The organism is Streptomyces sp. NPDC021356 (assembly GCF_040641015.1).
Lineage (GTDB): Bacteria > Actinomycetota > Actinomycetes > Streptomycetales > Streptomycetaceae > Streptomyces.
Window position 1 is genome coordinate 1 of the sequence record NZ_JBFACU010000012.1, and the last position, 172,952, is coordinate 172,952.

The 172,952-nt window shown below is 73.1% G+C and carries 160 protein-coding genes, 1 rRNA gene, 7 pseudogenes and 2 riboswitches; of the genes and pseudogenes, 83 read left to right on the forward strand and 85 right to left on the reverse strand.

Annotated features, from left to right (window positions below; genetic code table 11):
- From rrf to AB0G56_RS17795, 11 genes are all read left to right on the forward strand, one after another.
- A 5S ribosomal RNA gene (rrf, locus tag AB0G56_RS17745) occupies positions 1 to 95 on the forward strand; the annotation flags it as partial.
- A gap of 108 nt (positions 96 to 203) precedes the next feature.
- The gene (locus AB0G56_RS17750) at positions 204 to 812 is read left to right on the forward strand and encodes a CDP-alcohol phosphatidyltransferase family protein (RefSeq protein ID WP_360970093.1); all 609 of its coding nucleotides are present in this window, start codon (positions 204 to 206) and stop codon (positions 810 to 812) included.
- A gap of 116 nt (positions 813 to 928) precedes the next feature.
- Positions 929 to 3,424, forward strand: a complete 2,496-nt coding sequence (locus AB0G56_RS17755) for a mannose-1-phosphate guanyltransferase (protein WP_360970095.1) — start codon at positions 929 to 931, stop codon at positions 3,422 to 3,424.
- A 137-nt stretch (positions 3,425 to 3,561) separates the two neighbouring features.
- Positions 3,562 to 4,476 (forward strand): DUF881 domain-containing protein, encoded by a 915-nt coding sequence (locus AB0G56_RS17760; RefSeq protein WP_360970097.1) that lies wholly within the window; start codon positions 3,562 to 3,564, stop codon positions 4,474 to 4,476.
- Entirely contained in the window at positions 4,473 to 4,805 is a 333-nt protein-coding gene (locus tag AB0G56_RS17765; RefSeq protein WP_003988855.1) for a small basic family protein, read from the forward strand. The genes AB0G56_RS17760 and AB0G56_RS17765 overlap by 4 nt, the downstream gene beginning before the upstream one ends.
- A 5-nt stretch (positions 4,806 to 4,810) precedes the next feature.
- Positions 4,811 to 5,647: a DUF881 domain-containing protein gene (locus AB0G56_RS17770; RefSeq protein ID WP_360970521.1), complete on the forward strand. Its 837-nt coding sequence runs from the start codon at positions 4,811 to 4,813 to the stop codon at positions 5,645 to 5,647.
- Positions 5,648 to 5,708: 61 nt separating this feature from the next.
- Complete coding sequence (locus AB0G56_RS17775; protein ID WP_360970099.1) at positions 5,709 to 6,662, forward strand: FHA domain-containing protein; 954 nt, start codon at positions 5,709 to 5,711, stop codon at positions 6,660 to 6,662.
- A 38-nt stretch (positions 6,663 to 6,700) separates the two neighbouring features.
- The gene (locus tag AB0G56_RS17780) at positions 6,701 to 7,438 is read left to right on the forward strand and encodes a MerR family transcriptional regulator (RefSeq protein WP_360970101.1); all 738 of its coding nucleotides are present in this window, start codon (positions 6,701 to 6,703) and stop codon (positions 7,436 to 7,438) included.
- A 166-nt stretch (positions 7,439 to 7,604) separates the two neighbouring features.
- Entirely contained in the window at positions 7,605 to 8,078 is a 474-nt protein-coding gene (locus AB0G56_RS17785; RefSeq protein WP_003988851.1) for a bifunctional nuclease family protein, read from the forward strand.
- Between the two features lie 197 nt (positions 8,079 to 8,275).
- Positions 8,276 to 8,920, forward strand: a complete 645-nt coding sequence (locus AB0G56_RS17790; RefSeq protein WP_360970103.1) for a MerR family transcriptional regulator — start codon at positions 8,276 to 8,278, stop codon at positions 8,918 to 8,920.
- A 139-nt stretch (positions 8,921 to 9,059) separates the two neighbouring features.
- On the forward strand, positions 9,060 to 10,454 hold the full coding sequence (locus AB0G56_RS17795; RefSeq protein WP_360970105.1) for a DNA polymerase IV: 1,395 nt from the start codon (positions 9,060 to 9,062) through the stop codon (positions 10,452 to 10,454).
- A 237-nt stretch (positions 10,455 to 10,691) separates the two neighbouring features.
- Here AB0G56_RS17795 and AB0G56_RS17800 read toward each other — a convergent pair whose 3' ends face one another.
- Complete coding sequence (locus AB0G56_RS17800) at positions 10,692 to 11,069, reverse strand: PRC-barrel domain-containing protein (protein WP_360970106.1); 378 nt, start codon at positions 11,067 to 11,069, stop codon at positions 10,692 to 10,694.
- A gap of 112 nt (positions 11,070 to 11,181) precedes the next feature.
- A riboswitch (glycine riboswitch) is annotated at positions 11,182 to 11,276 on the forward strand.
- A gap of 176 nt (positions 11,277 to 11,452) precedes the next feature.
- On the opposite strand from AB0G56_RS17800, the gene gcvP reads away from it, so the two are divergent.
- A complete protein-coding gene (gene gcvP / locus AB0G56_RS17805; RefSeq protein WP_360970108.1) occupies positions 11,453 to 14,338 on the forward strand; it encodes an aminomethyl-transferring glycine dehydrogenase in 2,886 nt (961 codons plus the stop codon).
- 182 nt (positions 14,339 to 14,520) lie between these two features.
- Here gcvP and AB0G56_RS17810 read toward each other — a convergent pair whose 3' ends face one another.
- The 3 genes from AB0G56_RS17810 to AB0G56_RS17820 form a co-directional block, all read right to left on the reverse strand.
- The gene (locus AB0G56_RS17810) at positions 14,521 to 14,916 is read right to left on the reverse strand and encodes a helix-turn-helix transcriptional regulator (RefSeq protein WP_360970110.1); all 396 of its coding nucleotides are present in this window, start codon (positions 14,914 to 14,916) and stop codon (positions 14,521 to 14,523) included.
- A gap of 125 nt (positions 14,917 to 15,041) precedes the next feature.
- Positions 15,042 to 16,991, reverse strand: a complete 1,950-nt coding sequence (locus AB0G56_RS17815; protein ID WP_360970112.1) for an amino acid transporter — start codon at positions 16,989 to 16,991, stop codon at positions 15,042 to 15,044.
- Positions 16,992 to 17,236: 245 nt separating this feature from the next.
- A complete protein-coding gene (locus AB0G56_RS17820) occupies positions 17,237 to 17,800 on the reverse strand; it encodes a hypothetical protein (RefSeq protein ID WP_360970114.1) in 564 nt (187 codons plus the stop codon).
- A gap of 235 nt (positions 17,801 to 18,035) precedes the next feature.
- On the opposite strand from AB0G56_RS17820, the gene AB0G56_RS17825 reads away from it, so the two are divergent.
- Entirely contained in the window at positions 18,036 to 19,550 is a 1,515-nt protein-coding gene (locus AB0G56_RS17825; protein WP_360970116.1) for a glycoside hydrolase family 43 protein, read from the forward strand.
- A gap of 157 nt (positions 19,551 to 19,707) precedes the next feature.
- Here AB0G56_RS17825 and AB0G56_RS17830 read toward each other — a convergent pair whose 3' ends face one another.
- Both AB0G56_RS17830 and AB0G56_RS17835 read right to left on the reverse strand, forming a co-directional pair.
- A complete protein-coding gene (locus AB0G56_RS17830; RefSeq protein WP_358863979.1) occupies positions 19,708 to 19,914 on the reverse strand; it encodes a DUF5999 family protein in 207 nt (68 codons plus the stop codon).
- A gap of 413 nt (positions 19,915 to 20,327) precedes the next feature.
- Positions 20,328 to 20,912: a hypothetical protein gene (locus tag AB0G56_RS17835; protein ID WP_360970118.1), complete on the reverse strand. Its 585-nt coding sequence runs from the start codon at positions 20,910 to 20,912 to the stop codon at positions 20,328 to 20,330.
- Between the two features lie 557 nt (positions 20,913 to 21,469).
- On the opposite strand from AB0G56_RS17835, the gene AB0G56_RS17840 reads away from it, so the two are divergent.
- The gene (locus AB0G56_RS17840) at positions 21,470 to 22,990 is read left to right on the forward strand and encodes a glutamate--cysteine ligase (protein ID WP_360970120.1); all 1,521 of its coding nucleotides are present in this window, start codon (positions 21,470 to 21,472) and stop codon (positions 22,988 to 22,990) included.
- 302 nt (positions 22,991 to 23,292) lie between these two features.
- Entirely contained in the window at positions 23,293 to 24,093 is an 801-nt protein-coding gene (locus tag AB0G56_RS17845; RefSeq protein ID WP_360970122.1) for a type II CAAX endopeptidase family protein, read from the forward strand.
- A gap of 23 nt (positions 24,094 to 24,116) precedes the next feature.
- Here AB0G56_RS17845 and AB0G56_RS17850 read toward each other — a convergent pair whose 3' ends face one another.
- Positions 24,117 to 24,926 (reverse strand): PhzF family phenazine biosynthesis protein, encoded by an 810-nt coding sequence (locus AB0G56_RS17850; RefSeq protein ID WP_360970124.1) that lies wholly within the window; start codon positions 24,924 to 24,926, stop codon positions 24,117 to 24,119.
- 254 nt (positions 24,927 to 25,180) lie between these two features.
- Between AB0G56_RS17850 and AB0G56_RS17855 the strand changes: the two genes are divergently transcribed.
- From AB0G56_RS17855 to AB0G56_RS17870, 4 genes are all read left to right on the forward strand, one after another.
- Positions 25,181 to 25,804 carry a PadR family transcriptional regulator gene (locus AB0G56_RS17855; protein WP_360970126.1) on the forward strand — a complete coding sequence of 208 codons (624 nt, stop codon included), beginning with the start codon at positions 25,181 to 25,183 and terminating at the stop codon, positions 25,802 to 25,804.
- Between the two features lie 265 nt (positions 25,805 to 26,069).
- Positions 26,070 to 26,795 (forward strand): Clp protease N-terminal domain-containing protein, encoded by a 726-nt coding sequence (locus AB0G56_RS17860; RefSeq protein ID WP_360970128.1) that lies wholly within the window; start codon positions 26,070 to 26,072, stop codon positions 26,793 to 26,795.
- 110 nt (positions 26,796 to 26,905) lie between these two features.
- Positions 26,906 to 27,910 (forward strand): EamA family transporter, encoded by a 1,005-nt coding sequence (locus AB0G56_RS17865; protein ID WP_360970130.1) that lies wholly within the window; start codon positions 26,906 to 26,908, stop codon positions 27,908 to 27,910.
- A 214-nt stretch (positions 27,911 to 28,124) separates the two neighbouring features.
- Positions 28,125 to 29,072 carry an EamA family transporter gene (locus AB0G56_RS17870; RefSeq protein WP_360970132.1) on the forward strand — a complete coding sequence of 316 codons (948 nt, stop codon included), beginning with the start codon at positions 28,125 to 28,127 and terminating at the stop codon, positions 29,070 to 29,072.
- A 108-nt stretch (positions 29,073 to 29,180) separates the two neighbouring features.
- Here AB0G56_RS17870 and AB0G56_RS17875 read toward each other — a convergent pair whose 3' ends face one another.
- On the reverse strand, positions 29,181 to 29,864 hold the full coding sequence (locus AB0G56_RS17875) for a pyridoxamine 5'-phosphate oxidase family protein (RefSeq protein WP_360970134.1): 684 nt from the start codon (positions 29,862 to 29,864) through the stop codon (positions 29,181 to 29,183).
- A 35-nt stretch (positions 29,865 to 29,899) separates the two neighbouring features.
- Here AB0G56_RS17875 and AB0G56_RS17880 point away from each other — a divergent pair, with 35 nt between their 5' ends.
- Positions 29,900 to 31,231 (forward strand): aminotransferase class I/II-fold pyridoxal phosphate-dependent enzyme, encoded by a 1,332-nt coding sequence (locus tag AB0G56_RS17880; RefSeq protein WP_360970136.1) that lies wholly within the window; start codon positions 29,900 to 29,902, stop codon positions 31,229 to 31,231.
- A gap of 36 nt (positions 31,232 to 31,267) precedes the next feature.
- Here AB0G56_RS17880 and AB0G56_RS17885 read toward each other — a convergent pair whose 3' ends face one another.
- Complete coding sequence (locus tag AB0G56_RS17885; RefSeq protein ID WP_360970138.1) at positions 31,268 to 32,359, reverse strand: DMT family transporter; 1,092 nt, start codon at positions 32,357 to 32,359, stop codon at positions 31,268 to 31,270.
- Positions 32,360 to 32,433: 74 nt separating this feature from the next.
- Between AB0G56_RS17885 and AB0G56_RS17890 the strand changes: the two genes are divergently transcribed.
- The 8 genes and pseudogenes from AB0G56_RS17890 to AB0G56_RS17925 all read left to right on the forward strand — a co-directional run bounded on the left by AB0G56_RS17890 (position 32,434) and on the right by AB0G56_RS17925 (position 38,548).
- On the forward strand, positions 32,434 to 33,336 hold the full coding sequence (locus AB0G56_RS17890) for a LysR family transcriptional regulator (RefSeq protein ID WP_360970140.1): 903 nt from the start codon (positions 32,434 to 32,436) through the stop codon (positions 33,334 to 33,336).
- A gap of 322 nt (positions 33,337 to 33,658) precedes the next feature.
- Positions 33,659 to 34,423 carry a HipA family kinase gene (locus AB0G56_RS17895; RefSeq protein ID WP_360970142.1) on the forward strand — a complete coding sequence of 255 codons (765 nt, stop codon included), beginning with the start codon at positions 33,659 to 33,661 and terminating at the stop codon, positions 34,421 to 34,423.
- Between the two features lie 107 nt (positions 34,424 to 34,530).
- Entirely contained in the window at positions 34,531 to 34,962 is a 432-nt protein-coding gene (locus tag AB0G56_RS17900; protein ID WP_360970522.1) for a DUF3037 domain-containing protein, read from the forward strand.
- Between the two features lie 173 nt (positions 34,963 to 35,135).
- Positions 35,136 to 35,897 carry a 3-oxoacyl-ACP reductase FabG gene (gene fabG / locus AB0G56_RS17905; protein ID WP_360970144.1) on the forward strand — a complete coding sequence of 254 codons (762 nt, stop codon included), beginning with the start codon at positions 35,136 to 35,138 and terminating at the stop codon, positions 35,895 to 35,897.
- A gap of 12 nt (positions 35,898 to 35,909) precedes the next feature.
- The gene (locus tag AB0G56_RS17910) at positions 35,910 to 36,677 is read left to right on the forward strand and encodes an SDR family oxidoreductase (RefSeq protein ID WP_360970145.1); all 768 of its coding nucleotides are present in this window, start codon (positions 35,910 to 35,912) and stop codon (positions 36,675 to 36,677) included.
- A gap of 39 nt (positions 36,678 to 36,716) precedes the next feature.
- Positions 36,717 to 36,905 (forward strand): annotated as a pseudogene (locus AB0G56_RS17915) (hypothetical protein); the annotation flags it as partial.
- Positions 36,906 to 37,116: 211 nt separating this feature from the next.
- A complete protein-coding gene (gene ung, locus AB0G56_RS17920; RefSeq protein WP_360970147.1) occupies positions 37,117 to 37,800 on the forward strand; it encodes a uracil-DNA glycosylase in 684 nt (227 codons plus the stop codon).
- Between the two features lie 223 nt (positions 37,801 to 38,023).
- A complete protein-coding gene (locus tag AB0G56_RS17925; RefSeq protein ID WP_360970149.1) occupies positions 38,024 to 38,548 on the forward strand; it encodes a hypothetical protein in 525 nt (174 codons plus the stop codon).
- Between the two features lie 52 nt (positions 38,549 to 38,600).
- Here the strand turns inward: AB0G56_RS17925 and AB0G56_RS17930 are convergent, their stop codons facing one another.
- From AB0G56_RS17930 to AB0G56_RS17940, 3 genes are all read right to left on the reverse strand, one after another.
- On the reverse strand, positions 38,601 to 39,122 hold the full coding sequence (locus AB0G56_RS17930) for a hypothetical protein (RefSeq protein WP_360970524.1): 522 nt from the start codon (positions 39,120 to 39,122) through the stop codon (positions 38,601 to 38,603).
- A gap of 120 nt (positions 39,123 to 39,242) precedes the next feature.
- Complete coding sequence (locus AB0G56_RS17935; RefSeq protein ID WP_360970151.1) at positions 39,243 to 39,758, reverse strand: DinB family protein; 516 nt, start codon at positions 39,756 to 39,758, stop codon at positions 39,243 to 39,245.
- A 27-nt stretch (positions 39,759 to 39,785) separates the two neighbouring features.
- Entirely contained in the window at positions 39,786 to 40,457 is a 672-nt protein-coding gene (locus AB0G56_RS17940; RefSeq protein WP_360970152.1) for a TetR/AcrR family transcriptional regulator, read from the reverse strand.
- 113 nt (positions 40,458 to 40,570) lie between these two features.
- Between AB0G56_RS17940 and AB0G56_RS17945 the strand changes: the two genes are divergently transcribed.
- Positions 40,571 to 41,863 (forward strand): FAD-dependent monooxygenase, encoded by a 1,293-nt coding sequence (locus tag AB0G56_RS17945; protein ID WP_360970154.1) that lies wholly within the window; start codon positions 40,571 to 40,573, stop codon positions 41,861 to 41,863.
- Between the two features lie 10 nt (positions 41,864 to 41,873).
- Entirely contained in the window at positions 41,874 to 42,785 is a 912-nt protein-coding gene (locus tag AB0G56_RS17950; RefSeq protein WP_360970156.1) for a Gfo/Idh/MocA family oxidoreductase, read from the forward strand.
- Here the strand turns inward: AB0G56_RS17950 and lnt are convergent.
- Positions 42,703 to 44,280 carry an apolipoprotein N-acyltransferase gene (gene lnt / locus AB0G56_RS17955; protein WP_360970158.1) on the reverse strand — a complete coding sequence of 526 codons (1,578 nt, stop codon included), beginning with the start codon at positions 44,278 to 44,280 and terminating at the stop codon, positions 42,703 to 42,705. The two genes, AB0G56_RS17950 and lnt, sit on opposite strands and share 83 nt — an antisense overlap.
- 187 nt (positions 44,281 to 44,467) lie before the next feature.
- Here lnt and AB0G56_RS17960 point away from each other — a divergent pair, with 187 nt between their 5' ends.
- Together AB0G56_RS17960 and AB0G56_RS17965 are read left to right on the forward strand one after the other, a co-directional pair.
- On the forward strand, positions 44,468 to 45,079 hold the full coding sequence (locus AB0G56_RS17960) for a DUF4291 domain-containing protein (RefSeq protein WP_360970160.1): 612 nt from the start codon (positions 44,468 to 44,470) through the stop codon (positions 45,077 to 45,079).
- 67 nt (positions 45,080 to 45,146) lie between these two features.
- The gene (locus AB0G56_RS17965) at positions 45,147 to 45,887 is read left to right on the forward strand and encodes a glucose 1-dehydrogenase (protein WP_360970162.1); all 741 of its coding nucleotides are present in this window, start codon (positions 45,147 to 45,149) and stop codon (positions 45,885 to 45,887) included.
- A 30-nt stretch (positions 45,888 to 45,917) separates the two neighbouring features.
- Here the strand turns inward: AB0G56_RS17965 and AB0G56_RS17970 are convergent, their stop codons facing one another.
- The 3 genes and pseudogenes from AB0G56_RS17970 to AB0G56_RS17980 all read right to left on the reverse strand — a co-directional run bounded on the left by AB0G56_RS17970 (position 45,918) and on the right by AB0G56_RS17980 (position 47,362).
- Entirely contained in the window at positions 45,918 to 46,097 is a 180-nt protein-coding gene (locus AB0G56_RS17970; RefSeq protein WP_360970164.1) for a hypothetical protein, read from the reverse strand.
- 153 nt (positions 46,098 to 46,250) lie between these two features.
- Positions 46,251 to 46,558: pseudogene (locus AB0G56_RS17975) on the reverse strand (undecaprenyl-diphosphate phosphatase); the annotation flags it as partial.
- A gap of 24 nt (positions 46,559 to 46,582) precedes the next feature.
- Positions 46,583 to 47,362, reverse strand: coding sequence for a VTT domain-containing protein (locus tag AB0G56_RS17980; protein WP_360970166.1), 780 nt, complete (start codon positions 47,360 to 47,362; stop codon positions 46,583 to 46,585).
- A 49-nt stretch (positions 47,363 to 47,411) separates the two neighbouring features.
- Here AB0G56_RS17980 and AB0G56_RS17985 point away from each other — a divergent pair, with 49 nt between their 5' ends.
- From AB0G56_RS17985 to AB0G56_RS17995, 3 genes are all read left to right on the forward strand, one after another.
- On the forward strand, positions 47,412 to 48,134 hold the full coding sequence (locus tag AB0G56_RS17985) for a DNA alkylation repair protein (RefSeq protein WP_360970168.1): 723 nt from the start codon (positions 47,412 to 47,414) through the stop codon (positions 48,132 to 48,134).
- Positions 48,135 to 48,455: 321 nt separating this feature from the next.
- Complete coding sequence (tuf, locus tag AB0G56_RS17990) at positions 48,456 to 49,625, forward strand: elongation factor Tu (protein ID WP_360970170.1); 1,170 nt, start codon at positions 48,456 to 48,458, stop codon at positions 49,623 to 49,625.
- A gap of 245 nt (positions 49,626 to 49,870) precedes the next feature.
- Positions 49,871 to 50,716 (forward strand): fused MFS/spermidine synthase, encoded by an 846-nt coding sequence (locus tag AB0G56_RS17995; protein ID WP_360970172.1) that lies wholly within the window; start codon positions 49,871 to 49,873, stop codon positions 50,714 to 50,716.
- Between the two features lie 102 nt (positions 50,717 to 50,818).
- On the opposite strand, the gene AB0G56_RS18000 is transcribed toward AB0G56_RS17995, so the two are convergent.
- Positions 50,819 to 51,901 (reverse strand): hypothetical protein, encoded by a 1,083-nt coding sequence (locus tag AB0G56_RS18000; RefSeq protein ID WP_360970174.1) that lies wholly within the window; start codon positions 51,899 to 51,901, stop codon positions 50,819 to 50,821.
- A gap of 145 nt (positions 51,902 to 52,046) precedes the next feature.
- Between AB0G56_RS18000 and AB0G56_RS18005 the strand changes: the two genes are divergently transcribed.
- Together AB0G56_RS18005 and AB0G56_RS18010 are read left to right on the forward strand one after the other, a co-directional pair.
- On the forward strand, positions 52,047 to 52,484 hold the full coding sequence (locus tag AB0G56_RS18005) for a DUF4442 domain-containing protein (RefSeq protein WP_360970526.1): 438 nt from the start codon (positions 52,047 to 52,049) through the stop codon (positions 52,482 to 52,484).
- Between the two features lie 853 nt (positions 52,485 to 53,337).
- Positions 53,338 to 53,991: a DedA family protein gene (locus tag AB0G56_RS18010; RefSeq protein WP_360970176.1), complete on the forward strand. Its 654-nt coding sequence runs from the start codon at positions 53,338 to 53,340 to the stop codon at positions 53,989 to 53,991.
- A 146-nt stretch (positions 53,992 to 54,137) separates the two neighbouring features.
- On the opposite strand, the gene AB0G56_RS18015 is transcribed toward AB0G56_RS18010, so the two are convergent.
- A complete protein-coding gene (locus tag AB0G56_RS18015) occupies positions 54,138 to 54,695 on the reverse strand; it encodes a gamma carbonic anhydrase family protein (RefSeq protein WP_360970178.1) in 558 nt (185 codons plus the stop codon).
- Positions 54,696 to 54,792: 97 nt separating this feature from the next.
- Between AB0G56_RS18015 and AB0G56_RS18020 the strand changes: the two genes are divergently transcribed.
- Complete coding sequence (locus AB0G56_RS18020; protein ID WP_360970528.1) at positions 54,793 to 55,590, forward strand: acyltransferase; 798 nt, start codon at positions 54,793 to 54,795, stop codon at positions 55,588 to 55,590.
- A 32-nt stretch (positions 55,591 to 55,622) separates the two neighbouring features.
- Here AB0G56_RS18020 and AB0G56_RS18025 read toward each other — a convergent pair whose 3' ends face one another.
- Positions 55,623 to 56,480 (reverse strand): DMT family transporter, encoded by an 858-nt coding sequence (locus AB0G56_RS18025; protein ID WP_360970179.1) that lies wholly within the window; start codon positions 56,478 to 56,480, stop codon positions 55,623 to 55,625.
- Positions 56,481 to 56,572: 92 nt separating this feature from the next.
- On the opposite strand from AB0G56_RS18025, the gene AB0G56_RS18030 reads away from it, so the two are divergent.
- The 3 genes and pseudogenes from AB0G56_RS18030 to AB0G56_RS18040 form a co-directional block, all read left to right on the forward strand.
- On the forward strand, positions 56,573 to 57,145 hold the full coding sequence (locus AB0G56_RS18030) for an XRE family transcriptional regulator (protein ID WP_360970181.1): 573 nt from the start codon (positions 56,573 to 56,575) through the stop codon (positions 57,143 to 57,145).
- A 43-nt stretch (positions 57,146 to 57,188) separates the two neighbouring features.
- Entirely contained in the window at positions 57,189 to 57,743 is a 555-nt protein-coding gene (locus AB0G56_RS18035) for a YbaK/EbsC family protein (protein WP_360970183.1), read from the forward strand.
- A gap of 231 nt (positions 57,744 to 57,974) precedes the next feature.
- A pseudogene (locus tag AB0G56_RS18040) lies at positions 57,975 to 58,100 on the forward strand (transcriptional regulator); the annotation flags it as partial.
- 61 nt (positions 58,101 to 58,161) lie between these two features.
- On the opposite strand, the gene AB0G56_RS18045 reads toward AB0G56_RS18040, so the two are convergent.
- A complete protein-coding gene (locus AB0G56_RS18045; protein ID WP_360970184.1) occupies positions 58,162 to 59,385 on the reverse strand; it encodes a 4-hydroxybenzoate 3-monooxygenase in 1,224 nt (407 codons plus the stop codon).
- Positions 59,386 to 59,470: 85 nt separating this feature from the next.
- Entirely contained in the window at positions 59,471 to 59,875 is a 405-nt protein-coding gene (locus tag AB0G56_RS18050) for a CoA-binding protein (protein WP_360970186.1), read from the reverse strand.
- Positions 59,876 to 60,083: 208 nt separating this feature from the next.
- On the opposite strand from AB0G56_RS18050, the gene AB0G56_RS18055 reads away from it, so the two are divergent.
- From AB0G56_RS18055 to AB0G56_RS18070, 4 genes are all read left to right on the forward strand, one after another.
- On the forward strand, positions 60,084 to 60,824 hold the full coding sequence (locus AB0G56_RS18055; RefSeq protein WP_360970188.1) for a hypothetical protein: 741 nt from the start codon (positions 60,084 to 60,086) through the stop codon (positions 60,822 to 60,824).
- A gap of 166 nt (positions 60,825 to 60,990) precedes the next feature.
- Positions 60,991 to 61,617 (forward strand): YigZ family protein, encoded by a 627-nt coding sequence (locus AB0G56_RS18060; RefSeq protein WP_360970190.1) that lies wholly within the window; start codon positions 60,991 to 60,993, stop codon positions 61,615 to 61,617.
- Positions 61,618 to 61,739: 122 nt separating this feature from the next.
- A complete protein-coding gene (locus AB0G56_RS18065) occupies positions 61,740 to 62,903 on the forward strand; it encodes an exonuclease SbcCD subunit D (RefSeq protein WP_360970191.1) in 1,164 nt (387 codons plus the stop codon).
- Positions 62,904 to 63,042: 139 nt separating this feature from the next.
- On the forward strand, positions 63,043 to 66,036 hold the full coding sequence (locus tag AB0G56_RS18070) for an SMC family ATPase (RefSeq protein WP_360970193.1): 2,994 nt from the start codon (positions 63,043 to 63,045) through the stop codon (positions 66,034 to 66,036).
- Positions 66,037 to 66,057: 21 nt separating this feature from the next.
- On the opposite strand, the gene AB0G56_RS18075 is transcribed toward AB0G56_RS18070, so the two are convergent.
- Positions 66,058 to 66,504, reverse strand: a complete 447-nt coding sequence (locus tag AB0G56_RS18075) for an Lrp/AsnC family transcriptional regulator (protein ID WP_360970195.1) — start codon at positions 66,502 to 66,504, stop codon at positions 66,058 to 66,060.
- A 123-nt stretch (positions 66,505 to 66,627) separates the two neighbouring features.
- Here AB0G56_RS18075 and AB0G56_RS18080 point away from each other — a divergent pair, with 123 nt between their 5' ends.
- Positions 66,628 to 67,176 (forward strand): rhodanese-like domain-containing protein, encoded by a 549-nt coding sequence (locus AB0G56_RS18080; protein WP_360970197.1) that lies wholly within the window; start codon positions 66,628 to 66,630, stop codon positions 67,174 to 67,176.
- Between the two features lie 66 nt (positions 67,177 to 67,242).
- Here the strand turns inward: AB0G56_RS18080 and AB0G56_RS18085 are convergent, their stop codons facing one another.
- Positions 67,243 to 68,931 carry a DUF885 domain-containing protein gene (locus AB0G56_RS18085; RefSeq protein WP_360970199.1) on the reverse strand — a complete coding sequence of 563 codons (1,689 nt, stop codon included), beginning with the start codon at positions 68,929 to 68,931 and terminating at the stop codon, positions 67,243 to 67,245.
- Between the two features lie 109 nt (positions 68,932 to 69,040).
- Positions 69,041 to 69,532: an Lrp/AsnC family transcriptional regulator gene (locus AB0G56_RS18090; protein ID WP_360970201.1), complete on the reverse strand. Its 492-nt coding sequence runs from the start codon at positions 69,530 to 69,532 to the stop codon at positions 69,041 to 69,043.
- Positions 69,533 to 69,591: 59 nt separating this feature from the next.
- On the opposite strand from AB0G56_RS18090, the gene AB0G56_RS18095 reads away from it, so the two are divergent.
- The gene (locus AB0G56_RS18095) at positions 69,592 to 70,839 is read left to right on the forward strand and encodes a PLP-dependent transferase (protein ID WP_360970202.1); all 1,248 of its coding nucleotides are present in this window, start codon (positions 69,592 to 69,594) and stop codon (positions 70,837 to 70,839) included.
- Positions 70,840 to 70,946: 107 nt separating this feature from the next.
- On the opposite strand, the gene AB0G56_RS18100 is transcribed toward AB0G56_RS18095, so the two are convergent.
- The 3 genes from AB0G56_RS18100 to AB0G56_RS18110 all read right to left on the reverse strand — a co-directional run bounded on the left by AB0G56_RS18100 (position 70,947) and on the right by AB0G56_RS18110 (position 75,885).
- Positions 70,947 to 72,398: a GNAT family N-acetyltransferase gene (locus AB0G56_RS18100; RefSeq protein ID WP_360970204.1), complete on the reverse strand. Its 1,452-nt coding sequence runs from the start codon at positions 72,396 to 72,398 to the stop codon at positions 70,947 to 70,949.
- Between the two features lie 238 nt (positions 72,399 to 72,636).
- Positions 72,637 to 74,229 (reverse strand): alkaline phosphatase D family protein, encoded by a 1,593-nt coding sequence (locus tag AB0G56_RS18105; protein WP_360970206.1) that lies wholly within the window; start codon positions 74,227 to 74,229, stop codon positions 72,637 to 72,639.
- Between the two features lie 111 nt (positions 74,230 to 74,340).
- Positions 74,341 to 75,885 (reverse strand): PLP-dependent aminotransferase family protein, encoded by a 1,545-nt coding sequence (locus AB0G56_RS18110; protein ID WP_360970208.1) that lies wholly within the window; start codon positions 75,883 to 75,885, stop codon positions 74,341 to 74,343.
- A 47-nt stretch (positions 75,886 to 75,932) separates the two neighbouring features.
- Here AB0G56_RS18110 and AB0G56_RS18115 point away from each other — a divergent pair.
- Positions 75,933 to 76,769: pseudogene (locus AB0G56_RS18115) on the forward strand (EamA family transporter); the annotation flags it as partial.
- Positions 76,770 to 76,814: 45 nt separating this feature from the next.
- Here the strand turns inward: AB0G56_RS18115 and AB0G56_RS18120 are convergent.
- Positions 76,815 to 77,645 carry an alpha/beta fold hydrolase gene (locus AB0G56_RS18120; protein ID WP_360970210.1) on the reverse strand — a complete coding sequence of 277 codons (831 nt, stop codon included), beginning with the start codon at positions 77,643 to 77,645 and terminating at the stop codon, positions 76,815 to 76,817.
- Positions 77,646 to 78,087: 442 nt separating this feature from the next.
- Between AB0G56_RS18120 and AB0G56_RS18125 the strand changes: the two genes are divergently transcribed.
- Positions 78,088 to 78,849 (forward strand): GntR family transcriptional regulator, encoded by a 762-nt coding sequence (locus AB0G56_RS18125; protein WP_360970212.1) that lies wholly within the window; start codon positions 78,088 to 78,090, stop codon positions 78,847 to 78,849.
- Between the two features lie 175 nt (positions 78,850 to 79,024).
- Here the strand turns inward: AB0G56_RS18125 and AB0G56_RS18130 are convergent, their stop codons facing one another.
- A complete protein-coding gene (locus tag AB0G56_RS18130; RefSeq protein WP_360970214.1) occupies positions 79,025 to 80,182 on the reverse strand; it encodes an ROK family transcriptional regulator in 1,158 nt (385 codons plus the stop codon).
- Between the two features lie 225 nt (positions 80,183 to 80,407).
- Between AB0G56_RS18130 and AB0G56_RS18135 the strand changes: the two genes are divergently transcribed.
- Positions 80,408 to 80,851, forward strand: coding sequence for a hypothetical protein (locus tag AB0G56_RS18135; protein ID WP_360970216.1), 444 nt, complete (start codon positions 80,408 to 80,410; stop codon positions 80,849 to 80,851).
- Here AB0G56_RS18135 and AB0G56_RS18140 read toward each other — a convergent pair.
- The 10 genes from AB0G56_RS18140 to AB0G56_RS18185 all read right to left on the reverse strand — a co-directional run bounded on the left by AB0G56_RS18140 (position 80,829) and on the right by AB0G56_RS18185 (position 91,557).
- A complete protein-coding gene (locus AB0G56_RS18140) occupies positions 80,829 to 81,002 on the reverse strand; it encodes a hypothetical protein (RefSeq protein ID WP_360970218.1) in 174 nt (57 codons plus the stop codon). The genes AB0G56_RS18135 and AB0G56_RS18140 overlap by 23 nt on opposite strands.
- A 24-nt stretch (positions 81,003 to 81,026) precedes the next feature.
- On the reverse strand, positions 81,027 to 81,575 hold the full coding sequence (gene mug / locus AB0G56_RS18145; RefSeq protein ID WP_360970530.1) for a G/U mismatch-specific DNA glycosylase: 549 nt from the start codon (positions 81,573 to 81,575) through the stop codon (positions 81,027 to 81,029).
- Positions 81,572 to 83,014: an adenylosuccinate lyase gene (purB, locus tag AB0G56_RS18150; protein ID WP_360970219.1), complete on the reverse strand. Its 1,443-nt coding sequence runs from the start codon at positions 83,012 to 83,014 to the stop codon at positions 81,572 to 81,574. Before purB ends, mug begins: the two co-directional genes overlap by 4 nt.
- A 131-nt stretch (positions 83,015 to 83,145) precedes the next feature.
- Positions 83,146 to 83,931, reverse strand: coding sequence for an SGNH/GDSL hydrolase family protein (locus AB0G56_RS18155; RefSeq protein WP_360970221.1), 786 nt, complete (start codon positions 83,929 to 83,931; stop codon positions 83,146 to 83,148).
- An 87-nt stretch (positions 83,932 to 84,018) separates the two neighbouring features.
- A complete protein-coding gene (locus AB0G56_RS18160; protein WP_360970223.1) occupies positions 84,019 to 85,041 on the reverse strand; it encodes a hemolysin family protein in 1,023 nt (340 codons plus the stop codon).
- The gene (locus AB0G56_RS18165) at positions 85,038 to 86,423 is read right to left on the reverse strand and encodes a hemolysin family protein (protein ID WP_360970224.1); all 1,386 of its coding nucleotides are present in this window, start codon (positions 86,421 to 86,423) and stop codon (positions 85,038 to 85,040) included. Before AB0G56_RS18165 ends, AB0G56_RS18160 begins: the two co-directional genes overlap by 4 nt.
- Positions 86,424 to 86,594: 171 nt before the next feature.
- On the reverse strand, positions 86,595 to 87,029 hold the full coding sequence (locus tag AB0G56_RS18170; RefSeq protein WP_360970226.1) for a GNAT family N-acetyltransferase: 435 nt from the start codon (positions 87,027 to 87,029) through the stop codon (positions 86,595 to 86,597).
- 164 nt (positions 87,030 to 87,193) lie between these two features.
- On the reverse strand, positions 87,194 to 88,081 hold the full coding sequence (locus AB0G56_RS18175; protein ID WP_360970228.1) for an LLM class F420-dependent oxidoreductase: 888 nt from the start codon (positions 88,079 to 88,081) through the stop codon (positions 87,194 to 87,196).
- Between the two features lie 45 nt (positions 88,082 to 88,126).
- Positions 88,127 to 90,694 carry an ABC transporter permease gene (locus AB0G56_RS18180; protein WP_360970230.1) on the reverse strand — a complete coding sequence of 856 codons (2,568 nt, stop codon included), beginning with the start codon at positions 90,692 to 90,694 and terminating at the stop codon, positions 88,127 to 88,129.
- A gap of 5 nt (positions 90,695 to 90,699) precedes the next feature.
- Positions 90,700 to 91,557, reverse strand: coding sequence for an ABC transporter ATP-binding protein (locus AB0G56_RS18185; protein ID WP_360970232.1), 858 nt, complete (start codon positions 91,555 to 91,557; stop codon positions 90,700 to 90,702).
- Between the two features lie 137 nt (positions 91,558 to 91,694).
- Between AB0G56_RS18185 and AB0G56_RS18190 the strand changes: the two genes are divergently transcribed.
- Together AB0G56_RS18190 and AB0G56_RS18195 are read left to right on the forward strand one after the other, a co-directional pair.
- Positions 91,695 to 91,973 carry a toxin-antitoxin system HicB family antitoxin gene (locus tag AB0G56_RS18190; RefSeq protein ID WP_360970234.1) on the forward strand — a complete coding sequence of 93 codons (279 nt, stop codon included), beginning with the start codon at positions 91,695 to 91,697 and terminating at the stop codon, positions 91,971 to 91,973.
- A 4-nt stretch (positions 91,974 to 91,977) separates the two neighbouring features.
- Complete coding sequence (locus tag AB0G56_RS18195; RefSeq protein WP_360970236.1) at positions 91,978 to 92,352, forward strand: fic family toxin-antitoxin system, toxin component; 375 nt, start codon at positions 91,978 to 91,980, stop codon at positions 92,350 to 92,352.
- A 25-nt stretch (positions 92,353 to 92,377) separates the two neighbouring features.
- On the opposite strand, the gene AB0G56_RS18200 is transcribed toward AB0G56_RS18195, so the two are convergent.
- The 4 genes from AB0G56_RS18200 to bioB form a co-directional block, all read right to left on the reverse strand.
- The gene (locus AB0G56_RS18200; RefSeq protein ID WP_360970238.1) at positions 92,378 to 93,136 is read right to left on the reverse strand and encodes a class I SAM-dependent methyltransferase; all 759 of its coding nucleotides are present in this window, start codon (positions 93,134 to 93,136) and stop codon (positions 92,378 to 92,380) included.
- 146 nt (positions 93,137 to 93,282) lie between these two features.
- On the reverse strand, positions 93,283 to 94,011 hold the full coding sequence (gene bioD, locus AB0G56_RS18205; protein WP_360970240.1) for a dethiobiotin synthase: 729 nt from the start codon (positions 94,009 to 94,011) through the stop codon (positions 93,283 to 93,285).
- 1 nt (position 94,012) lies between these two features.
- On the reverse strand, positions 94,013 to 95,311 hold the full coding sequence (locus AB0G56_RS18210; protein ID WP_360970242.1) for an adenosylmethionine--8-amino-7-oxononanoate transaminase: 1,299 nt from the start codon (positions 95,309 to 95,311) through the stop codon (positions 94,013 to 94,015).
- The gene (bioB, locus tag AB0G56_RS18215; protein ID WP_360970243.1) at positions 95,304 to 96,560 is read right to left on the reverse strand and encodes a biotin synthase BioB; all 1,257 of its coding nucleotides are present in this window, start codon (positions 96,558 to 96,560) and stop codon (positions 95,304 to 95,306) included. Before bioB ends, AB0G56_RS18210 begins: the two co-directional genes overlap by 8 nt.
- 147 nt (positions 96,561 to 96,707) lie before the next feature.
- Here bioB and AB0G56_RS18220 point away from each other — a divergent pair, with 147 nt between their 5' ends.
- Positions 96,708 to 97,835: an 8-amino-7-oxononanoate synthase gene (locus AB0G56_RS18220; protein ID WP_360970245.1), complete on the forward strand. Its 1,128-nt coding sequence runs from the start codon at positions 96,708 to 96,710 to the stop codon at positions 97,833 to 97,835.
- A 72-nt stretch (positions 97,836 to 97,907) separates the two neighbouring features.
- Here AB0G56_RS18220 and AB0G56_RS18225 read toward each other — a convergent pair whose 3' ends face one another.
- Positions 97,908 to 98,138: a DUF397 domain-containing protein gene (locus AB0G56_RS18225; protein WP_360970247.1), complete on the reverse strand. Its 231-nt coding sequence runs from the start codon at positions 98,136 to 98,138 to the stop codon at positions 97,908 to 97,910.
- A gap of 35 nt (positions 98,139 to 98,173) precedes the next feature.
- Positions 98,174 to 99,034: a helix-turn-helix transcriptional regulator gene (locus AB0G56_RS18230; RefSeq protein ID WP_360970249.1), complete on the reverse strand. Its 861-nt coding sequence runs from the start codon at positions 99,032 to 99,034 to the stop codon at positions 98,174 to 98,176.
- Positions 99,035 to 99,254: 220 nt separating this feature from the next.
- On the opposite strand from AB0G56_RS18230, the gene AB0G56_RS18235 reads away from it, so the two are divergent.
- Positions 99,255 to 99,713 (forward strand): ATP-binding protein, encoded by a 459-nt coding sequence (locus AB0G56_RS18235; protein ID WP_360970251.1) that lies wholly within the window; start codon positions 99,255 to 99,257, stop codon positions 99,711 to 99,713.
- Between the two features lie 95 nt (positions 99,714 to 99,808).
- Here the strand turns inward: AB0G56_RS18235 and AB0G56_RS18240 are convergent, their stop codons facing one another.
- Complete coding sequence (locus tag AB0G56_RS18240; protein ID WP_360970252.1) at positions 99,809 to 100,282, reverse strand: C40 family peptidase; 474 nt, start codon at positions 100,280 to 100,282, stop codon at positions 99,809 to 99,811.
- A gap of 3 nt (positions 100,283 to 100,285) precedes the next feature.
- Positions 100,286 to 100,499: riboswitch (cyclic di-AMP (ydaO/yuaA leader) on the reverse strand.
- 415 nt (positions 100,500 to 100,914) lie between these two features.
- Here AB0G56_RS18240 and AB0G56_RS18245 point away from each other — a divergent pair.
- On the forward strand, positions 100,915 to 101,274 hold the full coding sequence (locus tag AB0G56_RS18245) for an ANTAR domain-containing protein (protein ID WP_360970254.1): 360 nt from the start codon (positions 100,915 to 100,917) through the stop codon (positions 101,272 to 101,274).
- A 249-nt stretch (positions 101,275 to 101,523) separates the two neighbouring features.
- The gene (locus AB0G56_RS18250) at positions 101,524 to 103,113 is read left to right on the forward strand and encodes an alpha/beta hydrolase (protein ID WP_360970255.1); all 1,590 of its coding nucleotides are present in this window, start codon (positions 101,524 to 101,526) and stop codon (positions 103,111 to 103,113) included.
- A gap of 99 nt (positions 103,114 to 103,212) precedes the next feature.
- Here the strand turns inward: AB0G56_RS18250 and AB0G56_RS18255 are convergent, their stop codons facing one another.
- Positions 103,213 to 103,935: a lysophospholipid acyltransferase family protein gene (locus AB0G56_RS18255; protein WP_360970257.1), complete on the reverse strand. Its 723-nt coding sequence runs from the start codon at positions 103,933 to 103,935 to the stop codon at positions 103,213 to 103,215.
- A gap of 294 nt (positions 103,936 to 104,229) precedes the next feature.
- Between AB0G56_RS18255 and AB0G56_RS18260 the strand changes: the two genes are divergently transcribed.
- The 4 genes from AB0G56_RS18260 (at position 104,230) to AB0G56_RS18275 (ending at position 107,061) form a co-directional block, all read left to right on the forward strand.
- Positions 104,230 to 104,856 (forward strand): DedA family protein, encoded by a 627-nt coding sequence (locus AB0G56_RS18260; RefSeq protein ID WP_360970259.1) that lies wholly within the window; start codon positions 104,230 to 104,232, stop codon positions 104,854 to 104,856.
- Between the two features lie 76 nt (positions 104,857 to 104,932).
- Positions 104,933 to 105,478 carry a DUF6153 family protein gene (locus AB0G56_RS18265; protein WP_360970261.1) on the forward strand — a complete coding sequence of 182 codons (546 nt, stop codon included), beginning with the start codon at positions 104,933 to 104,935 and terminating at the stop codon, positions 105,476 to 105,478.
- A gap of 106 nt (positions 105,479 to 105,584) precedes the next feature.
- A complete protein-coding gene (locus AB0G56_RS18270; RefSeq protein WP_360970262.1) occupies positions 105,585 to 106,322 on the forward strand; it encodes a DUF305 domain-containing protein in 738 nt (245 codons plus the stop codon).
- A 319-nt stretch (positions 106,323 to 106,641) separates the two neighbouring features.
- Positions 106,642 to 107,061: a DUF4396 domain-containing protein gene (locus AB0G56_RS18275; protein ID WP_360970532.1), complete on the forward strand. Its 420-nt coding sequence runs from the start codon at positions 106,642 to 106,644 to the stop codon at positions 107,059 to 107,061.
- 12 nt (positions 107,062 to 107,073) lie between these two features.
- Here the strand turns inward: AB0G56_RS18275 and AB0G56_RS18280 are convergent, their stop codons facing one another.
- Positions 107,074 to 107,379 (reverse strand): hypothetical protein, encoded by a 306-nt coding sequence (locus AB0G56_RS18280; RefSeq protein ID WP_360970264.1) that lies wholly within the window; start codon positions 107,377 to 107,379, stop codon positions 107,074 to 107,076.
- Positions 107,380 to 107,589: 210 nt separating this feature from the next.
- Here AB0G56_RS18280 and AB0G56_RS18285 point away from each other — a divergent pair, with 210 nt between their 5' ends.
- Positions 107,590 to 108,009 carry a CBS domain-containing protein gene (locus AB0G56_RS18285; protein WP_360970266.1) on the forward strand — a complete coding sequence of 140 codons (420 nt, stop codon included), beginning with the start codon at positions 107,590 to 107,592 and terminating at the stop codon, positions 108,007 to 108,009.
- 198 nt (positions 108,010 to 108,207) lie between these two features.
- Here AB0G56_RS18285 and rocD read toward each other — a convergent pair whose 3' ends face one another.
- From rocD to AB0G56_RS18300, 3 genes are all read right to left on the reverse strand, one after another.
- A complete protein-coding gene (rocD, locus tag AB0G56_RS18290; RefSeq protein WP_360970268.1) occupies positions 108,208 to 109,428 on the reverse strand; it encodes an ornithine--oxo-acid transaminase in 1,221 nt (406 codons plus the stop codon).
- Positions 109,425 to 110,237: a dimethylargininase gene (ddaH, locus tag AB0G56_RS18295; RefSeq protein WP_360970270.1), complete on the reverse strand. Its 813-nt coding sequence runs from the start codon at positions 110,235 to 110,237 to the stop codon at positions 109,425 to 109,427. The genes rocD and ddaH overlap by 4 nt, the downstream gene beginning before the upstream one ends.
- Before the next feature lie 125 nt (positions 110,238 to 110,362).
- Positions 110,363 to 110,866 (reverse strand): Lrp/AsnC family transcriptional regulator, encoded by a 504-nt coding sequence (locus AB0G56_RS18300; RefSeq protein ID WP_360970272.1) that lies wholly within the window; start codon positions 110,864 to 110,866, stop codon positions 110,363 to 110,365.
- 115 nt (positions 110,867 to 110,981) lie between these two features.
- Between AB0G56_RS18300 and AB0G56_RS18305 the strand changes: the two genes are divergently transcribed.
- The 4 genes from AB0G56_RS18305 to AB0G56_RS18320 are packed head-to-tail and all read left to right on the forward strand — an operon-like array spanning position 110,982 to position 115,061.
- Positions 110,982 to 111,737, forward strand: a complete 756-nt coding sequence (locus tag AB0G56_RS18305) for a LytTR family DNA-binding domain-containing protein (RefSeq protein ID WP_360970274.1) — start codon at positions 110,982 to 110,984, stop codon at positions 111,735 to 111,737.
- A gap of 13 nt (positions 111,738 to 111,750) precedes the next feature.
- A complete protein-coding gene (locus tag AB0G56_RS18310) occupies positions 111,751 to 112,110 on the forward strand; it encodes a hypothetical protein (protein ID WP_360970276.1) in 360 nt (119 codons plus the stop codon).
- Positions 112,111 to 112,122: 12 nt separating this feature from the next.
- Positions 112,123 to 113,853, forward strand: a complete 1,731-nt coding sequence (locus AB0G56_RS18315; protein WP_360970278.1) for a cation acetate symporter — start codon at positions 112,123 to 112,125, stop codon at positions 113,851 to 113,853.
- Complete coding sequence (locus tag AB0G56_RS18320; RefSeq protein ID WP_360970280.1) at positions 113,850 to 115,061, forward strand: histidine kinase; 1,212 nt, start codon at positions 113,850 to 113,852, stop codon at positions 115,059 to 115,061. Before AB0G56_RS18315 ends, AB0G56_RS18320 begins: the two co-directional genes overlap by 4 nt.
- Before the next feature lie 21 nt (positions 115,062 to 115,082).
- Here the strand turns inward: AB0G56_RS18320 and AB0G56_RS18325 are convergent, their stop codons facing one another.
- From AB0G56_RS18325 to AB0G56_RS18345, 5 genes are all read right to left on the reverse strand, one after another.
- Complete coding sequence (locus AB0G56_RS18325) at positions 115,083 to 115,253, reverse strand: hypothetical protein (RefSeq protein ID WP_360970282.1); 171 nt, start codon at positions 115,251 to 115,253, stop codon at positions 115,083 to 115,085.
- 99 nt (positions 115,254 to 115,352) lie between these two features.
- On the reverse strand, positions 115,353 to 116,306 hold the full coding sequence (locus AB0G56_RS18330) for a cytochrome c oxidase assembly protein (protein WP_360970284.1): 954 nt from the start codon (positions 116,304 to 116,306) through the stop codon (positions 115,353 to 115,355).
- Between the two features lie 148 nt (positions 116,307 to 116,454).
- Positions 116,455 to 117,480, reverse strand: coding sequence for a 6-phosphofructokinase (locus tag AB0G56_RS18335; RefSeq protein ID WP_360970286.1), 1,026 nt, complete (start codon positions 117,478 to 117,480; stop codon positions 116,455 to 116,457).
- A gap of 292 nt (positions 117,481 to 117,772) precedes the next feature.
- A complete protein-coding gene (locus AB0G56_RS18340; protein WP_360970287.1) occupies positions 117,773 to 118,501 on the reverse strand; it encodes a glutamine amidotransferase in 729 nt (242 codons plus the stop codon).
- Positions 118,502 to 118,521: 20 nt separating this feature from the next.
- A complete protein-coding gene (locus AB0G56_RS18345) occupies positions 118,522 to 119,760 on the reverse strand; it encodes a MurT ligase domain-containing protein (protein WP_360970289.1) in 1,239 nt (412 codons plus the stop codon).
- Positions 119,761 to 119,918: 158 nt separating this feature from the next.
- Between AB0G56_RS18345 and def the strand changes: the two genes are divergently transcribed.
- Positions 119,919 to 120,497 carry a peptide deformylase gene (gene def / locus AB0G56_RS18350; RefSeq protein ID WP_360970291.1) on the forward strand — a complete coding sequence of 193 codons (579 nt, stop codon included), beginning with the start codon at positions 119,919 to 119,921 and terminating at the stop codon, positions 120,495 to 120,497.
- Here the strand turns inward: def and AB0G56_RS18355 are convergent.
- A complete protein-coding gene (locus AB0G56_RS18355) occupies positions 120,494 to 121,138 on the reverse strand; it encodes a TetR family transcriptional regulator (protein WP_360970292.1) in 645 nt (214 codons plus the stop codon). The genes def and AB0G56_RS18355 overlap by 4 nt on opposite strands.
- Positions 121,139 to 121,319: 181 nt before the next feature.
- Here AB0G56_RS18355 and AB0G56_RS18360 point away from each other — a divergent pair, with 181 nt between their 5' ends.
- Positions 121,320 to 122,543: an acyl-CoA dehydrogenase family protein gene (locus AB0G56_RS18360; protein WP_360970294.1), complete on the forward strand. Its 1,224-nt coding sequence runs from the start codon at positions 121,320 to 121,322 to the stop codon at positions 122,541 to 122,543.
- Between the two features lie 241 nt (positions 122,544 to 122,784).
- Here AB0G56_RS18360 and AB0G56_RS18365 read toward each other — a convergent pair whose 3' ends face one another.
- The 8 genes and pseudogenes from AB0G56_RS18365 to AB0G56_RS18400 all read right to left on the reverse strand — a co-directional run bounded on the left by AB0G56_RS18365 (position 122,785) and on the right by AB0G56_RS18400 (position 131,242).
- Positions 122,785 to 123,375 (reverse strand): cupin domain-containing protein, encoded by a 591-nt coding sequence (locus AB0G56_RS18365; RefSeq protein WP_360970296.1) that lies wholly within the window; start codon positions 123,373 to 123,375, stop codon positions 122,785 to 122,787.
- Between the two features lie 6 nt (positions 123,376 to 123,381).
- On the reverse strand, positions 123,382 to 124,614 hold the full coding sequence (locus AB0G56_RS18370; protein WP_360970298.1) for a cytochrome P450: 1,233 nt from the start codon (positions 124,612 to 124,614) through the stop codon (positions 123,382 to 123,384).
- Positions 124,611 to 125,678, reverse strand: a pseudogene (locus AB0G56_RS18375) (type III polyketide synthase); the annotation flags it as partial. The pseudogene AB0G56_RS18375 and the gene AB0G56_RS18370, both read right to left, overlap by 4 nt.
- A 611-nt stretch (positions 125,679 to 126,289) precedes the next feature.
- A complete protein-coding gene (locus tag AB0G56_RS18380; RefSeq protein WP_360970300.1) occupies positions 126,290 to 126,529 on the reverse strand; it encodes a DUF6213 family protein in 240 nt (79 codons plus the stop codon).
- 25 nt (positions 126,530 to 126,554) lie between these two features.
- A complete protein-coding gene (locus AB0G56_RS18385) occupies positions 126,555 to 127,940 on the reverse strand; it encodes an NADP-dependent succinic semialdehyde dehydrogenase (RefSeq protein WP_360970302.1) in 1,386 nt (461 codons plus the stop codon).
- A 77-nt stretch (positions 127,941 to 128,017) separates the two neighbouring features.
- Entirely contained in the window at positions 128,018 to 128,428 is a 411-nt protein-coding gene (locus AB0G56_RS18390; RefSeq protein ID WP_360970534.1) for an NUDIX domain-containing protein, read from the reverse strand.
- Between the two features lie 125 nt (positions 128,429 to 128,553).
- Positions 128,554 to 130,092 (reverse strand): ATP-dependent DNA ligase, encoded by a 1,539-nt coding sequence (locus tag AB0G56_RS18395; protein WP_360970304.1) that lies wholly within the window; start codon positions 130,090 to 130,092, stop codon positions 128,554 to 128,556.
- 121 nt (positions 130,093 to 130,213) lie between these two features.
- Complete coding sequence (locus AB0G56_RS18400) at positions 130,214 to 131,242, reverse strand: NAD(P)/FAD-dependent oxidoreductase (protein ID WP_360970306.1); 1,029 nt, start codon at positions 131,240 to 131,242, stop codon at positions 130,214 to 130,216.
- A gap of 83 nt (positions 131,243 to 131,325) precedes the next feature.
- Here AB0G56_RS18400 and AB0G56_RS18405 point away from each other — a divergent pair, with 83 nt between their 5' ends.
- The 6 genes from AB0G56_RS18405 to AB0G56_RS18430 all read left to right on the forward strand — a co-directional run bounded on the left by AB0G56_RS18405 (position 131,326) and on the right by AB0G56_RS18430 (position 136,689).
- Positions 131,326 to 131,919 (forward strand): XRE family transcriptional regulator, encoded by a 594-nt coding sequence (locus AB0G56_RS18405; protein ID WP_360970308.1) that lies wholly within the window; start codon positions 131,326 to 131,328, stop codon positions 131,917 to 131,919.
- A gap of 80 nt (positions 131,920 to 131,999) precedes the next feature.
- A complete protein-coding gene (locus AB0G56_RS18410; protein ID WP_360970310.1) occupies positions 132,000 to 132,977 on the forward strand; it encodes an NADPH:quinone oxidoreductase family protein in 978 nt (325 codons plus the stop codon).
- 53 nt (positions 132,978 to 133,030) lie between these two features.
- Positions 133,031 to 134,197 (forward strand): acyl-CoA dehydrogenase family protein, encoded by a 1,167-nt coding sequence (locus tag AB0G56_RS18415; protein WP_360970536.1) that lies wholly within the window; start codon positions 133,031 to 133,033, stop codon positions 134,195 to 134,197.
- On the forward strand, positions 134,194 to 135,297 hold the full coding sequence (locus AB0G56_RS18420; protein ID WP_360970312.1) for an acyl-CoA dehydrogenase family protein: 1,104 nt from the start codon (positions 134,194 to 134,196) through the stop codon (positions 135,295 to 135,297). Before AB0G56_RS18415 ends, AB0G56_RS18420 begins: the two co-directional genes overlap by 4 nt.
- A 173-nt stretch (positions 135,298 to 135,470) precedes the next feature.
- A complete protein-coding gene (locus AB0G56_RS18425; protein WP_360970317.1) occupies positions 135,471 to 136,370 on the forward strand; it encodes a phosphatidylinositol-specific phospholipase C/glycerophosphodiester phosphodiesterase family protein in 900 nt (299 codons plus the stop codon).
- 124 nt (positions 136,371 to 136,494) lie between these two features.
- A complete protein-coding gene (locus tag AB0G56_RS18430; protein WP_360970319.1) occupies positions 136,495 to 136,689 on the forward strand; it encodes a hypothetical protein in 195 nt (64 codons plus the stop codon).
- Between the two features lie 84 nt (positions 136,690 to 136,773).
- Here AB0G56_RS18430 and AB0G56_RS18435 read toward each other — a convergent pair whose 3' ends face one another.
- The 6 genes from AB0G56_RS18435 to xylB form a co-directional block, all read right to left on the reverse strand.
- Positions 136,774 to 137,973: a phosphodiester glycosidase family protein gene (locus tag AB0G56_RS18435; RefSeq protein ID WP_360970321.1), complete on the reverse strand. Its 1,200-nt coding sequence runs from the start codon at positions 137,971 to 137,973 to the stop codon at positions 136,774 to 136,776.
- Between the two features lie 175 nt (positions 137,974 to 138,148).
- Positions 138,149 to 138,496: a VOC family protein gene (locus AB0G56_RS18440; RefSeq protein ID WP_360970323.1), complete on the reverse strand. Its 348-nt coding sequence runs from the start codon at positions 138,494 to 138,496 to the stop codon at positions 138,149 to 138,151.
- Positions 138,497 to 138,605: 109 nt separating this feature from the next.
- A complete protein-coding gene (locus AB0G56_RS18445; RefSeq protein WP_360970325.1) occupies positions 138,606 to 140,687 on the reverse strand; it encodes a SpoIIE family protein phosphatase in 2,082 nt (693 codons plus the stop codon).
- Between the two features lie 323 nt (positions 140,688 to 141,010).
- A complete protein-coding gene (locus AB0G56_RS18450; protein WP_360970327.1) occupies positions 141,011 to 141,628 on the reverse strand; it encodes an N-acetylmuramoyl-L-alanine amidase in 618 nt (205 codons plus the stop codon).
- Positions 141,629 to 141,984: 356 nt separating this feature from the next.
- Positions 141,985 to 143,193 (reverse strand): ROK family transcriptional regulator, encoded by a 1,209-nt coding sequence (locus tag AB0G56_RS18455; RefSeq protein WP_360970329.1) that lies wholly within the window; start codon positions 143,191 to 143,193, stop codon positions 141,985 to 141,987.
- Between the two features lie 75 nt (positions 143,194 to 143,268).
- Positions 143,269 to 144,714, reverse strand: coding sequence for a xylulokinase (xylB, locus tag AB0G56_RS18460; RefSeq protein WP_360970331.1), 1,446 nt, complete (start codon positions 144,712 to 144,714; stop codon positions 143,269 to 143,271).
- 181 nt (positions 144,715 to 144,895) lie between these two features.
- Here xylB and xylA point away from each other — a divergent pair, with 181 nt between their 5' ends.
- A complete protein-coding gene (gene xylA / locus AB0G56_RS18465) occupies positions 144,896 to 146,062 on the forward strand; it encodes a xylose isomerase (protein ID WP_360970333.1) in 1,167 nt (388 codons plus the stop codon).
- 58 nt (positions 146,063 to 146,120) lie between these two features.
- Here xylA and AB0G56_RS18470 read toward each other — a convergent pair whose 3' ends face one another.
- The 3 genes from AB0G56_RS18470 to AB0G56_RS18480 form a co-directional block, all read right to left on the reverse strand.
- On the reverse strand, positions 146,121 to 147,491 hold the full coding sequence (locus AB0G56_RS18470) for an esterase-like activity of phytase family protein (protein ID WP_360970335.1): 1,371 nt from the start codon (positions 147,489 to 147,491) through the stop codon (positions 146,121 to 146,123).
- A 200-nt stretch (positions 147,492 to 147,691) separates the two neighbouring features.
- Positions 147,692 to 149,029, reverse strand: coding sequence for an SWF or SNF family helicase (locus AB0G56_RS18475; RefSeq protein WP_360970337.1), 1,338 nt, complete (start codon positions 149,027 to 149,029; stop codon positions 147,692 to 147,694).
- Positions 149,026 to 151,896: an SNF2-related protein gene (locus AB0G56_RS18480; RefSeq protein ID WP_360970339.1), complete on the reverse strand. Its 2,871-nt coding sequence runs from the start codon at positions 151,894 to 151,896 to the stop codon at positions 149,026 to 149,028. Before AB0G56_RS18480 ends, AB0G56_RS18475 begins: the two co-directional genes overlap by 4 nt.
- A gap of 265 nt (positions 151,897 to 152,161) precedes the next feature.
- On the opposite strand from AB0G56_RS18480, the gene AB0G56_RS18485 reads away from it, so the two are divergent.
- Both AB0G56_RS18485 and AB0G56_RS18490 read left to right on the forward strand, forming a co-directional pair.
- Positions 152,162 to 153,220, forward strand: a complete 1,059-nt coding sequence (locus AB0G56_RS18485) for an acyl-CoA desaturase (protein WP_360970341.1) — start codon at positions 152,162 to 152,164, stop codon at positions 153,218 to 153,220.
- A gap of 232 nt (positions 153,221 to 153,452) precedes the next feature.
- Entirely contained in the window at positions 153,453 to 153,635 is a 183-nt protein-coding gene (locus tag AB0G56_RS18490) for a hypothetical protein (RefSeq protein ID WP_360970343.1), read from the forward strand.
- 100 nt (positions 153,636 to 153,735) lie between these two features.
- On the opposite strand, the gene AB0G56_RS18495 is transcribed toward AB0G56_RS18490, so the two are convergent.
- A complete protein-coding gene (locus AB0G56_RS18495) occupies positions 153,736 to 154,710 on the reverse strand; it encodes a hypothetical protein (RefSeq protein ID WP_360970345.1) in 975 nt (324 codons plus the stop codon).
- Positions 154,711 to 154,911: 201 nt separating this feature from the next.
- Here AB0G56_RS18495 and AB0G56_RS18500 point away from each other — a divergent pair, with 201 nt between their 5' ends.
- Entirely contained in the window at positions 154,912 to 155,847 is a 936-nt protein-coding gene (locus tag AB0G56_RS18500) for an oxygenase MpaB family protein (protein WP_360970347.1), read from the forward strand.
- A gap of 67 nt (positions 155,848 to 155,914) precedes the next feature.
- Here AB0G56_RS18500 and AB0G56_RS18505 read toward each other — a convergent pair whose 3' ends face one another.
- Together AB0G56_RS18505 and AB0G56_RS18510 are read right to left on the reverse strand one after the other, a co-directional pair.
- On the reverse strand, positions 155,915 to 156,514 hold the full coding sequence (locus AB0G56_RS18505; RefSeq protein ID WP_360970349.1) for a class I SAM-dependent methyltransferase: 600 nt from the start codon (positions 156,512 to 156,514) through the stop codon (positions 155,915 to 155,917).
- A 144-nt stretch (positions 156,515 to 156,658) separates the two neighbouring features.
- Positions 156,659 to 156,805: pseudogene (locus AB0G56_RS18510) on the reverse strand (DUF742 domain-containing protein); the annotation flags it as partial.
- Between the two features lie 2 nt (positions 156,806 to 156,807).
- Here AB0G56_RS18510 and AB0G56_RS18515 point away from each other — a divergent pair.
- Positions 156,808 to 157,355, forward strand: a pseudogene (locus tag AB0G56_RS18515) (ATP/GTP-binding protein).
- 47 nt (positions 157,356 to 157,402) lie between these two features.
- Here AB0G56_RS18515 and AB0G56_RS18520 read toward each other — a convergent pair.
- The gene (locus AB0G56_RS18520; protein ID WP_360970351.1) at positions 157,403 to 157,831 is read right to left on the reverse strand and encodes a PPOX class F420-dependent oxidoreductase; all 429 of its coding nucleotides are present in this window, start codon (positions 157,829 to 157,831) and stop codon (positions 157,403 to 157,405) included.
- Between the two features lie 92 nt (positions 157,832 to 157,923).
- Here AB0G56_RS18520 and AB0G56_RS18525 point away from each other — a divergent pair, with 92 nt between their 5' ends.
- Both AB0G56_RS18525 and AB0G56_RS18530 read left to right on the forward strand, forming a co-directional pair.
- Positions 157,924 to 158,337, forward strand: coding sequence for a roadblock/LC7 domain-containing protein (locus AB0G56_RS18525; protein ID WP_360970353.1), 414 nt, complete (start codon positions 157,924 to 157,926; stop codon positions 158,335 to 158,337).
- Between the two features lie 123 nt (positions 158,338 to 158,460).
- Entirely contained in the window at positions 158,461 to 159,399 is a 939-nt protein-coding gene (locus AB0G56_RS18530; RefSeq protein WP_360970355.1) for a DUF6397 family protein, read from the forward strand.
- A 71-nt stretch (positions 159,400 to 159,470) separates the two neighbouring features.
- Here AB0G56_RS18530 and AB0G56_RS18535 read toward each other — a convergent pair whose 3' ends face one another.
- Both AB0G56_RS18535 and AB0G56_RS18540 read right to left on the reverse strand, forming a co-directional pair.
- Positions 159,471 to 160,337 (reverse strand): acyl-CoA thioesterase II, encoded by an 867-nt coding sequence (locus AB0G56_RS18535; protein ID WP_360970357.1) that lies wholly within the window; start codon positions 160,335 to 160,337, stop codon positions 159,471 to 159,473.
- 61 nt (positions 160,338 to 160,398) lie between these two features.
- Positions 160,399 to 163,059, reverse strand: coding sequence for a DUF3516 domain-containing protein (locus tag AB0G56_RS18540; RefSeq protein WP_360970359.1), 2,661 nt, complete (start codon positions 163,057 to 163,059; stop codon positions 160,399 to 160,401).
- Between AB0G56_RS18540 and AB0G56_RS18545 the strand changes: the two genes are divergently transcribed.
- The gene (locus AB0G56_RS18545; RefSeq protein ID WP_360970361.1) at positions 163,058 to 163,852 is read left to right on the forward strand and encodes a metal-dependent hydrolase; all 795 of its coding nucleotides are present in this window, start codon (positions 163,058 to 163,060) and stop codon (positions 163,850 to 163,852) included. The genes AB0G56_RS18540 and AB0G56_RS18545 overlap by 2 nt on opposite strands.
- An 83-nt stretch (positions 163,853 to 163,935) precedes the next feature.
- On the opposite strand, the gene AB0G56_RS18550 is transcribed toward AB0G56_RS18545, so the two are convergent.
- From AB0G56_RS18550 to AB0G56_RS18565, 4 genes are all read right to left on the reverse strand, one after another.
- A complete protein-coding gene (locus AB0G56_RS18550; RefSeq protein WP_360970363.1) occupies positions 163,936 to 164,193 on the reverse strand; it encodes a type B 50S ribosomal protein L31 in 258 nt (85 codons plus the stop codon).
- Between the two features lie 66 nt (positions 164,194 to 164,259).
- Positions 164,260 to 164,733 carry a DUF5709 domain-containing protein gene (locus AB0G56_RS18555; RefSeq protein ID WP_360970365.1) on the reverse strand — a complete coding sequence of 158 codons (474 nt, stop codon included), beginning with the start codon at positions 164,731 to 164,733 and terminating at the stop codon, positions 164,260 to 164,262.
- A 261-nt stretch (positions 164,734 to 164,994) separates the two neighbouring features.
- Positions 164,995 to 166,776, reverse strand: coding sequence for an ABC transporter ATP-binding protein (locus AB0G56_RS18560; protein ID WP_360970366.1), 1,782 nt, complete (start codon positions 166,774 to 166,776; stop codon positions 164,995 to 164,997).
- Positions 166,773 to 168,836 carry an ABC transporter ATP-binding protein gene (locus tag AB0G56_RS18565; RefSeq protein ID WP_360970368.1) on the reverse strand — a complete coding sequence of 688 codons (2,064 nt, stop codon included), beginning with the start codon at positions 168,834 to 168,836 and terminating at the stop codon, positions 166,773 to 166,775. Before AB0G56_RS18565 ends, AB0G56_RS18560 begins: the two co-directional genes overlap by 4 nt.
- Positions 168,837 to 169,481: 645 nt before the next feature.
- Between AB0G56_RS18565 and AB0G56_RS18570 the strand changes: the two genes are divergently transcribed.
- Positions 169,482 to 170,048, forward strand: coding sequence for a L,D-transpeptidase family protein (locus tag AB0G56_RS18570; RefSeq protein WP_360970370.1), 567 nt, complete (start codon positions 169,482 to 169,484; stop codon positions 170,046 to 170,048).
- 364 nt (positions 170,049 to 170,412) lie between these two features.
- Here AB0G56_RS18570 and AB0G56_RS18575 read toward each other — a convergent pair whose 3' ends face one another.
- Complete coding sequence (locus tag AB0G56_RS18575; protein ID WP_360970372.1) at positions 170,413 to 170,868, reverse strand: MarR family transcriptional regulator; 456 nt, start codon at positions 170,866 to 170,868, stop codon at positions 170,413 to 170,415.
- Between the two features lie 190 nt (positions 170,869 to 171,058).
- Between AB0G56_RS18575 and AB0G56_RS18580 the strand changes: the two genes are divergently transcribed.
- On the forward strand, positions 171,059 to 172,952 hold a 1,894-nt coding region (locus AB0G56_RS18580; protein WP_360970374.1), incomplete at its 3' end, for an ABC transporter ATP-binding protein.

Genomic DNA, 172,952 nt, shown 5'->3' on the forward strand with positions numbered 1-172,952 from the left:
AAACGCCCGGTTACATTCCGAACCCGGAAGCTAAGCCTTACAGCGCCGATGGTACTGCAGGGGGGACCCTGTGGGAGAGTAGGACACCGCCGAACTCCTTTTAGAGCTCTGGCTCTTGGGCATACAGCCCGAGGGCCAGAGCTTTTTTGCGTTGAGGTAAGGTCAGGGAGCATCGTAGGCACTTTTTCCCAGGAGGCCCCCGGGTGGAGGTCCAGGAGACCCGTGTCCAGACGGACCGGGTCCTCACCATCCCGAACATCCTCAGCATGGCGCGGCTCGTCGGCGTGCCGCTGTTCCTGTGGCTGATCCTCAGGCCCGAGTTCGGCGGTCCCAAGAGCGATGGCTGGGCCCTTCTGGTGCTGGCGCTGAGCGGCGTCAGCGACTACCTGGACGGCAAACTCGCCCGACGCTGGAACCAGATCAGCAACCTGGGCCGGCTTCTCGATCCCGCGGCCGACCGGCTCTACGTCCTGTCCACTCTCGTCGGACTCACGTGGCGCGAGATTCTGCCGGTCTGGCTGACCACGGCTCTGCTCGCGCGGGAATTGATGTTGTTGGTGGCCGTCGCCGTCCTCAGGCGGCACGGCTACCCGCCGCCTCAGGTGAACTTCCTCGGGAAGGCAGCGACGTTCAACTTGATGTACGCCTTCCCGCTGCTTCTGCTCAGTGACGGAAGCGGCTGGATCTCGTCACTCGCTGCAATTTTCGGATGGGCGTTCGCCGGATGGGGTACAACCCTCTATTGGTGGGCAGGAGTCCTCTACGTGGTGCAAGTCCGCCGTCTGGTTCGTGCGGACGCCATGGCCGACTGAGCTCGCCCATTCAGGCAGTCGCGGTGGCTCCGATGGCCCGCTTCGGAAAAGTGCGGGACAATCAGGACGGGTGAAGTCGGCTAGATCGTCGTCTCTTGGAGGAGGACGCTTCCGACATGAAGGCCGTCGTGATGGCCGGAGGCGAAGGCACGCGCCTTCGCCCGATGACCTCGAGTATGCCCAAGCCGCTCCTGCCGGTGGCCAACCGGCCGATCATGGAGCACGTGCTGCGGCTACTCAAAAGGCATGGACTGAATGAGACCGTCGTCACAGTGCAGTTCCTGGCTTCGCTGGTCAAGAACTATTTCGGTGATGGCGAAGAGCTCGGCATGGAGCTCACCTATGCCAATGAGGAGAAGCCACTCGGTACCGCGGGAAGCGTCAAGAACGCCGAGGAGGCGTTGAAGGACGATGCCTTCCTGGTCATCTCCGGCGACGCGCTGACCGACTTCGACCTCACCGACCTGATCCGGTTCCACAAGGAGAAGGGCGCGATGGTGACCGTGTGTCTCACGCGCGTTCCCAACCCGCTGGAATTCGGTATCACCATCGTCGACGAAGAGGGAAAGGTCGAGCGCTTCCTCGAGAAGCCGACCTGGGGTCAGGTCTTCTCCGACACCGTGAACACGGGCATTTACGTGATGGAGCCCGAGGTCTTCGACTATGTCGAGGCCGACGTTCCGGTCGACTGGTCCGGAGATGTCTTCCCGCAGTTGATGAAGGAAGGCAAGCCGATCTACGGCTATGTCGCCGAAGGCTACTGGGAGGACGTCGGCACCCACGAGAGCTATGTGAAGGCCCAGGCCGACGTCCTCGAAGGCAAAGTGGACGTCGACATCGACGGCTTCGAGATCTCGCCGGGCGTCTGGGTCGCCGAGGGGGCCGAGGTGCACCCCGACGCGGTGCTGCGCGGGCCGCTGTACATCGGCGACTACGCCAAGGTGGAAGCCGGCGCCGAGATCCGTGAGCACACCGTCGTCGGCTCGAACGTCGTCGTCAAGAGCGGGGCGTTCCTGCACAAGGCCGTCGTGCACGACAACGTGTACATCGGGCAGCACAGCAACCTGCGCGGCTGCGTGGTCGGGAAGAACACCGACATCATGCGGGCGGCGCGCATCGAGGACGGCGCGGTCATCGGTGACGAGTGCCTGATCGGTGAGGAATCGATTGTCCAGGGCAATGTGCGGGTGTACCCGTTCAAGACCATCGAGGCGGGCGCCTTCGTCAACACCTCGGTGATCTGGGAGTCGCGGGGACAAGCGCACCTGTTCGGCGCCAGAGGTGTCTCCGGCATCCTGAACGTGGAGATCACCCCGGAACTCGCCGTTCGGCTCGCGGGCGCCTACGCGACGACCTTGAAGAAGGGCTCCACGGTCACCACCGCCCGTGACCACTCCCGTGGCGCCCGGGCGCTGAAGCGAGCCGTCATCTCCGCGCTCCAGGCCAGCGCCATCGACGTACGCGACCTGGAGAACGTGCCGCTGCCCGTCGCCCGGCAGCAGACCGCGCGGGGCAGCGCCGGCGGCATCATGATCCGTACGACGCCCGGGGTGCCGGACTCGGTCGACATCATGTTCTTCGACGGTCAGGGAGCGGACCTGTCGCAGGGCAGCCAGCGGAAACTGGACCGGGTCTTCGCGCGGCAGGAGTACCGGCGCGCGTTCCCGGGCGAGATCGGCGACCTGTACTTCCCCTCCAGCGTCTTCGACTCGTACACCGGTTCGCTGCTGCGTGACGTCGACACCACCGGCATCGCCGAGGCGGGCCTCAAGGTGGTCGTCGACGCCTCGAACGGCAGCGCCGGCCTGGTGCTGCCCAGCCTGCTCGGGAAGCTGGGGGTGGACTCGCTGACGATCAACCCCGGGCTGGACGAGTCGCGGCCCACGGAGACCGAGGACATGCGCCGGTCGGGGCTGGTGCGACTCGGTGAGATCGTCGCGTCCTCCGGTGCCGCCTTCGGTGTGCGGTTCGACCCGGTGGGCGAGCGGCTGTCGCTGGTCGACGAGAAGGGCCGCATCATCGAGGACGACCGGGCCCTGCTGGTCATGCTCGACCTCATCGCGGCCGAGCGGCGCAGTGGCCGGGTGGCACTGCCGGTCACCACGACCCGGATCGCCGAGCAGGTCGCCGCGTACCACGGCACCCAGGTGGAGTGGACGACCACGTCGCCCGACGACCTCACGCGGGTCGGCGGCGAGGAGGGGACGATCTTCGGCGGTGACGGCAAGGGCGGGTTCATCGTCCCGGAGTTCAGCAGCGTCTATGACGGCACCGCCGCGTTCGTGCGGCTCATCGGGCTGGTGGCGCGGACCCAGCTCACGCTCAGCCAGATCGACGCGCGGATCCCGCGGGCGCACGTCCTCAAGCGGGACCTGGCGACTCCGTGGGCCGTCAAGGGCCTCGTGATGCGCCGTGTCGTCGAGGCGGCCGGCGAACGGTTCGTGGACACCACCGACGGTGTGCGGGTCGTGGAGACCGACGGCCGCTGGGTCATGGTGCTGCCCGACCCGGCGGAGGCGGTCACCCACCTGTGGGCGGAGGGCCCCGACGACGCCTCCGCGCAGGCCCTGCTCGACGAGTGGTCGGCGGTCGTCGACAGCGCCGGACGGTAGGAGCCGGACCGGGCCGGCCGCGGCCGGTGCCGGCCGGGGAACGGACAGCGCACCCGCGTGCCGGACAAGCGCCCCCAAGGGGGCCTGTCCGGCACGCGGGCGGGGCCGTTCGGAGGTAGCGCCCGCGGCGTGCGACGATGTGCGGCATGCCGCAGCAACCCCCCGTTCGGAGCACACCTTCGCGGCCCTCCCGTCCCGACGCCTCCATGTCGTTGATCACCAACGTCATGGACCACAGCCTCGACGACGGTTACGCCGAGGCGGCCGCGCGGAGGAGGTCCGCCGGTGAGAGGGGCCTGCCGAAGACGCTGCGGGCACGCCTCGGGCTGGCGGCCGGCCTGGTGCTGGCAGCTCTCGTGGTGACCGTGGGAGCGGCCCAGGCACGCGTGGCGGCCCCCGTCGTCGCCAAGGAGCGCCAGGAGCTGATCGACCGCATCGACCGCGAGACGGCGACGGCGGACAAGCTGGAGAGCAGCGTCGACGAGCTGCGGGACGACGTGGACGCGCGGCAGCGCCAGGCGCTCAGCCGCAGCGGTGGCAACCCGCAGGCCGACCTGGCGGGGGTCCTGGCCGGTGCCACGGAAGTGCACGGCCCCGGCGTGAAACTCCTCGTGAACGACGCGAAGGAAGCCGGTACGGGGGGCAGCGGCGACCCGCGCGAGGCGTCGGGGTTCTCCGACACCGGGCGGGTCCGCGACCGCGACATGCAGCGCGTCGTCAACGGTCTGTGGCAGTCAGGGGCAGAGGCCGTCTCCGTCAACGGGCAGCGGCTGACCGCCCTGTCCGCGATCAGGGCGGCGGGTGACGCCATACTGGTCGACAACAGGCCGCTGGTGCCGCCGTACACGGTGCTCGCGGTGGGGGACGGGCAGCGGCTGAGCAGCCGGTTCCAGAACAGTCCGGACGGGCTCTACCTGAACGCCCTGCAGGACAACTACGGCATCCGGACGGCCATCTCCGTGGAGAGCGACCTCCGGCTGCCCGCCGCACCGAGCGTGATCGTGCGGACCGCACAGCCGACCAGCGAGAAGACGGAGAAGAGCACATCGTGATCGCCGTACTGGGCCTCGTCGTGGGAGTCGTGGCCGGCCTGTTGGTCCGGCCCGAGGTTCCGGCGGTCGTCGAGCCGTATCTGCCCATCGCCGTCGTGGCGGCCCTGGACGCCGTCTTCGGCGGACTGCGGGCCATGCTGGACGGCATCTTCGACGACAAGGTCTTCGTGGTGTCGTTCCTGTCGAACGTGGTCGTCGCCGCGCTGATCGTGTTCCTGGGCGACAAGTTGGGTGTGGGCGCCCAGCTGTCCACGGGGGTGGTCGTCGTCCTCGGTATCCGGATCTTCTCCAACGCCGCGGCGATCCGACGGCACGTGTTCCGGGCGTGAGCGCGATGACCGACCGGGACGAACGGCCGGAGCACAGGCTCCGCAAGGAACTGCCCGCGGAGGTGCCCGCGCAGGGCCTCGACGGCGAGGACCGGGCCGGGCAGCCGTCGGAGTCCGCGCCGACCGGCCGCCAGCGGCTGGTGAAGGGACTGTGGCCGCCGCGCTTCACCCGGGCCCAACTCGTCGTGGCGTTGCTGCTGTTCGGCCTTGGCTTCGGCCTGGCGATCCAGGTGGCCTCCAACAGCGACAGCGGCAACGCGCTGCGCGGCGCCCGGCAAGAAGATCTTGTCCGCATCCTCGATGAACTGGATGACCGCACTCAGCGTCTTGAAGACGAGAAGCAGGGTCTCGAGAAGCAGCGTCAGGAGCTGGAGAACAGCTCCGACCAGGCAGAGGAGGCCCGCAAGCAGACGGTCGAGAAGGAGCGGCAACTCGGCATCCTCGCGGGCACGGTGGCCGCGCAGGGGCCCGGGATCACCATGACGATCGAGGACACGAAGGGGACGGTCCAGGCGGACATGCTGCTCGACGCGGTGCAGGAGCTGCGCGCGGCCGGTGCGGAGGCCATCGAGGTCAACGGCGTGCGCGTGGTCGCGAGCACCTATCTGACGGACGCCGGCAAGCGCGTCGAGGTCGACGGGAACAAGATCGCCGCGCCGTATCGTTTCAAGGTCATCGGCAAGCCGCAGGATCTGGAGCCGGCGCTGAACATCCCCGGAGGCGTGGTGCAGACCCTGGAGAAGGAGCAGGCCACCGTGTCCGTCGAGCGTTCGGACAAGATCGTCGTGGACGCCTTGCGAGCGGCGAAGCTGCCTGACTACGCTCGGTCGTCCTCCCGGTGAACCGGGGGTGCATGGCCGTCGTCCGGCAGGGGCATGAGGTTGCGGGGGGTCGGCGCACCGATTGGGTGGTGCGTGGTGGAAACTGTCTGGTGGATACGGACGTTGTGAGGATGTCCGGGTCGACCGGTGTACGCAGTCAGGGTTCGTCCTGCCCCACGGGCGGGTCTGTTTCGGTCAAGGGGAATCGCCCGTGAAGTTGTTTGCGAAGTTGTTCGGCAAGAGCGCGCGAGAGAGCGGCGACAACGCGACCGCTCGCCATCGCGCACAGCCAGGCGCCGAGGGTCAGCGCCCGCTGTTCAGGGACCAGGTCGCCGGTCAGGGCGGTGACTTTTCCGGTGGTCAGGGCGCGCCGTCGGTTGACCCTGCCCAGGCAGGCGGCATAGGTTTCGGCCAACCGTCAACCTCAGGTACGGGTGGAGGGTTTGCCGCCGACCCGTACGCGTCCCATTCCCCGGCGGGGCAGCCGCGGCAGGAGGATCGGTCCATGTCGGCCCTGGTGTGTACGAGGTGCGGTCACCGCAATGCGGACAGCAGCCGCTTCTGTTCCAACTGCGGTGCGCCGCTGAGGCCCGGAGCGGTGCCGGAGCGCGCGGCGGAGACGACGTCCACGATCTCCATCTCCGGCCTGGAGGCCTACGACGCGGAGGCCACCGGCCAGACGCCGATGCTGTCTCCCGAGGCGCAGGCGGCCGTCGACGCGCTGCCGCTCGGCTCGGCCCTGCTGGTGGTGCGCCGGGGGCCGAACTCCGGCAGCCGTTTCCTGCTGGACGGCGAGCTGACCACGGCCGGACGTCATCCGCAGAGTGACATCTTCCTGGACGACGTGACGGTCTCGCGACGCCACGTGGAGTTCCGCCGCAGCCCGGACGGCTCGTTCACGGTGGCCGACGTCGGCAGCCTGAACGGTACGTACGTCAACCGGGAGCGGATCGACGAGGTCGCGCTGGCCAACGGTGACGAGGTGCAGATCGGCAAGTACCGGCTGGTCTTCTACTCGAGCCGACAGGGTTACTGACCTCCCCGGACTCGGTCCGGGGAACCCAGGGAAGGTCCATGCTTCAATCACCGAGCGGCGGTGCCGGGCACGGTACCGCCGCGGCGGACAGTGGGCTGATGAGCATCGGCGCGGTGCTGAACGCGCTGCGCGACGAGTTCCCCGAGGTCACCATTTCCAAGATCCGTTTTCTGGAGGCGGAGGGGCTGGTCGAGCCGCGGCGCACTCCTTCGGGGTACCGCAAGTTCAGCGCGGACGACGTCGAGCGCCTCGCCCGCGTCCTGAGGATGCAGCGGGACCACTACCTGCCGCTGAAAGTGATCCGCGAGTACCTGGACGCGGTGGAGCGGGGCGAGGCCGTCCAGCCGCCGGTGCTCGGCCGGCAGCGTGGCGGCGAGACGGTCCCGAAGCAGGCCGAGGCGCCGGTGGCGGCCCGGATCGGGCGGGCCGGACTGCTGGCCGCCGCACAGATCGAGGACGCGGAACTCCAGGAGTGGGAGTCCTACGGGCTCGTCACCGCCCTGGAGGACGGCAGCTACGACGCGGAGACGGTCACCGTGGCCTCTCTCATCCGTGAGCTGGGACGTTTCGGCATCGAGCCACGTCACCTGCGGGTGATGAAGGCCGCCGCGGACCGGGAGGCCGGTCTGGTCGACCAGGTGGTGGCCCCGCTCAGGCGGCACCGCAACCCGCAGACCAGGGTGCACGCGGAGGACCGTACGAAGGAGCTGGCCGCGCTCACGGTCAGCCTGCACTCCGCGCTGGTGCAGACGGCGCTCGGGGTACGGCTGCCCTGAGCGTCGGGGTGGTTGCCCGGGCTTCGGGCGCGGTGTGCCGGGCTTCGGCGCGGCGATGCCGGGGGAGGCGGCCCGAGGAAGGTCCGGAGCCCGTCCGGCGGCCGGATCGCCCTCCCGATTCCGGCCCGACTACCCAAACATCCCGGGCACGGCCTAGGGTTGCTGTGTGAACGAGCTCGATGTCGTAGGTGTCCGGGTCGAAATGCCCTCCAACCAACCGATCGTGCTCCTGCGTGAAGTGGGAGGCGACCGCTACCTCCCCATCTGGATCGGGCCCGGGGAGGCGACGGCGATCGCCTTCGCCCAGCAGGGCATGGCCCCCGCGCGACCGCTGACGCACGACCTGTTCAAGGACGTGCTGGAAGCCGTTGGCCAGGAGCTGACGGAAGTACGCATCACGGACCTGCGGGAGGGTGTCTTCTACGCCGAGCTGGTCTTCGCCAGCGGGGTGGAGGTGAGTGCCCGCCCGTCCGACGCCATAGCGCTCGCGCTGCGCACGGGCACGCCGATCTACGGCAGCGACACGGTGCTCGACGACGCCGGCATCGCGATCCCGGACGAGCAGGAGGACGAGGTGGAGAAGTTCCGCGAGTTCCTCGACCAGATCTCGCCCGAGGACTTCGGCAGCAGCAGCCAGTGAAACGCCCACATATGCCACCGGCCTCGGAGAGCAGCCTCCAGCCCCCCGCGAGACCATTCGGCTAGCCTTTCCCCGCGGTGGGGCACGGGAAACCACTCTTAGGGTGATTATCACTCGGCGTGCCGAGTGTGGCGATCGTTGACGCACCCCTGGTGACTGCCTACCGTCGAGGAGGCAGGTCAAGGACGGAGGTCGGCGTGAGAAGCAGCGGCGACGGTACGGCTGGGGGTGCCCCCGGACGCGAGGTCGGGGGGAGCGGCCCGTACCCGCTTCACGGCAGCGCGGCCGACCAGGCTCCGCAACGGCCGACGGCCGTGCCCAGCGGCGGAGGGGCGGCGTCCATGGCGTCCGAGCAGATCGGCTACCGGGGCCCGACGGCCTGCGCGGCAGCAGGCATCACCTATCGGCAGCTGGACTACTGGGCCCGCACCGGCCTGGTCGAACCGAGCGTGCGGCCCGCGCACGGGTCCGGCACCCAGCGGCTGTACAGCTTCCGGGACGTCGTCGTCCTGAAGATCGTCAAGCGGTTCCTGGACACCGGTGTGTCGTTGCAGAACATCCGCACCGCCGTGCAGCACCTGCGCCGGCAGGGCTTCAGCGACCTGGAGCGCATGACGCTGATGAGCGACGGCGCGACGGTCTACGAGTGCGCATCTCCCGACGAGGTGCACGCCCTGCTCCAGGGCGGCCAGGGCATCTTCGGCATCGCCGTCGGCGTGGTGTGGCGCGACGTGGAGAGTGCACTGTCCCAGCTGCACGGCGAGCGGGTCGACACCGGCGAGACCCTGGTCGGCCAGAACCCCGGCGACGAGCTGGCCCGGCGCCGCAACCGAGCCGTCTGAGCCCTCGGAGCCGCCGCGTGGGCGGGCCGTCGGCCGACGTCCCCGGCCGTGCTGCTGGCGGTCGGCCGGGCCGGGTCCGCGAAGCCGGGCCGTGCCCCGCGACGGGGCATTGTCAGTGCCGTGGTGCAGCATCGGAGATGTGAGAACCGCGCCCACGATCCTGCATCTCGACATGGATGCCTTCTTCGCCCAGGCGGAGCAGGCATCCAAGCCGAGCCTGCGGGGGAAGGCCGTCGTCGTCGGAGGACTCGGACCGCGCGGCGTGGTCGCCACCGCTTCGTACGAGGCCCGGGTCTTCGGCGTCCACTCCGCGATGCCGATGGCCCAGGCACGCCGGCTGGCGCCGAACGCCGCGTACCTGGTGCCCCGCTTCGGCTTCTACCGGTCCATCAGCGAACAGGTGATGCAGTTGCTGCGGGAGCTGTCCCCGCTCGTGGAGCCGCTCAGCCTGGACGAGGCGTTCGTGGACCTGGAGGCCGGGGGAGCGGCCTGGGACGAGGCCTCCGCCCGCCTGGCCGGTGCCGAGCTGCGGGCCGGCATCCGGGCCGTGACGGGGCTGACCGGCTCGGTGGGGCTGGCCGCCTCCAAGATGCTCGCCAAGATCGCCTCGGAGCGGGCCAAGCCCGACGGGCTGGTGCTCATCGAGCCCGGCACGGAGCGGGACCTCCTCGGCCCGCTCTCGGTGCGCACCCTGCCGGGCGTGGGACCGGCCACGGGGGACCATCTGCGGCGGGCCGGGATCCACACCGTCGACGAACTCGCCGAGGCGGGCGAGGACGAACTCGTCCGGCTCCTGGGCAAGGCGCACGGGCACGCGCTGCACGCCATGGCGCTGGCCCACGACGAGCGGCCCGTCGTCGCCGAGCGGGAGGCCAAGTCGGTGTCGGTCGAGGACACGTACGACATCGATATCCACGACCGGCTGCGGGTGGGGCTGGAGGTCCAGCGGCTCGCCGACCGCTGCGTGCGGCGGCTGCGCGGCTCCGGACTCTCGGGCCGCACCATCGTGCTGAAGGTGCGGCGCTACGACTTCTCCACCCTGACCCGGTCGGAGACGCTGCGCGGGCCCACCGACGATCCCGCGGTGGTCCGGGAGGCGGCGGCCCGGCTGCTGGACTCCGTGGACACCACCGGCGGGGTGCGGCTGCTCGGCGTGGGCGTGTCGGGGCTCGCCGACTACACGCAGGAGGACCTGTTCGCCCAGGCGGCCGGTGCGGGGGCGGTGAGCCCCGCGGAGGAGCGCGTGGACGAACCGGCCCAGGAGCAGGCTGCCGGGCCCGCCGAGCGGCACTGGTCCGCGGGGCACGACGTGCGGCACGCCGAGCACGGGCACGGCTGGGTGCAGGGCAGCGGTGTCGGCAGGGTCACGGTCAGGTTCGAGACACCCGACTCGGAGCCCGGCCGGGTGCGGACCTTCCGTGTCGATGACCCGGCGCTGCAACCGGCGGATCCGTTGCCGCTGGTGCGGCGAAGACCGGCGGATCCGGCCGGCACGCCCACGGTGGTGGGCGGGGAGGCCGGCGGCCGGGGCTGAGCGGTCGCGGGGCTGAAGGGACGGCGGGGCAGCGCGCTCAGAGCCGGAAGGTGCTTGTGGGACAGCCTGGTTCTTGAGGTGACCGTGTTACGCGTGTGAGGACGATGAGTTCTCCTGGCGGGAGGCGTGCGGGTTCGCGGCGGAAGGGTCCCCGGGCGGCGGTCGGTGCGGCGCGGTGCCGGTGTGGGTGAGTCGGCGGGTGGACCGTGCCGCGCCCGGCCGGGGCCGGGGGATCCTTCAGGACTCCTCCGAGCCGGAGCCGGCCAGCTTGCCGAAGTCGCGGTCGGGGAGTGCGGCGGGAGGTGTGAGGTCGAGGCCGTAGTGGTGGTAGAGCTGGATTTCCTGCTCGGGGGAGAGATGGCGGCCGACGCCGAAGTCGGGCGCCTCCTTGATCAGGGAGCGGTCGAAGGGGATGTGGAGGGCGCCCTCGACCAGTTCGCTGGGCTCCAGGGGCACGAAGGCGTCCCGGGAGAACAGTCCGGTCCGTATGGCCGCCCACTCGGGCACGCCGGTGGCGTCGTCGAGGTAGACCTCGTCCACCGTGCCGATCTTGTTGCCGTTGCGGTCGAACGCCTTGCGGCCGATCAGATTGCGCGGATCGATCTCGGTCAGCACGGTCCCTCCACATGTCGCACCTCATCCGTAAGCACTACGAAAGAGCACATTCGGCCGGGCGGCCACTCGAAGGCTCCGGCTCTCGGCCCGCTGGTACCCTGGCAGCGGCTGCTGACCCCGTGCGGGAGAGTCCTCCGGCATCACCGGAGGCGCCGAAGGAGCAAATCCTCCCCGGAATCTCTCAGGCCCACGTACCGCACGGACGAGGTCACTCTGGAAAGCAGAGCGGGTGTCGACGGCTTCCGCTCTCACCGACGGTGAAAGCCGGTCGCCTGCCGGCGACCCGGTGAAGCTCTCAGGTTGAGATGACAGAGGGGGAGGCCGTCGGGACACCCGCGCCGTGGTGTCCCTCGAAGGTCGCGTCAGACCAGGAGGCCTCCGCAATGACCGCCCAGCGCATTCCGCTCTCCGAGCTCGAACAGGGCATCCCCTTCGAGCAGCGCCACATCGGGCCCGACCAGGAGGCGCGGGCCAAGATGCTCGCGCAGGTCGGCTACGGCTCGCTCGACGAACTCACCGCCGCCGCCGTGCCGGACGTCATCAAGAACGCCGACACCCTCGACCTGCCCGGCGCGCGCACCGAGGCGGAGGTGCTGGCCGAGCTGCGTTCCCTCGCCGACCGCAACCAGGTCCTCGGTTCGATGATCGGGCTCGGCTACTACGGGACGTTCACGCCGCCCGTCATCCTGCGCAACGTCATGGAGAACCCCGCCTGGTACACGGCGTACACCCCGTACCAGCCCGAGATCTCGCAGGGCCGGCTCGAAGCGCTGCTGAACTTCCAGACCGTCGTCGCCGACCTCACCGGCCTGCCGACCTCCGGCGCCTCCCTGCTCGACGAGGGCACGGCCGCCGCCGAGGCGCTGGCCCTGTCGCGGCGCATGGGCAAGAACAAGAAGGGCCTGTTCCTCGTCGACGCGGACACGCTGCCGCAGACGATCGCCGTCATCCGGACCCGGGCCGAGCCGACCGGGGTCGAGGTCGTCGTCGCCGACCTCAGCGACGGCATCCCCGCCCACGTCGCCGAGCGCGAGATCAACGGCGTGCTCCTGCAGTACCCGGGCGCCTCCGGTGCCGTACGCGACCTCAAGCCCGTCATCGACCAGGCGCACGAGCTGGGCGCCGTGGTCACCGTCGCCGCCGACCTGCTCGCCCTCACGCTGCTCACCTCTCCCGGCGAGCTGGGCGCGGACATCGCCGTCGGCACCACCCAGCGCTTCGGTGTCCCGATGGGCTTCGGCGGGCCGCACGCCGGCTACATGGCGGTGCGCGAGCAGTTCGCCCGCAGCCTGCCCGGCCGCCTGGTCGGCGTCTCCGTCGACGCCGACGGCAACAAGGCCTACCGCCTGGCCCTGCAGACCCGCGAGCAGCACATCCGACGCGAGAAGGCCACCAGCAACATCTGCACCGCGCAGGTGCTGCTCGCCGTCATGGCCGGCATGTACGCCGTTTACCACGGTCCCGACGGCCTGAAGGACATCGCGCGGCGCACCCACCGCTACGCCGCCGTCCTGGCCGAGGGCCTGAAGGCGGGCGGGGCGCGGATCGTCCACGACTCCTACTTCGACACGCTCACCGTCAAGGCCGAGGGCCGCGCCGCCGGCATCGTGGCCGCCGCCCGCGAGGCCGGGGTGAACCTGCGCCTGGTCGACGCCGACCACGTCTCGATCGCCTGCGACGAGACCACCACGCGGGCCCAGCTGCACGCCGTGTGGTCCGCGTTCGGCACCGCTGGCGACATCGACGCGCTGGACGCCGCCGCCGCTCAGGTGCTGCCCGAGTCCCGGCTGCGCACCGACGCCTACCTCACCCACCCCGTCTTCCACCAGCACCGCTCCGAGACGGCGATGCTGCGGTACCTGCGCAGGCTCTCCGACCGCGACTACGCGCTCGACCGCGGCATGATCCCGCTGGGCTCGTGCACCATGAAGCTCAACGCGACCACGGAGATGGAGCCGGTCACCTGGCCCGAGTTCGGGCAGCTGCACCCCTTCGCGCCCGCCGAGCAGGCGCAGGGCTACCTCACCCTCATCCGCGAGCTGGAGGACCGGCTCGCCGAGGTCACCGGCTACGACAAGGTCTCCCTCCAGCCGAACGCCGGCTCGCAGGGCGAGCTGGCCGGTCTGCTCGCGGTCCGCGGCTACCACCGGGCCAACGGCGACGAGCAGCGCACCGTCTGCCTCATCCCGTCCTCCGCGCACGGCACCAACGCCGCCAGCGCCGTGATGGCCGGGATGAAGGTCGTCGTCGTGAAGACCGCCGAGGACGGCGAGGTCGACGTCGAGGACCTGCGCGCGAAGATCGAGCAGCACCGCGACCAGCTCGCCGTGCTGATGATCACCTACCCCTCCACGCACGGCGTGTTCGAGGAGCACGTCGCCGACATCTGCGGCCAGGTCCACGAGGCCGGCGGTCAGGTGTACGTCGACGGCGCCAACCTCAACGCCCTGGTGGGTCTGGCCAAGCCCGGCCACTTCGGCGGCGACGTCTCCCACCTGAACCTGCACAAGACGTTCTGCATCCCGCACGGTGGCGGCGGTCCCGGCGTCGGCCCGGTCGCCGTGCGCGCGCACCTCGCGCCGTACCTGCCCAACCACCCGCTGCAGCCCGAGGCCGGTCCCGCCACCGGCGTCGGCCCGGTCTCGGCGGCGCCGTGGGGCTCGGCGGGCATCCTGCCGATCTCCTGGGCGTACGTCCGGCTCATGGGCGGCGAGGGCCTCAAGCGGGCCACGCAGGTGGCCGTGCTGTCCGCCAACTACATCGCCAAGCGCCTGGAGCCGCACTTCCCGGTCCTGTACACCGGACCCGGCGGTCTGGTCGCGCACGAGTGCATCATCGACCTGCGCCCGCTGACCAAGGCGACCGGCGTGAGCGTGGACGACGTAGCCAAGCGGCTGATCGACTACGGCTTCCACGCGCCGACGATGTCGTTCCCGGTGGCCGGGACGCTGATGATCGAGCCGACCGAGTCCGAGGACCTGGCCGAGCTGGACCGCTTCTGCGACACGATGATCGCGATCCGCGCCGAGATCGACAAGGTCGGCTCAGGGGCGTGGCCCGCCGACGACAACCCGCTGCGGGGCGCCCCGCACACCGCCGCCGCGCTCGGCGGGGAGTGGGAGCACGCCTACAGCCGTGAGGAGGCCGTCTTCCCGGCCGGTGTCTCGACGGTCGACAAGTACTGGCCGCCGGTGCGCCGGATCGACCAGGCCTTCGGCGACCGGAACCTGGTCTGTTCCTGCCCGCCGCTGGACGCCTACGAGGACTGAGCGGCGCTGGTCGCACGAACCGCGTCCGCAGGGCTCCGCCCCGGCCCTCCCGTGAGGGAGACCGGGGCGGAGCCTTTTTGCATGGGCCCAGCCCTTTTGTGTGGGCCCGGCTGTGGGCCCGGCCCTCTCGCGTAGGCCCGGCCCTCTTGCACAGGCGTGGGCGGGCGGCCCCGGCGGGCAGCTCAGGTCCGGTCGATGTGCACGTTGGTCGACTTCACGCGGGCGGTGGCCTCCACACCGACCTCCAGGCCCAGTTCCTCCACCGCCTCCCGGGTCAGCAGGGAGACCAGGCGGTGCGGGCCGGCCTGGATCTCGACCTGGGCCGCGACGTCGCCGAGTTTGATGGCGGTCACGATGCCGGGGAAGGCGTTGCGGACGGAGGTGTAGGAGGGGTCCTCCTCGCCGCCGCCGGTTCCGGCCAGCTCCACCGAGAAGGCGGCGAGGTCCCGCCCGTCGATGAGCCGCCGTCCGCTCTCGTCGCGGTGCGTGGCCACCCGGCCCGCGTCCGCCCACCGGCGGGCGGTGTCCGGACTGACGCCGAGGAGACGGGCGGCCTGGCCGATGGTGTAGGACTGCATGCCGGTCACGATAGGGCCCCGCGGCGGTGTCGCGGACGCAGGGGCGGACGCAGGGGCGGCCGCGGGGGCGGCCGCGGGGTGGCGCGTCATCCATGGCCGGGGCGCCCGGCCGCTGGACGGCGGCTTCAGCCGGTGTGGACGCGGGGGCGCTTCGCACGGTCCGGTTCCGCCTCGCGCAGCACCTCGCGGGTGACCGGGGCTACCTCGCCCTGTCCGAAGAGGAAGAAGCGCAGGAAGTTGCGGAACGGGTTGCCCTCGGTCCACTCGAAGTAGATGTGCGGGGTGTGGCCCGTCGTGTCGCGGACGTGCAGGAGGAGGGCGGCCAGGGCGTTCGGGATGGATGAGGACTCCAGCGTCAGGACGCGGTAGCGGCCGTGCAGCACCTCGCCGCGCACCCTGAGGCTCGCCTCGAACTCCGAGGGGTCGGTGACCGTCACCTCAGCGAACACGAAGTCCTCGGTGTCCGAGATGTCGTTGTCCGCGCGGATCTGCTCGATCTTGGCGCGGTACTCGGCCTTGTCCCGCCGGTCGGGCTGGTTGGCGATGAACCGGATCTTGCGGCTGGCGATGTCCCTGACGAAACGTTCCGCCATGTCGTCGAGCGTCACGCTGGTCACCCGCAGCTCGAAGGCGCGGGCCAGCCGGGACAGCAGCGAGACCAGGATGATCCCGGCGATGAAGCAGGCACCGATCTTCACACCGTCCGGGCGCTCGATGACGTTCACGACGGTCGTGTAGAGGAACACGGTCGAGATCACCGCGAAGGCCACGGTCCACTTGCGCTGCCCGGCCTTGTGGGCGGCGATGGTCACCGCGATCGCCGCCGAGCTGATCAGCACGAGCACACCGGTGGCGTACGCACCGCCCTGCTTGTCGACGTTGGCGTCGAAGATCCAGGTGACCAGGAAGCCGATCAGGGTGAAGACGATGACCATCGGACGCACCGCACGGGCCCAGTGCGGGGCCATGCCGTAGCGGGGGAGGTAGCGCGGCATCAGGTTGAGCAGCCCCGCCATCGCGGAGGCGCCCGCGAACCACAGGATCGCGATGGTCGAGATGTCGTACACCGTGCCGAAGGTGCTGCCGATGTACTGGTGCGCCAGGTACGCCAGCGCGCGCCCGTTGGCCTTGCCACCGGGCTGGAACTCCGGGGCCGGGATCAGCAGGGTGGTGATGAAGCTGGTGGCGATCAGGAAGCAGCTCATGATCAGCGCGGCCGTGGAGAGCAGCTTCTTGGTGTCGCGGATCCGGCCGGTCGGCCGCTCCTCGGTGTCGTCCGGGTTGCCCTTCACGTGCGGCATGACGGCGACACCGGTCTCGAAGCCGGACAGGCCGAGCGCGAGTTTGGGGAAGACCAGCAGGGCCACGCCGACCATGGCGAAGACGCTGCTGTGCTGCGTCGTCAGGGCACCGGTCCAGTCGGTCACCAGGTGGCCCGCGGTGATGACGCGCCACAGGCCGACGACCACCACCACGACGTTCAGGGCGAGGTAGACGCCGACCAGGACGACCGCGACGCCGATCGCCTCCAGGAAGCCCTTGAGGAAGACCGCGCCGAGCAGCGCCAGCAGGATCAGCGTGATCAGCATCTGGTGGCTCTGCAGCGCACTCGTCAGGTGGGGGTTCTCCACCAGGTGGGTCGAGGCGTCGGCGGCCGACAGGGTGATGGTGATCAGGAAGTCCGTGGCGGCGAAGCCGAGCAGGGTCAGGACGAACAGCTTGCCCTGCCAGAACGACAGCAGTCGCTCCAGCATCGCGATCGAGCCCTGGCCGTGCGGGCTCTCCTCGGCCACCCTGCGGTACACCGGCAGCGCGCCCGCCAGGGTCACGAGGACCAGGACGAGCGTGGCGACCGGCGACAGCAGGCCGGCCGCCAGCGCCGCGATGCCCGGCTGGTAGCCGAGGGTGGAGAAGTAGTCGACACCGGTCAGGCACATGACCCGCCACCAGCGCTGCCCCTTGTGCGGGGGCTCGGGCGCGGCGTGCGGTGCCTGCTGCACGCCCTTGCCCATGTCGGACAGGCCCTCCAGCATCCAGGCGCGCAGACGACTGGGGGGGTGTTCGGTGGTGGCCATCGGCCCTGCTCCTGAAGTGCGGCTCAGCCTGACGGCCGGATCGGCGGGGGAATCCGGCCGACGTGCGGACGGAGCACCAGCGTATGCGGAGAGTGACGTACCGGCCCACGCCCGCCGGGGTGGGCACGCGTCAATCTTCCGTTAAGAACGGCCGCGGCGCCGCCGCTGACGCCCACCTGGGCGGACGCCGGGTGACGCTCCGGGAGCCGCGGGCGGCCCCGGAGCACCGGCAGGGACGTGCCTCCTCAGGACTCCATCCCGGAGATCCGGAACACGGTCAGCGCCGTCTCGCCCTCCACCCGCTCGGCCAGGTCGCGCAGCGCGCGCTGCCCGCACCGCAGGCTGCCGCGCGCCGCCGACATCCGGGCGTCCTCGTCGAAGCGGCACCACAGCGCGGGGTTGTCCACCAGGATCCGCGGGTCGACCTCGACGCGGGCGCCGCACGCGTCCCGCAGGACCAGCCGCCGGGAGACGCCGTCCACGACGCGCACGGAGACCAGCAGGTCCGTGCGCACCCGCCGGCGGCACAGCGGCGCGCGGGTGGCGAGCCAGCCCTCGCCGGCCGAGACCCGGGGCGGGCAGAGCACGGCGAGCAGCAGCACGGACAGGGCGAGCCAGAGCACCGCACGCCCCCAGGTCAGGGCGCCGGTGCACCCGTCGATCGCCAGCAGCAGGCCGAGCAGCGCCACCGCGCACCGGAGCGCGGTGTGCAGATCCCGTGCCCAGTGGCGGTCGCGGACCGTCGTCGCCGGGGCGGACCGCCGCGGGGGTGTGCCCGTGCCCGGCCGTGTGTCGGAACAGTGCCTCATGTCGTCGACGCTAGTGCGCGCCCGGGGTGGGAGCGACGCCCCTTGACACGCTTCTGACGTGGTGCCGTCCGTTCTTGACGCCACGGCAGCGCGGGCCCCTCGTCGTGCCCCGACAAGGCCCGGCACTTGGCGCCACGACCTTGTCCGTGCCCCCCGGCCGCCCCTACAGTGCGACTTCGCAAGGTTCGACGAGCGCGTCGAAAATTTCGCGGGGCAGGAAGGAGGCCGGCGCCCCATGCGGACGTACGACAACCCGGTGATCCCCGGTTTCCACCCCGATCCCAGCGTGTGCCGGGTCGGACAGGACTACTACCTGGTGTGCTCCAGCTTCGAGTACTTCCCCGGCGTCCCGCTGTTCCACAGCCGTGATCTGGTCCACTGGCGGCAGATCGGCAACGTCCTGGACCGGCCGGGGCAGCTGCGCATGCCGGACGACCTGCCCGCCTCCGCCGGTGTCCACGCCCCCACGATCCGGTACCACGAGGGCCGCTTCCACGTGATCACCACCAGCGTCGGTGGCTGCGGGAACATCCTCGTCACCGCCGACCGGCCCGAGGGGCCGTGGTCGGACCCGGTCCTGATCGATTTGCCCGGCATCGACCCCGACCTGGCCTGGGACGACGACGGGACCTGCTGGTGCGCCGTGGCGGGGGTGGGGCTGGCCCGTATCGATCCGGTGACGGGCAAGGTGCTCGAGGGGCCGATCGAGGTGTGGTCGGGGACCGGCATGCGCGACCCCGAGGCGCCCCACCTGTACCGCGTCGGCGACTGGTGGTACCTGCTCCTGGCCGAGGGCGGCACCGCGCACGGCCACAGCGTGTCGGTCGCCCGGGCGCGGTCCCCGCGCGGTCCCTACGAACCGGCGCCGGACAACCCGGTCCTCTCCCACCGCGGCACGGACCTGCCCGTCCAGTGCACCGGCCACGCCGACCTCGTGCAGGCCGAGGACGGCACCTGGTGGATGGTGCTGCTGGGGACCCGGCCCGGGGGGTACTTCCCCGAGTTCCACGTGCTCGGCCGGGAGACCTTCCTGGTGCCGGTGGAGTGGGTGGACGGGTGGCCGAAGGCCGGCCCGGTCCGCGAGCGGCACCCGGCCCCGGCCGCCTGGCACCCGCTGCCGCCGGAACCGGCCCGGGACGACTTCGACGGGTCCGTCCTCGCGCCGTGCTGGATCTCCCCGCGCAGCAGGCCGGACGGCTCCTGGTCGCTGGACCGCCGCCCGGGGTGGCTGACGCTGACCGCGACCGGCGACAGCCTCGACCGGCCCGGCCACACCCTGGTGGGCCGCCGGCAGCAGCACCCGGACTGCCGTACGGCGGCCCGCGTCGATGCGGGGTCGGCACGGGCGGGGCTGTCGGTCCGCATGGACGAGGCGCACCACTACGACCTGGAGATCCACGGCGGTACGGCGAGCGTGATCGCCCGGATCGGGCCGGTGCGGCAGCGGATCGCCGAGCACGCCGTACCGCCCGGCCCTCTCGTCCTGCGCGTGGACATCCGCACGTCGGACGTGCCGCCGCCCACGGTCACGGCCGCGGGTGGGCGGGCGCCCGGCCTGCGGGCGGGCGGACCCGACGCGGTCGCCTTCGCGGTGGAGAGCCCAGAGGGAACGGTACGGCTGGCCGAACTCGACGGGCGGTACCTGTCCACGCAGGTCGCCACCGGCTTCACCGGCCGGGTGATCGGCATGTACGTCACCCAGGGCAGTGCGGCGTTCGACTGGTTCGCGCACGAGGCCGGGTCCGCGTGAGGCGGTGAGGGCGGGAGCGGAGCCCGGAGGGGGCGTGACCGGCGGGCCGGCTCGTCGGCGGTACCCGTGTCATGCGGCGGGGCCGGTTCGCACGCGGCGTGCGGGCCGGCCCCTCGTGGTGCGCGGGCGGCCCGGTGCGCGGCGCCGCCCGTCGTGCTCAGGCGGCGGTCATCACCCGGTCGGCGCCCAGCGGGCGGTGCGGGGCGATGATCTGCCCGTCGGGCAGGAGCTCACCGGTGTCCTCGAAGAGCAGAACGCCGTTGCACAGCAGGCTCCAGCCCTGTTCCGGGTGGTGCGCCGCGAGACGGGCGGATTCCCGGTCGGCGGAGTCGGCTGACGGACACGGTGGCTGGTGCTGGCACATGGGTGGGATCTCTCGCTGTGTCGTGTGGTCCGGGATGGCTGTCGTGTGTGTCCCGCGGCTGGTGGCATTCTCCATGGCCGCCCCCCGTTTGATGATGAGTCGGACTGAGACCAGTGTTGCCCCACGGACGTGATTCCGCAGGAATTTCGCGGTACCGCCTCGCACAGGTTCAAGACGCATCACCCGCGCGAGCGGTTCACGTCGACCGCACGGTCCCTTCGGATGGTTCGAGGGGGCCTGATGGGGCTAGTCCGCCAGGACCACCGGACTACGCGGCCTTCCGGGCCGTCGGCCCGCCGTCCGCCCGGGAGCGCGCCATGACTCCCGTGGGCGTGTTTCCGGCCGTACGCGCAGCACCCCGCCGCCGGAGTTCCGGCGGCGGGGTACGGGGCGGGGGGACAGGGGAAGGGGCCTCAGGCGGGTGAGCCCATGAGCCGTATGGGGGTCACCCGGTGCATGAGGAGGGGGAGCAGGTCGGCGACCCGGTGCGGCACATGGGCCGGTATCCCGGGCGGGGCGGGCGCCAGCGGTACGAGCAGGTCGGTGGCGGCGGGGTGGCCCGCCGCGCCGTCGTCGGAGAGGTCGCCGTGCAGCCACAGCGTGAGCATGTACAGGCTCGGCATCGACAGCAGGCGCGGCTGGAAGGGCTGCGTCAGGGTCTCCGCCTGCCGTAGGGCGCGCTCGGTCGAGGCGACGTAGGGGCCCTCGAAGAAGTGGGAGAAGGCCCAGCCGTCGGGGGTGAGTCTGGTCTCCGCCGCCGCCACCGCGTGGTCACCGGAGCGGATCAGGAAGCGCCAGCCGGCCAGCCGGGTCTCGGACACCCCCTCGGCGGTGATCCGGTCCAGGACGTGGACGGGCAGCGGGAGTTCGGGGGTCGCCGGGTCCTGTGCGGAGTGGAGGGCGGAGATCCGCGCCTCGCGGACGGCGGTGGGGGAACCGAGCGCCGTGAGGACGGAGCGGAGTGCGGGCGCGGGGGCCGGGGGGACATGCAGCGGCATGGTGGGTCGCCTCTCATTCGACAGGCACGATGGCGCGAGGGCGGGGCGGGGGCGGACGGCGCTGTCAGCTCTCGGGGCAGGGTGGCGGAGCCGGGGGTCCGGTGAACGAGGAGACGGAGCGCGGCCTGCCACATGACCCTTGACGGCACAGGTCCAGGGTCGTGGACGCCGACCTTCTGCCGTGGTGCAGAGTTTATACGACAAATGTTCAGGTGTTGTTTCGTCTACCTGTTTCCGGCGCGGGTGGCAAGGGTTCATTCGGCCGGAGATATGCGGGAATCATCCCGGTTCCGAGCGGGCTCCGCCGCGATGACCTCGGGTTCTGTCCGCGCGGCGGACGGCTCGTTGTCGTCGGCGTTTTTCACGAGTTCCGCTGGGCACCCGGAACTGCTGGGTGTGCCATGCCCCGTGAATGTGCCTCCGGACACTTGAGACCAGGGTAGTCGGTGCGGAGTCGCCGTGGGACGTTATCGATCGCGTTCGCGGGGCATCATCCCACCTGACCCGGACCCGGCGGCCCGATCCTCAGGCCCGCCCGAGTGAGGAAGGACGCTGCGATGGGGGAGAAGGTCGTGGCAGGCCAGTTCGACCTGTCCGATCGCAACCGCTACCGCGACAAGCTCAGGCGGTGCCTGACGGGGCTGGAGCGGCTGCTGGACGAGAAGCGGTTCGACCGCCCCAAGAACCTCATGGGGCTGGAGATCGAATTGAATCTCGTGGGCTCCGACGGGATGCCTAAAATGCTGAATGCGCAAGTACTCGAGCGCATCGCCAGCCGCGACTTCCAAACAGAACTCGCCATGTTCAACCTGGAAGTCAACATCGCACCGCACCGCTTGGGCGGGCGCGTATTCGACCGGCTCGCGGAGGAACTGAGGACATCACTGGCATATGCCGACCGGAAATCCGGAGAGGTGGACGCCTCCATAGCGATGATCGGTATTCTGCCGACGCTCGACCGGGACGACCTGGTCTCCTCGAATCTCTCCGACGTCGACCGCTACACACTGCTCAACGACCAGATCGTCGCGGCCCGCGGCGAGGACTTCACCTTGGACATCGAGGGGGTGGAGCACCTCGTCTGCACCTCCAAGTCCATCGTGCCCGAGGCCGCCTGCACCTCCGTGCAGCTGCACCTCCAGGTCACCCCCGGGCGCTTCGCGGACGTGTGGAACGCGGCGCAGGCGGCCAGTGCCGCGCAGATCGCCGTGGGCGCCAACTCGCCCTTCCTCTTCGGGCGCGAGCTGTGGCGCGAGTCGCGACCGCCCCTGTTCCAGCAGTCCACGGACACCCGCCCGCCCGAACTCCAGGCCCAGGGCGTCCGGCCGCGCACCTGGTTCGGCGAGCGGTGGGTCACCTCGGCGTACGACCTGTTCGAGGAGAACCTGCGCTACTTCCCGGCGCTGCTGCCGATCTGCGACGAGGAGGACCCCCTCGACGTACTCGACGCCGGGGGCGTCCCGAAACTCGCGGAACTGGTCCTGCACAACGGCACCGTCTACCGCTGGAACCGCCCGGTCTACGACATCGCGGACGGCGTACCGCACCTGCGCGTGGAGAACCGCGTCCTGCCCGCCGGACCGACCGTCACGGACGTGGTCGCCAACGCGGTCTTCTACTACGGGCTGGTCCGCGCGCTCGCGGAGGAGCCGCGGCCCGTGTGGACGAGGCTGCCGTTCGAGGCCGCGGCGGCCAACTTCGACGCCGCCTGCCGAGACGGGATCGACGCCCGGTTCACCTGGCCCCGGCGCGGCCGTTCCTCGGGCACGGTCGAGACCGACGCCGTCACCCTGGTCCGCGACGAACTGCTGCCGCTGGCCGAGACCGGGCTGAACGCCTGGGGCGTGGAGGCGGCGGACCGGGACCGGTACCTCGGCGTGATCGAGGAGCGGTGCCGGCTGAGGACCAACGGCGCCCACTGGCAGGCCGCCACTTTCCACCGGGCCCGGCAGGAGCAGGGCCTGGACCGGGAAGCGGCGCTGGCCGCCACGACCCGGCGCTACTGCGAACTGATGCGCCTGGGCGAGCCGGTGCACACCTGGCCGGTGGGACTCCCGGAGCCGGTGCCCCTTGGGTGACATCCGCCGGGGCTGCGGGGCTGCGGGGCTGCGGGGCTGCGGGGCTGCGGGGCTACCGGGCTATCGGGTTACCGGGTTACCGGGTTACCGGGTAGGTGGTGGCCGGGTCGCTGGGCCGGCGGCCTCCGGATCACCGGGGCGGCTGGAGGGGGGGGCGTGGAGGAGCGGCCGGGGATCGTGCCCGCGGGGCCGTGGAGAGCCGTCCGGCCCGGGCCGTCGGTGGCCCGCCCAGGGGGTGGCCGTGCCGGGGCCGGGCGGATCGGGCAAGCTGTGACCTCTCAGGACGTGAACGGGAGGCGCGGGTGCAGGCGGAGGCGGGAGCGGGGGCCGATTCCTTTCCGGACGAACGGCTGTCACGGCGGACGGTCCGGGACGAGACGCTGCTCGTCCTGGCGCTCTCGCTCGGGGCGAGCGGCGTCTCCGCGCTGATCAGTTTCATCGGATCGGTCACGAAACCCGGCGGCCTCAAGGACCAGGCCGCCACCCTCAACGCCTCCGCCGCGCCCGGCCGCCCCTGGCTCGACCTGGCCTGGCAGCTGTTCGGGATCGCCACCGCCCTGGTGCCGGTCGCGCTGGTCGCGCACCTCCTGCTGCGCGAGGGAGAGAGCCTGCGCACCCTCGGTTTCGACCGGACCCGCCAGTGGCCCGACCTTGCCCGCGGGGCCGCGATCGCGGCCGTCATCGGCAGCACCGGCATCGCCTTCTACCTGGCCGCCCGCGGGCTCGGCTTCAACCTCACCGTGGTCCCGGAGGCGCTGCCCCCGGTGTGGTGGAAGTACCCCGTGCTGGTGCTGTCCGCGCTGCAGAACGCCGTTCTCGAAGAGGTCATCGTCGTCGGCTATCTGCTGCGCAGGCTGCGGCAACTGGGCTGGACGCCGGGGGCGGCGCTGCTCGCCAGTTCCGTACTGCGCGGTTCGTACCACCTCTACCAGGGCATCGGCGGCTTCCTCGGCAACATGGCGATGGGCGTGGTGTTCGTCTGGCTGTATCGGCGCTGGGGCCGGGTCGGGCCGCTGGTGGTGGCCCACTCGCTGCTCGACATCGGCGCGTTCGTCGGTTACGCCGTGCTCGCGGGGAAGGTGGGCTGGCTGCCGACGGCCTGACCGGCCCGGCCGGGCGCCGGTCCTCAGACGCGCAGTTCCCCCTCGATGACCGTGACCGCGTGGCCGGTGAGCAGGGTGCGGTCGCCGCGCAGCCCGGTGCGGACCAGGCCGGAGCGCGGTGAGGCCTGCAGGCCGGTGAGGTCGGGGCGGCCCAGGCGCTGGGACCAGTAGGGGGCCAGGGCGGTGTGGGCACTGCCGGTGACCGGGTCCTCGTCGATGCCGACGTTCGGGAAGAAGCACCGCGAGACGAAGTCGTAGCCGCGGCCGGGGGCATCGGCCCGCGCGGTGGCGATGACGCCGCGCGTCGAGCAGGAGGCCAGTGCCTTGTGGTCGGGGGCCAGCCCCCGGACCGTCTTCTCGTCGGCGAGTTCCAGTACCAGGTCGCCGACGTTCGGGCCGGTGTCGAAGGCGGCGCGCGGCTGGGCGCCGAGGGCTTGCGCGGCGCCGTCGGGGACCTCGACCGCGGTGAGCGGTGCGGTCGGGAAGTCCAGGGTGATCGCGCCGTCGTCGGCGGGCGTGGCGATCAGGACGCCGCTGCGGGTGGCGAAGCGCACCGGTCCCGGGTGCGTGCCGGTGGTCCGCAGGACATGGGCGGTGGCGAGCGTGGCGTGTCCGCACATCGCGACCTCGGTGGCGGGCGTGAACCAGCGCAGCGCCCAGTCGGCCGCGCCGCCCCCGGGCAGCGGGTGTGCGAACGCCGTCTCGGCGTGGTTGACCTCCAGTGCCACCTGCTGCAGCCAGTCGTCCTCCGGGAAGGCGTCGAGGAGCAGGACCCCGGCCGGGTTGCCGGCGAAGGGGCGGTCGGTGAAGGCGTCGACGATTCGAATGCGCATGTCCAGACGGTAGAGGCCCCGGCGGGCGCCCGGCCAAGGCCAATTCGCGTCCTGCGGACTGGGAGCTTTCGCGTCCTGCGGACTGGGAACTGAGGGGCGCCGGTGGGGACTTCGTAGACGGATTCGGAGACGGCTCAGGAGAGGGCTTATGAGACGGCTTCGCAGGGGGTCTGCCGAAGGGTGTTGTCGGGCGAGCTGTTCCGATATATCGTTGAAGCATCGCGACAGATCAACGATGGAATGGAGTGGTTGCCATGCGTACCCACGGACACGAGCGTGGACACCGGCACGACGGCCCCTGGCGCGGCCGCGGGGACTTCGACGGGCGGCGGGCCGCCTTCGGCCCCTTCGGGCCGGGCGGTCCGGGTGGACCCGGCTTCGGGCCGGGCTTCGGTCCCGGCCCCTGGGGCGGGCGGGGGCGCGGCGGACCGCGCGGAAGGGCGCGGCGCGGCGACGTGCGGGCTTCGATCCTGGCCCTGCTCAAGGAGCGGCCGATGCACGGCTACGAGATGATCCAGGAGATCGCCGAGCGGAGCGGCGGGGCGTGGAAGCCCAGCCCCGGCTCGGTCTACCCCACCCTCCAGCTGCTGGAGGACGAGGGGCTGATCGCCAGTGAGTCGGAAGGCGGCAAGAAGCTGTTCGCGCTCACCGACGAGGGCCGCGTCGCCGCCGACGAGGGGGCGGACGCGCCCTGGGAGGAGGCCTCGCGCGGCATCGACTGGGAGGCTCTCGGCGAGATCCGCCAGGCCGGCTTCGGGCTGATGGAGGCCTTCGGGCAGGTCTGGAAGACTGGCAGCAAGGAGCAGCGCGAGAAGGCGCTCACCGTCATCAACGACGCACGCAAGAAGCTGTACCTGATCCTCGCCGACGAGGACTGACGCCGTCCTCGCCGGGACGGACCCGACGGCCGGCGCCCCGCGGAGCGATCCGCGGGGCGCCGGCCGTGTGCGTGGGGGAGGGCCTGGCTCGCGTGGGGGCGGCGACGACGCCCGGCTGTGTGATTCCCGAGCGGGCCCTGTGCGGATTGACCTGATCTCATCCGTAAGGAGGAGATTCCAGGCCCCCGGGTCCACTCTCCGTGGGACGCGGAAATGCTTCCCGCCGGGGATGACCGGGGCTCGCTGGACTGATGGGCTGGGGGATGTGCAACCCCGTATCCCCAGGCAGTCGGCCCGCGAGCAGGACATCGGCCGGCCGGACGACGATGCCGGGCTCAGTGCCGGGCTGGTGGCCGTGGTCGGCGCTGCCCGCAGGAGGGCGGTCCGGGACGGGGACCGGCAGATCGACACCGCCCACCTGCTGCACACCCTCCTGGAGTCGGACCCCGAGGTGCGCGAGGCCTTCGGCGGGGGTCCGCCGATCGTCCGGCTGCTCGGCTACCTCGTCCAGCGCAGCATCGGGTACGGCCTGCGCTGGCAGACCGGCGTGGAGGACTCCGGCGCGCTGCCCGTGGTGACCGAGGCCGCGGCCGCCGAAACCGGGTACGCCGGGGTCGGGGCCGCCGAGGCCGAGGGCTGGTCACCGGTGGCGTCGGCCGCCCTGGTGCACGCCCGTGCGCTGGCCGCCCGCCGCGGGGACGACCTGGCGCGCGGCATCGACCTCCTCTCCGGAATCGTCGCGGACCCCGGGGCGCGGGCCGTCGAGGTACTCGCCCGCGCGGGAATCGACGCACGGGAACTGGCCGCCGGCCTCCGGAAGGCGAACGAGGGCGAGTTCGGCCCTGGAGGCGAGTGCGGGACGCGCGGAGCCGGGACCGGGAGTGCGGCAGGAACGGGATTCGGGACTGGGACTGAGGCAGGGGTCGGGGACGGCGACGGGCCCCGGGAACGGACGGAGCAGTACGCCGGTGACGGCGGACCCGCCCGCTGATCCCGGCCACCCCCTGTTCTGCCCCCTGCACGCCGCCGCGCCCGCCCCACCGTCCAGCCGGTGAGACAGGTGCCAACGGGGGTGACGCTCATGTCGTCGCCTGTCATCATGTGCCGGTGGTTACGTCTGGGATCAGTCAGGGGCAGTCCGGCAAAGGGGTCGGGCTCGGTCTCGCGCTCGTCTCGGCGGTCGCCTTCGGCGGCTCCGGGGTCGCGGCCAAGCCGCTGATCGAGGCGGGCCTCGACCCGCTGCACGTCGTCTGGCTGCGGGTCACCGGCGCGGCCCTCGTCATGCTGCCGCTCGCCGTACGCCATCGTGCACTGCTGCGCCGCCGCCCCCTGCTGCTCGCCGGGTTCGGGCTGCTGGCCGTGGCGGGCGTCCAGGCGTGCTACTTCGCCGCGCTCTCCCGCATCCCCGTCGGGGTGGCCCTGCTCATCGAGTACCTGGCCCCGGCCCTGGTGCTCGGCTGGGTCCGCTTCGTGCAGCGGCGCCCGGTCACCCGGGCCGCCGCCCTCGGCGTGGTCCTCGCCGCGGCCGGACTCGCCTGCGTCGTGGAGGTGTGGTCCGGGCTGCGCTTCGACGTCCTCGGGCTGCTCCTCGCCCTGGGCGCCGCCTGCTGCCAGGTCGGCTACTTCGTCCTGTCCGACCAGGGCGGCGACGCCGGCGACGAGGCGCCCGAACCGCTGGGCGTCATCGCGTACGGGCTGCTCGTCGGCGCCGTCGTACTGACCGTCGTGGCCCGGCCCTGGGGCATGGAATGGAGCGTGCTCTCCCACAGCGCGCGCATGAACGGCACGGCGGTGCCTGCGGCCGTCCTGCTGGTGTGGATCGTGCTGGTCGCCACGGTCCTCGCCTACGTCACAGGCGTGCTCTCCGTGCGTCGGCTCTCGCCGCAGGTGGCGGGCGTGGTGGCCTGTCTGGAGGCGGTCATCGCGACCGTGCTGGCCTGGGTGCTGCTCGGTGAGCACCTCTCCGCCCCGCAGGTCGCCGGTGGTGCCGTCGTCCTCCTGGGCGCCTTCATCGCGCAGTCCTCGGCACCGGCGAAGACAGCGGGGGAAGCGGTCGCGGGCGGGGCGGCCGACAGGGAGTTGTCGGCGCGCGGAACGACGGTCTAGGCTGCCGATCATGTACACACGCGCACTCGTCGTCTCGCCGCCGGCCGCCTGAGGCGGGCCTCCTTCGACGAGCCCGGCGCCCCTGCCCGACCCGCGGAACGTCCGCGGCGCGGGGCACGGCCGGGCCTGACGGTGCTGCCCGCAGAAGAAGTCCGACGACCCCACCGCACCGGGGTCCTCCTTGCCGAACTTCTGCACTCTGCGGAGAGAACTCGTGTCGCACGCTTCCTCCGGCCTGCCCGTCGGGCGTGGCCTCCTCTACCTGATCGTCGCCGGTGTCGCCTGGGGCACCGCCGGTGCCGCCGCCTCCCTGGTCTACCGTGCCAGTGACATGGGACCGGCGGCGCTGTCCTTCTGGCGCTGCCTCGCGGGCGTCGTGCTGCTGCTCGCCGTCCGCCTGCTGCGCCCGCGCGTGCGGTCCGCGACGCAGGTCTCCCGCGGCGGCGCGCTGCTGCGGGCCGGCGCCACCGGGCTCGGGCTCGCCGTGTTCCAGACCGCCTACTTCGCCGCCGTGTCCGCGACCGGGCTGGCCGTGGCGACCGTCGTCACCCTCGGCGCCGGACCCGTCTTCATCGCCCTCGGCGCCCGCCTCACGCTCGGCGAACGGCTCGGCCGGTCCGGTGCGGTCGCCGTCACCGGTTCGCTGGCCGGGCTCGCGGTGCTGGTGCTCGGCAGCGGGGGCGCCACCGTACGGCCGTCGGGGGTGCTGCTCGCCCTCGCCTCCGCGGCCGGGTACAGCGGCATGACGCTGCTGACCCGCCGGTGGGGGCGGGGCGGCGGCGCCGACCACTCCGCCACGACCGTGGGGGCCTTCGCGGTGGCCGCGCTGTGCCTGCTGCCGCTCGCCGCCGCCGAGGGGCTGGTGCCGCACACCGTCGAGCCGGTCCGGCTGCTGTGGCTGCTCGCCTACATCGGCACGGTGCCGACGGCCCTCGCCTACGCCCTCTACTTCGCGGGCGCGGCCGTCGTCCGCTCGGCCACCGTGTCCGTGATCATGCTCCTGGAGCCGGTCAGCGCGGCGGTCCTGGCGGTCGCCCTGCTGGGCGAGCGGCTGACGACGGCGACCCTCCTCGGCACCGCGCTGATGCTCGGCTCCGTCGGCGGCCTCGCCGTCGCGGAGACCCGCGGGGCCCGGCCCGCGGCGGAGGAACCCGCCGCGTGAGGAGGAGGGGGCCCGCCATCCATGGCTCCGGGGTCGCCGGGCCCCCGGGCCCCCGGCGCGCCGGCCGCCAGGGCCCGGGAGCCCCCTCCCCGCCGTCGGTGGTGCCGCCTACAGTTCCGCTAGGTATCCGGGAACCTCGGTGCCGGGCGCCAGGTCCTCCTCGGGGAGCGGGGTGCCGTACGTCCTGCGGACCGGGACCACGCCGGCCCAGTGGGGGAGGGTCAGGTCCTCGGGCTCGTCGCTGACGCCGCCCGTGCGCAGCTTGGCCGACACCGCCGCGAGGTCGAGGCGGAGCACGGCGGTCGCGGCCAGTTCCTTGGCGTTTCCCGGACGGGAGTCGGCCGCCCGGCCGGGCACCACGTGGTCGACCAGCACGTCCAGGGCCAGCCGCTTCTCCGCCGGGTCGGTCACTTGGTGGGCGGTGCCGTGCACCACGACACTGCGGTAGTTGATCGAGTGATGGAAGGCGGAGCGGGCCAGGACCAGGCCGTCGACATGGGTGACCGTCAGACAGACCTGCAGGCCCGGGTCGGCCTGCCCCGCCATGCGCAGCGGGCGCGAGCCGGTCGAGCCGTGCACATACAGCCGCTCGCCCACCCGGCCGTAGAGCGTCGGCAGCACCACGGGTGCCCCGTCGCGGACGAAGCCCAGGTGGCAGACGTACCCCTCGTCGAGTATCGCGTGCACCAGTTCCTTGTCGTACGACGCCCGCTGCGCGGACCGGGTGGGGACGGTGCGGTCGGTCGGCGGGTAGGTGTCGGCCGTCGGTGTCGGCTGCTGGGTCCCCTGCATTGCGCTCTCCATTGCACTAGTGCATAATTGGCTTTGTGCTAGGAGAATATCGGATCGAAGGGCGGCGCGCAGCAGAAATCGCGGCGAGCGTCGAGCGCGCGGTGGGCTCAGGAGATCTCGAACCGGGGCAACTGCTGCCGCCCATGCGCGAGTTGGCGGTGCACCTCGGCGTCAATCCCAATACCGTGGCGGCCGCGTACAGAGTGCTGCGCGAGCGCGGGGTGATCGAGACCGCCGGGCGCCGGGGGAGCCGGGTGCGGCCCGCCCCCGCCACCACCGGACGGGACCGCATCCGCGTCGACGTACCCGAGGGTGTGTGCGACGTGTCCGCCGGGAACCCGGATCCGGCCCTGTTGCCGCCGCTGGCGCCGGCCTTCGCAGCGGCCGCGGCCCAGGGCGACCGCGCCCCCGTGCTCTACGGCGCCCCGGCCGTGGACCCCGACCTGGCCCGCCTGGCCAGGGCCGAGCTGGACGAGGCGGGTGTGCCGGACGGGCCGCTCGCCGTGGTGACCGGCTCACTGGACGGCGTCGAGCGGGTCCTCACCGCCCACCTCAAACAGGGGGACACGGTCGCCGTGGAGGACCCGGGCTGGGGCAGGACGCTCGACCTGGTTCCGGCGCTCGGGCTGCGTACGGTCCCGATGCGCGTGGACGACGAGGGGCCGCGCGTCGACGCCGTGCGCGAGGCCCTCGCGGGCGGCGCGCGGGCGCTGATCGTCACCGACCGGGCGCAGAACCCGACGGGTGCGGCGCTGAGCGCCACGCGCGCGCGTGCCCTGCGGACCGTCCTGGCCGAGCACCCGGAGACCGTGCTCATCGAGGACGACCACGCCCACGGCATCGTCGACCTCCCCCCGCACCCGCTCGCCGGGGCCACCCGGCACTGGGCCTTCGTCCGGTCGGTGGCCAAGGCCTACGGCCCCGACCTGCGCCTCGCCGTGCTCACCGGCGACGAGGTCACCGTCGACCGGGTGCGCGGACGGCAGCGGCTCGGGCCCGGCTGGGTCAGCCTGCTGGTGCAGCGGGCCGTGGTACGGCTGCGGACGGACGGGGCGCTGGACACCCGGGCGGTGGCGGCGGAGTACAGCCGACGGCGTGAGCTGCTCACCGGCGCGCTGGCAAAGCGGGGTGTGGCCGCGCACGGACGCAGCGGGATGAACGTGTGGGTGCCCGTGCCGGACGAGACGGGTGTCGTCGCCCGGCTGCTGCACGCGGGCTGGGCCGTCGCCCCGGGCGCCCGGTTCCGGCTGAACGAGCCGCCGGGCGTCCGGATCACCGTCTCGACGCTGCGGGAGGGCGAGGCCGGGCGGCTTGCGGACGCGGTGGCGGCGGCTCTGAGGCCGGTTCCGGAGCGGACGTACGTCTGAACGGTGGGGGCGGGGCCCTTCCGGCCCGGCGTGCGGCTACGGGTTCGTGGCCGCTGTCGCTGTCGCTGCCACTCCCGTTGTCGCTGTCGCTGTCGCTGTCGCTGTCGCTGTCGCCGCGGCGCCCGGGGTCCGCGCGACGGGGCCGGCCGACTGCTCGGGCTGGAGGGAGCCGGCGGCGCGGGCGTGCCGGGTGCCGCGCCCGGACCTGGCCTGGGTCAGGGCCGCTCCCGCCAGGACGATCACCGCGCCGACCGGCGTCGACCAGGTCAGGTGCTCGCCGAGGACGGCGACACCGGCACCCGCGGCGATGATCGGCACGAAGTAGGTGACCATCTGGGCGGTCGTCGGACCGACCTCGGCGACGAGCCCGTACTGCACGAGCATCGCGAAGCCCGTGCCCAGGGCGCCCAGCGCGGCGACCGAGAGCAGCGGGAGGACGTCCACGTGGCTCGGCACATCACTGAACATCGGGGTCACGACCGCCAGTTGCACCGTCGCCAGCAGCAGCTGACCGCCGGTCAGCGACAGGTGCGACTCCTGGGAACCGGCCAGCGTGCGCCGGACGTAGATCCAGCCGACCGGGTAGCTCAGCGAGGCCAGCAGCGCCATCGCCGTGCCGCCGGCGTCCAGGCCCGGGAAGCCCTGCCAGGCGCCGAGCACGGTCAGCACCCCGAGGAATCCGAGCCCGAGGCCCGCGACCCGCACCCGGCTCGGGCGGTCCTCGGAGAGGGCGACCAGGGACAGCGCCATGCCCCACAGGGGCGAGGTGGCGTTGCAGATGCCCGCGAGGGTGGACGGGATGGTCAGTTCCGAGTACGCGAAGAGCGAGAACGGCAGCGCGTTGAGGAAGAAACCGGCGACCGCCAGATGACCCCACGTGCGGGCGCCGCGGGGCAGCCCCTGCCGCTTCACCGCCATCGCCACGGCCAGCACCGCGGTGCCGAACACCAGCCGTCCCAGCGTCACCTGGAAGGGGGCGAAGCTCCGCGTGCCCACCTTCATGAACAGGAAGCTGAACCCCCAGATCAGCGCCAGGAAGGCGAAACGGACCCGCCAGTGCAGCGGGCCGCGGGCCGGGCCGGCCGGGACGGGCGACGAGGGCGGCGAGGATGCGGTCGCGGAACTCATGACCGTAGCGTGCCTGCCCTCATCCTCGTAGCACAATCGAGAATTCGCGCCGGATACCTCGTAGTATCGCTTACATGTTGAACCTGGAGCGCCTGCGCACCCTGGACGCCCTCGCCCGGCACGGTTCCGTCAGCGGCGCGGCCGACGGACTGCACGTGACCACCTCGGCGGTCTCGCAGCAGATGGCCAAGCTGGAACGGGAGGTGGGCCAGCGGCTCCTGGCCAAAAACGGCCGGGGCGTGCGGCTCACGGACGCCGGCCGCCTCCTCGCCGAGCACGCGGCTCGCATCCTCTCCCAGGTCGAGCTGGCCCAGTCCGACCTGGAGGCCCAGCGCGGCCAGGTGGTCGGCGAACTGCGGCTCGCCGCGTTCCCCACCGGCGCCCGCGGGCTGTTCCCCGCCGCGCTGTGCCATCTGCGCGCGCGGCACCCGGCCCTCGGCGTCACCACCGCCGAGGTGGAACCCGCGCCCGCGCTGCGGGCCGTGCTGCGCGGTGACGCCGACCTGGCCGTGGTGCTCGACTGGTACAACAAGCCGCTGCCCGTGCCCGACGGGCTCACCCGGGCGCCGATCCTCGACGACCCCGTCGACGTCGCGATGCCGGCGACGCACCGGCACGCGGACCGCGCCGAGGCCGCCCTGGAGGACTTCGCCGACGACGACTGGATCACCTGGGGTGACGACGAGTTCTGCCACGAGTGGCTGCTGGACACCCTGCGCTCCAAGGAGGTGGAGCCACGCGTCGCGCACCGCGCCCAGGAGCACGCCACTCAGCTCGCGCTGGTCGCCGCGGGCCTCGGTGTCTGTGTCGCGCCCAGGCTCGGGCGGGGGCCGCTGCCCGCCGGGGTGCGGACGGTCCCCGTGCGGCAGGCCGTGCGCCGGCACGTCTACGCCGTCTGGCGGGCCGACGCCGACCGCCGTCCCTCGATCCGCGCGGCGGTCGAGGCCCTCCGGGCCGCGGGGGAACAGGTCGCCTGAGCGGCCACCCGACCGCGGGGCGGGGTTCCGCTGGGTCCCCAGACGCCGACGTGTCGCCCCCGGACCCGCAGGCGGTCGGCGTGACGGCGGCCCCGGCCGCCCCCGGCACCGCGACGGCGTTACGGCGGGCCGGTCCCTGCTGGGGATGGATCGATGCGGTGGTCATGCCGGTGTTCCCTTCCCGCGGACTCCGTGACGCTCCCTTGCGCACAGGGGTACGTCCGGCCGGCGCCGGGCGTTCACCCATGGCGTCGGCCCGAGCGCCCACCCAAGGCGTCGAGTTCGCGTCCAAAGCCGCACGCGGCGCCAGTAACCTGGGGCGATGCTCAAGGAAGTCAACGCGACCCGCTTCATCACACCCCTGCGGGAGGGCGGCTCGCTGCCGGGGCTCGTCGAGGCCGACGACTTCGGGACGTACGTCCTGAAGTTCAGCGGCGCCGGACAGGGCCGCAAGACGCTCGTCGCCGAGGTCGTGTGCGGCGAGTTGGCCCGGCGGCTGGGGTTCCGGGTGCCCCCGCTGGTGACCATCGGCCTCGACCCCGTCCTCGGACTCGGCGAACCCGACGAGCAGGTGCAGGAACTGCTGCGCTCCAGCGGCGGCACCAATCTCGGGATGGACTTCCTCTCCGGTGCCCTCGGGTTCGACCCGCTGGCCTTCCCGGTGGGCGCCGAGGAGGCCGGACGGATCGTCTGGTTCGACGCGCTCGTGAACAACGTGGACCGCTCCTGGCGCAACCCGAACCTGCTCAATTGGCGCGGCGAGCTGTGGCTCATCGACCACGGCGCGACGATGATCTGGCACCACAACTGGCCCGGCGCCGAGGCCTCCGCAGCCCGCCCGTACGACGCCTCCGAGCACGTACTCGCGCCGTTTCGCCCGGACCTCGCGGCGGCCGCCGCGCGGCTCGCCCCGCTCGTCACCGCGGACCTGCTCGCCGAGGTGACCGCCGAGATCCCGGACGCCTGGCTGACCGGCGAGCCCGGCTTCGGCACGCCCGACGAACTGCGCCGCGCCTACGCCCGGCCGCTGCTCGCACGGGCCGCCGTGATCCACGAACGCATCCAGGGCATCGAGGGGGCCAAGTGAGCGACCAGCCCATGATCGGCGGCGAGCCGGTGGGGGGCCACCCCGTGCAGGGTGGCCGTCCGGGGGACCGCCCCGTGCAGGGTGGCCGTCCGGCGGGGGACCACCACATCCTCGGCGGCCGGCAGGCCGGGGAGCGCCACATCATCGGCGGCCGTACGAGTGACCGGGACGTCTTCGAGTACGCCCTGCTGCGGGTCGTCCCGCGCGTCGAGCGCGGCGAGCGCATCAACGCCGGGGTACTCGTCTACTGCCGGGCCAAGGCCTACGTAGGCGCCCGCACCCACCTCGACGAGGCCCGGCTGCTGGCGCTCGACCCGCGGGCCGACGTGGCGGGCGTGCGGGCCGCCCTCGCCGCCGTGGAACGTGTCTGCGCGGGCGGGAGCGCCGCCGGGCAGGCTGCGGGCGACGACGCCGGGCGGCGGTTCCGCTGGCTGGCCGCGCCCCGCTCCACGATCGTCCAGCCCGGCCCGGTGCACACCGGCCTCACCCTGGACCCCGCCGCGGAGACGGAGCGGTTGCTGGACCTTCTGGTGAGGTAATGGATCACACGCGCCCCGTGTGCCGTTGACACCGGGTGCCAGGGCTTCTAGCGTCACATCCACCGAAGGTACTAAGCGGTCGCTCACCGCAGACCGGACCCCCGGACCGCTTCGCCGGACCGGGCGCCGGTCCGGTCCCGGCCGGGTTCTCTCAAGGGCGAGGAGAAGCAGCAATGTCCACCACTGACCAGCGGGTCGCCGTCGTCACCGGTGCCGCGCGCGGCATCGGCGCCGCCACCGCCGTACGACTGGCCGCCGAGGGCCGCGCCGTCGCCGTGCTCGACCTCGACGAGGCCGCCTGCAAGGACACCGTGGAGAAGATCACCGCGGCCGGCGGGCGGGCCGTCGCGATCGGCGCCGACGTCTGTGACGAGGCGCAGGTGGAGGCGGCGATCGCGCGCATCGCCGAGGAACTCGGCGCGCCGACGATCCTCGTCAACAACGCGGGCGTGCTCCGTGACAACCTGCTGTTCAAGATGAGCGTCTCCGACTGGGACACCGTCATGAACGTTCACCTGCGCGGCTCGTTCCTGATGACCCGCGCGATCCAGAAGCACATGGTGGACGCGGGCTTCGGCCGGATCGTCAACCTCTCCTCGTCCTCCGCGCTCGGCAACCGCGGCCAGGTCAACTACTCGGCCGCCAAGGCGGGCCTGCAGGGCTTCACCAAGACGCTGGCCAAGGAGCTGGGCAAGTTCGGCATCACGGCCAACTCCGTCGCCCCGGGCTTCATCGCCACCGAGATGACCAAGGCCACCGCCGAACGCGTCGGCATGGGCTTCGAGGACTTCAAGGCCGCCGCCGCGACCCAGATCCCGGTGCAGCGCGTGGGCGAGCCGGAGGACATCGCCAACGCGATCGCCTTCTTCACGGGTGACGCTGCCGGCTTCGTCTCCGGCCAGGTGCTCTACGTCGCCGGCGGACCGCTCGACTAAGGAAACGCGCACATGACTTCCGTGGAACCCCACGCGCTCTCCGGCAAGGTCGCCATCGTCACCGGCGCGAGCCGCGGCATCGGCTACGGCATCGCCGAGGCGATGGTGGCCCGGGGCGACCGGGTGTGCATCACCGGCCGCAACGAGGACGCCCTGAAGGAGGCCGTCGAACGGCTCGGCACCGACCGGGTCATCGGCGTCGCGGGCAAGGCCCACGACGAGGCCCACCAGGCGGAGGCCGTCGACCGCGTCATGGAGGCGTTCGGCCGCGTCGACCACCTGGTCAACAATGCCGGGACCAACCCGGTGTTCGGTCCGCTCGCCGACCTCGACCTGAACGTGGCGCGCAAGGTCTTCGAGACCAACGTGATCTCCGCGCTCGGCTTCGCCCAGCGCACCTGGCACGCCTGGCAGAAGGACAACGGCGGCGCCGTCGTGAACATCTCCTCCATCGCCGGCCTCGCCCCCTCGCCGTTCATCGGCGCCTACGGCGTCAGCAAGGCCGCGATGATCAACCTGACCCAGCAGCTCGCGCACGAGTTCGCGCCGAAGGTGCGGGTCAACGCCATCGCCCCCGGCGTGGTGAAGACGAAGTTCGCGCAGGCGCTGTTCGAGGGCCGCGAGGAGGAGGCCGCCGCCGCCTACCCGCTCGGCCGGCTCGGCGTGCCTTCCGACATCGGCGGCGCGGCGGCGTTCCTCACCTCCGAGCAGTCCGACTGGATCACCGGGCAGACGCTCGTCGTCGACGGCGGCATCTTCCTCAACGCCGGCGTGGGCTGACCGGAGCGCTCAGGACCCGTCCACCGGTAGGTCGACCAGTCGCTTCGTCGACCTACCGGTGGAGTCGTGGACCGGCCGGCGATCGCGCACGAGGTCCACAAGGACGTCGTCGACCCCCTGCACTCCAGGGTCCCCAAGGGCCTCACCGGTTCACCGGCTCACCGGCTCACCGGCCACACCACGGGCTTCTTCGACGACTTCTGCGACCCCGGCGTCGCCAAGGCCCGCGGCCCCCCTCACCGAGCTCACCGAGTTCCAGCTCCTGGAACTCCGGGGCCGTCGCGGAGCCGTAGCGGTCGCCGGGGTACCGGAGGGTCAGCGGAACTGTCCCGCAAGGCCAGCCGGCAGGCGGGGCACCGGCCGGGGCCCGGGGCCGCTGTCAGTGGTCGCCTGTAGGTTCAGTCGGCAGGAAGTGACCGCACATCGTGAGGACGTTGACGTGACCGACATCGCCATGCTGCCCGAGTCCTGGCGCGGGGTTCTGGGCGACGAACTGCAGCAGCCCTACTTCAAGGAGCTGACCGAGTTCGTCGAGGAAGAGCGGGCGAAGGGTCCTGTGTACCCGCCGCGCGAGGAGGTCTTCGCCGCGCTGGACGCCACGCCCTACGACCGGGTGAAGGTGCTCGTCCTCGGGCAGGACCCCTACCACGGGGAGGGCCAGGGGCACGGCCTGTGCTTCTCGGTGCGCCCCGGCGTGAAGGTCCCGCCGTCGCTGCGCAACATCTACAAGGAGATGCACCAGGAGCTGGGCACCCCGATCCCCGACAACGGCTATCTGATGCCGTGGGCCCAGCAGGGCGTCCTGCTGCTGAACGCGGTGCTCACGGTCCGCTCCGGCGAGGCCAACTCCCACAAGGGGCGGGGCTGGGAGAGGTTCACCGACGCGGTGATCCGCGCGGTGGCCGGCCGGCCCGACCCGGCGGTCTTCGTGCTGTGGGGCAACTACGCGCAGAAGAAGCTCCCGCTGATCGACGAGACGCGGCACGTGGTGGTCAAGGGGGCGCACCCGTCGCCCCTGTCGGCGAAGAAGTTCTTCGGCTCCCGTCCCTTCACCCAGATCGACGAGGCGGTGGCGCGGCAGGGGCACGAGCCGATCGACTGGCGGATTCCGGATCTGGGCTGAGCGGACAGGGCCCCGGCGCCCGGCAGGGAGGGGTGCGGGCGCGGGGCGGAGGCCCCTTGCAGTGCCCGTGCCCGTGCCCGTGCCCGTGCCTGTGGTCGTGTCGGTGGTCCGTGTCCGGACACGGGGTGAGAGGTGGGGCCTCGCGCGGGCCGCCTGAGCCGGATTGCCGCTGGGTGCGGTTAGCGTCGGGGGAGTCGGGTCGGGGAGAGGGCAGGAGGGCGCCGTGACTAAGTGGCAGGAGCCGACGGCGGGCGACGCCGTGCTCACGCGGATCGGCCAGAGCGTCATGCTGCACCACGCCGGTGACCGCGAGGAGGCCCGGGTACGGTTCCTCGCCCTGTGGCGCGAGATCGGCGTGGAGGGCGACCCCCTGCACCGCTGCACGCTGGCCCACTACATGGCGGACACCCAGGACGACCCCTGCGACGAACTGGCCTGGGACCTCAGGGCGCTGTCCGCCGCCGAGGAACTCACCGACGACCGGCTCGCCGGGCACGAGGGCGCGCCGGCGGCCCGCGCCCTGTACCCGTCCCTGCATCTGAACCTGGCCGCCGACTACGTGAAGCTCGGCCGCTCCGAAGCCGCCCGCAGCCACCTCCGGCACGCGCGTGGCACGGCAGGCGGCCTCGCCGACGACAGCTACGGCGACGGGGTCCGCGCGGCGATCCACCGGCTGGAACTGCGGCTGGGCGACGACGGACCCGACCCCGGGGAGGACCCGGGCGGACCGCCCCGCCGGCGGTCGTAGCAACGTGCTCGACGGCCGTGGCGACGGTGCTCGACGGCTGTGGCAACGGTGCTCAACGGCCGTAGGTCTGGCCGCAGATCCTCGCCTCGGGGCTGTTCGGGCGCCAGCCGCCGTACTGCTTGCCGAGGGCGCAGACGCCCGGGGCGGCCGGTACCGGCGGCCTGTGCGGAGCGGGGGCTCCGGTGCGGTGCGACGCGGGGGGACGCGGCGGTGCGGGCACGGGCCGGTGTGCGGGTCGGGCAGGGGAGTGCGGGGCCGGGTGCGGGTGCCGCGCCGGCGGCCCAGGGGCGGCGGGGGCGTGCGGGTGCGCGGCCGGTTCCGGGACGGCCGCAGGGCGCGTACGGGTGGCCGGTCGGGGTGAGTCGGAGGAACCGGCGCGCTCCAGGGCCTCCCGGGCGGGAGCCTGCACGGCGCGCGGCCCGGCACTGCCTTCGGCGCGCGGGGCGGGGACCGCCGAGGAGGCCGCCCCCGGCCCGGAGGGCGACCGCTGGACCGTGACGCAGCCGGTCAGCGCCGAGACGGCCACGGTGATCAGGAGCGTTGCGGCGGTGGTCGTTCGATGCACCCGCGCCACTCTGCTGCGTCCGCGCAGCGCGCGGCCCGCGGACGGGCGGAGGATGCCCCGCACGGGTGATCTCGCGCCCCGTAGGGAGTGGGTGCCGTGCGGCCGGGTGACGTCGCGTGCCCGGCTCCGTCAGTCCCCGGTCACGCCGTCGAGGCGTTCGCGGAGCAGGTCGGCGTGGCCGTTGTGGCGGGCGTACTCCTCGATCATGTGCGTGTAGATCCACCGCAGGTTGAAAGGCTCGTCGGTGAACCTGCTCCGGCCCTTCGACAGGTCGTCGAGGCCGAGGCCGGCGGCGAGGCGTCGTGCGGCCTCGATCTCCGCCTGCCAGGCGGCGTGGGCCTCGGCCCAGGTGTCGGAGTCGGTGACGTGGAAGTCGCCGTCGGGGTCCTGCTCGTCGTAGTGGAGCGGCCCCGCCTCCTCGCCGGCCAGCACCCTGCGGAACCAGGACCGTTCCACCTCCGCCATGTGCCGCACCAGCCCCAGCAGGGTCAGCTCGGACGGCGCGGCGGACGCGGTGCGCAGCTGTTCGTCGGTCAGGCCCTCGCACTTCCACGCCAGCGTCTGCCGGTGGTAGTCCAACCAGCCCTCCAGCATGCTGCGTTCGTCGGCGTTGGGGGCGGGCTCGCGGCGCTCGGTCGTCGTCATGCGTCGATCGTCGCTCAGGCGCGGACCTCACACCACGGGTTTTCCGCCGCCGAGCATGCCCTCCAGCAGCTCCCGCAGCCCGGCCCGCACCTCGTCGAGTTCCGGGATCCGGGTGTGGAAGGTCCCGGCCACGCAGGAGAACATCAGCCCGTCCGCCCAGGCGACCAGGGACAGGACGTGCCGCTGCGGCTCGGGGGATCCCATCGCGGTCACCAGGGCGCCGAGCTGGTCGCGGAAGCGGGCGCCCGCCGCGTCGAAAGGAGCGCGCAGCTCCGGGCGGCGGGTCGCTTCCAGGGCCAGTTCGTAGCGGGCGAGGGTCAGTCCGCGGTTGCCGGTCAGCGCGCGGTGGGTGGCGAGCGCCAGCCCGTCCACCAGCGCGTCGAGGCCGCCGGTGCGCGGGTCCGGCATCTCGTGCAGGGCCAGGACCCGCCCCTCCCGGTCGGCCAGCCGCCGCACGGCCAGTTCCAGCAGGGCCTGGCGGGTGCGGGCGACGTTCGACGTCGAACCCTGCGGCAGCCCCGCCGCCTCGTCGACGGCCCGGTGTGTCAGCCCCCGCATCCCGCGTGCGGCGAGCAGGGCAAGGGCGGCGTCGGCGACGCGATCGGCGCGGGAAGCGCGCTCGGTGGGGGAGGCGGTGGAGGGGGGCTCGGCTGGAGAGGTGTCTGCAGTGGGGGAGGTGCGTTCGGCGGGTGCGGGCATGGGGATCAACCTACCGGTCGACTACACCCGTAGTGTGCGTCACTACATCCGTAGTATCGTCAGACTCGTCCACGAGTCACTACAGATGTAGTCTCAGTCGTGCGGGAGGCGCCATGCCCCAGTCACAACAACAGCCACAGTCCGAGCCTCAGCCCTGGAACAGGTCCGAGGACCGGCCGCAGAGCAGCTACCGGAACCGGGCCAAGAGCCGGTCGTCCCGGCCCACGACCGCCGTGGTCATCGGCGGCGGCATCGGAGGCCTCGCCGCGGCGGCGGCCCTGCACCGGTCCGGCCACCGCGTCACCGTGCTGGAACGCGCCCCTTCCGTCGAGCCCGTCGGCGCGGCCGTCTCGCTCTCCCCGAACGCCCTGCGCGCCCTGGACGTCATCGGCATCGGCGACCGGATCCGCGATCTCGCCGCCTGGCAGGGCGACGGAGGGCTGCGCACCCCGGCCGGCCGCTGGCTCGCCCGGACCGACGCGGCGGTTGCGGCCGAGCGGTTCGGCGGCCCCCTCGTCCTGCTGCACCGCGCCACGCTGGCCGAGGCCCTGGCCGCGCTCCTTCCGCCCGGGGCCGTCCGCACGAGCGCCGCCGCCCACCTCGCCGACCCCGGTGACGTACGGCGCCCGGCCCGGGTGGCCACGCCCGACGGCGAACTGGAGGCCGACCTCGTGGTGGCCGCCGACGGCATCCACTCCGCGGCCCGCCGGGTGCTGTTCCCGGACCACCCCGGTCCCGTCTACTCCGGCTTCACCACCTGGCGCCTCGTGATCCCGCTACCGGGCGCCGCGTTCGCCTCCCACGAGACCTGGGGCCGCGGCTGCCTGTGGGGGACGCACCCGCTCAAGGACGGCCGGGTGTACGCGTACGCCGCCGCCGTGACGCCCGCCGGGCAGCGCGCCGCGGACGACGAACGGGCCGAACTCCTGCGCCGCTTCGGCCACTGGCACGACCCGATCCCCGCGGTGCTCGCCGCCGCCCGCCCGCAGGACGTCCTGCGCCACGACGTCCACCACATCGCGGACCCGCTGCCCTCCTACCACCGCGGGCGGACCGTCCTCCTCGGCGACGCCGCGCACGCCATGCCGCCGACCCTCGGCCAGGGCGGCAACCAGGCGGTCGAGGACGCCGTCGTCCTCGCCCACCACGCGGGAGACCTCCCCGCGTACACCGCCGCCCGGCTACCCCGGACCACCGCCGTCGCCCGCCGGGCGGTCCGGGTCGCCCGCGTGAACATGATGCGCGATGGGGCCGGATGCGCCGTACGGAACACCGTGATCGCCGCGCTGTCCCGGACCGTGCCGGGAGCGCTGCTGCGCGGTTTCGACGGGATCGCCGACTGGCGGCCTCCGCAGCGCCCGTATGCTGCCGTGCGGGCAGGAACCGCGGACGCGGGCGGACGATGAGGGAGAACACGTGAAGGTCGGCTGCATCGGACTGGGCGACATCGCGCAGAAGGCGTACCTGCCGGTGCTCGGCGCACAGCCCGGAATCGACCTGCACCTGCAGACCCGGACGCCCGCCACGCTCCAGCGGGTCGCCGACAGCCTGCACCTGCCGCCCGGGCAGCGTCACGCGGACCTGGACGCGCTGCTCGCCCAGAACCTCGACGCGGCCTTCGTGCACGCCCCCACCGCCGCCCACCCCGAGATCGTCACGCGGCTCCTGGAAGCCGGCGTGCCCACGTACGTCGACAAGCCGCTCGCCTACGAACTCGCCGACTCCACGCGTCTGGTGCGGCTCGCCGAGGAGCGCGGCGTATCGCTGATGGTCGGCTTCAACCGGCGCTACGCGCCCGGATACGCGCAGTGCGCCGAGCACCCGCGCGAGCTGATCCTCCTCCAGAAGAACCGTGCGGGGCTGCCCGAGGAGCCCCGCACGATGATCCTCGACGACTTCATCCACGTCGTGGACACCCTGCGGTTCCTGGTGCCCGGCCCGGTCGACGACGTCACCGTGCACGGCCGGATGCGCGACGGACTGCTGCACCACGTCGTGCTGCAACTCGGCGGGGACGGGTTCACCGCGCTCGGCGTGATGAACCGGCTCAGCGGCTCCGCCGAGGAGATCCTTGAGGTCTCCGGGCAGGACACCAAGCGGCAGGTGGTCAACCTCGCCGAGACGATCGACCACAAGGGGCAGCCGACCGTGCGCCGGCGCGGCGACTGGGTGCCCGTCGCCCGGCAGCGCGGCATCGAACAGGCCGTGCTGTCCTTCCTCGACGCCGTACGCGCGGGCCGGCCGCTCAGCGCCCGGGACGCGCTGGAGACCCACGATCTGTGCGAGCGCGTGCTGCGGACGGTGCTGGAGCGCGCCGGCGCGGCCTGAGCAGCGCCCGCACCCCCTCGCTCACGCACAGCGCGCCCAGCACCAGCAGCGCCGCGTGCACCGGCCAGTCGCCGTAGCGGACGTACGGTGTGACGCCGTGCGCGGTCGGTACGTCGTACACCCGCGCCGTGCTCGCGTCCGTGCCGAGCCAGGGGCCGACGCGCTGCCCGCCCGGCCCGTAGACGGCGGACACGCCGGTCAGCGTGGCGTGCACCATGGGGCGTCCCGTCTCGGCGGCGCGCAGCGCGCCGAGCGAGGCGTGCTGCGCGGGCGCCCAGCTGCGCTGGAACGTGGAGGTCGACGACTGGGCGAGCAGCACCCCGGCGCCGTCGCGCGCCAGGTGCCGGCTCATGTCGGGGAAGGCGGTCTCGAAGCAGACCAGCGGACCGACGCGCAGGCCGTGGCCGACGTCCATGACGACCTGCTCGTCGCCCCGCCTGCGGTCCTCGCCCGCGGCCTTGCCGACGGAGGTCGCCCAGCCCAGCAGCGAGCGCGCCGGGACGTACTCGCCGAACGGGACCAGCCGCATCTTGTCGTAGCGGTCGCCGGTCGGGCCGTCCGGGCCGACCAGTACCGAACTCTTGTAGATACCGGGCCGGTCGGAGCGCCGGGCGTCCACGTTGACGAGGACGTCCGCGCCGACCTCGCGGGAGAGGGCCGCGATCCGCCGCGCGAGGTCCGGCCGCTGGGCCAGGTCGAAGCCGACGCTGCTCTCGCCCCACACCACCAGGTCCACGCGGTGCCCGGCCAGGCCGCGGGTCAGCTGTTCCTCGCGGTCGAACCGCCGCTGTCCGCTCTCGGTCCCGTCGACCATGCCCGGCTGGACCACGGCGATGCGGACGTGACCGTCGACGTCCGGGCGCGGTGCCCAGGCCCAGGCCGCGGAGGTCACCGCGGCGGTGGCGGCCAGACCGGCCACCGCGGACACTCGGACCCCGCGCACCGCCACGAGGACCGCGACGGCCACGTTGACGGCCACCACGAGGAAGCTCAGCAGCCACACACCGCCGACCGAGGCCAGCCGCAGGGCCGGCGCCACCTGCCACTGGCTGGCGCCCAGCATGCCCCACGGGCCGCCCAGGCCCTGCCAGGACCGGACGAGTTCCACGGCCAGCCAGCCCGACGGCAGCACGACGAGGGCAGCCGCGGCGCGCCCGGCCGAGGGCCGGCCGGCCAGGAACCGCCGCACCAGCCACCCCCAGGGCACCCACAGCACCCCCAGCAGCGCCGCCAGCACCACCGTGAACACATGCAGGCTCGGCAGCAGCCAGTGGTGCACGGCCAGCATGAAGCCCACCCCGCCGCACCATCCGTCGTACGCGGCCCGCCGCCCGGTCGGTGCGCAGCGGGCCAGCAGGATCCACGGAACCAGCGCCCCGTAGGCGAACCACCACAGCGCCGGTGCGGGGAAGGCGAGCATCGGCAGCGCACCGGCGAGGACGGCGAGCACCGAACGCCGCCACGGCGAGCCGAGCCAGCGGCCGAACGTCTCCATAGGGCGCCCTCCTACCCGCGGACGGCTCCGCTTATCCGACGATCCCCGAACGCCTTCCAGTCTGCGCGCCCCCACAACTCCCGTCCGGGCGACGGCAGGCCCGGCCGGCAGGACGGTCAGCGGGCGGCTCCGCCGTGCTCCGCATATTCGGTGGCCCGCGCGGGCGGCGGTCGGTGAGTCTGGTCGAGTGAATGATCAGCACGCCGATCCGGAGCCCCGTTTCCGCATCCGCGCCCACCACACCGAAACCACCATCACCGTCTACCAGGCCTACCCCCCGGAGATCGGCGGCCCCGCGGCCCGCGACGGGCGATTTCCGGCCGCCTGGAAACGCGACCGGATGACCTGGATCAAGCCGTCGTTCCTCTGGATGATGTACCGCTGCGGCTGGGGCACCAAGCCGGGGCAGGAGACCGTCCTCGGGATCCGGATCAGCCGGGCCGGCTTCGAGTGGGCGCTGCGTCAGGCCTGCCTCTCGCACTATGTCCCGGAAGTGCACGGCGACCATGCCGCGTGGCGCAGCCGCCTCAGGCAGGCGCCCGCGCGCGTGCAGTGGGATCCGGAGCGCGACCTGCGCCTGGCCCCGCTGCCATATCGCTCCCTCCAGCTCGGCCTGGCCGGGGAGGCGGCGGCGAGGTACGCGGACGAGTGGATCGTCGGTGTGGAGGACGTCACCCCGCTCGCGGCCGAGGTGCACGCGTTGGTCCGGTCGGGTGAGCTGGAGCGGGCCGCCGCCTTGCTGCCGGACGAGCGGGCCTACCCCCTGGCCGGCGAGGTGCTTGCGCAGCTGCGGGCCTAGGATGATCACGTGAGGCCGCCGCCCGGCGGCGGTACGGCGGGCGCGGGTGAGGAGACCGGAGGTCGGCATGAAGCGTCTCGTGACGGTCGTCACCGGAGGCAGCCGGGGCATCGGTGCCGCGGTCTGCCGGCGGCTGGCGGCCGACGGCCACGACGTGGTGGTCGGCTACGTCCGTGACACCGGCGCCGCGGAAGCCGTCGCGGACGAGGTGCTGGAGGCGGGGGCACGCAGTGTCACCGTGCGCGTGGACACCTCCGTGGAGGCGGACGTCGAGCGGCTTTTCGCCGCGGCGGAGGAGCGGCTGGGACCGGTGACGGGGCTGGTGAACAACGCCGGGGTGACCGGGCCGCTGGGCCGCCTCGCCGATACGGACACCGCCGACCTGCGTCGGGTCGTGGACGTCAACCTGCTGGGCACCCTGCTGTGTTCACGCCGGGCGGCCCAGCTGATGGGTCCGCGCGGAAACGGCGTGATCGTGAACGTGTCGTCCGCCGCCGCCACGCTCGGCAGCCCCGGCGAGTACGTGCACTACGCGGCGACGAAGGCCGCCGTGGACGCGCTGACCCTGGGGCTGGCCAAGGAACTGGGCCCGGAGGGCATCCGCGTCAACGCGGTCGCACCGGGCATGATCGACACCGAGATGCACGCGGCGATGGGCGACCCGGACCGGGCGCGTCGCGCCTCGGACACCATTCCGCTGCGCCGCCCGGGACAGGCCGAGGAGATCGCCGCCGCCGTCGCCTGGCTGATGTCACCGGACGCCTCCTACACGTCGGGAGCGGTGCTGCGGGTCTCCGGCGGACGCTGACCGCCGGCGCGCCCGCCGCCGGGCGCGGTGTCAGGCCGCCTCGACCACCCGGCCCCGGATGGCGGCGGCCCACTCGACCACCAGCAGCTCGTACTCCGCGCGTTCCTGGGCCGACAGCGACCCGCCCGCACGCATCCAGAGCGCCCGGATCTGCTCGTTCAGCTCGGCAGCGGACCGCACGGAACCAAGGGCCATGAAATCGGGGGACATGGCCCCAAGCGTAGGGGCAAGCACTGACGCTGCGCTACCGGACGGCTACAGGAACCGTATGGAGTCGGTCACCCACGCGTCGTTCACCCCACCCGGCCGCCGCCGCCGACGGCGCGCTGCCGAGCGCCCGGCCGGCGTCTCCGGGGCGACCGCTCACTCGGCCGACTCCGCAGCGGGCGGGCTGAGCACCCCGGCCGTGACCAGCCCGATGATGACGAGACCGAGCGCGATCCGGTACCAGGCGAACGGCATGAAGCTTCTCGTGGAGACGTACTTCATGAACCATGCGAGGACCGCGTAGCCGGACGCGAAGGCGACCGATGTCTGTCGCCGGCAACGCCGGGCCCCCACACCACCTGGCCGCCCTTCAGGGCGACCTTCAACTCGAAGACGCCTGAGGCCAGTACGGCGGGAACGGCCGGAAGGAAGGAGTGACGCGCCGCCGCTTCACTCCGGTAGCCCGCACTTCACGACTCGGGGCGCCTTCAACGTGCGCGCAGATGATGGCGCTTGCGCCAGGCGAGCGTCGCGCCCGCCAGCGCCGGGACGGCGATACAGGCCATCGCGATCAGGAACGCCGGCGAGGTCGGCGTGGCGGCGCGGGCGCCGGCGACCGCATAGGCGGCGGTGTTCGGGATCGAGCCGAGCGCCGTGGCGAGCAGGAACGCCGGCCAGCTCATCCGGGAGACGGCGGCGCAGTAGTTGGCCGCCCAGAACGGCACGCCCGGGAACAGCCGGGCGGCCAGCATCGAACGGAACCCGTGCCGGCTCAGCTGTCCGTCAGCCGCCTTCAGCAACCGGCCGCGCAGCAACGGCCGGAGCGCGTCCTGGCCCAGCACGCGCCCCAGGCCGAAGGCGACCCCGGCACCCAGGACCGTACCGGCGAGCGCGGCCGCCAGCCCGGGGCCCGAGCCGAACAGCGCGCCCGCGGCGAGGTTCAGCAACGGCCGCGGCACGAACGCCACCGTGCACAGGCCGTACGCCACAGCGAAGAGCAGGACCGCCGCGAACCCGCCGAGCTGGGGCGGCAAGCCGTGCGCCAGCAGTCGCTGCGGCTGGAACAGCAGCACGCACGCACCGGCCGCCGCGAGCAGAACGAGCAGCAGGGACAGCCGGGACCAGGGCGACAGCAGCACTCTCGCGCACCGGGCGGAAGCGGTCAGGGTGGCCGGCGCCGCCGCGAGGACGGCGACGCCCGGCTCGGTGGCGGTGGCCCGGGGAGAGGCCGTGGCGGTGCCCCCAGAGCGGTTGGTGGCATCGAGCATCTGGTGACATTAACCGACAGGTGTGTCTGATCGCCGTATGGTTCGTCTCATGAGTGTCACAGAAGCGAGGGTCCCGGTGGTGCCGGACAGCGCTCTCGCCGACACCGTACTGGAGCGGCTGACCACCGCCTACGCCGCCGCGGCCGACCCGCTGCGGGCTCCGGCCCTGCGGGCGTACATGAAGGACGTCGCCCCTTTCCTCGGTCTGACCGCGCCCGTGCGCCGCGTCCTGTCCCGCACGGTCCTCGCGGGCACACCCCGGCCCACGGAGGCCGACTGCACGGCGATCGCGCTGCGGTGCTGGGAACTGCCCGAGCGCGAGTACCACTACTTCGCCGTCGACTACCTGCGCCGGCACGTGGGGCGCTGCTCCTTCGGGTTCCTGCCCGTGACGCGGCACCTCGTCACGACCGTTCCCTGGTGGGACACCGTGGACCTGCTCGCCGCGCACGTCGTCGGTCCGCTGGTCGCGGCCGATCCCCGGCTGCGGGCGGACATGGACGCCTGGATCTCCGACGAGAACCTGTGGGTCGCCCGCACCGCCCTGCTCCACCAGCTGCGCCACAGGCAACGCACCGACAGCGAGCGCCTGTTCGCCTACTGCGTGCGCCAGGCCGGGCACCCCGACTTCTTCGTCCGCAAGGCCATCGGATGGGCGCTGCGCGAGTACGCCAAGACGGACCCGGAGGCCGTACGCGACTTCGTGGCCCGGGAGCGGGGCAGGTTCGCGCCGCTGTCGGTGCGGGAGGCGCTGCGAAACATCGGCCCCTGAAGGGCTGAACGCCGTTCGGGCATCCGAACGCCCCAGGACCGTCTGGGTTTCCCGCTGTACGTCCGGACGTCCCCGTACGCCGAAAACCATTCGACGCGCGGCCGCCCTTCGGCGATGATCGACCTCATGTTCCGGCACGCCTTCCTCCTCGCAGCATCCGCAGTCGCGGATGCTCCGGAGGCTGCCGTCCGGACCCTCGTGGCCGCAGTCGACGGCGCCCGAAGCTGACCCTCCCCGGATCGTCCGGCGGACCCCGCAGGGGGAGGGTCGGCACTTCTCGGGGGTCCCGCGTCACTTCTCTCCAGGCTTCGAGGTACAGCCATGCCCAAGACGGCGTACGTACGCACCAAACCGCATCTGAACATCGGCACGATGGGCCACGTCGACCACGGCAAGACCACCCTGACCGCCGCCATCACCAAGGTCCTGGCCGAGCGCGGCACCGGCACGTTCGTGCCCTTCGACCGCATCGACCGGGCTCCGGAGGAGGCCGCCCGGGGCATCACCATCAACATCGCGCACGTCGAGTACGAGACCGACACCCGGCACTACGCGCACGTCGACATGCCCGGCCACGCCGACTACGTCAAGAACATGGTCACCGGGGCCGCGCAGCTCGACGGGGCGATCCTCGTCGTCTCCGCGCTCGACGGGATCATGCCGCAGACCGCCGAACACGTGCTGCTCGCCCGGCAGGTGGGCGTCGACCACATCGTCGTCGCGCTCAACAAGGCCGACGCGGGCGACGAGGAACTGAGCGACCTCGTCGAGCTGGAGGTCCGCGACCTGCTCACCCAGCAGGGTTATCCCGGCGACGCGGTACCGGTCGTGCGCGTCTCCGGACTGAAGGCGCTGGAGGGCGACCCGCGGTGGACGGCGTCCATCGAGGCGCTGCTCGACGCGGTGGACACCTACGTGCCGATCCCCGAGCGGTACCTGGACGCGCCGTTCCTGCTGCCGGTGGAGAACGTGCTCACCATCACCGGCCGCGGCACCGTCGTCACCGGAGCCGTGGAGCGGGGCACGGTCCGCGTCGGCGACCGGGTCGAGGTGCTGGGCGCGGAGACGGAGACGGTGGTCACCGGCCTGGAGACGTTCGGCAAGCCCATGCAGGAGGCGCAGGCCGGGGACAACGTGGCGCTGCTGCTGCGCGGGGTGCCGCGCGACGCGGTCCGTCGCGGGCACGTCGTCGCGGCGCCCGGAAGCGTGCCGCCCCGACGGCGGTTCACGGCGCGGGTGTACGTGCTGTCGGCCCGCGAGGGCGGCCGGACGACGCCGGTGGCCACGGGGTACCGGCCGCAGTTCTACATCCGTACCGCGGACGTGGTCGGCGACGTCGACCTCGGCGAGGCGGCGCTCGCGCGGCCCGGGGACACCGTCACCATGACGGTGGAGCTGGGACGCGAGGTCCCCCTGGAGCCGGGGCTCGGCTTCGCCATCCGCGAGGGCGGCCGGACCGTGGGGGCGGGGACCGTGACCGCCGTCGAGTGAGCGGGGATCCCGGGCGCGGGGTGCCGCGCCACCGGTGAGTACCGGTGGCGCGGCACCGGCGTCTGCCTTCGGTCGCCTCTGGTCGCCCCTGGTGCTTCGGGTCCCTTCGGTGGCCTCCGGTGGCCTCTCGTTGCTTCGGTTGACGTCGGGCGCCTTCGGGGCGCGGTGCCCTGCGCGTGTCCGCCTGGCCGCCTGCCCGCCTGGCCGCCTGTCCGGCCTCGTGGCCGCCCCGGCACAATGGTGGGGTGACCGAGCCCATACCCGTGACCCGCACCGTCGATCACGGGACCGCCAAGCTGATGCCCGACGTCGACCGGGCGCGCGCGTGGCTGCTGACCGTGGACGGGGCGCCGCAGTCGTACGTCGACCTGGACGCGCCCACACACCTGGAGTTCGAGTACGCGCGCCGCCTCGGGCACGTGCTGGACACGGTGGCGGAAGAGGGCCGTCCGCTGGACGTGCTGCACCTGGGCGGCGGTGCGCTCACGCTGCCCAGGTACGTGGCCGCGACCCGGCCGGGTTCGCGCCAGGACGTCGTCGAGGCCGACCGCGGCCTGCTGGAGCTGGTCCTCGGACACCTTCCCGTGCCCGACGGCTCGGGCATCGCCCTGCACGCGGCCGACGCCCGCGCCTGGCTGGAAACCGCCCCGGCCGGCTCGGCCGACGTACTGGTCGCCGACGTCTTCGGCGGCTCCCGGGTTCCGGCGCACCTCACCACGCTCGCCTACGCCCGCGAGGCCGAGCGCGTGCTGCGGCGCGACGGCGTCTATCTCGCCAACCTCGCGGACGCCGCGCCCTTCGCCTTCGTGCGTTCCCAACTCGCCACGTTCGCCGCGCTCTTCGAGGAGACGGTGCTCATCGCCGAGCCGGGGGTGCTGCGGGGACGCCGCTTCGGCAACGTGGTGCTGGTCGCCGCGCACCGCCCGCTCGACACGGCCGCCCTGACCCGGCTCACCGCCGCGGACACGTTCCCCGCCCGGGTGGAACACGACGCCGGACTGCGGGAGTTCGTGGGTGCCGCGCGTCCGGTGCGGGACGAGGACGCCGTGGCCTCGCCCGAGCCCCCGGGCGGGTCCTTCGGCATCGGCTGACTTGAAGCCCCCGGAGTGACCCGAGACCGGAGTGACCGAGTGACCGGAGTGACCGAGTGACCGGAGCGCCGGAACGGCCCCGGCCGCGTGGCGCCGCCGGCCTCACCCGCCGGTGGGCGTCCCGTGCAGCCGCACCGTGCCGAGGATCTTCATCACGGTCGCCTTGGGAACTTCGTCGCGCACGCCCTTGACGCCGTAGAAGTTCCAGGACACGAAGTCACCCGCGGAGTTCTTGAAGCCGAAGGTGAGCGCCTTGCCGTCGGTCGCGCACTTGCCCTTCATCGGCGTCTTGGTCGACTGGGCCCAGGCGATGCTGCCCTGGATGCCCGACGTCGTCTTGAAGGGCTGGGCCTTCTTGTCGAAGGTGATGCTCTTCTTGTCGGGCTGGGTGAAGCCGCCGTAGACCCACCAGGGCACGGTGTTCACCGCCACCTCGTCGGTGTTCTTCGCGCCGTCGGCCCCCTTGACGCCCGTCGAGGCCAGGGACGTGTTCTCGGTCCGCCCGTCCTTGTCGTCGTCGGACGTGCACCACTTCGACTTGTCCTGGGCGGCCCCGGACATGACCGCGACCAGCTTGCCGCTCTTGTGGTCCTCGAAACCGATGCCGAGGCCGGGCGACTTGACCTCCCAGTCGGCGGGCACGTCGAAGGCGACGCCCCACTTGGGGTTGACGACGACCTTCCAGCCCGCGATCTGCGGCTTCTCGGTCTCGTTGCCGCGGGGATTGTCGTCCGGGGCGGAGTCGGAGGGCCCGGTCCCGGCGGAGGCCGACGTCGACGCGGGCGCGGACACCGACGGGCTCGTGCCGGCATCCTTCGCGCCGTCGTCCGCCTTGTCGTCCTTCTTCCCGCCGAGGACCAGGAAACCGGTCACGCCGGCGGCCACCACCACGGCCGCCGCCGCGATGATCGCGACGAGCTTCGTCCGGTTCCCGCCACCGCCACCGCCACCGCCGCCACCGCCGCCGACCGGCGGCTGCGCCATGCCGGGCGGCACCGGAGCACCCCACTGCGGCTGCTGCTGCGGTTGGGGCGGCTGCGGAGGCTGCTGGGTATACGGACTGGGCTGCTGGTAGCCGGGCTGCTGATACGGATTCGGCTGTTGGTACCCCGGCTGCTGGTACGGGTTGTTCTGCGGGTCCTGCGGGTTCTGCTCGCCCCCGGGCGGCTGCTGTCCTGGCCACATGGGCAGTAACCCTAGGGCTCCGGGGACACGATTCGGTCACCGCCCCTTGTCAGGGACGTAGCAGAAAACGGGGGCATCGGGCCGATGGGCGCTCTGGTCAGAGTGGGCTACTCGTGAGTAACCTTCGGGCATGAGCGCAGATCAGATGTCCATCGGTGAACTGCTCGCCGCCACGGTGCCCATGGTTCGCACCCTCAACCTGGAGTACCTGGAGACCACGCCGGAGCGAGCCGTCCTCGCCCTGCCGGACCAGGAGGAGTACCGCAACCACGTCGGAGGCCCGCACGCCGGGGCGATGTTCACCCTGGGCGAGTCCGCGAGCGGCGCGATCGTCCTCGCCGCCTTCGGTGACCAGCTCGCGAGGGCGGTGCCGCTGCCGGTGGACGCCCGGATCGCCTTCAGGAAGATCGCCCTCGGCCCGGTGAAGGCCACCGCCACCCTCGGCCGCCCCGTCGCCGAGGTCGTCGCCGAACTCGACGCGGGCAAGCGCCCCGAGTTCCCGGTGACCGTCGAGATCCAGCGCGAGGACGGCGCCGTCACGACCGAGATGACGGTGGTCTGGACGCTGCGTCCCAACAGCTGATCCACGTCCCGGGCGGCCGGCCGGAGCGCGCACCTCGGCCGGACCGGCGCGGTCCGGCAGGAACGCGGTGCGGTCCGCCGCCGGGAGGCCCGGGAAGTCGGCTTGGACGCCCTGCTCGCCGAGGCGGTGCTGGGCTGGGGAGCGCGGCGCTATCTCGCCTCCCGCCCACGCCGGGCCGCCGCTGCCCGGCCGGGTTCCCCGGTCCACCGCCCGCCCGTCGGGAACCTCTTCTCCCGTCCCCCGGCCGGGATTCCCGTACCCCGCCCCCCGGCCGGGATTTCCGTACCCCGCCCCCCGGCCGGGATTTCCGTACCCCGCCCCCCGGCCGGGATCCCCGTCCACAGTCCCTCGGCCGGGATTTCCCTCCACCGCCCCCCGGCGGAGGTCCCCGTCCGTCGCGCATCAGGGCCGCTCCGCCCGCGGCGGACGCCACCGCACCACGGCCGCCGGGCCCCCAGGGCCGTGGCCCGGGCACCGCACCGCTCCGACCGTAGGCGTGGTGCTCGCCTTCCTCCTCCCGCTCGCCTGTCTCACCGTGCTCGCCTATCTCCTCCCGCTCGCCTGTCTCACCGTGCTCGCCTATCTCCTCCTGCTCGCCTGTCTCACCGTGCTCGCGCTCTCGCGCTGCTCGCCACCGTGCCGACGGCCCGCGGCCGGGCGGACGACCGGTCCGTCCCCCTCCCCGCCCCGTCTCCTGGCCGGCGCCCGGCCGGGCCGGCGGACCGTCCGTTTCCGGCCTGCCCTGAGATCCGCGGGGCGCCGGTGCCGCGAGCCGACCCGGTACGCTTCTCGGGGGGCGCGTCTTCGCACCGCCTTTCGGGAACGCATGGACGCGAAACGGGGAGGACCTGCGGTGCACGTCCAGGATTGGCTCGACACGGTGCCTTCGGCCGCCGTCTACGCGGTGGTGGCGCTCGTCATCGGTCTGGAGAGCCTGGGCATCCCGCTGCCCGGTGAGATCGTCCTGGTCTCCGCCGCGCTGCTGTCCTCCCAGAACTCGGGCATCAACCCCATCGTGCTCGGCGCGTGCGCCACCGCGGGCGCGGTCGTCGGCGACTCCATCGGCTACGCCATCGGCCGCAAGGGCGGCAGACCCCTGCTCGCCTGGCTCGGCGGCAAGTTCCCCAAGCACTTCAGCGAGGGCCATGTCGCCACGGCCGAACGGTCCTTCCAGAAGTGGGGCATGTGGGCCGTGTTCTTCGGCCGTTTCGTCGCCCTGCTGCGCATCTTCGCGGGCCCGCTCGCGGGCGTGCTGCACATGCCGTACTGGAAGTTCCTGATCGCCAACGTCCTCGGCGGCATCTGCTGGGCGGGCGGCACCACGGCCGTCATCTACTACGTCGGTGTCGTCGCCGAGTCCTGGCTGAAGAAGTTCTCCTGGCTCGGCCTGGTGGTCGCCGTGCTGATCGGCCTCACGTCGTTCCTGGTGATCAAGCGCAAGGCGAAGAAGGCACAGGCCGCCCAGCAGGAGACCGAGGCGGCGGAACCGGTCGCGGCCGGCGAGTAGCCCCGTCGCCGCACGACCCGGGGCCCGCCGACCGGTTCGCACCCCTCACCGTCGGCCCCCCGCTACCGGCCCCGGGCGGTCCGCAACCACCCCTCCGGCCGCCCGCCACCGGCCCTGGGGGTCCGCAACCGCCCCTCGGCCGTCCGCTACCGGCCCTCGGCCGGCGGATCCTCCTGGGCGTGGACGTCGCGGTGCGCCCGCGCCAACTCCGCGTACATCGTGCCGTTGAGTGTGATCCCCTGGCGTTCCTCCTCGGTCAGCTCCCGCCTGACCTTCGCGGGCACGCCCGCGACCAGCGACCCCGGCGGCACCCGCATGCCCTGCGGCACCAGGGCCTGCGCGGCCACCAGCGAACCCGCCCCGATCTCCGCCCCGTTCAGCACCGTCGCACCCATCCCGACCAGGCAGTCGTCCTCGACCGTCGCGCCGTGCACCACGGCGTTGTGGCCGATGGAGACGCGCTCACCGACGCGCACCGGGAAACCGGGGTCGGCGTGCAGCGTGCAGTTGTCCTGCACATTGCTGTGTGCGCCGACGGCGATCCCCTCCACGTCGCCGCGCAGCACCGCGCCGTACCAGACGCTCGCGCCCGCCCCCAGCCTCACGTCCCCGACCACCGTCGCCGTGGGCGCCACGAACGCCTCCCCGTCCACCTGCGGCTCCCGGCCGCCGATGCCCGTGATCAGTGCCTCCCGTGTCGTCATCGTCCCGCCTTCCCCTGCCGTCCCCGGCCGCCTCGCGACCTCGTACGACGGCACCGTACGTCATCCGGTGGGGTGAAGATCACAGGTGTCCGCCCGGATGGGGGCGGTGCGGGCTGAGTACGGTGAGCGGGTGCCCAAGCGCAAGAACACGTTCTCGTCATGGACCTCGACATGGTCGCGCCGCCTCGCGCAGCGCGCCGTCCACGCGGGGTGGGCGTGGGTGCGGCGCACGGGTTCCGTGACGGCGGAGCACCCCGGGCGGTTGCGCTTCGGCACGATGGGAACAGGTACCAGACTGGCCTTTCCGCTCGGTACGGTCTTCGGCGAACCCTGGATCCACCTCGGCGCCCACTGCATCATCGGCGAGCAGGTCACGCTGACCGCCGGTCTGATGCCCGACCTCGACCTGGGCCCGGACCCGATCCTGCGCATCGGGGACGGCGTCGTCCTCGGCCGCGGCAGCCACGTCATCGCCGACACCACGGTCACCATCGGCAGCGACTGCTACTTCGGTCCGTACGTCTACGTCACCTCCACCAACCACTCCTACGACGACCCGCACCAGCCCATCGGCAAGCAGTGGCCGCGGATGGAGCCGGTGGAGATCGGCCCTGGGTGCTGGATCGGCACCGGCGCGGTCGTCCTGCCAGGTGCCCGGATCGGCCGGAACGTGGTGGTCGCCGCCGGTGCCGTGGTCCGCGGCGAGGTGCCCGACCACGCGGTCGTGGCCGGGGCGCCCGCCCGGGTCGTACGCCGCTGGACGCCTGCCGGGGGATGGCAGCCGCCCCTGCGGACACCGGCTCCGGTACCCATTCCGGACGGCATCACTCCGGAGCAGTTGCTGGCACTGGCCGGGCCGGCCGAGGACGGCGCGGACCGGGAGGCCGAAGCCTGACCGCCGGCCCGGCGGGTGCCGTCCGTGCCCGCTCAGCCGGTCGCCAGCAGCAGTGTGCCCACCATCGCCAGTCCCGCGCCCGCCGCCTGGACGGTCCGGAGCCGCTCACTGAGGAAACCGCGCGCGGCCAGCGCGGTCACCACCGGGTAGAGCGAGGCGAGCACGGCGGCGACGGTGACCGGGCCGTGCTGTGCGGCGACCGCGTAGGTGCCGTTGGCCGCCACGTCCGCGAGACCGACGAAGGCGAACGCCGCAAGCGACGCCCAGGGGAAGCCGGCCGCGGGCAGCACGTCACCGCCGCGGCGTGCGGAGGCGTACAGCGCGGCGCCCCCTGTCACCACGTTGGTCACGCGCTGCACGAACAGCGCGAGGAACAGACCGGTGACGGTGGTCGAGGCCTCGGCGATCAACGCGAACACGGTGCCGAACCCGAGCGCCGCGACGAGCGTCAGCCAGATCGTCCGCCGCTGCACGGCGGCGCCCTTCGCCTGGGGGCCGCCGGCCAGCACGACACCGGTGACGGCGACCGCGATGCCCGCGATCTGCGTCGGCCCCGGCCGTTCGCCGAGGACCAGGCCGACCCCGATGGGGACCGCCACGCTCAGGGTGGCGAGCGGGGAGACCACCCCCATGGGACCGAGCGCGAGCGCCTTGTAGAAGGAGAGCATCGCCACCGGCCCGACCAGACCGGCGGCGAACGCGAACCACAGACGCGGACCGGCCTCGCTCCAGGCGCCGGTGGCGAACACGATCGCGGCCAGCACCGCGGCGGCGATCGTCTGGGAGACCACGACGACGGTCAGTGCCGGGTTGCGTCGCGTGAGCAGTCCGCCGCCGAAGTCGGCCAGGCCCCACAGGAGGCTGGTGGCCAGGGCGAAGAGTGCTGTCACGGCGGCCTCGCAGTACAGTGCGGTGAATGATCGGGTGCAACCCACCGTAGTTCAATGTAATAAACTTTGTCATTCAAAATATTGGACGGAATGTGTCGGACCTCGAACTGCTGACCCAGTCCCTGGCGCGCAACGTCAAACGCTGGCGCGGCGAGCGCGCCTTCACCCTGGACGTGCTCGCCGCCCGCGCGGGAGTCAGCCGGGGCATGCTCATCCAGATCGAGCAGGCCCGCACCAACCCCAGCCTGGGCACCGTCGTGAAGATCGCCGACGCCCTCGGCGTCAGCATCACCACCCTGCTCGACTACGAACAGGGCCCCAAGGTCCGCGTGGTGCCCGCCGACCAGACGGTCCGGCTCTGGCACACCGACGCGGGCAGCTTCAACCGCCTGCTCGCCGGCGCCGAGGCGCCGGGCCCGCTGGAGATGTGGCAATGGCGGCTGATGCCCGGCGAGTCCAGCGCGTCCGACCCGCATCCGGTCGGCACCGTCGAACTGGTCCACGTCACGGCCGGGGAGCTGACCCTCACGGTGGACGGGACGGACTACCCCGTGCCCGCGGGCGCGAGCGCGTCGTTCGAGGCCGAGACGGCGCACACGTACGCCAACCACGGCACCGCGCCCATGGAGATGGTGATGGCGGTCTCCGTGCCGCCCGTGCGCTGAGACGCCCGGCTTGGCCGCCCCGTGCTCTTGCTACCGTGCGGGCATGCGCGCACCCATCGGAGACTTCGAGCGGGCCACCCCCGCTCCCGACTGCCTCGGCGAACTGACCGGCCCCGTGGCCGACGCCGTACGCCACTGGCGCGGCAGCGTCCCCGCCGATCAGTTCCTCTACGTCGAGACCGACCCGCAGTGGGCCGACACCGCCACCTTCGTCGAGCACTACGGCCGCGAACTCGTCGAACAGTCGGCCAACTGCGTGGTGGTCTCGGGCAAGCGCGGCGGAGAGTCACGCCTTGCCGCCTGCGTGGTCCTCTCCACCACTCGCGTCGACGTCAACGGCGTGGTGCGCCGCCGACTCGACGCGCGCAAGGCGTCGTTCGCGTCCATGGAGGTCGCCACCGGGGAGACCGGCATGGAGTACGGCGGCATCACCCCGCTCGGCCTGCCCGCGGACTGGCCCGTCCTGGTCGACTCGGCCGTCGTCGACCTGCCGTACGTCCTGGTCGGCAGCGGCCGCAGGCGCGGCAAGCTCCTGATGCCGGGCAAGGCGTTCGCGGAACTGCCGGGGGCGGTCGTCCTGGACGGGCTCGGCGTCTGACCCTGCGCACGTCACGTCCGCGGCGGCGACCGGTGCCGACGGGCTCAGGACGTGCGGTGACGGGCTCTGACCGCGAGGTGGTGGGCCCTGACCGTGAGGTGGTGGGCTCAGACCGTGAGGTGATGGGCCCTGACCGTGAGGTGGTGGGGCGAGGAGCCGGTGCGGATCGCTCTCGCCCGGGGCGGGCTCCGGGTCGGCGTGCACCAGGGCGGCGGTCAGCCGCGGTACGGCGTCGGCACGCGCGAGGAGGGCCGCCGGGTGGTCTACTCCCTGCACGACGGCCACCTGCGCCGCCTGGGCGGCGAGGCGCTGAACGTGGCGGACCACCGGCTCGACGGCCGCCCGCCGCACGACTGAGCGGGGACGGCCCTCAGCGCCTGCCCCGCTCAGCCCCGGCCCGCGCGGCCGCGGCCCCCGCTCAGTGGTGGTCGGCCGTGCCGAGGTACTGCTCGGCGAAGGCTGCCGCGGCGGCCGGCGAGGTGAACAGGCGGCGCAGCCGGGCCAGCGTCGTGCCCGCCCGGTAGGGATCGCCGGACGCGGCACCGTGGTAGACGTCCGAGAGCCACTGCGAGAACTCCTGGTAGTCCCACACCCGCCGCAGGCTCGCCGCCGAGTAACCGGCCAGAGCGCGCTCGTCGCCGGCCGTCAGGCGGTCGACGAGCGCGTCGCCCAGCAGGAAGGCGTCGTGCAGGGCGAGGTTCATGCCCTTGGCCGCGATGGGCGCGGTCAGGTGCGCCGCGTCCCCGGCCAGGAACAGCCGGCCGGACGCCATCGGCTCCACCACGTAGTCGTGCATGTCGAGCACGCGCTTCTCGACCAGCCGCCCCTCCTTGAGCGGCGGGGCGTCCGCCGCCGCGAGCCGCAGCCGCAGCTCCTTCCAGACCCGCTCGTGCGGCCAGTTCTCCGGGTCGTCGCCGGGCGGGCACTGCAGGTAGTAGCGGGTCACCTCGGGGCTGCGGGGCATGTGGCCGGCGAACCCGAGGGGGTGAACGCCGAACAGGACGCTGTCGGCGGACGCCGGCGCCTCGGCGAGCAGCGCCAGCCAGCCGATGCCGTAGTCGTGCCGCGCGATCCGGGCGTGTTCCGGAGACAGTGCTGCCCGGCTCACCCCGCGCGCTCCGTCGCACCCGGCGACGAAGTCGCAGCGGACCAGGTGCCGTTCACCTGTCTCGGGGCAGCGGTAGGAGACCGACGGGTGGTCCGTTCCGGTGTCGTGCAGCGTCACGTCCCGCACCCCGAAGCGGATGTCGCCGCCCCGGACGTCGGCGTACTCGCGCACGAGGTCGGTCACGAGCAACGGCTGCGGGTAGACGAAATGGTGCTGCCCCGTCAGCTCGGAGTACGGGAGACGGTGGCTCGCCCCGTCGAAGCGGAACTCGCACGTGGTGTGGCGCTCCGCCCGCTCCAGCAGTCGCGTGGCCAGGCCGCGCCGCTCGAGTCCGCGCACGACCCGCTCCTCCAGGACGCCGGCCCGTGGGCGCCGCTCTATGAACTGCCGGGACTCGGTCTCCAGGACCAGGCAGTCCACCGAGGCGGCCCGGAGGATGTTGCCGATCGTGAGCCCCGCGGGCCCGGCGCCGAGGACGACGACGGGGCGGCGGGTGGGGGAGGAGGTACTGGGGTGGGGGGAGATCTGCGTCACCCGGGCATTATGACGGTGCTCTGTCAGGCGCGGACGGCGGGCGGCCAGGTGGGGCCCGCTGCGGGCGACAGGCCCAACCCGCCTGTCACAGGCGGGGGATCTCGATCGCCGGGCACCGGTCCATGACCATCTCGAGACCCGCCGCCCTGGCCCGCCCGTAGGCCGCCTCGTCGACGACGCCGAGCTGGAACCACACCGCCCGCGCACCCTTGGCGACCGCCTCGTCGGCCACCTGACCGGCCAGCCGGCTGTTGACGAACACGTCCACGACGTCCACGTCGAAGGGGATCTCCGCGAGGGAGGCGTAACCCTGCTCCCCGTGCACGGTCTCCGCCTCGGGGTGGACGGGGACGACACGCTTGCCGAACCGCCGCAGCACCTCGGCGACGCCGTACGCCGCACGGCCGCTGTTGTTCGACAGGCCCACGACGGCCCAGGTGTCACCGAGTCCGGTCAGGATCTTCCGCACCGTCGCCGCATCGCCGTACACCGCTGTTCTCCTCACGTCCGGGATCCACGCCTGGAAATCAGGCCTGGGAATCACGCCTGGAAAAGGACCACCGACGCGGCAACACCGGGCACCGGCGGCGGATTCCCACCGCGTTCCGCCCGCCATCGGCCCGCTGGGTTCCCGCCACACCGTCCGTAATGTGCGCCACTTGCCTGCGCGCGGCCCTCGGGCGGCCTACGCTCGGGCCGTGCTGCGCATCATCGACGCCCGAACCGGCGAACCCGTGGAGGCCGCCCCGGCCCGTCGTGGCCTGACCCGCATCGAGGCGCACGTGTCCGGCTTCGACGCCTTCGGCCTGCGCGTGCTCGTGGTCGCCGACCTGCTCGTCCGCGCGCTCGAACTGGGCGGCACCCCGGTGTGGGCCCTGCTGACCGGCGACCGTGAGCAGGCGGAGCTGCGGGCGGGCGCCGCGGCCCTGGGCATCCGTCCCTTCGAGGACAGCAGGGGCCTCGGCGCGGCGCTGGGCGAGGCGCAGGTCGTGCGCGTGGGCCCCGAGGGCGGCGGGGCGGGTGACGAGGCGGGCGGCGGCGTACGGATGGCCGTCGCACCCGTGGACACGACGCTCCCCGTGACCCCCGGCCTCGACCGTGACCCGGCCGCCTGGCGGCTGGCCCTGCTCGGCCACCCCCGCACCCGGCGCGTGCAGCTCGACGCGGACGCGCTGGACGAGGCGCGCCGGACCCTCGCACGCTGGCGCCGCGCGGTCGCCGGCTGGGCGGAGCGGCCCTCGCGGCCGATCCCCGGCGACGTGCGCGCCCGGCTGCGCGCCGCCTGGGAGGACGACCTGGACGTACCCGGGGCGCTCCGCGTGCTGGAAGGGGTCGAGACCCGGCCCGACCTCACCGACGGCGCCCGCTTCGAGACGTACGCCTACGCGGACCGCCTCCTCGGCCTGGACCTCACGCGGGACGTGGGACGCACCGTGTGATCGCCCGGGGGCGTCGCGGACCCTGGGCGTCCGCCCGCCGGCCGCGGCCGGCGGGACGCGCCACCGCGGGCCTGGAGGCCCCGGCCGGAGCCCCCGACGTGGGCCCCGGCCGCAGCCCGTCGGCGCCGGCGGCCGGGTTCCCGAGCGGTACGCATAGGCTGGCCGGATGCAGGACGAGTACCGCACAGTGGCCCGCGCGGGCGTGCACGAGATCGAGATCAACCGCTCCCGCTTCCTGTGCGCCCTCGCCCCGGCCGCCGGCGAGCGGGAGGCGCAGGAGTTCATCGCAGCGGTCCGCAAGGAGCACGCCGACGCCACGCACAACTGCTGGGCCTACGTCATCGGCGCCGACGCCGGAATCCAGAAGGCCGGCGACGACGGCGAGCCCGGCGGCACCGCGGGCGCCCCGATGCTCCAGATGCTGCTGCGCCGCGACATGAGGTACGTCGTCGCGGTGGTCACCCGCTACTACGGAGGTGTCAAGCTCGGGGCGGGCGGTCTCATCAGGGCGTACGGCGGAGCCGTCGGCGAGGCGCTGGACGCCCTCGGCACCCTGACGCGCCGCCGCTTCCGGCTGGCCACGGTGACCGTCGACCACCAGCGGGCGGGCAAGGTGCAGAACGACCTGAGGGCGACCGGGCGGGACGTGCGGGGCGTGCGCTACGGCGAGGCCGTCACCCTGGAGATCGGCCTGCCGCACGCCGACGTGGACGCCTTCCGGGCATGGCTCGCGGACGCCACCGCCGGGAACGCCGGGTTCGAGCTCGGCGGCGAGGCGTACGGCGACGCGTGAAAGCTCACGCGGCATAACCGGTCATAAGGGCTTCAAGGGTGGCAAATGGGGTCCGCCGACGGCCGGCTGATACGGGAGTAACCGCCCTTGCTGTCGGACCCGGCGGTTACTCTTCGAGGATCATGAGGCTCCTGCACACTTCCGACTGGCACCTGGGCCGGGCGTTCCACCGCGTGAACATGCTCGGGGCCCAGGCCGAGTTCATCGGTCACCTCGTGACGACCGTGCGTGAGCGCGGTGTCGAAGCGGTGGTCGTGTCGGGAGACGTGTACGACCGCGCCGTGCCCCCGCTGGCCGCCGTCGAGCTGTTCGACGACGTCCTGCACCGCCTCGCCGGCCTCGGCGTGCCCACGGTGATGATCTCCGGCAACCACGACTCCGCCCGCAGACTCGGCGTGGGCGCCGGGCTGATCGGCCGCGCGGGCATCCACCTGCGCACCGAGCCGGCCGCGTGCGGCACCCCGGTGGTGCTGCCCGACACCCACGGCGACGTCGCCTTCTACGGACTGCCGTACCTGGAACCCGCCCTGGTCAAGGACGAGTTCGCCGTCGGCAGGGCGAGCCACGAGGCGGTCCTCGCCGCGGCCATGGACCGCGTCCGCGCCGACCTCGCCACGCGCGCGCGGGGCACCCGCTCCGTGGTCCTCGCGCACGCCTTCGTCACCGGCGGCGAGGCCAGCGACAGCGAACGGGACATCACCGTGGGCGGGGTCGCCTCCGTGCCCGCGGGCGTCTTCGACGGCGTCGACTACGCGGCACTGGGCCACCTGCACGGCAGCCAGGTCATCAGCGAGCGCGTGCGCTACTCCGGCTCCCCGCTGCCGTACTCCTTCTCCGAGGCCACGCACCGCAAGAGCATGTGGCTCGTCGACCTGGACGCCGCCGGATCGGTCACCGCCGAGCGCGTCGACTGTCCCGTGCCGCGCCCCCTGGCCCGGATCAGCGGCACCCTGGAGGACCTGCTCGCCGACCCGGACCTCGCCCGCCACGAGGAGGCCTGGGTCGAGGCCACCCTGACCGACGCCGTCCGCCCGGCCGACCCGATGGCCCGGCTCGCCGAGCGGTTCCCGCACACCCTCAGCCTCGTCTTCGCCCCCGAGCGCGCACCCGACGACCCGGACGTCTCCTACGCCCGCCGGCTCGCCGGGCGCAGCGACGAGCAGATCGCGCAGGACTTCGTGGCGCACGTGCGCGGCGCCGGACCCGACGCGCACGAACAGGCCGTGCTGCGCGACGCGTTCGACGCGGTGCGCGCCGACGACGCCGAGCGGGAGGTGGCACGGTGAGGCCCCGGCACCCGCGGGAGGGCACGCCCCGTCCCCTCGCGGAGCGCAGATGCCCCGGTACGGGAGAGCCGTACGCGAGCCCGGGCCGCGGCGCCGGGCCGGACAGGCGCGCACCGCTGGGCGCGACGGAGGAGGTCCGGTGAGGCTGCACCGGCTCGACATCACCGCCTTCGGGCCCTTCGGATCCACCCAGACCGTCGACTTCGACGCCCTGTCGGCCGCCGGGCTGTTCCTGCTCCACGGCCCCACCGGAGCAGGCAAGACCTCCGTACTGGACGCCGTCTGCTACGCCCTGTACGGCTCCGTGCCCGGCGCCCGGCAGCACGCACAGGGCGGCACCCTGCGCAGCGACCACGCCGCCGCCGGCACCCGCACCCAGGTCACCCTCGACGCCACCGTCGCCGGACGCCGCCTGGAGATCACCCGGCAGCCGCCCTGGGAACGCCCGAAGAAGCGCGGCACGGGCACCACCGTCGACAAGGCGCAGACCTGGCTGCGCGAGTACGACGCGACGACCGGCGCCTGGAAGGACCTCAGCCGCTCCCACCAGGAGATAGGCGAGGAGATCACCCAGCTCCTCGGCATGAGCCGCGAACAGTTCTGCCAGGTCGTGCTGTTGCCCCAGGGAGAATTCGCCCGCTTCCTGCGCGCCGACGCCGAAGCCCGCGGCAAGCTGCTCGGCCGCCTCTTCGACACCCGGCGTTTCGCCGAGGTCGAAAAACGCCTCGCCGAGCGCAGGCGCGCCACCGAGGCCCGGGTGCGCGAGGGCGACGCCGCCCTCCTCGCCGACGCCCACCGCATGCAGCAGGCGGCGGGCGGCGCCATGGAGCCGCCCGGCCTCGCCCCCGGCGAACCCGGCCTGGCCGAAGCCGTGCTCAGCGCGGCCGCCGTCGCCCGCAGCACCGCCCGGGAACAGCTGACCGTCGCCCACTGCGGACTCACCGCCGCCGAAAGGGCGCAGGCCGCCGCCGAGCGCGCCCTGGACGGCGTACGCGAACTCGCCCGGTTGCAGAGCCGGTTCGCCGAGGCGCAGCAGCGGGCCGCGCGGCTGGCCGAACGGGCCGACGCCCACCGCCAGGCGCAGGAGCGGATGGAGCGGGGACGCAAGGCCGAGAGCGTCGCCCCCGCCCTGGCCCTGCACGAGGCCGCCGACGCCGACCACCGGCGGGCGACCGCCGCCGAGACGCGCGCGCGTGCCCTGCTGCCCGAGCACTTCGCCGACGCGGGCCCGGCCGGACTCGCCGTCGCCGCGCGCCGGGCCGCCGAGGAAGTGGGCCACCTGGAGTCGGCCCGCCGCGCGGAGCGCCGCCTGGCCGACCTCGTCGCCGAACGCGCGGAAGTGGACCGCCAGGCGCACGCCGACGAGGAACTGCTGCACGAGGCCGAGACCTGGCTCGCCGGCTGGGAGACGACCCGCGCGCGGCTGCGGGCCCGCATCGACACCGCCCAGGAGGCGGCAGGACGGGCCGAACAGCTCGCGGTACGCCGGGAACCCGCCCAGGCACGGCTGCGGGCCGCCCGGAGCCGCGACCGGCTGACCGGGGAGGCCGAACAGGCGCGGCGCCGCGCCCTCGAATCCGCCGAACGCGCCGTGCGGGCCAGAAGCCACTGGCTCGACCTGAAGGAACAGCGGCTGAACGGCATCGCCGCCGAACTGGCCGCGGGTCTCACCGACGGCGAACCCTGCGCCGTCTGCGGCGCCACCGCCCACCCCGCGCCCGCCCGGAAGATCGCCGGGCACGTCGACCGGGAGGCGGAGGAGCGGGCCCTGGCCGCCCACCAGGACGCCGACGAGCGGCGCGCCGAGGACGAACGCCGGCTCGGCGCCGTACGCGAGGCCCTGGCCGCCGCCACCGCCGAGGCCGGCGACGTTCCCACCGCACAGCTCGCCGAGGAGGCCGCCGAGCTGGAGCGACTGCTCACGCGCGCCCGTGCGGACGCCTCCGCACTGCACGCCGCTCAGGAGGAACTGCGCGCGGCCGAGGCGGAGCGGGAGCGGCGGCTGGCCCTGCTGCGGCAGGCGGAGGCCCGTTCGGCCGCCCGGACCACGCACCGCGACAACCTGGACCGCGAACGGCTCACCCTCCAGGCGGAGCTGGCCGAGGCCAGGGGCGCCGCCGCCAGCGTCGCCGCGCGGGCCGCGGAACTGGAGCTGCGGGCGGCCCGCCTCGCCGACGCCGCCGACGCGGCCCGCATCGCCGAGGAGAGCGCCGAACGGCTCAAGGACGCCGACGGACGGCTCGCCGAGGCCGCCTTCCGGGCCGGCTTCGACACCCCGCGGGCCGCGGCCGCCGCGCTCCTCGACGACGCCGCCCACCGCGACCTCCAGCACCGGCTGGACGCCTGGCACGCCGAGGAGGCCGCCGTCCGCGCGGTGCTCGCCGAGGCCGGCACCGCGACCGCGGCCCGGCAGCCGGCCGCCGACGTCGCCGCGGCCGAGGCCGCCGCCGACACGGCGGCCCGACGGCTGCGCGAGGCCGCCTCCGCGCGGGACGCGGCCGCCCGCCGCTGCGCCGAACTCGACCGGCTCTCCGCACGCTCGGCCACCGGCGTGCGCCACCTGGCGCCGCTGCGCGCGGAGTACGACCGGGTGGCCCGGCTCGCCGCCCTCACCGCGGGCACCTCCGCCGACAACGAGCGCAGGATGCGCCTGGAGTCCTACGTGCTGGCCGCCCGCCTGGAACAGGTGGCCGCAGCGGCGACCGCGCGGCTGCAACGCATGTCGTCGGGCCGCTACACCCTGGTCCACTCCGACGACCGGGCCGGACGCGGGCGCAGCGGTCTGGGACTGCACGTCGTCGACGCCTGGACCGGCCGGGAGCGCGACACCGCCACCCTGTCGGGCGGCGAGACGTTCTTCGCCTCCCTCGCGCTCGCCCTCGGTCTCGCCGACGTCGTCACCGACGAGGCCGGCGGCGTCCGGCTCGACACCCTCTTCATCGACGAGGGCTTCGGCAGCCTCGACGACCAGACCCTCGACGAAGTCCTCGACGTCCTCGACTCGCTGCGCGAACGCGACCGCAGCGTGGGCATCGTCAGCCACGTCGCCGACCTGCGCCGACGCGTCCACGCCCAGTTGGAGGTCGTCAAGGGGCGGTCGGGCTCCTCCGTACGGCAGAGCGGAGCGGCCTGACCCCCTCGTCCCCGGGCGCCCTCAGCGGCCCACGGGGCGCCGGGGCAGGGGCGAGGAGTACACGACGCTCGTGGTCACCGAGCCCAGCGCGCCGATCCGGCCCGAGACCTCCTCCAAGTGCCGCATGGACCGCGCGGAGACCTTGATGACGAAGCAGTCGTCGCCCGTCACGTGGTGCGCCTCCAGGATCTCCGGGGTGGCGGCGACCAGGTCGTGGAAGGGCTTGTAGTTGCCGTTCGGGTAGCGCAGCCGTACGAACGCGAGGATCGGCAGCCCCAGCCGCTCCGGGTCGACCACGGCCGCGTACCCCTGGATGACGCCCGCCTCCTCCAGCCGGCGCACCCGCTCGGTGACCGCGCTCGGGGACATGGACACGGCCCGCGCCAGCTCGGCGAAACTGGCCCGTCCCTCCCGCTGGAGGACGTCGAGGATGCGCCAGTCGGTGGCGTCCGGGGAAAACACGGTCATGAGCCGTGGATACCAGGCGAATCCCCGGCGGATCAAGAGGACCGCCGTGGAACGCCGCTTCAAAGGGGGAGCCGGCGGCCGTAGGTTTCCGGTCGAAGGACCGAACCACGGAAGGAACAGCCGATGACCGTCACCACCGGCGCAGGAGCCGCAGACCCCGCGCGGCGTGTCGCCGACCCGGCCCTGCGTGTCGCCGACCCGGCCCTGCGTGTCCCCGACCCGGCCCTAGGTGTCGCCCCGGCGCCCCCGGCCGAGGCCGCCGCCCACTTCCGGGCGAGTCTCGCCTTCCACGCCGACGTGTCCGATGGCGCCGCCGCGCTCGCCGCCGGCGACCCCGGCTTCGTCGTGGTCGACTCGCGCTCCACCGCGTCCTGGGACCAGGGCCACGTCCCCGGCGCGGTCCACCTGCCCACGGCGCTGATCCCCGAGCAGGCCCCGGCCCTGCTCGACCGGTCCCTCCCGGTCGTCACCTACTGCTGGGGCCCCGGCTGCAACGGGGCCACCCGCGCCGCCCTCGCCCTCGCCGAACTCGGCTACCGGGTCAAGGAGATGCTCGGCGGCTTCGAGTACTGGGTGCGCGAGGGCTTCGCCTACGAGACCTGGCAGGGCGGCGAACGCCGAAGCCCCGACCCCCTCACCGCACCGGTCGCGGGTGACGACTGCGGTTGCTGAGGGGGCCGGGGCGGGCGGGGGCGGCCGGATTCCGACCGCTTCCCACCACCGGGTTTCAGGCCTGGATCACAGCTGGGACAGCTCGTCCAGCAGGTCGTCGAGGCCCAGCGAACCCTGGGAGAGGGCCGCCATGTGCCAGGCCTTCGCGTCGAACGCGTCCCCGTGCCGCTTCTTGGCGTTCTCGCGGCCCAGCAGCCAGGCGCGCTCGCCCAGCTTGTAGCCGATCGCCTGGCCGGGCATCGACAGGTAGCGGATCAGCTCGCTCGCCACGAAGTCCCGCGGGCGGCTGCTGTGCGCGCCGAAGAACTCCAGGGCCAGCTCCGGAGTCCAGCGCTCACCCGGGTGGAACGGGGAGTCCGCCGGGATCTCCAGCTCCAGGTGCATGCCGATGTCGATGATGACGCGGACCGCGCGCATCATCTGCGCGTCGAGGTAGCCGAGCCGCCGCTCCGGGTCGGTGAGGAAACCGAGTTCGTCCATCAGGCGTTCCGCGTACAGGGCCCAGCCCTCGGCGTTGGCGCTGACGATGCCCACGGTCGCCTGGTAGCGCGAGAGGTCGTCCGCCACGTGCGCCCACTGGGCGAGCTGGAGGTGATGGCCGGGGACGCCCTCGTGGTACCAGGTCGAGACCAGGTCGTAGACGGGGAAGCGGGTCTCTCCCATGGTCGGCAGCCAGGTGCGGCCCGGCCGGGAGAAGTCGGCGGACGGCGCCGTGTAGTAGGGGGCCGCGGCGCCACCGGGCGGCGCGATGCACGACTCCACCCGGCGCACCCGCTCGGCCAGTTCGAAATGGGTGCCGTCGAGGGCTTCGATCGCCTCGTCCATCAGGCCCTGCAGCCAGTTACGGACCTCGTCCACGCCCTCGATGTGCGTGCCGTGCTCGTCGAGGTGGGCGAGCGCCACCCAGGGGGTCCCGGCCCCGGGCAGGACCTTCTCCGCCTCCTTCTTCATCTCGCCGAGCAGACGGTGGAACTCCGACCAGCCGTACGCGTACGCCTCGTCGAGGTCCAGGTCGGTGCCGTTGTAGTAGCGGGAGAAACGCGCGTAGCGCTCGCGGCCGACCGTGTTCGGAGTGCCCTCGATCGCCGGGGCGTACACGTCGCGCATCCAGTCGCGCAGTTCGACGACGGCGGCGGTCGCCGTCCGGGCGGCCTCGTCCAGTTCGGCGCGCAGGGCTTCGGGGCCGTCGGCCGCGAAGTCCTCGAACCAGCCGCGTCCCCGGCCCGTGTCGGACCACTCGGTGAGCTGGCCGATGAAGGTCTCGGTCGGCCGCGGTCCCGCGTACAGCTTGCGCTCCAGGCCGGCCGCCAGGGACTCGCGGTAGCCGCGCAGCGCGGCCGGTACGGCCCGCAGCCGCTCGGCGACCGCCGCCCAGTCCTCGTCGGTGCCGGTGGGGGTGATGGTGAACGCCTCGCGCACCGAGTGCACCGGGCTGTGGATGTTGCTGACGGCGCGCAGGCCCTCCTCGGCCTCGTGCACCGCGATCTCGGCGGTCAGCCGCTCGCGCAGCAGGCGGGCGCACCGGCGCTCGGCCTCGGAGCCGGCGCCGGGCCGGCGCTCGGCCTCGGCCAGCCGCGCCAGGGTGGTGCGCGCCAGGTCCGCGAGCGCCTCCTGACCCGCGGGCGAGGTGTCGGGCAGCTTGCCCGAACTCTCCTTCACTCCCAGATAGGTGCCGGTGATCGGGTCGAGGGCGATGAGTTCGTCGACGTAGGCGTCGGCGACCTGACGGGGCAGCGGGCTGCTGGTGTCTGACATGTGGACATCCTCGTACGGGGACAGGGTCCGCGTCAGCCCGGTTAGCCGGGCGAAGCGGCCGAATCCGGTCCCCCTGGGCCCGATTTCGCTCAGGGCGTGGCGGTTTCGGTCAGGGTGTCGCCGTTTCGCTGCCGGGTGGCAGCAGGGGGCCGCAGTCCCACTGCTGGAAGATCAGCCGCGTCTCCACCCGGGCCACCTCGCCCCGGGCCGTGAACTCGTCCAGCACGAGCCGTTGGAGATCCGCCATGTCCGCCACCGCGACATGGACGAGGTAGTCGTCCGGCCCGGTCAGATGGAACACGGTCCGCGACTCCGGCAGCGCCCGGATCCGCTCGACGAACGGCCCCACCAGCTCCCGCCGGTGCGGCCTCACCTGCACCGACAGCAGGGCCTGGAGACCGCGCCCCAGCTTGGCCGGGTCGAGCCGCAGCTGATGGCCGAGGATCACGCCCGACCGGCGCAGCCGGGTCACCCGGTCCAGGCAGGTCGAGGGCGCGACGCCGATCTGTGCGGCGAGGTCGCGGTAGGTCGTCCGGGCGTCGTTCTGCAACAGCCGCAGCAGATGGAGATCCACCGGATCCAGTACGACGGTTTCGGCCATGCGCCGAACGTAACACGGAAGATATGCCACCCAGTCCGGCCGATGTTCACCCTGTCGTCATGGACACGCCCTTGGATGCCGTGAACACGCCCGCGTACGACGACCGGCGCGCCGCGCTCCGCGCCCTGGCCACCGAGGCCGTGCACGCCGGCCGGGAGGATCTCGCCCGGCAGGGGCTGCACGCCCCGCCGATCGACCTGTCCACCACCTACCCCTCCTACGACAGCCGGGCCGAGGCCGCCCGCATCGACGCCTTCGCCGCCGACGGCGCCGAGTTGGACGGCCCGCCCGTCTACGGGCGGCTCGGCAACCCGACCGTCTCCCGCTTCGAGACCGCCCTCGCCCGGCTGGAGGGCACCGAGACCGCGGTCGCCTTCGCCAGCGGCATGGCCGCGCTCAGCGCGGTCCTGCTCACCCGCTCCGCCCTCGGGCTGCGGCACGTGGTGGCGGTACGTCCCCTGTACGGCTGCAGCGACCATCTGCTGACCGCCGGACTGCTCGGCTCCGAGGTGACCTGGACCGACCCGGCGGGCATCACCGACGCGCTGCGCCCCGACACCGGGCTGGTGATGGTCGAGTCCCCGGCCAACCCGACGCTGGCCGAGGTGGACCTGCGGGCCGTCGCCCACGCCTGCGGCTCCGTGCCGCTCCTGGCCGACAACACCTTCGCCACCCCCGTGCTGCAGCGCCCGGCGGCGCGGGGCGCCCGGCTGGTGCTGCACAGCGCCACCAAGTACCTGGGCGGGCACGGTGACGTGATGGCCGGCGTGGTCGCCTGCGACGAGGAACTCGCCGGGCGGCTGCGGCAGGTGCGGTTCGCCACCGGCGGCGTCCTGCATCCGCTCGCCGGCTACCTGCTGCTGCGCGGACTGTCCACGCTGCCGGTGCGGGTACGGGCCGCGTCCGCCACCGCCGCCGATCTGGCGGCCCGGCTGGCGGCCGATCCGCGGGTCGCCCGCGTGCACTACCCGCGGATCGGCGGCGCCATGGTCGCCTTCGAGGTGCACGGTGACCCGCACGCCGTGATCGGCTCGGTCCGTCTGATCACGCCCGCCGTCAGTCTCGGCAGCGTCGACACACTGATCCAGCATCCGGCCTCCATCAGCCACCGCATCGTGGACGCGGAGGACCGGCGCGGTGCCGGGGTGAGCGACCGGCTGCTGAGGATGTCGGTGGGGCTGGAGGACGTCGAGGACCTGTGGGCGGACCTCGACGCGGCACTGGACGCGAGCGTCGGGGGAGAGGCCGTGAACGGCCTGCGTTCCGAGCCGCCGCAGGTCAAGGGTCTGCACGAGGCGATGAACTGACCCGAACACGAACCCGGGCGGGGTGGGAGCCAGGGCCGGGGGGTCGGGGGTCGGGGGTCGGGAGAATCGTTCCGCCCCGGCCCCGCGGGCCCGGGCGCCGAGATGGATCAGTCGCGCACGCCCGGCCCGTCGTACTCCTCGCGGCGGCCGCCCTCGCCGTACGCGGGCAGGTCCGGCACCGCAGCGGTGTCCAGACGGGCGGTGATCACCAACGTGCCCTCCTCGATCTGGTAGTCCAGCGGCAGACCGAGGCCCCGCATGGCGCTGACCATGCCGGTGTTCGCCGCCTGCGTGACGGCGTACACGCGCGCGCAGCCCGCCTCACGGGCCATGGCCACCAGCCGGCCCAGCAGTTCGGCGCCGATCCCGCGCCGCTGCCACTCGTCCTCGACGAGCAGGGCCACCTCCGTCTCGTCGCCGTCCCACAGCAGATGACCGAGGCCGACGATCCGCCCGGACGCCGTCCGTGCGGCGAGGGTCCGGCCGAAGCGGGGGCTGAGCAGGTGGTTCAGGTAGCGGTCGGCGTCCGCGACGGGACCGTGGTAGCGCAGCCCGAGCGTGCGCGCCGAGCACCGCTCGTGCATCTGCCGGGCCGCCGCCAGGTCGCCCGTGTCGGCCCGGCGCACGGTGACCGCGTCGCCCGCGGGCAGCGTCAGCACGTCCTCGCCGCGAGGGACGCGCGGGCCGAGCCGGGTGTCCAGCTCAACCAGCGCCCGTGCCCGCGCGAACTCGGTGGGGGTGAAGGGCAGGTACGGCCGCTCCACGGTGATCACCCCGCCCTCCGGCGCCCGAAGCCGTAGCACCGTGTCCTCCAGCACCCCCTCCGCCGGCACCTCCGCGCCCGCGCGTCCGCCGCCCACCGGCCGGCCCGGCAGCGAACGGATCGTGCACCTGCCCAGCAACTGGCGGAGCGCCAACGGCAGTTCCGCCGTGTCCAGCGCCGTGCGCGCGGCCAGCGCGAGGACCCGCGTCGGCGCGTCCACCAGGTCGTGCGCGTCGGCCCGCTCGATCCACGTGTCGCGGCCGCCGGCCGCGGCGACGGCCCCGGTCAGCCCGGCCGCCTCGACGTGCGCCGGGGCGCGCAGCAGGAACTCGTCCACCGTGCCCTGAGCCAGCGGATGCGTCTGCAGGCTCAGGATGTCGACGCCCCGCCCGGCCAGGGCCGCGCAGAGCGCCGCCAGCGAGCCCGGCTCGTCCCGTACCGTCGTGCGCACCCGCCACAGCGCGCTCGCCACCGGTGCCTCGTCACGGGCCGTCGGCGCCAGGTCCGGGTCCGGCCCGGCCGTTCGCCACAGGGCGGCGGACGGCCGGGCGCCGGTATCCTCCGCCGGAGGCGCGTGCCCGCGGCGCCGTGCCCACCAGGTGTGGAACGCCGCCGTGGCGAGCAGCGCCAGCGCCGAGGCCACCAGCAGTATGGGCCCGTCCGGACCGTGCCCGACCAGGTTCGCCACCGCGTCCGCCACGGCCACCGCCGTGAACAGCGCGGCGAGTTCGACCACGTCTCGTCGCCAGTGGTGCACCGGTCGCCCGTGTTTCGTCGTCCGCGTCACATCAGACATTTCTCTACCCATGCCGTCACTGTGAACGAAGCGTGTTGCGTGACCACGAACTCTCCGTGACGTACTGGTAAAGCGCGGAACTGTCGGGTTTGGCCACCCTTCGCACGATCCGGGGTGCCGGCGGCCCCCTGCCGCTACATGCCGCGGCCACGCGGGACGATCCGCATCGCTCGGCGAGGCCGCGCACCAGGGGATGACGCCGGTGCGCGGCACGGGAAAAGCCTAACGGGAACCGGGGTCACTGCCCGACCCGTCCCGGCTGCAGCACCTTCGTGAACAGCACGCTGCCGTCCTGCTCCCGCAGCCGGACCGTCAGTTCCCCGCTGTCGCCGTCGATGTCGACCTCGCCGAAGAACTGGTAGCCCTCGGCGGGCGAGACGTTGGCGACGGCCGGCGCCTTGACGAACACCCGGTCCGGGCCGAACGTGCCGTCGAGCGCACTCGCCGGGAAGGCGCCCGCGTTGAGGGGCCCGGAGACGAACTCCCAGAACGGCGCGAAGTCCTTGAACGCCGCCCGCGACGGGTCGTAGTGCTGCGCCGAGGTGTGGTGGACGTCCGCGGTCAGCCACACCGTGCCGGTGATCCGCCGGTGCTTGACGAACCGCAGCAGTTCCGCGATCTGCAGTTCACGGCCGAGCGGGGCCCCCGGGTCGCCCTGCGCGACCGCCTCGAAGTTCGGCCTGCCCTCCACCCCGTCGGGTACGACGAGACCGAGCGGCATGTCCGCGGCGATCACCTTCCACACCGCCCGGGACCGGGCCAGCTCCCGCTTGAGCCAGCGCAGTTGCTCGCCGCCGAGGATGCCCTGCGGGTCGGTCCTCTGGTCGTCGGGCGAGTTGGCGTCGCGGTAGGTGCGCATGTCGAGCACGAACACGTCGAGCAGCGGCCCGTGGTGGTGGACGCGGTAGATCCGGCCGTCCGGTCGGCCGCTGGCGGTGGAGGCCGGGAAGTACTCGGAGAAGGCCCGCCGGGCCCGCAGCGCCAGGTCGTCGAGCCGGGTGCCGGGCGGGTAGGGGGTACCGCCGCCGATGACCTCGCCGGGGTACCAGTTGTTGCGCACCTCGTGGTCGTCCCACTGGATGATGCCGGGCACCTGGGCGTTGAACCGGCGCAGCGCTCCGTCCAGCAGGTTGTAGCGGAAATTGCCGCGGTAGTCGGCCAGGGAGACCGCGACGTGCGCCTTCTCCTCGGTGGTCACGCTCCGGTAGAGGCTGCCGTCGGGGAGCGCGGCGGTGGCCTGGATCGGGCCGTCGGCGTAGATGTTGTCGCCGCTGCACAGGAAGAAGTCCGGGTCCGACCGGGCCATGGCGTCGAAGATGCGGTAGCCGCCGATCGACTCGTTGATGCCCCAGCCCTGCCCGGCCAGGTCGCCCGACCACACGAACCGGACGCCCTGGCGGCGGCGCGCGGGAGCCGTGCGGAAGGTGCCGTACGCCGGTTCACCGGTGCGGCGCGGGTCGTGCGGGTCGGCGAGGAGCACGCGGTAGTGGATCTGCTCGCCCGAGGGCAGCCCGTGCAGGCGGGCCGTCCCCGTGAAGTCCGTGCCGGCACCGAGCAGCGGGCCGTGCCACCTGCGGGCGTTGCGGAACGACTCGGTGGCGGAGGTCTCGACGATCATGCGGGCCGGGCGGTCCGCGCGCACCCACACCAGGCCCGAGTCGGCGGTCACGTCGCCCGCCTGCACACCCCAGTCCGCCCGGGGACGGCCGGACAGGGCCAGCGCAGGTGCCGCGCCGAGCGCGCCGGGCAGGGTCAGGGCCGCCGACGCGGCCAGCGAGCCGCGCAGCACGCCGCGGCGGCCGGGGAAGGGACGAGGGGACCGAGGGGTCATGGAGGGGCCTCCAGGGACGAGATCCGGCCAGTGTTCGCAGCCACACCTACCGGGGCGGTGCGGCGAACACGCAAACCCCGGGTGAACAGCCGGCCGCACGCCCGGCGGCCCTCACCTCCCGGAGGGGCCCCGCGCGCCGACCGCCTCCGCCATCAGCCGCACACCGGCGCGGATCCGGGCCGGCGGCACATGCGCGTACCCCAGCACCAGGCGCACGCCCGCTCCCGCGCCCGTGTCGTCGCGCCCCGGGGCCGTCCCGGCGCCCGCGCCACCATCGGCAGGCGCGGGCGGGGCGGCGGGGGAAACGCCGGCCGTGACCGCACCGGCACGCGCGTGCGTGTACGCCGCCAGCGTGCGGACCGCGACACCGGCACCGCCCACGCGCGCGAGGAACCGGTCTTCGGAACCGTACCGTTCGGGCAGATCGGCGATCAGGTGCAGGCCGGCCGCGATCCCCGACAGCCGTACGCCGGGAAAGTGCTCGTCGAGGGCGGCGACGAGCGCGTCCCGGCGTTCCCGGTAGGCGCGCTGGCAGCGGCGCAGCTGACGGTCGTAGTCGCCCCGCTCGACGAAGTGGGCGAACAGCGCCTGGTCGACGGTGGGATGACCGAGGTCCATGGTCCGCTTGCGTTCGACGACCTCGTCGGCCAGGGAGTCGGGCACGAGCAGCCAGCCCAGGCGCAGCCCGGGGGCCAGGGACTTGCTGACCGAGCCGGCGTAGACCACGTGCTCGGGGTCGAGGCCCTGGAGCGCGCCGACGGGGGCACGGTCGTAGCGGAAGTCGCCGTCGTAGTCGTCCTCGAAGACGATGCCGTCCACCGACCGCGCCCAGTCCAGCAGTTCGGCACGGCGCCGGGCGGAACAGGCGATGCCGGTGGGGAACTGGTGGGACGGCGTGGTCACCAGGGCCCGTACCCCCGAGCGGCGCAGCGGACCGAGGGCCGGTCCGTCCCCGTCCAGGGGCAGCGGGACGGTGCCGACGCCCACGGAGGCGTACAGGGCGCTGTGCTGCGGGCTGCCGGGGTCCTCCACGCCGACCAGGCGCGTGCCGCGCGCGTACAGGACGGAGCCGAGCACGCAGGTGGCCTGGGCCACGCCCGAGACGACCACGATCCGCTCCGGGTCGGCGACGACGCCCCGGCGGCGCGTGAGCAGCCCGGCCAGGGCCGTGCGCAGCCGCGGCAGCCCGCGCGGGTCGGGGTAGCCGAGGGCGTGGTGGGGGAGGTCCGCCAGCACGGAGCGGTGCGCGGCCGTCCAGGCGGCACGCGGGAAGAGCGACAGGTCCGGGGTGCCGGGCACGAAGTCGGCGCGGGTACCCAGGGAGCGCGGAGCGTGGTCACGCGCGCGCGTGCGGGCCGCCCGGACGGCCCCGCCCACCCAGGTGCCAGCGCCGCGCCCGCTGCGCAGGTACCCCTCCGCCGCCAACTGCTCGTACGCCTCCGTGATCAGCCCGCGCGACACCCCGAGGTCCGCCGCGAGGTCGCGACTGGAGGGCAACCGTGTCCCCGGGGCGAGCCGCCCCGAGCGGACCGCCTCACGCAGCGCCGCCTGGAGCGTGCGCCCACGCGCGCGGGCCGGCGCCGACGCGGCCGGCGACAGCAGTTCCCAGGCGGCGGAGCGGATCGGTCCGAGCGGATTGGCCCCCGATGACGTCATGGAAGTGGACCTTAAACCGGTCCGCCGCGCTGCCTAGCGTCGCCGTCATGAACGCCACCACCTCGCGCGGCGCCCTGCTCGCCGCGTTCGCCTGCCTCCTCGTCGGAGGATCCTTCACCGCCAACAGCGTCCTCGGGAGCTACCCCTACGCGGGGGGCCAGTTCCTGCGCTACGCCCTGGCCTGCCTGCTGTTGCTGCCGCTCGCCGGACGCGGTGCGGCGGCACGCCTGCGAGGGCTGGCTCCGCGCCGGTGGGCCCGGCTCGCGCTGCTCGCCGCGGTGGGCATGGTCGGTTTCAACCTGGCGGTCATCGCCGCCGAGCGCACCGCGGAACCGGCGGTGCCCGGCGTCTTCGTGGGCTGTGCCCCCGTGGTCGTGGCGGTCCTCGTGCCGCTCCTGGAGGGGCGGCGCCCGCAGCGGGCCGTGCTGTACGGGGCGTCGCTGGTCGCCGTCGGCGCCCTGACGGTGCAGGGCTGGGGCCGTACCGACGGCGCGGGGATCGCCTTCTCGGCGGGCGCGCTCGCGGGCGAGGCCGGTTTCGCCGTCCTCGCGGTGCCCGTGCTGCGCCCGCTCGGGCCCCGGCTGCTGTCGGCGGTGGTGTGCGGCATCGCCGCCGTGGAGTCGGCGCTCGCGGGTGTCCTGCTCGACGGCGGCGCCTGGCTGCGCCGCCCGGACGCGGGCGAGGCCGCCGCGCTGCTGTGGCAGGCGGCGGTCGTGACCGTCGTCGGCTTCGTGTGCTGGTACATGGGCATGCAGCGGATCGGCGCCGAGCGTGCCACGCTCTTCTCGGGCCTCATCCCGGTGGCCGCCGCCTTCTCCGCGCCGCTCGTCGGCACCGGCTCCTACGGCGCCGCCCAGGCGGTCGGCAGCGCCCTGGTGGGCGCCGGAGTCGCCGTGGGATCGGGGGCGGCGCGGCGGGCCGGGCGGCGCTCAGCGGCTGCCGTCGAGGATCACGCGCGCGACGAGCGCCGGATCGTCGTTCATCGGGACGTGTCCGCAGCCGGGCAGCCGCACCAGCCGGGCCTGCGGGACGGTCTGCTTGGCGCGCACGCCCTGCCGGGGGATCAGCAGCCGGTCCTTGGCGCCCCAGGCCACGGTGACGGGGATGTTCGGGATGTCGTCCGTGAAGCGTACGTCGATGCCCGCCCGGAGGGTCTCCTCGAAAGCGGTGGCCCGCGCGAGGGCCAGCGTCTCGGCGACCACCGCCTCGGGTGAGCGGCGGCCGGGCCGGGCGTAGATGGTGCTCGTCAGGACGGTGCGGCCGGCCGCCGTGCGGGAGAGCCGCTCGACCAGCGGCAGCGGCGTGCGCCGCGCGACGGCCCGCATGCCTTGGAGGACGCCGAACGCGTACCGGCGTTCGGCCTCGGTCCAGAATCCGGCCGGGGACAGTGCCGTGACGGACCGTGCGCGTTTCTCGCGGCCCAGTTCGAGGGCCAGCAGGCCGCCCAGGGAGTTGCCGGCGACGTGGGGCCGTTCGATCTCCAGGGCCTCGCACAGGGCGCCGAGGGCGGCGTTCATCGTCGGCAGGTCGTGCCGCAGCCCGTCGGGCAGCGCGGGGGAGTCGCCGAAGCCGGGCAGGTCCACGGAGATGACGTCCCGCTCCACCGAGAGGAGGTGGACCACCGGGTCCCAGGCCTGGCGGTGGTGGCCTATGCCGTGCAGCAGGAGCAGCGGCTCACCGGTGCCCGCGCGTGCGTAGGACAGGGTCACGGTCCGGGGGCCGTGCGCGGAGGGGACCGGGAAGGAGACGGTGGCTGACATGGTTGCTCCTCGTCGGGATCGCCGGGACGGACGGTTAGACAGCTTGTCAGCAATTGCTACCGACGGGTAGCCCCCGGGGTCCGTGTATCGGAACCCGTGCGCCACGGGGCACGGGGCGGCAGCCGGCCTGGGCGCCGCCGGGCGGGCCGGTCGGGGCGGCGCGGTGGCCACCGGGGTGATGTCCAGGAAGCCCGGTGGCCTGACCTGGAGATCAACCGCGCCCCCGTCCCCGCGACGGGGGTTTCGCCGTCATGTCGCGAATGGCACCTTGTGCGAACGCCGCGTGAACGCTGCGCCGTGCGGCGGTCCCCTCCTCCGCAAGCGGCCGATGATTGGTCTTGACCAAGGCCGAGGGCGGCCCTATGGTCGCAGACAAGTACAACAACCTTTAATAAACAAGGCGCTGAAACGCGGCCGGACCACGGCGATTGCGGAGGACAGGGTGGGGACCACGCAGCTCGAATCGGTGCCGGAGCCGAAGTACTGGCACCTGAAGACCGTGCTCAGTGAGGCACTGGACTCCGAGTTCTCGGTCGGCGAGATCCTGCCCAACGAGCGGGAGCTGGCCGCCCGCTTCGGTGTGGCCCGGGCGACTCTCCGCCAGGCCCTGGAACAGCTGGAGCTGGAGGGCAGGCTCCAGCGCCGGCGCGGCGTCGGAACGACCGTGGCACCCCCGCGCGTGGGTGTGGCCGTCGGCACCGAACAGCACGCCTGGCCGGGCGCGGCGGACGACGCCTGGCACCCCGCGGACTGCGTCCAGGCGGTCCCGCCGGCGGCCGTCGCCGACGCCCTGGAGAGCGACCGCGACACACCCGTGCACACGGTACGCCGGTCCCGGGTGAGCCACGGCCAGCCGGTCGCCGCCGAACTCCTCTACATCCCGGCGTCGTCCGTGCCCGACCTGACCGCGATCGACGCGCCCTCCGGACCGGCACGCGCGCGTGCCGTGCTGCGCGAGCTGCAGCACCTCGACCTGGAGGGCCAGGAGCGGGCCGTCGAACTCGGCTCCGCCCGCGCCGACGACGCCAAGGAACTGGACCGGCTGCCCGGCGCGCCCGTCCTCGTCGTCACGACCCGCTTCGTCGTCGGCGGACGCACCGCCGCACTCTCCGTCGCCACCTACCGTGCCGACACGTGCCGGCTGACCTTCGGGGACTCCGGCGGGGTGGAGATCCACCACGGTCCGGAACGCCAGGCGTCGTGACGGCGGACTGACGAGGGCCCGAGACGGGGGACGGCCGGGGAGCCGGGTCGCGGTGCGTCGGCTACGGGGCCCGCGCTGTGGAGTTTCCCAGCCCCACCCGGCGCTCTGCCCCCCGTCCGCACCCGGCGTCGCGCCCTCGCTCGCTGTGCCGCCCGCGAGTGCGGTGCCGGTGGGCTCAGCGGCGGGCCGTCACCGTGCTTTCCACCGCGAACAGCTCTTCCTCCACGTGGTCCAGGGCCAGACGGAGGGCGCCGGTGGCCACCGCGGCCTCGCCGAGGAGGGACAGGGTGACCTGGGGCGCCCGCAGGCAGTAGCGGGCCAGTGCGCTGCGCAGCGGTTCCAGGACATCGTCCAGCCCCGCCGCCCAGCCGCCGACGACGACCAGCTCCGGGTCCAGGGCCAGCACCAGCGCCGCCACGTCGTGGACGAGCCGCTGGATGAAGCGGTCCACGGCCGCGAGGGCCCGCTGGTCACCCTCCCGGGCCAGGGCGAAGACCGCCGTGACCGCCTGCTCGTCCAGGGGGTGCAGCGGCTGGTCGGTGGTCGACAGCAGCGTCTCGGGAGTGACGTCGCGGCCCAGCAGGTGCAGCGCGCCGATCTCGCCCGCGGCTCCGCCGAACCCCCGGTGCAGCCGGCCGCCGATCAGGGAACCGGCGCCCGGGCTCAGCCCGGCCAGGACGAACACCACGTCATCGGAGGCGGTGGCGGCGCCCTTCCAGTGTTCGGCGAGTGCCGCGGCATTGGCGTCGTTCTCGACCAGCACCGGGCACCTGAAGGAACGGCTGAGCCGTTCGCCCAGGTTGAGCCCCGTCCAGCCGGGCAGCGCCGTGCCCAGCCGTACGATGCCGCCCGCCTCGACGATGCCCGGGGTGCCCACCCCGACGGCCCGCAGCGAACTGCGTGGGACGCCGGCCCGGCGCAGCAGTTCGGCGACCGCCGTGCGCAGCCGCTCCAGGCGCTCGTCCGCGTCGGCCGTCTCGCCCACCTCCTTGGCCTGGGCACCGAGCACCCGGCCGTCCAGGTCGGACAGGAGCGCCGCGACGCGGTGGGCACCGATCTCCAGGCCGAGCAGGTGCCCCGCCTCGGCCCTGAACCGGTAGCGTCGCGCGGGCCGTCCCTGCCGCCTGGCGGCGCCCTCCTCGGCGGCCTTCTCGGCGACGAGCCCCGCTTCCACGAGGTCCTCGACGACGCCTTCGACCGTCGGCCGGGACAGGCCGGTCAGCCGGGTGATCTCCGTCAGCGTCGCGCAGTCCGTGGCACGCAGCGCGTGCAGCACCACCGCGGAATTGATCCTTCGCAGCAGCGAGGGATCCCCGCCGGTCAGCCGCCCCAACGTCCGTCCTCCCTGCTCGTGCGCGTGTTGGGCGGATCGTACTCGGCGCGGCCCGGGGCAGCGAGTGCCGGGACGGCCGCCGCGGTCCGCGAGGGGGAGGAGCCCGGCCGCCCGTCGGCTCGGACCGCCGCCGTGGCCCCGGTCCCCCTGCCCGGACGGTAGCCCGGAGAGGGCGGCCTCCTGACGCCCCGCCAATTGTCAGTGGGGGCCGCTTTACTGGAACGCATGGACATCGCGAAGGCTCTCGCTGTGATCGACCGGCTGTGCTCCGAGGGGTTTCCCGCCGAGCCCGCCAGGACGGACGCCGGCACGGCGGGACCCGGCTTCCTGATGGCCGAGTTGGAGACGAGCGAGGACTTCTGGGAGGACGACGGGACCCGGTGGCAGGAGACGGCGGATCAGTTCGTGTGCGACCGGGACGGGCTGGCGGAGCGGCTGACCGAGCGGTGGGGCCGGCCCCAGGCGGTCAGCCTGTACAGCGTCTTCGAACGGGCCACGCGAGGGGAGGAGACGGCGGAGCCGTGGGTCTCGCTCAGCGGCCATGTGCCCGACGTCCAGTTGTGGCGGGCACCCGGGACCGGCCGCTGGATAGCCCTCGGCGTCTCCCAGTGGGACAAGGAGCTGCCGTTCCAGCTCCTCGCGGTCGTCACCGACACGGACCCGCCATGACCGCCGTGACCGACACCCTCGCTATGAGCAGTCCGCCCGCCGTGAGCGGTGCGCCCGCCGTGAGCGGTGCGCCCGCCGTGAGCAGGGCGCCCGCCATGAGCAGGGCGCCCGCCGTGAGCAGGGCGCCCGCCGTGAGCGGTGCGGGCGCCATGAGCGGTGCGCCCGCCGTGACCCGTTACGCGGTCTCCGCCGCCGCCCGCAGCCGGGCGTATTCCGCGGCCATGGTCTCCGCCGTCCAGTGCGCGTTCAGACCGCTCGGATTGGGCAGCACCCACACCCGTGCGGAACCGATCGTCCGCTCCTGCGGTCCGACCTGCGCCCTGCGGTCGGCGAAGGCCGCCCGGTACGCGGTGACGCCGACCACGGCCAGCCACCGGGGCCGCAGCCGGGCCACCTTGAGCGCCAGCAGCCGCCCGCCCTCGCGGTACTCCTCGGCCGTCAGTTCGTCGGCCCGTGCCGTGGGCCGGGCCACCACGTTGGTGATGCCGAGCCCGTACGACAGCAGTTCGGCCTGCTCCGCGGGCTTCAACAGCCTCGGGGTGAACCCGGAGCGGTGCAGCACCGGCCAGAACCGGTTGCCGGGGCGGGCGAAGTGGTGGCCCGTCGCTGCGCTCGTCAGGCCGGGGTTGATGCCGCAGAACAGCACGCTCAGGCCGTCCGCGACCACGTCCGGTACGGGACGGTCGCGGGCGGCCTCGAGCTGTGCCGGGGTGAAGCGGGTCAGAGGATCGCCCCCGGGGCGTAGGCGGCGGCCTCCGGGTGCTGCTTGACGATCTCCTCGACGCGGCCGACGACCGCGCCGACCTGGTCGGCCGCGGCGCCGGTGAAGGACAGCTTGTCGGCCATCAGCGCCTCCAGGCCCGCGCGGTCGAGCGGGAGGCGTTCGTCGGCGGCCAGCTTGTCGAGCAGGTCGTTGCGTTCGGCGCCCTGCTCGCGCATGGCGAGCGCGGTGGCCACGGCGTTCTCCTTGATGGCCTCGTGGGCGACCTCGCGGCCGACCCCGGCCCGCACCGCACCCATCAGTACCTTGGTGGTGGCGAGGAACGGCAGGTAGCGGTCCAGCTCCCGGGCGATCACCGCGGGGAAGGCGCCGAACTCGTCGAGCACCGTCAGGAAGGTCTCCAGCAGCCCGTCCAGCGCGAAGAACGCGTCCGGCAGCGCGACGCGGCGCACCACCGAGCAGGACACGTCGCCCTCGTTCCACTGGTCGCCCGCCAGCTCGCCGGTCATCGAGGCGTACCCGCGCAGGATGACCATGAGCCCGTTGACACGCTCGCAGGAACGGGTGTTCATCTTGTGCGGCATCGCCGAGGAGCCGACCTGGCCCGGCTTGAAGCCCTCGGTGACCAGTTCGTGCCCGGCCATCAGCCGGATCGTCTTCGCCAGCGACGACGGGGCCGCCGCGAGCTGCACCAGCGCGGTGACGACCTCGTAGTCCAAGGAGCGCGGGTAGACCTGGCCGACGGAGGTGAAGGCCTGGCCGAAGCCCAGGTGGGCGGCGATCCGCCGCTCCAGCTCCGCCAGCTTCGAGGCGTCGCCGCCCAGCAGGTCCAGCATGTCCTGAGCGGTGCCCACCGGGCCCTTGATGCCGCGCAGCGGATAGCGGGCGAGCAGATCCTCGACGCGCCCGTACGCCACCAGCAGCTCGTCGGCGGCCGTGGCGAACCGCTTGCCCAGGGTGGTGGCCTGCGCGGCGACGTTGTGCGAGCGGCCGGCCATGACCAGCTCGCCGTACTCCGCGGCCAGTTTGCCCAGGCGGGCCAGCACGGCCACCGTGCGGTCGCGCACCAGCTCCAGCGAGAGCCGGATCTGCAACTGCTCCACGTTCTCCGTGAGGTCGCGGGAGGTCATGCCCTTGTGTACGTGCTCGTGCCCGGCGAGGTCGTTGAACTCCTCGATCCGTGCCTTCACGTCGTGCCGCGTGACCTTCTCGCGCTCGGCGACGGAGGCCAGGTCGACCTGGTCCAGTACCCGCTCGTAGTCGGCGATGGCCGCGTCCGGGACCTCGATCCCGAGGTCCTTCTGGGCCCGCAGCACGGCGAGCCAGAGCTGCCGCTCCAGCCTCACCTTCTGTTCGGGCGACCACAGCGTGGCGAGCTGGGTGGAGGCGTAGCGTCCGGCGAGGACGTTCGGGATGCGGGGCTTGGCGGGAGCGGAAGTCACGTGTACGGATTCTACTGGCGAATCGTGCAGGCCAGCGCCACAGGGGGGTTCGTCCGAACCTACGAGGCCCAGGGCGGGGGCGCCTTCGAGGAGCAGGCGCGGGGACCTATGAGGACCCGCCACGGCAGGGGTCAGGCGTCGGCCGGGTCCGGGTAGGGCAGCAGCTCGGGGCGCTTGGCCGGGCGGCCGTCACCGGAGGAGCGGCCGGTCAGCCGCCTGCCTATCCAGGGGAGCAGGTGCTGCCGGGCGAACCGCGCGTCCGCGACCCGGCGGGTCAGCCAGCCCGGCGGCAGGGTCGCGGGCAGCGGCGTGCGCCACTCGGGGTCTTCGGCCTCGTGCCCGAGCGCCTGCCACACCGCCTCCGCGACCCGGCGGTGGCCCTCGTCCGTCAGGTGCAGCCGGTCCACGCCCCACAGGCGCGGATCGGCCAGCGAGGGCGCGCCGTACAGGTCGACGACGACCGCCCCGTGCTTCGCGGCCAGCTCGTCCACGCAGGCGTACAGCTCCTCCATGCGGGGCCGGAACCGCTCAAGGACGGGACCGTTGCGGCCCGGACTGCGCATCAGCACGAGCTGCCGGCACGACGGCGCCAGCCGCTCCACGGCCTGCGTCAGCAGCCCCCGCACCCGGCCCATGTCGCACTTGGGCCGCAGGGTGTCGTTCAGCCCGCCGACCAGCGTGACCACGTCGGCCCGCATGGCCGCGGCCACCTCGACCTGCTCGTCGACGATCTGCCCGATGAGCTTGCCGCGCACGGCGAGGTTGGCGTACCGGAAGCCGGGGGCGCGGGCCGCCATCCGGGCCGCCAGCAGGTCGGCCCAGCCCCGGTAGGAGCCGTCGGGCAGCAGGTCCGACATGCCCTCGGTGAAGGAGTCGCCGACCGCGACCAGGCTGGAGTAAGGGGGGTTCGTCTGCATGGCGTGAGCGATGGTAACCCGCCGCCGCGCACGCATACCAAGCGGTCGGTCCCGCTCCGGGGCCCGGCCGGCGAACCCCCTCCTTGCTCAGGCCGGCTGTCCGAACAGTTCCCGCAGCACGTCCTCCATCGTCACCAGACCGGCCAGCCGTCCGTCCGCGCCCAGTACCGCCGCGAGGTGCGTCCGGCTGCCGCGCATCGCCGTGAGCACGTCGTCCAGCGGGGTGCTCTCCCTGACCCGGGCGATGGGGCGCATGTCACGCAGCCGGAACGGCTCGGTGCGCGGTGAGGCGTCCAGGGCGTCCTTCACGTGCAGGTACCCGATGATCCGGCGCTGCTCGTCGACCACGGGGAAGCGCGAGAAGCCGGACTCGGCCGACAGCCGCTCCACCTGCTCCGGGGTGACCCCGAGACGGGCGTAGACCACCCGCTCCAGCGGCAGCACCACGTCGCGCACCGGGCGGCTGCCCAGCTCCAGCGCGTCGTGCAGCCGTTCCTGCGCCCGGTCGTCGATGAGGCCGGCCTCGCTGGCGTCCTTGACGATCTCGGCCAGTTCCGTGTCCGTGAACGTTGCCGAGACCTCGTTCTTGGCCTCCACCCGCAACAGCTTGAGCAGGGCGTTGGCGAACGTGTTCACCGTGAAGATCACCGGGCGCAGGGCGCGGGAGAGCGCGACCAGCGGCGGGCCGAGCAGGAGGGCGCTGCGCACCGGCTCCGCGAGCGCGACGTTCTTCGGCACCATCTCGCCGAGCAGCATGTGCAGGTACGTCGCCAGCGCCAGCGCGATCACGAAGGACACCGCGTGGCCCGCCCCCGCCGGGACCCCGACCGCGTGGAAGACCGGCTCCAGCAGGTGCGCGATCGCCGGTTCGGCGACGACGCCGAGGACCAGGGTGCACAGGGTGATGCCGAGCTGTGCCGCCGCGAGCAGCGCGGACACGTGCTCCAGGCCCCACAGCACGCTCCGGGCGCGCCGGTCGCCCTGCGCCCCTTCCTCGACGTACTGCTCGACCTGGCTGCGGCGCACCGAGATCAGCGCGAACTCGGCGCCCACGAAGAAGGCGTTGACGACCAGGGTCGCGAGACCGATCAGAATCTGTACGGCGGTCACCGGCCGGCCCTCTTCCCGTCACTCAGGTGCTTGCCCGCGTGCTTGTCGCGCAGCGCGGACGCGTCGTGGGCGGTGTCGTCGAGCGGCGCGTGCATCAGCACGCGGGCCGCGCGGCGCCCGCTCGCGTCGACCACGTCCAGCCGCCAGCCGGCGACCTCCAGCACGTCACCCGTCTGCGGTATCCGGCCCAGTTCCGCGGCGACCAGACCGGCCAGGGTCTCGTAGGGCCCGTCGGGCACGCGCCAGCCCACGCGGGCCAGCTGGTCCACCCGGGCGGAGCCGTCGGCCGAGTACAGGGCGCGGCCCTCCGCGTCGGCCCCGGCCGGGGCCAGGTCCGGCGTCTCGTGCGGGTCGTGCTCGTCGCGCACCTCGCCGACGACCTCCTCGACGATGTCCTCCAGGGTCGCCACCCCGGCGGTGCCGCCGTACTCGTCGATGACGACGGCCATCGTCCGCCTGCCGGAGAGCCGGTCCAGGAGCCGGTCTACGGTCAGCGACTCGGGGACGAGCATCGGTTCGCGCATGATCTCGAAGACCCGCAGGTGGGTGCGGCGCTCGGCGGGCACCGCGAGGACGTCCTTGACGTGGGCCGTCCCCACCACCGAGTCCAGGCTGCCGCGGTAGACGGGGAAGCGGGACAGTCCGGTCGCGCGGGTCGCGTTCGCCACGTCCTCGCAGGTGGCCTGGGCCTCCAGGGCGACGACCTGGACGCGCGGCGTCATCACGTTCTCCGCGGTGAGGTCGGCGAGGTTGAGGGTGCGGACGAACAGTTCGGCGGTGTCCGCCTCCAGGGCGCCCTCCTTGGCCGAGTGCCGGGCCAGTGCCGCCAGTTCCTGGGGACCGCGCGCGGAGGCCAGTTCCTCGGCGGGCTCCACTCCGAGCCGGCGCACCACGCGGTTCGCCGTGTTGTTGAGGTGGGTGATGAACGGGCGGAACGCGCCGCTGAACCAGCGCTGCGGGGTGGCGACGCGCCGGGCCACGGCGAGCGGGGAGGAGATCGCCCAGTTCTTGGGCACCAGCTCGCCCACGACCATCAGGAACACGGTGGACAGGGCGGTGCCCACGACCAGCGCCACGGTGGTCGCCATGGACCGCGAGAAGCCGAGCGACTGGAGCGGACCGGCGAGGAGCTTGGCGATCGAGGGCTCCGCGAGCATGCCGACGACCAGGTTGGTGACGGTGATGCCGAGTTGCGCGCCGGACAGCTGGAACGTCAGGTTCCGTACGGCCTTGAGGGCACCGGCGGCGCCGCGCTCACCGCGCCCGGCCGCGCGCTCCAGGACGCCGCGGTCGACGGTGGTGAGCGAGAACTCGGCCGCGACGAAGGCGCCGCAGGCCAGCGACAGCAGGACCGCCACGAGCAGGAGGAGCACTTCGGTCATCGGGTCACCCCCTTCCCATGGTCGGACAGGACGCGGGGGATCGCGCGGTGGTGCGTGCGGCTACTGGGGGGCTCGCCCATGGACGGACGCTCACAACCTTTCATGGAGGACCGGGTGTCCCTCCATGGTAAAGGACGGGCAAAAATCCCCTCCGGAGCGCCCGGCTCCCGGTCAGTCCGCCCGGTCCGCGAGCGGCTTCACCCAGCGCCGCCAGTGCTCCTCGGGGGCATAACCCGCCGCCCGCCAGGCGTGGTGCGCGCCCTCGTTGCGGGTCAGCACCATCGCGTCGCCGCGCCGCCCGCCGAGCCGTACGAACCGCTCCTCGGCGGCGGCGAGCAGCGCCGAGCCGATGCCCCGGCGCCGCCGGCCAGGATGCACCGCCAGCCGGTACAGGTGGCAGCGCCAGCCGTCGAAGCCCGCGATCACGGTGCCGACGAGTTCACCGGCGTCCTCCGCCAGCAGCAGCGCCTTTGGGTCGCGCTCGACCAGGCGCGCCACGCCGTCCCGGTCGTCACTGATGCTCGTGCCCTGCGCGGCCGTCCTCCAGAAGGCCAGCACGGCGTCGAGATCGGCGGGGGTCGCGGGGCGGATACGCGGGTCGGTCATGGCGTGATCACATCACGCCCGTCCGGACGCGGAGCCGAATTCCAGCATGCGGACGCGCACCTTCGCCGCCCGGCCCCGTCCCGTCGCGCACACGCCGACCCCGTCGCACATGCGCGCTCTCGACGGCCCCACCGCTGCCCGGGCGGTGCGTGGCCCGCCGCGGCTCATCGCCCCCGAAGCGCCTCCAGCACCGGCGCGAAGGCCTCCATGTACGGCTCCAGCACCGTCAGGTACGAGAACCCGAACCGCTCACGCTGCGCCAGCACCCGCCCGACGATCTCCTCCAGGCTCCCGACCAGCACGATCGGCAGCGCCAGGGCCTCCTCCAGGGACAGCCGCGGATGGCGTTCCAGCAGCGGCCTCAGCACCGGCTCCGGGTCGTCGGTGACGGCGACGAGCTGGATGAGCAGGTTCAGCTCCGCGGGCTCGGCGCGGCCCGCCGCCGACTTGCGGTACAACGCCACCCGCTCGTCCAGTTCGGCCGCCGTGAGCGGGATCAGGCCGCCGGCGCTCCCCGGGGCGGACCGAGCGCCCGTGAACGCGGCGATGTCCGCGTGCTCGGCGGTCAGCCGCAGCATCCGGTCGCCGTTGGCGCCGATCAGCAGCGGGATCCGGGGCCGCTGCACCGGCTGCGGCCGGTGGTCGGGGGAGGCGAGGAGCCGCTCCAGCTCCTCGACCGTGTGCCGCAGCCGGTCGACGCGCTCGCCGGGGGAGCCCCACGGCAGCCCGGCCCGCTCGTGCTCCTCGCGTACGTAGCCGGTGCCGAGGCCCAGTTCGAGCCGGCCGTCCGTCAGCGCGTCCGTCGTCGCCACCTCGCGGGCGAGCAGCGCCGGGTTGGAGAAGCCCGCGTTGAGGACGAACGTGCCGAGCCGGGGCCGCCGGGTCGCCTGGGCCGCAGCCACCAGCGCCGGGAACGGCGCGACCCAGCCCAGGTGGTCGGGGACGAGGATCACGTCGTAGCCGAGTTCCTCGGCCCGGCGGCACTTGGCCCGCCACTCACCGGCCGGCGCCGGGTCGAGCAGATTGACTCCGAAACGGAACGGACGCGGCATGAACTCTCCTCAGACGAACGTGACTTGAGTACCCCGGCGATTCCATCACTCGTGCGCGATCGCCGCCAGCACGTTCATCCGGGACGCCCGCAGGGCCGGCAGCAGGGCCGCGACGATCCCCACGACGGCCGCGCCGACCACGACCGCGACGATCGTGCTCCAGGGGATCGCCAGCGACTTCATGCCCTGCAGGGCCAGCACCCGCTGGGTGCACACGCCCCACACCAGCCCCAGCGCCAGCCCGAGGACGGCGCCGAACACCGCGATCACCACCGACTCCAGGCGGATCATGAGCCGCAGCTGCCGCCGGGCCAGCCCGATGGCCCGCAGCAGCCCGATCTCGCGCGTCCGCTCCACCACCGACAGCGCCAGCGTGTTCACCACACCGAGCACGGCGATGACGATGGCCAGTGCGAGGAGCGCGTAGACCAGGTAGAGCAGCACCGCGATCTGGTCGTGCACCAGCTTCTTGTAGTCGGCCTGGTCGCGCACCTGCACGTTCGGGAACGGGACGAGGGCCTTCTCCAGCCGGGCGCGCAACAGCCCGGGGCTCGTGCCCGCGGCGGCGTCGACGTACAGCGCGACGTCCGGCGTGCCGGGGGCGTACCGGTCGAGGGTGCCGATGCCGGTGTAGAGCCCGCCCTGGATGCCGAAGCCCTCCGCCGTGTCCTGGTCGGTCAGGGCGGCGACGGCCAGGCCGCCCCGGCGTCCGCCCTGGAACTCGGCGGGCAGCACGGTGCCGAGCCGCACGCCGTGGCTCCTCGCGAAGCCCACGTCCATGGCCAGGTGCCCGTCGGCCAGCGCCGCCGCGCTGTTCCCGGCCGTGTACGTCATGTGGGCGACGTCGTCCAGCCGCCGGTCGTAGCCCGAGACGACCGTCTCGACCCGCTTGCCGTCCGGCAGCCGGACCGCGATCGCGGCCAGCCGCTGCCGGACCACCAGACCCGCGCCGGGCGTGCCGCGGACGGTGTCCGTGACCCGCTGCGGGAAGGGCACGAAATCGCGGTTCTGCACGATGTAGTCGGCGCCGAGCGTCCGTTCGATCTGGTGGTCGATGGAGCGGGTCATGGAGGCGCCGGCCACGGACATCCCGCCGACCAGGGCCAGACCCACCATCAGGGCGGCCGCCGTGGCGCCGGTCCGGCGCGGGTTGCGCAGGGCGTTGCGCTGGCTCATCCGGCCCACGGCGCCGAAGAACGCGGGGACCGCCCCGCCCAGCACCCGGATCAGCGGACGCACCAGCAGCGGCCCGGCGATCACGGTCGCGACCAGCGTCAGGACCACGCCGAACCCGAGGAGCGTCACCGCGGTCGCGGTCCTGCCCGCCGCCGCACAGCCCCCGAGCGCGGCCGCACCCGCGGTGCCCAGGACCGCACCCGCGGCCGCGCGGACCCTCAGCGGCCGGCCCACCCCCGCGACCTCGGCGTCCGCGAGGGCCGCCATGGGGGACACGGCCGCGGCACGGCGGGCCGGGAGGCAGGCCGCCACGAACGTCACGCCGACACCGATGACGTACGCCGCGACGGGGGTGGTCCACCCGATCGCCATCTCGGTCGTGCGCAGGTGCATGCCGAAGGCGCCCAGGAGGCGGATGAGACCGGCCGCGAGGCCGATGCCGGCCGCGAGGCCCAGCGTGGAGCCGGCCAGGCCGAGCAGCACGGCCTCGGTCAGCACCGACCGTCGCACCTGCCGCCGGTCGGCGCCCAGCACGCGCAGCAGCCCCAGTTCACGGGTGCGCTGGGCGATCAGCATCGCGAAGGTGTTGACGATCAGGAAGACGCCGGCGAGGACCGCGATCCCGGCGAAGCCCAGCATCACGAACTTGACGATCGCGAGGAACGGGCCGAGGCTCGCGGCGGCCGACTCGGCCTGCTCGCCCGCCGTCCTCACGTCGTACGTCGCGCCGTCCAGCGCCGCCACGACGCGCCGTTTCAGCTCGGGGTCCGAGACCCCCGCGGCGGCGTCGACGGTGACGCTGGTCGCACGGGCCGCCGAGCCGAGCAGCCGGGCCTGCGCGGTGGGCGTGTCGAGGTACAGCAGCGCCGCGCCGGGGTTGGTGGTGGTGAAGGTGGCGACGCCGACCACCCGCACGCGGAACGTGCCCGGCTGCGCCTGTACCGTCAGTACGTCGCCGATCCGCACGTGCTGGTGCGCGGCCGTGTCCGCGTCCAGCAGGGCCTGGCCGGCCCCGTGCGGGGCGTGCCCGGAGGTCAGTTCCACCGGGCTGTGGTCGGTGACCTCCCAGTTGCGGGCGATGGTGGGGGCGCCGGTGGTCGGGCCGACCGGTTCGTTCCTGCTGTCGAGGATCACCACGGTGTCGACCGAGGCCTCCACGTGGGCCGCCGCGACCCCCGGCACGCCGGACAGCCGCCGGGCCAGCGAGGCGGGCACGGTCAGCAGGGCGCCGGTCCGCAGGGGCGACCTCAGCTCCCGCCGGGGCGCCACGGTGACATCGGCCGCGGTCGAGGCGAAGAGCCGGTCGAAGGTGCGGGAGACGGTGTCGGAGAAGATCATGCTGCCCGCGACGAAGGCCACGGACAGCACGACCGCCAGGGCGGACAGCAGCAGCCGCCCCTTGTGGGCGAGGAAGCTGCGCAGCGTCGCCTTGAGCACGCCGCTCAGGCCTCCTCGACGGCGGTGAGGCCCGGGGTGGGCGTGTGGCGGTCGGCCCCGGCGAAGAGGCGCATGCGCTCCAGCACCGCCTCCGCCGTCGGGTGCTCGCGCTCGTCCACGATCCGGCCGTCCGCGAGGTAGAGCACCAGGTCGGAGTGGGCGGCGGCGCCCGGATCGTGGGTGACCATGACGACCGTCTGCCCGAGGCCGTCGACGGCGTCCCGCAGGAAGCCGAGCACCTCCAGGCCCGCCCGCGAGTCCAGATTGCCGGTCGGCTCGTCGGCGAAGATCAGTTCGGGCCGGGAGGCGAGCGCCCGCGCGCAGGCCACCCGCTGCTGCTGGCCGCCGGAGAGCTGCGCGGGCCGGTGCCCGAGCCGGTCCCTCAGCCCGAGGGTGTCGATGACCTGGTCGAGCCACTGCCCGTCGGGCCTGCGGCCCGCGATGTCCATCGGCAGGGTGATGTTCTCCAGCGCGTCGAGCGTGGGGATGAGGTTGAACGACTGGAACATGAACCCGATCCGGTCCCGCCGCAGCCGGGTCAGCTCGCGGTCCTTCAGCCCGGTGATCTCGGTGCCGCCGATCCAGACCTGCCCGGCCGACACGGTGTCCAGCCCCGCCAGGCAGTGCATCAGGGTGGACTTGCCGGAGCCGGAGGGGCCCATGACCGCGGTGAACCGGCCGCGGGCGATGTCGACGTCCACCGAGTCCAGGGCGAGTACGGCGCTCTCGCCCGCGCCGTACGCCTTGGTCAGTCCGCGGGCGCGGGCCGCGGAGCCCGCGGCCGGTGCGAGGTCCGGCACCACGGAGGGTGGGGACACGGCGGCCTCCTCAGTGATGTGCCGGTCCGGAATGTCCTGACTCATTCCTTTTCTCTCCCCGGTCGAGCGTAGTGTGACCGACCGCGCGGCCGGTATCCCCCGGAGGGCCGAGCCGGTCCCGCCCCGGCGATGTCCTCCCTGCCCCCTTGCCGCTGCTAGCGGTTCGGCGCTAGCGTCGAACCATGGCGAAGACCCAGCTGAACGTGCGGGTGGACGAGGGCACGGCCCGCGCCGCCCGCGAACGCGCCCTCGCCCGCGGGATGAGCGTCAACCGCTACATCGAGGAACTGGTCCGCCAGGACACCGGAGAGGCCGGCCGCACCTTCGTGGAGGCCGCCGCCGACTTCATGAAGAGCTACGAGGCCGTCTTCGCCGAGGAGTTCGACGGGGCGGCGCCCTCGGCCAGGGCGAGCCGGAGCGCGGACCACGTCCCGGAGGACGATCGCGAAGGGCGTCGCTGAGCCCTTGAGCGACCTGCGCATCGACCTCGCCTGGCTGCTGATGCTCGCCGAGCGCATGACACCCGGGGACCCCCAGGTCACCGACTGGGGTGCCCTCGTCGCCGCGGTGGCACGCCACCGCGCCGAGATCTTCGACGTACCCGTCTACGACTCCCCGCAGGCGCGGGCCGCCGCACTGCTGCAACTGCTCGTGCACGTCCCGGCGCTGGAACGCTCCAACGCGCTGTTCGCCTCCGCGGTGGCGTACGCCTACCTGGTCGCCAGCGGACTGAAGGTCTCCACCTCACCCGAACAGGTGCGCGACCTGGCGCGACTGGTCAAGAGCGGGGACGCCTCGGTGCACGAGATCGCGCGCGAGCTGTGCCGGTGGAGCGTGTGACGTCGGTGGACGTGTGACCGGCTGCTCAGGGTGCCGCCCCGGGGCCGCGTGCCCCGCCGGGTCCGCGCCGCGCGCCGGGCCCGCCCTCCGTGTCCCGCCCGTCCGCGACCGGGCGCCAGGCCGTGCCCAGCGAGCAGTACGAACTCGGCAGGGCCGGACCCCTCTCCGGCAGCATCACCCGGCGGTAGGGACCCAGCTCGAACCCGGCCCCCCGCAGCGCGGCGACCGGATCGCGGGCCACATGGCAGCCGCCGCTCAACGGCGGCCACACCGTGCGGTCCAGGGCCCGCTGGGCGAACCCCATCACCCGGCCGCCGCCCACGCCGTGCTCGAAGAACCGCACCTCGCCGCCCGGCCGCAGCACCCGCCGCGCCTCGGCCAGGGCCCGCGGTACGTCGTGCACACTGCACAGCACCAGCGAGAACACCACCGCGTCGAAGGCCTCGCTCTTGACCGGCAGCGCCTCGGCGCGGCCCGGCACCACGTCGACCGGTACGTCGGCGCGCAGCGCCGCCGCGACGGCCTCCTGCCGCAGCAGGCGCTCCGGCTCGATCGCCACGACTTCCGCGACGCCGCCGGGATAGTGCGCGAAGTTCAGCCCGTTGCCCGCGCCGATCTCGATCACCCGCCCGGTGAGCCCGGCGAGCAGCCGCTCACGCAGCCGCGCCATGCCCAGCCTGGTCTCCGCGGCCACACTGAAGCGGGTGTAGCAGCGGGCGAACAGCGGATGGTGGACGCAGTCCCGCGCGGCCCGGCCGGAGCCCGCGGTGGACCTTGGCGGCATGGCGACCTCCCGGACCGTACGTGCCTACGGTGAGTGTCCCCCGCCCGGCACCCGGGCACGCACGGCGGCCCGGACGCACACACGTGCGCGCCGGACGCCGTGTCGAGGGGAAGGCGCGGGAAAGGGCGCGGTCGGCCCGCCCCGCCCTACCCGAACGGTGCCGGTGCCTCGCGCACCGTGAAGGCCGCCGCGTCCCAGCTCCCGTTGAGGCGGGGCGCGAGCCACCGGTGGGCGCCCGTGCGGAAATCGGCCGGCGCGAGCGCCCCCGCGCCCTCGGGCAGGGCGCCGAGCAGCGGAGCGCCGGCCACCTGCGGAAGGTCGGCGACGTTGCAGCGGGCGGCCAGGTCGGGGCGGGCGGGCCAGCTGCCGATCACCACGCCGAGCAGGTCCAGCTCGCGGTCGCGCAGCTCACGTGCGGTCAGCTCGGTCGTGTTCAGCGTGCCGAGCCCGGCGGCGGTGACCAGGAGCACGGGGGCCCGCAGCAGCCTTGCGGCGTCCGCGAGGGTGCCGCCCGCCGCGTCGAACCGTACGAGCAGGCCGCCGGCCCCCTCCACCAGCACCAGGTCGTGCTCGGTGGCCAGCTTCGCGGCGGCCTCGGCCACCTCCTCCGGACGCACCGGCGTCCGCCCTGCGCGCAGCGCGGCCGTACCCGGAGCCAACGGCTCCGGGTAACGGGCGACCTCACGTGCCGTCACCGGGCCGGCGAGCCGCGCGACCTCGTCGGCGTCCCCCCGCTCGTCCGGGCCCACGCCCGTCTGCGCCGCCTTGAGTACGGCCACCGACCGGCCGGCCGCCACGGCCGCGGCGGCGACGGCCGCCGTCGTGACCGTCTTGCCGACCTCCGTGCCCGTTCCCGTGATCACCAGTACCGGCATCTCATCCCTCTCGCGCCGCCGCGCACACCGCGCGGCCGATCCGTGCCAGGTCCGTGTCGTCGGTGACGTACGGCGGCATCGTGTACACCAGGTCCCGGAACGGCCGCAGCCACACGCCCTCGCGCACGGCGGCCCGGGTCGCCGCCGCCATGTCCACCGGATGGTCGAGCTGCACGACCCCGATGGCGCCCAGCACCCGCACGTCCCGCACGCCCGGCAGATCCGCCGCCGGTGCCAGGCCGTCCCGCAGGCCCGCCTCGATCCGTTCGACCTCACCGAGCCAGTCCTGGCCGAGCAGCAGTTCGATCGAGGCGCAGGCGACGGCGGCGGCCAGCGGATTGCCCATGAACGTGGGGCCGTGCGCCAGCACCGGCACCTCGCCGCGCGAGATCCCGTCGGCCACCCGCGCGGTGCACAGGGTCGCGGCCATCGTCAGGTAGCCCCCGGTGAGCGCCTTGCCCACGCACATCACGTCCGGGGTCACCGCCGCGTGGTCCGCCGCGAACAGCGCGCCGGTGCGGCCGAACCCGGTCGCGATCTCGTCGAACACCAGCAGCACGCCGTGCGCGTCGCACGCCTCGCGCAGCACCCGCAGATAGGCGGGGGAGTGGAACCGCATCCCGCCCGCGCCCTGCACCACCGGTTCCACGATCACGGCGGCCAGTTCGTCCGCGTGCTGTTCGATCAGGTCGCCCAGGTGGGCGGCGTACGCCTCCTCGTACCCGGTCGGTGGCGCGTCCGCGAAGACCTGGCGCGGCAGCACGCCCGACCACAGCTCGTGCATCCCGCCCTCGGGATCGCACACGGACATCGGCTGCCAGGTGTCCCCGTGGTAGCCGCCCCGCCAGGTCAGCAGCCGCCGCTTCTGCGGGCGGCCGAGGGAGCGCCAGTACTGCAGGCACATCTTGACGGCCACCTCGACCGAGACCGAGCCGGAGTCGGCCAGGAAGACGTGTTCGAGACCGTCGGGCGACATGTCGACAAGGAGTTTCGCGAGCCGGACGGCACTCTCGTGGGTGAGCCCGCCGAACATCACATGGCTCATCCGCCCCAACTGCTCGCGGGCGGCCTCGTCGAGCACGGGGTGGCCGTAGCCGTGGATCGCCGCCCACCACGACGACATCCCGTCCACGACTTCGTCACCGGTTCCGTCGGCGAGCTGCAGCTTCAGCCGGACCCCGCTCGCCGACTCCACGACGAGCGGTTCCTGGCGGCCGGGCATCGGGCCGTACGGGTGCCACACGTGCCGCCGGTCGAGATCCAGCAGCTCGGACACGCGCCGGTCGCACCGGTCAGGCATTGGGCGCGAGATCCGTCCCGGCGCCGCGGTGGCGCAGCGCCACCAGGTCGGTGCGGGGTTCGCCGGAGGACGCGGGGGCGGCCGACGCCGCCGGTGCGGCCGTACCGCAGACGTCCCCGCTCTCGTGGGAACCGCACCCGCCGCCCGCGTGCGCACCACAGCCGGGGCCCTCGGCAGGCCCGCAGCCGCCCGCGTGGCCGTCGCGGCCCGCGCCCGCGTGCGCACCGCAGCCGGCCGCGGCCTTCGCCCGGTGCTCCGGCAGGGTCACCTGGTCGGTGCCCTCCACCTCGAAGCCCGCGTCCGCGATCATCTCCAGGTCGGCCCGGCCCGCCTGGCCCTCGGTGGTCAGGTAGTCGCCGAGGAAGATCGAGTTGGCCAGATGCAGGGCGAGGGGCTGCATCGTGCGCAGGTGCACCTCGCGGCCACCGGCGATGCGCACCTCGACGTCGGGGCAGACGAACCGCACCATCGCGAGGATCCTGAGGCACCGCTGCGGGGTGAGGTTCCACTCCTTGGCCAGCGGGGTGCCCTCGACCGGGATGAGGAAGTTGACCGGCACCGAGTCCGGGTCCAGCGCGCGCAGCGAGTGGACGACGTCGACCAGGTCCTCGTCGCTCTCGCCCATCCCGGCGATGAGCCCCGAGCACGCGGACAGCCCCGCCGCGTGCGCCTTGTTCACCGTGTCCACCCGATCGGCGTAGGTGTGGGTGGTGGTGATGTCGCCGTACGTCGACTCGGAGGTGTTGAGGTTGTGGTTGTACGCGTCGGCGCCCGCGGCGCGCAGCCGCTCGGCCTGGCCGTCGGAGAGCAGCCCGAGACAGGCGCACACCTCGACGCCCTCGTTCTGGCCCTTGATCGCCTTGATGGTCTCCGAGACCCGGTCCACGTCCCGGTCCGTCGGCCCGCGCCCGCTGGCCACCAGGCACACCCGCTTGGCCCCGCCGGCCAGCCCGGCCGCCGCGGCCCTGGAGGCGTCGTCGGGCTTGAGCCAGGTGTACTTGAGGATGTCGGCCTTCGAACCGAGCCGCTGCGAGCAGTAGGAGCAGTCCTCGGGGCACAGGCCGGACTTGAGGTTGACGAGATAGTTGAGTTTCACCCGTCGGCCGAACCAGCGGCGGCGCACCTTCCCGGCCGCGGCCACCACATCGAGCAGATCGTCGTCGGAGGTGGCCAGGACGGCCAGAGCTTCCTGACGGGTCGGCAGTTCGCGCCGAAGCCCCTTGTCCACCAGCGTGTTCAGCAGGTCCATGAGAGCCGATCCTGTCCTACGGGGCCGTCCGGGGCCAAGGAGGGTTTGCACAACAGAGACGGTTCGACGTGTGGGTATCGCCACACCATGCGGGGCGTGTCGTACGGCTAGTGTCTGTCCACTGCCTACAAAAGCCCCGGAGGACCCATGGCGTTCGGCTGGATCGACGAACAGGCGGACGCACGCCGCCGCGCCGGGCTCGTACGGACGCTGCGACCCCGCCCGGCCGACTCCCCGCTGCTGGACCTGGCGAGCAACGACTACCTGGGCCTGTCCCGCCATCCGGAGGTCACCGAGGGCGCCGCGGCGGCGGCCCGTGCCTGGGGCGGCGGCGCCACCGGCTCCCGGCTGGTCACCGGCACCACCGCCCTGCACGGCGAACTGGAGCGCGAACTCGCCGCGTTCTGCGGCTTCGAGGCGGCCCTGGTCTTCTCCTCCGGCTACGCGGCCAACCTCGCCGCGGTCACCGCGCTCGCCCCGCACGGTTCGCTGATCGTCTCGGACGCGGGCAACCACGCCTCGCTCATCGACGGCTGCCGGCTGGCCCGCGGCACCACGCAGGTCGTCGCCCACGCGGACCCGGACGCCGTGCGCAAGGCGCTCGGCACGCACGCGGGACAGGCGGTCCTCGTCTGCGACACGGTGTTCTCCGTCGACGGCGACGCGGCACCGCTCGGCCGGTTCGCGCAGGTCTGCCGGGAGCACGGCGCGGGGCTCGTCGTCGACGACGCGCACGGCCTCGGCGTCCTCGGCCCCGGCGGCCGGGGCGCCCCGCACGCGGCGGGCCTCGCGGGCGCGGACGACGTGGTCGTGACGGTCACGCTCTCCAAGTCACTGGGCAGTCAGGGCGGAGCGGTGCTCGGGCCCGCCCGGGTGATCGACCATCTGGTCAACACGGCACGGACGTTCATCTTCGACACGGGGCTCGCCCCGGCGGCGGCGGGAGCGGCCCTGGCGGCGTTGCGCCTGCTGAGCCGCGAGCCGGAGCGCGCGGCGCGGGCGCGGGCGGTCGCGACCGAGCTCCACACGCGCCTGACCGCCGCGGGACTGCGGGCGGTGCGCCCGGAGGCGGCGGTCGTCTCCGTGCGTGCGCCGTCCCCCGAGGACGCCGTGCGCTGGGCGGCGCACTGCCGCGCGGCGGGCCTGGCCGTGGGCTGCTTCCGTCCTCCTTCCGTGCCCGACGGCGTCTCACGGCTCAGGCTGACCGCCCGCGCGGACCTGTCCGCGGCGCAGATCGAACGCGCTGTACGAGTGATCGGCGAGACGCGACCATGAGTCGGCGGACACGGCCGTGGGTCGCCGGAGGGGAGAAGCCCGGGACGCGCCCGGGCGCTGCCGTGAGGGTGATCAGAGCCGGCGGGCCGCGGCGGTGAACTCCGCCCAGCTCCCCGTGGAGAAGAGCAGCGCGGGTCCGTCCGGGGCCTTGGAGTCGCGTACGGCGAGCAGCCCGGCGTACGGCTCGGCGGCAGGCCGGGCTGTCTCGACGCAGTTGTTCGCTCCCGTGCTGTAGCTGCTGCGCAGCCACCGCACGGCGTGCAGATCGGTCGTGGAAGGTACGGTCCGAGGCAGAGCAGACATGGTGCCTCCTTGACGTTTGACGTGGTCGCGCGCCGTCACCTGTCCTGGCGCATCCCCGCGATGAAGTCCAGCGAGTCCTCGATCGACAGGGCATGGAACCGAAGGGTGTCGAAGGCCTCCGTGTAGGCCTCCAGGTCTTCTTTCCGTTCGAGATGGAAGCTACGCGTCAAGTGGTCAAGAACGACCACATCCAGATCAGAAGTGTTCGAAAATGAGAAGATGACGAAAGGGCCGGTCACGCCGATGTGCGCCCCGGCGGCGAACGGCAGGACCTGCAAGGACACTTGGGGCAGCCGCGCCGCCTCGGTCAGCCGCTCCAGCTGCCGGGCCATGATCTCGGGGCCGCCGACCTCCCGGCGCAGCACCGCCTCGTCCAGCACCGCGTTCAGCGTGAGCGGCCGGTCGGACCGCAGCACGGCCTGACGGGCCAGCCGCACCTCCACCAGCGCGTCCAGCCGGTCGTCGTCGAGTCCGTCCACGGCGGCCCGCGTCACCGCACGGGCGTACTCCGGTGTCTGGAGCAGCCCGGGGACGACCGAGGTCTCCAGCGTGCGCATCGCGCTCGCCTGTGACTCCAGACTGATGAAGTCCCGGTACGTCGGGGGCAGTACGCCGCGATAGGCGTGCCACCAGTGGTGCCGGCCGTCGCCGTCGTCGGAGCCCGCCAGCACCAGCAGCAGTTCCCGCAGCTGGGAGTCGCGGACCGCGTAGGCGTCCAGCAGTAACCGCACATCGGCCGGTTTCACCCCACTGGCGCCGGTCTCGATCCGGCTCACCTTCGACTGGTGCCAGCCCACGAGCCGGGCCGCCTCGCCGCTGGTGAGACCCGCGCCGGTGCGCAGGCTGCGCAGTTCGGCTCCGAGCTTGCGGCGGCGCACCGCGGGACCGTGCTGCATGGGACCGGCTCCTCACTACTTTCCCGGAAGGGTGTCAAATACGGTCTCCCGTCGCAGAGTTCACCGCTTCGAGGGACAGATATATGCACATCTCGGTGGATCGCCATCCGGGACCGGCCCGGTGGTGGCAATCTGGCGGCGAACCACCAGTCCGGGACCGTACTCGAAACCATCCGCTCCGTGTCCAACCGCGGTCCCGCGGGAAAGGGACGACGTCGCCATGGCAGACCACCTGGAAGCATCCGTCACTCTGCCGAGCGATCCCGCCTCGGTGGCGGTCGCCCGAAGCTACGCGGTCGGCACGCTGGCGGAGTGGGGCCTGCCGTCGGAGACGGACACCGCGGACACCGTGCGGCTCATCGTCTCGGAACTCGCCACCAACGCCGTACAGCACACCCTCGGCCAGTCGCCCACCTTCAGGGTGGACCTCGTCCTCGACCGCGACGAACAACTGCGCATCGGGGTCACCGACAGCCACCCGCGGTTCCCCAGACGACTGCCGGCCGCTGTCCAGCAGGACAACGGCCGGGGCATGGTGATCATCCGGTGCCTCACCGCGGAGTGCGGCGGCAGGGTGACCGTGCGGCCCACCCGTGAGGGCGGCAAGACGGTCAGCGTGGACCTCCCGTGGCCGGTGCGCCCCCAACCGGTCACGGCGGCGGGACGGCAGGAGCCCTAGGCGTACGGCCCTGTCGGCGGCTTCGTCGGTGTCCCCGACCGCCGCCCGGGGGCGGTGGCGACGCCCGCCGGGACCGCCGCCGCTTCCCGGGCGGGTCAGCTGACCCGGCCGTACCAGACGCTCCTGGTCCAGATCTTCTCCAGCTTCACCACGTCCCCGGTCTTCGGGGCGTGCCAGATCCTGCCCGAGCCGGCGTAGATGCCGACGTGGTAGACGTACGAGCCGGAGTGGAAGAACACCAGGTCTCCGGCCCGGCGGCTCCTGGAGGAGATGTGCCGCGACTTGTTGTATTGCTGCGCGGCCGTGCGGGGCAGCTTCTTGCCCGCCCTCTTGAAGGAGTACAGCGTCAGACCGGAGCAGTCGAACCTGCGCGGGCCCGTTGCGCCCCACTGGTAAGGGGAGCCCTTCTTGGACGCCGCGATCTGCAGCGCCTTCGTCGCCATGGTCGCGGCCGAGGCGTCGGAGGCGACGCCGGGCACCACGATCGAGCCGCCGACGGCGGCGAGGGTCAGGGCCGAGGCCGTGCCGGCCCGGGCCATGAGCGACGGGACACGATTGAGCGCAGTCATGCGCAACCCTTCGTCAGCCGCCTGTGAAGGATGACCTGTCGGATTCGGGCTGGCGAAGTAGCCCGGCCGCCCGCAAGCGGCTTCACCCCAAGGGCTGCTCGGCCCGGTCATGGTGTGACCGTGCCGGCGACCCGTCGTGCTCGGGTCCTCCACTCCTGCCGATCCACTTCCGTCGACCGGTCATCCGGGCGGCGGCAGGACTCGGCGTCCGCCCGGACCGCCCCGCCGTTGTGGCGGGGGCTTGTCGTCAGACAGGGATCTTCACCTATGGATGTCAGAAAATCCCAACGGAACGGGTCCTTTGTGCTGTTACTCACCACTCGCCCGTTCGGGTGGACGGTCGTGCGCTCGAACAACTGTCCGTGCACCCCGCAAGCCCGGGACCAGCAGCGGAAGATGTCGTTCCGCCATCCGGGAACGCGCGCCGTGCAACCCGAACGGCCCTGGAAAAAGAACGTTTGCCTACGCCGAAAGGAGGTACACCATTTGGGCCGTTTCGGCCCTCGTCCGCCGCAGGTGCCGGGGCCCTGCGGCGGACGGGTCCCGCGCCGCCCGCCTCCGGTCGTGCGCGCGGCCCTCATGCAGCAAGCTGGAGGCGGAACTCCGGCCGTTCGACGACCCAGGGGATCTCCATGGCGTTCTTCGCGATGTCCAGGCGGCACCCGCTCCAGCCGCTGTCCGTCACGGACCTGGTGGCGGAGCACGAGCGGCTGCACGAGGAGATCGACCAGTTGCAGCGCGCCCTGACGTCGCACGCCGTCATCGACCAGGCCATCGGGGCGCTGGTGGCCGTCGGGCGCGTCCCGCCGGACGGTGCCTGGCGGGTCCTGCGCGAGGTCTCGCAGCGCACCAACACGAAGGTGCGCACGGTCGCCGAGCACATCCTGAAGTTCGCCCAGGGCGGTGCGCTCTCGGACACCGAGCTGGAGGAGCTGAGGCGGGCGCTCGACCGCCAGGCCGCACGCGGGTCCGCGCGCCGCTGCGCGCCCTGAACAGCCCCGAGCCCTCCCGGCGCGCCGCTCCCTCCCCGCGCCCCGCCCGCGCGCACAGCGCCCCGCCCTGCCCGCGCGCACGGCGCCCGCAGGGCGCGCGCCGAACCGGCTCCGCTGAGCGGAACACCGTACGCCGGTTATCGGATTGGCAAAGAAGGTCAACAACCCCTGTTCTCAGACACCTCACAGCCGGAAGGATCCGCCGTACTCGATTCGCAACGATGTACGGGGAGGTCCCACTTGAGGGTCATGAGACCGAAGAACCGGGCTGTCGCGCTCGGTTCGGCCGGCGCGCTGGTGACGGCGACCCTGATAGCCGGCGCCGTGGCGGCCCCCGCGGCCAGCGCGGACAGCCGCCACGGCCAGGATCGTGAGGCCCGCGGCGCGGCGATCGCCGCGGACCGCGCCGCCAGGACCGGCATCGACTGGCAGGACTGCCCCGCCGACTGGGGGCTGGCCAAGCCCATCCAGTGCGGCTACGTCTCGGTGCCGCTCGACTACGCGCACCCGTACGGCAAGCAGATCAAGCTCGCCGTCGACCGCATCGGCAACACCGGCACCAAGGGTGAGCGCCAGGGCGCCCTCGTCTACAACCCGGGCGGACCGGGTGGCTCCGGCCTGCGGTTCCCGGCCCGGGTCACCGCCAAGAACCCCGTCTGGGCCAATGTGGCCAAGGCCTACGACTTCGTCGGCTTCGACCCGCGCGGTGTCGGCCACTCCACGCCCATCTCCTGCGCGGACCCGCAGGAGTACGTGAAGGCGCCCAAGGCGGACCCGGTGCCCGACTCCGAGGCCGACAAGCGCGCCCAGCGCAAGCTGGCCCGCGAGTACGCCGACGGCTGCTACGACCGCACCGGCCGCGCGATGCTCGAGCAGATGACGACGCCGAACACCGCCCGCGACCTGGACGTCATCCGCGCCGCGCTCGGCGAGAAGAAGATCAACTACCTGGGTGTCTCCTACGGCACCTACCTCGGGGCCGTCTACGGCACGTTGTTCCCGGGCCACGTGCGCCGGATGCTCGTCGACAGCGTCGTCAACCCGGCCCAGGAGAACATCTGGTACGAGGCCAACCTCAACCAGGACATCGCCTTCGAGGGCCGCTGGAAGGACTGGCAGGACTGGGTCGCCAAGAACGACGCCAGCTTCCACCTGGGCACCAACCGCGCCGCCGTCCAGGCCAAGTGGCTCCAGCTGCGCGCCACCGCGAAGCAGCACCCGATCGGCGGAGTGGTCGGCCCGGCCGAGCTGCTCGGCTTCTTCCAGACCGCCCCGTACTACGACTCCTCCTGGGTGCCGGTGGCGACGGCGTTCAGCAAGTACTTCGCCGGTGACGCCCAGCCGCTGATCAACGCCGCCGCCCCCGACATGAGCGACATCGCGGGCAACATCGCCACGGAGAACAGCAACGCGGTCTACACCGCCGTCGAGTGCGCCGACGCCAAGTGGCCCACCAGCTGGCACAAGTGGGACCGGGACAACACCCGGCTCAACGCCCAGTACCCGTTCCTGACCTGGTCCAACGCATGGATGAACCTGCCGTGCGCCACCTGGCCGGTCAAGCAGCGGACCCCGCTGGACGTCAAGACCGGCAAGGGTCTGCCGCCGGTCCTGATCGTGCAGTCCACACGCGACGCCGCCACCCCGTACCCGGGCGCCGTCGAGCTGCACAAGCGCTTCAAGGGCTCCCGGCTGATCACCGAGAAGGACGCGGGCTCCCACGGCGTGACCGGTCTGGTCAACCCGTGCATCAACGCGCGGGTGGACGCCTACCTGCTCACCGGCGAGGTGGACCGGGCGGACGTGACCTGCGGTCCGCACGCGACGCCGAAGCCGTAACACCGGGCACCGCGCGCGAAGGGGCGGCCGGATCTCCCGGCCGTCCCTTCGGTACGTCCGCCACACCGCCGGCCTGGCCCCCGGCCGCCGGTGAGCGGGTCAGCGGGGCCGCGGGAACCTGCGTTCCCTGCCGCTCTCGGCGACGGCGGCCTGCTCGGCCTTGGCCACGGCCGCGTACTGATCGACGTACTCCTGCCCGGACAGGGACAGGACGGCGTACATGATCTCGTCGGTGACGGCGCGCAGGATCGCCTTCTCGTCCTCCATCCCGGCGTAGCGGGAGAAGTCCAGGGGGCGGCCGAAACGGATGACCACGGGGTGGATCCTCGGGACGACCCGGCCCGGGGGCTGCGCCTCGAACGTGCCGATCATCGCGCAGGGGATCACCGGCACCCCGGCCTTGAGCGCCAGCACCGCGACACCGACCTTGCCCTTGTAGAGGCGGCCGTCGTGCGACCGGGTGCCTTCCGGATAGATACCGAGGAGTTCGCCCCTGCCGAGCACCCCGAGGCCCTCACGGACGGCGGCGCGGCCGGCCTCCTTGCCGGACCGGTCGACCGGGATCTGCCCGGCGCTGCGGAAGAACGCGGCGGTGAGCCGGCCCTTGAGGCCGGGGCCGGTGAAGTACTCGGCCTTCGCCAGGAAGGTGATGCGCCGCTTGAGGATCGCGGGCATCAGGAAATGGTCCGAGAAGGACAGGTGGTTGCCCGCCACGATGGCCGGACCCGTCTCCGGCACGTGCTCCAGCCCCTCGATGCGCGGCCGGAAGAACAGCCTCAGCAGGGGACCCAGCAGGACGTACTTGAGCAGGTGGTAGAACACGGCTCGCCCCTCACTCACAGGCCCGCGCGCGTCCGCGGCCGTCCATGACCGCGTCCGGCGGGACGCATCCCGGCCCTCCGACTTTACTGACGCACGGTCAGCCGGGTGCCCCACACGGACGGACCGATCGCCGTGGAGTTCGCGGGCAGTCGGGTGAGGAGCGGATCGCGGCACTGCTCGGCATGCCGGGCGGGCCCCTGGCGGACGCCTGTCCGCTCACCGGAGGGCGCACGGCGGCTCCTGCGGCGCGGTGCCTGCCGGGTGCCGCCTGCCCGGCGTCGTACCGTGGAGGGCATGGCTCCTCCGCTTCCCGGTCCGCTGGAGCACCTGGCACCGCTGCTCAGCCATTACGGCTACCTGGCCGTCGGTGGCGTCGTCCTCGTGGAGGACTTCGGCATCCCCGCACCCGGCGAGACGATCCTGATCGCGGCCGGCGTCTACGCCGGAGCGGGCGAGCTGAACGTCGTGGCGGTGGCCCTGATCGCGTTCGCCGCCGCCGTCATCGGTGACAACATCGGCTACCTGATCGGCCATTTCGGAGGACGTGCCTTCGTCCACCGCTGGGGCAGGTACATCTTCCTGACGCCGAAGAGGTTCGAGGCGGCCGAGCGGTTCTTCACCCGGCACGGCGGCAAGATCGTCACGGTGGCCCGCTTCATCGAGGGGCTGCGCCAGGCCAACGGCATCATCGCGGGCACCACGGGGATGCACTGGCTGCGCTTCCTCGCGTTCAACGCCCTCGGCGCGGCCCTGTGGGTGGGGCTGTGGGTCTCCCTCTCCTACTTCGCGGGCACGCACATCAACGCCGTGTACGACACCGTCAAAAGGTACGAGGTGTACGTGCTGGTGGCGGTCGGTGTCCTCGTCGTCGCGCTGATCGTCCGGCACCTGCTGCGGCGCCGGCGGCACCAGGAGGACTGAGCGCCTGGGGCGCCTCGGCCCCCCGCGGGACGGGGGGCGCCTCCTCGGGCGGCCGGCCCCTCCGTACGATGGGCCCATGACATCCGGCGCCCGCACCCGCTCCCCGCAGCGCCGTGCCCGGCGGATGCTGCTCGTCCTGGCCGTGCTGGCCGGGGTGCTGGCCATGCACGGACTGGCGCCCGGTGGGATGTCCGCACCGGGACACCACGGGGCGATGACTCCCCAGAGCGCGATGACTTCCCAGAGCGCGATGGGCCACCGGGGCGCGAGGGGCGATCAGGGCGCGACGGCAGTGCCCGCGCGGTCGGCGTCCGCGCCCGCTCACTCCCTGTCCGTGCGGTCCATGCCGTCCGTGGGGCCGGTGCGGTCCGTGCCCGTGCACCGCGCCGGGGACGCCTGCCGGCACCTGTCCGACCCGGGCCCGGGCGGTACGGCCGCGCAGCACGCGGACGGGACCTGCGCGGCGGCCGGCACCTCCACGGGGTACACGCCGCCCGCCCCGCTGTCCGCGCCGGCTCCCGCCGCCGTACCGCCGGCGGCGCTCCGCGCCGGTCCGGCCGCCCGTGCCGTCGACGGCCGGGCCCCGCCCGACCTGTCCGAATTGCAGCTCCTGCGGATCTAGAGGCACCCGCACGGCATCCCGCTGAGGGCTGGCGTGCTCCGGTCCCGCACACGATCCGCCGTTCCCGCGCGCCCGCGCGCGGGCGTTCCGAGGAGCTGTATTTCCGATGGCAGTTCGCCGTACCCGTCTTCGCCCCGCCGCCGTCCGCCCCATCCCTCACGGCCGTCCCGCTGTCCGGCGTGGCGCCGGGCTGGCCGCGGCGGTGACCGCCGCCCTGGTGCTGACCGCCTGCGGCGGCAGCGACACCTCCCCGTCCGCCGGCTCCGGCCACGGCGGCGGGTCCACCGCCCACCCCTCGGCCGCCCACCCCTCCGCGGCTCCCTCGACGGGCCGGGCCGGCGCCCACAACGCGCAGGACGTGACGTTCGCGCAGGAGATGATCCCGCACCACCGGCAGGCGGTGGCCATGGCCGCCCTCGCGCCGTCACGCGCCGGGTCGCAGCAGGTCAGGGATCTCGCCGCCAGGATCAGGAAGGCCCAGGACCCGGAGATCGCGACGATGGCAGGCTGGCTGAGGTCCTGGGGCGCGACCGTCCCGGACACCGGCGCCACGGGCATGGACGGCATGCCAGGCATGGACCACTCGGGCTCCGGCCACTCCGCTTCCCCGATGCCCGGCATGATGTCGGACACCGACATGGACGAGTTGGGCAAGCTCTCCGGGAAGGCCTTCGACCGGGCGTTCCTGCGGATGATGGTCGGCCATCACGAGGGCGCCGTCGCCATGGCGCGTACGGAGCGGGACAAGGGCGCCGACAGCGCGGCCACCGCACTGGCGAAGTCGGTCATCACCTCGCAGTCCGCCGAGATCGGCGAGATGAGGAAGGCGCTCGGCGGCCGGTAGGCCAGCCCTCCTCCGGGACGGCCGGCCGCACCGGCGGCCGTCCCGGAGCCACCCATCGCAAAGACCGTGCCCTCCACGCGGAAAAACCGAGTCAGCCATCGGAGAGACCGAGTCACCCGCGCGGAAAAACCGATCCACCCATGTGGAAAAGGAGACGGTCACACCGAGCAGGAATACCCCAGGGGGGTATTACGTTCCTGACTTGCGCAGCCGCATCGACAGGGGAGCGACGATGGAACACCACTCGGCCCACGAGCACGTACACCACCACGCACACCACCACTCCGCGGGCGGACAGGCCGGTCCCACCTCCTGGCGCATGGCCGCGCAGGCCACTCTGCACTGCCTGACCGGCTGCGCCATCGGCGAGGTGCTGGGCATGGTCATCGGCACGGCGGCCGGGCTGCACAACGCCGCCACGGTCGTCGTCTCCGTCGCGCTCGCCTTCGTCTTCGGGTACGCGCTGACCATGCGAGGCGTCCTGCGCGCGGGCGTTCCGCTGCGGCAGGCGGTCAAGGTCGCGCTGGCCGCCGACACCGTCTCCATCCTGGTCATGGAGCTGATCGACAACACCGTGATGGTGGGCGTGCCCGGCGCCATGGACGCCGGCCTGGCCGACGCCCTGTTCTGGGTCTCGCTGGTCCTCTCCCTCGTCCTCGCCTTCCTGCTGACCACTCCCGTCAACCGGTGGATGATCGGCCGGGGCAAGGGCCACGCGGTGGTGCACGCCCACCACTGACCCGGACGCCGGTCACGGATAGCGGCGGTCGTCCGGACGCGTCGTCCCGCTCACCGGCCCGGTGTCGGTCCCGCCGTACCGCGCGACGCGCTGGTTGTGCCGGTGGTGCGTGGCGGCGCCGGCCAGCAGGGACAGACCGAGGCAGAAGAGCAGGGCGAGCGCGAGTCCGGCGCTGAAGATCGCGAGGGTGTTCATCGTGACGATGTTGTTGCCCAGTATGGACACCGTGTAGTGGGGTCCGCCCGCGAGGTTGCCGGCGATCGCAAGACCGGTGAAGGCGCCTGTGGCCGCGAGGAGGAGCAGGCCGATGAGCAGCATGGGAGTCATCTCCTCAGAAAGTGCCGTCACCGCTCGGGTACCCGCATCCTCGGCGGGCCAACGACCGCACATGCCCGCAGGGGCCCCCGCGCGAGGCCCGGTGCAGTGCCCTCGCAAGACGTGTGCGGCAGGTGCGGTGCCGCCCCGGTCGGGTACCCGGCCGGAGCAGTGCGGTGAACGGCATCGCAGGATCCGACGAAGGGAGGCGTCATGGCCCAGCACGTACGCGACATCATGACCAGCCGACTGGTGACGGTGGAGCCGCAGACCTCGGTCACGGCGGTGGCCCAGAAGATGCGCGACGAGGACATCGGGATCGTCCTGGTCACCGAGGGCGAGGAGCTGCGCGGCCTGGTCAGCGACCGCGACCTCGTGGTGCGCTCGCTGGCGGACGGCGGCGACCAGGAGCAGCGGACCGTCGCCTCCGCGTGCAGCGGCGACCTCTTCACCGTGGGTCCCGACGAGGAACTCGACCACGCGGTGGAGCTGATGCGGGAGCACTCCGTGCGCCGCGTCCCGGTGGTCGACCACGGGCACCCGGTGGGGATCGTGTCCATCGGTGACCTGGCCATCGAGCGGGACCCGGGCTCCGCGCTCGGGGACATCAGCGCGGCACGGCCCAACGAGTAGGGCCGCGACGGCCCCTGGGGGCGCCCCGAGCGGGGCGCCCCCGGCCGCGCCCGCCCCGGCCGCGCCCGCCCCGGGCCAGGGAGGAGACAAGGGAGGCAAGGGGGGGAGGAGGCAACGGCGCGAGCAGGCCAGGACGGCCGCCAGGAGTCCGGCACCTTCGCCGTCAGGAGGCCAGTCAGGAGGCCGGTGCCTGCGCCGTCAGGAGGCCAGCACCTTCGCCAGGGAGTCCAGCGCGGAGCGCAGTTCGTCCTCGGTGACGGTCAGCGGCGGCGCCAGCCGGACCGTGGACCCGTGGGTGTCCTTGACCAGGATCCCCTCCCGCATCAGCCGCTCGCTGATCTCCCGGCCGGTGCCGATGGCCGGGTCCACGTCGACGCCCGCCCACAGACCGCGGGAGCGGAAGCCCACCACGCCCTTGCCGACCAGGTCGGTCAGCCCGTCGCGCAGGACCACGCCCAGCGCGGCGGCCCGGCGCTGGAACTCGCCCGTCTCCAGCAGTTCGACCACCGCCGTGCCGACCGCCGCGGCCAGCGGATTGCCGCCGAACGTCGACCCGTGCTCGCCGGGCCGCAGCACACCGAGCACCTCCCGGCTGCCCACCACCGCCGACACCGGGACGATGCCGCCGCCCAGCGCCTTGCCGAGCAGTACGACGTCCGGCACCACGCCCTCGTGCTCCACGGCGAGCGTGCGTCCGGTGCGGCCCAGGCCCGACTGGATCTCGTCGGCGACGAAGAGGCAGCCCGCCCGGCGGGTCAGCTCGCGCACCCCGGCGAGGTAGCCGTCGTCGGGCACGATCACCCCCGCCTCGCCCTGGATGGGCTCGATCAGCACGGCGGCCGTGGTCTCGTCGACCGCCGCCTCCATCGCCGCCAGGTCGTTGTAGGGGACGATCCGGAAGCCCGGTGTGAACGGCCCGAAGCCCGCGCGTGCCGTCTCGTCCGTGGAGAAGCCGACGACGGTCGTCGTCCGGCCGTGGAAGTTGTCCGCGGCGACCACGATCGTCGCCCGGTCGGCGGGGACGCCCTTGACGTCGTAGGCCCACTTGCGGGCCACCTTGATGCCGCTCTCCACCGCCTCGGCGCCGGTGTTCATGGGCAGCACCATGTCCTGCCCGGTCAGCTCCGCCAGCCGCTCGGCGAACTCGGCGAGCCGGTCGTTGTGGAAGGCCCGGGAGGTGAGGGTCAGCCGGTCGAGCTGGTCGCGGGCCGCCCCGATCAGGGCCGGGTGGCGGTGGCCGAAGTTCAGGGCCGAGTAACCCGCCAGCATGTCGAGGTAGCGGCGCCCTTCGACGTCCTCCACCCAGGCGCCCTCGGCCCGGGCGACGACCACGGGCAGCGGGTGGTAGTTGTGCGCGAGCACCGGCTCCTCCGCCCGGATCAGCTCGTCGGAGGTGCGGGTGCGTACGGGTGCGGTCATGAGCGGATCTCCTGGGTGCAGCACTTGATCCCGCCGCCGGCCTTGTGGAACTCCGACAGGTCGAGGGGGACGGGCAGGTAACCGAGGTGCGCGAGCCGGTCGGCGAGCGCGGTCGCGCCGGGCGAGAGGAACACGTGCAGTCCGTCGGAGACGGAGTTGAGCCCGAAGGCCGCCGCGTCCTCCTGCGTGGCGATCACCGCGTCCGGGTACAGCCGGGCCAGTACCTCCCGGCTGCCGGGCGAGAACGCCGGCGGGTAGTAGGCGATGTTGTCGTCGTCGAGGACGAACAGCGCCGTGTCGAGATGGTAGAAGTACGGGTCCACCAGGGTCAGGCCGATCACCGGCACGCCCAGGAACTCCTGGGCCTCGCGATGGGCCTCACGGGTGGTGCGGAAGCCGGTGCCGGCGAGCAGCCAGCGGCCGGCCGGCACGAAGTCCCCCTCGCCCTCGCACACCGACTCGGGCCGGTGGACGACGAAACCGGCCGACTTGAACCAGGTGTCGTAGGGAAGGGACTCCGGACGCCGTTCGGGCGCCTTGAAGAGGGAGCCGAAGACACGGCCGCCGACGACGACCGCCGCGTTGGCGGCGAAGACCATGTCCGGGAGGCCGGGGACGGGCGGCACCGTCTCGACGGTGTGGCCGTGGGCGCGGTAGGCGTCGGTCAGCGCCTGCCACTGGGCCCGGGCGAGTCCGGTGTCCACGGGACGGTCCGGATGCATCCAGGGGTTGATCGCGTACTGCACGGCGAAGTGTCTGGGTTCGCAGACGAGGAAGCGCCGCCGGCGCGGCACACGGGTTTCGGGCACAGAGGGGTTCCTCCGCTTCCTGGGGGCGTCGACTCAGGGTTGACACCACGGTAGAAAGGGACGGATACGACCGACAAGGAACGAAACCTGCGTGTTGAAGCAGTGATGCTGCGTCTTACCGGCTCTCAGCGCACGTCTGCTGCGTCCTCCGGGGCGGGCTGGCTGGCCCCCGCCTCCGGGCTGTCCGGCAGCAGGTGGGAGAGCACCAGCACGCTGATCGTCTTGCGGATGAACGGCTCGACCCGGATCCGCTCCAGTACCTCCTCGAAGTGCTCCACGTCCCGCGCCCGCACGTGCAGCAGCGCGTCCGCGCCGCCGGTCACCGTCATCGCCGCCGTGATCTCCGGATGGTTGCGCACCACCTCCGCCAGCCGCCGGGGCGGCGCCGCGCCCTCGCAGTACACCTCGACGTACGCCTCCGTGCGCCAGCCCAGCGCCGAGGGCTTCACCGTCGCCGTGAACCCGGTGATCACCCCCGTGTCGCGCAACCGGTCCACCCGGCGTTTGACGGCCGTCGCGGACAGCCCGACGGACGCCCCGATCTCCGCGAAACTCGTACGGGCGTTCGCCATCAGCGCGGTGAGGATCTTGCGGTCCAGTTCGTCGAACGGCGTCGGCCTGCTGTTCATGTCCGCACTGTATCCAGCGCGAACACCCACGCCGCCCACCACCGACGCCGTCCGGCACGAACGTCCGCGCCCGCCACATGTCCAGGCACGCCGTTCGCCCCTACACTCCACGTTCATGCTGCGCGCCCTCGCCGTCGACGACGAACGCCCCTCCCTGGAGGAACTGCTGTACCTGCTCGGCGCCGACCCCAGGATCGAGGGCGTCGAGGGCGCCGGGGACGCGACCGAGGCCCTGCGCCGCATCAACCGGGCCCTGCAGTGCGGACCCGACGGCCCCGACGCGATCGACGTCGTCTTCCTCGACATCCAGATGCCCGGCCTCGACGGCCTCGACCTGGCCCGGCTGCTCACCGGGTTCGCCGAGCCGCCGCTGATCGTGTTCGTCACCGCCCACGAGGACTTCGCCGTGCAGGCCTTCGACCTCAAGGCCGTCGACTACGTCCTCAAACCCGTCCGCGCCGAACGCCTCGCCGAGGCCGTCCGCCGCGCCGACGAGCTGCGCCGCACCGCCGTACGGGTCCCCGTCGGCGAGCCCGACCCCGACCAGTTACCCGTGGAGCTCGGCGGCGTGACCCGCTTCGTCGCCGTCGACGACATCACCCACGTCGAGGCGCGGGGCGACTACGCCCGGCTGCACACCGCCAGGGGCAGCCACCTCGTCCGCATCCCGCTGTCCGCGCTGGAGGAGCGCTGGCGCTCGCGCGGCTTCGTCCGCATCCACCGCCGCCACCTCGTCGCCCTGCGCCACATCGGCGAACTCCGCGTGGACGCGGGCTCGGTGAGTGTCCTCATCGGCACCGAGGAACTCCAGGTCAGCCGCCGCCACGCCCGCGAACTGCGGGACCTGCTGATGCGCCGCACCGCGCGCTAGGGGGACGCCCACCATGCCGCAGGACCCCGCCGAACGCCGCGTCACCGTCACCGGCCCGCCCCGCCGCACCCGCCGCGCCACCGGCCACTACCGCCCGCGCACCGAGATCGACGAACAGACCACCCTCGGCCACACCTACGTCCGCTCCCTCATGCGCACCCAACTGCGCACCGCGCTCACCGTCCTCGGCGTGCTCGTCCTGCTCGTCGGCCCGCTGCCCCTGGTGTTCGCCGCGGCCCCCGACGCCCGCCGCCTGCGCTGGGCGGTCCTCGGCTTCTGCCTCTACGCCCCCCTCGTCCTGCTCGCCCGCTGGTACGTGCGCCGCGCCGAACGCAACGAACGCGACTTCGTCCGCCTGATCGAGGACCGCTGAGGCCGCACCCCCGTGAACTCCGCCTACACCGTCCCCGCCGTCGCCCTCGTCGTCGTGGCCACCGTCCTCGTCGGCGCCTTCGGCCTGCGCATGTCCCGGACCACCTCCGACTTCTACGTCGCCTCCCGCACCGTCGGCCCCCGCCTGAACGCCGCCGCCATCAGCGGCGAGTACCTCTCCGCCGCCTCCTTCCTCGGCATCGCCGGGCTCGTCCTCGTCCAGGGCCCCGACATGCTGTGGTACCCGGTCGGCTACACCGCCGGCTACCTCGTCCTGCTCCTGTTCGTCGCCGCCCCGCTGCGCCGCTCCGGCGCCTACACGCTGCCCGACTTCGCCGAGGCCCGGCTCGCCTCCCAGGGCGTGCGGCGACTGGCGGGCGCCTTCGTCGTCGGCGTCGGCTGGCTGTACCTGCTGCCCCAGCTCCAGGGCGCGGGACTGACGCTCGCCGTCCTCACCGCGGCGCCCGACGCCCTCGGCGCGCTCGTCGTGGCCGCCGTCGTGGTGGTCACCGTCGCCGCGGGCGGCATGCGCAGCATCACCTTCGTCCAGGCCTTCCAGTACTGGCTGAAACTGACCGCCCTGCTCGTCCCCGCGCTCTTCCTGCTCCTCGCCTGGCAGGGCGACGGCGCACCCCGCCACGCCTTCGACGAACCCGCCGCCTTCCGCGAGCGGCGCACAGTCCGCGTCGACGCCACCCTCGACCTGCGGCTGGAACGACCGCTCACCGTCACCGTCCACGGCACCGTCGACGACCGCCCCCACCATGGCGAGAGCGTGACCCTGCCCGCCGGAACCCACCACGTCGCCCACAGCACCCGCCTCACCTTCGCCCGGGGGGCCCGGGTGCCCGCCGCCGACCGGGCCGGCACCGGCGCCCTGTCCACCACGCTCGCCGCGAGCCGCGAGGAACGCCCGCTGTACGCCACGTACGGACTCATCCTCGCCACCTTCCTCGGCACCATGGGCCTGCCGCACGTCGTCGTCCGCTTCTACACCAGCCCGCACGGCGTCGCCGCCCGCCGCACCACGGTGGCCGTGCTCGGCCTGATCGGCGCCTTCTACCTGCTGCCCCCGCTCTACGGCGCCCTGGGCCGCCTCTACGCCCCCGAGCTGGCAGTCACCGGCAACGCGGACGCCGCCGTGCTGCTGCTGCCCGACCGCATGATCGGCGGCCTCGGCGGCGACCTGCTCGGCGCGCTGGTCGCGGGCGGTGCCTTCGCCGCGTTCCTGTCCACCGCCTCCGGACTGACCATGGCCGTGGCCGGGGTGCTCACCCAGGACGTGCTGCCCTCACGGGGCCCGCTGCCCGCCCGCGGCGTACGGCACTTCCGGCTCGGCACGGTGCTCGCGATGGCCGTGCCGCTGGCCGCGAGCGTCCTGGCCGGCGGGCTGCCCGTGGCCGACGCCGTCGGCCTCGCCTTCGCCGTGTCGGCCTCCTCCTTCTGCCCGCTGCTCGTCCTCGGCATCTGGTGGCGGCGGCTCACCCCGCCCGGTGCGGCGGCCGGGATGGTGGCCGGCGGCGGGGCCGCGCTCGTCGCCGTCGCCGCCACCATGGCCGGCTTCCCGGACACCGGCCCGCTGCACGCGCTGCTGGCCTGGCCCGCCCTGTGGTCGGTGCCGCTGGGCTTCCTCACCATGGTGCTGGTGTCCCTGGCCACCCCGGGCCGGATACCGGCCGGTACGGCGGCCGTGCTGGCCCGCTTCCACCTGCCCGAGCAACCGGACGCGGAGGCGAAGACATGAGCGGCTTCCTCGCCGGGCTGTGCGTCGCCGTCCTGCCGCTGCTGGCCGCCGGGTTCTGGCTGGGCCGGCGCACCGCCCGCCCGCGGCACCTCGGCGGGCTCGGCACACCCGTCGAGCACGCCACCTTCCAGACCCTGCACACCGCCTCCCTCGCGGCACCCCCGCTGCGGGCCGGCCTCACCGAGGAGACCGCCCGCAAGGCGGCCCGCCGGCTGCGCTCACTGCTCGGCACCGACGCGCTCTGCCTCACCGACGACACGCGGGTGCTGACCTGGGACGGAACCGGCGCCCATCACCGCGACGAGATCATGGACCGCCTCACCGGCGCCCTGGACACCGGCCGCGGCGAGGCGTTCCCGCTCGCCTGCCGGACACAGAACTGCCCGGTGCGCTGGGCGGTCGTCGCCCCGCTCACCGTCGACGACCGGGTGCACGGCGCCCTCGTCGCCTGCGCGCCGCGCGAGTCCGCAGTCCTGGTGCGCGCCGCGGCCGAGGTCGCCCGCTTCGTGTCCGTCCAGCTCGAACTGGCCGACCTCGACCGCTCCCGCACCCGGATCGTCGAGGCCGAGATCAAGGCCCTGCGCGCCCAGATCTCCCCGCACTTCGTCTTCAACTCGCTCGCGGTGATCGCCTCGTTCGTCCGCACCGACCCCGAGCGCGCCCGCGAGCTGCTGCTGGAGTTCGCCGACTTCACCCGCTACTCGTTCCGCCGGCACGGCGACTTCACCACGCTCGCCGACGAACTCCACGCCATCGAGCACTACCTCGCGCTGGTACGGGCCCGCTTCGGCGACCGCCTCGCCGTCACCCTGCAGATCGCACCCGAGGTGCTGCCGGTCGCCCTGCCCTTCCTGTGCCTGCAGCCGCTCGTGGAGAACGCCGTCAAGCACGGCCTGGAGGGCAAGGCCGGCACCTGCCGCATCCGCATCACCGCGCAGGACGCGGGCGCCGGGGCCGTGGTCGTCATCGAGGACGACGGCGCCGGCATGGACCCCGGCCTGCTGCGCCGCATCCTCGCCGGGGAGGACAGCCCCTCCGGCGGCATCGGACTGTCCAACGTCGACGACCGGCTGCGCCAGGTCTACGGCGACGACCACGGCCTGGTCGTCGAGACCGCGCCGGGCGCGGGCATGAAGGTCATCGTCCGGCTGCCCAAGTACCGGCCGGGCGTGCACTCGGGGCGGCTAGGGAGCCTGACCGGGGAGTGAGCGGCGGGGCGGGGGACGGGCTCAGGTGCCGTGGGAGGCGATCATGCCCAGAGTGGCCAGGCCCAGCACGACCCAGCCGAACCACAGCCAGCCGTTGCCGCCGAGCGCCACCGTGTACGCCGTCACCGCGACCAGGGCGCCGACGGTGAGCACCCCCATCGCTCTCGTGGAACCGTCCGTCGAGCCGGGCATCGGCACCCTCCTCCAGGTCCGTCCTGCCTCCATGGTGCCCCGGTTCCGCCGTCAGGGAGGCGGTGGTGCGCGCAAAGGCCGGACGCGACGGGGGAGCGGTCAGTTGCTGCGTGCGTCGAGCGAGGCCAGATAGGCGTTGTAGGCGGCCAGCTCCTTGTCGCCGTCGCGCTCGGCGGCCCGGTCCTTGCGCTTGGCCTGCCGCTGCTCGGAGCGGTACCACTGGAACAGCAGCGCGAGGAGCACCAGCACCGAAGGCACCTCGCTGAACGCCCAGGCGATGCCGCCCGCCGCGGTCTGGTCGGAGAGGGCGTCGATGCCGAGCGAGGCGGGCGGGTTGCGGAAGGTGTCCACCATGGGGGTCGACCCCATCATCAGCGCGATGCCGAAGAAGGCGTGGAACGGCATCCCGGCGAACAGCTCCAGCATCCGCATCAGGTAGCCCGGCCGGTGCGGTCCCGGGTCGATGCCCATGATCGGCCAGAAGAAGGCCACTCCCACGGCGAGGAAGTGCACCATCATCGCGATGTGCCCCGCCCTGGACCCCATCAGGAAGTCGAAGATCGGCGTGAAGTACAGCGCGTACAGGCTGGCGACGAACAGCGGGATGGTGAACGCGGGATGCGTGATCACCCGGACGTAGCGGCTGTGCAGGAGGGCCAGCAGCAGCTCGCGCGGCCCCTTGCGGCCCCGGACCGCCGCCACCGGCAGTGCCCGCAGCGCCAGCGTGATCGGCGCGCCCAGCAGGATCAGGATGGGCGAGAGCATGCTGATGACCATGTGCTGGACCATGTGCACGCTGAACATGACCATGCCGTAGTCGTTCAGCTTGGTGCACATCACGAGCGCCACGGTCAGCACCCCGACGACGTACGCGATCGTGCGGCCCACCGGCCAGGAGTCACCGCGCCGCCGCAGCCGCACCACACCCCAGCCGTAGAGGCCGAGACCGAGCAGGCAGGCGGCGAGGAAGAACGGGTCCGCGGACCATTCGAGGCCGCGTCCCAGCGTGAACGGCGGCAGATCCATGGTCATGCCGTGCCCGCTGTGATCCATCCGCCGGCTCCTGATTCGTGGGGGTGTGCGCTGTCCGACCACAGCTGTGGGTGTCCGTGGCCGTCTGTCCCCAGCTGTCTGTCCGCACCCAGACTAGAGCCGCCCCCGGTCGCGCTCGCGACCGGGGGCGGCTCGGGCCGGACGTGTTCTACAGCACGCACTCCGCCTCGGCGTACCGGTCGGCGGGCACCGTCTTCAGCGTCTCCACGGCCTCGGCCAGCGACACCATCACGATGTCCGTGCCGCGCAGCGCCGTCATCCGGCCGAACTCGCCGCGGTGCACGGCCTCCACTGCGTGCCAGCCGAACCGCGTGGCCAGCACCCGGTCGTACGCCGTCGGGGTGCCGCCGCGCTGGACGTGTCCGAGGATGACCGGCCGGGCCTCCTTGCCCAGGCGCTGCTCCAGCTCCACCGAGAGCTGCCGGGCGATGCCGGCGAACCGCTCGTGGCCGTAGATGTCCTTGCCGCCCTCGTCGAAGTCCATCGTGGCGGGCAGCGGCTTGGCGCCCTCGGCGGCGACCACGATCGCGAACCGCTTGCCCGCCTCGAACCGCTCGCCGACCTTCTTCGTCAGCTCCTCGATGTCGAAGGGCCGTTCGGGGACGACCACGGCGTGGGCGCCGGCCGCCATCCCGGACTGCAGTGCGATCCAGCCGGTGTGGCGGCCCATGACCTCCACGATCAGCACCCGCTGGTGGGACTCGGCGGTGGTCTTCAGCCGGTCCAGGGCCTCGGTGGCGACGGTCACGGCGGTGTCGAAACCGAAGGTGACGTCGGTGACCGCGATGTCGTTGTCGATGGTCTTGGGCACACCGACGATGGGCAGGCCGTTGTCGGACAGCAGCCGGGCCGCCTTCAGGGTGCCCTCGCCGCCGATCGGGATGATGGCGTCGAGCCCCAGCTCCTCGACGTGGCCCCGGGCCCGCTCCACCCCGTCCCGCAGGTGCTCGGGCCGGACCCGGGAGGAGCCGAGGATGGTGCCGCCACGGGCCAGGATGCCGCCCACGGCGTCGAGGTCGAGCTTGAGGTAGTCGCACTCCAGGAGGCCCTTCCAGCCGTCCCGGAAGCCGATGACCTCGTCGCCGTGGTCGGCGACGGCGCGGTGCACGACGGACCGGATGACGGCGTTCAGGCCGGGGCAGTCGCCGCCGGACGTGAGGACACCAATGCGCATAGCCCGAACAACCTTCTCCACGTGGGCCGGGACCGGACCGCGCTGTCCGGCTCGATCCCGGCCACCCTACCGGCGACAGGGGGTGGTGCCGTACGGGCCGTCCGGCTGGTGGACGCGGGTGCACAAGTGAGCGGATGCGTCGTCAGGCGGGCCCGGTGACGAGCCTGGCGGACCCGCCTTGCGGGGAGCTTGCGACGGGCTGGAGCGCGGAGGGCGTACGGCCGATGACAGCCGGACGCGGCCGGGGCGTCCCCGGCCGCGTCCGGACGGCCGCGCACGACCGTGGGTGCGCTCAGGCGGGCTGCTCGGCCGCCGCGATCCGCTCGGTGCGCAGGGCCTCGTACCAGCGGTCGTCGATGGGCGGCAGCGCGTTCACGTCGAGCGCCAGCTTCAGCAGCAGGTCCGCGATCTGCGGGTTGCGGGCGAGGACCGGCCCGTGCATGTAGGTGCCGAAGACGGTGTCGTTGTACGCGCCCTCCGTGCCGTCGCCCGTGCCGTTGCCCCGGCCCACGCGGACCTGGGCGAGCGGGCGGGCGGCCGGGCCGATGTGGGTGACGCCCTGGTGGTTCTCGAAACCGGTCAGCGGCGGCAGCCCGAGACGCGGGTCGACGTCGCCGAGGACGTCGCCGACGCACCGCTCGCCCTCGCCTCGCACCGACACCACGTCGAGCAGGCCGAGGCCCGGCTCGCGCTGGCCGAGGTCGTTGACGAACTCGTGGCCGAGGATCTGGTAGCCGGCACAGACCGAGAAGACGATCGCGCCGTTCTGCACCGCCTGGTACAGGTGGCCGTCCCGGCGCAGCCGCTCCGCCGCGAGGCGCTGCGGGCGGTCCTCGCCGCCGCCGATCAGGTAGATGTCGCCCGAGGTCGGGATCGGCTGGTCGCTGCGCACGTCCAGGCGGGCCACGTCCAGGCCGCGCTGCCGGGCCCGGCGCTCCACGACGAGCGCGTTGCCCTGGTCGCCGTAGGTGCTCAGCAGGTCCGGGTAGATCCACACCAGCCGCAGTTGGTTGTCGCTCATGAAGTGGTCGTCCTCCGTGATCAGTTGCCGACGCGGCGGCGCAGGTCCTGGAACGCGGTGTAGTTGGCGATGACCTCGATCCGGCCGGGCGGGGCCTGCTGCACGGCCTGGTCGAGGTTCTCGCAGACCTGGAAGTGCTGGTTGGCCACCTCCAGGCGCACCGCGAGGTCCAGCTTGCGGTCGCCGATCACCAGCAGCGGGTGGCCCGTCAGCCGGGTGTAGTCGACGTCCCACAGCCAGGACGTGTCGGTGCCGTCGGCGCCGCGCGCGTTCACCGAGAGGATGACCGGGGTGGGCGGCGGGTCGATCAGGGAGAAGGTCTCCAGCCAGCCGGCCGGGTTCTTCGCCAGCAGCAGGCGCAGGTCACGGCCCTGGAACTGCACGACGTCGTAGCGTCCGGCGACCGCCTGCACCTGGTACATCCGCTCCAGGGCGACCTGCGGCGGCACACCGAAGACGGCGGCGACGGCCGCGGACGAGGCGGCGTTGGCCTTGTTGGCGCGGCCCGGCAGCTGGAGGTGGATCGGCCAGGCCGAACCGTGCGGGTCGAGGACGTGGTCGCCGGACAGGGCCCAGCTGGGCGTGGGCCGGCGGAAACCGCACTCGGCGCAGAACCAGTCGTCGCCCGGACGCTGCATCACACCGCCGCAGGACGGGCACGACCAGGCGTCGTCCTTCCACATCTGGCCGGCGGCCACCCAGATCACGTTGGGCGAGGACGACGCGGCCCACACCACCAGCGGGTCGTCGCAGTTGGCGACGACCACGGCCTTGGACCCGGCGAGCCCCTCGCGCCAGTTCTCCGCGAGCATCCGGGTCTCGGCGGCCCGGTCCAGCTGGTCGCGGGAGAGGTTGAGCAGCGCGATGCACTTGGGGTCGGTGTCCCTGGCCACGCCCGCGAGGTACTTCTCGTCGACCTCGATCACCGCGAACTTCGAGTCCGAGCCGCCCGCCAGCGCCGAGGTGATGCCCGCGGGCATGTTGGCGCCGAGCGCGTTGGAGACCACCGGTCCCGCGGCGCGCAGCGCCTCGGCGATGAGCCGAGTGGTGGTCGTCTTGCCGTTGGTCGCCGACACCAGGACGACGTCCAGGTTCTGGGCCAGCCGGGCCAGCAGGTCGGGGTCGAGTTTGAGCGCCACCCGGCCGCCGATCACCGAACCGCTGCCGCGCCCCGCGGCGCGCGATGCCGCCGCGACCGCCTTGCCCGCGGTCACGGCCAGCTTGGCCCGCGGCGTGAGCGGGTCCGAGTTGCCTGCCATCAGTTCTCGATCCTCCTTGCGTACGCGCCGCGCCTGAGCCATCCGGCAACGTGGTGTGGACCTCAGCCTATCGAGATCCGATCGTGCTCCCGAATCCCGGCACCCACGCGGCGCCCGCGCGCCGTTCGCGCGTGCAGGAGGACCGTACCCTTGCCGCCATGCGACACGGCTCGATCCCGGGCGCCCGCGGGCGCGTACGGCCCCTCACCCTGCTCGGCGACGAGGCGCTGCGGACGCCCTGCCGGGAGGTCACCGACTTCGGCCCCGAACTGGCCGCGCTCGTGGAGGACTTGTTCGCCACGATGTACGCCTCCCGGGGGGTGGGACTGGCCGCCAACCAGGTGGGCGAGGCGCTGCGGGTGTTCGTCTACGACTGCCCGGACGACGAGGACGTACGGCATCTGGGGCATGTCGTGAACCCACGGCTGGTGACGGCCGACGGTGTGGTATTGCGCGGCCCGGAGGGGTGTCTGTCACTGCCGGGACTGGAGGCGGGCACCGAGCGGCACGACCGCGCGGTCGTGGCGGGTCTCACAGTGACGGGGCGGCCGGTCACCGTCGAGGGGACGGGTTTCTTCGCCCGGTGCCTGCAGCACGAGTGCGACCACCTGGACGGCCGCCTGTACGTGGATCACCTCACGGGGTGGCGTCGGCGCAAGGTGTTCCGGCAGGCGGCCAGGGCGCCTTGGGGGCGGCGGGGGCGAGCCGGGGCGGGCGGGACTTTCGAAACGCCCTAGAAGCCCGGGCCGCCCGCCTTGTCGCCGGCCGCCGCGAGGCGGCCCCACAGGAGGTCGGCCAGGCTGCGCACCAGTTCCGCGCGGGAGCACGGGCGCTCGCCCAGCCACCAGTCGCCGGCCGCGTGCATCATGCCGACGATGCCGTGGCCCCAGACCCGGGCCAGTTGCTGGCCGCCCGGCCCGAGGTCGAGGCGCTCCTCGATCACCTGGGCCAGCTCTTCGCCCATGCGGCGCAGCAGCGGCGCGGAGTGCTTGCCGACGTCGAACCCCGCCTCGCCGCCCTGGCCGCCCTCCGCCGGGTGCATCAGGAACCGGTACACCTGCGGCCGGGCCTCTATGGCCGCGAGGTAGGTGTCCAGCGTGGCCTCGACCCGCCGGCGCCGCTCGGCGGGCGCGTCGAGCGCGGCCCGCAGCGAGTCGAGCAGGGCGTCGGTGTGCCGCTTGGCGAGGGCGGCGTACAGGCCGCCCTTGTCGCCGAAGTGGCGGTAGAGGATCGGTTTGGTGATGCCGGCCTCGGCTGCGATGGCGTTCATCGAGGCGTGCGGGCCGTCGCGCAGCACCACCCGGTCGGCGGCCTCCAGCAGCTCGCGCCGTCTGCGGTCGGCGGACCGCTGCTGATCGGTCCGCTGCGTGGTGTCCATGATCTCTCCCCACCCGTGCTGATTCGGTGACGCTTGCGCAAACTAACACTGACCGGGCCCCGTACCTCGAACGGGCTGCCGAGGGAACGTCGGGGGAACAGCGGGACTTGACTTCTCCTACCGGCGGGTAACACAGTACGGTTACCGCAAGTAACACCATATGTGCGCCGCTGGAGGGGACATGGCCGAGTTCACCATGGAGCTCAACGACGAACAGAAGGAGGTCCGGGACTGGCTGCACGGCTTCGCGGCCGACGTGATCCGCCCCGCGGCCGCCGAATGGGACGAGCGTGAGGAGACTCCCTGGCCGGTCATCCAGGAGGCCGCGAAGGTCGGCATCTACTCCCTCGACTTCTACGCCCAGCAGTACTTCGACGCCACCGGCCTCGGCATCCCCATGGCCATGGAGGAGCTGTTCTGGGGCGACGCGGGCATAGCCCTCTCCATCGTCGGCACCGGCCTGGCCGCCGTCGGCGTCCTCGCCAACGGCACCGAGGAGCAGATCGGCACCTGGATCCCCCAGATGTACGGCGACGCCACCGACGTCAAGGTCGCCGCCTTCTGCTCCTCCGAGCCCGACGCCGGCTCCGACGTGGCCTCGATGCGCACCCGCGCGGTCTACGACGAGGCCAAGGACGAGTGGGTCATCAACGGCACCAAGACCTGGGCAACGAACGGCGGCATCGCCAACGTCCACGTGGTCGTCGCCTCCGTCGATCCGGAGCTGGGTTCCAAGGGACACGCCTCCTTCATCATCCCGCCGGGCACCCCGGGCTGCTCCCAGGGCCAGAAGTTCAAGAAGCACGGCATCCGCGCCTCGCACACGGCCGAGGTCGTCCTCGACGACGTGCGCGTCCCCGGGTCCTGCCTGCTCGGCGGCAAGGAGAAGCTGGACGAGCGCCTCGCCCGCGCCCGCGAGCGCGCCAAGGCGGGCGAGCGGGTGAAGAACGCGGCGATGGCCACCTTCGAAGCATCGCGCCCCGCCGTCGGCGCCATGGCGGTCGGCACCGCCCGCGCCGCCTACGAGGTCGCCCTCGACTACGCGAAGACCCGCGAGCAGTTCGGCCGGCCGATCATCGACAACCAGGGCGTGGCCTTCCAGCTCGCCGACATGGCCACGTCCATCGACGCGGCACGCCTGCTGGTGTGGCGCGCGTCCTGGATGGCGATCAACGGCAAGCCGTTCACCGCCGCCGAGGGCTCGATGTCCAAGCTGTTCGCGAGCGAGACCGCGAAGAAGGTCACCGCCCAGGCGGTCCAGATCCTGGGCGGCAACGGCTACACCCGGGAGTACCCGGTGGAGCGGATGCACCGCGACGCAGCGATTTATACGATCTTCGAGGGCACCAGCGAGATCCAGCGGCTGGTCATCTCCCGGACGATCTCGGGCCTGCCGATCCGCTAGTGGACGCTGCCGGGGGCCGCCGCCACGCCCTTCGGTCCGCCTGCGGCCGCCGGGCTGCCTTGAGCCCGCAGACGTCACCGGCAGCCGGGGGGAATTCGTGGCGACGACCGCGCAGCAGCAGCTCGAGGACGCGGAGAACAAGCCCCTGACCGCCAAGGTGGCCAGGTTCGCCGAACGCTGAACCGCCCGCAGCACCCGTGCCCCGCCCGTCATGCGCGGGCGGGGCACTCGGTACCGGTGCTCAGCGGTGCCTGAGCGGCGTCAGCTGCTCGATGTCGTAGCGCCGTCTCAGCGCCTCGATCGCCGCGTGGTCCGGCGGCCCCCCGTTCCCGAGGATCTCCAGCAACTCCTCGAAGTACCGCTCGTGGTCCGGGGGCGGGGACGCCTGGAAGAACATCTTCGCCGGGCTGTCCGTGGGGTTGGCGAACGCGTGCGGGCAGCCCGGGGGCACCACGATGACCGTGCCCGGGGTGGCCCGCACCACCCGGTTGCCGGACCGGGACTCCCACCTCTGCCAGCGGTCGGGCGTCCGGACCCGCGGCTCGAACGCGAGGACGTCCAGTTCGCCCTCGAGCACGTAGAACAACTCCTCGCTGCGCGTGTGCACATGGGCGCCCACGTCGAAGCCGGGCGGCACCTCCACCTCGAAGGTGGAGGCCGTCCGCGAGTGCGAGCCGGTCACCTTGAACGTCACGCGCTGGGCGGCCGTCTCGACCACCCGGCCGTGGCCCGGCGGCACGAGCAGGCCGTCGCCCGCGGTGAGTCCGGGGTCCACGACGGCCGTGAGTCCGGCTTCCTCGATCGCGGGGAGCGGCGGCTCGATCGTCGTCATCGGCGCTCACCACACCACGGGCAGGGCCTCGGGCCCGCGGATCAACGCGCCCTTCCTGAACGGCACCTGGTCCGGCGCCACCGCGAGCCGCAGCCCCGGCAGCCGGTCGAGGAGGGCGTCCACCAGCAGTTCGGACTCCATCCTGGCCAACTGGCCGCCGGGGCAGTAGTGCGGGCCGAAACCGAACGCCACGTGCGGGTTGGGGCTGCGCGAGAAGTCGATGCTCTCCGGGTCGGAGAAGACCTCCGGGTCCCGGTTGGCGGCCAGGTAGGACACGTAGATCGCGTCCCCCGCCCGGATCCGCACCCCCTTGATCTCCACGTCCTCCAGGGCGATCCGCGACAGTCCGACGGCGTTGCGGTGCGGGATGTAGCGCAGCAGCTCGTCGATGGCCTGCGGGCGGATCGACGCGTCGGCGCGCAGCCGGTCCGCCAGCTCGGGACGGGTCAGCAGCAGGTAGAACATCTGCCCGCTGTTGTTGGTGACCGCCTCGCCGCCGATCTGCAGGAGCACCGCGAGTCCCACGGCCTCGTCCACGGTGATCTCCCGACGCCCCACGGCGGCGCCCAGCAGGGAGGCGACGTCCTCGTCACCGCTGTCCACGCGCGCGTCGATCAGCTCCGTGAAGTACGCGCCCATCTCCTCCTTGGCCTGCTCGCTGACGTCGGCGCCGTGCGTGGAGGACAGGATCAGCTGGGTCCAGGTGTGCATGCCGTGCCGGTCGGCCGCCGGGACGCCCATCAGTTCGCAGATCACCGCGATCGGGAAGGGGCTCAGCACCGCGCTGGTGAGATCGGCGGGCGGGCCGGCCGCGAGGAGCTCGTCGACCAGACCGTCCAGCATCCGCCGCGCGCTCTCCCGCACCCGCTCCACCCCCCGCGCCGTGAACGCGGGGGCGACCGAACGGCGCAGCCGGTTGTGGTCGGGCGGGTCCAGGAAGCCGACCGCGCCGCGGGACGGGATGAAGTGCGGGGCCAGCCGCGTGACCTGCCGGTCCATCACGGCCTCCCGGCTGAACCGGGCGTCGTTGGCGACCAGCCGCACGTCGTCCATGCGCGTCACCAGCCACGCCCAGCCCTCGCCGTTGGGCAGCTCGATGCGCGCGACCGGCCCCTCCTCCATCAGGTCGGCCAGCACCGGGTCGAAGTCGACGCCGATCAGGTCGAGCGCCGGCCAGTGCCGCACCGGGCACGGGTCCGCGAGGGCCCCGCCGGGTTCGGTGAGCGTCTCCTCCGTCATGCCCCCTCCCCGGTCTGCCACTTGCCCAGGGACATCTCCGCGGTGATGCCGGGCCCGAACCCGGCGAGCAGCCCGCGCGCGCCGTCCTCCACGCCGCCCTCGTCGCACAGCCGGCGCAGCGCGTCCAGGACGACGGCGCTCGCGATGTTGCCGTACTCGGTGAGCGTGGAGCGGCTGAACCGGAACGCGTGCGGGTCGACCTCCAGGAACTTGCTGAGGTCGTCGAGGATGCGCGGACCGCCCGCGTGGATGACGTAGAAGTCGAGGTCGGAGGCGTCCCAGCCGTGCAGTCCCGCCAGGTCCTGGAGCGCCGGGGCGAGCGGCTCCATGGTGGCGGGCACCCGCTTGTCCAGCAGGAAGTGGAAGCCGGTCTCCCGGACTGCGTACGCGATCCAGTCCTCGGTCTTGGGGATCAGGTACGAGCCGTTGCGCTCCAGGCGGACGCCGGTGCCGCCGGTGCCGCGGACCACGGCGGCCGCGATGCCGTCGCCGAACAGGCCGTTGGACAGGAGCGAGCCGACGCCGAGGTCGGTGGGCTGGTAGCACAGCGAGCAGAACTCGCAGGCCACGATGAGCGCGTTGGCCTCCGGGTAGGCCGTGCAGAAGTCGTGCGCACGGTTGATCGCCGCGCCGCCCGCCGCACAGCCCAGCTGGGCTATGGGTATCTGACGGGTGGTCGAGTCGAAGGCCATCTCGTTGATCAGCCACGCCGTGAGCGAGGGCATCATGAAGCCCGTGCACGAGACGTAGATGATCACGTCGATGTCGGTGGTGAGGAGTTCCGCGTCGTCGAGCGCCCGCTGGATGACTGCGGGGACCCGGGCCTTGGCCTCGTGCTCGTAGAGCTTGTTGCGCTCCTCGAAGCCCGGGTGCTTCAGGGTCTCCTCGATGGGCTGCACGATGTGCCGGGTTCGCACGCCGGTGTTCTCGATCAGCCGGAGGGCCAGCGCGAGTTGCGGGTGGTCCGCGTGCCGGGAGCGAGCGAGCTCCAGCGTTTCCTCCATGGTGATCACGTGCTCTGGGACGGACACCGAGGGCCTGCACAAAGTCGCCATGATCCGTGCCTGCTTTCGCCTTCCGGAGGGCCGGGAGCCCCCCGGTCAGAGGGTGGTGCACCCAGAAGGGTGGTCCACCCACGATCACCCGGGAGAGCGACGATCTCGCGCCGGACTACTCCAATCCGGGGACGGCGGGGCGGGGCCGCACGGCCCCGGCGGCCTCGCGGACACGGCTGCGGCGCCGGACACGGCGAGGGGAAAACCGCTGGTCACAGGCGTCGGCCGGCAGGCCCGGGCGGGACGCGGTGACCGCGCCCGCGCGTCGCTCGTCGACGGCACGATGATCGAGGACGCGCGCGCCGTGGGCGGACCGCGGCGGGCGGGACGGCGCGGCACGCGCCGGGGCGGGCGCGGCCGGGCGGTCGACTCGCACGGGGACGGCGGACGCGGCGTGGGCGGTGAGGGTGTGAGGCGAGGTGGGGCCACCCCTGGGGCCGCTGGTGCCGCTGGTGCGGCCTGCGGCGCGGCTCGGGCCGCCGCGGCAGCCGGGGGAGGGACGGCAACCGGGGGAGGGAAGGCAGGCGCGGGAGGCGCGGTGCGCGTGGCGGGTGACACGGTGCTCGGTCCCGCGCCGCGGATACGACGCCGTTCGCCTCGACGCCGTCGGTGCGGGGCGTTCAGCCCGACGCCGCCCCGCTGCTGTGCGCGATGCAGGCCACGTCGATCCGGTCGGCCAGCTTGGCCAGCTCGATGGTCAGGGCGGCGACCGTGTCCTCGTCGAGCCCCTCCTGCCCGGTCTCCACCAGCCGCAGCCACCGGCCGCCCAGCGTCCGCAGCAGCTTGCTCACATCGGCCGCGGCCACCTGCAAGGTACCGCGGTCGTCGACGATCAGAGGGAGTGTCACTTCGCGGTTCACGACAGCGATCGTAGCCGCGGAAGCCTCACGCTCCGTGCCATACCGTCGTGATGTTGCAGAACTCGCGGATTCCGTGCCCGGACAGCTCACGCCCGTACCCCGACCGCTTCACTCCGCCGAACGGGAACGCCGGATGCGAGGCGGTCATCCCGTTCACGTACACCCCGCCCGCCTCTAGGTCCCGTACGAAGCGGTCGACCTCGTCCCCGTCCCGCGTCCACACGTTCGAACTGAGCCCGAACGACGAGTCGTTGGCGATCAGCACCGCCTCGTCCAGGTCGGCGGCGCGGTAGAGCGTGGCGACCGGGCCGAAGGCCTCCTCGCGGTGGATGCGCATCTCACGGGTGATGCCGGCGAGCACGGTCGGCGGGTAGTACCAGCCGGGGCCGCCGGGCCGTTCGCCGCCGCACAGCACGTCCGCCCCGCTGCGCCGGGCGTCGTCGACCAGCTCCTCCAGGTCGGCCCGGCCCCGCTCGCTGGCGAGCGGCCCGACCTCGGTGCCCTCCAGCATCGGGTCGCCCGTCCTCAGGGCCCGCATGCCGGCCACGAACCGCTCGGCGAAGGCGTCGTAGACGTCCGTGTGCACGATGAACCGCTTGGCCGCGATGCAGGACTGCCCGTTGTTCTGCACGCGCGCGGTCACCGCGACCTCGGCGGCCCGGTCGATGTCGGCCGACGGCATCACGACGAACGGGTCGCTGCCGCCCAGCTCCAGCACCGTCTTCTTGACCATCTCCCCGGCGGTGGACGCCACGGCCCGCCCCGCCGGTTCGCTGCCGGTCAGCGTGGCCGCCTTCACCCGCTCGTCGCGCAGGATGTCGTCGACCGCGCCGGAGCCGATCAGCAGGGTCTGGAAGCAGCCCTCGGTGAAGCCCGCCCGGTGGAACAGGTCCTCCAGGTACAGGGCGGTCTGCGGCACGTTCGAGGCGTGCTTGAGCAGGCCGACGTTCCCGGCCATCAGCGCGGGCGCCGCGAACCGTACGACCTGCCACAGCGGGAAGTTCCACGGCATCACCGCGAGCACAGGACCCAGCGGCCGGTAGCGGACCAGGGCCCGCGAGGCGCCGGAGTCCTTCACGTCGGCGGCGGCCGGTTCCTCGTCGGCGAGCAGTTCCTCCGCGTGCTCGGCGTACCAGCGCATCGCCTTGGCGCACTTGGCGGCCTCCGCGCGCGCCTGCTCGACCGGCTTGCCCATCTCGGTGGTCATCACCCGGCCGATCTCCTGCCGGTCCTCGTCGAGCAGCTCTGCGGCCCTGTTCATCAGGCGGGCCCGCTCGGCGAAGGACGTCGTCCGGTACGTGCGGAAGGTGGCCTCGGCGAGCTGGAGCCGGCGCTCGACCTCCTCCTCGCCCATGGCCTCGTACGTCTTGATCGTCTCGCCGGTGGCCGGGTTCACCGTGGCGATGGACATGGCTGACCTCCCTCGGGAGCGGGCTGTGCTTCGACCTTCGCGCGCCGCGCTGCCCGCCGCAACGCGTGCGGCCCTCGTCAGAGCGAGTGCTCAGCCAGTCGGTCGAGAAACGCGCTCTGGGCGGTGACGATCACCTCACGGGCGCGGTCGAGGCCGAGCCACGCCACCCGGTCCAGTTCGGGGAACTCCTGGGTCCGCCCCGAGCGCGGGGGCCACTCCATCGTGAACGTGCCCGGGACGACCGCCGCCGGGTCGAGGTCGCCCTCGACCGCCCAGACGGTCACGGTCTTGCCGCCCGCCTGGCGGACCTCGCCGAGCGGTACCGCCTCGCCGTCCGGCGGAGCCACGCCCAGTTCCTCGCGGAACTCTCGCCGGGCGGCGCTCAGGGCGGGTTCGTCCGGCGCGTACTCGCCCTTGGGCACGGTCCAGGCGCCCGCCTCGCGACGGGACCAGAACGGCCCGCCCATGTGGCCGAGCAGGACCTCCAGGCCGGTGCCGTCCGCGTCGGTGCGCCGGGAGCCGTCCGCGTCGGCGTGCGGGAGGCCGTCCGCGCCGGTGCGCCGAAAGAGGAGCAGCCCGGCGCTGCGCCTGCTCCGCCCGCTCCCTTTCTCGCTCACGGCCGTACCTCCGGGTGCGCGGCCAGCAGCGTCTGGACGGTGTCGGCGTTCTCGGGGCGCTTGTCCTCGCGGTAGCGCACGACCCGGGCGAAGCGCAGGGTGACGCCCGCCGGATAGCGCGTGGAGCGCTGCAGGCCGTCGTAGGCGATCTCGACGACCAGTTCGGGGCGTACGACCACGCCCCACCCCTTCTCCTCGACGGCCAGCCCCCGCAGCCGCTCGGTCTGCCAGGCCAGCATGGCGTCGGTCATCCCCTTGAACGTCTTGCCGAGCATCGCGAAGCCGCCGGCGGCGGTCAGGGCGCCCAGGTGCAGGTTGGACAGCCTGCCGGTGCGGCGGCCGTGTCCCCACTCGGCGGCCAGCACCACGAGGTCGAGCGTGTGGACGGGCTTCACCTTCAGCCAGGACGCCCCGCGCCGGCCCGCGCTGTAGGGGGCGTCGAGCGCCTTGACGACCACGCCCTCGTGCCCCCGCTCCAGGCTCCGGGCCAGGAACTCCTCCGCCCGGGCGGTGTCCTCGGGCCCGGCGACGAGCGTCCGCCTCACCCGCATCGGCTCCGGGACCAGCCGGGCCAGCTCGGCGTGCCGCTCGGCGAACGGCAGGTCGAGCAGGTCGCGGTCGCCGACCGACAGCGCGTCGAAGAAGACCGGGGACACCGGCACCGCCTCGGCGGCCGTAGCCACGTCCAGCCGGGAGCCGACGCGTCCGGCGGTCTCCTGGAAGGAACGCGGCCGGCCCTCGGGAGTGAAGGAGAGCACCTCACCGTCCAGGACGAACCGCTCGCCCGGCAGCCCGAGCACCGCCGCGCCGACCTCCGGCAGCCGGGCCGTGATGTCGTCCAGCGTGCGGGTGTGGATCCGGACGCTGTCGCCGTCCCGGTGCACCTGGACCCGGATCCCGTCCAGCTTCTCCTCCACGGCGCACGCGCCCAGCTTCTGCACCGCCTGGGCGACCGAGGAGGCGCTGTGCGCGAGCATCGGCAGCACCGGACGGCCCACGGTGAGCCGGAAGCGCTCCAGTGCCGGCGGGCCCTGCGAGAGCAGGGCCTGCGCCACCGTCTGCAGGGAACCGGCCAGCATCACCGCCCGCCGTACGTCCGCCGCCGGGGCGCCCGTCGCCGCGGCCAGCCCCTCGACCGCGACCGCGTCGAGCGCGCCCTGGCGGACCTCGCCGGTCAGCAGCCCCAGCAGGAACCGCTGCTCGTCCTGTGTCGCCGCGCCCATCAACTCCCCGACCATCCGGGAGCGCTCGGCCTGCGACCCGGCGCCGGAGACCTTGCCCAGCTCGCTCAGCCGGACGTCGACCTCGCGCACGGTGAGCGAGGGCTCGGCGGCCGCAGGGACGCGGCGGCCGAGCACCTTCCACCCCACGCCGAGCCGTCCCTGCGGGAGCCTGCCCGCGAGATACGGGATGACGACCGGCACGTCCTCCGCCGCCGCCTCCCGGAACAACTCCGCCAGCAGGGCGGTCTTGCGGGACCGCGCGGAGGAGGCGGCGACCTCCTGTGACACCTGTGCGAGCCGGGCGAGCAACATGCAGCCATGGTGCACCGCGACAGACGCCCGCACACCCCCGCCCCGGCGGTGCGGCGGGCGGAGGGGCCTGTGCGGGGCTGGCCGGCCCGGCGGGGCCGTGATCGCCCGCCGCGACCAGCGCCTACGCCTTCGCCGGCTGCGGTGTCTCCGGTACCTCAGGGGCGTCCGCCGCCTCGATCGCCGCGTCCAGGTCGGCGAACAGGAGCTCGCCGTTGATCGCCGCCCCGGCGCGGTAGCCCCGGCTGGCCGCGTTGACCACCTGCTCGGCGAAGCCGCTGGCGTTCCCGGCCGCCCACAGGCCCGCAACCGTCGTCAGGCCCCGCTCGTCGATCACCGGGTAGGCACCGAAGGGTGTCTCGCGCAGTTCGGCGCCCAGCCGCAGCAGGAGCTCGTTGCGCGGCACCGCACGCGGCGCGACGAACAGGACCTGGCGGGCGTGCGTCGTCCCGTCCGCGAGCCGCACCCCGGTCAGCCGGCCGTCCTCGACGACCACTTCCGCCACCTCGCCCGGCACGACGCCGACGCCTGCCGCCGCGAGCCTGCGCAGGTCGGTGTCGGACAGTTCGTCCTCGGCGACCTGGTGCAGGAACAGCCTGACGTCCTTGGACCACTGGCTCACCATCAGCGCCTGGTGCACGCTCATCGGGGTCGTGGCGAGCACGCCGAAGGCCTGGTCGCGGACCTCCCAGCCGTGGCAGTAGGGGCAGTGCAGCACGTCCTCGCCGAACCGTTCGGCCACGCCCGGGAGCGTGGGCAGTTCGTCCCGCAGCCCGGTGGCGACGACCAGGTGCCGGGCGTGGACGGTACGGCCGCTCGCCAGGGTCACGTCGAACCCGCCGTCCACGTTCCGTGCGGCGTCCACCGCCCGGTCCCGGACGAGCCCGACCCCGTACCGCGCGATCTCCTCCCGGCCGGTGGCCAGGAATTCGGCCGGTGACATGCCGTCCCGGGTCAGGAAACCCTGCATGTGCGCGGCGGGCGCGTTGCGCGGCTCGCCCGCGTCGACGACCAGCGTGCGCCGCCGGGCCCGGCCGAGCACCAGCGCGGCGGACAACCCGGCCGCACCGCCGCCGACGACGACCACTTCGTACCCCTCGGTTCCGCGTCCCTGGGCTCCGGGGCCCTCGGTGCGGTCGGTCCTCTCGGTCATGGTGACCACCTCCCTCTCGTTCACGACGGTCGCCCGAACCCTGCGGGATTGACAAATGCGTTTGCTGATTCTGCAATAGTGGTATGACGACGGACGACGTACTGACGGGCGTGGGACCGAGGCTGCGGCGCATCCGCAAGGAGCGGGAGGTGACCCTGGTGGCCCTGGCGGAGACGACCGGCATCTCCGTCAGCACCCTCTCGCGGCTGGAGTCGGGCCTGCGCAAGCCCAGCCTGGAACTGCTGCTGCCGATCGCGCAGGCCCACCAGGTGCCGCTCGACGAGCTGGTCGGCGTGCCGCCGGTCGGGGACCCCCGGGTGCGGGCGAAGCCGATCGTGCGCGGGGGGCGTACCCACTGGCCGCTGACCCGGCAGCCCGGCGGGTTGCAGGCGTACAAGGTGCTCGAACCGCGGCGCAAGGAGGAACCGGTGCCGCGGAGCCACGAAGGGTACGAGTGGCTGTACGTGCTTTCCGGGAAGCTGCGGATCGTGCTGGGCGACCACGACGTGGTGCTCTCTGCGGGGGAGGCGGCGGAGTTCGACACGCGGGTGCCGCACTGGTTCGGGTCGACGGGGGAGGGGCCGGTGGAGTTCCTGAGCCTGTTCGGCCCGCAGGGCGAGCGGATGCACGTGCGGGCACGGCCCGCACAGCGCGGCGCGACCGGCGAAGGCGACTGAGGTTCCCTGTTCCCCTGAGAGCAAGCGACCGCTTAGTATGCCGTCGACCGGTCGGACGAGCAGTGCGGTGGAGGCGGCGCATGCAGGCATGGCGAGTGCACGAGAACGGCGAGCCGAGCGAGGTGATGCGGCTGGAGGAGACCGAGCGGCCCACGCCCGGTCACGGCCAGGTCCTGCTCGCGGTACGGGCCGCCAACATCAACTTCCCGGACGCCCTGCTGTGCCGGGGCCAGTACCAGGTCCGGCCCCCGCTGCCCTTCACCCCCGGAGTGGAGATCTGCGGCGAGACCGAGGACGGACGCAGGGTCTTCGCCAACCCGGCGCTGCCCCACGGCGGTTTCGCCGAGTACGCCGTCGCCGACGCCGCCGCGCTGCTGCCGGCCCCGGAGGCACTGGACGACGCCGAGGCCGCGGCCCTGCACATCGGCTACCAGACAGGCTGGTTCGGCCTGCACCGCCGGGCCCGTCTCCAGGCCGGTGAGACCCTGCTGGTCCACGCCGCGGCCGGCGGTGTCGGCAGCGCGGCCGTGCAGCTCGGCAAGGCGGCAGGCGCCACGGTCATCGGCGTCGTCGGCGGCCCCCGCAAGGCGGCGGTGGCCCGGGAGCTGGGCTGCGACGTCGTCGTCGACCGGCGCGGCGAGGACGTGGTCGCGGCCGTCAAGGAGGCCACCGGCGGCCGGGGCGCCGACGTGATCTACGACCCGGTCGGCGGTGAGGCGTACGCCCAGTCCGCCAAGGTCGTCGCCTTCGAGGGCCGGATCGTCGTCGTCGGCTTCGCCGGCGGGACCATCCCGAGCCCGGCCCTGAACCACGCCCTCGTCAAGAACTACTCGATCCTCGGCCTGCACTGGGGCCTCTACAACACCAAGATCCCCACGCTCGTCCAGGAGTGCCACGAGCAGCTCACCGAGCTGGCCGCCCGGGGCGCGATCAAGCCGCTGGTGAGCGAGCGGGTGCCGCTGAGCGGCGCCGCGGACGCCGTGCAGCGGGTCGCCGACGGCGCCACCACCGGGCGTGTCACCGTGGTGCCCGCACTGGAGAACGGAGCCGCCCTGTGAGCAGCGCCGATCGCCGCCCCGAGACCGGCGGCCGCCCCTTCGACGCGGACGGACTGCGCCGCCGCACCCGGGAGTTGCTCGCCGCGCATCCGCCCCGGGACACCGACCGCCTCGCCTTCCTCCAGGCCCGCTTCGACGCCGGGCTGGCCTGGGTGCACTTCCCCGAGGGCCTCGGTGGACTCGGCGCGCCCCGCTCCCTGCAGGCCGTGGTGGACGCCGAACTGGAGGCCGCCGGCGCCCCCGACAACGACCCGCGCCGGATCGGCATCGGCCTCGGCATGGCCGCCCCGACCATCCTGCGCTACGGCACCGAGGAGCAGAAGCAGCGCTTCCTGCGGCCCCTGTGGACCGGCGAGGAAGTCTGGTGCCAGCTGTTCAGCGAGCCCGGTGCCGGCTCCGACCTGGCCGCCCTCGGCACCCGGGCCGTCCGCGACGGCACGGGGGACTGGGTGGTCGACGGGCAGAAGGTGTGGACCTCCAGCGCCCACCTCGCCCGCTGGGCCATCCTCATCGCCCGCACCGACCCCGACCTGCCCAAACACCAGGGCATCACCTACTTCCTGTGCGACATGACCGACCCCGGCGTCGAGGTCAGGCCGCTGCGCCAGATCACCGGCGAGGCCGAGTTCAACGAGGTCTTCCTGACCGGCGTCCGCATCCCCGACTCCCAGCGACTCGGCGAAGCGGGCGACGGCTGGCGGGTCGCGCAGACCACCCTGATGAACGAACGCGTCTCCATCGGCGGCATGCGGCTGCCCCGCGAGGGCGGCATGATCGGCCCGGTCGCCAGGACCTGGCGCGAACGCCCCGAACTGCGCACCCACGACCTGCACCGGCGGCTGCTGGAACTGTGGGTGGAGGCCGAGGTCGCCCGCCTCACCGCCGAGCGGCTGCGCCAGCAGCTCGTCGCCGGCCAGCCCGGCCCCGAGGGCTCCGGCATGAAGCTCGCCTTCGCCCGCCTCAACCAGGAGATCAGCGGCCTGGAGGTGGAACTGCGTGGTGAGGAGGGGCTGTTGTACGACGACTGGACCATGCGCCGTCCCGAACTGGTCGACTTCACCGGCCGCGACGCCGGCTACCGCTACCTGCGGTCCAAGGGGAACAGCATCGAGGGCGGGACCAGCGAGGTCCTGCTGAACATCGTCGCCGAGCGCGTGCTGGGCCTGCCCGCCGAACCGCGCACAGACAAGGACGTCGCCTGGAAGGACCTGGCCCGATGAGCACCCAGCCGGACCTCCTGCACTCCGCGGAGGAAGAGGCGCTGCGCGCCGCCGTACGCGACCTGCTCACCGATCACTGCCGGCCGGCGGACGTGATCGCGCGAGTGGAGTCGCCGACCCCGCACGACCTGCCCCTGTGGAAGACGCTCGCCGGCGGCATGGGCCTCGCGGGCCTGCTGGTGCCCGAGGAGCTGGGCGGCCAGGGCGCCACCCACCGCGAGGCCGCCGTCGTCGTGGAGGAACTGGGCCGCGCGGTCGCGCCCGTGCCCTACCTCACGAGCGCCGTCGTGGCCACCGAGGCGCTGCTGGCCTGCGGCGCGGACGAGCTGGTGACCGAGCTGGCCTCGGCCACGTCCATCGGGGTGCTCGCCGTCGGGCTGCACACCGCGCCGGGCGCCCCCTACCCCGTCGTACGACGGGAGAACGGCAGCCTGCACGGAGAACTGACCGCCGTCGCCGACGCGACCACCGCCGACGTGCTGCTCGTGCCCGCCGACGACGGAGGCCTGTACGCGGTCGCGTCGTCCGCCGCGACCGTCACCGGGCAGGTCTCCCTGGACCTGACGCGCCCGGTGGCACGCGTGCGGCTGGACGGGGCCGAGGGCCGCCGCCTCGGCGACGCCGAACCCGCCGTGCGCCGCGCCCTGCGCGCCGGGGCGGGACTGCTCGCCTCCGAACAACTCGGCCTCGCGGATTGGGCGTTGACGGAGACCGTGCGCCATCTGAAGGAGCGCAAGCAGTTCAACCGGCCCGTCGGCGGCTTCCAGGCGCTCAAGCACCGGCTCGCCCAGCTGTGGCTGGAGGTCGTCAACCTCCGCGCCGCCGCGCGCAACGCGGCCGACGCGCTCGCCCGGGACGAGGACGCCGATGTCGCGGTCGCCGTCGCCCAGGCCTACGCGGCGCCCGTCGCCGTGCACGCCGCCGAAGAGGCGGTCCAGTTGCACGGCGGCATCGGGATGACCTGGGAGCACCCGGCCCACCTCTACCTGAAGCGGGCCAAGGCGGACTCGATCGCGTACGGCACCGCGGGCGCCCATCGCGACGCGCTGGCCCGCCTGGTCGACCTGCCGGCGCCCCCGCCCTCCGGACCCAGGCCCTGACAGCCCCGGGAGGCCCGCACCCTTGAGGGCGCGGGCCTCCGCCGCGCCTGCCGTCCCCGAATGAACGCATGCGGACCATCCGGCCAACTCGGCCCGCGACCGGACGCGTTGAGCGTCAGCCGCACGCATACTCCCCTGAGGACCCGTACGCCCCTCAAGGGAGGCAGAGCAGCATGGCCCTCACCACCCGTCGCAGAGCCCTCACCACCCTCGGCGGCGCCCTCGCGGGCACCGTGGCGCTGCCCGCCGCGCAGGCCGCCGCGCAGCCCGTTCCGGCGGCCGCCGCCGGAGAGCGGCGGCGCGGACCGCGCCCGCTCCGGCACGCCCACGCCCACAACGACTACGAGCACCCGCGGCCCCTGCTGGACGCGCTCGACCACCGCTTCGGCAGCGTGGAAGCCGACATCTACCTCGTGGACGGCGAGCTCCTGGTCGCCCACGACCCGGTCGACCTCGACCCGAGACGCACCCTCGAAGCCCTCTACCTCGACCCGCTGGCCGCCCGGGTCCGCGCCCACCACGGCTCCGTCTACCGGGGCCGGCGCGAGCCCCTGCAACTCCTGATCGACATCAAGACGGAGGGCGCCGCCACCTACCTCGCGCTCGACCGGCACCTGGCCCGCCACCGCCACCTGTTCACCACGTACGCGCACGGCCGAGTCCACCCGGGCCCGGTCACCGCCGTCGTCTCCGGCGACCGGGCGGCCCGCGCGCCCATGGAGGCGCAGACGGTACGCCGGGCCTTCTACGACGGCAGGCTCACCGACCTCGGCAGCGCCGCTCCCGCCTCGTTCATCCCGCTGATCAGCGACAACTGGACCTCGAACTTCACCTGGGCGGGAGCCGGGCCTTTCCCTGACGCCGAACGGCGCACCCTGCGGCGCATCGTGGGCCAGGCGCACGCCCACGGTCAGAGGGTGCGGTTCTGGGCCACCCCGGACGCGCCCGGAGCGGCCCGTGACGCTGTCTGGACCGAACTGCTCGCCGCCGACGTCGACCACCTGAACACCGACGACCTCGCCGGTCTGGAGGCCTTCCTGGACGCCCACGACGACCGGAGCGGCCGGTGCTGAGCCGGTCCTGAACCCTCCACAGAACCACACGTTCGGCGGACACGTCAGCCGCCCGGACGAACCCTCCGCTACGCCACACTTGCGGCCGAAAGCCGCGAAGTGGGCGTGGCGGAGGAGGTTCACGATGGCCATTTCCATCTCTGTGGTGCTGTTGCTCGCGATCCTGGCGATCATCTTCGTGCGCAACGGCGCGCTGAAGTTCTCGCACGCTCTCGTCTGCGGCCTCCTCGGCTTCTTCCTGGCCGGCTCCAGCATGGCCCCCACCATCCACGAGGGCCTGGCGGCCACCGCCGAGATCGTCAGCAGCCTGCGGCCCTGAGGCCCGTACGCGCAGGCGTCGGACGGGCGAGGCGAACAGGCGCGCGCCTGTCCGGCCCCGCGCGCCTGTCCGGCCCCGCGCGCCTCACGAGCCGGGGAACACCCCGATCCCGTTCGCGACCGCCCGCTCGGCGCCCCCGCTCGGATGGTTGAGCACACTCACCTTCGTCCCGCCGGATTTCCGGGCGACCAGCGTGCTGGATCCGCCGCCGTCCAGGCTGAAGCCCTCCGTCGCTCCCAGATCGCGCAACGCGGCGGCGACTTCGGCGAGGGTCAGACCACTGCGGTACTCGGACGCCCCGTCGAGGGCCAGGAGCAGCAGCCGGTGCCCGCCGTCCGCGATGCCCGCGGCGGTGCGCACGGCCGGCGTCGTGCCGTCGAGACCGGGCAGCGCGGCACCCCGGCGCAGCACCGGAAAGCCCCCGACCGCGAACGTGTACGCCACGCCGGAGGCCGCCGTCAGGCGGTGCTCGACGGTCACCGACTCGCCGGTGGACAGCTTGCGCAGGTGCTGCGCACCCCTCTCCCGGCCCACCAGCACCGTGGTGCCCGCGGGGACGGCTCCGCTGCCGGGCTTGTCGGCCCTGGCGACCACCCGGCCGCCCCTGACCGTCACCTCGTACGTGTCCGTACTGCACGGAGCGGCGCGGTCCGAGTCCGTGCCGCACACGGCACGGGCCCGGGAGAGGCCGCCCCAGTCGGAGGTGTACGCGCCGATCGAACCGACCGGCAGCGCGTACTGGTTGAACCCGCCGAGCTTCAGTCGCCCTTCGGGTGTGGTCACCGAGCCGGACAGGGCCAGCCGGTCGAGGCGGGCCGTGCGGTCCGCGTCCACCCCGAGGACGTCCTCGGTGCTCGTGCCGGGCGGCAGGGCGGGGCCGAACCGCTGCCCGCGCGGCACGGCGGCCTTCAGCGCCCTCCCGTCCGCGATCTCCGGGCCGACCGCCGAGCCGGTCGCCGGGACGCCCGGATGCTGGGTCTCGGTGATGTCGAAGAAGTCGCCGTTGATGCCCGCGAGCGCTCCCTGGGCGTCGGCGAGCCGGGACACCGTGCCGCGCGCCGCCACCGCGTCCGGATGCAACAGGCCCACGCGGACGTGCTTGTTGTTCAGGTCGACGCCGACCAGGTGGACGCGGACCCGCCCGTGGGCCGCGGCGAGGTCGAAGTCGCGGTACTGGACACCCGGCGCGATCTCCTCGGCACGTTGTGCGCCACCGGCCGGTGCCGCCGCTCCCACAAGGGCCGTTCCCGCCAGTGTGCAGGCGGCGAGGAGAACGGTCAGCACCGTTCTGCACCGCCCGGCCCGACGCGTCGCCACAACTCCCGCAGTGTTCACCGTGCCCCCTGATGCCTCGTCAACTCCGTACGGACTCAGGGAAGTGCAGCAGAAGCCGGTGCCCGGGGCGGTGTCCGGACACCGACGACTCGGCGACGGACGGGAAAACGCACTCCTTCGGGTGTCAGCGGTGCCCGAGCACGTTGACGACGCGACCGCCCGGGTCCCGGACGAAGAACCGCCGTACGCCCCACTCCTCGTCGGTGAGCGGGTGCACGATCTCCGCGCCGCGCTCGCGCAGCGCGGCGTGGGCGGCGTCGACGTCGTCGACCTCGACGCTCAGGTCGGGCGCGACGGGAGCCGTCCGGTCCGCACCCATGAAGCTGATCTGCGCGGCGGGGTTCACCGTGGACGCGAGCGTCCTGATCCAGCCGTGGTCCATGACCTCCTCGAAGCCCAGCAGCCCGTAGAACTCCGCGCTCTCCTCCATGGCTTCGGACCGGACGTTGGGTACGACACGGCGGACCTGCATCGGGCGGCTCCGGTGATCGCGCGGATGCCGCGCGCGGGCCGGTTCCGCGGGGGCGGAAGGGTCCGCGGGCGCGGACGGACGCGGCCAGCGTAGCGAAGCGGCGCGGGTGTCAGTGGCCGTCCGTCAGTGATTGTTCGGCCCACACGGTCTTGCCTGTCGCCGTGTAGCGGATCCCCCAGGCCCGGGCCAGTCGGGCGGCGATGAACAGGCCGCGTCCGCCCTCGTCGGCGGTGCGGGCGTGGCGCAGGTGCGGGGCGGCCTGGCCGGCGTCGCGCACCTCGCAGGTGAGCGTGCGGTCGTGGATCAGGCGGAGTTCGATGGGCGGGCTCCCGTAGCGCAGGGCGTTGGTGACGAACTCGCTGATGATGACCTGTGTGTTGTAGGCGGTCTCGTCGTCCACGCCCCACTCGGTGAGCTGCTTGCGCGCGCGGGCGCGGGCGGTCCCCACCGACGCGCTGTCGCCGTCGAGCCGCCAGCAGGCGAACGCGCCGGGCGGGAAGGCCCGGGTGCGGGCGACGATCACCGCGGCGTCGCCCGCACCCAGGCCGTCCGGGAGGGCGTAGACGACGGCGTCGCACAACTCCTGCAACGGCCGGTCGGCGTAGTCCGGGGCCGCCCGCAGCGGCCTGGAGGAGTCCGCCAGGTAGGCGGTGACCAGGGGGTCGCTGGTGAAGACCAGCACGCTCCCGGCGGGCACGTCGAACTCGGCGGTCGCGAACGGCGCGTCCTGCGCCGCGCCCAGGGGCGGCCCGGTCGGGGTGTCGGGGATGCCGACGGTGTGGTCGGGCCGGATCACCACGGGCGCCAGATCGCCGGCCGCCGCCGTCACGCAGGTACCGGTCAGCGGATCGTGGACGGCGTACACGCAGTTGGCGGTGAGCGCCTCCCGGCGCAGCGGATCGCCCAGCGGCAGATGCGCCCGCTCGAACGCCAGCTCGGACGCCGTGTCGTGCAGGCGGGCCAGCAACTCGTCGGGCGGCAGGTCGAACGCCGACAGCGACCTGAGCGCCGTACGCAGCTGGCCCATGCTGGCCGCCGCGTTCACCCCCCGGCCCGAGACGTTCCCGACCACGAGTGCGGTGCGGGCGCCGGACAGGGCGATGGTGTCGTACCAGGCGCCCGGGTCGGCACCGGTGACCGACAGGTAGGCGGTCTCCAGCGAGGCGTGCGACTCGGGGCGGCGGGGCAGCAATTGGCGCTGGACCGTCGCGGCGACGGTGTGCTCACGGACGAAGCGCCGGGCGTTGTCGATGCACAGGGCCGTGTGGGCGGCGACCTCGACCGCGAGCCGGCGGTCGCCCGCGTCGAACGGCGGCGACTCGCCCGACCGGTACAGACTGACCAGTCCCAGCACCGTGTCACGCAGGGCCAGGGGCACCGCGAGCAGCGTGTGGGCGTCCGAGGAACGCATGGCCTCCGTGCGCGGCGGGTCGGCCGGCATCCACTCGGCCCCCGGACGCAGCGGGACGATGCGGGGGTGCAGGTCGGCCAGGGCCTGCGTGAAGGGCGTGGGCGCCGGCAGCCGCCGCACGTCGCCGACCGGGTGCGCCTGCGGCGGATGCGTGGTGCCGCTGCGGAAGGCGGTGCGCATCAACGGCGTGCCCGGCGGCAGCGGAGCGGGCGGGGGCTCGTCGCCCCGGATCACCGATTCCACCACCTCCACGACCGCGATGTCCGCGAACCCGGGGACCACGGCCGTGACCAGCTCGTCGCCGGTCACCACCGGGTCCAGGGTCCGCCCGACCCGTCGCAGCACCGCGTCGAGGACCCGGGAGCGGGCTCGGACCCGTTCGCGTTCGGTGACGTCGACCGCGGTGACCGCGAGACCGAGCACGTCGCCGCCACGGCCCTCCAGACGCAGGGCGGTCGTCTCGAAGCAGCGCTCCTCGGGCGGCTCCCCTTCGACGCGTGCCCCCACGAGCCGCTGCCACAGGGGCTCGCCGGTCTCCAGCACCTCGCGCAGAGCGGCCTCCATGTCGTTGTCCTCGACCATGCGGTAGACGTCCCGGATCGGCCGCCCGGCCAGGTCGTCCGGGGCCTCCCCCCGCATGAGGGGTGCCGCGGTGTTCAGCCGCACCACCCGCAGCTCGGGGTCCAGGAGATGCAGCCCGACCGGTGAGCTGGTGAAAAGCGCCTCCAGCATGGCGGCCGGGGTCTTCTCCACGGGTCGTCCGGGGTCTCCGTACGCCACTGGGGCCTCCTTCGGCCGCGCCCGTCCGTCCGCTCGCCCCGCGCCCGGGGGGCATGCCCCGGGTGCTGGCTTCCAGCGTGCTCCGCGCGGGGGCCCACCGCACGCGCAGCGCGGGAGCGGACCGCCGGACCCCGGGGCGGCGGGGTGAGGGCCGGTGGACCCGGGGGTGGCCGGGTGCGGGCCGGGCGGGGCCGGTGGACCCGGGGGTGGCGGGTGGCCGGGTGCGGACCGCTGGGCCCGGGGAGGGGGAGCCGGGGGCAGCCGGAAGCGGGTCGGCGGATCCTACGGCGGCCGGGGCTGCGGGGGCGGGTGGGCGGCCGGTGTCAGTCGAAGTTGACCATTCTCAGGTAGCGGACCCAGTCCCAGTGCGGTCCGGGATCGGTGTGGTCGGTGCCCGGTACCTCGTAGTGCCCGATGATGTGCGCACGGTCCTTGGGGATCCCGTACCGGTCGCAGATCGCCGAGGTGAGCCGGGCCGACTGCTCGTACAGCGCGTCGGTGAAGTACGCGGGCTTGTCCACCCACCCTTCGTGCTCGATGCCGATGCTGTGGGTGTTGTAGTCCCAGTTGCCCGCGTGCCACGCGATGTCCGACTCGCGGACGCACTGCGCGACGTGTCCGTCGGCGGAGCGGACGAGGTAGTGCGCGGAGACCTTCTTCGCCGGGTTCTGGAAGATGGCCAGTGTGTTGGCGTAGGTCTCCTGGGTGACGTGGATGATCACTCGGTCGAGGGAGTAGCTGGTGGGCCGGTCGGAGGCCGTGTAGTTGGAGCTGGAGGCCGGCTGCCATTCGGCGGGCGGGTAGTCGGCGGGCCGGGGCACGGACCGGGGCCGGGGGTGCGCGGTGGCGCGGGAGGCGGGGAGTAAGGCGGCGGGGACGGCGGCGAAGGCGGCGCCCTTCAGGATGCGCCGTCGGCTGGGCTGGGATCCGGCCCGGTCCATGGGCGAGGACCTTTCTCGTGTGGGGGCTGCTCGTGCGGGGGCTGCTCGTGGGGGGATCTCGCTCTTCGCGGGGTTCTGCGGGTGCGTGGAGGGATGTCCGTCGGTGGCGGTGAGTCTCGCGCACGGCCGGGCGCTCCGTGCGGAGCCCGGCCCTTGTGTCCGGTTGGTGTCGCACACCTCGGCAACGGTGGTGCGACCGGGTGGGTGCGGGGCGCCGTCGTCCGCCCGTGCACGGCGCCTCGCGTGAATCACGGTACGGCGCCGACGGGTTGGGCAGAAGGGCACGGCAAGGATCCGTGGACGGGCGGCGGATTGTGGACAACTCGACCACTCGGACGAGTGAACTGCGCCAGGTTTCAGACGCGTTCGGCCACGGCCGCGGGGTCGTCGAGAACGGCTCGGACCACCGCGTGCGCGGCGCCCAGCAGCGGCCCCTCGGGGCCGAACCGCGAGACGGACACCGGACAGGCCGGTCCCGCGGTGCGCCGGTCCAGCTCGGCCTCCAGCGCGGGCAGCAGCCAGGGAGCGAGTTCGGCCAGCGCCCCGCCGAGCACGACGGCCTGCGGATCGAGCAGGTTGACCGCGCCGGTCAGCGCGACGCCGAGTGCCCGGCCGGCGTCGCGCAGGGCCCGCCGCACGCCGGCGTCGCCCGCGGCGGCGCGGCCGGCGAGCAGCCCGACCCGCCCCTCGCCCGCTGCCAGCCCGGCGGCCCGCAGCACCGCCTCCTCGCCCGCGTACTGCTCCAGGCAGCCCCGGCCGCCGCACGGGCACGCGGGTCCCTCCGGTTCGACCGGGACGTGCCCCAGCTCGCCGGCGAAGCCACGGGTTCCGCGCAGCAGCCGCCCGTCGACCACCAGCGCGGCGCCGATGCCGATCTCCGCGGACACGTGCAGGAAATCCTGCGGCGTGTTCTCGCCGAGCCAGAGTTCGGCCAGGGCGCCGAAGTTCGCCTCGTTGTCCACGGTCAGGGAGTACACGTCGGGCATCAGGGCGCCGAGGTCGGTGCCGTGCCAGTCCAGGTTGGGGGCGCGGACGACCGTACGGCCGTCCCGTGCGACCAGACCGGGCACGGCGACGGCGAGCCCCGCCGGCCACAGGCCCTGCCGCTCCGCCTCGGCGACCACCTGGGATATCAGCGCGGTGAGATCCTCGGTCACCGGTCGCGGGGCGCGCCCCCGGTTCGTGCCGTGCCGCACGGCCCGGGCCCTGACCTGCCCGCGCAGGTCGACCACGCAGGCCGCGAGGTGGTCGACGCCGACCTCGGCGCCGATCCCGGCCGGGCCGCGCCCGCTGACGGCGAGCGCCGAGCCGGGGCGGCCCACCCGGCCGGGCCGCTCGGGCCCCAGTTCCTCCAGGAGGCCGGAGCGGATGAGTTCGTCGACCAGTGTCGACACCGCCGCACGGGTCAGTCCGATGCGTGAGGCGACCGCGGCCCGCGACAGCGGCCCTTCGGCGCTGACGGTGTGCAGGACCCGGGCGAGATTGCGGCGGCGCATGCCCTGCTGCGTGTCGGACAGCGCGCGTCCCGGACCGGTCGGGCGGCGCTCGTTCAGCGGTGCGGTCATGCCTCCGTCGTCCTCGGTCCGTGTCCGGCGGCGGGGCCTCGGCGGACGATGTCCGGCCAGGTCCCGCCGGTCCTGTCAGTGCTCCCGCGTCCCCCGCTCCAGCAGCGGCGCCGCGTCGGAGAGTACCCCGGAGATCCTCTCCAGCGTCGCCTCGTCCCGCTCCACGGGGTCGAGCACCGGGCCGTCGGCCGTTTTCCAGCGGCGGGCGACCGCGGCCGGGTCCTCGCCGGTCAGCAGTCCCGCCGCCTGGGCCGCGGCACCCAGCGCGACCAGTTCCCCGGCCTCGGGGATCCGCACCGGCCGCCCCGAGAGCCGGCGTACGGTCTGCTGCCACGCCGTGCCGCGGGCGCCCCCGCCGATCAGCACCAGGGGAGTGGTGCGGTCGGCGTCCTGGTCGAGCACCAGGTCCAGTGCGCCGAGCAGGGAGTGGACGGCCCCGTCGTAGGCCGCCTGCAGGAGCTGCCCGGCGGTCGTGTCGTGGCGCAGCCCGTGCAGCAGGCCGGTGGCGTTCGGCAGGTCGGGGGTGCGTTCGCCGTCCAGGTAGGGGAGCAGAGTGACCTCGGTGCCGGGTTCGACGGCCTCCCGGTCGAGGCCGAGCAGCATGGCCATCCGGTCGACGGCGAGCGTGCAGTTGAGGGTGCAGGCCAGCGGCAGCCAGTCCCCGCGCGCGTCGGCGAACCCCGCCACGGTGCCGGTCGGATCGGCCGGACGGTGCTCGGAGACCGCGTACGCCGTGCCCGACGTGCCCAGACTGAGGACCGGGGTGCCAGGGCGCAGCCCGAGGCCGAGCGCGGCGGCGGCGTTGTCGCCGGTACCGGGAGCCACCAGGGTGCCCTTGGAGAAGGGCAGGTCATGGATGTCGCGCACCGTTCCGGCCACCTCTCCCGGCCGTACCACCCGGGGCAGCAGGGCGGGGTCGAGACCGATCCGGGCCAGGATCTCCTCGTCGTACGCCTCGGTGGCGGACGCCCACCAGCCCGTCCCCGAGGCGTCACCGCGGTCGGTGGTGCCCTGGCCGGTCAGCCGCTCGGTCAGGTAGTCGTGCGGCAGGCGCACGGCGGCCACCGATCGTGCCGCCTCGGGCTCGTGCTCGGCGAGCCAGGCCCATTTGGTGACCGTGAACGACGCGCCCGGCACACTGCCCGTACGGTCCGCCCAAGCCTTCGGGCCGCCCAGTTCGGCCACGATACGGCGGGCCTGCGGGGCCGAGCGCACGTCGTTCCACAGCAGCGCCGGCCGCACGGGGTCCCCGTGCGCGTCCAGGGTGACCAGCCCGTGCTGCTGCCCGCCGATCGACACGGCGGCGGCCTCGTGCGCCGCGTCCCCGCACCGGTGCAGCGCCGTGCACAGGGCCTCCCACCACTGGCGTGGATCGCTCTCGCGGCCGGCACCGGCGGAGACCGTGTGCGGTGCCTGACCGCTCGCCACGACCTGACCGGTGGCCGCGTCGACGACGAGCACCTTGGTGGACTGGGTGGACGAGTCCACACCGACGACGAGCGGACCCTCGGCTGCTGACATCGGCTCTCCTCTTTTTTCGCGGCTCGAGCGGCTGTGACCTGCGGAATTTCTGGCGCGGTGGGGCCCGCGTCCCGCGTTCTGGACTGGTGGGCGCCCCGTTGTCCCTTCCCAGGGACGCGTCGGCATACTAATTTGTAAATCGCCATGACGAAATAGTCGCAAGCGAGCAAGGAGCCGCGGCATGAACTACCAGCCCACCCCCGAGGACCGGTTCACGTTCGGGTTGTGGACCGTCGGCTGGCAGGGACGGGACCCCTTCGGCGACGCCACGCGCCCCGCCCTGGACCCGGTCGAGTCGGTGCAGCGCCTGTCCGAGCTGGGCGCGTACGGAGTGACCTTCCACGACGACGACCTGATTCCCTTCGGGTCCTCGGACACCGAGCGCGAGGCCCACGTCAAGCGATTCCGGCAGGCGCTGGAAGCGACCGGCATGACGGTCCCGATGGCCACCACCAACCTCTTCACGCACCCCGTCTTCAAGGACGGCGCCTTCACCGCCAACGACCGCGACGTGCGCCGCTACGCGCTGCGCAAGACGATTCGCAACATCGATCTGGCGGCGGAGCTGGGCGCGAAGACGTACGTGGCCTGGGGCGGCCGGGAGGGCGCCGAGTCCGGCGCGGCCAAGGACGTGCGCGCGGCGCTGGACCGGATGAAGGAGGCCTTCGACCTGCTCGGCGAGTACGTCACCTCCCAGGGCTACGACCTGCGCTTCGCGATCGAGCCCAAGCCCAACGAGCCGCGCGGCGACATCCTGCTGCCCACCGTCGGCCACGCCCTGGCCTTCATCGAGCGCCTGGAACGCCCCGAGCTGTACGGCGTCAACCCCGAGGTGGGCCACGAGCAGATGGCCGGCCTGAACTTCCCGCACGGCATCGCCCAGGCCCTGTGGGCGGGCAAGCTCTTCCACATCGACCTCAACGGCCAGTCCGGCATCAAGTACGACCAGGACCTGCGCTTCGGCGCCGGGGACCTGCGCGCCGCGTTCTGGCTCGTCGACCTGCTGGAGAGCGCCGGTTACGACGGCCCGCGCCACTTCGACTTCAAGCCCCCGCGCACCGAGGACTCCGCCGGCGTGTGGGCCTCCGCGGCCGGCTGCATGCGCAACTACCTCATCCTCAAGGAGCGCGCCGCCGCCTTCCGCGCCGACCCCGAGGTCCAGGAGGCCCTGCGCGCCGCCCGCCTCGACCAGCTCGCCCAGCCCACCGCCGCCGACGGCGTGCAGGCACTCCTCACCGACCGTTCCGCCTACGAGGACTTCGACACCGATGCCGCCGCCGCGCGCGGGATGGCCTTCGAACACCTCGACCAGCTCGCCATGGACCACCTGCTCGGCGCCCGCGGCTGAGCCCAGAACGTGGTGTGGGCGGTACGCGCGGGCGTACCGCCCACACCACGACGGGACATCAGATGCGGTGCGGCAGCCGCACGTAGGTCACGGTCGTCTCGACACCGCTGTCCACCAGCCGGCCCCGCGCGTCGAACGCGTCCGCGCCGTCCGACATCCCGAAGTCGTTGTCGTTGACGAGGGCGAGCGTCCGCTCGTCCACGCGCGCGACACCCTCGACCTTCCCCGGCACCCCCGCGACTCTGCCCAGATCGACGACCAGCCGTTTGCCGAGCACCGGCACGCCGGCCGCCGCCGGGTCGTCGAGCTGCTCCAGCGACGGCGAGGCGGTGTCGTCGTCCCAGCGCCCGCCCAGGATGTCCGCCCGGCGCTCCAGCCGCACCAGGTGCAGCCGCGCCGCCCTGTCGGTGCGCTCCTCCACCAGCAGCCGGTCCCGGCCCACGGCGACCACCGAGGAGATCTTCAACTCTGATGTGTCGTCCTCGCCGGGATCGACCACGTCCACCGGGTCGAAGCGGTACGCGTACTCGGCGGTGACCGCCCGCTGGCGGGGTGAGAAGCGCAGCAGCCGGGTCGTGCGCGAGGCGTCCCCCGCGTCCGCGTCGGGCAGCGACAGCGGGCTCTGCAGAGCCATCACCAGGTCTCCGTCCGGCAGTTGCGCCAGTCCCTCGAAACCGCGGTTGATCTTCCGGTGCAGCAGGACGGAGGGCAGCGCCTCGGCCACCGGGTAGTCCGCGCCGGTGAGTTGCAGCCCCTTGGGCACGTACCGCGTGAGCACCTTCCCGCGCGCGGAGACGTGGACCAGTGAGGGGCCGTACTCGTCGACGAGCCAGAAGGAGCCGTCCGCCGCCCGGACGATGCCCTCCGTGTCGAGTCCGTTCGGGTCGTACGACAGGGGTGTCCGGGCGTCGTAGGTGTACGGCGCCTCGTCCCGCCCCGCCTGGTCGGGCAGACCGGTGACGGGCCTGCCGGAGGACGTCGTCAGGGGGATCGCGTCCAGTACCCGCACCTGGTCGCCCGCCACACGGATCTTCACGATCGCCGGGTCGAAGCCGGGCACCGGGAACGTGCGGCGCTTCTTGCCGGCCACCTTGATCTGCCCGTTGGGCCCGCGGTCGGTGACCGTCCAGAACTCGCCCGTGCGACCCGCCGGAAAGATGTCGCTGCCGATACCACCCAGGTCCACACCCCGGTCGTCGTCCACGGTGCCCGGCAGCAGCCGGTTGCTGAAGGCGCCGAGCGGTATGTCGGGGAGCGTCGCCGTGCGGATGACGCGGGCGTCGCCCGTGCGGGCCTTGCCGGTGCGGCCGTCACCGGCGGGGGCAGCCGCCGCCGCGCCGGCCGCGACGACCGAGACGAGCAGGGCGAGCGGGAGCCCCGCCGCGAGAGAACGGCGGACGCGGCGCCGACCGGGGGCGTGCGAGGACATCGGGCCTCCTGAGAACACAATTGTGCTGACTGCCGTCAGGGTTGGGGCCCATGCGCAACGGCGGCCGACGGGCGGGTGAACGACGGGCGTCCACGGGCTGTCGGCCTCGGGCCGACAGGGGCCCGGTGTCGTGGAGGTGAGCCGGCGCTGCCTCAGCTCTTCGTGTGGTCGGGGTCCGTGGTCCGGGGCCGACGGGCTTCCTAGGTGGCGTCCTCCCTCGTAGCGTCCTCCTCCGTCGCGTCTTCCTCAGTGGTGCCTTGTGCCGTGGCGAGGGCGGTCGCCGGGTCGTGGGCCGCGGCGCCCACCGGCTCCCAGTGGCCGTTCTCCTTGCGGAAAGGCCACCAACGGCCGTCCTGCCCCAACCGGAGCTGGTGGGCCGCGCCGATGACGGTCCAACGGTTGCCCGTGGCCCGCAGCGAGGGGCGGTCCTCCTCATCCCAGGCCGACGCCAGTGCGGCACGCGCGCGTACCTGGGCCTCGCCGTCGGGGGTCCACCCCTCCTCCAGTACGGACAACCCGGCGGCGCCGCCCGCCCGCCAGGCGCGTACGGCCCGCGTGAGCTGTGCCCTGTCACGTCCTGCGCCGATGGCCAGCCGGTCCAGCAGGACGTCGTCCGCACGGCCCGCGGGGGCGGCGCCGCCGTCGCTCTCGAAGAGGCCCGCGGCAAGGCGGACGGCATCCTGCGCGACGGTGAGGCCGTCCTCGTCCGCCGGGTGACTCCAGGGCGCGTCCTCCCGCGCCCCGTCGAGCCACCTGTGGGCCGTGGCGGCGGTGTGCGCGGCCAGGAACTCCAGGGCGGCCGGATCGAGCCCGGGTGCCGGGGCGGTCTCGGTGCCCAGCGACGGCGGCAGGCCCGGCTCGGCGGGCGGAACGGGCACGGGCGGCAAGGGTGGCAGGGCGCGCCCGGCCGCATAGGCCGCCGCCGCGTCCACGCCCTCCGGCGAGTTCGGGGCGTCGCTCCGCGCGGCATCCCGCGCGCGAAGCTCGCCGAACAGGGTCCGCTCGTCACGCCCGCGCATCAGCAGCAGCACGAAGGGATCCTGGTCGAGCAACCGCGCCACGAGATGGCACAGCGCGCTCGTGTGCCCGCAGTGATCCCAGGCGTCGCAGTCGCAGCGCGGCTCCAGATCGCCGATCCCGGGAAGCAGTTCGATGCCGGCGGCCGACGCGTCCTCGACGAGATGGGGCGGCAGGTCGCGGTCCAGCAGGGCCGCGAGATACCCGGACCGTTCCACGGCCAGGTCGAGGAACCGGGCCCACCGGTCGTCGGGCAACTGCTCCAGCAGGACGTCCGCACGGTGTGCCGTACGGTCCTGGTCGTACACGACCGCGGTGATGCGGCCCGGGCGCACCGTCACGGCGCCCACCGCTCCCGATCGGGCGAGCCGCCGTCCCGTCCGTACCTGCTGACCGTCCAGCGCCGTGTCCTCCAGCGCCTTCAGCCAGGCGTGTCCCCACCACGTCTGCGCGAAAGCGCGCCCGCGCGCGGGCGGCAGCGCGGCAAAGGTCCGCTCCGTCTCGGTGCCGTGGTCGTTCATCGGGGTCCTCCTCGCAGCTCCACCAGCGCGGCCAGTTCGGCGTCGGTCAGTTCCGTGAGCGCGGACTCACCCGATCCGAGAACCGCCTCGGCCAGGTCACGCTTGCGGTGCAGCAGGTCGGCGATACGGTCCTCGATCGTCCCCTCCGCGATCAGCCGGTGCACCTGCACGGGCCGTTGCTGACCGATGCGGTACGCCCGGTCGGTGGCCTGGGCCTCGACCGCCGGGTTCCACCAGCGGTCGTAGTGCACGACGTGTTCCGCTTGCGTGAGGTTGAGCCCCGTGCCCGCGGCCTTCAGGGACAGCAGGAACACCGGGACCTCGCCGTCCTGGAAGCGGCGGACCGAGGCCTCGCGCTCCGTGACGGGTGTGCCGCCGTGCAGGAACAGCGACCGCGTGCCGCGCGCCGCCAGGTGCCGTTCGATCAGCCGTCCCATCCGCACGTACTGCGTGAAGACCAGCGCGCTCGCGTCCTCGGAGAGGATGGTGTCGAGCAGTTCGTCCAGCAACTCCAGTTTTCCCGAGCGCCCGGTGATCACCGGGCGGTCCTCCTTGAGGAACTGCGCCGGGTGGTTGCAGATCTGCTTCAGACCGGTCAGCAGCTTCACGACCAGACCGCGCCGCGCCATGCCGTCCGCGCAGGAGATCTCGGCCAGCGTCTCGCGCACCAGGGCCTCGTAGAGCCCGGCCTGTTCCCCGGTGAGCGTGACGGCGTGATCGGTCTCCGTCTTCGGCGGCAGTTCGGGCGCGATGCCCGGGTCCGACTTGCGTCGGCGCAGCAGGAACGGTCCGACGAGCCGGGCGAGGCGCTCGGCGGCGACCGGGTCCCGTCCGCTCTCGACGGCCTGTGCGTAGCGCGAGCGGAAGGTGCCCAGCCTGCCCAGCAGGCCCGGAGTCGCCCAGTCGAGGATCGCCCACAGCTCGGACAGGTTGTTCTCGACGGGCGTGCCGGTGAGTGCCACGCGCGCGCGTGCCCCGACGGTGCGCAACTGCCGGGCCGTGGCCGAGTACGGGTTCTTCACGTGTTGCGCCTCGTCCGCCACGACCATGCCCCAGGCCACCTCGGCCAGGCGCGGTGCGTCCGTGCGCATCGTGCCGTACGTGGTCAGGACGAACTCACCGTCCGCGAGGTCCGCGAGATCGCGCCGCGACCCGTGGAAGCGGCGCACGGGCGTACCGGGTGCGAACCTCTCGATCTCGCGCTGCCAGTTGCCCATCAGGGATGTCGGGCAGACAACCAGGGAAGGACCGCTCGTCACCGGGTCCTGCTGCCGGTGCAGGTGGAGCGCGATCAGTGTGATCGTCTTGCCGAGCCCCATGTCGTCGGCCAGGCAGCAGCCGAGGCCCGACGACGTCATCCGCGCCAGCCAGCCCAGTCCGCGCAGCTGGTAGTCGCGCAGCCGTGCGGCGAGCGCGGCCGGCTGCGCGACGGGCTCCTGCGCGTGCGGGCCCGTGAGGCGCTCCCGCAGGGCCGCCAGCCATCCGGTCGGCCGGACCTCGACACGGAGGCCGTCGACGTCGGCGGAGCCCGTCAGAGCGGCGCCCAGCGCCTCCACGGAGGTGATCTTCCGGTCCTGCCGCGCCCGGGCCCGGCGCACCTCGCCGGGGTCGACCAGCACCCACCGGTCGCGCAGCCGTACGAGCGGCCGGTTCGCCTCCGCCAGGTGGTCCAGTTCCGCGCGCGTGAGCCGCTGACCGCCCAGCGCGAACCACCAGTCGAAGGCGACCGGGGCGTCTGCGGACAGCACGCTCCCGTGTCCCGGCGCGCGGCCCCGGGCGTGGTCCGCGCCGTCGGGCGGCCCGACGGTCGCCCCGGCCGTCAGCCCGCGGGTCGTCTCCGCGGGCCAGTGCACCTCGACCCCGGCCGCGGCGAGCGCCCTCACGCCCTCTCCGAGCAGTTCGGCGATCTCCTCGCCGGTGAGTTCGACGGCGTCCGGCACGGTCGCCGACAGCAGCGGGGACAGCGGCGGCCACGCATGGGCCGCGCGGCGCAGCGTGAGCAGGACGTCCGTCCGGGCCCGGGCACCGAAGGTCCCGGCTGCGGCATCGGATCCAAAACCGTCCCAGACGTCCACGGCGTCGGCGACCCGCGCGGGACCGCTCACGCTGTGCACCTGCAACACCGCACGGAACCGCGGCTCCGGCCCGCCCGACTCTGCGGAGTCCAGTCCCGGCACCTCGACGCGCACCGAGATCCGCACCCCCGCGTCGTGTCCCGCGGCGACCTCGGCGGCCCACGCCCGGTGTTCCGGCACATGCTGCCGTTGCGGTGCCGCGTAGGCGGGACCGCCGGTGACGAGGGACGCGGCCGGTGAGCGGGGCAGCGTGTCGGCCACCGCGTCCAGGAAGGCACGCAGCAGGTGTTCGGGATCGGGCAGCCGCAGCCGCCCGGTGGCGTCGAGCGGTACGGCATGCGCCTCGGGCGGCATCGCGGCGGCCAGTGCGCCGACCTGCTCCGCGTCGACGCCGCGCAGGGGAGCCGCGCGCCACGCGTCGTGATCGCCCGCCGAGAGGCCGGGCAGCAGCAGGCCGCGCGCCGTGAGGTGCAGGCTCAGCATGGCTGCCGCGCCCCAGAAGACCGTGGCGCGGTGCCCTTGTCCGTCGGCCCGCGCGCGCGTGAGGACGGGCAGTGCCGCGCGCAGCGGGAGAGTGACGGCGGGAACGGTCATCCGCGTGACTCCGTCCCCGCCGGGAAGGACGACCGTCAGGTCCGTCACGGGCGAGTGCGCGACGGCCGAAGGGGCGTGGCCGTCGGGCCGCCAGAAGGCGACCCGGCCCGTACGCGCGGGGTCGGCGGGCAGGAACACGGCACAGCAGTGGGCGAGTTGGGTGAGGTCGGGCGGGGTGGCCAGGGAGGTCCTCTGCACGGTGATGCTGGTTCCTCAAATTTGACTACTGAGTGGGTCGCCGAGGGTACAGCACGCCGACGCCCGCTCCGCAACCACGCGGCTGTGACGTGCGACACCGCCGACCGGAGTGTCGCCTGCCCCCGGGGCCGTCCGGGGGTGCGCCCCCCACCCGCGGGGAGGCCACCCCCCTCCCGGTCCGGGTGCTGCCGCCATGGTCGGCACAGTGCTTCGGTTCGTACGTTTCCTCAGGTCAGGACGTTGCCGAGAGACCGGAGACCCCGCCATGCCCCAACCCGCCGCAATCGTCGCGGAAGGTACCGACGAGAGGGCCGTCGGGTCGTCCGCCGGCAGCAGTGAATTCGCGCCCCTGCTGCGCACCGTCAAGGGCCAGGAACTGCTGGAACGACGCCACGCCTGGTACGCGCGCGTCATCACCGGCAACGCCCTCGCCCTGGCCGCGGTCGTCGCCGGACTCTTCCTGATCGGCGACTCCTGGTGGGCGCTGCTCCTGGCGGTGCCCTTCGCCGTGCTCTTCGCCCGCACCGCGTTCATCGGGCACGACGCGGGACACGCGCAGATCACCGGCGACAAGGCGGTCAGCCGGGTCATCGGCCTGGTGCACGGCAACCTGCTGCTCGGGCTGAGCTTCTCCTGGTGGAACGCCAAGCACAACCGGCACCACGCCAACCCCAACCACCGGGACAAGGACCCGGACGTCGCCGCCGATGTGCTGGTCTTCACGGGGGAGCAGGCCGGTGTCCGGCAGGGCTTCCGGCGCTGGCTCACCCGCAACCAGGCCTGGCTGTTCTTCCCGCTCACCCTCCTGGAGGGCATCGCCCTCAAGGTGCACGGCTTCAAGGACCTGCGTCGGCAGTCCCCCCGGGAGCGTGCTCTGGAGGGCGTGCTCCTCGTGGCCCACGTGGTGGCGTACACGGCGTTGCTGCTCGCTGTCCTGTCCCCCGGCAAGGCCCTGGCGTTCGCCGCGCTGCACCAGGCGTTGTTCGGACTCCACCTGGGGCTCGCCTTCGCACCCAACCACAAGGGCATGGAGATGCCGGACCCCGACGGAGACCGCTGGGGCCACCTGCGCCGCCAGGTGCTCACCTCCCGCAACATCCGCGGTGGCGTCCTGACCGACTGGTTCCTCGGCGGACTCAACTACCAGATCGAGCACCACCTGTTTCCCAGCATGCCGCGCCCGCACCTGCGGCTGGCCCAGCCCCTGGTGCGCGCACACTGCCGCGCACTGGGCATCCCCTATGCGGAGACAGGCCTCGTCGACTCCTACCGGCAGGCCCTGCGGCACCTGTACGAGGTGGGGGAGCCGCTCAGGGCGGAGTAGCCGGGGCGGGGCCGCCCGGGCGGAGCGCGTATGAAGGCGGTCCGCGTCTGTACGGACCGCGTCTGGACGGGCCCTGTCCGGGGCTCCGTGTGCGGGCCCACCCGTAGGGGGCGCGGCTCAGGGATGGCTCAGGGACATCTCGGGGGCGTTTTGGGGGTGCGGCCCGGAACCGCCTGAGCCGCGGGGCCGTTTCCACGACAGAGAGCGGCAGTGGCCGCGAAGGAGGCGACAGATGTCGAAGAACGCGAAGATCGCCGTGGGCGGAGTGGCGCTCGGACTGATCCTGTGGATCTGGCTGCCCTGGTGGGCCGCGCTCCTGATAGTCCTGGGCGTCCCGGCGGCCGCCTACCTCGCGCTGGACCCCGCCCAGCGCCGCAGGCTGCGCCGCGTCACCCGCAAGGAGCTCGGCCGCTGAGACACGGCTGCCCGGGAAGCCTCGCCCACCTGAGCGAGCCTGCCCGGGCCGTCTCCCGCCCGGGACGCCTCGGGGCGAGCCGGTCCGGCTGTCCGACTGTTCAGCTGGGACGTACCGCCAGCTCGTCGAGGGCCTGCAGCAGACCGGGCAGCTCGGGGCCCCGGCCGACCGGATGGACCTCACCGGGCTCCTCGTCGAGGAGGACGAAGGCGATGTCGTCGGTCCGGGCCACCATCGACCATCCCGGTCCGTCGGCGCGCAGGGTCCGCGCCTCGCCCGGGGCGAAGGAGGATCGGACACGGCCCAGGGGCGGCGGCGAGTCCACGTACGCACGCGCCTCCGCCAGGACGCGCCGGACGCCCCGGTGGCCCAGGAGGGCCTGTTCCCCGGGGCCGCCCGGCGTGTCGCCGCCCGTGGCGGAACCCTCCGTCCCGCAGGTCCCTTGCTCCCGCTCTTCTTGCTGGCCCCCGCCTGTTGCTCGTCCCGGGACCGCGCGGGCCTCTCTTTGCGGCTCTGTCCCGGCACGCGGGCCGCTCGTGCCGGGTGCGTCGCCGCTCCGCTCGCGCGGGGTGGAGAAGGCGTCGTCGATCTGCTCCCGCCACACCGGCCAGCGCAGCGCGATCTCGTCGGCGCCCAGGCGCCGCTGTGCCGGCCCCCACGCACTGGTGTCCGGCGGTGCCAGCAGGGGGCCGTCCCCGGTGTCCGGAGGGGGATCGTGGGGTGCGGGCACACCTGGCGCCGCCACGGCCACGGCCAGCGGCCAGCCCGGCAGCGCGGCGATGACCGTGCGCTCGTCGGGCGACAGGTCGTACTCCATGCCGCAGTCCCAGGAAGCGATGGCCACGGCCACCAGGGACACGTCATCGACGACGACCGTCCACCGTGCCCCGGTGCCGTCCTGGCCGAGCACCAGTCCGTACCCGTCCGCCGACGGGGCCAGGCCGAGTGCCGCACAGGCCTCGGGATAGTCGTCACCGAGCACGCTCGGGAACTGCGCCGGCGTCAGCAGCACCGCCGTGAGCACGTAGAGCGCGTCATCCGCGGCGGTGACGGCTTCCTCGTCCGTCCCGGCCATCCCAGCCTCCCATCGGTTCGTCCAACGGCGCGCACCCTAGTGCGCGGGAGAGGCGGTTGTCACGACGCGCGTTACGTCCCGGACCTGCAGTTTTCCTCCCCGGAGGGGGCAAACGGCCGCACGGCGCCTGCCCGGACCCCCAGTTGCGCCCGCCGCTTCAACACGCATGGCTCATGGGCCACTACACACAGTAGAGTTGGAATGCGAACGCGAAGAAGGGGGTGTGGCGTGGCGAAGCGGTTCGAGCGGCTGGAGCAGATCCGCCGGATGGATCCGGTGGCCGAGGCGACGGAGATCCACCGGATCACCGCGGCCTACGAGTTCCCCTGGGACTTCACCCGCGCCCTGGAACTGGCCCTCTACCGCACGTACGCCGTCCCGAGCATCGGCAGACTGCTGGCCGAGACGGCCGAGCTGACCGACCGCGCGCAGAAGCGGTACGACGACACGTCCCTGCTCCTGGACACCGTCGTCGAGCACGGTTTCGCGAGTGAACGGGGCCGCACCGCGATCCGGCGCATCAACCAGATGCACCGCGGCTACGACATCAGCAACGACGACATGCGTTACGTGCTCTGCACGTTCGTCGTGATGCCCAAGCGGTGGATCGACGCGTACGCCTGGCGCAGACTCTCCCGGCACGAGACCGTGGCCGCCGCCGTCCACTACCGCACGCTCGGACGGCACATGGGCATCAAGGACATCCCCGAGTCGTACGAGGACTTCGAGGCGCATCTCGACGCCTACGAGAAGGCCAACTTCCACTGGGACGAGCGGGCCCGCACGGTCTCCGACTCCACACTCGACCTGATGACCTCCTGGTACCCGCGCCCCCTCGCACCCGTCCTGCGCGGCGCCACCCTCGCCCTGCTCGACGAACCGCTGCTCGGGGCCTTCCGGTACGACCCCCCGTCCGCGCTGACACGCACGCTCGTGCGGCGCGCGGTGCGGGCCCGCGGCCGCGTCGTCAGGCTGCTGCCACCACGTCGGGCGCCGCATTTCGCGCGCCAGAACTGGGAGATCAAGAGCTACCCGGACGGCTACCGGGTGGCAGACCTGGGTACCCGCCCGGTGCCCGGCGTCCGGGGATGCCCCGTGCGGCACATCGGTGACTCGGCGGGCCGCCTCGTCGAGTGAGCCGACCGTGGCGCGCGAGCGGACCGGCTTCAGAGGTACCGGTCGGCGCCCGGCACTTGGACCGGCGTCAGTCCTCGCGCACAGCCAGTGCCAGGAAGCGGACGTCCTCGTCGGCGTACGCCGTCATGTGCCACCCCGAACGCGCTAGCAGAGGACGGAGGTTGGGTTCCGCGCGCAGGTCGTCCGGTGTGAGCGTGCGTCCCTGACGTGCCGCGAGCGCCGCCCGGCCGATCGGGTGGAACAGCGCCAGCGTGCCGCCCGGCCGCACCACACGCCGCAATTCCCGCAGATCGTCCCCAGGGCCCGGCAGATGGGCGACCAGACCCGCAGCGAAGACGGCGTCGAACGACTCCGGCCTGAACGGCAGCGCGGCGACGTCGGCGAGCAGCAGCCGCCCGTCCCGGTCCCGGCCGGCCCGCACGGCGGCCTGAAGCATGGCCGGGGTAAGATCGGCGCCCACGACCACGCCCGACGCGCCCACGGCGGCGCGCAGAGGCGGCAGGGCGCGCCCGGTCCCGCACCCCGCGTCGAGCACGCGGTCGCCCTCGTCGAGCCCCAGCTCGGCGACCGCGGCGGCGTAGGCGGGGCCGTCGTCGGGGAACCTGCGGTCCCAGTCCGCGGCGCGGGCGGTGAAGAACTCCTGGACGTGTGTGTGGTCGTCGCTCATGCTCCGCATGATTCCTCACCACATCGGACAACGTCACTGCGCGCACGTTCGAACGCGAGGCGATCGTTCAGCTGTACGCCGGTGATGACCACGCGCGCGTGGAGGGTCGGCAGTTGCCGGGGGGGCGTCCGTCATCGGGCGGCCGGCGGGTTCGGCGACCGACTGCGTCCCCGCGCGGCACAGGTCGATCAGGGCCCGGTGTTCGGGGCCGCCCGCGGTTGCCTGGACCGTCCCGGGGGCGCCCGGGACGAGGGTGACGAGCGCGATCAGGTCGAAGGCACCGACCCCTGACGATGAAGACACTGGTCGCCGGTGGGTTCGGCGTGGGCAACACCACGCTGGTGGGCGCGGTCAGCGAGATCCGGCCGCTGCGCACCGAGGAACCGCTGAGCCAGGCGGGCCCCGTCGGTGGACGACACCCACGGGCGGACCAGAAGGTGACCACGACCGTCGCCATGGACTTCGGGCGCATCACCATCCGCTCCGGACTCTCCCTCTCCCTGTTCGGCACCCGGCCAGGACCGCTTCTGGTTCCCGTGGGACAAACTGTCAAAGGGGGCGCTCGGCGCCGTGGCCCTCGTGGGCCCATGCAGGCTCGAGGAACCCCGCGGTGGACTACTTCGAACACCCGCGGATCCCATTCGTCGTGGCCGCCGACTGCTTCCCGGGCGTCCGCGGCCACGCGGAGCGCGACGTCGCCCGAGCTCCCGATCTCGACCAGGGCACGCCCGTGGCGCTCTGCGACGCCCGGGAGCGCGACTCGGGGAAGGAGGTGCTGATCCGGCTCGTCGAGTACGCCGGGCGGATGCACACCGCCCGGCTGCTCGGCTCCGCGGGCTGAACGGCAAGCGGACGAACCACGCGCCCGGCGCCGGGAAGCCGGCCGGATCAGTCCGCGAGGTCCCGCACCGCCACGACCTTCTCGATCGTCGCCCGGACCAGGAGTTCTCCCGGGACGCCGTTGCGCGCACCGAACTCCTCGGCGCGCTCCTCGCCCATGTAGCGGGCACCGATCCGGGCGGCCCAGTGCCGGACCTCGCCCAGGTCCTCGGACACATGCGCGCGACCCTGCACCACCACGAAGGTGAACGGCGGCCGGTCGTCGTCCACGCACAGCGCGAACCGGCCGTCACGCGTCAGGTTGCGCCCCTTGACGGTCTCCTTCCCGGTGTTGAAGACCACGTCGCCCCCGTCGAGCAGGAACCAGATCGGTGCCACGTGCGGGCTCCCGTCGGCCCGTACGGTCGACAGTTTGCCGGTGCGGGTGCCGCCCGAGACGAACGCCCGCCATTCCTCGTCGGTCATCTTCTGTGCCATGCCCCCCATCCTGCTTGCCGGGGCAGGGACAGTGGTGAAGGCTGGCGGGAGATCCTCCGGCCGGGAGGAGACACGCAGGGGGCGACAGCATCATGGAACAGCACCGCACACTCGGCTGGCTGCTGGACGACCTGACCGAACGGGTGGAGGACGTCCGGCACGCCCTCGTCCTGTCCACCGACGGGTTGGTCACGGGAGCCAGCACGGGCCTGAGGCGAGAGGACGCGGAGCACCTGGCCGCCGTCTCGTCCGGACTGCACAGCCTGGCCAAGGGCTCCGGGCGGCACTTCGGTGCGGGCTCGGTGCGCCAGACGATGGTCGAGTTCGACGACGCCGTGCTGTTCGTCACCGCGGCCGGAACCGGCAGCTGCCTGTGCGTCCTCAGCGGTGCGGAGGCCGACATCGGCCTGATCGCCTACGAGATGACCCTGCTGGTGAACCGTGTCGGCGAGCACCTCGGCGTGGCCACCCGGCGACCTGAGCGCGGTTCTGCAACAGGCCTCTGACCAGCGCTTTCGCTGTCTTCCCTGGAGTTGTCCACAGGCCCGCGCCGAGATTCCCGGCACCGGCTACGGTTTTTCGCATGCGAACGCGACAGGCGCGAGCAACTCACTCCACGGGGGACGAACATGTCCGGCAACACCCTCACGCCCACGTCCACACCCATCGCCGAAGCGGCCGTCACGAAGCGCGACACGCCCTTAAGCCCGAGCCGGGCGGCCCGGGAACTGGGCTTCAAACGCGGCCAGTTCGAACTGGCCGTGCGCCTCGGCCACATCCGGACCCTCCCTGACGAAGGAGGAGGCGGCCGCCGGGTGGCCCGGGCGGAGATCGAGCGGCTCCGCGCCCAGGAGGACTTTCCCGAAGGGCTGCGCCGACGGGTGGAGGCCGTGGGCACCGGGCAGGCCACGGAGCTCCTGGGCGTCACCAGGGTCCGGTTCACTCGCCTGGCCCGCCTGGGCCTCGTGGTGCCGGTCGATTTCTACGTCAACCGGTACCGGGCCGTCGTCTGGCTGTACCTGGCCGACGAACTGGGGGAGTTCGCGGCCGAAACGAACAACATCTCCCTGCTGAACCGGCCGCTGCCGGAGACCCTGCGCGACCAGTTGGACGCGGGCCTGGACCTGCGCCCACGCAACTGGCGCGGGCGGTACCTCGGTTGCCTGCTGCGTCAGTCCGGCGACCCCTGGGAGGGGGCGGCCGCCCTCGCCTCGCTCCTCGACCCGCTCCTGGTCTCCGAGATCGTCCCCGACCCCTACGAACGGGCCCATCTGAACCGCTACCGGCCCAGGCCACCCGCTCACGGCGCGCCCGGTTCGCCCACCGCCCACCTCACCGAGCGGATCACCATGGCGGAGGACCCCGACGAGATCGCCTGGCTCCGCGCCGATCTGGTACGGGCGGTGTCGGAGGCACGCGACCACCGCCCCGCCCCTCGCCCGGCGCCCCGCTGCACCGAGGAGGAAGCGACGCAGGACGGACCGCCCGTAGCGGAGCGGCGGCAGGAGGGCACCGCAGGACAGCCGCCGCGAGGGCTGCTCGGGCGGATCTTCCGCAGAGGCGCCTGAGCGGGAGGGACCGAGCGTCCCGCCCGGCGTCCCGGAACCGGAGCGGCCCACCAGCGCCGGCCGTCGGCCGCCTACACCGGGCGGAACAGCCCCTCCTGGACGACCGACACGAGCAGCCGCCCCTCGGTGTCGAAGATGCGACCCCGGGCAAGACCCCGCCCGCCCGTCGCGATCGGTGACTCCTGGTCGTACAGGAACCACTCGTCCGCCCGGAACGGCCGGTGGAACCACATGGCGTGATCCAGCGACGCCATGTCGAAGCCACGCGGACCCCACAACGGCTCGATGGGAAGGCGCACGGCGTCCAGCAGCGTCATGTCGCTGGCGTAGGTCAGCGCGCACGTGTGCACGAGCGGATCGTCGCCGAGCGGCCCGACCGCACGCATCCACACCGCGCTGCGCGGCTCGGCATCCTGGATCTCCTCGGCGGTCCAGCGCAGCCGGTCCACGTAACGGATGTCGAAGGGCTGGCGGCGTGCCATGCGCTCCAGCTGCTCAGGCAGCGCGCCCAGGTGCTCCCGGACCTCGTCGGCGACCGTCGGCAGGGACTCCGGAGGCGGAACCTTGCGGGCGGGCGGCAGCTGGTGCTCGAAACCACCCTGTTCGGCCTGATGGAAGGAGGCGGTCAGATTGAAGATCGTGCGGCCCTGCTGCACCGCGGTGACCCGGCGGGTCGTGAAGGACCGTCCGTCCCGCACCCGTTCGACCTGGTACACGATCGGCACCCCCGGACGGCCGGGCCGCAGGAAGTACGCGTGCAGGGAGTGGACCGGGCGGTCGCTGTCCGTGGTGCGCCCGGCCGCCACGAGGGCCTGGCCGGCCACCTGGCCGCCGAAGACCCGCTGCAGGGACTCCTGCGGGCTGCGGCCACGGAAGATGTTGACCTCGATCTGCTCCAGGTCCAGCAGGTCGACAAGCCTCTCGGCCGGGTTCGTCATGGGTGGGGATCTCCTGTGTTCACAACTGACCGGCATGCGGGACCGGTTGACCGGCGTCCGTTCACAACTGTCCGACAGCGGTGACCCGGACGACAGCCCGGCCCTCGGCGTCCGAGGCGGCCAGATCCACCTCCGCGCTGATGCCCCAGTCGTGATCGCCGTTCGGGTCGTCGAAGATCTGCCGCACGCGCCACAACCCGTGCTGCGTCTCCTCCTTGATCACCAGCAGCTTCGGGCCACGGGCGTCGGGGCCCGTGCCCAGGTCCTCGTACTCGTCCCAGTAGGCGTCCATGGCCTCCCCCCACGCCTCGGCGTCCCATCCGGACTCGGCATCCATTTCGCCCAGCTCCTCGACCTGGTCGAGGGCGGCCAGCTCCACGCGACGGAACATCGCGTTGCGGACCAGGACGCGGAAGGCGCGCGCGTTGGAGGTGACCGGCTTGACCTGGTCGGCCTTCTCCTGCGCCTCCTCGGCGGTCATCTCCGCCGGGTTCGCCAGCTGCTCCCACTCGTCCAGCAGGCTGGAGTCGACCTGGCGCACCGTCTCGCCCAGCCACGCGATCAGATCCTGCAGGTCCTCGGACTTCAGGTCGTCCGGGACGGTGTGCTCCAAGGCCTTGTAGGCGCTGGCGAGGTACCGCAGGACGATGCCCTCGGTGCGCGCCAGCTCGTACAAGGACACCAGCTCGGTGAAGGTCAGGGCCCGCTCGTACATGTCGCGGATCACGGACTTCGGCGACAGCGGATGGTCACCGACCCACGGATGGCTCTTGCGGTAGGTGTTGTACGCGTGGAAGAGCAGCTCCTCCAGCGGCTTGGGGTAGGTGATGTCCTGGAGGCGCTCCATGCGCTCCTCGTACTCGACGCCGTCCGCCTTCATCGCGGCCACGGCCTCGCCGCGTGCCTTGTTCTGCTGGGCCGCCAGGATCTGCCGCGGATCGTCCAGCGTGGACTCCACGACGGAGACCATGTCCAGCGCGTAGGACGGCGACTCCGGGTCGAGCAGTTCGAAGGCGGCCAGGGCGAAGGTGGACAGCGGCTGGTTGAGCGCGAAGTCCTGCTGGAGATCGACCGTGAGGCGGACGATCCGGCCCTCGGCGTCCGGCTGGTCGAGCTTCTCGACGATGCCGCCGTCGAGCAGCGAGCGGTAGATGGCGATGGCCCGCCGGATGTGCCGAAGCTGCTGTCGGCGCGGCTCGTGGTTGTCCTCCAGCAGGTGCCGCATCGCATCGAACGCGTTGCCTGGACGTGCGATCACCGACAGCAGCATGGTGTGTGTCACGCGGAAGCGGGAGGTCAGCGGCTCCGGCTCGGAGGCGATGAGCTTGTCGAAGGTGGTGTCCGACCAGGCGACGAACCCCTCGGGCGCCTTCTTGCGGACGACCTTGCGGCGCTTCTTCGGGTCGTCTCCGGCCTTGGCGAGCGCCTTCTCGTTCTCGATGACGTGCTCCGGGGCCTGCGCGACGACGAAGCCCTCCGTGTCGAAACCCGCCCGCCCGGCCCGGCCGGCGATCTGATGGAACTCCCGGGCCCGCAGGGTGCGCACGCGGCTGCCGTCGTACTTGGTGAGCGCCGTGAACAGCACCGTGCGGATCGGGACGTTGACGCCCACTCCGAGCGTGTCGGTGCCGCAGATCACCTTCAGCAGACCGGCCTGCGCCAGCTTCTCCACCAGGCGCCGGTACTTGGGCAGCATGCCGGCGTGGTGGACGCCGATGCCGTGCCGTACGTACCGGGAGAGGTTGCGGCCGAACTTCGTGGTGAAACGGAAGTTGCCGATCAGCTCGGCGATCTCTTCCTTCTCCTCACGGGAGCACATGTTGATGCTCATCAGCGCCTGAGCCCGCTCCACAGCCTGGGCCTGGGTGAAGTGCACGATGTAGACGGGCGCCTGCCGCGCCTGCAGCAGATCGGTGAGGGTCTCGGTGAGCGGGGTGCGCCGGTACTCGTACGACAGGGGCACCGGACGGGTCGCCGAGCGGACCACGGCGGTGGGGCGGCCGGTACGACGGGCGAGATCCTTCTCGAAGAACGAGACGTCACCGAGCGTGGCCGACATCAGGACGAACTGCGCCTGCGGCAGCTCGAGCAGCGGGATCTGCCAGGCCCAGCCGCGGTCGGGTTCCGCGTAGAAGTGGAACTCGTCCATGACGACCTGGCCGACATCGGCGTCCTTGCCGTCACGCAGGGCGATCGACGCCAGGACCTCGGCGGTACAGCAGATGACGGGCGCGTCGGCGTTCACGGAGGCGTCGCCGGTGAGCATGCCGACGTTCTCGGTGCCGAACAGCTTGCACAGCTCGAAGAACTTCTCCGACACCAGCGCCTTGATCGGAGCCGTGTAGAAGGTGACCTCGTCCCGGGCCAGGGCGGCGAAGTGTGCACCGGCGGCGATCATGCTCTTTCCGGAGCCGGTGGGCGTCGACACGATCACGTTCGCCCCGGAGACCACCTCGATCAGCGCCTCCTCCTGGTGGGGGTAGAGCGTGAGACCCCGCTCCTGGGCCCACGCGTCGAAGGCTTCGTAGAGGGCGTCGGGGTCGGCGTTCGGCGGCAGCTGATCGATGAGGGTCACGCCCCCATCTTGCCTGGCCGCCCGGCCCGGACGGGAATCGGCTGCCGGAGCGAAGATCACGACCGCTACGCTGTGTCGCCGACGCACTCTCAGCGCACCGGGCCAACTGGGAGACAGCACACGACGAATGGGGCGGGGAACGGCCATGATGGGACCAGCACACTCACTGTCGGGCGCAGCGGCCTGGCTCGGCGTCGGTGCGGCGACCGCCGCGGCCGGGCACCCGATGCCCTGGCCGGTCCTGCTGGTCGGGGCGCTGATCTGCGCCGGGGCCGCGCTCGCCCCGGACCTGGACCACAAGGCGGCCACCATCTCGCGGGCCTTCGGACCCCTCTCCCACTGGCTCTGCGAGATCGTCGACAAACTGTCCTACGCCGTCTACAAGGCGACACGCAAGAAAGGCGACCCACGCCGTTCCGGTGGCCACCGGACGCTGACCCACACCTGGCTGTGGGCTGTCCTGATCGGTGCGGGCGCCTCCGCGGCGGCGATCACCGGCGGACGCTGGGCGGTGCTCGCGATCCTCTTCGCGCACATGGTGCTGGCCATCGAGGGCCTGCTGTGGCGGGCGGCCCGCGGATCCAGCAGCGACATCCTGGTGTGGCTGCTGGCCGGGACGAGTGCCTGGATCCTAGCCGGGATCCTCGACCAGCCCGGCAACGGCTCCGACTGGCTCTTCACGGCGCCGGGCCAGGAGTACCTGTGGCTGGGGCTGCCGATCGTGCTGGGCGCGCTGATGCACGACATCGGGGACGCGCTGACCGTGTCCGGCTGCCCCATCCTGTGGCCGATACCGCTGGGCCGCAGGCGCTGGTACCCCATCGGGCCGCCCAAGGCCATGCGCTTCCGGGCCGGCAGCTGGGTCGAGCTCAAGGTGCTCATGCCGGTGTTCATGGTGCTGGGCGGGGTGGGCTGCGCCGCCGCGCTGAACGTCATCTGAGCCGCTCGTCGGCCCCGCGACACCTTGGCCGGCCCCCTGCCCGGTCTTCGCGTGGACGGCGGACCGGGCCGTCGTGTCCGCCCTCAGCCCTGCCCCGAGCCGCCGCCGTAGCGGCGTTCGAACCGGGCGACCCGGCCTTCGGAATCCACCGTGCGGGCCTTGCCGGTGTAGAAGGGGTGGCTCTCCGAGGAGATCTCCACGTCCACGACCGGGTACGTCTCCCCGTCGTCCCAGTCGATGGTCTCGTCACTGGCGGCGGTCGACCGGGTCAGGAAGGCGTAGCCGGCAGCTCGGTCGCGGAAGACCACGGGGCGGTAGTCGGGATGCTTGTCCTGCTGCATGAGCACTCCTTGTCGTGCGGCGGCGGCGCGGGAAGCAACGGCGGCGACGGCGGGCGGGCGACGGGGTCAGCCGTACAGGGTGTCCTCGTCGACGACGTGCATCGCGGCCTCCTCGGCGGAGGCGGCGGCGCCGTCGATACCGACGTCCGTGGCGACCATTGCGCTCTCGTCGTCCTCGTGCACGCCCTCGTCGGGTGCCACGAGGCGCCCGGAGCGCGCGGCGCCGACCTCGTCGTCCAGGAGTTCCCCGTCGGAGCCCTCGCAGTCACCGATGCCGTCACCGTCCGGCGCGGCGAGGTCGGGCAGTTCCTCGGCCAGGCGCTGCTCCAGGGTCTCGCCCTGCCGGCGCTCCGCCGCGGTCACCCCGGTGTGCTCCACGGCCCACGGCCGCTCGGGCGGCGACCAGCCACGGTCCAGCGGATCGTCCACCCCGTCGTACTCCAGGGTGTCCTCCGAGTCCAGGACTCCGGTGTCTTCCTTGATCTCGGAGTCGTCATCGGGCTGGTAGACGTCGTCTCCCCATCCGTCGGCGCTGTCCACGGGTACCTCCAGGTGGTGGGGACGGGCCCGTACTCTCGCCGCCCGGCGCGAACCGGACGGTTCCCGGGCGCTCCCCGAGCCGCTGCCTCATTCCAGCCTTCCACCCCGGTTCGGGACCGCGCAACGGCACGGCGGCGGCCCGCCGCCCCGGGGCCCCGCGCCGCCCGCGACCTCCTGCGAGCGCCCCGGCCCGCCGGGCGCGCCGGGCCCGTCGGCCTGGCGGCCCGGGTGCCGCGGGCCGCCGCGACCGCCTGCTCCGCCTCAGCCGTGCCAGGAGCGCCACAGCGCCGCGTACGCGCCGTCCGCCGAGACCAGTTCGTCGTGACTGCCCAGCTCGCTGACCCGGCCGTTCTCGACCACGGCGATCACGTCCGCGTCGTGCGCCGTGTGCAGCCGGTGCGCGATGGCCACGACCGTGCGCCCGTCGAGGACCCGGGCGAGCGACCTCTCCAGGTGCCGGGCCGCGCGTGGGTCGAGGAGCGAGGTCGCCTCGTCCAGGACCAGGGTGTGCGGATCGGCCAGGACCAGCCGGGCCAGCGCGATCTGCTGGGCCTGGGCCGGGGTGAGCGCGAGGCCGCCCGAGCCGACCTCGGTGTCCAGACCCGCGTCGAGGGCCCGGGCCCAGCCGTCGGCGTCAACGGCGCCCAGCGCCGCCCACAGCTCGGCGTCCACCGCGCCGGTACGGGCGAGCAGGAGGTTGTCGCGCAGCGAGCCCACGAACACGTGGTGCTCCTGGTTGACGAGGGCCACGTGGGATCGGACGCCTTCCGCGGGCATCCGGGACAGTTCGGCACCGCCGAGGGTGACCCGGCCGTCCCGGGGCGCGTAGATACCGGCGAGCAACCGTCCCAGCGTGGACTTGCCGGCGCCCGACGGACCGACCAGGGCCAGACGGGTGCCGGGGGCGACCTTCAGGGACACCTGGCGCAGCACGTCGACGCCCTCGCGGTAGCCGAAGTGGACCCGGTCCGCGTGCACCTCCCGTCCCTCGGGAGCGAGCGAGGCGTCCCCGGCGTCCGGCTCGATGTCGCGGACACCGACCAGCCGCGCGATGGACACCTGTGCCACCTGAAGTTCGTCGTACCAGCGCAGGATCAGCCCCACCGGGTCGATGAGCATCTGCGCGATGAGCGCGCCCGTCGTCAGCTGCCCGATCCCGATCCAGCCCTGCAGCACGAACACGCCGCCGACCATGAGCACGGAGGCGAGCACCGTCACGTGGGTGACGTCGATGGCCGGGAACAGCACCGACCGGAGCCACAGCGTGTAGCGCTCCCACGCCGTCCACTCCTTGATGCGCCGCTCCGACAGGGCGATGCGGCGGTCACCGAGCCGGTGCGCCTCCACGGTGCGGCCCGCGTCGACCGTCTCGGCGAGCGCGGCGGCCACCGCGGCGTACCCGGCGGCCTCCGAGCGGTAGGCGGAGGGCGCCCGCCGGAAGTACCAGCGACAGCCGACCACCAGCAACGGCACGGCCAGCAGCACGACCGCACCGAGCGGCGGCGCGGTGACGACCAGGCCGCCGAGCAGCAGAACCACCCACACCACACCGATCGCCAGCTGGGGCACGGCCTCGCGCATCGCGTTGGCGAGCCGGTCGATGTCCGTGGTGATGCGCGACAGCAGGTCACCGGTGCCCGCCCGCTCCAGCACACCGGGCGGCAGGCCGACCGCTCGGACGAGGAAGTCCTCGCGCAGGTCGGCCAGCATCCGCTCGCCGAGCATCGCACCGCGCAGCCGCACCTCGCGCACGAACACGGCCTGGACGAGCAGAGCGATGACGAACAAGGTGGCGGTCAGACCGAGACGGAGTTCCCGGGTCCCGTCCGAGACCCGCTCGACCAGGTCGCCGAGCAGCCACGGGCCCGCCATGGAGGCGAGGACCGAGACCGTGTTGACGGTGACGAGCAGCACGAACTCCCGGCGGTGCCGGTGCAGCAGTTCGCTCACGTAGGCGCGTACGGTCGCGGGAGCGCCGACGGGCAGGGTGTCGGCCGTCGTCGGGGCCGCCGGGTCGTACACCGGCGGGGCCACGCCGATCATGCTGTCTCCTCGATCTCTTCGAGCTCTTCGAGCGCGCTCCGCAGGGAGCCGTCGTGGTCCGGTACGCCACCCGAGGCGCGCTGTTCGCCGGGCAGGGCGCGCTCCCCCTCACTCGCCGCGCGCTCCTCGTCACTCGCCTTGCGCTCCTCGTCCGTCTCGCGGGTCACCACGGACCGGTACCGGGCATCGGTGCGCACCAGGTCGCGGTGGGTGCCGATCGCGGCGACCGTGCCGTCGTGGAGCAGCACCACGCGGTCGGCGTGTTCCAGGACCAGCGGTGACGACGTGAAGACCACGGTGGTGCGCCCCGCGCGCAGTTCTCGCAGGCCCCGTGCGATCCGCGCCTCCGTGTGGGAGTCGACGGCGGAGGTCGGTTCGTCCAGGACCAGTACCTCGGGGTCGGTGATGAGGGAGCGGGCCAGGGCGAGCCGCTGGCGCTGGCCGCCGGAGAGGGACCGGCCGCGCTCGGTGATCCGAGCGTCCATCGGGTCATCCGCGAGCGGCGACGCCTGCTCCAGTGCCGCCAGGACGTCACCGCACTGCGCCGCCGCCAGCGCCGCGTCGGCCGTGACATCGCCCGAGGCGGGGACGTCGAGCAGTTCCCGCAGGGAACCGGAGAGCAGTACCGGGTCCTTGTCCTGGACCAGGACGGCAGTGCGCGCCAGTTCGAGCGGCAGTTCGTCGAGCGGTACGCCGCCGAGGAGCACCGAGGGGCCTGGCTCCTCGGGGTGGCCCCCGAGGCGTTCCGCCAGTCGGCCCGCCGCGTCGGGGTCGCCGCACACCACGGCGGACAGACTCCCGTCGGGGACGAGCAGCCCCGTCGCCGGGTCGTACAGGTCCCCGCCCGGGGCGCGCGGCTCACCTCGCTGCACGGCAGGAAGATCCGCGTCGGGGGCCAGATCCGCGTCGGGGGTCCGTTCCGCCTCGGGGGCCGGTTCCGCTTCGGCAGTCGGTTCCGCGTCGAGGGCCGGTCCCGTGCCGGCGGCCTCCGGGGTTTTGTTCCGTTCCGTGGCAGTGCGCTCCTCGGCCGGGATCCGGTCCGCGGCCGCAACCCCTTCCGTGGAGGTCCGCTCCAGGGACAGTACGCGCGCCGCGCGTGTGGCCGACGGCCGGGAGAAGGAGTACGCCATGGCGATCTCCTCGAAGTGCCGCAAGGGGTAGGTGAGGACCATGACGGAGCTGTAGACGGTGACGAGTTCGCCCACGGTGATCCGGCCGGCGCGGGCCAGGTGCACGCCGTACCAGACGACCGCGATCAGGAGCAGCCCCGGCAGCAGCACCTGGATGGCGGAGAGCAGGGACCACATCCGAGCGCTGCGCACCGCTGCTTGCCTGACCTCCTGGGAGGCACGGCGGTAGCGCTCCAGGAACAGTTCCTCGCCGCCGATGCCGCGCAGCACCCGCAGACCGGCCACGGTGTCCGAGGCGAGTTCGGTGGCGCGGCCCGCCTTCTCGCGCTGCACGTCGGCGCGTCGGGTCGCGCGCGGGAGCAGGGGGAGTACGGCGAGGGCCAGTACCGGCAGGCCCACGGCGACCACAACGCCGAGCGCGGGCTGGTAGACGAGCAGGGCGACACACACCAGCAGGATGGTGACCGCCGCCGCGGTGAAGCGGGACACGGCCTCCACGAACCAGCCGATCTTCTCGACGTCGGCGGTGGAGACGGCCACCACCTCGCCGGCGGCGACCCGCCGGGTCAGGGCCGAGCCCAACTGGGCGGTTCTGCGGGCCAGGAGCTGCTGGACACGGGCCGCCGCGGTGATCCAGTTGGTGACGGCGGCGCGGTGCAGGAAGGTGTCGCCGAGCGCGTTGCCCGCGCAGGCCAGGGCGAGCAGGCCACCGCTGAGGGCGAGTCGGGTGCCGGAGCGGTCGACGACCGCCTGGACGGCGAGGCCGACGCAGAACGGCAACGCGGAGACGGAGGAGAAGTGCAGCAGCCCCCAGGCCAGTGCTCTCAGCTGGCCGCCGAGCTGGTTCCGCCCCAGCCACCACAGGAATCGAGGACCCGAGCGTGCGTCGGGCACCCCCGGGTCGGGATACGGAAGGTCTTGAATCTGCATGACGTCCCAGTGGTTCGGGTCAGGGGCGGAGGGGCCGCGGAGGCGGCGACGAGCCGTGACAGGTTCGCTTCGCGGAGTCGTCGGAGGCAAGCGGTTTTCCGCTGTGCGGCAACGGGATTGACGTCGCGGCAGGCGCCAGGCACCCTGCCTCGGACGCGCCCCGGCGCCCGACCGCGCACGTCCTCCGCGCCCGCCAGGCGCCCGACCTCGCGTGTGTCCCGCGCACGTCCTCGGCACGCGCCCGGCTCGCGGCCTCGCATGCGCGAGGTGTCCGGCCTCTCCTCGGTGCTCCAGGTTTCCCGGAGCCATCCGTCCGGGTGTCTCGGCGCGATGTTCCCGTACCTCCTCGACCCCTGCTCAGGGCCCGATCGGCGCGCCCGGCACCCTCCAAAGAGGAGACGATGACGCTGTTTGGACCAATCTCGAGTAGATCGTCAGGTTCGTGATGGCCACCATGGAGCCATGCGAAGAGGCGGCGTAAGGCGTGCGATGGTCGCGGTGGCGGCCTGTGGTTTCTCTCTGACGGCTCTGGCCGCCTGTGGCGGTCCGCGGACCGAGGTCCGCCACAGAGACGTCCCCAGACCAGGAGGTCCCTCGGGGACCGCCCGGCCCGTTCCGGCGACGAAGCCGGCCCGTGTCCCGGGGGTGGGCGAACGGATCTGGAAGCGGGTCCCGGCGGGCACCCGGCAGGTCGTCGCGGTGTACGGGGAGGGCGTGAACTCCCCGGATTCCACCCTTGTGTTGTACGAAAAGCGGGGGACGGCGTGGGAGCAGGTCGACAGTTGGGCCTCGCACAACGGCAAGCAGGGATGGAGCACCGACCACCGTGAGGGCGACGAGCGCAGCCCCGTGGGCGTGTTCACGCTCTCCGACGCGGGCGGTCTCCTCGACGACCCCGGCACCAGACTGTCGTACACCCAGGACGAGGAGGCCTTCGAGACCCCCTACTACTGGGACGAGGCCCACTGGCACGACTTCGACTACGTCATCGCCATCGACTACAACCGTCAGCCGGGCAACCGCCCCGACGACCCGACCCGCCCCCTGGGGCAGGGGAAGGGCGGCGGCATCTGGCTCCATCTGGACCACGGCGACGGCACGTTGGGCTGCATCAGTGTTCCGGAGTCGGCCATGCAGTACCTGCTGCGCCGGCTGGACCCGGAGGACAAGCCGGTGGTGGTGATGGGGGACAGGGCGGATCTGCAGGCCTAGCCGGCAGCGCGGCGCCCGCTCGAACGGCCTTGCCGCTCAGCCGACGTGGCCGCTCCCCGCCCGCAGCGCCCCGGCGTGTCACCCCGTATGTGCCACAGCGTCACACTGTATGCGCCCCGGCGCGTCACCCCGTACGTCTCCCCTCGGGCGTGCCCGACCCTCCGGCCCGCTCCACCCGTTCACGCCCTCGGTGCGCTCTACCCCCACACGCCCTCGCGGGCCCCACCTGTACGCGGCCCGTTGCTCTCCACCCGTACGCGCCCCGGTGTGCGCCCCGCGTACGTGTCCGCGACTGCGCCCTCGGTGCACAAGCGCGCGCACGGCCCCGGCCGCTCCGTCCGCCGCCGTCGTGTCAGCGCCCTGTTCAGCAGCGGTGTTGCCCTGTGGGCACCGTGCCCACCAGAGTGTCCAGCAGTTCACCGAGCGCGGCGCGCTGACCTTCGGTGAGGGGCGCGAGGATCTCCTCGGCGGCGGACAGGCGTGCCCCGCGCACTTCGCGCAGGGCGCCGCGCCCCTCGTCGGTCAACTCGATGCGCGTCACCCGGCGGTTGGCCGGGTCGGGCACCCGGCGCACCTTTCCGCCGGCCTCCAGTCCGTCCACGAGCGTGGTCACCGCGCGGGGGACGACCTCCAGGGACTCGGCGAGGTCCGCCATGCGCGGCGGCTCGCCGAAGTGCGCCAGGGTGCGCAGCAGCCGCGACTGGGCCGGGGTGATGCCGAGCGCGTGCTGCTCCAGATGGCGCTTCTGGATGCGGTGCACCCGGCGGGTCAGCCGGAGCAACTGCTCGGCGAGGAGGCCGTCGGGGTCGGGGGTCGTCATGCGGGAACAATAACAGGACGACATTCATTATGAGCGTAGGTAACAATGAGCTAGCATCCGAGAAGCGCCCGGGCAGCGTCCGAAAAGGCGTCCGAAAAGACTTCCGGAAAGGCTTCCGGAAGGGCCGCCGACCGCACCCACGGCCGGGGCGCGCGAAGGCCGCAGAGCCCACTCACCCCCGTAGGAGCCCATGCACCCCGACCGTCACCCTTCCTGGACCCCGCCCGCCGACGCCAAGGAACAGCCCCGGCAGGTCCGCCGCATCCTCAGGCTGTTCCGCCCCTACCGCGGCCGTCTCACGGTCGTCGGCCTGCTGGTCGGCGCCTCCTCGCTGGTCTCCGTCGCCACGCCCTTCCTGCTGAAGGAGACCCTCGACGTCGCGATCCCGCAGGGCCGCACCGGACTTCTGAGCCTGCTCGCCACCGGCATGATCCTCAGCGCGGTGCTCACCAGCGTCTTCGGTGTGCTGCAGACCCTGATCTCCACGACCGTCGGCCAGCGCGTCATGCACGACCTGCGCACCGCCGTCTACGGACGTCTGCAGCGCATGTCCCTGGCCTTCTTCACCCGCACCCGCACCGGTGAGGTGCAGTCCCGCATCGCCAACGACATCGGCGGCATGCAGGCCACCGTCACCTCCACCGCCACCTCGCTGGTCTCCAACATCACCAGCGTGGTCGCCACGATCGTCGCGATGGCCGCGCTCGACTGGCGGCTGACCGTCGTCTCGCTGCTGCTGCTCCCGGTGTTCGTGTGGATCAGCCGCCGCGTGGGCAACGAGCGCAAGAAGATCGCCACCCAGCGGCAGAAGCAGATGGCCGCGATGGCCGCCACGGTCACCGAATCGCTGTCCGTCAGCGGCATCCTGCTCGGCCGCACGATGGGCCGCTCGGACTCGCTGACCGCGTCCTTCGGTGCGGAGTCCGAGAGCCTGGTCGGCCTCGAAGTGCGGTCCAACATGGCCGGGCGCTGGCGCATGGCCGTCATCACCATCGTCATGGCAGCCATGCCGGCGGTCATCTACTGGACCGCGGGTGTCGCGCTCCAGCTCGGCGGCCCGAAGGTCTCCCTCGGCACGATCGTCGCCTTCGTCTCGCTGCAGCAGGGCCTGTTCCGGCCGACCGTGAGCCTCCTGTCCACCGGGGTGCAGATCCAGACCTCTCTCGCCCTCTTCCAGCGCATCTTCGAGTACCTCGACCTGCCGATCGACATCACCGAGCGCGAGCGGCCGGTCCGCCTCGATCGGGTCAAGGGCGAGGTCCGCTTCGAGGACGTCTCCTTCCGCTACGACGGCGAGGGGGCCCCGATTCTCGACCGCGTCGACGTGACGGTCGCGGCGGGCAGCAGTCTGGCCGTCGTCGGACCGACCGGGGCCGGCAAGTCCACGCTCGGCTACCTGGTTCCGCGGTTGTACGACGTGAGCGGCGGCCGGGTCACCCTCGACGGCGTCGACGTGCGCGACCTGGACTTCGACACGCTCGCCCGCGCGGTGGGCGTGGTCTCGCAGGAGACGTACCTCTTTCACGCCTCGGTGGCCGAGAACCTGCGGTTCGCCAAGCCGGACGCCACCGACGAGGAGCTGCGCGCGGCGGCGAAGGCGGCCCAGATCCACGACCACATCGCGGCCCTGCCCGACGGCTACGACACCGTCGTCGGCGAGCGCGGCCACCGCTTCTCCGGTGGCGAGAAGCAGCGCCTGGCCATCGCCCGGACCATCCTGCGCGATCCGCCGGTCCTCCTCCTCGACGAGGCCACCAGCGCCCTGGACACCCGTACGGAGGCCGCGGTCCAGGAGGCCGTCGACGCGCTGTCCGCCGACCGCACGACGCTCACCATCGCGCACCGTCTGTCCACCGTCCGCGGCGCGGACCAGATCGTGGTCCTCGACTCGGGCCGCGTGGCCGAGCGCGGCACGCACGAGGAACTGCTGGAGCTGGACGGCCGCTATGCGGCACTGGTCCGCCGGGACGCCCGCACGGAACCGGCGGCGGACGCCCGCACGGAACCGGCGGCGGACGCCCGCACGGAACCGGCGGCGGACGCCCGCACGGAACCGGCGGCGGACGCCCGCACGGAACCGGCGG

Bases quoted from the DNA above. Each gene is read 5' to 3' on its own strand.
- AB0G56_RS18535 (WP_360970357.1), bottom strand. From the start codon at position 160,337: ATGACGAACCCGGCCGAGAGGCTTGTCGACCTGCTGGACCTGGAGCAG.
- AB0G56_RS18110 (WP_360970208.1), bottom strand. From the start codon at position 75,885: ATGACGTCATCGGGGGCCAATCCGCTCGGACCGATCCGCTCCGCCGCC.
- AB0G56_RS18550 (WP_360970363.1), bottom strand. From the start codon at position 164,193: ATGCAGCAGGACAAGCATCCCGACTACCGCCCCGTGGTCTTCCGCGAC.
- AB0G56_RS17770 (WP_360970521.1), top strand. From the start codon at position 4,811: ATGACCGACCGGGACGAACGGCCGGAGCACAGGCTCCGCAAGGAACTG.
- AB0G56_RS18395 (WP_360970304.1), bottom strand. From the start codon at position 130,092: ATGTTGCTCGCCCGGCTCGCACAGGTGTCACAGGAGGTCGCCGCCTCC.
- AB0G56_RS18300 (WP_360970272.1), bottom strand. From the start codon at position 110,866: ATGAACAGCAGGCCGACGCCGTTCGACGAACTGGACCGCAAGATCCTC.
- AB0G56_RS18330 (WP_360970284.1), bottom strand. From the start codon at position 116,306: ATGGATCACAGCGGGCACGGCATGACCATGGATCTGCCGCCGTTCACG.
- AB0G56_RS17890 (WP_360970140.1), top strand. From the start codon at position 32,434: ATGTTGAACCTGGAGCGCCTGCGCACCCTGGACGCCCTCGCCCGGCAC.
- bioD (WP_360970240.1), bottom strand. From the start codon at position 94,011: ATGCCGGTACTGGTGATCACGGGAACGGGCACGGAGGTCGGCAAGACG.
- AB0G56_RS17980 (WP_360970166.1), bottom strand. From the start codon at position 47,362: ATGCTCGATGCCACCAACCGCTCTGGGGGCACCGCCACGGCCTCTCCC.
- AB0G56_RS18035 (WP_360970183.1), top strand. From the start codon at position 57,189: ATGCGCGCACCCATCGGAGACTTCGAGCGGGCCACCCCCGCTCCCGAC.
- AB0G56_RS18190 (WP_360970234.1), top strand. From the start codon at position 91,695: ATGGCGAAGACCCAGCTGAACGTGCGGGTGGACGAGGGCACGGCCCGC.
- AB0G56_RS18245 (WP_360970254.1), top strand. From the start codon at position 100,915: ATGGCGTTCTTCGCGATGTCCAGGCGGCACCCGCTCCAGCCGCTGTCC.
- AB0G56_RS17885 (WP_360970138.1), bottom strand. From the start codon at position 32,359: ATGAGTTCCGCGACCGCATCCTCGCCGCCCTCGTCGCCCGTCCCGGCC.
- AB0G56_RS17945 (WP_360970154.1), top strand. From the start codon at position 40,571: ATGCCCCAGTCACAACAACAGCCACAGTCCGAGCCTCAGCCCTGGAAC.
- AB0G56_RS18080 (WP_360970197.1), top strand. From the start codon at position 66,628: ATGACCGTCACCACCGGCGCAGGAGCCGCAGACCCCGCGCGGCGTGTC.
- bioB (WP_360970243.1), bottom strand. From the start codon at position 96,560: ATGGACCTGCTGAACACGCTGGTGGACAAGGGGCTTCGGCGCGAACTG.
- AB0G56_RS18060 (WP_360970190.1), top strand. From the start codon at position 60,991: ATGCAGGACGAGTACCGCACAGTGGCCCGCGCGGGCGTGCACGAGATC.
- AB0G56_RS18200 (WP_360970238.1), bottom strand. From the start codon at position 93,136: ATGCCGCCAAGGTCCACCGCGGGCTCCGGCCGGGCCGCGCGGGACTGC.
- AB0G56_RS17825 (WP_360970116.1), top strand. From the start codon at position 18,036: ATGCGGACGTACGACAACCCGGTGATCCCCGGTTTCCACCCCGATCCC.
- AB0G56_RS18175 (WP_360970228.1), bottom strand. From the start codon at position 88,081: ATGCCGCGTCCGTTCCGTTTCGGAGTCAATCTGCTCGACCCGGCGCCG.
- AB0G56_RS17835 (WP_360970118.1), bottom strand. From the start codon at position 20,912: ATGCCGCTGCATGTCCCCCCGGCCCCCGCGCCCGCACTCCGCTCCGTC.
- AB0G56_RS18430 (WP_360970319.1), top strand. From the start codon at position 136,495: ATGGCCATTTCCATCTCTGTGGTGCTGTTGCTCGCGATCCTGGCGATC.
- AB0G56_RS18005 (WP_360970526.1), top strand. From the start codon at position 52,047: ATGTCCATCGGTGAACTGCTCGCCGCCACGGTGCCCATGGTTCGCACC.
- lnt (WP_360970158.1), bottom strand. From the start codon at position 44,280: ATGGAGACGTTCGGCCGCTGGCTCGGCTCGCCGTGGCGGCGTTCGGTG.
- AB0G56_RS18410 (WP_360970310.1), top strand. From the start codon at position 132,000: ATGCAGGCATGGCGAGTGCACGAGAACGGCGAGCCGAGCGAGGTGATG.
- AB0G56_RS18260 (WP_360970259.1), top strand. From the start codon at position 104,230: ATGGCTCCTCCGCTTCCCGGTCCGCTGGAGCACCTGGCACCGCTGCTC.
- AB0G56_RS18325 (WP_360970282.1), bottom strand. From the start codon at position 115,253: ATGCCCGGCTCGACGGACGGTTCCACGAGAGCGATGGGGGTGCTCACC.
- AB0G56_RS18365 (WP_360970296.1), bottom strand. From the start codon at position 123,375: ATGACGACGATCGAGCCGCCGCTCCCCGCGATCGAGGAAGCCGGACTC.
- AB0G56_RS17970 (WP_360970164.1), bottom strand. From the start codon at position 46,097: ATGTCCCCCGATTTCATGGCCCTTGGTTCCGTGCGGTCCGCTGCCGAG.
- AB0G56_RS17985 (WP_360970168.1), top strand. From the start codon at position 47,412: ATGAGTGTCACAGAAGCGAGGGTCCCGGTGGTGCCGGACAGCGCTCTC.
- AB0G56_RS18360 (WP_360970294.1), top strand. From the start codon at position 121,320: ATGGCCGAGTTCACCATGGAGCTCAACGACGAACAGAAGGAGGTCCGG.
- AB0G56_RS18560 (WP_360970366.1), bottom strand. From the start codon at position 166,776: ATGATCGGCGTGGCCCCGCCGGTGTACGACCCGGCGGCCCCGACGACG.
- AB0G56_RS18455 (WP_360970329.1), bottom strand. From the start codon at position 143,193: ATGACCGCACCGCTGAACGAGCGCCGCCCGACCGGTCCGGGACGCGCG.
- AB0G56_RS18565 (WP_360970368.1), bottom strand. From the start codon at position 168,836: ATGCAGATTCAAGACCTTCCGTATCCCGACCCGGGGGTGCCCGACGCA.
- AB0G56_RS17935 (WP_360970151.1), bottom strand. From the start codon at position 39,758: ATGACGACGACCGAGCGCCGCGAGCCCGCCCCCAACGCCGACGAACGC.
- AB0G56_RS18525 (WP_360970353.1), top strand. From the start codon at position 157,924: ATGGAACAGCACCGCACACTCGGCTGGCTGCTGGACGACCTGACCGAA.
- AB0G56_RS18270 (WP_360970262.1), top strand. From the start codon at position 105,585: ATGGCAGTTCGCCGTACCCGTCTTCGCCCCGCCGCCGTCCGCCCCATC.
- AB0G56_RS18495 (WP_360970345.1), bottom strand. From the start codon at position 154,710: ATGGCCGGGACGGACGAGGAAGCCGTCACCGCCGCGGATGACGCGCTC.
- AB0G56_RS17910 (WP_360970145.1), top strand. From the start codon at position 35,910: ATGACTTCCGTGGAACCCCACGCGCTCTCCGGCAAGGTCGCCATCGTC.
- AB0G56_RS17855 (WP_360970126.1), top strand. From the start codon at position 25,181: ATGCGTACCCACGGACACGAGCGTGGACACCGGCACGACGGCCCCTGG.
- AB0G56_RS18220 (WP_360970245.1), top strand. From the start codon at position 96,708: ATGGCGTTCGGCTGGATCGACGAACAGGCGGACGCACGCCGCCGCGCC.
- xylA (WP_360970333.1), top strand. From the start codon at position 144,896: ATGAACTACCAGCCCACCCCCGAGGACCGGTTCACGTTCGGGTTGTGG.
- AB0G56_RS18530 (WP_360970355.1), top strand. From the start codon at position 158,461: ATGTCCGGCAACACCCTCACGCCCACGTCCACACCCATCGCCGAAGCG.
- AB0G56_RS18450 (WP_360970327.1), bottom strand. From the start codon at position 141,628: ATGGACCGGGCCGGATCCCAGCCCAGCCGACGGCGCATCCTGAAGGGC.
- AB0G56_RS17840 (WP_360970120.1), top strand. From the start codon at position 21,470: ATGGGGGAGAAGGTCGTGGCAGGCCAGTTCGACCTGTCCGATCGCAAC.
- AB0G56_RS18230 (WP_360970249.1), bottom strand. From the start codon at position 99,034: ATGCAGCACGGTCCCGCGGTGCGCCGCCGCAAGCTCGGAGCCGAACTG.
- AB0G56_RS18405 (WP_360970308.1), top strand. From the start codon at position 131,326: ATGACGACGGACGACGTACTGACGGGCGTGGGACCGAGGCTGCGGCGC.
- AB0G56_RS17755 (WP_360970095.1), top strand. From the start codon at position 929: ATGAAGGCCGTCGTGATGGCCGGAGGCGAAGGCACGCGCCTTCGCCCG.
- AB0G56_RS18335 (WP_360970286.1), bottom strand. From the start codon at position 117,480: ATGCGCATTGGTGTCCTCACGTCCGGCGGCGACTGCCCCGGCCTGAAC.
- AB0G56_RS18355 (WP_360970292.1), bottom strand. From the start codon at position 121,138: ATGGACACCACGCAGCGGACCGATCAGCAGCGGTCCGCCGACCGCAGA.
- AB0G56_RS18320 (WP_360970280.1), top strand. From the start codon at position 113,850: ATGAGCGGCTTCCTCGCCGGGCTGTGCGTCGCCGTCCTGCCGCTGCTG.
- AB0G56_RS18225 (WP_360970247.1), bottom strand. From the start codon at position 98,138: ATGTCTGCTCTGCCTCGGACCGTACCTTCCACGACCGATCTGCACGCC.
- AB0G56_RS18140 (WP_360970218.1), bottom strand. From the start codon at position 81,002: ATGGCGCCCGCACCGCTCACGGCGGGCGCCCTGCTCACGGCGGGCGCC.
- AB0G56_RS18065 (WP_360970191.1), top strand. From the start codon at position 61,740: ATGAGGCTCCTGCACACTTCCGACTGGCACCTGGGCCGGGCGTTCCAC.
- AB0G56_RS18085 (WP_360970199.1), bottom strand. From the start codon at position 68,931: ATGTCAGACACCAGCAGCCCGCTGCCCCGTCAGGTCGCCGACGCCTAC.
- AB0G56_RS18575 (WP_360970372.1), bottom strand. From the start codon at position 170,868: ATGACGACCCCCGACCCCGACGGCCTCCTCGCCGAGCAGTTGCTCCGG.
- AB0G56_RS18210 (WP_360970242.1), bottom strand. From the start codon at position 95,311: ATGCCTGACCGGTGCGACCGGCGCGTGTCCGAGCTGCTGGATCTCGAC.
- AB0G56_RS17810 (WP_360970110.1), bottom strand. From the start codon at position 14,916: ATGCAGTCCTACACCATCGGCCAGGCCGCCCGTCTCCTCGGCGTCAGT.
- AB0G56_RS17760 (WP_360970097.1), top strand. From the start codon at position 3,562: ATGTGCGGCATGCCGCAGCAACCCCCCGTTCGGAGCACACCTTCGCGG.
- AB0G56_RS18155 (WP_360970221.1), bottom strand. From the start codon at position 83,931: ATGCAGACGAACCCCCCTTACTCCAGCCTGGTCGCGGTCGGCGACTCC.
- AB0G56_RS18475 (WP_360970337.1), bottom strand. From the start codon at position 149,029: ATGAACGACCACGGCACCGAGACGGAGCGGACCTTTGCCGCGCTGCCG.
- AB0G56_RS18120 (WP_360970210.1), bottom strand. From the start codon at position 77,645: ATGTCAGCCACCGTCTCCTTCCCGGTCCCCTCCGCGCACGGCCCCCGG.
- AB0G56_RS18265 (WP_360970261.1), top strand. From the start codon at position 104,933: ATGACATCCGGCGCCCGCACCCGCTCCCCGCAGCGCCGTGCCCGGCGG.
- AB0G56_RS18305 (WP_360970274.1), top strand. From the start codon at position 110,982: ATGCTGCGCGCCCTCGCCGTCGACGACGAACGCCCCTCCCTGGAGGAA.
- def (WP_360970291.1), top strand. From the start codon at position 119,919: ATGCGACACGGCTCGATCCCGGGCGCCCGCGGGCGCGTACGGCCCCTC.
- AB0G56_RS17815 (WP_360970112.1), bottom strand. From the start codon at position 16,991: ATGGCCACCACCGAACACCCCCCCAGTCGTCTGCGCGCCTGGATGCTG.
- AB0G56_RS18440 (WP_360970323.1), bottom strand. From the start codon at position 138,496: ATGCAGGTCCGCCGTGTCGTACCCAACGTCCGGTCCGAAGCCATGGAG.
- AB0G56_RS18310 (WP_360970276.1), top strand. From the start codon at position 111,751: ATGCCGCAGGACCCCGCCGAACGCCGCGTCACCGTCACCGGCCCGCCC.
- AB0G56_RS18090 (WP_360970201.1), bottom strand. From the start codon at position 69,532: ATGGCCGAAACCGTCGTACTGGATCCGGTGGATCTCCATCTGCTGCGG.
- AB0G56_RS18275 (WP_360970532.1), top strand. From the start codon at position 106,642: ATGGCCGCGCAGGCCACTCTGCACTGCCTGACCGGCTGCGCCATCGGC.
- AB0G56_RS18490 (WP_360970343.1), top strand. From the start codon at position 153,453: ATGTCGAAGAACGCGAAGATCGCCGTGGGCGGAGTGGCGCTCGGACTG.
- tuf (WP_360970170.1), top strand. From the start codon at position 48,456: ATGCCCAAGACGGCGTACGTACGCACCAAACCGCATCTGAACATCGGC.
- xylB (WP_360970331.1), bottom strand. From the start codon at position 144,714: ATGTCAGCAGCCGAGGGTCCGCTCGTCGTCGGTGTGGACTCGTCCACC.
- AB0G56_RS18095 (WP_360970202.1), top strand. From the start codon at position 69,592: ATGGACACGCCCTTGGATGCCGTGAACACGCCCGCGTACGACGACCGG.
- AB0G56_RS18170 (WP_360970226.1), bottom strand. From the start codon at position 87,029: ATGACCGACCCGCGTATCCGCCCCGCGACCCCCGCCGATCTCGACGCC.
- AB0G56_RS18250 (WP_360970255.1), top strand. From the start codon at position 101,524: ATGAGACCGAAGAACCGGGCTGTCGCGCTCGGTTCGGCCGGCGCGCTG.
- AB0G56_RS18185 (WP_360970232.1), bottom strand. From the start codon at position 91,557: ATGAGTCAGGACATTCCGGACCGGCACATCACTGAGGAGGCCGCCGTG.
- AB0G56_RS18470 (WP_360970335.1), bottom strand. From the start codon at position 147,491: ATGTCCTCGCACGCCCCCGGTCGGCGCCGCGTCCGCCGTTCTCTCGCG.
- AB0G56_RS18545 (WP_360970361.1), top strand. From the start codon at position 163,058: ATGATGGGACCAGCACACTCACTGTCGGGCGCAGCGGCCTGGCTCGGC.
- AB0G56_RS18485 (WP_360970341.1), top strand. From the start codon at position 152,162: ATGCCCCAACCCGCCGCAATCGTCGCGGAAGGTACCGACGAGAGGGCC.
- AB0G56_RS18280 (WP_360970264.1), bottom strand. From the start codon at position 107,379: ATGCTGCTCATCGGCCTGCTCCTCCTCGCGGCCACAGGCGCCTTCACC.
- AB0G56_RS18420 (WP_360970312.1), top strand. From the start codon at position 134,194: ATGAGCACCCAGCCGGACCTCCTGCACTCCGCGGAGGAAGAGGCGCTG.
- AB0G56_RS18540 (WP_360970359.1), bottom strand. From the start codon at position 163,059: ATGGCCGTTCCCCGCCCCATTCGTCGTGTGCTGTCTCCCAGTTGGCCC.
- rocD (WP_360970268.1), bottom strand. From the start codon at position 109,428: ATGACCGCACCCGTACGCACCCGCACCTCCGACGAGCTGATCCGGGCG.
- AB0G56_RS18240 (WP_360970252.1), bottom strand. From the start codon at position 100,282: ATGACTGCGCTCAATCGTGTCCCGTCGCTCATGGCCCGGGCCGGCACG.
- AB0G56_RS18000 (WP_360970174.1), bottom strand. From the start codon at position 51,901: ATGTGGCCAGGACAGCAGCCGCCCGGGGGCGAGCAGAACCCGCAGGAC.
- AB0G56_RS18015 (WP_360970178.1), bottom strand. From the start codon at position 54,695: ATGACGACACGGGAGGCACTGATCACGGGCATCGGCGGCCGGGAGCCG.
- AB0G56_RS18235 (WP_360970251.1), top strand. From the start codon at position 99,255: ATGGCAGACCACCTGGAAGCATCCGTCACTCTGCCGAGCGATCCCGCC.
- AB0G56_RS18135 (WP_360970216.1), top strand. From the start codon at position 80,408: ATGGACATCGCGAAGGCTCTCGCTGTGATCGACCGGCTGTGCTCCGAG.
- fabG (WP_360970144.1), top strand. From the start codon at position 35,136: ATGTCCACCACTGACCAGCGGGTCGCCGTCGTCACCGGTGCCGCGCGC.
- AB0G56_RS18165 (WP_360970224.1), bottom strand. From the start codon at position 86,423: ATGACCGAAGTGCTCCTCCTGCTCGTGGCGGTCCTGCTGTCGCTGGCC.
- AB0G56_RS18425 (WP_360970317.1), top strand. From the start codon at position 135,471: ATGGCCCTCACCACCCGTCGCAGAGCCCTCACCACCCTCGGCGGCGCC.
- AB0G56_RS18105 (WP_360970206.1), bottom strand. From the start codon at position 74,229: ATGACCCCTCGGTCCCCTCGTCCCTTCCCCGGCCGCCGCGGCGTGCTG.
- AB0G56_RS18370 (WP_360970298.1), bottom strand. From the start codon at position 124,614: ATGACGGAGGAGACGCTCACCGAACCCGGCGGGGCCCTCGCGGACCCG.
- AB0G56_RS18340 (WP_360970287.1), bottom strand. From the start codon at position 118,501: ATGAGCGACAACCAACTGCGGCTGGTGTGGATCTACCCGGACCTGCTG.
- AB0G56_RS18505 (WP_360970349.1), bottom strand. From the start codon at position 156,514: ATGAGCGACGACCACACACACGTCCAGGAGTTCTTCACCGCCCGCGCC.
- AB0G56_RS17780 (WP_360970101.1), top strand. From the start codon at position 6,701: ATGCTTCAATCACCGAGCGGCGGTGCCGGGCACGGTACCGCCGCGGCG.
- AB0G56_RS17875 (WP_360970134.1), bottom strand. From the start codon at position 29,864: ATGCAGGGGACCCAGCAGCCGACACCGACGGCCGACACCTACCCGCCG.
- AB0G56_RS17940 (WP_360970152.1), bottom strand. From the start codon at position 40,457: ATGCCCGCACCCGCCGAACGCACCTCCCCCACTGCAGACACCTCTCCA.
- AB0G56_RS17820 (WP_360970114.1), bottom strand. From the start codon at position 17,800: ATGAGGCACTGTTCCGACACACGGCCGGGCACGGGCACACCCCCGCGG.
- AB0G56_RS17965 (WP_360970162.1), top strand. From the start codon at position 45,147: ATGAAGCGTCTCGTGACGGTCGTCACCGGAGGCAGCCGGGGCATCGGT.
- gcvP (WP_360970108.1), top strand. From the start codon at position 11,453: ATGACCGCCCAGCGCATTCCGCTCTCCGAGCTCGAACAGGGCATCCCC.
- AB0G56_RS18075 (WP_360970195.1), bottom strand. From the start codon at position 66,504: ATGACCGTGTTTTCCCCGGACGCCACCGACTGGCGCATCCTCGACGTC.
- AB0G56_RS18385 (WP_360970302.1), bottom strand. From the start codon at position 127,940: ATGTCCATCGCCACGGTGAACCCGGCCACCGGCGAGACGATCAAGACG.
- AB0G56_RS18345 (WP_360970289.1), bottom strand. From the start codon at position 119,760: ATGGCAGGCAACTCGGACCCGCTCACGCCGCGGGCCAAGCTGGCCGTG.
- AB0G56_RS18285 (WP_360970266.1), top strand. From the start codon at position 107,590: ATGGCCCAGCACGTACGCGACATCATGACCAGCCGACTGGTGACGGTG.
- AB0G56_RS18100 (WP_360970204.1), bottom strand. From the start codon at position 72,398: ATGTCTGATGTGACGCGGACGACGAAACACGGGCGACCGGTGCACCAC.
- AB0G56_RS18520 (WP_360970351.1), bottom strand. From the start codon at position 157,831: ATGGCACAGAAGATGACCGACGAGGAATGGCGGGCGTTCGTCTCGGGC.
- AB0G56_RS17850 (WP_360970124.1), bottom strand. From the start codon at position 24,926: ATGCGCATTCGAATCGTCGACGCCTTCACCGACCGCCCCTTCGCCGGC.
- AB0G56_RS17830 (WP_358863979.1), bottom strand. From the start codon at position 19,914: ATGTGCCAGCACCAGCCACCGTGTCCGTCAGCCGACTCCGCCGACCGG.
- AB0G56_RS18500 (WP_360970347.1), top strand. From the start codon at position 154,912: ATGCGAACGCGAAGAAGGGGGTGTGGCGTGGCGAAGCGGTTCGAGCGG.
- AB0G56_RS18020 (WP_360970528.1), top strand. From the start codon at position 54,793: ATGGGGGCGGTGCGGGCTGAGTACGGTGAGCGGGTGCCCAAGCGCAAG.
- AB0G56_RS18400 (WP_360970306.1), bottom strand. From the start codon at position 131,242: ATGACCGAGAGGACCGACCGCACCGAGGGCCCCGGAGCCCAGGGACGC.
- AB0G56_RS17895 (WP_360970142.1), top strand. From the start codon at position 33,659: ATGCTCAAGGAAGTCAACGCGACCCGCTTCATCACACCCCTGCGGGAG.